General features: G+C 43.3%; 176 protein-coding genes, 3 tRNA genes, 1 other RNA gene, 5 pseudogenes, 1 riboswitch and 1 other annotated feature (1 of these 187 only partly in view). Of the genes and pseudogenes, 105 read left to right on the top strand and 80 right to left on the bottom strand.

The annotated features are described in order from the left end of the window. The 9 genes from tolA to aroG all read left to right on the top strand — a co-directional run. Positions 1 to 16, top strand: the end of a protein-coding gene (gene tolA, locus BM100_RS01415; RefSeq protein ID WP_169924720.1) for a cell envelope integrity protein TolA. The gene continues 1,079 nt to the left of window position 1, outside the view; 16 of the gene's 1,095 nt are visible here — the last part of the coding sequence; the start codon falls outside the window, past its left edge; the stop codon is at positions 14 to 16. A 185-nt stretch (positions 17 to 201) separates the two neighbouring features. Then, positions 202 to 1,500, top strand: a complete 1,299-nt coding sequence (gene tolB / locus BM100_RS01410) for a Tol-Pal system beta propeller repeat protein TolB (RefSeq protein ID WP_092507328.1) — start codon at positions 202 to 204, stop codon at positions 1,498 to 1,500. 42 nt (positions 1,501 to 1,542) lie between these two features. Further along, positions 1,543 to 2,046, top strand: a complete 504-nt coding sequence (pal, locus tag BM100_RS01405) for a peptidoglycan-associated lipoprotein Pal (RefSeq protein WP_092507252.1) — start codon at positions 1,543 to 1,545, stop codon at positions 2,044 to 2,046. A gap of 9 nt (positions 2,047 to 2,055) precedes the next feature. Continuing rightward, entirely contained in the window at positions 2,056 to 2,841 is a 786-nt protein-coding gene (cpoB, locus tag BM100_RS01400; RefSeq protein WP_092507251.1) for a cell division protein CpoB, read from the top strand. 156 nt (positions 2,842 to 2,997) lie between these two features. After that, positions 2,998 to 3,073, top strand: a tRNA-Lys gene (locus BM100_RS01395). A 31-nt stretch (positions 3,074 to 3,104) separates the two neighbouring features. After that, positions 3,105 to 3,180 (top strand) — tRNA-Lys (locus tag BM100_RS01390). Between the two features lie 38 nt (positions 3,181 to 3,218). Then, positions 3,219 to 3,351: non-coding RNA, RtT sRNA (locus tag BM100_RS01385), on the top strand. Positions 3,352 to 3,830: 479 nt separating this feature from the next. Next, complete coding sequence (gene pnuC / locus BM100_RS01380; protein ID WP_092507250.1) at positions 3,831 to 4,565, top strand: nicotinamide riboside transporter PnuC; 735 nt, start codon at positions 3,831 to 3,833, stop codon at positions 4,563 to 4,565. Positions 4,566 to 4,808: 243 nt separating this feature from the next. Continuing rightward, positions 4,809 to 5,861, top strand: coding sequence for a 3-deoxy-7-phosphoheptulonate synthase AroG (gene aroG, locus BM100_RS01375; protein WP_092507249.1), 1,053 nt, complete (start codon positions 4,809 to 4,811; stop codon positions 5,859 to 5,861). Between the two features lie 96 nt (positions 5,862 to 5,957). Here aroG and gpmA read toward each other — a convergent pair whose 3' ends face one another. From gpmA to modE, 4 genes are all read right to left on the bottom strand, one after another. Further along, positions 5,958 to 6,710 carry a 2,3-diphosphoglycerate-dependent phosphoglycerate mutase gene (gene gpmA / locus BM100_RS01370; protein ID WP_092507248.1) on the bottom strand — a complete coding sequence of 251 codons (753 nt, stop codon included), beginning with the start codon at positions 6,708 to 6,710 and terminating at the stop codon, positions 5,958 to 5,960. A gap of 226 nt (positions 6,711 to 6,936) precedes the next feature. After that, on the bottom strand, positions 6,937 to 7,761 hold the full coding sequence (locus BM100_RS01365) for a CPBP family intramembrane glutamic endopeptidase (protein ID WP_092507247.1): 825 nt from the start codon (positions 7,759 to 7,761) through the stop codon (positions 6,937 to 6,939). A 197-nt stretch (positions 7,762 to 7,958) separates the two neighbouring features. After that, positions 7,959 to 9,443, bottom strand: a complete 1,485-nt coding sequence (gene modF, locus BM100_RS01360; protein ID WP_092507246.1) for a molybdate ABC transporter ATP-binding protein ModF — start codon at positions 9,441 to 9,443, stop codon at positions 7,959 to 7,961. Between the two features lie 146 nt (positions 9,444 to 9,589). After that, a complete protein-coding gene (gene modE / locus BM100_RS01355) occupies positions 9,590 to 10,381 on the bottom strand; it encodes a molybdenum-dependent transcriptional regulator (RefSeq protein WP_092507245.1) in 792 nt (263 codons plus the stop codon). A gap of 175 nt (positions 10,382 to 10,556) precedes the next feature. On the opposite strand from modE, the gene BM100_RS01350 reads away from it, so the two are divergent. The 4 genes from BM100_RS01350 to modC all read left to right on the top strand — a co-directional run bounded on the left by BM100_RS01350 (position 10,557) and on the right by modC (position 13,435). After that, positions 10,557 to 10,697 (top strand): AcrZ family multidrug efflux pump-associated protein, encoded by a 141-nt coding sequence (locus BM100_RS01350; protein WP_092507244.1) that lies wholly within the window; start codon positions 10,557 to 10,559, stop codon positions 10,695 to 10,697. Between the two features lie 199 nt (positions 10,698 to 10,896). Further along, entirely contained in the window at positions 10,897 to 11,667 is a 771-nt protein-coding gene (gene modA / locus BM100_RS01345) for a molybdate ABC transporter substrate-binding protein (protein WP_092507243.1), read from the top strand. 17 nt (positions 11,668 to 11,684) lie between these two features. Then, positions 11,685 to 12,377 carry a molybdate ABC transporter permease subunit gene (gene modB / locus BM100_RS01340; protein ID WP_092507326.1) on the top strand — a complete coding sequence of 231 codons (693 nt, stop codon included), beginning with the start codon at positions 11,685 to 11,687 and terminating at the stop codon, positions 12,375 to 12,377. After that, positions 12,371 to 13,435, top strand: a complete 1,065-nt coding sequence (gene modC, locus BM100_RS01335) for a molybdenum ABC transporter ATP-binding protein ModC (protein ID WP_169924719.1) — start codon at positions 12,371 to 12,373, stop codon at positions 13,433 to 13,435. The genes modB and modC overlap by 7 nt, the downstream gene beginning before the upstream one ends. A gap of 171 nt (positions 13,436 to 13,606) precedes the next feature. Here the strand turns inward: modC and BM100_RS01330 are convergent, their stop codons facing one another. Further along, positions 13,607 to 14,422 carry a pyridoxal phosphatase gene (locus BM100_RS01330; protein WP_092507241.1) on the bottom strand — a complete coding sequence of 272 codons (816 nt, stop codon included), beginning with the start codon at positions 14,420 to 14,422 and terminating at the stop codon, positions 13,607 to 13,609. A gap of 163 nt (positions 14,423 to 14,585) precedes the next feature. On the opposite strand from BM100_RS01330, the gene pgl reads away from it, so the two are divergent. Further along, positions 14,586 to 15,572: a 6-phosphogluconolactonase gene (pgl, locus tag BM100_RS01325; protein WP_092507240.1), complete on the top strand. Its 987-nt coding sequence runs from the start codon at positions 14,586 to 14,588 to the stop codon at positions 15,570 to 15,572. A gap of 65 nt (positions 15,573 to 15,637) precedes the next feature. Then, on the top strand, positions 15,638 to 16,003 hold the full coding sequence (locus tag BM100_RS01320; protein ID WP_092507239.1) for a VOC family protein: 366 nt from the start codon (positions 15,638 to 15,640) through the stop codon (positions 16,001 to 16,003). A 150-nt stretch (positions 16,004 to 16,153) separates the two neighbouring features. Here the strand turns inward: BM100_RS01320 and BM100_RS01315 are convergent, their stop codons facing one another. Then, a complete protein-coding gene (locus BM100_RS01315; protein ID WP_092507238.1) occupies positions 16,154 to 16,726 on the bottom strand; it encodes a hypothetical protein in 573 nt (190 codons plus the stop codon). 248 nt (positions 16,727 to 16,974) lie between these two features. Next, positions 16,975 to 18,243: an adenosylmethionine--8-amino-7-oxononanoate transaminase gene (gene bioA / locus BM100_RS01310; RefSeq protein ID WP_092507237.1), complete on the bottom strand. Its 1,269-nt coding sequence runs from the start codon at positions 18,241 to 18,243 to the stop codon at positions 16,975 to 16,977. A gap of 96 nt (positions 18,244 to 18,339) precedes the next feature. On the opposite strand from bioA, the gene bioB reads away from it, so the two are divergent. The 5 genes from bioB (at position 18,340) to uvrB (ending at position 24,701) form a co-directional block, all read left to right on the top strand. Further along, positions 18,340 to 19,380 carry a biotin synthase BioB gene (bioB, locus tag BM100_RS01305; protein ID WP_092507324.1) on the top strand — a complete coding sequence of 347 codons (1,041 nt, stop codon included), beginning with the start codon at positions 18,340 to 18,342 and terminating at the stop codon, positions 19,378 to 19,380. Next, positions 19,380 to 20,531 (top strand): 8-amino-7-oxononanoate synthase, encoded by a 1,152-nt coding sequence (gene bioF / locus BM100_RS01300; protein WP_092507236.1) that lies wholly within the window; start codon positions 19,380 to 19,382, stop codon positions 20,529 to 20,531. The genes bioB and bioF overlap by 1 nt, the downstream gene beginning before the upstream one ends. Then, positions 20,515 to 21,288, top strand: a complete 774-nt coding sequence (gene bioC, locus BM100_RS01295) for a malonyl-ACP O-methyltransferase BioC (RefSeq protein WP_092507235.1) — start codon at positions 20,515 to 20,517, stop codon at positions 21,286 to 21,288. The genes bioF and bioC overlap by 17 nt, the downstream gene beginning before the upstream one ends. Beyond that, positions 21,278 to 21,961 (top strand): dethiobiotin synthase, encoded by a 684-nt coding sequence (bioD, locus tag BM100_RS01290; RefSeq protein ID WP_092507234.1) that lies wholly within the window; start codon positions 21,278 to 21,280, stop codon positions 21,959 to 21,961. The genes bioC and bioD overlap by 11 nt, the downstream gene beginning before the upstream one ends. Positions 21,962 to 22,661: 700 nt before the next feature. Then, positions 22,662 to 24,701, top strand: coding sequence for an excinuclease ABC subunit UvrB (gene uvrB / locus BM100_RS01285; RefSeq protein WP_169924718.1), 2,040 nt, complete (start codon positions 22,662 to 22,664; stop codon positions 24,699 to 24,701). A gap of 129 nt (positions 24,702 to 24,830) precedes the next feature. Here the strand turns inward: uvrB and yvcK are convergent, their stop codons facing one another. Further along, positions 24,831 to 25,739 (bottom strand): uridine diphosphate-N-acetylglucosamine-binding protein YvcK, encoded by a 909-nt coding sequence (gene yvcK / locus BM100_RS01280; protein WP_092507233.1) that lies wholly within the window; start codon positions 25,737 to 25,739, stop codon positions 24,831 to 24,833. Between the two features lie 279 nt (positions 25,740 to 26,018). After that, a riboswitch (molybdenum cofactor riboswitch) is annotated at positions 26,019 to 26,175 on the top strand. On the opposite strand from yvcK, the gene moaA reads away from it, so the two are divergent. The 5 genes from moaA to BM100_RS01255 all read left to right on the top strand — a co-directional run bounded on the left by moaA (position 26,165) and on the right by BM100_RS01255 (position 29,370). After that, positions 26,165 to 27,145, top strand: coding sequence for a GTP 3',8-cyclase MoaA (gene moaA / locus BM100_RS01275; RefSeq protein ID WP_092507232.1), 981 nt, complete (start codon positions 26,165 to 26,167; stop codon positions 27,143 to 27,145). It overlaps the preceding riboswitch by 11 nt. Before the next feature lie 102 nt (positions 27,146 to 27,247). Then, positions 27,248 to 27,727, top strand: coding sequence for a cyclic pyranopterin monophosphate synthase MoaC (moaC, locus tag BM100_RS01270; protein ID WP_092507231.1), 480 nt, complete (start codon positions 27,248 to 27,250; stop codon positions 27,725 to 27,727). Then, entirely contained in the window at positions 27,724 to 27,969 is a 246-nt protein-coding gene (moaD, locus tag BM100_RS01265) for a molybdopterin synthase sulfur carrier subunit (protein ID WP_092507230.1), read from the top strand. Before moaC ends, moaD begins: the two co-directional genes overlap by 4 nt. 2 nt (positions 27,970 to 27,971) lie before the next feature. Then, entirely contained in the window at positions 27,972 to 28,439 is a 468-nt protein-coding gene (gene moaE, locus BM100_RS01260; RefSeq protein ID WP_092507229.1) for a molybdopterin synthase catalytic subunit MoaE, read from the top strand. A 220-nt stretch (positions 28,440 to 28,659) separates the two neighbouring features. Further along, positions 28,660 to 29,370 (top strand): Bax inhibitor-1/YccA family protein, encoded by a 711-nt coding sequence (locus tag BM100_RS01255; RefSeq protein ID WP_092507228.1) that lies wholly within the window; start codon positions 28,660 to 28,662, stop codon positions 29,368 to 29,370. Positions 29,371 to 29,450: 80 nt separating this feature from the next. Here the strand turns inward: BM100_RS01255 and BM100_RS01250 are convergent, their stop codons facing one another. From BM100_RS01250 to BM100_RS01240, 3 genes are all read right to left on the bottom strand, one after another. Continuing rightward, entirely contained in the window at positions 29,451 to 30,164 is a 714-nt protein-coding gene (locus tag BM100_RS01250) for a hypothetical protein (protein WP_092507227.1), read from the bottom strand. A 72-nt stretch (positions 30,165 to 30,236) separates the two neighbouring features. Then, a complete protein-coding gene (locus BM100_RS01245) occupies positions 30,237 to 30,854 on the bottom strand; it encodes a TetR/AcrR family transcriptional regulator (protein ID WP_092507226.1) in 618 nt (205 codons plus the stop codon). A gap of 252 nt (positions 30,855 to 31,106) precedes the next feature. Further along, positions 31,107 to 31,796, bottom strand: a complete 690-nt coding sequence (locus tag BM100_RS01240) for a hypothetical protein (RefSeq protein WP_092507225.1) — start codon at positions 31,794 to 31,796, stop codon at positions 31,107 to 31,109. A 385-nt stretch (positions 31,797 to 32,181) separates the two neighbouring features. Here BM100_RS01240 and BM100_RS01235 point away from each other — a divergent pair, with 385 nt between their 5' ends. Continuing rightward, the gene (locus tag BM100_RS01235) at positions 32,182 to 33,378 is read left to right on the top strand and encodes an MFS transporter (protein ID WP_092507224.1); all 1,197 of its coding nucleotides are present in this window, start codon (positions 32,182 to 32,184) and stop codon (positions 33,376 to 33,378) included. Between the two features lie 121 nt (positions 33,379 to 33,499). On the opposite strand, the gene BM100_RS01230 is transcribed toward BM100_RS01235, so the two are convergent. From BM100_RS01230 to BM100_RS01210, 5 genes are all read right to left on the bottom strand, one after another. Next, positions 33,500 to 34,606, bottom strand: coding sequence for an ABC transporter permease (locus BM100_RS01230; protein WP_092507223.1), 1,107 nt, complete (start codon positions 34,604 to 34,606; stop codon positions 33,500 to 33,502). Positions 34,607 to 34,617: 11 nt separating this feature from the next. After that, positions 34,618 to 35,778 (bottom strand): ABC transporter permease, encoded by a 1,161-nt coding sequence (locus BM100_RS01225; RefSeq protein WP_092507222.1) that lies wholly within the window; start codon positions 35,776 to 35,778, stop codon positions 34,618 to 34,620. Then, the gene (locus BM100_RS01220; protein WP_092507221.1) at positions 35,775 to 37,511 is read right to left on the bottom strand and encodes an ATP-binding cassette domain-containing protein; all 1,737 of its coding nucleotides are present in this window, start codon (positions 37,509 to 37,511) and stop codon (positions 35,775 to 35,777) included. Before BM100_RS01220 ends, BM100_RS01225 begins: the two co-directional genes overlap by 4 nt. 9 nt (positions 37,512 to 37,520) lie before the next feature. Beyond that, positions 37,521 to 38,531 carry a secretion protein HlyD gene (gene hlyD, locus BM100_RS01215; protein WP_092507220.1) on the bottom strand — a complete coding sequence of 337 codons (1,011 nt, stop codon included), beginning with the start codon at positions 38,529 to 38,531 and terminating at the stop codon, positions 37,521 to 37,523. A gap of 143 nt (positions 38,532 to 38,674) precedes the next feature. Further along, positions 38,675 to 39,352 carry a transcriptional regulator gene (locus BM100_RS01210; protein ID WP_092507219.1) on the bottom strand — a complete coding sequence of 226 codons (678 nt, stop codon included), beginning with the start codon at positions 39,350 to 39,352 and terminating at the stop codon, positions 38,675 to 38,677. Positions 39,353 to 39,726: 374 nt separating this feature from the next. Here BM100_RS01210 and rhlE point away from each other — a divergent pair, with 374 nt between their 5' ends. From rhlE to BM100_RS01185, 5 genes are all read left to right on the top strand, one after another. Continuing rightward, complete coding sequence (gene rhlE, locus BM100_RS01205; RefSeq protein ID WP_092507218.1) at positions 39,727 to 41,238, top strand: ATP-dependent RNA helicase RhlE; 1,512 nt, start codon at positions 39,727 to 39,729, stop codon at positions 41,236 to 41,238. A gap of 3 nt (positions 41,239 to 41,241) precedes the next feature. Continuing rightward, complete coding sequence (gene dusC, locus BM100_RS01200) at positions 41,242 to 42,198, top strand: tRNA dihydrouridine(16) synthase DusC (RefSeq protein WP_092507217.1); 957 nt, start codon at positions 41,242 to 41,244, stop codon at positions 42,196 to 42,198. Positions 42,199 to 42,631: 433 nt separating this feature from the next. Continuing rightward, the gene (locus BM100_RS01195; protein ID WP_092507216.1) at positions 42,632 to 43,678 is read left to right on the top strand and encodes a hypothetical protein; all 1,047 of its coding nucleotides are present in this window, start codon (positions 42,632 to 42,634) and stop codon (positions 43,676 to 43,678) included. A gap of 427 nt (positions 43,679 to 44,105) precedes the next feature. Beyond that, entirely contained in the window at positions 44,106 to 49,193 is a 5,088-nt protein-coding gene (locus tag BM100_RS01190; protein ID WP_092507215.1) for an RHS repeat domain-containing protein, read from the top strand. A 311-nt stretch (positions 49,194 to 49,504) separates the two neighbouring features. After that, the gene (locus tag BM100_RS01185; protein ID WP_092507214.1) at positions 49,505 to 49,756 is read left to right on the top strand and encodes a GlsB/YeaQ/YmgE family stress response membrane protein; all 252 of its coding nucleotides are present in this window, start codon (positions 49,505 to 49,507) and stop codon (positions 49,754 to 49,756) included. 124 nt (positions 49,757 to 49,880) lie between these two features. On the opposite strand, the gene sseA is transcribed toward BM100_RS01185, so the two are convergent. Together sseA and BM100_RS22885 are read right to left on the bottom strand one after the other, a co-directional pair. Continuing rightward, entirely contained in the window at positions 49,881 to 50,720 is an 840-nt protein-coding gene (sseA, locus tag BM100_RS01180) for a 3-mercaptopyruvate sulfurtransferase (protein WP_092507213.1), read from the bottom strand. 73 nt (positions 50,721 to 50,793) lie between these two features. Then, on the bottom strand, positions 50,794 to 50,949 hold the full coding sequence (locus tag BM100_RS22885; protein WP_169924717.1) for a hypothetical protein: 156 nt from the start codon (positions 50,947 to 50,949) through the stop codon (positions 50,794 to 50,796). 438 nt (positions 50,950 to 51,387) lie between these two features. Between BM100_RS22885 and BM100_RS01175 the strand changes: the two genes are divergently transcribed. Beyond that, entirely contained in the window at positions 51,388 to 51,948 is a 561-nt protein-coding gene (locus BM100_RS01175) for a hypothetical protein (RefSeq protein WP_139216914.1), read from the top strand. 131 nt (positions 51,949 to 52,079) lie between these two features. Then, positions 52,080 to 54,215, top strand: a complete 2,136-nt coding sequence (dinG, locus tag BM100_RS01170) for an ATP-dependent DNA helicase DinG (RefSeq protein WP_092507211.1) — start codon at positions 52,080 to 52,082, stop codon at positions 54,213 to 54,215. Between the two features lie 449 nt (positions 54,216 to 54,664). Here the strand turns inward: dinG and BM100_RS01165 are convergent, their stop codons facing one another. From BM100_RS01165 to rhtA, 3 genes are all read right to left on the bottom strand, one after another. Continuing rightward, positions 54,665 to 54,886, bottom strand: a complete 222-nt coding sequence (locus BM100_RS01165; RefSeq protein WP_045969765.1) for an alkylphosphonate utilization protein — start codon at positions 54,884 to 54,886, stop codon at positions 54,665 to 54,667. A 194-nt stretch (positions 54,887 to 55,080) separates the two neighbouring features. Beyond that, positions 55,081 to 55,584, bottom strand: a complete 504-nt coding sequence (gene dps / locus BM100_RS01160) for a DNA starvation/stationary phase protection protein Dps (protein ID WP_092507210.1) — start codon at positions 55,582 to 55,584, stop codon at positions 55,081 to 55,083. A 196-nt stretch (positions 55,585 to 55,780) separates the two neighbouring features. After that, positions 55,781 to 56,671, bottom strand: coding sequence for a threonine/homoserine exporter RhtA (rhtA, locus tag BM100_RS01155; RefSeq protein WP_092507209.1), 891 nt, complete (start codon positions 56,669 to 56,671; stop codon positions 55,781 to 55,783). 144 nt (positions 56,672 to 56,815) lie between these two features. Here rhtA and BM100_RS01150 point away from each other — a divergent pair, with 144 nt between their 5' ends. Further along, positions 56,816 to 57,430 carry an LOG family protein gene (locus BM100_RS01150; protein ID WP_092507208.1) on the top strand — a complete coding sequence of 205 codons (615 nt, stop codon included), beginning with the start codon at positions 56,816 to 56,818 and terminating at the stop codon, positions 57,428 to 57,430. Between the two features lie 21 nt (positions 57,431 to 57,451). After that, complete coding sequence (locus BM100_RS01145; protein WP_175494890.1) at positions 57,452 to 57,916, top strand: GNAT family N-acetyltransferase; 465 nt, start codon at positions 57,452 to 57,454, stop codon at positions 57,914 to 57,916. A 137-nt stretch (positions 57,917 to 58,053) separates the two neighbouring features. Here the strand turns inward: BM100_RS01145 and BM100_RS01140 are convergent, their stop codons facing one another. Beyond that, the gene (locus tag BM100_RS01140; RefSeq protein WP_092507207.1) at positions 58,054 to 59,073 is read right to left on the bottom strand and encodes a Gfo/Idh/MocA family protein; all 1,020 of its coding nucleotides are present in this window, start codon (positions 59,071 to 59,073) and stop codon (positions 58,054 to 58,056) included. Positions 59,074 to 59,375: 302 nt separating this feature from the next. Here BM100_RS01140 and BM100_RS01135 point away from each other — a divergent pair, with 302 nt between their 5' ends. Further along, positions 59,376 to 60,608, top strand: coding sequence for an MFS transporter (locus BM100_RS01135; RefSeq protein ID WP_092507206.1), 1,233 nt, complete (start codon positions 59,376 to 59,378; stop codon positions 60,606 to 60,608). Between the two features lie 275 nt (positions 60,609 to 60,883). Further along, positions 60,884 to 62,479 carry an ABC-F family ATPase gene (locus tag BM100_RS01130; protein WP_092507205.1) on the top strand — a complete coding sequence of 532 codons (1,596 nt, stop codon included), beginning with the start codon at positions 60,884 to 60,886 and terminating at the stop codon, positions 62,477 to 62,479. Between the two features lie 96 nt (positions 62,480 to 62,575). Here BM100_RS01130 and moeB read toward each other — a convergent pair whose 3' ends face one another. Both moeB and moeA read right to left on the bottom strand, forming a co-directional pair. Next, positions 62,576 to 63,328, bottom strand: a complete 753-nt coding sequence (gene moeB / locus BM100_RS01125) for a molybdopterin-synthase adenylyltransferase MoeB (protein WP_092507204.1) — start codon at positions 63,326 to 63,328, stop codon at positions 62,576 to 62,578. An 18-nt stretch (positions 63,329 to 63,346) separates the two neighbouring features. Next, the gene (moeA, locus tag BM100_RS01120; RefSeq protein ID WP_092507203.1) at positions 63,347 to 64,588 is read right to left on the bottom strand and encodes a molybdopterin molybdotransferase MoeA; all 1,242 of its coding nucleotides are present in this window, start codon (positions 64,586 to 64,588) and stop codon (positions 63,347 to 63,349) included. Positions 64,589 to 64,816: 228 nt separating this feature from the next. On the opposite strand from moeA, the gene BM100_RS01115 reads away from it, so the two are divergent. From BM100_RS01115 to yeiB, 3 genes are all read left to right on the top strand, one after another. Continuing rightward, positions 64,817 to 66,001: a YbfB/YjiJ family MFS transporter gene (locus BM100_RS01115; RefSeq protein ID WP_092507202.1), complete on the top strand. Its 1,185-nt coding sequence runs from the start codon at positions 64,817 to 64,819 to the stop codon at positions 65,999 to 66,001. Between the two features lie 179 nt (positions 66,002 to 66,180). Continuing rightward, positions 66,181 to 66,849, top strand: coding sequence for a GTP cyclohydrolase I FolE (gene folE / locus BM100_RS01110; protein WP_092507201.1), 669 nt, complete (start codon positions 66,181 to 66,183; stop codon positions 66,847 to 66,849). A gap of 15 nt (positions 66,850 to 66,864) precedes the next feature. Then, positions 66,865 to 68,013, top strand: a complete 1,149-nt coding sequence (yeiB, locus tag BM100_RS01105; RefSeq protein WP_092507200.1) for a DUF418 domain-containing protein YeiB — start codon at positions 66,865 to 66,867, stop codon at positions 68,011 to 68,013. A 66-nt stretch (positions 68,014 to 68,079) separates the two neighbouring features. Here the strand turns inward: yeiB and sanA are convergent, their stop codons facing one another. From sanA to metG, 6 genes are all read right to left on the bottom strand, one after another. Further along, positions 68,080 to 68,847, bottom strand: a complete 768-nt coding sequence (gene sanA / locus BM100_RS01100) for an outer membrane permeability protein SanA (RefSeq protein WP_092507199.1) — start codon at positions 68,845 to 68,847, stop codon at positions 68,080 to 68,082. A gap of 254 nt (positions 68,848 to 69,101) precedes the next feature. After that, positions 69,102 to 70,799: an NAD-dependent malic enzyme gene (locus BM100_RS01095; protein WP_092507198.1), complete on the bottom strand. Its 1,698-nt coding sequence runs from the start codon at positions 70,797 to 70,799 to the stop codon at positions 69,102 to 69,104. Between the two features lie 219 nt (positions 70,800 to 71,018). Beyond that, the gene (cdd, locus tag BM100_RS01090) at positions 71,019 to 71,909 is read right to left on the bottom strand and encodes a cytidine deaminase (protein ID WP_092507197.1); all 891 of its coding nucleotides are present in this window, start codon (positions 71,907 to 71,909) and stop codon (positions 71,019 to 71,021) included. A 233-nt stretch (positions 71,910 to 72,142) separates the two neighbouring features. Then, positions 72,143 to 72,838 (bottom strand): CidB/LrgB family autolysis modulator, encoded by a 696-nt coding sequence (locus BM100_RS01085; RefSeq protein ID WP_092507196.1) that lies wholly within the window; start codon positions 72,836 to 72,838, stop codon positions 72,143 to 72,145. Further along, the gene (locus tag BM100_RS01080; protein WP_092507195.1) at positions 72,832 to 73,281 is read right to left on the bottom strand and encodes a CidA/LrgA family protein; all 450 of its coding nucleotides are present in this window, start codon (positions 73,279 to 73,281) and stop codon (positions 72,832 to 72,834) included. The genes BM100_RS01085 and BM100_RS01080 overlap by 7 nt, the downstream gene beginning before the upstream one ends. Before the next feature lie 147 nt (positions 73,282 to 73,428). Further along, positions 73,429 to 75,456 carry a methionine--tRNA ligase gene (metG, locus tag BM100_RS01075; RefSeq protein ID WP_092507194.1) on the bottom strand — a complete coding sequence of 676 codons (2,028 nt, stop codon included), beginning with the start codon at positions 75,454 to 75,456 and terminating at the stop codon, positions 73,429 to 73,431. 379 nt (positions 75,457 to 75,835) lie between these two features. On the opposite strand from metG, the gene apbC reads away from it, so the two are divergent. The 7 genes from apbC (at position 75,836) to dcuC (ending at position 100,312) form a co-directional block, all read left to right on the top strand. Further along, positions 75,836 to 76,948 (top strand): iron-sulfur cluster carrier protein ApbC, encoded by a 1,113-nt coding sequence (apbC, locus tag BM100_RS01070; RefSeq protein ID WP_092507193.1) that lies wholly within the window; start codon positions 75,836 to 75,838, stop codon positions 76,946 to 76,948. 1,219 nt (positions 76,949 to 78,167) lie between these two features. Continuing rightward, positions 78,168 to 93,821, top strand: a complete 15,654-nt coding sequence (locus tag BM100_RS01065; RefSeq protein ID WP_092507192.1) for a non-ribosomal peptide synthetase — start codon at positions 78,168 to 78,170, stop codon at positions 93,819 to 93,821. A 312-nt stretch (positions 93,822 to 94,133) separates the two neighbouring features. Continuing rightward, positions 94,134 to 95,084 (top strand): Rpn family recombination-promoting nuclease/putative transposase, encoded by a 951-nt coding sequence (locus tag BM100_RS01060; protein ID WP_092507191.1) that lies wholly within the window; start codon positions 94,134 to 94,136, stop codon positions 95,082 to 95,084. A gap of 418 nt (positions 95,085 to 95,502) precedes the next feature. Then, the gene (gene udk, locus BM100_RS01055) at positions 95,503 to 96,144 is read left to right on the top strand and encodes a uridine kinase (RefSeq protein WP_092507190.1); all 642 of its coding nucleotides are present in this window, start codon (positions 95,503 to 95,505) and stop codon (positions 96,142 to 96,144) included. 46 nt (positions 96,145 to 96,190) lie between these two features. After that, the gene (gene dcd / locus BM100_RS01050) at positions 96,191 to 96,772 is read left to right on the top strand and encodes a dCTP deaminase (RefSeq protein ID WP_092507189.1); all 582 of its coding nucleotides are present in this window, start codon (positions 96,191 to 96,193) and stop codon (positions 96,770 to 96,772) included. Between the two features lie 62 nt (positions 96,773 to 96,834). Further along, positions 96,835 to 98,703, top strand: coding sequence for an outer membrane assembly protein AsmA (gene asmA / locus BM100_RS01045; RefSeq protein ID WP_092507188.1), 1,869 nt, complete (start codon positions 96,835 to 96,837; stop codon positions 98,701 to 98,703). Positions 98,704 to 98,953: 250 nt separating this feature from the next. Next, on the top strand, positions 98,954 to 100,312 hold the full coding sequence (dcuC, locus tag BM100_RS01040; protein WP_092507187.1) for an anaerobic C4-dicarboxylate transporter DcuC: 1,359 nt from the start codon (positions 98,954 to 98,956) through the stop codon (positions 100,310 to 100,312). Between the two features lie 102 nt (positions 100,313 to 100,414). Here the strand turns inward: dcuC and BM100_RS23370 are convergent, their stop codons facing one another. Together BM100_RS23370 and BM100_RS01030 are read right to left on the bottom strand one after the other, a co-directional pair. After that, on the bottom strand, positions 100,415 to 103,609 hold the full coding sequence (locus tag BM100_RS23370) for a phage tail-collar fiber domain-containing protein (protein ID WP_092507186.1): 3,195 nt from the start codon (positions 103,607 to 103,609) through the stop codon (positions 100,415 to 100,417). A 252-nt stretch (positions 103,610 to 103,861) separates the two neighbouring features. Continuing rightward, positions 103,862 to 105,442 carry a TerC family protein gene (locus BM100_RS01030; protein ID WP_092507185.1) on the bottom strand — a complete coding sequence of 527 codons (1,581 nt, stop codon included), beginning with the start codon at positions 105,440 to 105,442 and terminating at the stop codon, positions 103,862 to 103,864. A gap of 372 nt (positions 105,443 to 105,814) precedes the next feature. Between BM100_RS01030 and gndA the strand changes: the two genes are divergently transcribed. Continuing rightward, positions 105,815 to 107,221 carry an NADP-dependent phosphogluconate dehydrogenase gene (gndA, locus tag BM100_RS01025; RefSeq protein ID WP_092507184.1) on the top strand — a complete coding sequence of 469 codons (1,407 nt, stop codon included), beginning with the start codon at positions 105,815 to 105,817 and terminating at the stop codon, positions 107,219 to 107,221. An 89-nt stretch (positions 107,222 to 107,310) separates the two neighbouring features. Here the strand turns inward: gndA and BM100_RS22865 are convergent, their stop codons facing one another. From BM100_RS22865 to hisL, 11 genes are all read right to left on the bottom strand, one after another. Next, positions 107,311 to 107,451 carry a hypothetical protein gene (locus BM100_RS22865; RefSeq protein WP_169924686.1) on the bottom strand — a complete coding sequence of 47 codons (141 nt, stop codon included), beginning with the start codon at positions 107,449 to 107,451 and terminating at the stop codon, positions 107,311 to 107,313. A gap of 96 nt (positions 107,452 to 107,547) precedes the next feature. Beyond that, positions 107,548 to 108,042 (bottom strand): YbaK/prolyl-tRNA synthetase associated domain-containing protein, encoded by a 495-nt coding sequence (locus tag BM100_RS01020; RefSeq protein WP_092507318.1) that lies wholly within the window; start codon positions 108,040 to 108,042, stop codon positions 107,548 to 107,550. Between the two features lie 259 nt (positions 108,043 to 108,301). Further along, positions 108,302 to 108,919 (bottom strand): bifunctional phosphoribosyl-AMP cyclohydrolase/phosphoribosyl-ATP diphosphatase HisIE, encoded by a 618-nt coding sequence (hisIE, locus tag BM100_RS01015; protein ID WP_092507183.1) that lies wholly within the window; start codon positions 108,917 to 108,919, stop codon positions 108,302 to 108,304. Continuing rightward, positions 108,913 to 109,689, bottom strand: coding sequence for an imidazole glycerol phosphate synthase subunit HisF (hisF, locus tag BM100_RS01010; RefSeq protein WP_092507182.1), 777 nt, complete (start codon positions 109,687 to 109,689; stop codon positions 108,913 to 108,915). Before hisF ends, hisIE begins: the two co-directional genes overlap by 7 nt. After that, positions 109,671 to 110,408, bottom strand: coding sequence for a 1-(5-phosphoribosyl)-5-[(5-phosphoribosylamino)methylideneamino]imidazole-4-carboxamide isomerase (gene hisA, locus BM100_RS01005; RefSeq protein WP_092507181.1), 738 nt, complete (start codon positions 110,406 to 110,408; stop codon positions 109,671 to 109,673). Before hisA ends, hisF begins: the two co-directional genes overlap by 19 nt. A 4-nt stretch (positions 110,409 to 110,412) precedes the next feature. After that, positions 110,413 to 111,003: an imidazole glycerol phosphate synthase subunit HisH gene (hisH, locus tag BM100_RS01000; protein ID WP_092507180.1), complete on the bottom strand. Its 591-nt coding sequence runs from the start codon at positions 111,001 to 111,003 to the stop codon at positions 110,413 to 110,415. Between the two features lie 22 nt (positions 111,004 to 111,025). Continuing rightward, positions 111,026 to 112,093: a bifunctional histidinol-phosphatase/imidazoleglycerol-phosphate dehydratase HisB gene (hisB, locus tag BM100_RS00995; protein ID WP_092507179.1), complete on the bottom strand. Its 1,068-nt coding sequence runs from the start codon at positions 112,091 to 112,093 to the stop codon at positions 111,026 to 111,028. 5 nt (positions 112,094 to 112,098) lie between these two features. Beyond that, on the bottom strand, positions 112,099 to 113,196 hold the full coding sequence (gene hisC, locus BM100_RS00990) for a histidinol-phosphate transaminase (RefSeq protein WP_092507178.1): 1,098 nt from the start codon (positions 113,194 to 113,196) through the stop codon (positions 112,099 to 112,101). A gap of 15 nt (positions 113,197 to 113,211) precedes the next feature. Continuing rightward, the gene (hisD, locus tag BM100_RS00985) at positions 113,212 to 114,534 is read right to left on the bottom strand and encodes a histidinol dehydrogenase (protein WP_169924687.1); all 1,323 of its coding nucleotides are present in this window, start codon (positions 114,532 to 114,534) and stop codon (positions 113,212 to 113,214) included. Positions 114,535 to 114,536: 2 nt separating this feature from the next. After that, positions 114,537 to 115,436, bottom strand: coding sequence for an ATP phosphoribosyltransferase (gene hisG, locus BM100_RS00980; RefSeq protein ID WP_092507176.1), 900 nt, complete (start codon positions 115,434 to 115,436; stop codon positions 114,537 to 114,539). A gap of 43 nt (positions 115,437 to 115,479) precedes the next feature. Continuing rightward, positions 115,480 to 115,601, bottom strand: a sequence feature (His leader region). After that, positions 115,577 to 115,624, bottom strand: a complete 48-nt coding sequence (gene hisL, locus BM100_RS22430) for a his operon leader peptide (RefSeq protein WP_113967449.1) — start codon at positions 115,622 to 115,624, stop codon at positions 115,577 to 115,579. (Overlaps the previous feature by 25 nt.) Positions 115,625 to 116,025: 401 nt before the next feature. Here hisL and BM100_RS00975 point away from each other — a divergent pair, with 401 nt between their 5' ends. Beyond that, positions 116,026 to 116,856, top strand: coding sequence for an SDR family oxidoreductase (locus tag BM100_RS00975; RefSeq protein WP_169924688.1), 831 nt, complete (start codon positions 116,026 to 116,028; stop codon positions 116,854 to 116,856). A gap of 3 nt (positions 116,857 to 116,859) precedes the next feature. Here the strand turns inward: BM100_RS00975 and BM100_RS00970 are convergent, their stop codons facing one another. Beyond that, positions 116,860 to 117,480 carry a glutathione S-transferase family protein gene (locus tag BM100_RS00970; RefSeq protein ID WP_092507174.1) on the bottom strand — a complete coding sequence of 207 codons (621 nt, stop codon included), beginning with the start codon at positions 117,478 to 117,480 and terminating at the stop codon, positions 116,860 to 116,862. Positions 117,481 to 117,666: 186 nt separating this feature from the next. On the opposite strand from BM100_RS00970, the gene BM100_RS00965 reads away from it, so the two are divergent. Beyond that, on the top strand, positions 117,667 to 118,872 hold the full coding sequence (locus BM100_RS00965; RefSeq protein WP_420855312.1) for a serine hydrolase: 1,206 nt from the start codon (positions 117,667 to 117,669) through the stop codon (positions 118,870 to 118,872). A gap of 202 nt (positions 118,873 to 119,074) precedes the next feature. On the opposite strand, the gene BM100_RS00960 is transcribed toward BM100_RS00965, so the two are convergent. The 3 genes from BM100_RS00960 to BM100_RS00950 all read right to left on the bottom strand — a co-directional run bounded on the left by BM100_RS00960 (position 119,075) and on the right by BM100_RS00950 (position 122,886). After that, a complete protein-coding gene (locus tag BM100_RS00960; protein ID WP_092507172.1) occupies positions 119,075 to 120,379 on the bottom strand; it encodes an HAAAP family serine/threonine permease in 1,305 nt (434 codons plus the stop codon). Between the two features lie 1,095 nt (positions 120,380 to 121,474). Continuing rightward, positions 121,475 to 122,083, bottom strand: a complete 609-nt coding sequence (gene ybjG / locus BM100_RS00955) for an undecaprenyl-diphosphate phosphatase (protein ID WP_092507171.1) — start codon at positions 122,081 to 122,083, stop codon at positions 121,475 to 121,477. A 533-nt stretch (positions 122,084 to 122,616) separates the two neighbouring features. Then, positions 122,617 to 122,886, bottom strand: a complete 270-nt coding sequence (locus BM100_RS00950) for a GrxA family glutaredoxin (protein ID WP_092507170.1) — start codon at positions 122,884 to 122,886, stop codon at positions 122,617 to 122,619. Positions 122,887 to 123,083: 197 nt separating this feature from the next. Here BM100_RS00950 and BM100_RS00945 point away from each other — a divergent pair, with 197 nt between their 5' ends. The 3 genes from BM100_RS00945 (at position 123,084) to rlmC (ending at position 125,148) form a co-directional block, all read left to right on the top strand. After that, positions 123,084 to 123,401: a YbjC family protein gene (locus BM100_RS00945; RefSeq protein WP_092507169.1), complete on the top strand. Its 318-nt coding sequence runs from the start codon at positions 123,084 to 123,086 to the stop codon at positions 123,399 to 123,401. A gap of 79 nt (positions 123,402 to 123,480) precedes the next feature. After that, positions 123,481 to 123,990, top strand: coding sequence for a type III secretion system chaperone family protein (locus BM100_RS00940; RefSeq protein WP_092507168.1), 510 nt, complete (start codon positions 123,481 to 123,483; stop codon positions 123,988 to 123,990). 24 nt (positions 123,991 to 124,014) lie between these two features. After that, positions 124,015 to 125,148 carry a 23S rRNA (uracil(747)-C(5))-methyltransferase RlmC gene (gene rlmC / locus BM100_RS00935; RefSeq protein WP_092507167.1) on the top strand — a complete coding sequence of 378 codons (1,134 nt, stop codon included), beginning with the start codon at positions 124,015 to 124,017 and terminating at the stop codon, positions 125,146 to 125,148. A gap of 212 nt (positions 125,149 to 125,360) precedes the next feature. Here rlmC and artM read toward each other — a convergent pair whose 3' ends face one another. The 5 genes from artM to BM100_RS00910 form a co-directional block, all read right to left on the bottom strand. After that, the gene (gene artM / locus BM100_RS00930; RefSeq protein ID WP_092507166.1) at positions 125,361 to 126,029 is read right to left on the bottom strand and encodes an arginine ABC transporter permease ArtM; all 669 of its coding nucleotides are present in this window, start codon (positions 126,027 to 126,029) and stop codon (positions 125,361 to 125,363) included. Continuing rightward, positions 126,029 to 126,745, bottom strand: coding sequence for an arginine ABC transporter permease ArtQ (gene artQ, locus BM100_RS00925; RefSeq protein ID WP_092507165.1), 717 nt, complete (start codon positions 126,743 to 126,745; stop codon positions 126,029 to 126,031). Before artQ ends, artM begins: the two co-directional genes overlap by 1 nt. A 12-nt stretch (positions 126,746 to 126,757) precedes the next feature. Beyond that, entirely contained in the window at positions 126,758 to 127,495 is a 738-nt protein-coding gene (gene artJ / locus BM100_RS00920) for an arginine ABC transporter substrate-binding protein (protein ID WP_092507164.1), read from the bottom strand. Positions 127,496 to 127,649: 154 nt separating this feature from the next. Next, positions 127,650 to 128,378, bottom strand: a complete 729-nt coding sequence (gene artP / locus BM100_RS00915) for an arginine ABC transporter ATP-binding protein ArtP (RefSeq protein ID WP_092507163.1) — start codon at positions 128,376 to 128,378, stop codon at positions 127,650 to 127,652. 228 nt (positions 128,379 to 128,606) lie between these two features. Then, complete coding sequence (locus tag BM100_RS00910) at positions 128,607 to 129,509, bottom strand: LysO family transporter (protein ID WP_092507162.1); 903 nt, start codon at positions 129,507 to 129,509, stop codon at positions 128,607 to 128,609. 218 nt (positions 129,510 to 129,727) lie between these two features. Between BM100_RS00910 and BM100_RS00905 the strand changes: the two genes are divergently transcribed. The 3 genes from BM100_RS00905 to macB all read left to right on the top strand — a co-directional run bounded on the left by BM100_RS00905 (position 129,728) and on the right by macB (position 134,651). Continuing rightward, entirely contained in the window at positions 129,728 to 131,422 is a 1,695-nt protein-coding gene (locus tag BM100_RS00905; RefSeq protein WP_092507161.1) for an ATP-dependent nuclease, read from the top strand. A gap of 152 nt (positions 131,423 to 131,574) precedes the next feature. Next, positions 131,575 to 132,696 carry a macrolide transporter subunit MacA gene (gene macA / locus BM100_RS00900; protein ID WP_092507316.1) on the top strand — a complete coding sequence of 374 codons (1,122 nt, stop codon included), beginning with the start codon at positions 131,575 to 131,577 and terminating at the stop codon, positions 132,694 to 132,696. After that, positions 132,696 to 134,651 carry a macrolide ABC transporter ATP-binding protein/permease MacB gene (macB, locus tag BM100_RS00895; RefSeq protein WP_092507160.1) on the top strand — a complete coding sequence of 652 codons (1,956 nt, stop codon included), beginning with the start codon at positions 132,696 to 132,698 and terminating at the stop codon, positions 134,649 to 134,651. The genes macA and macB overlap by 1 nt, the downstream gene beginning before the upstream one ends. A gap of 135 nt (positions 134,652 to 134,786) precedes the next feature. Here the strand turns inward: macB and cspD are convergent, their stop codons facing one another. Continuing rightward, on the bottom strand, positions 134,787 to 135,017 hold the full coding sequence (gene cspD, locus BM100_RS00890; protein WP_092507159.1) for a cold shock-like protein CspD: 231 nt from the start codon (positions 135,015 to 135,017) through the stop codon (positions 134,787 to 134,789). Positions 135,018 to 135,347: 330 nt separating this feature from the next. Here cspD and clpS point away from each other — a divergent pair, with 330 nt between their 5' ends. Both clpS and clpA read left to right on the top strand, forming a co-directional pair. Then, complete coding sequence (gene clpS, locus BM100_RS00885) at positions 135,348 to 135,668, top strand: ATP-dependent Clp protease adapter ClpS (protein ID WP_092507158.1); 321 nt, start codon at positions 135,348 to 135,350, stop codon at positions 135,666 to 135,668. A gap of 31 nt (positions 135,669 to 135,699) precedes the next feature. Then, positions 135,700 to 137,988 (top strand): ATP-dependent Clp protease ATP-binding subunit ClpA, encoded by a 2,289-nt coding sequence (gene clpA, locus BM100_RS00880; RefSeq protein WP_092507157.1) that lies wholly within the window; start codon positions 135,700 to 135,702, stop codon positions 137,986 to 137,988. A 104-nt stretch (positions 137,989 to 138,092) separates the two neighbouring features. On the opposite strand, the gene infA is transcribed toward clpA, so the two are convergent. The 5 genes from infA to trxB form a co-directional block, all read right to left on the bottom strand. Then, a complete protein-coding gene (gene infA / locus BM100_RS00875) occupies positions 138,093 to 138,311 on the bottom strand; it encodes a translation initiation factor IF-1 (RefSeq protein WP_092507156.1) in 219 nt (72 codons plus the stop codon). A gap of 137 nt (positions 138,312 to 138,448) precedes the next feature. After that, positions 138,449 to 139,156 (bottom strand): leucyl/phenylalanyl-tRNA--protein transferase, encoded by a 708-nt coding sequence (gene aat / locus BM100_RS00870; RefSeq protein WP_092507155.1) that lies wholly within the window; start codon positions 139,154 to 139,156, stop codon positions 138,449 to 138,451. Between the two features lie 68 nt (positions 139,157 to 139,224). Then, complete coding sequence (cydC, locus tag BM100_RS00865; RefSeq protein WP_092507154.1) at positions 139,225 to 140,943, bottom strand: heme ABC transporter ATP-binding protein/permease CydC; 1,719 nt, start codon at positions 140,941 to 140,943, stop codon at positions 139,225 to 139,227. A 2-nt stretch (positions 140,944 to 140,945) separates the two neighbouring features. Beyond that, on the bottom strand, positions 140,946 to 142,715 hold the full coding sequence (cydD, locus tag BM100_RS00860; RefSeq protein WP_092507153.1) for a heme ABC transporter permease/ATP-binding protein CydD: 1,770 nt from the start codon (positions 142,713 to 142,715) through the stop codon (positions 140,946 to 140,948). 299 nt (positions 142,716 to 143,014) lie between these two features. Next, entirely contained in the window at positions 143,015 to 143,974 is a 960-nt protein-coding gene (trxB, locus tag BM100_RS00855) for a thioredoxin-disulfide reductase (RefSeq protein WP_092507152.1), read from the bottom strand. Between the two features lie 678 nt (positions 143,975 to 144,652). On the opposite strand from trxB, the gene lrp reads away from it, so the two are divergent. The 6 genes and pseudogenes from lrp (at position 144,653) to serS (ending at position 152,328) form a co-directional block, all read left to right on the top strand. Next, positions 144,653 to 145,147, top strand: a complete 495-nt coding sequence (lrp, locus tag BM100_RS00850; protein ID WP_004256338.1) for a leucine-responsive transcriptional regulator Lrp — start codon at positions 144,653 to 144,655, stop codon at positions 145,145 to 145,147. 132 nt (positions 145,148 to 145,279) lie between these two features. After that, positions 145,280 to 146,633: pseudogene (locus tag BM100_RS24010) on the top strand (DNA translocase FtsK 4TM domain-containing protein); the annotation flags it as partial. A 518-nt stretch (positions 146,634 to 147,151) separates the two neighbouring features. Continuing rightward, positions 147,152 to 148,858, top strand: a pseudogene (locus BM100_RS24005) (DNA translocase FtsK); the annotation flags it as partial. Positions 148,859 to 148,986: 128 nt separating this feature from the next. After that, a complete protein-coding gene (lolA, locus tag BM100_RS00840) occupies positions 148,987 to 149,598 on the top strand; it encodes an outer membrane lipoprotein periplasmic chaperone LolA (RefSeq protein ID WP_092507150.1) in 612 nt (203 codons plus the stop codon). Between the two features lie 7 nt (positions 149,599 to 149,605). After that, positions 149,606 to 150,949, top strand: a complete 1,344-nt coding sequence (locus tag BM100_RS00835; protein ID WP_092507149.1) for a replication-associated recombination protein A — start codon at positions 149,606 to 149,608, stop codon at positions 150,947 to 150,949. 89 nt (positions 150,950 to 151,038) lie between these two features. Further along, positions 151,039 to 152,328 (top strand): serine--tRNA ligase, encoded by a 1,290-nt coding sequence (serS, locus tag BM100_RS00830; protein ID WP_092507148.1) that lies wholly within the window; start codon positions 151,039 to 151,041, stop codon positions 152,326 to 152,328. A gap of 306 nt (positions 152,329 to 152,634) precedes the next feature. On the opposite strand, the gene BM100_RS00825 is transcribed toward serS, so the two are convergent. The 3 genes from BM100_RS00825 to BM100_RS00815 form a co-directional block, all read right to left on the bottom strand. Beyond that, positions 152,635 to 153,318, bottom strand: a complete 684-nt coding sequence (locus BM100_RS00825; RefSeq protein ID WP_139216912.1) for a BPSS1780 family membrane protein — start codon at positions 153,316 to 153,318, stop codon at positions 152,635 to 152,637. Positions 153,319 to 153,491: 173 nt separating this feature from the next. Beyond that, positions 153,492 to 154,307 carry a BPSS1780 family membrane protein gene (locus BM100_RS00820; protein ID WP_092507146.1) on the bottom strand — a complete coding sequence of 272 codons (816 nt, stop codon included), beginning with the start codon at positions 154,305 to 154,307 and terminating at the stop codon, positions 153,492 to 153,494. A 703-nt stretch (positions 154,308 to 155,010) separates the two neighbouring features. After that, entirely contained in the window at positions 155,011 to 155,574 is a 564-nt protein-coding gene (locus tag BM100_RS00815; RefSeq protein ID WP_092507145.1) for a TetR/AcrR family transcriptional regulator, read from the bottom strand. A 548-nt stretch (positions 155,575 to 156,122) separates the two neighbouring features. Between BM100_RS00815 and BM100_RS00810 the strand changes: the two genes are divergently transcribed. Next, positions 156,123 to 156,560, top strand: coding sequence for a beta/alpha barrel domain-containing protein (locus BM100_RS00810; RefSeq protein WP_092507144.1), 438 nt, complete (start codon positions 156,123 to 156,125; stop codon positions 156,558 to 156,560). After that, complete coding sequence (locus BM100_RS00805) at positions 156,547 to 157,200, top strand: MFS transporter (RefSeq protein ID WP_169924689.1); 654 nt, start codon at positions 156,547 to 156,549, stop codon at positions 157,198 to 157,200. The genes BM100_RS00810 and BM100_RS00805 overlap by 14 nt, the downstream gene beginning before the upstream one ends. 296 nt (positions 157,201 to 157,496) lie before the next feature. Here BM100_RS00805 and pflA read toward each other — a convergent pair whose 3' ends face one another. The 4 genes from pflA to ycaO form a co-directional block, all read right to left on the bottom strand. Next, positions 157,497 to 158,237 (bottom strand): pyruvate formate lyase 1-activating protein, encoded by a 741-nt coding sequence (pflA, locus tag BM100_RS00800; protein WP_092507142.1) that lies wholly within the window; start codon positions 158,235 to 158,237, stop codon positions 157,497 to 157,499. A 139-nt stretch (positions 158,238 to 158,376) separates the two neighbouring features. Further along, a complete protein-coding gene (gene pflB / locus BM100_RS00795) occupies positions 158,377 to 160,659 on the bottom strand; it encodes a formate C-acetyltransferase (protein WP_092507141.1) in 2,283 nt (760 codons plus the stop codon). A gap of 54 nt (positions 160,660 to 160,713) precedes the next feature. Then, the gene (gene focA / locus BM100_RS00790; RefSeq protein ID WP_092507140.1) at positions 160,714 to 161,571 is read right to left on the bottom strand and encodes a formate transporter FocA; all 858 of its coding nucleotides are present in this window, start codon (positions 161,569 to 161,571) and stop codon (positions 160,714 to 160,716) included. A 309-nt stretch (positions 161,572 to 161,880) separates the two neighbouring features. Then, positions 161,881 to 163,644: a 30S ribosomal protein S12 methylthiotransferase accessory factor YcaO gene (gene ycaO / locus BM100_RS00785; RefSeq protein ID WP_092507139.1), complete on the bottom strand. Its 1,764-nt coding sequence runs from the start codon at positions 163,642 to 163,644 to the stop codon at positions 161,881 to 161,883. A gap of 147 nt (positions 163,645 to 163,791) precedes the next feature. Here ycaO and ansB point away from each other — a divergent pair, with 147 nt between their 5' ends. From ansB to kdsB, 11 genes are all read left to right on the top strand, one after another. Continuing rightward, entirely contained in the window at positions 163,792 to 164,835 is a 1,044-nt protein-coding gene (gene ansB / locus BM100_RS00780; RefSeq protein ID WP_092507138.1) for an L-asparaginase 2, read from the top strand. 823 nt (positions 164,836 to 165,658) lie between these two features. Next, positions 165,659 to 166,747 (top strand): 3-phosphoserine/phosphohydroxythreonine transaminase, encoded by a 1,089-nt coding sequence (serC, locus tag BM100_RS00775; protein ID WP_092507137.1) that lies wholly within the window; start codon positions 165,659 to 165,661, stop codon positions 166,745 to 166,747. 101 nt (positions 166,748 to 166,848) lie between these two features. Next, a complete protein-coding gene (aroA, locus tag BM100_RS00770) occupies positions 166,849 to 168,135 on the top strand; it encodes a 3-phosphoshikimate 1-carboxyvinyltransferase (protein WP_092507136.1) in 1,287 nt (428 codons plus the stop codon). Between the two features lie 242 nt (positions 168,136 to 168,377). After that, positions 168,378 to 169,064: a (d)CMP kinase gene (gene cmk / locus BM100_RS00765; protein WP_092507135.1), complete on the top strand. Its 687-nt coding sequence runs from the start codon at positions 168,378 to 168,380 to the stop codon at positions 169,062 to 169,064. A 193-nt stretch (positions 169,065 to 169,257) separates the two neighbouring features. Next, entirely contained in the window at positions 169,258 to 170,931 is a 1,674-nt protein-coding gene (rpsA, locus tag BM100_RS00760) for a 30S ribosomal protein S1 (RefSeq protein ID WP_092507134.1), read from the top strand. A gap of 74 nt (positions 170,932 to 171,005) precedes the next feature. After that, positions 171,006 to 171,296 (top strand): integration host factor subunit beta, encoded by a 291-nt coding sequence (ihfB, locus tag BM100_RS00755; protein WP_038237207.1) that lies wholly within the window; start codon positions 171,006 to 171,008, stop codon positions 171,294 to 171,296. Between the two features lie 224 nt (positions 171,297 to 171,520). Then, positions 171,521 to 173,866 (top strand): ComEC family protein, encoded by a 2,346-nt coding sequence (locus BM100_RS00750; RefSeq protein WP_092507133.1) that lies wholly within the window; start codon positions 171,521 to 171,523, stop codon positions 173,864 to 173,866. Between the two features lie 35 nt (positions 173,867 to 173,901). Continuing rightward, entirely contained in the window at positions 173,902 to 175,650 is a 1,749-nt protein-coding gene (gene msbA, locus BM100_RS00745) for a lipid A ABC transporter ATP-binding protein/permease MsbA (protein WP_092507132.1), read from the top strand. Next, positions 175,647 to 176,642, top strand: coding sequence for a tetraacyldisaccharide 4'-kinase (gene lpxK, locus BM100_RS00740; protein ID WP_092507131.1), 996 nt, complete (start codon positions 175,647 to 175,649; stop codon positions 176,640 to 176,642). Before msbA ends, lpxK begins: the two co-directional genes overlap by 4 nt. A 117-nt stretch (positions 176,643 to 176,759) precedes the next feature. After that, positions 176,760 to 176,939, top strand: coding sequence for a Trm112 family protein (locus tag BM100_RS00735; protein WP_092507130.1), 180 nt, complete (start codon positions 176,760 to 176,762; stop codon positions 176,937 to 176,939). 3 nt (positions 176,940 to 176,942) lie between these two features. Next, the gene (gene kdsB / locus BM100_RS00730; protein WP_092507129.1) at positions 176,943 to 177,692 is read left to right on the top strand and encodes a 3-deoxy-manno-octulosonate cytidylyltransferase; all 750 of its coding nucleotides are present in this window, start codon (positions 176,943 to 176,945) and stop codon (positions 177,690 to 177,692) included. Positions 177,693 to 177,992: 300 nt separating this feature from the next. On the opposite strand, the gene elyC is transcribed toward kdsB, so the two are convergent. Then, entirely contained in the window at positions 177,993 to 178,823 is an 831-nt protein-coding gene (elyC, locus tag BM100_RS00725; protein ID WP_092507128.1) for an envelope biogenesis factor ElyC, read from the bottom strand. Positions 178,824 to 178,992: 169 nt separating this feature from the next. On the opposite strand from elyC, the gene cmoM reads away from it, so the two are divergent. The 8 genes from cmoM (at position 178,993) to BM100_RS00685 (ending at position 191,049) form a co-directional block, all read left to right on the top strand. Continuing rightward, the gene (gene cmoM / locus BM100_RS00720) at positions 178,993 to 179,778 is read left to right on the top strand and encodes a tRNA uridine 5-oxyacetic acid(34) methyltransferase CmoM (RefSeq protein WP_092507127.1); all 786 of its coding nucleotides are present in this window, start codon (positions 178,993 to 178,995) and stop codon (positions 179,776 to 179,778) included. Further along, complete coding sequence (gene mukF / locus BM100_RS00715; protein WP_092507126.1) at positions 179,775 to 181,097, top strand: chromosome partition protein MukF; 1,323 nt, start codon at positions 179,775 to 179,777, stop codon at positions 181,095 to 181,097. The genes cmoM and mukF overlap by 4 nt, the downstream gene beginning before the upstream one ends. Then, positions 181,078 to 181,803 (top strand): chromosome partition protein MukE, encoded by a 726-nt coding sequence (gene mukE, locus BM100_RS00710; protein WP_092507125.1) that lies wholly within the window; start codon positions 181,078 to 181,080, stop codon positions 181,801 to 181,803. Before mukF ends, mukE begins: the two co-directional genes overlap by 20 nt. Further along, positions 181,800 to 186,263 carry a chromosome partition protein MukB gene (gene mukB, locus BM100_RS00705; RefSeq protein WP_092507124.1) on the top strand — a complete coding sequence of 1,488 codons (4,464 nt, stop codon included), beginning with the start codon at positions 181,800 to 181,802 and terminating at the stop codon, positions 186,261 to 186,263. The genes mukE and mukB overlap by 4 nt, the downstream gene beginning before the upstream one ends. A 392-nt stretch (positions 186,264 to 186,655) precedes the next feature. Continuing rightward, complete coding sequence (gene aphA, locus BM100_RS00700; RefSeq protein ID WP_092507123.1) at positions 186,656 to 187,369, top strand: acid phosphatase AphA; 714 nt, start codon at positions 186,656 to 186,658, stop codon at positions 187,367 to 187,369. 254 nt (positions 187,370 to 187,623) lie between these two features. Next, entirely contained in the window at positions 187,624 to 189,348 is a 1,725-nt protein-coding gene (gene ldtD / locus BM100_RS00695; RefSeq protein ID WP_092507122.1) for a L,D-transpeptidase, read from the top strand. A 410-nt stretch (positions 189,349 to 189,758) separates the two neighbouring features. Continuing rightward, positions 189,759 to 190,307 (top strand): peptidoglycan L,D-endopeptidase MepK, encoded by a 549-nt coding sequence (gene mepK, locus BM100_RS00690; RefSeq protein WP_092507121.1) that lies wholly within the window; start codon positions 189,759 to 189,761, stop codon positions 190,305 to 190,307. 109 nt (positions 190,308 to 190,416) lie between these two features. Continuing rightward, a complete protein-coding gene (locus BM100_RS00685; RefSeq protein WP_092507120.1) occupies positions 190,417 to 191,049 on the top strand; it encodes an MBL fold metallo-hydrolase in 633 nt (210 codons plus the stop codon). A 138-nt stretch (positions 191,050 to 191,187) separates the two neighbouring features. Here the strand turns inward: BM100_RS00685 and BM100_RS00680 are convergent, their stop codons facing one another. The 4 genes from BM100_RS00680 to pncB all read right to left on the bottom strand — a co-directional run bounded on the left by BM100_RS00680 (position 191,188) and on the right by pncB (position 196,887). Next, entirely contained in the window at positions 191,188 to 192,378 is a 1,191-nt protein-coding gene (locus BM100_RS00680; RefSeq protein ID WP_092507119.1) for an amino acid aminotransferase, read from the bottom strand. A gap of 243 nt (positions 192,379 to 192,621) precedes the next feature. Beyond that, entirely contained in the window at positions 192,622 to 193,758 is a 1,137-nt protein-coding gene (locus BM100_RS00675; protein ID WP_092507118.1) for a porin, read from the bottom strand. A gap of 307 nt (positions 193,759 to 194,065) precedes the next feature. Continuing rightward, positions 194,066 to 195,466, bottom strand: a complete 1,401-nt coding sequence (gene asnS / locus BM100_RS00670) for an asparagine--tRNA ligase (RefSeq protein WP_092507117.1) — start codon at positions 195,464 to 195,466, stop codon at positions 194,066 to 194,068. Between the two features lie 206 nt (positions 195,467 to 195,672). Then, positions 195,673 to 196,887: a nicotinate phosphoribosyltransferase gene (pncB, locus tag BM100_RS00665; RefSeq protein ID WP_092507116.1), complete on the bottom strand. Its 1,215-nt coding sequence runs from the start codon at positions 196,885 to 196,887 to the stop codon at positions 195,673 to 195,675. A gap of 473 nt (positions 196,888 to 197,360) precedes the next feature. On the opposite strand from pncB, the gene pepN reads away from it, so the two are divergent. From pepN to BM100_RS00650, 3 genes are all read left to right on the top strand, one after another. Then, positions 197,361 to 199,979 (top strand): aminopeptidase N, encoded by a 2,619-nt coding sequence (pepN, locus tag BM100_RS00660; RefSeq protein WP_092507115.1) that lies wholly within the window; start codon positions 197,361 to 197,363, stop codon positions 199,977 to 199,979. Between the two features lie 327 nt (positions 199,980 to 200,306). Further along, positions 200,307 to 201,317, top strand: coding sequence for a quinone-dependent dihydroorotate dehydrogenase (gene pyrD, locus BM100_RS00655; protein WP_092507114.1), 1,011 nt, complete (start codon positions 200,307 to 200,309; stop codon positions 201,315 to 201,317). Between the two features lie 157 nt (positions 201,318 to 201,474). After that, positions 201,475 to 202,026 (top strand): cell division protein ZapC, encoded by a 552-nt coding sequence (locus BM100_RS00650; RefSeq protein WP_092507113.1) that lies wholly within the window; start codon positions 201,475 to 201,477, stop codon positions 202,024 to 202,026. 242 nt (positions 202,027 to 202,268) lie between these two features. On the opposite strand, the gene BM100_RS00645 is transcribed toward BM100_RS00650, so the two are convergent. Continuing rightward, on the bottom strand, positions 202,269 to 203,381 hold the full coding sequence (locus BM100_RS00645) for a YcbX family protein (protein ID WP_092507112.1): 1,113 nt from the start codon (positions 203,379 to 203,381) through the stop codon (positions 202,269 to 202,271). A gap of 122 nt (positions 203,382 to 203,503) precedes the next feature. Between BM100_RS00645 and rlmKL the strand changes: the two genes are divergently transcribed. From rlmKL to rmf, 6 genes are all read left to right on the top strand, one after another. After that, positions 203,504 to 205,621: a bifunctional 23S rRNA (guanine(2069)-N(7))-methyltransferase RlmK/23S rRNA (guanine(2445)-N(2))-methyltransferase RlmL gene (gene rlmKL / locus BM100_RS00640; protein WP_092507314.1), complete on the top strand. Its 2,118-nt coding sequence runs from the start codon at positions 203,504 to 203,506 to the stop codon at positions 205,619 to 205,621. Positions 205,622 to 205,625: 4 nt separating this feature from the next. Beyond that, positions 205,626 to 207,536: an ABC transporter ATP-binding protein gene (locus tag BM100_RS00635; RefSeq protein ID WP_092507111.1), complete on the top strand. Its 1,911-nt coding sequence runs from the start codon at positions 205,626 to 205,628 to the stop codon at positions 207,534 to 207,536. Positions 207,537 to 207,585: 49 nt separating this feature from the next. Then, positions 207,586 to 208,869: a membrane integrity-associated transporter subunit PqiA gene (gene pqiA, locus BM100_RS00630; RefSeq protein WP_092507110.1), complete on the top strand. Its 1,284-nt coding sequence runs from the start codon at positions 207,586 to 207,588 to the stop codon at positions 208,867 to 208,869. Between the two features lies 1 nt (position 208,870). Continuing rightward, positions 208,871 to 210,520 carry an intermembrane transport protein PqiB gene (gene pqiB / locus BM100_RS00625; RefSeq protein ID WP_092507109.1) on the top strand — a complete coding sequence of 550 codons (1,650 nt, stop codon included), beginning with the start codon at positions 208,871 to 208,873 and terminating at the stop codon, positions 210,518 to 210,520. After that, a complete protein-coding gene (gene pqiC, locus BM100_RS00620) occupies positions 210,520 to 211,158 on the top strand; it encodes a membrane integrity-associated transporter subunit PqiC (protein ID WP_092507108.1) in 639 nt (212 codons plus the stop codon). The genes pqiB and pqiC overlap by 1 nt, the downstream gene beginning before the upstream one ends. A 206-nt stretch (positions 211,159 to 211,364) precedes the next feature. Beyond that, entirely contained in the window at positions 211,365 to 211,523 is a 159-nt protein-coding gene (gene rmf / locus BM100_RS00615) for a ribosome modulation factor (RefSeq protein WP_092507107.1), read from the top strand. A gap of 178 nt (positions 211,524 to 211,701) precedes the next feature. On the opposite strand, the gene fabA is transcribed toward rmf, so the two are convergent. Beyond that, positions 211,702 to 212,220, bottom strand: a complete 519-nt coding sequence (gene fabA, locus BM100_RS00610) for a bifunctional 3-hydroxydecanoyl-ACP dehydratase/trans-2-decenoyl-ACP isomerase (RefSeq protein ID WP_092507106.1) — start codon at positions 212,218 to 212,220, stop codon at positions 211,702 to 211,704. An 85-nt stretch (positions 212,221 to 212,305) separates the two neighbouring features. Then, positions 212,306 to 214,036 carry an AAA family ATPase gene (locus tag BM100_RS00605; protein ID WP_092507105.1) on the bottom strand — a complete coding sequence of 577 codons (1,731 nt, stop codon included), beginning with the start codon at positions 214,034 to 214,036 and terminating at the stop codon, positions 212,306 to 212,308. Between the two features lie 203 nt (positions 214,037 to 214,239). Here BM100_RS00605 and matP point away from each other — a divergent pair, with 203 nt between their 5' ends. Next, complete coding sequence (matP, locus tag BM100_RS00600; RefSeq protein WP_092507104.1) at positions 214,240 to 214,689, top strand: macrodomain Ter protein MatP; 450 nt, start codon at positions 214,240 to 214,242, stop codon at positions 214,687 to 214,689. Positions 214,690 to 214,774: 85 nt separating this feature from the next. Here matP and ompA read toward each other — a convergent pair whose 3' ends face one another. Both ompA and sulA read right to left on the bottom strand, forming a co-directional pair. Continuing rightward, positions 214,775 to 215,893 (bottom strand): porin OmpA, encoded by a 1,119-nt coding sequence (gene ompA / locus BM100_RS00595; RefSeq protein WP_092507103.1) that lies wholly within the window; start codon positions 215,891 to 215,893, stop codon positions 214,775 to 214,777. A 356-nt stretch (positions 215,894 to 216,249) separates the two neighbouring features. Next, complete coding sequence (gene sulA, locus BM100_RS00590) at positions 216,250 to 216,858, bottom strand: SOS-induced cell division inhibitor SulA (protein ID WP_092507102.1); 609 nt, start codon at positions 216,856 to 216,858, stop codon at positions 216,250 to 216,252. A 239-nt stretch (positions 216,859 to 217,097) separates the two neighbouring features. Here sulA and BM100_RS00585 point away from each other — a divergent pair, with 239 nt between their 5' ends. Then, positions 217,098 to 217,724 carry a TfoX/Sxy family DNA transformation protein gene (locus tag BM100_RS00585; protein WP_092507101.1) on the top strand — a complete coding sequence of 209 codons (627 nt, stop codon included), beginning with the start codon at positions 217,098 to 217,100 and terminating at the stop codon, positions 217,722 to 217,724. A 312-nt stretch (positions 217,725 to 218,036) separates the two neighbouring features. Here the strand turns inward: BM100_RS00585 and yccS are convergent, their stop codons facing one another. Further along, the gene (yccS, locus tag BM100_RS00580) at positions 218,037 to 220,226 is read right to left on the bottom strand and encodes a YccS family putative transporter (protein ID WP_092507100.1); all 2,190 of its coding nucleotides are present in this window, start codon (positions 220,224 to 220,226) and stop codon (positions 218,037 to 218,039) included. Positions 220,227 to 220,293: 67 nt separating this feature from the next. Between yccS and helD the strand changes: the two genes are divergently transcribed. Further along, positions 220,294 to 222,348, top strand: coding sequence for a DNA helicase IV (gene helD / locus BM100_RS00575; RefSeq protein ID WP_092507312.1), 2,055 nt, complete (start codon positions 220,294 to 220,296; stop codon positions 222,346 to 222,348). A gap of 66 nt (positions 222,349 to 222,414) precedes the next feature. Here helD and mgsA read toward each other — a convergent pair whose 3' ends face one another. Beyond that, the gene (gene mgsA / locus BM100_RS00570) at positions 222,415 to 222,873 is read right to left on the bottom strand and encodes a methylglyoxal synthase (RefSeq protein ID WP_092507099.1); all 459 of its coding nucleotides are present in this window, start codon (positions 222,871 to 222,873) and stop codon (positions 222,415 to 222,417) included. 156 nt (positions 222,874 to 223,029) lie between these two features. Here mgsA and BM100_RS00565 point away from each other — a divergent pair, with 156 nt between their 5' ends. Beyond that, on the top strand, positions 223,030 to 223,443 hold the full coding sequence (locus tag BM100_RS00565; protein WP_092507098.1) for a CoA-binding protein: 414 nt from the start codon (positions 223,030 to 223,032) through the stop codon (positions 223,441 to 223,443). Between the two features lie 68 nt (positions 223,444 to 223,511). Here BM100_RS00565 and hspQ read toward each other — a convergent pair whose 3' ends face one another. Beyond that, complete coding sequence (gene hspQ, locus BM100_RS00560) at positions 223,512 to 223,829, bottom strand: heat shock protein HspQ (RefSeq protein WP_092507097.1); 318 nt, start codon at positions 223,827 to 223,829, stop codon at positions 223,512 to 223,514. Between the two features lie 227 nt (positions 223,830 to 224,056). Between hspQ and yccX the strand changes: the two genes are divergently transcribed. Beyond that, positions 224,057 to 224,350, top strand: coding sequence for an acylphosphatase (gene yccX, locus BM100_RS00555; RefSeq protein WP_092507096.1), 294 nt, complete (start codon positions 224,057 to 224,059; stop codon positions 224,348 to 224,350). Position 224,351: 1 nt separating this feature from the next. Here yccX and tusE read toward each other — a convergent pair whose 3' ends face one another. Continuing rightward, positions 224,352 to 224,855 (bottom strand): sulfurtransferase TusE, encoded by a 504-nt coding sequence (gene tusE, locus BM100_RS00550; RefSeq protein WP_153044889.1) that lies wholly within the window; start codon positions 224,853 to 224,855, stop codon positions 224,352 to 224,354. Between the two features lie 8 nt (positions 224,856 to 224,863). Between tusE and BM100_RS00545 the strand changes: the two genes are divergently transcribed. From BM100_RS00545 to BM100_RS00535, 3 genes and pseudogenes are all read left to right on the top strand, one after another. After that, a tRNA-Ser gene (locus tag BM100_RS00545) sits at positions 224,864 to 224,951 on the top strand. 194 nt (positions 224,952 to 225,145) lie between these two features. Continuing rightward, positions 225,146 to 226,361 (top strand): annotated as a pseudogene (locus BM100_RS00540) (tyrosine-type recombinase/integrase). A gap of 231 nt (positions 226,362 to 226,592) precedes the next feature. Beyond that, complete coding sequence (locus BM100_RS00535; RefSeq protein ID WP_092507310.1) at positions 226,593 to 226,799, top strand: helix-turn-helix transcriptional regulator; 207 nt, start codon at positions 226,593 to 226,595, stop codon at positions 226,797 to 226,799. Between the two features lie 250 nt (positions 226,800 to 227,049). On the opposite strand, the pseudogene BM100_RS23925 reads toward BM100_RS00535, so the two are convergent. Beyond that, positions 227,050 to 227,223 (bottom strand): annotated as a pseudogene (locus BM100_RS23925) (YlcI/YnfO family protein); the annotation flags it as partial. Between the two features lie 61 nt (positions 227,224 to 227,284). Between BM100_RS23925 and BM100_RS23770 the strand changes: the two are divergent. The 3 genes and pseudogenes from BM100_RS23770 (at position 227,285) to BM100_RS00520 (ending at position 230,326) form a co-directional block, all read left to right on the top strand. Continuing rightward, positions 227,285 to 227,545 carry a hypothetical protein gene (locus tag BM100_RS23770; RefSeq protein WP_280521797.1) on the top strand — a complete coding sequence of 87 codons (261 nt, stop codon included), beginning with the start codon at positions 227,285 to 227,287 and terminating at the stop codon, positions 227,543 to 227,545. Continuing rightward, a complete protein-coding gene (locus BM100_RS00525) occupies positions 227,538 to 227,948 on the top strand; it encodes a hypothetical protein (protein ID WP_092507093.1) in 411 nt (136 codons plus the stop codon). Before BM100_RS23770 ends, BM100_RS00525 begins: the two co-directional genes overlap by 8 nt. A gap of 3 nt (positions 227,949 to 227,951) precedes the next feature. Next, positions 227,952 to 230,326, top strand: a pseudogene (locus tag BM100_RS00520) (primase-like DNA-binding domain-containing protein). Positions 230,327 to 230,686 lie beyond the last annotated feature (360 nt).

Here is a 230,686-nt window from a genome sequence, read left to right as displayed (position 1 = left end):
GCCTCAGGTAAGGTAAATATCTGCTGTGTAAACCTTATTTGCTGGTTTAATTGTCGAATGATTTATATGAACAAACAAAATTATTAGATTTTATTTAGGTATCTAGTTTTGTTTGTTTGCGTTTGTTAGAATCCGGCGGATTATTGCGGGCAGATAAAAAATCGCGATAAGGGAGAGATGATGAAGCAAACTTTTGAACAAATGTTTAAACAGAAGTTTAGAATAATACTGGGCTTTCTGATGATGTGGGCTGCACTTGCCCATGCGGAAGTTCGTATTGAAATTACACAGGGTGTTGATTCTGCCCGTCCAATTGGGGTTGTTCCATTTAAATGGACTGGTGAAGGCAATGCGCCTGAAGATATGAGTGGTATTATCGCTGCGGATTTGAGAAATAGTGGGAAATTCAGTCCCATTGATTCTACCCGCATGCCACAGCAGCCGACGACTGCATCAGAGGTAACCCCTGCTGCATGGTCTGCCCTTGGCATTGACGCTGTTGTTATCGGGCGCATTCAACCAAGTGCAGATGGTAAATATTTGGTATCGTATCAACTTGTTGATACCGCAGCTGCTCCAGGAACAATATTGGAACAAAATCAGTTTCCAATAGAGAAAAAATGGTTGCGATATGCTGCACATACAGTCAGTGATCAGGTTTTTGAAAAACTGACAGGCATTAAAGGTGCGTTTCGTACCCGTATTGCTTATGTGGTCACACATGGCACAGAGACTAAATATCCATACGAATTATATGTCTCTGATTATGACGGTTATAACCAAACTCGGGTATATCGTTCGCCGCAGCCATTGATGTCGCCAGCATGGTCACCTGATGGTTCTCAATTGGCTTATGTTACATTTGAAAGCGGTCGTTCTGCGCTGGTTATTCAGAACTTGGCAACAAGGGCTATTCGCCAAGTTGCTTCATTCCCCCGTCACAATGGCGCACCAGCATTTTCCCCGGACGGGACTAAACTGGCCTATGTGTTATCGAAAACGGGGAGTTTGAATCTTTATGTGATGGATTTAGCCTCTGGCCAAACCCGTCAAATTACTGATGGCCGCAGTAATAATACTGAGCCAAGTTGGATGCCGGATAGTCAGACTTTGGTCTACACCTCAGATCAGGGCGGTCGTCCACAGCTTTATAAAATAGATATTAATGGCGGTGCTCCACAACGCCTAACTTGGGAAGGATCACAAAACCAAGATGCAGATGTTAGCCCAGACGGTAGTTTTGTCGTGATGGTTAGCTCGGCAAATGGCAGTCAGCACATCGCCAAACAGGATCTAGCAACGGGATCTGTCCAAATTTTGACGGATACGTTTCTGGATGAAACGCCGAGTATCGCACCTAATGGCACTATGGTGATTTATAGCTCCACTCAAGGGTGGGGAACTGTATTGCAGCTAGTTTCGACTGATGGGCGTTTCAAAGCGCGTCTTCCGGCAACCAATGGACAGGTAAAATCCCCTGCCTGGTCGCCGTATATGTGATGCATAATAATATGTATGGCAAACTATAAAAGGATCAAAGAGATGCAACTGAACAAAGTGCTAAAAGGGCTGATGTTAGCTTTACCAATCATGGCCGTAGCTGCGTGTAGTTCTAACAAAACTGGTAATAACGATCAGTCTGGTGTCAGCACTGTTGATAATTCTGCTCAAGCAGGTCTGTCTGCTGAAGAATTAGCACGTCAACAGATGCAACAGCTGCAAAATAACAATATCGTATACTTCGGTTTCGATAAATACGATATCAACAGCGAATTTGCTCAGATGTTGGATGCACACGCTGCATTCTTGCGCACCAACCCATCTGTTAAAGTAACTATCGAAGGTCATGCGGACGAACGTGGTACTCCAGAGTACAACATCGCTCTGGGTGAGCGTCGTGCAAACGCAGTGAAAATGTATCTGCAAGGCAAAGGCGTTTCTGCTGACCAGTTAGCTATCGTTTCTTATGGTAAAGAAAAACCAGCTGTACTTGGCCATGACGAAGCAGCATACGCGAAAAACCGTCGCGCTGTAATCGTATACTAAGAGTAATGCATGAACAGTAACTTCAGACATTATGTGTTGGGTCTGTCGTTATTGGTTGGCGTAGCGGCTCCTTGGGCCGCTACCGCCCGAGCGCCAATCAGTAATGTCGGCTCAGGCTCCACCGATGAGCGCCTCTCTCAATTAGAGCGTATTTCTGACGCTCATAGTCAACTATTAACCCAGCTTCAACAACAGCTTTCTGATTCTCAACGTGATATAGATTCGCTCCGTGGTCAAATTCAGGAGAATCAATATTTATTGAACCAGATTGTTGAACGGCAGAAAGACATTTATCTGCAACTGGATAAAATTACCAATCCATCAAGCGCAGACAATGCTGACAGTAAAGATTCTGGCAATAACAGCGCTGCCCCTTCGGCACCAACCGCAAATAAGCAATCCGCTGCACCAGCGAGTACGGGAAGTGAAAAGGGTGATTATGATGCTGCTGTTTCTTTGGCGCTCAACACCAAAGAATATGATAAAGCGATCGCAGCATTTCAAAATTTCGTCAAAACCTATCCTAAGTCTAAGTATTTATCGAATGCCAATTATTGGTTGGGGCAATCGAATTACAACAAAGGGAAGAAAGACGACGCGGCTTTTTATTTTGCGACGGTTGTGAAAGACTATCCCAAGTCACAAAAAAGCAGTGATTCCCTGTATAAAATCGGTTTGATTATGCAGGAGAAGGGACAAAAAGATAAAGCCAAAGCCGTTTATCAACAAGTGGTGAAGCAGTACTCTGGTACTAATTCGGCAAAAATGGCCGAAAAGAAGCTTTCTGGGATGTAATAATTATCCCCGAAAGGTCATATAACGGTCTTTTCGGGGATGATTGAATGATTAGTAGTCGCTTAAACAACTTTTCTAAAATAAACGTTGCACCACGCTGAGAAATCAGTAATATAAGCCGCCGTTGGCAGGGATAACTGCCAAACAGATTTAAATGGGTCGTTAGCTCAGTCGGTAGAGCAGTTGACTTTTAATCAATTGGTCGCAGGTTCGAATCCTGCACGACCCACCATTTAAATCATCAAATTAAGCACTCCTTAAATGGGTCGTTAGCTCAGTCGGTAGAGCAGTTGACTTTTAATCAATTGGTCGCAGGTTCGAATCCTGCACGACCCACCATTTAAATCATCAAATTAAGCACTCCTTAAATAAGTCGTTAACTCAATCGGCAGCGCTGTTGATTTTTCATCAATGGGCCGCAGGTTCGAGCCGAGCGAAGCGAGACAACGATGCATTCGCATCGGCCCGAAGGGTGAGGCCAAAGGCTGAATCATCTTGCACGACCCACCATTTAAATCCCCAATTAAGCATTCCTTAAATAAGTCGTTAACTCAATCGACAGCGCTGCTGATTTTTCATCAATGGGCCGCAGGTTCGAGCCGAGTGAAGCGAGACAACGATGTATTCACCGCTAATACCGGCTTAAGGTATTAAATTCCGTTATTCTCTTGTGAGTGACAATTCGGTGTAATGCTATTTTTTGGTTGTCTGGATATATACCTGTTATATCGATCACTTGATGTTTCCAAATCCCTAAAAAATTTTAATAAAACAATTATCTGCTACGATCTTAATTAATAACAACCCAATGCCATTGCGTTGATAATACGTGGCTGTTTTAAAAATTAAGCATCATTGATATTTACCTGTAAATCCGTTATCTTGTTTAGCATGTTAAACGGCATGAAATAAAATAACTAATTAATCGCGTGATTCTACGTTTATTGTGTTGGTATACTAAACATCACTCATGGTAAGGATAAGAAAGCATGGATTTTTTCAGCATTAAAAAAATATTAGTGCATATCCCGTTAGGGATTGACGGTTACGATCTTTCATATATTGAAGCAATTGGGACGATAGCAGGTTTATTATGTATCTGGCTCGCCAGCCAAGAAAAAACCATTAATTATCTATTTGGATTAATTAATGTCACATTATTTGCCGTAATCTTCTTTCAAATCCAACTCTACGCCAGCCTTATCCTACAAATCTTTTTCTTTGCCGCTAATGTCTATGGCTGGTATGCCTGGAGCCGAGTGGACGAGCAAAAACAGATAAAACTGAAAATCCGCTGGCTTAAACCCAAACAGATGATCATCGTTGCGGCGATATCCATTCTGAGCATATTAATCATGACGTTCAACATCGACCAAATATTTGCTTACATGGCAGAAATTGTGGTGGTTGCTTTGCAAGGTGTCGGATTCAATATCACCATGCCGGCATTAGAGCCAGATGCATTTCCATTCTGGGATTCGGTTGTGATGGTACTATCGATAGTTGCAATGATATTGATGACCCGTAAACACGTAGAGAATTGGTTGATATGGTTAATCATCAATGTTGTCAGCGTCGTGCTTTTTTACCTTCAAGGTGTTTTGGCAATGTCGTTGCAATATATTATTCTGACCGGCATTGCATTGAATGGTTTTCGCTTGTGGATCAAGGCCGCTCAACATAACAATGAACAGCAGTTAGAAGAAAATGAGAGTGTAAGCTAACATCATCAAGTGGTCATAGATAATCATTTTTACTGTGACCACTTATCCGGTTTATCTTCAAATATTCCCTTCTGATAAGTCCATTTATTTGAATTAACACTATTTTTACGTTTAATGTTTGTTTTGATAAAAAAAGTATCCCTTTTTTACCCACAAAGATTATTTACAGCACAACGTCTAACAGTTAGATTGAGATCACATAATTATCTTAAATAACTGTAAACACATGTAGGTGAAAGGACAATGAGCTACCAGAACGACGATATAAGAATAAGAAAAATAACAGAATTATTACCACCAGTTGCATTACTTGAAAAATTTCCTGCGACAGAAGATAGTGCTACGACTGTTCGTAAGGCTCGTGAATCTGTTCATAATATTTTAATTGGTGAAGATGATCGTTTATTGGTAGTGATTGGACCATGCTCAATTCATGACCCTGAAGCTGCATTGGAATATGCCGGGCGCTTGAATAAATTACGTGATGAATTGAAAGCGGATTTAGAAATCATCATGAGGGTTTATTTTGAAAAACCCCGCACAACTATCGGTTGGAAAGGACTAATTAACGATCCTAACATGGATTGCAGCTTTAATATCAACGAAGGTTTACGCACTGCCCGTAATCTATTGCTTGATATTAACAATTCCGGGTTACCGACTGCCGGCGAATTTCTGGATATGATCACTCCGCAGTATCTGGCTGATCTCATGAGCTGGGGAGCCATCGGAGCACGTACTACGGAATCTCAAGTGCATCGTGAATTGGCGTCCGGGCTTTCCTGCCCAGTAGGTTTCAAGAATGGGACAGATGGAACAATTAAAGTTGCTATTGATGCCATCAATTCAGCCAGCTCATCACACTGTTTCTTGTCTGTCACAAAATGGGGGCACTCTGCGATTGTCAATACAACAGGCAATCACGATTGTCATATCATTTTACGCGGTGGCAAAGAGCCTAATTACAGTGCCAAACATGTCAGTGAAGTTAAAGAGGGTTTGCTGAAAGCAAATGTTCCTCCCCGTGTCATGATTGATTTCAGCCATGCAAACAGCTTGAAACAGTTTAAAAAACAGATGGACGTCGGCGCAGATGTCTGTGAGCAAATTTCTGGCGGTGAGGAAGCAATCATTGGTGTTATGGTTGAAAGCAACTTGGTTGAAGGAAACCAGAATCTGGAGAGTGGTCAGCCTTTAGTTTATGGTCAAAGTGTGACAGATGCCTGTATTGGTTGGGAAGACACAGAACTGTTGCTTCGCCAGCTATCTCAGGCAGTCAAAAAGCGCAGAAGCTAATTCATTGTGGAAATACCATTAAAGAAAGCGCCAATAAAAAAAGCCGGAATAAATTTCCGGCTTTTTAGTACGGCTTTTTGATTTAATCCGTATGGATTATTTCGCTTTACCTTGGTTTGCTACTGCGGCTGCTTTTGCTGCAATTTCTTCAGCATTGCCCAGGTAATAGTGTTTGATAGGTTTCATATTTTCATCAAACTCATAAACCAGTGGTACCGCAGTTGGGATATTCAGCTCAAGAATTTCTTCTTCGCTCATGTTATCCAGATATTTCACCAGTGCACGCAGAGAGTTACCGTGAGCGGCGATGATGACTTGTTCACCTTTTTCTACACGTGGTTTAATAACTTCTTCCCAATAAGGGATAACACGCTCGATAGTGGTTGCAAGGCTTTCTGTCACCGGAAGTTCTTCTGGTTTCAGGGTTGCGTAGCGAGGATCATGGCCTGGGTAACGCTCATCATCTTTGGTTAAATCAGGAGGAGTGATAGCGAAACCGCGACGCCACAGCTTAACTTGATCATCACCATATTTAGCGGCAGTTTCTGCTTTATCCAAACCTTGCAAAGCACCATAGTGGCGCTCATTCAATTTCCAGCTTTTTTCAACTGGCAGCCATTGCTGATCGACTTGGTCCAGAATGTTCCACAAAGTGTGAATGGCACGTTTTAAAACGGAAGTGTAGGCGAAATCAAAAACGAAACCTTCTTGCTTTAACAGCTGGCCCGCTTGTTCTGCTTCAGAGCGGCCTTTGTCAGACAGTTCGACGTCAGTCCAGCCAGTAAAACGGTTCTCTTTGTTCCACTCGCTCTCACCGTGCCTTACAAGAACCAGTTTAGTTACAGCCATAGCTTAAACTCCTATTAGTACTTTAATACGAAATGAAATGATCGCTGCGGGCATTATATGGCGCGATAGGTCGAAACGGCAAACAATAGTCTCGTATCTCCTGTTTTAAATCATATTTGGTGACAATGACGGTATGTAGCGATTTGCTGGGAAGGGGATAACGATGTTTGATCTGAACTGTGTCTCAAAGAGAGAGAATGGCAGTTCAGATCAAATGATATTCAGCTTAAAGGATTGCCGCTTTTACTGGATAGGTAAAAAACAGCAGGTGTATCAGATTCAGTGCGAAATGGAAGGCAACCGCGACCCACAAGCGGCCACTCCACATCCAAGTAATGCCATAAATCAGCCCTGCCAATGTTGCGAAAATCATCAACAGGCCACCGCCAGCAAAGTGGGCTGCACCAAAAATCAGAGAGGTAATAATCAGGGCTAAATAGGGATTCATCCATTGGCCCAGTTTCTGCTGGATATAACCCCGGAATAGCGCTTCTTCTGCCAAAGAGACGAAGAAAAGATTAGCTACGACAAAAGCAGGGAACCAACTGGGCAAATGGAGTTCAACTGATAAACCGCCCAATGCTGTTGCAAGCCCCAGTAATGCGGGAACGGCTGCAATCAATAATGCCCATCCGTGGGGAGGTGCATTAACCACGGGTTTCCGTGTGAGCAAAGTCGGCATGCACATCAATAAAATGAAGGGCAACAATGCCTTGTCAAAGTTGAAATACATTGAAAACGGTGCGCTGAGAGTCCCTGTTTGTACTTTGTCCAAGTATTTGAGGTTATGGAAGCCTGGCAGGTAATGTATAAATAGCAAAACGCCAAAGATGAGCAGTAATAGCTCTGTTATGTTTTTGATAATAGCGTGTTTTTTATAGAAAGCGTGCATTACACCTAAAACAACAATCGCAACTAACGTGATTATTGCGGGATAGGTGAGTATGTGAGCGCTGTACCCGACAATGACAGCTAATAATGCAATGAGAAAAGCAATTTTCTGGCGTTTATCCAAAAATGCCAATGAAACGGCAAGTAGTGCCCAAGCCATATAATTCCCTGTTATCTTTGAAAAAATCAATGAAATAGTCTGAAAAGGGCGAGAATTGTATATTAATAGGCAAGAAATTCAAAAAGAATAATAAAAATATTAAAAAAAGTAGCATTTGGATTGCCATCCAATCATTGGATGCGGCAGAGTTGTGGAGCCGGCTCCTTTCTGGCAAAAGGAGCCTGATAAGAAATTAATTAGGGCGCTTTTGGTGACACAGTATCCGTTTCATACTGATAAATGTCACCATCAGGAACAAATCTTAACCGATGGGTAATACATTCCGGCGCATCTTCCTGATGATGAGAAACAAACAAAAGCTGTGTTTCACCGCTGGAAATCATAATGTCAATGAAACGCAGGACTAATTGCCGGTTGAGAGGATCCAATCCCTGTAAAGGCTCATCCAGAATTAACAAAGCTGGGTGTTTGACTAAAGCACGGGCGATTAAAACAAGCCTTTGCTGTCCCCATGATAGGCTGTGGAATGGGCTGGTGGCTGCGGCTTCTGATAGCCCCAATAAATTTAACCACTCATTGGCCAATTGCAGTTGTCGATCGGAAACTGCCTGATAGAGTCCGATCGAATCGAAGAAACCAGAAAGAATGACATTTCGGACATTAGTACTGACCCGATATTCAAGGTGAATGCTGTTACTGACATAACCAATGTGGCGTTTAATCTCCCAAATCGTTTCACCACTGCCCCGTTGTCTGCCAAACAGGATTAAATCGTTGCTGTAACCTTGGGGATGATCACCAGTAATAAGACTGAGAAGTGTTGATTTACCCGCGCCATTCTCACCGATGATTTGCCAATTTTCATGAGGATTTACCTGCCAGCTCAAATTATGCAGGATGGGTTTTTCACCATATTGAACAGTGACATCGCGCATTGACACCAATGGTTGCTCGGCGGGAAGTTGCGTATCTGCCTGAGATTCGTCTACTTCGGGAAGATGAATGTTGCGCAATTTTTCACTGTGAGCCAGTTGGGCTACGATTGATTCCGCCAGAACGTTTTCTTTTTCTCCGGACAACGTCAGGTGACAATCTGCCAATACACCGATTTTCTCGACAAAATCGGGGATTTCATTGAATCGGGTTAAAATCAGGACAAGCGTAATGCCTTTTATTGCCAACGAACCCAGTAATTGGGCAAGTTGATTTTGTGCGTAGGTATCCAGCCCATCAAAAGGTTCATCAAGGATCAATAAGTCAGGGTTCATCATCAATGCCTGACAGAGCAGCACTTTGCGGGTTTCCCCCGTTGATAGGTATTTGAACCGCCTTGAAAGTAAATCCTTGATGCCAAAATATCCGCTTAGTTCAAGGCACAGTTCATTATCTTTATGGTAGAGCTGAATAATATCGGCCGCAGTGCGCCCAGTATCGTCCTCACCCTCACTGAGTAAATCTGTATTATTGCGCTGCCACTCTTCATCGATCAGTTTTTGTAATTGCTCGAAAGAGAGGAGTACAGGTGTATGGAATGAGCAATGGCGCTCACCTGCCAATTGAATTAAATCATCTGACAGAGCACGAGCCAGAGATGATTTCCCACTGCCATTTGCACCAACAAAAGCCCAACTTTCTCCGGAAATAATTTTCAGTGACGGTAGCCGCAGGGTACGGGTGTCACTTAAACGGAAACTACCTTGTGTTATTTGCAACTCAGACATTCTTCTTCCTTATTTAAGCAACATGAACTAAATAATCATCAGAAATAAGCGGAATAATGCACAATGTCAATGTGTAGTTGTCTGTTATTCGTTAAGGATTAATAATTTTTGGAACCTGCTGGAAGCCGCCATTCAACCTTCAATACCTAACATAAAGTGGCAATAATAACTTTATCTGCTTGAAAACACGCAGTAACAGCGTCATTGGGTTGAAGTTTTAAAGATTCTACTTCCTGATTGGATAGCGTAACACAAAGAGATTCACCACCATTAAGTGTTAGGATAATTTCACTGTGATCTGTTCCAGCATCAAGATGGTTGATTTGGCCTGACAGAGCATTATCGAATGAAGATGAGGGGTTGTGCTCTTTAGCCAACGTTATCCATGGAGCTTTAATCAGCACGAGAACTTCTTTCCCGTTAACCAAGTCCAGCCTGTTTGCACTTTGTTCCGTCAACGCAGCACTGATTGACGTTTTGCCATCAGCGAGCAGGACACGAACATGTTGCTGTATGTTTTGGTAATCACGTTCAATGATAGTGCCGAAAAATTGGTTACGGGCACTGGTTTGTAACGAAAAGCGGGAAATCGCTGCCAGCAGGCTATCCAAGGGCAGTGAATCATCGTTTAAGGCATCAAACGCTTTTTGCTGAATTTTTCCCAGTAAGTCATACAGTTGTAATAACCGCTCTCCATAGGGAGTCAGTTGTGCCCCGCCGCCGCCTTTTCCTCCTGTTGCTCGCTCCACCAATATTTCATCTGCGAGCTGATTCATTTCATTAATGGCATCCCAGGCACTTTTATAGCTGATCCCTGCTTGCTTCGCGCCTTGGCTGATAGAGCCGGTAATTTTGATTTGTTTGAGTAATTCGATCCGTCTGGGATCTGCGAACAGACGTTGTTGCAATTTTAGCGTTAACAATATTTCGGCTTGCATAGTGTCCAATTTCAGGCAAATATTTGAGAGTTTTCACAGGGTAGCAGTAAGAATCGCACGTTTCGTCGGTTACTGTTACTTTTTTATTGTCTAGAATAGCGAAGTAGGTGTCTGGGCTATGTCAGATGCCACGCAGTAAAGTTATTTTATTACCCACTCAGAGTATGAGGTTGGCATGTTAGAATTGATTACAAGTATGGGATTTGCGCTGATCATGGTTCCCGTGGTAATGGCCGCCATTTTAACATTGATATACGGGCTTGGAGGCGTGTTCAACTTTATCTCCAAGGCAGGGAATACCGAACGGCAGTCTTGATCCCCGTTATTTTTATTGCCCGGCGTGCCGGGTAATTACCTTCTCTGTTTTCTCTCCGAATGTAATCCTTACACTGCCGTTAGCATAAAAGCTAAAACTGGCTCACAACTTGCCGATTAATCTTTGAATAGCATTTTCATTTACGTTGTACCTTGTTATATACAACGCACCATATTGATTATTTTAGGTGAAATACAAAATGAAAAAGACAGTTCATCAGTTATTAATCGGTGCTGTGGTTTCTGTTGCGCTGGCTGGAAACGGCTGGGCTGCGGATAAAGTAACGGTTTTTGCTGCTGCCTCATTAACTAATGCACTTGATGATATTGCTGCACAATATAAAAAAGAGAAGCAGGGAAATATTGTTACTTCTTATGCCTCATCTTCGACACTGGCTCGTCAGATAGAGCAGGGGGCCCCGGCCGATATTTTTATCTCTGCTGATCAGCAATGGATGAACTATATGGCGGATAAGCAATTAATTACTCAGGGTAGCCGCCACACTTTGTTGGGCAACAAACTGGTGTTGATCGCCCCGAAAGAAAGCAAATTGGACAAAGTTGAACTTAACCGGGATACAAACTGGAAATCTTTGCTGGCGGATGGTCGATTGGCGGTGGGTGATCCTGACCATGTTCCGGTTGGCATTTATGCCAAAGAATCCCTGCAATACCTGAATGCATGGGATACGGTCAATCCATTGTTAGCGCGCACCAGCAACGTTCGTGTTGGAATGGCGTTGGTAGAACGGGCAGAGGCTCCGCTGGGCATTGTTTATGGCTCTGATGCCGTTGCCAGCAATAAAGTCAAAGTCGTAGGTGTTTTCCCGCCAGAGAGCCATAAACCGGTGGAATATCCGGTCGCAATAGTTAAAGGTCATGAAAAACAGGATGTTCGTGGTTTTTATGATTACCTTAAAACCCCTGAAGCCGCCGCAATTTTTAAACGTTACGGCTTTACCCCACTGTAGGAACAGATCTTTTGGAGATATTAAGTGAATACGAATGGCAGGCTATTTTACTGAGCTTAAAAATCTCAGGCATAGCTGTGCTGTTCAGTTTGCCATTCGGGATCTTAATGGCATGGATGCTGGCGCGTTGCCAGTTTTTTGGTAAATCTTTGCTAGACAGCATTATCCACTTACCACTGGTATTGCCGCCAGTGGTGGTGGGATATTTATTGCTTATCAGCATGGGGCGTCGTGGTGTCATTGGCGAATTTCTTTATGACTGGTTTGGGGTTAGTTTCGCATTTAATTGGACAGGCGCGGCGTTGGCTTCAGCAGTAGTTGCTTTTCCTCTCATGGTCAGGGCCATCCGATTATCGCTGGAGAGCATTGACAGGCGTTTGGAACAGGCCGCACATACATTGGGTGCCGGTTCACTTAAAGTCTTTTTAACTATCACCTTGCCATTGTCATTACCGGGAATTATTGTCGGTGCGGTGCTTGCATTCGCCCGTTCGCTGGGTGAATTTGGGGCCACTATTACCTTTGTTTCAAATATACCGGGAGAAACACGTACCATCCCCCTTGCGATGTATACATTGATAGAAATGCCGGGTGCTGAAACTGCTGCGGCACGTTTGTGCGTAATTGCAATTGTGCTGGCGCTGGTTTCATTAATGCTTTCAGAATGGCTGACCCGTTGGGGCAGAAAACGTCTGGGGGTAGCATGCTAGAGCTGAATATTGAGCAGCGCTTGGGCGAGTTGCACATGCAAGTGGATACGGCTTTGCCGACAGAAAGCATCACCGCCATATTTGGGCTTTCTGGCGCGGGAAAAACCTCATTAATCAATGTGATTGCAGGATTGACTCGTCCGCAGAAAGGCCGGATTGTTTTAAATGGCCGCACGTTGGTGGATGTAGAGCAAAACCTGTTTTTACCTGCGGAAAAGCGTCGGATTGGCTATGTTTTTCAGGATGCCCGTCTTTTTCCCCATTATCGCGTGAAGGGAAATTTGCAATACGGCATGGCACCAGAAATGAAACCGCAGTTTGATAACATCGTCGGTTTACTGGGAATAGAACATTTATTGTCACGTTTTCCTATCACATTATCCGGTGGGGAGAAGCAGCGAGTTGCGATTGGTCGCGCGTTATTGACCGCCCCTGAGATTTTGCTGATGGATGAACCTCTTGCGTCTTTGGATCTGCCGCGTAAGCGTGAATTATTGCCTTACCTCGAAAAATTGTCCGAAGATGTCAAAATTCCAATCTTATACGTCAGTCACAGTTTGGACGAAATCTTGCGTCTGGCAGATAACGTCATTGTCATGGATAAAGGGAAAGTCAGGGCGACAGGGACATTGGAAGATGTTTGGTCGAGTAGTGTACTGCGCCCTTGGCTGCAAAAAGAGAGCCTTTGTAGCATATTGAAAGTTTCCGTTATGGAACATCATGAACGTTATCATATGACCGCTGTGGCAGTGTCTGACAAAGCCCTTTGGCTGCCGGCAATTGACGCCGCTCCGGGAACTGATTTGCGTATCCGCATTGATGCATCGGATGTTTCTCTCGTGTTGGATCCACCGAGAGTCAGCAGTGTCCGTAACACTCTGCAAGTCAAAGTGCTTGAGTTTTTTGAAAATGACGGTCAGGTTGATGTTAAATTGGCGCTGCGTGAACACTGCTTGTGGGCGAGAATAACTTCTTGGGCGCGAGAGGAATTGAATCTGCGTGAAGGGCAATGGTTGTATGCGCAGATAAAAGGAGTGTCGTTGAATCGCCACTTATGACGGATAAAAATAACGCATAAAAATGAGTGAATGAAAATTGCTTTCAGGGAGCGCGCTTTTGAACTCATTCAGTTGAACAAATCACAGTTGAACAAATGAAGCAAAGGCTCTCTCCCTGGGGGCAATTATCCCTTGGTATCACAAAGGCGATAAAGTGATGGGCGTAAATTCTCAAAGCACGTATTTTCTAATCACTTCAGCGATACCGGGTTGAGTATTGTCTAATGTAACAATATCTGCCCGCTCTTTAACGGTATCAACAGCATTTCCCATGGCAACGCCCAGCCCGGCGGTTTCCAGCATACTGAGATCGTTATAATTATCACCAAAAGCAATCACATCTTTCATACTCATGCCTTGCGATTCAACCCATTGCTGCAAACGCATGCCTTTGCTGTTACCTTTTTTGGCGATATCGACTTGATCAAACCATGACCATTCACATTCAAGGCCAATATCTTCCTCAATTTTTTCACTAATTTCGCGTAGTTGAACTAAATTAGACGAGCTGGCGGCCAACTTCCAAATGGAATTTACATTGTGAATGGCGTCGCGGAAATCAGAAGCATGTTGCAAGGTGGGACGTTGATGTTCTGGCAGAGAATCTGACCATGCGAGAGTTCTCGCTACGGTATGCTGAAATTCATATAAAATGGCGTTATCGACATACATCAAATGCTCAATATCCGTTCCTTGCAGATAAGAAAGCGCCTGAATAGTTTCTTGAATGGAAAGAGGATCTGCCGCCAGCACTTTGTTGGCACTAAAATCATATGCATATGTTCCATTGCAACAAATGGCAGGAGTATCGAGTTGTAATGCTTGATAGAAAGGAAGGATCGCAACATGATGGCGGCCAGTCACAATCAAAACTTGAATGCCAGATTGACGGGCTTCATTCAAGGCAACTAATGATTCTGGCAGAATACGTTTTTGTGGATCGAGCAGTGTACCATCAAGATCCAGCGCGATAACGCGATATGACATGAGTTAACCTCTATGTTTTCTATGGTGTGAATAATGTGGTGTAAGTAAATATTATATGTTGACCAAAGATAGTTAAACCTTTATGCAGGCAATTTAACAGATGTAATTTTTCACGGGTCATTGCAGATCAATGAAATGGCAGAGAAGCATTTGAGGAGAGAATATGAAACAGGTGGTTTATACAGCCAGCCCAAACAGTCGTCAGATTCACGTATGGGCACTCAATGAAGCGGGTGAACTTTCGCTTCTCCAGACGGTGAATGTGCCGGGTGAAGTACAACCAATGGTGGTTAATCCTGATGGTAAGCATTTATACGTAGGAATTCGCCCTCAATTCAGCATCGTAACCTACGCGATTGGGGAAAATGGTCATCTTGAACAACAGTCCATTGCCCCGTTGCCGGGAAGCCCAACCCATATATCAACAGACAGAGCAGGGCGCTTTTTATTTTCTGCTTCTTATAGTTTCAATAAATTAAGTGTTCATCCCATTGATGAAAACGGTGCCGCCCAAGCACCGATTCAGGTCGTTGAAGGCTTGCAAGCCCCGCATTCTGCCAATATCGATAGAGAAAATCGCCAATTGTTGGTTCCATGCTTGAAAGAAGATCACATCCGTATTTTCAATTTAGATGGGCAAGGCTATTTAACAGAAAGCCGGGCTGATGAGATAAAAATAGCCGCCGGAGCAGGCCCTCGTCATATGGCATTTCATCCGGAAAAACAGGCGATTTATTGCATTAACGAGTTGGATTCAACGGTTGATGTCCTGCGCAAATGGGAAAAATATCGCATCGTACAATCCATTGATTCGTTGCCGGTGGATTTTTCCAGTGTTCGTTGGTCGGCGGATATCCACATTACGCCGGATGGCCGGCATCTTTATACCAGTGAGCGCTCCGAGAGCCTAATCAGCCATTTCCTGGTATCTGAAGATGGTTATCACCTGACATTGGCTGGACATTACGGGACAGAAACTCAACCCCGTGGTTTTGCCATTGATCATAGCGGCAACTTCCTGATTGCATCAGGGCAGAAATCAGACCATATTTCAGTATCCCGTATTGACAAATATTCAGGAAAACTGACCCAGTTGGCACGTCATCCGGTTGGTAAAGCGCCGATGTGGGTTACGGTTCTGGCGCTGTAACCCTGAGCCGCGCTGTCATTGGCGCGGCTTAAAATTTCTTTGAATTGACTCCAGAGAATATCAAGATGAAACCTGCCACTTTGCTTATTCCTGTTCCCGATGTTAAAGCTGGATTGGCTTGGTATAAACGTGCTTTTCCATCTGCTCGCCCTATATATTTGGTCGAATTTGATTTTACTGCCTTGGAAATTGGTGATTTTTCATTAGATATCGTACAAGCAGATGAAAAAGTCAGTTGTGGTCAGCAGGGCACGGTTTTGTACTGGTCTGTACCTTGTCTTAGCAGTGCAATTCGGCACTTCCAAAACCTAGAAGCTCAGATATATCGAGGACCAATGAAGATTGATAATGGCTTAGGCATGTGCCAAGTCAAAGATCCCTTTGGCAATCTGCTCGGTTTAAAAGGGCCATTTAAGGATGACATGGGTTAATTTAATTATACCAGCCACATAATTGGTTATGTGGCTGGTCTTTATTTTTTTGCCACTGTATTAGAACTTATAATTTATTGGGTATGGGGTAATGAATCGTACAAAAATAAAAAACAATGTTATTTAAAATTAAAAAATGTCATTTGGTAATTAAACTAATGTAAAAGTACCTACGCCGGATAAAGTAATAGGATGCGTGACAAAAAGATGATTCTGATATACAGAGAATAAATCACCCAAATAAACATTTCCTTTATAAAGGCGCAGGACCATATTTTTCGGATTAATGAATAATTGGAAACTGAGCGGTGAATTTATAATGGTTTGAGCATGTTTAACTACACCACCAAGATGAATATTATAAAAATTCAACTGAGGTAAATTATAACCGCCATAGACGTAGCCATTGAAGCTGGTTCTCTTTCCGATATTAGGTTCATGCCCGATGATCACAGGATAAGAAGATACTTGGATAAAAGGATAATATCCGTATTGATGATAAGTATTAATATTAAAGTGCCCGCTAACAAACTCGGTTTGCCTCAATACAGGGCTGGTTGATGGTTCTTCTTTGGTATTTTCTGAGAATAAATGCGCCAGCTCAGGTTTTTCTTTTACCAGCATCTCGTAATGTGACATTTCTTTATTATAACTATTTTCGGACATTTCAAATGTATTTTTCATTTCTTCAGTTGAAGGAAATGCAATATTTTCTGTACTCATGATATATTCCTTTTTTTAGATTGGCGTAATTGCTGGATGAAATATATCAGAAAATTTGTTCTGGAATAGTGTAAAAATACTTAAGCTGTTTGTTAATGTTTATCAGTGATTAACAAGCGTCAGTGAATTTAAAATATGAAAACCACTGATTGAAAATATAATTGCCCACGGTTTTCATATTATACGAAGTGAATTAATACTTTCATTATAATAATAGTCAGTGCTTCATTAACACTGACTATTATCCTTTAATTTATTGCATCAGCAACTGCTGTTGTTAATTTCGCTAACTGTTCTGATCGAATAATATAAGGCGGCATTAAATAAATTAATCGGCCAAACGGCCTGATCCAAACACCTTGTTGGACGAAATAGCGTTGCAGTGATGCGACATCAACGGGTTGTTTCATTTCAACAACACCTATTGCACCCAATACCCGAACATCTTTCACTGAATGGTGTGTTTTTAGGGGAAGTAGCTCCGCTTTTAGCTGGGTTTCTATTGATTGAACACGTTGCTGCCACGCACTTTCAGTGAGCAATTTCAGACTGGCACTGGCAACAGCGCACGCCAGCGGATTCCCCATAAATGTCGGGCCATGCATAAAGCAACCGGCTTCACCTTGGCTGATGGTTTCCGCAACATGGCGGGTGGTCAGCGTTGCTGATAACGTCATATAGCCGCCCGTTAACGCTTTGCCTAAACATAAAATATCCGGCTCTATTTGGGCATGCTCACAGGCAAATAGCTTGCCTGTTCGCCCAAATCCAGTGGCTATTTCATCGGCAATCAGCAAAATTTGGTGTTCATCACAAAGCTGACGAACTTGCCGCAGATATTCTGGGTGATAAATCCGCATGCCACCCGCGCCCTGAACAATCGGTTCCAGAACAACTGCGGCGATTTCAGCATGATATTGCAGCAATAAGTGCTTAAAAGAGTCGATATCTTCGGGTTGCCATTCATCATCAAATTGGCACGCCGGGGCATCGGCAAACAGGTGATTGGGCAAATAGCCGTTGTACAGGCTATGCATGGAATTGTCCGGATCACAGACAGACATAGCGCCAAAAGTATCGCCATGATAACCATGTCGCAATGTCAGAAAACGCTGACGTTTTTCCCCTCTGGCTTGCCAGTATTGCAATGCCATTTTCAGGGCGACTTCTACGGCAACAGAACCAGAATCTGCCAAAAACACACACTCCAGAGAATCAGGTGTCATTGCAACTAACTGCCGACAGAGTTCTACCGCAGGAGGGTGGGTAATGCCGCCAAACATGACATGGGACATTTTATCGATTTGTGATTTTGCCGCCTCATTGAGTACCGGATGATTGTAGCCGTGGATGGCTGCCCACCATGAAGACATACCATCAATCAGCTTTCGTCCATCGGATAAAACCAGCTCCACACCTGAGGCCGAGACAACAGGATAGGTAGGAAGTGGACGACTCATTGATGTATACGGATGCCAAATATGGCGCAGGTCAAATTCAATATCTGATGGGGTCATGATAAGTTACTTGTAAACCTTTTCTGTTTCATTTTAGTTGACATGATAACGGCGTTATTTAAACTGACAACATTTTTTAACGTCGGAGATGTTATTGTGAGCGAGCGTCATCAATGGACTATCAAGCAGGCGCAGGAACTGTTTGATAAGCCTTTTTTTGAATTGTTATTTCAGGCCCAGCAAGTACACCGCGAACATTTTGATCCGCAGCAAGTACAAGTCAGCACGTTGCTTTCGATCAAAACCGGTGCTTGTCCGGAAGACTGTAAATATTGTCCGCAAAGTTCCCGCTACAAAACTGGCTTGGAAAAAGAGCGGTTGATGGAAGTGGAAAAGGTCATCGAGTCAGCGCACAAAGCTAAAAAAGCCGGCTCAACCCGCTTCTGCATGGGAGCTGCGTGGAAAAATCCACATGAGCGCGATATGCCGTATCTGGAAAAAATGGTCAAGGAAGTTAAAGCGCTGGGAATGGAAACGTGCATGACATTGGGAATGTTGAACCATTCTCAAGCAGAACGTTTGGCAGAGGCTGGTCTGGACTATTACAACCATAACTTAGACACCTCACCAGAATTTTACGGCAATATCATTACCACCCGCAGTTATCAAGACAGGCTGGATACCTTGGATAATGTCCGGGGCGCAGGCATTAAAGTGTGTTCAGGGGGCATTGTCGGCTTGGGTGAACAAATTCGTGACCGTGCGGCATTGTTGGTTCAATTGGCTAACTTGCCCAAACCACCGGAAAGTGTGCCAATCAATATGCTGGTGAAAGTCAAAGGAACGCCATTGGCGGAAAACGAAGATGTCGATCCTTTTGATTTTATTCGTACCATTGCGGTAGCACGGATCATGATGCCGGCATCGCATGTTCGCTTATCCGCGGGGCGTGAGCAGATGAATGAGCAAACGCAGGCCATGTGTTTTATGGCGGGTGCCAACTCCATTTTCTACGGTTGTAAATTGCTGACCACGCCCAACCCTGGTGAAGATAAAGATCTGCAACTGTTCCGTCGCTTGGGGATTAACCCTCAGCAGACGAAAACTGCATTTGGGGATAATCAACAGCAGCAAAACTTGACCGAAGCCATCATTAATAATGCTGATGACGAACAATTCTACAATGCGGCAATATAATGAACTGGTCAGATTTTCTCTCCCGACGTTTAGCCGAGCGCCGGGGAACCCCGCTATGGCGTAATAGACAAGCTCATCAAGGCGCTGATGGGCGTCTCTTATTCACCTCAAATGGCCAATACCTGAACTTTTCCAGTAACGATTACCTCGGATTAAGCCGACATCCTCAGATCATTGCTGCATGGCAACGGGGAGCTGATCAATATGGTGTGGGGAGTGGAAGCTCAGGGCATGTCACGGGTTACACGGCTGCACATCATGAATTGGAACAACAATTGGCTGAGTGGTTAGGTTATTCCCGTGCCTTGTTGTTTATTTCTGGTTATGCGGCCAACCAAGGCGTGATTGCAGCCTTAATGGAAAAAGAGGATCGCATTATTGCGGATCGTCTGAGTCACGCTTCATTGATGGAAGCCGCCATGCATTCATCCGCACAATTCCGGCGTTTTCTGCACAATGATATCGATTCCCTGAAACAGCATCTGACAAAAGAGTGCGTAGGTAAAACGCTGGTGGTAACGGAGGGTATCTTTAGCATGGATGGGGATTGTGCTCCGCTGGAATTACTCGCACAGCAAACAAAATCTAGCAACAGTTGGTTGATGGTAGATGATGCCCACGGTATCGGTATTCACGGTGAAGAAGGCCGGGGCAGTTGCTGGGAACAAAATATAAAGCCAGAAATCCTGATTGTTACTTTTGGTAAAGCATTCGGGCTGAGTGGTGCGGCAGTTCTTTGCGATGGGCACACTGCTGAATACATGCTCCAGTATGCCCGGCATCTGATTTACAGCACGTCAATGCCTCCCGCACAGGCCGTGGCATTGAGCGAAGCAGTTCGGCAAATCAGGGCCGGTGAAGCACTGCGGCAATCTTTGCAAAATAATATTCATTATTTTCGCCATGAAGCACAACATTTGCCTTTTAGCCTGATGGATTCAAGGACGGCCATTCAACCGCTGGTGGTTGGGGATAATGAGCACTGTATCGCACTATCTGAACAGCTCAGGCAGAAAAATCTGTGGGTTAAGGGAATACTGCCGCCTACGGTTCCTGTCGGGAGTGCCCGCTTGCGAATTACTCTGACAGCAAGTCATACACGACAAGATATTGATGCATTACTGGAGGCTCTGCATGAACCTGGGTATTAAATCTGTCGACAAGCAAGCGATAGCGGGGGCCTTTGGCAAGGCAGCCTCTAAGTATGATTCGGTGGCTAAATTGCAGCAACAAACCGGTGAATACTTGATGGAGCTGGTTCAAATGGAAAGCTCCGGCGCACGGGTACTGGATGCTGGTTGTGGAACGGGTTTTTTCAGCGCCCGCTGGAAGCAGCAAGGCAAACAGGTTATCGCGTTAGATTTGGCTTCCGGTATGTTGAGCCATGCACAGGGGCAACAAGCTGCTGACTACTATTTGCAAGGTGATATAGAACATTTGGGGCTGGCCGATTGCAGTGTTGATATTTGTTTCAGCAACTTGGCGGTGCAATGGTGCAATGATCTGCCAGGTGCATTGCAGGAATTTTATCGCGTAACTCGCCCGGGCGGCCTCATTGTTTTTTCTACCCTTGCACAGGGATCACTGTGTGAGCTGGAAGCTGCATGGCAGCGAGTCGATGACTATCAACATGTAAACCAATTCTTGCCATTGCAGGCTATTGCACATGCGTGTCAGCCTTACCGGCATAAGGTCATGGAACGGCAATATTGCCAGCATTATCCGCAACTCCTGCCGTTGTTGAATTCTCTGAAAGGCATTGGCGCAACGCATCTTCATCATGGTCGCCAGCGGGGATTAATGACCAGAAAGCGTTTACACGCTCTAGCTGATGCATACCCCCGCCATAATGGAAACTACCCGTTAAGTTATCAAATTATTTTTGGAGTTATTTATTGTGACAAGTAAATATTTTCTGACTGGAACCGATACTGAAGTAGGTAAGACCGTTGTTAGTTGTGCCTTGCTGCAAGCCGCCAATAAAAAAGGCTATCAAACTGCGGGTTACAAGCCAGTGGCGTCAGGGAGTGAAATAACGCCTGAGGGCATACGCAATGGCGATGCGTTGGCTTTGCAGAAAAACAGTTCAGTGCCATTGAGCTATCAAGAAGTTAATCCTTTGGTATTTGTTGAACCAACTTCACCTCATATCGTGAGTGCGGCGTTAAACCAGCCTATCCATTTTGCAGCGTTGTCGCAGGGATTGGACGTCTTGGCGGCAAAAGCGGACTGGGTGTTAGTTGAAGGCGCGGGGGGCTGGTATACGCCCTTGTCGAAAAATGAAACTTTTGCTGATTGGGTGATTCAGGAAAATTTACCTGTGATTTTGACGGTAGGCGTCAAATTGGGTTGTATCAATCATGCAGTATTAACGGCAAAAGCCATTCAGCACTCAGGATTGAAACTGGCAGGCTGGGTTGCCAATGAAATTGAACCTGCCGGTAAATATCAAGCAGAGTATCTGGAGACGTTGAAGGACATGATTTCTGCCCCTTTGCTGGGCGTTATTCCCTATCTGGGAGACGCTTGCGAAAAAAGTAATGTGGGTGAATATCTACATATTGATTCATTGGTTAACTAATTGTTTACTTACCGTTAGCTAGAATGAGTGTCATAGGCCGTATTTGGATCTATTTTCTTATGTGGAAAATATCTTATATCAACAAATATTGAGCCATTTTTAAGCAATAAATAGTAAAGAATTATTCCAAAACAGGATAAAAATATTCCTTTTTTGAAAAAATTCACAGGTGGGAATAACTCCGCAAGCTCCCATGCACAATAGGGTTTGCTGAGTTATCCACTATTCCTGTGGATAACCTTGTGTATTAGTTTTAGAAAACTATCCCGACGCAAGATAATACGCGGCTTGCGCAAGATTTGCTGTTATTCTCTCCTTGGATTTTTTCTTTATTAAAATCAATTTGTTATATAAAAGCAATCCCTTTTCGAATCTGCTTGTCATTCGGTGCTTTATCATTTCAGTTGCTAATACAAAAATGAGAAAACGCAAACTTATTATCTGGGGATAAAAATAGCTATCATGAATGTTAACTTAAAGTTAATATCACTAATAGATATAATGTATTTGTGAGATAAACCGTATTTATGAGAATAAATTGCATTTTCTTTTGACAGAGGTAATTCTGACATCGCTCACTCCATGATCCATACTTCCACACAATAAAAAGCACTAATATTTTACTAACTGACTTGAAGCTGGTTTTTTATCCAGTATCATACAATAAGTTTGGTGCGGTAAAAATAGTCATGGTGGGAAAATGAGCAAAGAAACGAATAAAATATTGAATAAAGTATTCAAGCTACATTCTGATTTCAAACCCGGGGGCGATCAGCCATCCGCTATCCGCCAATTGCAAGAGGGGCTGGAAGATGGTTTGGCACACCAGACACTTTTGGGAGTAACTGGCTCAGGTAAGACATTTACGATAGCCAATATTATCGCAAACCTGAATCGCCCCACGATGGTCCTTGCCCCCAACAAAACACTGGCGGCACAACTTTACAGCGAAATGAAAGCGTTCTTCCCTGAGAATGCGGTGGAATATTTTGTCTCCTACTACGATTACTACCAACCCGAAGCCTATGTACCCAGCTCTGATACTTTTATCGAAAAAGATGCATCAGTGAATGAACATATCGAGCAAATGCGGCTGTCAGCAACAAAAGCCCTGCTGGAACGTCGGGATGTGATTGTGGTGGCTTCTGTTTCTGCAATTTATGGTCTGGGTGATCCTGATAGCTATTTGAAGATGATGCTTCATTTAACTGAGGGCATGTTAATTGATCAGCGCGCAATCCTGCGCCGTTTGAGTGAACTACAATATACCCGCAATGATCAGGCGTTCCAGCGCGGAACATTTCGGGTGCGTGGCGAGGTCATTGATATTTATCCGGCTGAATCGGATGAACATGCCCTGCGCGTTGAACTGTTTGATGAAGAAGTGGAACGCCTTTCCCTGTTTGATCCTTTGACCGGGCAGGTGCAATACAATGTCCCCCGCTATACGGTTTATCCCAAGACTCACTATGTCACGCCGCGTGAACAACTTCTTCAGGCGATGGAAGAAATCAAAGTGGAATTGGAACAGCGTCGTAAAGTACTGCTGTCTTCAGGTAAGCTGCTGGAAGAGCAGCGGCTCACTCAACGAACTCAATTCGATCTCGAAATGATGAATGAATTGGGCTATTGCTCTGGTATTGAAAACTATTCCCGTCACTTATCCGGTCGTGCGGCAGGTGAGCCACCGCCAACATTGTTCGATTACCTGGCCGCAGACGGTTTATTGGTGGTCGATGAATCCCACGTCACGATCCCCCAGATTGGTGGTATGTACCGAGGCGATCGCGCTCGCAAAGAAACGTTGGTGGAATACGGTTTCCGGCTGCCATCAGCGTTGGACAATCGTCCGTTGCGCTTCGAAGAATTTGAGGCACTGGCACCACAAACCATTTATGTTTCAGCAACCCCTGGGAACTATGAGCTGGAAAAATCCGGCAATGAAATTGTTGAACAGGTTGTGCGTCCGACCGGCTTGTTGGATCCTGAAGTTGAAGTTCGCCCTGTCGCGACTCAGGTCGATGATTTATTATCCGAAATCCGTATTCGTGCAGAGAAAAATGAGCGGGTATTGGTCACGACACTGACCAAGCGAATGGCGGAAGACTTAACGGAATATCTAGAAGAGCATGGGGAGCGAGTACGTTATCTCCATTCAGATATTGATACTGTGGAGCGTGTAGAAATTATCCGTGACCTTCGCTTGGGTGAATTTGATGTTTTGGTCGGCATCAACTTGTTGCGTGAAGGTTTGGATATGCCGGAAGTCTCACTTGTAGCGATTTTGGATGCGGATAAAGAAGGTTTCCTCCGCTCAGAACGTTCGTTGATCCAAACGATTGGCCGTGCAGCCCGTAACCTGCATGGCAAGGCGATTTTGTATGGTGATAGGATCACGAATTCTATGGCAAAGGCCATTGGGGAAACCGAACGCCGTCGCGCCAAACAAAAGGCATTTAACGAAGAAAATGGCATTATACCGCAAGGGCTGCACAAAAAGATTGGTGACATACTGAAAATCGGCCAGCCTGCTGGTAGTAAAGGAAAAAACAAAGGAAGGGGCAAAGTTGCCTTGGTTACGGATGATTACCACAATCTGTCAACAAAAGAGCTGGAAAGGAAGATACGTGAGCTGGAAGACAAAATGTATCAGCATGCACGGGATCTCGAATTTGAACAGGCGGCGAGTGTACGTGATCAGGTACAAGCATTGAGGACGCAATTCATTGCTAATTCTTGAATGAAATAAAGGTTAGAGAGTGTACAGCGAATGACTCTCTAACAATTTACTTTTGCGTTGTTTGGGCGTTATTTTCTGCACGTAGAATGCGCAAATAAAAATCTGCGAATAAATAACGTAAAGAAACCATCAGCCTAATTTTTGCAGGGTACTTTCTATCGCTTGGCGTAATAATTCACGATCATGGCGATAGGGAATATCCTGTGCTTCCAACACTTGCTGCGTGACAATTCGATCATGGAATGGGCTAATGTCAATGCAAGGGCCAACAATAAGCGCATGGATCATTTTACGGCCAATTTTATTTTCCATGATGTCGATTTTATCTTTTAATGACAATTCGGCAGCCGCATAGCTCAGTTCTTTACCCAGATTACCGATATAAATCATATTCGCATTGCTGCGGCGCAACGATTGAGTTAAATCTTCCAACAACAACAAAGGCATCAGACTGGTAAAAAAACTGCCGGGGCCGATCAAAATCAAATCTGCTTGTTCAATGGCATCCAGCGCTTCTTTAGTGGCACTGACATGGGGATAAAGTGACAATTCCTGTGGCACCGAATTAAGTTGATCGATGTTCACTTCGCCATAAACCGTATTGCCTTGGTCATCAATTGCCATTAAATCAACCGATTGTTCTGACATTGGGATCAAGTGCGCATTAACTTTCAGTAAATTGCGGATCAGATTAATTGCCTCAAGAGGGCGGACACTCAAGTGATCCAACGATTTGAGCATCAAATTGCCCAAATTGTGGCCTGCCAGCTCGCCATTGCCACTGAATCGATATTCAAACATAGCGGAAGCAATAGTCGGTTCCGTAATTAATTGATTGAGGCAATTGCGCATATCTCCCCATGCTATTCCGCCTTCCGAGCGTCGTATCCTTCCGGTTGAGCCGCCATTGTCTGTTGTGGTGACAATGCCTGTCAGGCGGGCACCGAGAAAAGAAAGAGAGGACATAACACGTCCGAGTCCATGGCCGCCACCGAGGGCGACAACGCGATCCAAATCAGCTAATGTGCGATTTCGCATAGGATTCCTGTTACTGGCTAAATATAGGGGCTGTAATAAATCTCATATAATTTATCATAAAATATAATGCCTTCAGAAATTGCTATGATTTTGTGCGGAGTAAGATCTTATTTTTTCACGGCAGCATGAAAACCCTGCATAAACCTGATGAAATGATGCTCATTTAACTCATTGTATATTAAGGTATATATCGGTATCGGCATTAGCTTTTTGTCATCTTAAGCGTTAGAATCTTTGGCGAGCACTTCGTTACTCACGTAATTATTCATATAAAAGTTTAATTGATATTAACTCCTAGCCTCTGTGTCTAAGTCGCTGTTCTATCGAATGGATGTCACATTGATATGATGCTTTGGCCGTGGCTCCTGAGTCACCAAGGTGCAAGGTAGAAATGCCTGTATCTCCCGTACTTGGAAGGTGTTATCGTGGAACAACTCGTAGATGCGTTTTTGCGCAAATTTTATTATTTAAGATTATCTATTACCGATGTGTGTAATTTCCGCTGCACATATTGCCTGCCCGATGGCTATCGGCCCCATGGCCACAAGTCATTTCTTTCTCTGCCGGAAATCCAACGTGTCAGCCGGGCATTTGCTGAACTTGGTACTGAAAAAATTCGCCTGACAGGGGGAGAACCGACTATGCGGCGTGATTTCAGCGATATTGTCGCCGCTGTTCACGAAAATCCGCAGATCAAAAAAATCGCTGTTACAACCAATGGTTACCGGATGGAACGTGATGTGCGCCAATGGAAAGAGGCCGGATTGACAGCAATCAATGTCAGTGTCGACAGCCTTGATCCTCGCCAGTTTCACGCCATTACCGGACAGGATAAATTTTTTCAGGTCATGCGTGGCATTGATGCGGCTTTTGACGCGGGATTTCACATTGTGAAAGTCAATGCGGTGTTGATGAAGAACGTGAATGATACCAATCTTCCTGCTTTCCTGAACTGGATAAAACAGCGCCCGATTCAGTTACGGTTCATTGAATTGATGGAAACAGGGGAAGGGAGCGATATTTTCCATCGTCATCACCTTTCCGGTGAAGTTATCCGAACCCAACTATTGCAACAAGGCTGGCAACAGTTACAACGAGAACGCAGCGATGGGCCGGCCCAAGTTTTTCGCCACCCGGATTATTTGGGTGAAATCGGCCTTATCATGCCGTATGAAAAAGACTTTTGCCAAAGTTGCAACCGGCTCAGAGTGTCTGCTATTGGTAATCTTCACTTGTGTTTATTTGGGGAACAAGGCATCCCATTGCGTGATCTGCTTTCTGATGACGCATCACTTGATGATTTAAAACTACGTATCCAAGGTGGATTGCGCCATAAACGTGAGACACACTTTTTACATCAGGGCGATAGCGGCATTACTCCCAATCTTTCTTTTATCGGCGGTTAACTTGACTGCATGACTGTTTTTTCAGGAGCTGTTTTTTAACAACCGCTTTTTAAGCGCAATTTTTTAAGAACAGTTTTTCAGGGACAATTTTAGGAGTAAAGCATGTCTCAATTAACCCATATCAATACTGCGGGTGAAGCTCATATGGTGGATATTTCTGCCAAATCAGAAACTGTACGGGAAGCGCGGGCAGAAGCATTTGTTGAAATGCGGGCCGATACGTTGTCCATGATTGTTGCAGGTGATCACCATAAAGGGGATGTTTTCGCCACGGCCCGTATTGCGGGAATTCAGGCAGCAAAACGGACTTGGGAATTGATCCCACTTTGCCATCCTCTATTGCTCAGCAAAGTAGAAGTTCAACTGGAAGCTCAGACAGAGCACAACCGTGTCAGAATTGAAGCCCGTTGCCGCTTGGCAGGGAAAACCGGCGTTGAAATGGAAGCGTTGACAGCCGCATCGGTGGCCGCTTTAACGATTTACGACATGTGTAAAGCGGCGCAGAAAGATATGGTCATTGGCCCTGTGCGTTTATTGGAAAAAAGTGGTGGAAAATCAGGCGATTTTAAGGTGGAAGCATGATAAAAGTACTGTTTTTTGCCCAAGTGAGAGAGCTAGTGGGAATAGATTCTCTTGAATTAGCAAATGATTATCCCACAGTGGCTCATCTTCGTCGTGCATTGGTTGAAAAAGGTGACAAATGGGCGCTGGCGCTGGAAGAGGGAAAATTGCTGTCTGCGGTCAATCAATCCTTTGTTCACGCTGAACATCCTTTGCAGGACGGTGATGAAGTCGCTTTTTTCCCGCCGGTTACGGGAGGTTGAGTGTGGAGAAATCAGAAGGAAGAACGACACGGATTTTCGTTCAGCGTGAGGCATTTGATGTAGGGGCAGAATATCAATGGCTTTCACAATGCGACGAGGATGGTGCTGTTGTAACCTTTACGGGAAAAGTTCGTAATCACAATTTGGGCGATAATGTTAAGGCACTGACACTGGAACATTATCCGGGCATGACAGAAAAAATGTTGCAGCATATTGTTGATGAAGCTCGCCAACGCTGGGCATTGCAACGAATCAGCATTATTCACCGTATTGGCGAGCTGTATCCGGGAGATGAAATTGTATTCGTTGGGGCTACAAGCTCTCACCGGCAAATGGCTTTTATGGCAACGGAATTCATGATGGATTATCTGAAAACCAAAGCTCCTTTTTGGAAAAAAGAGTCGCTTGCGGAAGGGGAACGCTGGGTTGAAACGAGAGAAAGTGATCAGGACGCTGTAAATCGCTGGTAACAGACTTCAGCAGATCGATTGAAATAATATGTTATTCAACGAGTTTGCGAAGCGCCTCGTAAATTAGCAGATAATTAACAAATAAATAGTATGTCACTGAAGTTGATATTAATTGGCGGATGGCTTTGTTAATGTTCTATGCTAATGTATAACTTTTGCGTAGATTGTTTGTTCTTAAAACAGTCTTAATTATTAAACATCGTCACAAAAGGTAATCGTCATGGACCGATATCAACGTTCTAATGGTTCGATTGTCCAGAAAACTGATTCTGGTATACAAACTTACATGGCGCAAGTCTATGGTTGGATGACTTGTGGCCTGCTGTTAACTGCATTTGTCGCATGGTATGTGGCGAATACGCCTGAGATTTTATACGCTATTTTTAGCAACTCCATTGTGTTCTACGGCTTGATCATTGCACAACTTGCATTGGTGTTTGTGCTATCTGGTTTGGTTCATAAAATGAGTGGGGCATTGGCGACGGGTCTATTCATGCTGTATTCCATGCTGACGGGGCTAACGCTTTCCAGCATATTTGTGATTTATACCAGCAGCTCCATTGCCAGTACATTTGTTGTTTCAGCAGGCATGTTTGGTGCACTGAGTGTTTATGGTTATACCACCAAACGTAGCTTGAGCGGTCTGGGCAGCTTCCTGTTTATGGGGCTAATCGGTATTGTTCTGGCGTCCTTGCTAAATATCTGGTTGAAAAGTCCGGCACTGATGTGGGCAATCACTTATATCGGTGTTGTGATTTTTGCTGGCTTGACTGCTTATGACACTCAGAAACTGAAAGAAATGGGTGAGCAAATGGATGTTAATGATAAAGAGAACATGCGCAGATATTCCATTACCGGCGCACTGACTCTGTATTTGGACTTCATTAACTTATTCCTGATGTTATTGCGTATTCTGGGCGACCGTCGGTAGTTACTGATATGCTGAATTAGTTGCAATTAATTAAAATCCCTGCCTAGGCAGGGATTTTAATTGGAAGTCACAATATTTCATTATAGTAAGTGATACGGGGTAAAATCGACATGTTCTATGTACACAATATTTGAAATACCTATATCCATTAATTGGTAACTTTCTGGACTTGTTGGGATTATATATCTATCTGAGGAATCTATTATTTTCCCTTTACTCGCCCATTTTAACATTTTTTCTTTCCATTGAGTTGGGTAGTCGTATGAGTGGCAAGCTATATTTGCCCAAGGATCGCATATCCATATCTCTGAGCCATTTTTTTTCATGAGTAATTCAGCTAATGGAAATGAATTCCCGCTTTTTTGAACATGGTCTAATGGATAAGAAAGTTTATTCAATAATGCCACAAAAACGTGGCCGTAGTTATTTAAGGTGGTTCCAATAATTGCGATATAAAATGGCTTTTGGTAAAACCCCCAAATTAATTTTGATTTTTTTACTAAATACTCAAATGCTATAGAGGAGTGTTCGTCACAATTACCAACGTTATCATTTCCTTGTATTTTAAACATAATAATGTTTTTTTCATATGGAGTTTTTGCGGACGCCATTTCTTTTCTTGCTGCATTTATTGATAAATATCTCCTATACCTACTCTCCAAAGAATAAAATTGGCGTTTATTCTCTGGCAACATTAATAGTGAAGACTCTTCATAAAGTTTATTTTGAGTTTTTGAATTAAATAAATTTCTTGTATAAATTAATGCATCGATGATAATGTTTTCTATAAACATATTATTATTCTCATATTAGCAGTGTGCAAGGATAATGTCTTTTTATTTGCCTCCTATAAACAAGAATAGGTTTTATTTAAATATATTTATCTCATTAAATTTATTGATTTTTAATCCATTCAATAGAGTATCAAGGGAATCCAAGGCATCTGATAAAGCTTTGTCAGGGTGTTGGCTTTTGGCGATCCACAACGCGGTATCCATCAAGCCTCCATTAATGAATCGAGCCAGAATATGGGGAGATACCGTTGTAATTTGGCCTTCTTCCATGAGTCTATTTAGCATATATGCGATTGAATCAATACATTGTAATTTAGTATGTTGTAGCTGCTCAGCATCCAAAACTGAGGATGCGTCACACAGAACAATCCGTTGTATCTCCGGTTCTATTGCCATTGCCAAATAAGCATGGCAGCGGCGTGTAAATGCTGTCCAATTATCTGTTTCACGTTTTGAAATTTCTTTTAGGCGATCATCCATTTCGGCATCAATTTGCTGCAAAACAGCAAGAAAGAGTCCTTTTTTATCACCAAAATGATGATATAAAGCCCCGCGTGTCATGCCTGCTTTAGCAGTTAGCTCATCCATTACTGTATTGGCATATCCTACCGTACCAAATTGTTGGCGAGCCGTTTCAATCAATTTTCGTCGGGTTGTTTCAATCATTTCAGTTCTGGGTTTACGGGCCATTCTATCACTCCAAATTTATGCTATTCGGCTTTTATAATTGACGTACGCGATGTATGTCAAGGCTCTATACACAATGGATTTCAAGTTGCATCGCGGCGGCAAGGGAGATCATCCCCGGAAGCATAGATAACCGTGTGTTTACAAAGAAGAATAAAGTCAGTTTGTGGCAGTAGGAAAATTTCACTTAATCATCAATTGATGACAATAAAATGCATTATAAATTAATATAATATTGTGGATGATGATGTTTTATCATCCGCGAGTATTCACATTTTCATTGAACTCTACGCTTTTAATTCCATGATCTATTAAGGTATAGACATTGAAATCTGTTGGTGACAAAGTCTTCCCAAAATAAGTTAATAATTTTCCTCTTTCATTCCATTTACGCATTTTAACTTTCCACTCAAAAGGATAATCGCGTAAAAGGCAAGCAATATTTGCCCAAGGGTCACATATCCATATGTCTGAGTTATGAGGTCTACTGAATAAATCTGATAAGTTTCCTTTATCTAGAAATTGATTCAGGTAGTTATCTGAAAGCATTACAAAGGCGTGTTCAAATCTATTGATGGGAGATTTAATGTGGATTATCGTGATATCAAATGGCCTATTATAGAGTAACCGAATATTATCTGATTCAAATTTAAGGTATTCAAAAGCCTTACAGCTATATTCACCGCAATTGCCTACATGATTTTCACCTTGTATGCTCTGTAAAATTTCGTTTTTTTGATATGGGCTTTGCCCGTCCATTATTCTACTTCTTGTTTTAGTCAATATTTCGAGTTTTTTTGCTCTCTCCTCCTGTGAATAAAATTGGCGCTTATTTTCTGGCAATTCTAATCGTGTTGGTTCTTCATAATATTTATTTTGAGTTTTTAAATCAAAGTATATTCTTGTTTTGATTAATACTTCATTAACAATGTTTGCTATAGGCATAGTTTTATTCTCATATTAATTGAGTGTAACGGAAAATTTTATTTTTCATTTAATCCATTCAGTAAAACATCAAGGAAATCTAAGGCTCCATCAAGATGCCGATTTTTGGCTAACCATAACGCGATATCTACCGAAACTCCACTAATGAGTCGAGTAAAGATACAGGGAAAAATCAATGTAATCTGACTCCTTTCCTTGAGTCTATTTAGCATATCTGCGATTGAAACAATACATTACAGCCTGGCATTTCATCACTTCAAATTTATGTTGTTTGATTTTTATCATTGACATACGCCATGTATATAAATTAAGTTTGCATACGCCTCGTATGTGAATTTCTTAAATTTATAAATAGGCTGACTTCATCAATTATTCAGGAGTATTTATGGCAAACCCGTACAAAGCGTTGTTCAAGGCTCCAGGTGCATTAGCATTTTCTATCGCCGGATTAATTGCACGAATGCCGGTTTCTATGGCAGGAATAGGCATTATTACCATGCTCGCGCAATTAAAAAGCTCATATTGGATAGCTGGGGCGGTCGCTGCGACATTCACTTTTTCCATGGCGATCTTGGCTCCCCAAATCTCACGAATGGTAGATCGTTTTGGTCAAAGTAAAGTATTGCCTTATGTGACTATGCTGAGCGTTATTTCAATGTTCATTCTTTTACTTTGCTCTCATTATCAAGCGCCAGATTGGACACTGTTTGTTTTTGCCGCTTTATCAGGGGGAATGCCAAGTATGCCTGCGATGGTTAGGGCTAGATGGAGCGAAATCTATCGTGATGACCCTCGGCTGCATACTGCTTTTTCTTTTGAATCGGTTTTGGATGAACTCTGTTTCATCATTGGGCCGCCGATTTCTGTTGGATTAAGTGTAGCGGTAGCCCCAGAAGCTGGGCCACTGGCTGCGGCGATTTTATTGGTTATTGGGGTCATGATGTTTATATTACAAAAACAAACTGAGCCACCTGTTTATCCTCATGCCACCGCAAATAAAGTCACTGTTTTAAGCATTCCTTCCGTACAAATATTAGTGGTTTCATTTATCGCATTGGGAACCATTGTCGGTACTATTGATGTTATCAGTGTGGCTTTTGCAGAGCGACAAGGGCAACCTGCCGCTGCAAGCATTGTCTTATCAGCATATGCCGTTGGTTCTTGTCTGGCAGGGCTGATATTTGGGGCAATTAAAGTAAATATCCCATTACCCCGCCTGTTTATGTTTGCATCATTGGCAACAATGTTGGCGACGGTACCACTGTTTCTGGCATTTGATATTTTGACATTGTCCACGATGATATTTATTTCGGGATTATTTTTTGCTCCGACAATGATTATTGCGATGGGATTAGTGGAGAATACCGTGCCTTCCCACAATTTGACTGAAGGCTTGACTTGGGTGATCACAGGGTTAGGTGTTGGTGTTGCTTTTGGTGCTTCACTTTCCGGCTGGGTGGTGGATGAAATGGGGATTCAAACAGGTTTTATAATCACATTGATTGCAGGTGTTATGGTATTTTTGACATCTGTTTGTGGTTATAAATGGATGCTGCCTAATCGTGTTCAGCAACCGGTCTGAATCCATTTTCGTATTTTCCTGAAAAATAGCGTTCCTGAAAATAACTTATTCTGAAAAATAAACGTGGGGAAAGAGAGCATATCTTGCTAAATTTTGTTCTCTTTCCTATCTGATTTTTTTATCAAGCAATTTTGCTGCGGAATAACCGATAAGCAATTCCTCCCGTTGTTGCCGTAATTACCAACAATGGCCATAAATTTGGCCAAATCACCGATAAATCAGCGCCTTTCAAATAAATCTGTTTAGTAATATCTGTAAAATGCCGGATTGGATTAATCCACGTAATATCCTGTAACCAAACAGGCATATTCTCAACCGGAGAGATATAGCCTGAAAGTAAGATTGCAGGCATCATAAAGACAAACACACCGATAAACGCTTGTTGCTGAGTAGAGCAGACTGCGGAAATCAACAAACCGAAACCAACCAGCGATAAGCCGTAAATCAACATGCAGCCGTAAAATAGCAGCAATGACCCCGCAAAAGGGATTTGGTAAAACAGTGTGCCAATCAGTAGAACGATGGTTGCCTGCATGGTGGCTACAACAAGTGCCGGAATGGCTTTGCCGAGGAATATTTGCCACGTTGCCAAAGGTGAAACCAGCAATTGATCCAGCGTTCCCTGTTCCCGTTCACGTGCAACCGATAGGGCCGTAACGATGAGAACACCAATGGTGGTAATCATGGCAACCAAAGACGGAACGACAAACCATTTATAATCCAAATTGGCGTTATACCAGTTACGAATGATTAATTCGCTATTGTTGAAACGGGGGGAATCTCCCAATAATTGTTTTTGGTAATCCATCACAATTTGCTGGATATAATTGGCGGCAATCTGGGCGCTGTTTGAGTTACGGCCATCCAGCAAAACTTGAATTGATGTCGGATGATGGCTGGCGATATTGGCACTGAAATTCTGCGGGAAACGTACCAACAGCAGCGCCTTGCGATCATCAAGTGTTGGGCGGATTTCTTGTGAACTGGTCAGCAAAATAACATCCGGAAATGCTTTGGATTTTGCCAGTCGCTGGGTTAATTCAATCGAGGCTTGCCCCTTGTCTTCATTATAAATAGCAATAGTGGCGTTTTTGACTTCCAGCGTAGCAGCCCAAGGAAACAGGATCATTTGCAGAATGACGGGCAAGATTAAAATACTGCGGGTTTGCGGCTCTCTCAGAAGAGACTGCAATTCTTTCATGATTAACGTATACAGACGATAAAACATGCTCTTTCCTTTTAATCCAGATGCCGACGGGTTTTCCACGCAGTCAAGCCAATAAAGACAATAGAGCTGGCAACCAGCAAAAGAAGGTTGGTAATCAACACCGTGCCTATATTACCCGCCAGAAATAGGGTTTGCAGGCCGCTGACAAAATAACGTGCCGGGACGATATAAGTAGAAACCTGAATAAGTGCGGGCATACTGTCTATTTCGAAAACAAAACCAGACAGCATAATGGCAGGTAAGAACGCAGCGTTTAAGGAAATCATTGCGGCATTGAACTGGTTACGCGTCAGGGTGGAAATAAGTAAGCCCATACCTAAAGCGGTGGCGAGATACAGGCTGGAAATCAAGCCCAGTATCCAGAGTGAGCCGCGGTAGGGAACACCCAATACAAAAACCGTGAATATCATGCAAAGCACCATGACAAAAGAGCCGAGTACTTGATATGGCAATAACTTGGCAAGCAATAATTCCGTTCGGGTAACTTGAGTTGAGAGTAAAGCCTCCATAGTTCCGCGTTCCCATTCACGGGCAACGACAAGTGATGTCAGGATTGCGCCGACCACGGTCATGATAATTGAAACTGCTCCGGGAATAAGAAAATGCCGGCTAATTGCAGCTGGGTTAAACCAATAGCGGATCTCTGTATCAATCAACGGAGTCGTTGAAACGCCACGGTTTTGTCCTCGTTGTTGCAGCCAAATTTGCCAAATGCCTTTGGTATAACCCTGAACAAAATTGGCAGTATTCGGTTCGCTGCCATCAGTAATGACTTGAATAGGGGAATGGCTGCCTACGCGAGCAAGTTGGGCATCAAAATTAACCGGAATGACCACAATGCCCCGAATTTGGTTCTCCTGCATTTTGTTGATCAGGAACTGGCGGTTGTCACTGATAGTCGCATCAATATAAGGGGAGCCAGTAAATGCATGCACTAATTCACGAGCGTCTTCGCTTTGCTGCTCCATCAGAATACCAAGGCGCAGTTTGCTGGAATCCAGATTGATACCATAACCGAAAATAAATAGCAGCATGAGAGGGATTACGACTGCAATCAAAGTGCTGCTGGGATCACGGATGATCTGTTTTGTTTCCTTGATGCAAAGTGCCTTTAATCGCCGCCATGAAAAACTGACTGTTTTTTGCGATTTGGCGTGTCCGGAATGACTCATTGCGGCTCCTTATCGTAATTCACGACGAGATCGATAAACGCATCCTCCATTGAAGGATTAGGGCGAACATCCGTGGCAACCAGTTGTTTCAAATGGTCAGGTGTCCCTGCGGCGATCAATTTTCCCCGAAATACCAAGCCGATGCGGTCACAATATTCAGCTTCTTCCATAAAATGAGTTGTGACCATTACGGTGACACCTTTATCCACCATTCCGTTAATGTGTAACCAAAATTCACGGCGGGTCAGAGGATCGACGCCAGATGTGGGTTCATCTAAAAACAGAATGTCAGGTTCATGCATCAATGCGCAGGAGAGGGCCAGACGTTGTTTAAAGCCAAGTGGAAGGCTATCCGTTTTTTGATTCAAAATGGGTTCGAGATTAAACGCACTGATCATGTCAGACATTTTTTCCCGCTGGTGCCGGCTTTTCAGCCCATAAACACCGGAGAAGAACTTGAGATTTTGCTCTACGGTCAGATTGCCGTACAACGAGAATTTCTGTGCCATATAACCAAGGCGCTGGCGGGCTTTGCCTGAACTGGTTTTTAAATCCATGCTTAACACCAAGGCATTGCCGGCGGTAGGGAGCATCAACCCGCACATCATTTTGAAAGTCGTGGACTTACCGGCACCATTTGGCCCCAAAAGACCAAAAATTTCCCCGCGTTTCACCTGAAAGTTCACATCATCAGTGGCAGCGAAATCGCCAAATTTTTTCGTCAGATGACAGGCTTCTATGACTGTTTCCGTCGGGTTAGGTGGAATCTGCGGCATAATTTCTGCCAATTCAGAACGATGGGATGGGCCACCGCCCAATAAATCAATAAAAGCATCCTCAAAGCGGGGTTCAGCATCCAAGATATTGTCTTCGGGCAGGCCGAGTTGCGCCAGCAATGCACTTTTATCCGCCTGTTCCTTTAAGATCAGGCGAACATATTTCCCTTGGATCACGCCATCAGTAACTTGTGGCAGGGTAAGGGCATGTTGCAGCGTTTTGCGGCGGGCACCTTGTTTGACATCAAGCAAAAAAGAGCGCCCGGCAATATTTTGAGTTAAATCTTGTGGCTGACCGCGATAAATCAATTCGCCGTGGTTCATGAGCAAAACATCACGACATAACTCCGCTTCATCCAGATAAGAAGTGCTCCACAGGATTAACATTCCTTCAGAAGCAAGCTCGTGTACCATTTGCCATAATTCACGGCGGGCGATGGGATCAACGCCGACGCCGGGTTCATCAAGCAGCAAGATTTTGGGGCTGCCCAACAGGGTACAGGCAAGCCCCAGCTTTTGTTTCATGCCGCCGGATAATTTTCCAGCGAGCCTCTCAGTAAAGCGGGTTAAATCGGTAAATGTCAGTAATTTTTGGAAGGTAGCCTTGCGTTCTTCACCAAGTACACCGCGTAGATCGGCATATAAAGTGAGATTTTCCATGACGGTTAAATCTTCATATAAACCGAATTTCTGTGGCATATAGCCAAGTTCTGAACGTACTTGAACGCTGTCTTTGATGGGATCAAGCCCCATAATTTCAATACTGCCGCTATTGGGTTTCAATAATCCGGCCAGCATTCGTATCAACGTGGTTTTTCCAGCACCATCAGGGCCGACAAGCCCCGTGACAAAGCCTCCCTGTATTTCTGCCTGCAAATGGGAAACTGCCGGGGTGTCCAATCCTGGAAACGTTTTCTCCACGCCGTTCAGTTTGATTGTATAAGCTGAACTGGTCATGTCATCACCTTACTTGTTTTTTGTTTCGGCAGAACTTGGCACAGCAAAGCGTAACGTGACCGGCATCCCTTGTTTTAATTCATCATCGGGATCTTGAACAATAATCCGCAGCCGATAGACCAAATCTGTTCTTAAATCGGGCGTTTCAACGTTTTTAGGGGTAAATTCGGCTGTAGGAGACACAAAACCGACTTTGCCGTGGTAAGGCTTATTTTTCCGGCCATCGGTATAAATCAGGATTTCTCTTCCCGCAGTGGCTTGATTCAGGTTAGGCTCATCAATATATGCCCTGATCCAGACTGGATTTGTGAGCGATAGGGTGAATACAGTGTTGCCGGCCGCCAGCATTGTGCCCGGTTCAATAGCTCTGGTAAGGATTACACCCGCGGATGGGGCAGTGAGTTGAGTATCTTTTAAATTGAGTTCAGCCTGAGCAACACTGGCTTGTGCTTGGGCTAACTGTGCCTTGGCTGCGGCAATTTCTTCTATGCGATACCCGGTTTCGAATTGGCGTAATTTATCTTTTGCTGCTTGATAGGCCGCGAATGCCTGATTTCGCCCGGTTTTGGCATTTTCTAATTCATTGGCTGAAATGGTTTTACTTTGCCACAGCCCTTGCTGGCGTTTCAGGAAACTGTCCGCAAAATGGAATGCAGACTCTTTTTGAGCGACTTCCGCGCGTACTTGGGCAATTTCTTCGCTCCGATAACCGGCCTCGGCCTTGGCAAGGTTAGCTTTGGCGACATCCTGGGCTGCTTTGGTTTGATTCAGGGCATTAATAAAGGGGGAATCATCAAGATGGCCGAGGATTTGACCTGCTGCAATGGCATCGCCTTCATCTACTTGTAGGCCAGCCAGTTTACCTCCAACTCGAAAACCAAGGTTGACAGTCCTGACATCAACATTACCGTACAACGTTAATTCCCTGCTGTTTTGTTCTTGATAATAATAAATGCCAACAACAGCGCCGATAACAACAATGACTGCCAGTAGGGCAAGAGCAAACTTTTTATTGTTCATACTATCCCTTATGCCTTGTTCAATGTCTATCCATCGTATTTCAATTGGTTGAAATATAATGGTTATACCCTTTGCCTTTCAAAGCGCAGCTTGGCTGGCTACGATTAAAAATTCATTGGGTATAGATCTGTATCGTTCTTGCGTTACGCTTTCCGTAACCCGTCAAGCAATAAATTTATATGTTGAGATAAAACCTGATTGATCAATTCATACTCTTTGGAGCCAATATTATCCCAGCCTGTCTGACGCAATAAGGCTTCCCGTGCCAAACGGAAAGAGAGAATTTCTCCCAACAAGGCGTGAGTGTGGATTTGGGTTGAAATGTGGCTCTCATCAGCGCCAATGTAATTGGCAATTAGCTTATTCAAGCGGGTATAAATTGGCGCCAATCCTTGTTCATGCATGACGCTGTAAGCATCTGTTGGCGTTAATTGTTCATGTGACATGATACGACTGAGATTAATACTGCTTTTCTCGAAAATCAGACGATTGTAACTAACCATGCCTTGTTGAATAAATGCCAATATTTGATCTTGCGGATAGGGTTTTGGTGTCTCGGCAAAAAAATGGTCGATTGCTTTAATTAATGGGGAAAATTCTGATTTAAGCCTATCGGCAATATGCTGTATAACCGCAAGATATAACCCTTCTTTAGAGCCAAAATAATAAGCAATGGCGGCAATATTTTGCTGGGCATGTTGGGCGATAGTGCGGGTGGTAGCGCCGTCCAAACCTGATTTGCCAAAAATTTCTATTGCTGCTTCAAGAAGTTGCTGTTTGGCTTGCTCGCCTCGTGAGGTTTGAGCGGTTTTCGCTGTCATGTTAGGATATTTCCTGTTACAAAAGGTTTCCGAGAGTGTCATATATATATATCAATCGTATGATTAACTTTAAAACTAAAGTAAGTCGATGTAAAGCTGACACAAATTGTCTTTTTAATAGACACCAATAAAAAATAATTTGTTTTTTTTTCGTTACCGCCCAAAGATAATTGTCTCCAATCAATGCATTCGTATGAATAATTATCCTTTCTGGGTCTGTTTGGAAAAACATATCTGTTATAATCCCTGCCTAATGGTGCATTGCAGTTTGTGTAATTTCTTTGCGATTTCTTTATCGCGTCTGTTTTCTTCCCATAAAACTGCCCCTGATAAATTGCTATCAGGAATGGTGAAGTCTGGAGCATTTCTTATTTATGAATTTTGAGTCACTCGGCTTGAAGGCTGATATCTTGCGTGCCGTTGAAGAGCAAGGCTACACGGAACCTACCCCTATTCAGCAGCAGGCCATTCCTGTTGTGCTTTCCGGAAAAGATCTGCTGGCCAGTGCCCAGACGGGAACGGGAAAAACAGCAGGATTTACTTTACCTATTCTGCAACTTTTAAGTGAATCGCCAGTCCAGTCAAAAGGCCGTCGTCCGGTCAGGGCGCTGATTTTGACGCCGACTCGTGAATTGGCGGCTCAGGTCGGTGAAAACGTACGCAATTACAGCAAGTACCTTAAATTGCGTTCATTTGTCGTGTTTGGTGGTGTCAGCATCAACCCGCAAATGATGAAATTACGTGGTGGCGTCGATATCTTGGTGGCAACACCGGGGCGTTTACTGGATCTTGAACATCAAAATGCGGTAGATCTTTCCCATGTTGAAATCCTGATCCTTGATGAAGCTGACCGTATGTTGGACATGGGCTTTATTCATGATATTCGTCGAGTACTGAATAAACTGCCTCCAAAGCGCCAGAATCTTCTGTTCTCTGCCACTTTCTCTGATGAAATCAAAAGCCTTGCCAATAAATTATTGCATAACCCGGTGAGTGTTGAAGTTGCCCGTCGTAACTCGGCATCTGAGCAAATTGATCAATCCGTCCATTTTGTAGACAAAAAACGCAAAAGCGAATTGCTTTCCTACATGATTGGAAGCCAGAACTGGCAGCAAGTATTGATATTCACGCGAACCAAGCACGGAGCTAACCGGCTGGCTGAGCAACTGAATAAAGATGGCGTAACTGCTGCCGCTATTCACGGTAATAAAAGCCAAGGGGCTAGAACCCGTGCATTGGCTGATTTTAAATCGGGACAAATCCGTGCACTGGTCGCGACAGATATTGCTGCCCGCGGGTTGGATATCGACCAATTGCCTCATGTCGTTAACTATGAATTGCCTAACGTTGCAGAAGATTATGTGCACCGAATTGGGCGAACTGGCCGTGCGGAAGCGACCGGGCAAGCTATATCGCTGGTTTGTGTGGATGAACACAAATTGCTGAAAGATATTGAACGTTTGTTGAAGCGGGAGATTCCACGGATTGCTATCTCAGGTTATGAGCCAGATCCTTCCATCAAAGCTGAGCCAATTCAGAATGGGCGCAATGATCGTGGCAACGGTTCGCGCGGCAATAGCTCTCATGGAAATGGCTCTCGAGGTAATGGTTCGCGCGGAAATAGCCCGCGTGGAAACAGCGCCCGCAGTAGTCGTTCTCACGGCAATGATTCCCATGGAAACAGTCCTTGGGGTAGCGGCTCTCGCGATAACCATTCACGCAGTGAACAGCCTCAGGGTCAACGCAGCAAGGGTAAGCCGGGTTATGATAAATCAAACCAAGCTAACCAAAATGGCGATCGTTCACGGAATCAGGGGGCACCATCGCGCCAACGCCCTCAACGAAACACCGCTAAAGCGCCACGTACTGCAACACCAAGAGACTAAACCATGCGTGTTTTGCTGGCTCCAATGGAAGGTGTTTTGGATTCTCTGGTCAGAGAATTGTTGAGTGAAGTCAATGACTATGACCTTTGCATCACAGAATTTCTGCGCGTGGTTGACAGCTTACAACCGGTAAAAACGTTTTACCGGTTGTGCCCTGAATTGCATCATCAGAGTCGCACCCCATCAGGAACACCGGTCAGGATCCAGCTTTTAGGCCAATACCCAGAATGGTTGGCAGAAAATGCTGCAAGGGCGGTTGAACTGGGCTCATGGGGTGTTGATTTAAATTGTGGATGCCCTTCCAAGACAGTGAATGGCAGTGGTGGTGGCGCAACGTTGCTGAAAGACCCCGAACTTATCTACCTGGGCGCTAAAGCCATGCGTGAAGCTGTCCCTGCACATTTGCCTGTCACAGTAAAAATTCGTCTGGGATGGGATTCAGGATCTCGTCAGTTTGAGATTGCGGATGCTGTCCAGCAGGCGGGGGCAACTGAATTGGTGGTGCATGGACGAACCAAAGAAGATGGTTACAAAGCCGATCGCATTAACTGGGAAGCGATTGGAGAAATCCGCCGTCGTCTCTCTATTCCGGTGATTGCCAATGGTGAAATTTGGGATTGGCGCAGTGCTCAGGAGTGCATTAAAACGACAGGATGTGATGCAGTCATGATAGGGCGTGGCGCACTGCATGTCCCAAACTTGAGTCGGGTCATTAAATATAACGAACCAAGGATGCCCTGGAACAAAGTACTTGAGCTGCTGGAAAAATATACTTGTCTGGAAAAGCTGGATGCGCCGGGGCTGTATCATGTTGGCCGTATCAAGCAGTGGCTGGGATATTTACGGAAAGAATATGTTGAAGCAGATGAACTATTTATGCAAATCAGGGCATTAAAAACTTCATTAGATATTGCTGACGTCATCTCTTTGGCAGCCAATAAAGATATTGTTAATGTATAAATAATTATTTGGCGGTGTAGCAATACACCGTTGTTGTACAATATAAGTGACCCTTGAATATATAAAATAAAGAAATACTTTTGGGTTAATGAAATATCTAATTATCTGATTGGATAATAATTGTAAAACATAGATTTTTTTATTGTTTACTTTTTATTATATATTTTTTTGGTATGTTTTCATTGCAAATTTGTTTTCATTATAATGAATTAGAATTATTTTATGCTAATTAAGCAATGTTGTGAAATAATTTTTTATTAATCTGGCGCAGCATAAATGATCGTCTATAATATAAACATGACTCTTAAAATTCTACTTGCATTTAATCTATACATGTCGTGCTTCAAGGTGCATGTATTATCATCCTGCGACGCGGGATGATAATACGTTGCTTCCTGAAACTTGGAGTTAATAGGGTATAAAGGGGTTAATTATGAATAGAGATAAAAATGAAGAGACTCTGGTTTGGTATGGTATTAGCGAGTTAGAAATAAAACTACGTTCAGAAACTGATGGTTCCCTAATATTTGCTAATGGAAGGAATATGATTACTGTGGATGTTTTTTTTAAAGCTACTAAAACTGAAGGTGGTGATGTTATTGAACTTCCATATGATGTTATTTTAAATAATACCTATCTTATTGATTTCAATTCAGGAGAAAAACTGAATAAAGGTGTATATTCAGGAGGAGAATTCGGATGGGCATATACGAATGAGCCCAATGAATTTACTGGAGTACCCATAGTTAAAACTTCCACATTGAAAACTTTTGTAGATCAACCTGTTGCTTTTGAAGGTGATTCTGGCGGCATGCAAAGAATATCCTTTTATATATATTGCTCTGAATCTGAACAGAACAAAATTAAGAATATAGCTGTAATGGTAATTGCGCCGGATATGATTTTCTCTACGGCACATGGCCAACAAAAGGATTCGTTTATTCAATTAAAATCATTAGAAGAAATCAAGTATAAATTCGCTGATGCAAAAACTAAATCAGAGGCTGTTAATATTAATGGAACTCTTCCCGATAATGTATCTGTATGGCAGAAAAATGTATATTTTACACTTGAATCAAATGTTATATATGGAAAGTGCCTTATTACAAAATTGGAAACAGATTTTTACGACTTAATAGGTAAGGCTCATCAATGCTACCACTCTAATGAGTATACTACTTATTATGCTCACTTTCTTTGGGATGTAGGAAAAGAGAGTGAAGTTTCCATCGGAGAGAGTAAGTGGATTTCCCTGCCTATTAATTTCCCTCTAAAGATTAAGATTAATCAACATTTTGGTGAACTTTGCTTTAGTATATTAACGGTGATGGATTATAATTTCCCTAAATTACAAGACCAGTGGTACGATGCATTTATATTTACTGTCTATGATCAATTCGGGAATAAAGGAATATATGGTTTAATACCTGATAATACGAATGATGAAAGTAAACAAGAAGTGTATTTTGCTGAGGTATAAAAACGTTAAATTAACTCCAGGAATATTTGGATTTTTTTGATGGTTATATTGGAACTAGTTGCTTGTGTTTTTTAATTAAAAAACAGCTTTAGGCTTATATGATCATGAAGTTACGATATTTAAATAAGTTTAAATTATTAATAATGTATATTCTCTTTTCTATACGCATCGTACTTCAAGGTGCATGTATTATCATCCCGCGACGCGGGATGATAATAAGTTGCTTCCTGAAAATTGGAGTTAATAGAGTATATATTCTCTTTTCTATATCCTATGGATTACAAAATATAGACAACAAAGCAGCAGTTTGAAAAACGGCGGGTATAAAAAAGCAGATAGAACTATTTTAATATAAATAAACATTGTTTTTCACAGAGTGAAAACTCAAAAAGTGTTTACGTTTTTTTCTGCCTAAAAAGGTGACAACATGAATAATACTTTTTTTTCCCATGCCAATAACTTTCAAAGCGCAGTGACAAGTGGTGTTGATCCGCGAACCGGTTTGTTCAATTATTCTCTACTCGTTGCACAGCTTAATGGCAATAATGGTCTCGGCCCAAACCTGACACTGGCGCTGTCATACAATCCTCTGAATACGGAAAATATTGGCTTTGGCATTGGTTTTACGCACGGCTTGACTCAGTATGACAGGAAAAATCGGTTGTTGATGCTGTCTAGCGGTGAACGTTACAAGGTGACTGAAACCAATAATAGCGTTTCGTTGAGGCAATATAAACTGGATGTTGTGCGCTTTGAAAAGGACACCAAACAGAATGTTTATCGAGTGATCCATAAATCCGGCCAAGTTGAAGTGTTGACCGGTGCAAGAAATGCCTATGCTCTAAAAGTTCCTACCAAGATTTTTACACCACTGGGCCACTTAATAACGCTGAATTGGGATTTTACAAAGGGAGTACGCCCTTATTTGATTAGCGTTTCGGATGAAACACAAGTTCTGCTAACTGTGCATTATGAATTCAGGAGTTATACGAAAATAACGGTCTGGCCAGGCACCTCGGAATCCCATGAAATTCGATTGCAGTTGCAGAATGAGTATGTTGATAAGGTCAAAAATAATGCGGCTGGTCAAACACTAGAATGGCAAATGGGGTACAATCAGGATCCACTCCGTTTATTGACCGAAATTATCTCCCCGACAGGTCTGATCGAGCGTGTAAATTACACGTCTGATGGCCAGCAGTTTCCTGATGGCGCTCACTTACCGGCTTTACCCTACGTTAATCAATACACCCAGCATTCCGATCATGGTCAGACTATTGTGCGAACTTACCGCTATACCAACAATAACTTCCTCGGTTACGGTACAGGCGGTCGCTGGGATCGGGACAGTGATAACCTCTATGGGGTGATGAGTAGTTATCAGTATGGTTCAACTGAAACCTGGCATAACGGTGACAAGCAGCGTCATATCACCCGGCGTTATAACAATTTCCATTTAATGGTGTCTGAAATCATTCAGCAAAATAACTGCAAACGGGAACACCAGACTGAATACTATGCCAAAGTGGGAAGTCTATTTGAAAAGCAGGATCCTTGGTTCCAAATGCCAAAATCAGCCACCATCTGTTTTAACGATGCCACTGACGGAGATGTTGTCCAGACAGAATTTGATGAGGCAGGAAACCTCATCAAGCAAACAATGCCGGACGGCACCTGCATGGCATGGGAGTATTATGAGGTTGATGGTGAAGGGGATGATTGCCCCGCATCCCCATACGGATTTAAGCGTTTTCTTAAAACCAAGACCGTGACACCGGGCCGATCCTTCCCTGAAGGGGCTTATAATGATGCCCCTGTACACAAAACAACTTATCGCTATAGCCGACTTCCTACCTGTAAAGGAGCGCCTGCATCTTATGCGGTAGTACGCACGTATGAGGGGCATTCCATTGCTGACCAATTGCTACGGGAACGCCAAATATACCATGTCAATGAGGTCGATTCTCCGGAGCATGGGCGTATTCAGCAGATTAAAGAGACTCTGCATCCTATCTCAGAGGCTTCTTCATCGGACAGTCCTTCCGATGGTAGCCTTTCATCCGACGACAGTTCTTCAAGGACGGCTTTGATGACGTTCAGCTATACCCTCAAGGGAGAAGCACTGATACGGGATATTCAGACCAGTGATGGCAAACACAGCTCTAAAACGCAATCCACCCAATCTCGGTTCAGTAACAAATTGTGGAGTTCGGTCAGTGCCAATAATTGTACTGACCATTATGACTATGACGGGTATGGGCGCTTGTTGAGTAATGTCAATAATCAGGGAACAGATTATGCCCAAGATGTCCACTATGCTTATGCCATTGAGCAAGATGGAGGTGCCACAACCGTCAAAACAGATTTGTTGGGCAACCAGCTTCGTACTCGTTTTGATGAATTGGGGCAACCTTACCATCAACAACTCTTTGAAAAAGGAAAAGAAAATCAGGGTTGGTGGGATATCGCTGAAATAGAGCGTGACAGCTGGGGGCGGGTAGTGAAACAAACCTGTCATGACAAGCTGCCCATGGATGGTGATCCAGACAGTTCTGTTCACGTTTCTTCCTGCCAATCTTTTGAATATGACGATTGGGGGCGGAAATCTCGCATTATTAATGATATGGGAGGGAGTACCCGGCAGGATTACGATCCGGTAACGCGGACTTTACAGGTCACCATGCAAGTACCGGGAATGGCATTGGGTAAACGTACAGTGGTATATGATAAACGCCATCAGCCTGTCACCACCACACTTTATGATGCTCAAGGTAACCAACACAGCCAGCAAACCAATCATTATGATGGATTGGGACGTTTACGGGCAACGATTGATGAAACGAATCAAAAGACGGAAATGACTTATGACCTGTTGGGTCGGATCAGCACAATAACACTCAGTGATGGTACGGTAGTCAGAAAATCTTATGACCCGTTGAGTTCAGGCAATCTTGTGACTCAAATTAAAGTAAATGATCATATATTGGGTACCCGTAGCTTTGACAGATTGGGTCGCGTTACTTCAACAAGCAGTGGAGGACGAGATTATCTATATACTTATGAAGGGAAAAATCCTTATCCCAGCCAGATTACAGATCCCTTAGGCAATATTGTTACCTATGCTTATGATCCTTTGTTGGATCATGCCCTGACACAGTTGAATGCAAAAGATATACAACATAAGTTCGCTCACAATCTTAAAACTGGGAACGTCACTCAGGCCGCCTCTGCACAACAAGCGACCTCTGGATTCAATTACTCTCCTGCTGGTCGTTTGCAACAAGATACCTTCCGTTTTGATGATACGAAAGAAGGGATTGAACGGCAGGAGAATTATACCTATTCACCGGCAGGTAATTTGACGGTATACCAAGACATTACGGGGAAAACGCGTCGTCTGGCATTTGATAAATTTGGCCGTCCAGTTGCGGCTTTTGATCCCGATATTGATATGCATTTTACTTACGATGGCACGAATAGGGTCAATGGCTGGAGTGTGCATGATAAACAATCTGGCAAACAATTAACTGTCACACTGGAGTTTGATGATTTTGGTCGTGAAATCAGGCGCGTAATTCAGACAGAAAAAGAGACTCTGACCCTTGAACAAACATATACCATCAAAGGGCAGGTAGCATCACGCACCACAAACTCACAACATGCCGGTCTGTTGCGCCAGGAGAATTATACCTATGATCCCGTGCGTCATTGGCTGACAGAATATGATTGTACGGAGGGGAAGGAGCAACCGTTAGATGCTTACGGTTTTGCCATCTCCCATCAACGTTTTACCTACGATTGTCTGGGAAATATATTAACGTGCCTCACGACGCTTGCTGATGGTAGTGATGATATGGCTGTATTTACCTATAGCCCGTTAGATCCTTGCCAGCTCAGTAAGATAACCCATACCCATCCGAAGTACCCAGCGACCATTGAGCTGGAATATGATAAGGCAGGGCGCCTGATCCGGGATGAAGCGGGTCGCCATTTAACCTATGATGCATTGGGGCGTCTGCTCAACGTTGAAGAGGGGGATATGACCAGTCATTACGCTTATGACGCACAGAATCGTTTAGTGTTGCAGAAGCTGGGAGAAGACAACATCCATGAACTTTATTATCAAGGGCAGAAACAAATTGCCGAAGTCACACGAGGCAGTGAGTCGGTGACGCGTTTTTTACGAGTTCAGGGAACAATGGTTGCGACGGTGACAGATAACGAAGCTTATATGTTAGGTACTGATCACAATGGTAGTGTATTGACAAACTATAAGCGTAATGGGACTCAAACCCACTATCGTTATTCGCCTTATGGCCAGCAGAATGGGGAAGAACGTAATCCTGAGATTCCGGCTTATAACGGTGAACGCGTTGATCAGATAAGTGGTGCTTATCACTTGGGTAATGGATATCGGGCTTATAATCCTGTATTAATGCGCTTTAATACCCCTGATAGTTTGAGTCCATTTGGTGCTGGTGGCTTTAATACCTATGCATACTGTCTTGGCGATCCTATTAATAATATTGACCCCAGCGGGCATATGAGCCCGGCCAGCATTTTTGGCATTGTTTTTGGTACGGTTGGGCTGGTGGTGGGGGTGTTTTTGGCTATTCCGACGGGAGGTGCGTCACTGGGCGTAAGTGGGGCAATTTTAGCCGGTATAGGATTGCTGTCAGATGTAACAGGAATAGCCAGTTCAATGCTTGAAGATAAGGATCCTAAGGCCTCTTCAATTCTTGGTTGGGTGTCTCTGGGGCTTGGGGCAGTCACTATAGTGGGTGGTGCAATTAGTTTTATCAGGGGGCTACAGCAAGTGAAAAGGGTGGCAGATTCATTTGATATTGTCGCTAGGAGTGAAATCATGACTCACGAAGGAATGCCAGTGAGAACAAATATGATGGAGCCTTCTGCTGGCCCCTCAGAATATATACACGGAATGGATAATGTACCTGTAAGACGGTTTAGGGAAGCAATAGAGCAGCAAAGAATTGTTCCACTTGAAAACCCTCCAAATAGTGGCTTTTATACACTAGGATTTAATTCCAGTGGCTCTGTGAGTAGGGAACTTGATGAATTTAGACAGGCATTTTTTACATCCAGAAGAGGTGATATATCATTTATAAATAATGTTTATGAAGAGACAAGCACGCCCTATTTTTTGAACATCACGCAGCAAGATTTCGAACTGTTGTATTTGACTTATGCGGGAAGGGATATATTGAACCCTATTGGGAATTCTGAGTTTTTTATCAGAGATGTGAATAGCTTGCGTACTCTTTTGGATACTCATATACATACTGCACCCATAAATAGATTGACTAATAGTGAATTTGAAGCTATGCAAGAAACTTGGGCAAGAGGCCATTTTACATCAGAGATAAGTTTGGAAGGATGGGTATGCTCTACGTTACTTGTGAGACATCATAATCTTGGGCCACTATTATTTGATAGTCGGATAAGCGGGATGGACGCTGTCAGCATATTTAATAACATAATTGGGGCAAGACTCTAAAGCGTTGTAGTGATGTTTTTCAGGCTCAAATTTAGTGTCTATATTAATAAATAAAATCGATTAACAAATGTATTTTTATTAATATAAACAGATTGTTATTTTAGATTTATTTTTTCTTCCTGAAGAAATATTGATTTCATCTAATAGAATAACTGTTATATTTTTAAAATTAAATTACCCGTAGTGATATAACCACCGAAAGAGCATCGAAATATTGACGATTTGCAATTTTTTTCGTTAGTGTCTTAAATTAGTTCGTAGGGATTAATCAATTCGTAAACAAATAATCTAATCGACTCTGGAGGTTGTATATGGGTATCCTGTCATGGGTTATCTTCGGTCTGATTGCTGGGATTCTTGCGAAATGGATTATGCCGGGTGATAACAGTAGCGGCATCATTATGACGATTGTTTTAGGCATTGTGGGGGCGGTTCTTGGCGGGTTTGTCAGTACTTTCTTTGGCATGGGGAAAGTTGACGGGTTTAATTTAGGCAGCTTTGTGATTGCTATTGTGGGAGCGATGGTTGTCCTATTTGTGTACCATAAAATTGCTAACCGATAGTTTTGCATATTTTTTTGTGAATAATTCAAATGATTAAAAATAGAAAAGGGCATGTTACCTCGGTGCCCTTTGCTATTGTTGACTCTCCTGATTTACGGTTCTTCCATTTTATCTTTTTTAAAATTTACTTTTCCAATGGAAGTGAATCATCGGCTCCCCATTCAGCCCAAGAAGCATCGTATAATCCCGCGTCTTGGTGCCCAATCATATCAAGCCCCAATACTAAAACAGCGGCTGTCATTCCTGAGCCACAACTGGTCATAATAGGCTGATTTAAATCAACGCCTTGTGCTTTGAATATTGCGGCAATCTCTTCGACTGATTTATAGCTGCCATTATTAATCAACGCGGTCCAAGGCACATTCTTAGCGCCGGGAAGATGGCCCATTCTCAAACCGGGGCGTGGCTCAGGCGCTTTTGCCTGAAAGCGATCTTCAGCTCTGGCATCGATAAATTGTACGGGTGCCTTGCTGTTTAATGCATCAAGGATTTTTACCTGAGTAAAGACTTTTTCAGGCGTAAATTGAATGTTGAAATTTTCAGGTGAACGAATAACTTCTCCTGATTCAGTCGGATAATCTGCTTGTTGCCAGCTTTGCAATCCTCCTTCAAGAATACGGATATGGCGGGCACCAAAAATTTTAAATGTCCACCACGCCCGTGGAGCAGAAAACATGTTGCCCTGATCGTAAATGATGATCAGATGATTTTCGCTGATCCCCATTTGACTGACCGCTTGGCGGAAAACATCCGCTTCCGGCAGCATGTGCGGCAGGTTGGTCTGTAGATTGGCGACTTTATCAAGATTAAAGAATTGTGCTCCAGGAATATGTTTTTCCAGCCAGAGCTGCTGATAATCGATGGATTGGGTAGGCATTGGGGCACTGGCATCAATGACAACAACATTCTCATCATGGAGATGCTCGTTTAACCATTGCGGACTAACAAAATATTCGTTTTTCATGAGCTTCCTCACCTGACATCGTAATTCAGATATCACGCGATAATATCTGGGGTTGCGATAAGGGCCAATATATTTATTGTTGCCCTGTCGGGGTACTTTCCTGCTGAATTTGCTGTGGCTCTTCTGTTGGGGTTGTTGAACGTGTGTACATATTCAATCCAGCCAGAAAAACACCGCCAATGGAGCCAATAGAAAATAAGATGATGATAATGAGCAGGATTTTTTTCATCGTTGTATCCAATAATATTTTAATAATGCACTGTAACGGGCATAAAAAGCCAAAAGATAGAAAGTCAAAAGTATATCGGCTTCTGCATTCCAGACAAGCAATAACCGATTTTTATGCATTGACAATAAGAGAATTGGGAATCGCTTCCCAAGACTGGCTATATCAGGATGATTTGGTCTCAATACTGTGGGAAAATCATTTTCATGAGTTCATAAACTAACCAATTGCAAAGTAATATCATCATCATTTCAACTGTATTGGGCTCTATTGAGCAGCCTTAAGTGAGCTTTTTTATGAATAAAATGTTTCAATTTAGACAAACTGAACTATGGTCTGAAAGTGATTTATGCATCGGTGAAAATGGTAGGCGGATGGGGCTGTGTCAGGGAATAAGTTTTTTATCTTTTAACAAATTTATATGAAAGTGAAGATGAAAATTTGACACCAGGAAGCGCTTATAATTTAACCGAAATGTATGTCAAAATGTTCAAAATGACGAAAGATAAAATAACAGGGAAATCAACAGTCATCGAACATTTCAGTCGATTAGGTGACAAAATTACCTACTTACAGAGAAGTTATGGCCATATCAAACCAGTTGGATTTGCGCTAAGAGGTTTTTTTGAGGGAGATCATGGGCATGAAATCGTGTACAGCAACGTTTTTTCTATAGCTGGAGATGTAGCCCCGATCATGCCCCCAGGTAATCTTTTTTTTCATTCTCGAAGTGATTACGTGGATTATATGAAAAATCACTCTGAATTCAGATCAAATCATGTAGGATTTATAGTTTGGGATCATTCTGGTTTATTTATATTTGATCCTAGTTCAGGTGGACAACTTGTTGATGCTGATAATTTTTCACAAGAGGGAATTGAGCGCTGTTTGAACATGATGTATATCCGACAGAATAAATTAAGAAGGGCTAAAATTCTTTTGATAATTAAACCTAATTTTTCTGCGGAAAAGAATGCATGTATTTTTGGCGCTTTAAAATAAACAAGATGATGTAATATTCATTAAAAAAAATAATTTATTTGGCGGTTCTAGGAATATTAAAAACTTCTTCTTATGAAATATCCTGTATTATGGTGAAAGAATAATTATCCAATTTTCAAGCAGCAAAACTTATGGCACTTTCCAGTTCAATTAAAAATCAAATTAGCCAATGGTATAAAGCGTTATCTACCCATATTGATGGTTTTATCCCACGAGCACCTCAACGTCAGATGATTGCAGAAGTTGCAAAAACGCTGGCAGATGAAGAGGGACGGCATTTAGTCATAGAAGCGCCTACTGGGGTAGGAAAGACATTGTCATACCTTATACCGGGCATTGCTGTCAGCCGGGCAGAGCAGAAACCGTTGGTAGTAAGCACAGCCAATGTGGCGTTGCAAGATCAAATCTACAGTAAAGATTTACCCTTGCTGCGTAAAATAATCCCTGACCTGAAATTCACGGGGGCTTTTGGTCGCGCGCGTTATGTCTGCCCACGTAATCTCGAGGCTATTTGTGCCGCAGAGGGAGAACAGATTGACCTGATGTTTTTGGTCGAGGATAAGACGGAAGTTGCCAATAGCGAAGAGCGGGAGTTATGCCGTCGATTACGCAGTGATTACACAACTTTTGCATGGGATGGCCTGCGTGATCACCATAAACTGGCGCTATCGGATTCTTTGTGGTCAAAAATCAGTACAGATAAAATGAACTGTCTGGCACGGAATTGCCAATTTTATCATCGTTGTCCGTTTTTTCTTGCTCGTCGGGAAATTGAAGATGCGGATGTGGTTGTTGCCAATCATTCATTGGTTATGGCGGCTCTGGAGAGTGATTCTGTTTTACCTGAGGCAAAAAATTTGTTGCTGGTATTGGATGAAGGCCATCACCTTCCTGATGTTGCAAGGGATTCACTAGAAGTTGAAGGAGAGATCACGTTATTTCAACTCAATGGACAGTTGGATACATTTGTCCGCCATGTGGAGCAATATTTGACCCAATTCAGGCCGCCGAAACCACCGGCTTTGGCTAATATTCCCCGGTTACAAAAGCATTGTGAAACAATGCGTGAATGCTTTAAAGATTTGGCTGTAATGACACAGGCGTTGCTGCCCGAACGCAGTGAAGAAGAAATATATCTATTTGAACTGGGAAGATTACCGGACAGCTTACTGCCATGTTGTCAGCAATTATTTAAATTGACCGATGGGCTGCGTGGCTTGGCGGAAGCAATTTTAAGCGATTTAACTGATCAAACTGCAAAGCAAGATATTGTTAGATTGCACCGGGCTATTCTGCAAACCAGCCGGATATTAGGCTATTTTGAGAATATGGCCAAACTATGGCGTTTGGCTTCGCTGGAAGAATCTTCCCATGCCCCGATATCAAAATGGTTAACGCGCCGTTATGAGAAAAATCAATCCCATCTCTATTTCCACTGCGCAGGCATTCGGGTCAGTGAACAATTAACCCAGTTGTTATGGCGCAATATTCCGCACGTTGTGGTGACATCTGCCACCCTGCGTTCTCTGAATAGTTTTTCCCGCATTCAGGAATTGACGGGTTTACATGAAAACTTTGATGATCGTTTTGTGACGCTATCATCTCCTTTTGAACATGTCCGGCAAGGCCGTTTAATCATTCCACAAATGGCTCAGGAGCCAACGATTCAAAATGAAATGCAACATCTTGAAGAGATGGCGCGTTATTTCCGATCACAAGTCATTGAGGGGAAACACCGGGGCATGCTGATTTTATTTAGCAGCCAGCGGGCAATGGAAGGGTTTCTTACATTTGTGACTGACTTGCGGTTAATGTTATTAGTGCAAGGTGACCAGCCCCGTTACCGGTTGGTTGAAACTCATTGCAAGCGTATTGATGAAGGGCAATCCAGTGTTTTGGTGGGATTGCAGTCGTTTGCAGAAGGGCTGGATTTAAAAGGTGACTACCTTTCACAAGTCCATATTCATAAAATCGCGTTTCCGCCGGTGACCAACCCGGTCATTATTACGGAGAGCGAGTGGTTGAAGTCATTGAAACGCTATCCGTTTGAAGTACAAAGCCTACCTGCCGCTTCGTTTAACTTAATTCAGCAGGTAGGAAGATTAATTCGTAGTCATGAATGTTATGGCGATATCGTCATTTATGACAATCGATTATTAACGAAACGTTATGGCCCGCGCTTGCTGAATGCATTGCCGATATTTCCGATTGAGCGGCCACAAGTGCCATCAGAAAAAGAATTGAAGAAAATTAAAAAAGATAATTAACTCATCTTTGAGTTAGTTATCCAAAAATCTCAAAGGTGGCCTTGAACTTAAGGCACAACCTTGTATTTAGCGTACGGTTTTTAATTTAATGTATTGCTTTGAATTTGCAGAATTTTTCAAAAATTTTATAAAAAACGCCCCATTAGAGGAAAGGTTTTTCTGATTTAGTGACTTATTGGCGAATGCCTATGTTATGTATTTCTTTTAAACTGCGCTGATATTTTTTGGATGTGAATTTCAATATTTTGATTTTTTGTCAATGGCTATTATGAAATTCTATTTTATCAGTGGGATATATTCACGGATTCAGAGACGTAACGTGGTGGCAAAGGAATAAATGCAATTTGATTTAATTCAGTTTGATTGTTAACGTCATTGGGTAAAAGGATAAATAATATAAAAGTTAATATTATTTATCCTTTAAGCTAAAAAAGATTTGTAACTGCTGTTTATCCTATTTTTTTCAGAAAGCAGGTTTTCAGCACTAGGCCTTTGATTTTATCGGCGTTGCATTCGATTTCATCTTCGCGGTGGGTCAGGCGGATGTTTTTGATCAAAGTACCGCGTTTAAGGGTCTTGGAAGTCCCTTTGACTTTCAGGTCTTTGATTACTTGAACTGAGTCACCGTCATTCAGCAGTGCGCCATTAGAGTCTTTGACTTCGATATCCATAGTGTGGAATCCTCATGTTTATTTTTAAATCAAACAGGGATTATAAAGAGAAAAATGTTTTTTTTAAAGGTTAGTCTGTTTTTTTAGGTGATAGCTTCTATTTCTTGCGTTTTTACTAACTGTAGGGAGCTATGGGCGTGAAAAAGGCCACCGATGTGACCTTAATGTTATGAAAAATAATATTTTTTATTTTATTACTCAAGGTTTGCTTCAATAAACCATAAAAATTTGTCGAGATCACGGGATGCTGCCGTGAATATATCAGCGGTATCTTCATCTTCAGCATCAGTAATGGCCTGGCGAATATCGTTGGCGACGCTAGCATACCGATCAGCCAATGCTTTCAGATGATCTTGCACATCATGAATATTGGTTGGATAGCTTTGCAAAGTTGTACGTTTGTTCACTTCTTGAATCGTCCCCAAAGCTGTTCCTCCCAGTTGGACAGCCCGCTCGGCGAAGATATCAAGATGCTCGGTGATTGCATCGCGGAAACTGTCTAACATTTCATGGATAGAAATAAAATTCCGGCCGCGCATGTTCCAGTGAGCTTGTTTCGTAAGCATAGACAGATCAATAAATTGGCTCACCATATAATTTAAGGCAGCAATTGTTTTTTGTTTAATTTCATCATTCACATTATTGCGGGTGTAAATCAGGCTAGTTTGCTGAGTTTTAAGTAATTTTGCTGTACTCATCATATTGTCCTTCTAATTCTAGATAATAAGTTATTTCATTAGATGGAATAAATTTAGTAGACAATTCATGATTCGTCATATTGATTATTTCTATCAAAATGATAGTTGATAAAAATGAAAACCGGAGTATGTTGAAAACACTCCGATTTTTAGCAAAGCTACCGAAACAAAAACAAATATTGTCGATGTGAATAGCTTACTCTATTTTTTCTATTCTCGTTTTTTTCTGAACCGTGGACGTTGAGCCGATTGAAGCACATATAATGCAGAAAAGGGCAACCCATTGAGTCATCGTTAAATGCTCATTAAGGAATATGATACCGGACAAGGCGCCCAGTGCTGGCTCAAGGCTCATTAATGTGCCAAATGTTTTAGCTGGCAAGCGGGTGAGGGCAATCATTTCCAAAGTATAAGGAAATGCGGTGGATAAGATGGCTATCCCCAATACAATGGGCAGTAATGAGACGTCAAACAGCAGTTCTGGACCAGTTTGTATCAACCCGACCGGAAAGAAGATAAAGGCAGCAATCAGTGAACCGATAGAAACGGTCGCTGCGCCATATCCTGCTCCAGCGCGTTGCCCGAAAATAATATAAAGTGCCCAGAAAACACCTGCTCCCAACGCATATAGAACCCCGATGGGATCAAGCGTATTGACGCTATCGCCGATGGGTAACAGAAAACCTAACCCTACGATAACCAAGGCAATCCAGAGAAAATCCAGCGGGCGTCGGGAAGAAAACATCGCTACTGCTAAAGGGCCTGTAAATTCGAGTGCAACCGCAATACCGAGGGGAATGCGGGAAAGTGCCATGTAAAACAGGTAGTTCATCGCGCCGAGTGAAATACCATAAGCAAAAAGTGGCAGCAATGAGTCCCGTTTGAAGTTCAGGCGCCACGGTTTAAAAATAAGAAATAAAATGATAGTTCCTAATGCAAGTCTCAGCGCTGTTACACCCGGTGCACCGATGACGTGAAATACTGTTTTAGCCAATGAAGCCCCGGCCTGAATAGATGTCATTGACAATAATAGCAAAATGACAGGCAGCAGCGGAAAAGAACCCGCCCGCCTTTTGGAAAGAGACATTTACAGAAAACCTCGATTACAACATGTTGTTTAAAGGGTGCCATCTTCGCAGTGAAAGAAGTATAACTCAACTGTATTGTCAGTTGTGCGATCATTAAGCTATCGTATAGTCAGAAACTAAAAAAATAATAATGGAGTTTAGCAATGAATGAGATGACGGTAAGAAATTCTTCAGCAACCTCCCGCCCTGTAAAAAGTATTGCGGTTTATTGTGGATCAAGTCTCGGAGCATCTGAAATATATAGAGAAAGCGCAATTTCTTTTGCGAAAGAGTTGGTCAAGCGTGACATTACTTTAGTTTACGGTGGTGCAAGTGTAGGCATTATGGGCACTGTTGCAGATACTGTTTTGAAAGCGGGCGGTAAGGTGATTGGCGTGATCCCAGCATTGCTGGAAGAGCGTGAAATTTCTCATAAAAACCTTTCGGAACTCCATGTCGTAGAAACTATGCACCAACGTAAAAGCAAAATGATCGAATTGGCAGAAGGCTTTGTTGCTTTACCGGGGGGATTTGGTACTTTGGAAGAGTTCAGTGAAATTTTTACCTGGAGTATGATTGGCCTGAACAGCAAACCTTGTGGTCTTTTGAATATCAACGAATTTTATGATCCTCTGATTGCCATGATCGATAAAATGGCTGATGAACAATTTTTACAAGAAAAATATCGTCATATGGCTATTATTGAAAAGGATCCGGCAATGCTACTGGATCGTTTCAATAATTACACGGTTCCATCGATAAAAACATATAGCAGATAATTTTAATCTCGGGAGAATGCAATGATAATAAGAACTGCATCTACACAGGATATTGATGCTATTTTGTCCCTTTACAGTGATTTATTTGCTGAAATGTCAGCTATGCAGCCAGATAGATTTCGGTCAACTGAACAGGATAGAGATTTTGTTATTTCCAGCATCAGTGACGACAAATTTCATTTACTCGTTGCAGAAGATGATGATGGGGAAATTAAAGGGTTTTCTATCGCACAGGAGCAAAAAAACCTGCCTTTTAACGCTCTGGTTCCCAGAACTTATGGTTATGTGTTTGATTTAATAGTCAGCCGAGAAGCCAGGAGTTTGGGGATCGGTCAGAAGCTACTGGCCGGAATGAAAGATTGGGCGCAAAAAAACAATTATTCACATCTGGAATTAACAGTATTATCTAAAAATACAAAAGCAATTCAGTTTTATGAAAGGGAAGGCTATCAAGATGTCTCCAAAATTATGTCAATCTCCCTTTAAAAAATGAATGATAAGCCGAACCAAGTTCCCCCATTCTTTGTATTACAATGAATGGCATCATCAGGAGTCAAAGAGTGGGGAAGCCTACTATTTTGAATATAATTTTTGCCTAAATAAGCGTGAATGTGCGGTGATGCTTATTTAGCGCTGATATTTTTTTTGGCTGTGTTCAACATGCCTCGATATTCTTTTAACACTTCATCGATGATCCAACTTGTACGGGCAGCAGAATTTCCCGTGGATGGACAAACCCCATTGCCTTGTATTTCCTCAATGATTGTTTTAATAAAAGGCATTTGGATATGTTTTGGATTTTCAAAATCATATTGGTGTAATTGATTATTTTCGTCATAGTACGAAATGGGAGAATCACCAAAGGTTGAAAAAACTATCTTGCCTTTTGTGCCAATGATTTCAACTCTGTCTTCATGAGAGCTGGCAACGAAATTCCAAATACCAACACCTTGAACATGGTTCTCAAACATAAACGACATGGAGACACAATCTTCGGCAGGATAGGCATGTGCCTGCGAATTGGCATGCCCTTTTACGGACGTAATTTTACCCAGCAGGAAATCTAATATATCAAGGGTATGACAGGCCAAATCAACAAATAAGCCACCACCAGATATTTCTGGTTTGACAAACCAGGGCAAGTTGTCAGGATCTTGGTAAATAGAGGCCATTTCCCTGAATAACATACAACTGACAATACGTGGTGTGCCGATTGCACCGGAATCAAGCAATGCTTTTATTTTGATAAACCTCGGCAATGCCCGACGGTAATAAGCGACATATAATGGGACTTTCTGTGATTGGCAGAACGCAATCATTTCGTTGCACTCTTCAAACGTCATGGCCATGGGTTTTTCAACGTAAACGATTTTTCCTGCCTGAGCTGCCATTAGTGTATATTTTTTGTGATCTGATGGCGGGGTGGCAATATATATTGCATCAATTTCGGGATCATTAATCAGAGATTCAGCATCTGAATACCATTTTCTGATATTGTGCCGTTCGGCAAAATTTTTGGCTAAATCTGCATTGCGGCGCATTACCGCCACCAATTCCGAATTGTCTAGTTTATAAAAAGCCGGGCCACTTTTGACTTCCGTAACATTACCACAACCAATAATTCCCCATCTCACTTTTTGCATTGTTTTCTTCATCTATTAATTTATTGAATCGAAAGAGTATATTAAAACTATAATAACATTACGATTTTTACCATATATTTCCCGAAGGTCATACCAATTATTGGGGCAATTCGCCTTACGGCTGGAAGGGATTTGAAATAGCTCTAAAAATTCAGAAAAAATATAAATAAGGTTTTAAGCTTAAAGTTTAACTTTTGTCCGGTGCCAATAAACCATAATAAAAATATGGATTTATTTGTAGTGTGGTTTGTGATATTGGATGAAGGACTAAAGTTTGGCAGAAAATAAGATGGTGGAAAATAATGAATCGATCAAGTGGTGAGATCAATAAAAGTTACATTTTGAAATTATCATTGTTTATCATAATTGCAGGATTAGGGTTACGAGTGCCAATCTCTTATATCCCACCCATGTCACTGGAAATCATGGGTGATCTTAAGATAAATCACTCTACGTTAGGATTGATAACGTCATTATCACCGCTTTGCTTTTTTTTCTTTTCGCCGTTAACGCCTTATTTTGAAAAGAAAATAGGCTTGCTCAAAACATTGGTGATGACTTTTATTATTGCAATTCTGGCTTACAGTTTAAGGTTGAACAGTTCTGTCATATTACTGTTGGTTTCGACTGTGTTGTTTGGTTTTGCCATTGCATTGGGGAATGTTGCATTACCTTCATTTTTTAAGCGATTGGGCAGCAGCAGAATCGCCATATTATCTTCAGCCTATACTGCCTCCTTGTACCTTGGGCCAGCGATGGCGACAGCATTAACTTTACCGATTAAGAACGTACTTAATATATCTTGGAACCAAATGTCATGGGTCTGGGTGCTAATCCCGGTGCTTTCCATGCTTTTAATTATATTTTTTGCCAATAATAAATCGGTATCCACAGGAAATAAGACAGTTTCCAGTGCAGCGAGTGATGGAGATGTTAAAAGTGCAATAAATCCATGGAAAAAAATATCATGCTGGATTATGGCCACTTACTTTGCCATTTTGTCATTTAATTTTTTCATTATTACAGCTTGGTTTCCGGAACTGATTAGCTCTTATGGGATCATAGAAACTGAATCTGCGTTTTATGCATCAATATTCCCGTTAATTGCCATTCCATTCGCGACTTTATCATCATTTTATATTTATAAAATTAAACAACAAAGAATTATGTTTGTTATCAATCCCATTATCGGCATCATCGGTCTCTTGATGCTTATTTATGGCAGCAATGGATTGATTCCTTTTGCTATTTCCATCATGGGAATAGGAGCCGGAATTTGTACAGGGGTAGCCTTTATATTGCCTTTGTTAAGATTTAATAATATTACCAATGTGACAAAGGCAAACTCAATGATGCAATCCATTGGCTATTTAATTGCATTTAGTGGCCCTCTAGTGTCAGGTTATCTTCATGATTTAACTCAATCTTGGGAAACTGTGTTGTGGCTGTGCTTGCTGACGCTTGTGATACAGACGATAGCGGGCATGATAATTGGCAAGAATGAAAAACTTGATCCGGTAGAATCCGCCAGCTAATGCTGGCGATACTTTTTTCTTGTTGTGGCATAATGCGCGACTATCGATTTTAAATTCCCTTTTTATACCCATTGGATTTCAAGGTGCAGCTCGACGGTGAGGGAACAAATTTACCCGGCCCAAGGCTGCTTTCCGGTGAAAGGCGAAAGCCTTTCATTAATCCCTCCGGAAGCATAGATAACCGTATGCTTATAAAAACGGCGACTGTAGTGAGCGCAGCCAACTAAGCTGTAACTTGAAAGACGACAGGTATATTCACTTTAAGAGCAAAAGTAGTGTTAAGTACAAACAACATCACTATGCAGTTTGGCAGTAAGCCACTGTTTGAAAACATTTCTGTCAAGTTTGGCAATGGTAACCGTTATGGTTTGATTGGTGCAAATGGGGCAGGTAAATCTACTTTCATGAAAATTCTGGGTGGGGATTTAACACCTACCTCCGGTAACGTAAGCCTTGATCCCAATGAACGTCTGGGTAAATTGCGTCAGGATCAATTTGCTTTCGAAGAATATACCGTGCTGGATACCGTCATCATGGGGCACACGGAGCTGTGGGCTGTCAAACAGGAACGTGACCGCATTTATGCCATGACAGAAATGAGCGAAGAAGATGGCTATCGTGTGGCTGATCTGGAAGTCGCTTATGGTGAAATGGATGGCTACAGCGCCGAAGCCCGTGCCGGCGAATTATTGCTGGGTGTGGGCATTCCAGTGGAACAGCATTATGGCTTGATGAGTTCAGTGGCTCCGGGCTGGAAATTGCGTGTCTTGCTGGCACAGGCCCTGTTTTCCAACCCAGATGTCCTGTTGCTTGATGAACCAACCAACAACTTGGATATCGACACTATTCGTTGGTTGGAACAGGTGCTTAACGAACGTAACAGCACCATGATCATTATTTCCCATGACCGTCATTTCTTGAATACCGTATGTACCCATATGGCTGATTTGGATTATGGTGAACTGCGCTTATTCCCAGGCAACTATGATGAATACATGGTGGCAGCAACGCAGGCTCGTGAACGCCTGATGGCAGATAATGCGAAGAAAAAAGCACAGATTGCTGAATTACAGTCATTCGTTAGCCGCTTTAGCGCCAATGCGTCTAAATCTAAGCAAGCAACATCCCGTGCCCGCCAAATTGATAAGATCCAGTTAGAAGAAGTGAAGGCTTCCAGCCGTCAGAACCCGTATATCCGTTTTGATCAGGATAAGAAACTGTTCCGTAATGCGCTGGAATTGGAAGCCTTGACTAAAGGTTATGATAACGGCCCTCTGTTCAAGAACCTGAATTTGCTGATGGAAGTCGGCGAAAAGATGGCGGTGATTGGTGAGAACGGTATTGGTAAAACAACCTTCCTGAAAACCTTGATGGGTGAAGAGCAACCGAATAGCGGTACGGTTAAATGGTCTGAAAACTGCACTATTGGCTACTATGCTCAGGATCATGCCCGCGATTTTGACTGCGACATGACCGTTTTTGAATGGATGGGCCAGTGGAAACGTGAAGGCGACGATGAGCAGGCTGTCCGTAGTATTCTCGGCCGCTTGCTGTTTGGGCAGGACGATATCAAGAAAAAAGTGGGGGTGCTTTCTGGTGGTGAACAAGGCCGGATGCTGTTTGGTAAGCTGATGATGCACAAACCCAATATTTTGTTGATGGATGAGCCAACCAACCACTTGGATATGGAATCCATTGAATCACTGAACCTTGCATTGGAACTTTACCAAGGAACATTGATTTTCGTCTCTCATGACCGTTCATTTGTTAGCTCATTAGCCAGCCGCATTCTGGAAATTAAATCCGATAAGGTTGTTGATTTTAAAGGTACTTATGATGAGTACCTGGCAAGTCAGGGCATTACGGAGTAATTCCGCCTGATAGCTATGGTTTTGTGAATAGCTATGGTTCCATAATATGGCTTCGTAAATGATCATGGCCCCGTAAAATAAGAGGGGCCATGATCATTATTCATGACAGATTTCACACTGCGGATCTTTAGGCAAGCGTATCTCACGGAATTGCATTGCCATAGCATCAAACAGCAACACCTTGCCATGAATGCATTTCCCGTATTGAGTCAATAACTTAATTGTTTCCATTGCCTGAAAGGAACCGATAGCTCCCACCAATGGGGCCATGACACCGGCTTCAACGCAAGTCAGGCTATTCTCTCCAAACAATCGGCTCAGGCAGCGATAGCAAGGCTCTTCTGGTTGATAAGTGAAAACAGAAAGCTGGCCTTCCATACGGATAGCCGCACCGGAAACCAGCGGAATTTTACGTCCGTGGCACAAACGATTGAGTTGCTCCCGAATGGCAACATTATCCGTACAATCAAGTACAACATCGTGTTGGCGGATTAATTTATCCAGCTCAGGATCATCCAGCAATCCTTCAACAGGCTGGATGGTGACATGCGGATTAATCTCTTTCAGCGTCAATGCCGCAGAATGCACTTTGGGCATACCAATGCGTTTATCGCGGTGGAGAATTTGTCGTTGCAGATTGGAAAGGGAAACGTTGTCAAAATCCAACAGGGTCATTGTACCGACACCTGCCGCAGCAAGATATTGGGAAGCTGCGCAACCGAGGCCTCCCATACCCACTATCAGTACCTTTGACGATTTTAATTTCTCTTGTCCATCGAAATCGAAACCGCGTAAGACAATTTGCCGGTTGTAACGCAAGGTTTCTTCATCAGTCAGTTCGATAGTCATTTTTCAAGGTCTTTCGTATTATTGGTTTTTCAATAAGTGATTGAAAAATTCGATTTGTACTGTTTCGCCAGCCTCAACTTTCCCACGTTCTTGTTCCAAAACAATAAAACAGTTGCCGATACTATATGAACTAAAGATGTGGGAGCCTTGATGCCCAGTGGTTTTTACTTCAAGCCCGCCATTTGTGTTAATAGTGGCGATTCCTCGCTGGAAGTCCAATCGGCCGGGGGATTTTTTCAATGGTGTTGTCGTCTTGGCTACAAGGCGGGCTGGAGACTGCCAGGCAGTAAAACCGGACAGGCGGGCAATTAGCGGTTGCACCAATTGGTAGAACGTCAGCACGGCAGAAACAGGGTTACCCGGCAAACCGCAGAACCACGCATTTTCCAGTTTGCCGAAAGCAAAAGGTTTTCCTGGTTTAATGGCCAGTTTCCAAAAACCGATGCTGCCTACTTCATCTAAAATTTGCTTGGTATAATCCGCTTCACCCACAGAAACACCACCACTGCTGATCACTAAATCTGCTTGTTTATCCGCTTTAGCAAAAGTGTCACGCAAAAGATCTGGGTTATCGCGGATTATGCCCAGATCGATAATTTCACAGTCGAGTTTTTCCAGCATCAGGCGAACGGCAAATCGATTGGTATCGTAGATTTGGCCTGCCTGCAAGGGGCTGCCGATGGTTTGTAATTCATCGCCGGTAGAGAAAACAGCAACTTTCAACTTACGGATTACTTCAACTTCTGTAATGCCTAAAGAAGCAAGTAGAGGTAATTGTGCGGTGGAAAGTTTGATACCTTTTGGCAGTACAACTGCATTTTGCTGGATGTCTTCCCCAATGGTACGAATATTTTGTCCCTGATTGACGGGATAGGCGAAATGTATTCCTTCATCAGTGACTTCTGCCTGTTCTTGCATGACAACTGCATCGGTGCCAGAAGGAACTGGGGCGCCTGTCATAATACGAATGCAGCTACCGGAAGGCCATTCTCCTTGAAAGGGAACCCCTGCCAGTGCCTTGCCTGCCACCGGCAAAGTTTGGTTTTGGCTGAGATCGTTCAGGCGGACGGCATAACCATCCATTGCTGAATTATCAAAAGAAGGGACGTTGATGGGAGAAATAATATCGGTCGCGGTAATGCGGCCAGCAGATTCAGTCAGGTTAATCGTTTCTGTGGCGGTCAGGGAAACAGTTTGAGCCAGTAATGCTTCCAATGCTTGCTCAAGTGAGATTAAACCAGAGGTATGACAGTGATCCATGAGAAACTCCATAAATGCCGCAAGTTGCAAATATCACCGATTGCGGGCAAGGGTTTATTCTTGATGGTACGCATTATGGCAAAGATTGCTTTGATGGGGAATGATGATAACTTTCTCTTTGTATCCGGTTAAAAGAGACAATAAATAAAAGATGTATATTATATTCATGATTTGCTATAACTAAATTACCCCTAATAAAACAATTAATTCCATTGTTATTTAATCACTATGAACAATCAACTCGTTACACCTCAACGCCGCAATTATGAAGCGTTTCAGATTGCATTGAGTGGTTTCTTTGCTCTGGCTGTCGCAATGGGAATCGGTCGATTTACATTCACTCCACAAGTTCCGTTAATGATAGCTGAATCTCAACTTACATTGACGGGGGCAGGTATTGTTGCGGCGTTCAATTACCTTGGCTATTTGGCTGGCTCTTATGATGCAATGCGTGCACAACGTTTTGTTGAATATCGTTTATGGAGCGGGTTATGGGGAGCGGTAATTATTACGCTGCTTTCCGCATTGTTGGATGGCCCGATACTGCACAGTATTGCTCGCTTTTTTATTGGTTGGGCAAGTGGATGGACACTGGTATTGGTAGTGGCATGGGCAAACGAAGAGCTGGCTAAATTGAATCGCCCCGGATTGAGTGCGGCCGTCTTTTCAGGGACAGGGATGGGAATATTGATCAGTGGGGTACTGGCAGTGGGGATCCAATCCTGGCAAATGGATGCAGCCAATGCGTGGATGATATATGGCATTTTGGCGCTGTTATTGAGTGTTTATGTCAGTATTTATTTGCCCCGCAATGGCGAATTGCATCGCCCACAAACTGCCATTCAAACGCTTACCCTGACACCGGAAATCAAACGATTGGTCTGGAGTTATGGCCTGGCGGGATTTGGTTATATCTTACCTGCAACATTTCTTTCTCAAATGGCGGCAGAGCGTTTCCCTGATAGCCTTTTTGCCCAGTTCGTCTGGCCAATATTTGGCGGAGCTTCTGTAATCGGCATTTTCTTGGGCATTTTGATGCGCAATAAAGGAACAACTCAGAACCGTCTGGCAATTGTATTGTGGCTTCAGGCTCTGGGTATTCTGATTGCAGAGATTTGGCCTGGAATGGCTGGATTAATGTTAGGAGCCTTGCTGGTCGGCGGTGGGTTTATGTGCGTGGTGCAATTAGCGTTGCAATGTGGCCGTGAACTGGCGCCCGAGCACGTCCGTTATATGGCTGGGTTGCTGACTACAGGTTATGCGTTGGGCCAATTGGTTGGGCCAATGGTGTCAGCCTCTTCAACGTGGTTGACTGGAAAATTAGAGCCAGCCCTTTATATCGCATTTATTGGTTTGGTCATTGCGGGGTTGCTGGTATTTTACCGTAACCCTAATTATCGTGAGCGATCTTGATTTGGCTCATTGATAACGTGAAGGTATAGTTATGCTCGGATATATAGTTTTTCTCCGATATATAGTTGTGCGCGGATATATGGCTGTGTACAGATATAATATGGAAGTGTTATATATCTGCGTAAATGAGATCTCGATTCCCCGTCGAGTGACGGAAAGTATTACTCTTGGAGAAACTAATGTCATCCCTAAGTACTGAAGCTGCATTAGTGCATTCGGCACTGGTCGCCCGTGGTCTTGAAACCCCATTGCGTGAGCAAACTCTGGAACCAGAGGTACGTAAAGCGCGCATTGAGGAACACATGACAGAAATTATGAAGCTGTTAAGCCTTGACCTGAGCGATGATAGCTTAGCGGATACGCCGAGTCGTATTGCGAAAATGTATGTAGATGAAATATTTTCAGGGTTAGACTATCGCAATTTCCCCAAAATCACGTTAATAGAAAACAAAATGAAAGTGGATGAAATGGTGACAGTACGTGATATCACACTGACCAGTACCTGTGAACACCACTTTGTTACCATCGATGGCAAAGCCACGGTTGCTTATATCCCTAAAGACAAAGTTATCGGGTTGTCTAAGATTAACCGCATTGTCCAGTTTTTTGCCCAACGTCCACAAGTGCAGGAGCGCTTGACGCAGCAGATCCTGCTTGCATTGCAAACACTGCTTGGCACGAGCAATGTTGCTGTCTCCATCGATGCTGTCCATTATTGCGTGAAAGCCCGTGGCATCCGTGACGCAACCAGTACCACAACAACGACATCTCTGGGTGGGCTATTTAAATCGAGCCAGAATACACGGCAGGAATTCCTGCGTGCTGTGCGTCATCTGCAATTGTCATGATGAATTTTTATTATCATGGAACATAATTGCAATGGAGCAATAAATCAGAGAATTGAGATAATTGACAGTATGCGTGGCTTTGCCATTCTGGGAATATTGTTGCTGAATATTACCAGTTTCGCATTGCCATATGCGGCTTACATGAATCTTTTCTATAAAGAGTCTGCCTCATTTTCTGATGTCGTGGTCTGGTCTGTCCTGAGCATTTTTTCTCAGGGAAAGTTTTTATTTATCCTGACGTTATTGTTTGGAGCATCACTCGAATTGCTTCGTCAAAGAGGCGGCAATTGGAATATCCCCAGGTTGTTGATTTTGGCTGCCATTGGTTTGTTGCATGGTGTCTTGCTGTGGGATGGCGATATTTTGCTGTCATATGGCTTGGTGGGTTTATTGGCATGGCATTTTATTAATACCCGCCCCAAATTGTTCAGCACCGGAGCCACTTGTTACTTATTTGGCGTGATGATGTTCTATCTTCTGGGCCTGTTTCCTGTGGGGGAAAATAATGCTTTCTGGCAGCCCACACCGGAAGATATTTTTCATGAAAGTCACTGGAAAACGGATAGCGGGCTATTGGCGATGGCACACAGAATTCGTCAAATAAGCGGCGCAATGATTGTGGTCGTGGTGCAATATGGTTGGCAGCTCATTGGCGTTATGCTTTATGGCGCCATGTTGATGCGCAATGGATGGCTGAAAGGTGAATTCAGCGCCAAACATTATCGCCATGTTGCATTGTGCTTAATTCCTGTTGGTGTGACGATAAATTGTGCTGCTTTATCTATCCAGTTTTTATATCCATACAGTTATTTTGCATCCTGGACTGTCCGCTATACCATTACTGAACTGGCGACTCCGTTGTTGGCATTTGGCTACATTGCCTCCATGTATGGGTTCTGGCCTGTGATTGAGCGCTTGCGGCTGACTTTCTGGTTACGGCAGGTCGGGAGAATGGCATTGAGCAGTTACTTGCTGCAATCTTTGATTTGCACCACGCTTTTTTATCGCTTGGCGTTATTTGGTCATTTTACTCGTTTAGAACTGATGATGTTTGTTCCCATTATTTGGGCATTGAATATTGCGTTTGCTTGCTGGTGGCTGAAACGTTACCAACAAGGGCCAATGGAAAAACTGTGGCGCAGCTTAACGGCAAAATTGGCGTAAGTCGTTAAGCAAGCTCTATGATGAAGATGAAACAGAGCCTATTTGATAGGCTCTGCTTTTAATTCATTATTGAGGATTGAGGCGCTTTGTATTACTTAAGCGTTTTTTGCTCCGGCTCTTTGTGAGCTTTTTTTCCAATCCTTGTAACTCTTTTGGCGATACAGCAGGGTAACTTTGAATATTGCTGGGGGCACTATTCAACGTTGGGATTGGCATCAAAGGGCCTAAAAAACGAGGTTCACGTTTTAAAATATAGAGATCAGTCAAAGCCCCAAGCCGGGCGAGTACTTCCCTAAAACGAACTGTCATCATATTTTTAGGTGACGGCACTGCGTAACACTGCGCCTCTATGCCCAAGTGCATGGCAATGAATAGGGCACGTTCACAATGGAAACGCTGGGTTATGATCGTAAAGTCATTAGTATCGAAGACTTTGCGTGTTCTGACAATCGAATCCAGTGTTCTGAAGCCGGCAAAATCCATCACAATACTGCTGGCCGGAATTCCTGCTTTGATCAAATCCCGCCGCATGGTAATTGGCTCATTATAGTTGTGCTGGGCATTGTCACCGCTCAACAGTAAATATTTAATTTTGCCACTGTTGTAAGCGTTCGCAGCACCTTGGATTCGGTAAAAATAATATTGGTTATATTTACCGCTTTTATAATATTTAGATGTACCAAGCACCATTCCGACTTCTCTGGCAGGAAGTTGCCTGAGATCATCAAAAATATGAGGGGCGGTTTTCCAGCTAATCCAACGATCAAGCATAATGGCTGTCAGAATAAGGACAGCAATGATAAGAATGAGACCAGTAATCAAGCGTTTCCACATGATTTATGTTTGCCTTATATGTACTGATGAGCCAATGCCCTAAAGGCTACTTTACTTGAAATATCGAAGCAAGCTGCGAATTTAACAACTGCAGAGAAAGTTTAGCCGGAGATTAAAAGTTGATTTTTAGTAAAAATATAGAATCAGCGGCATTGAACTTGTCAAAATTGTTTATCTTTCAAGTTGCAGCCCTGCTGACTGCAACTTGAAATTTATGAAGTACTCATGAAGTACTAATCAGAATAACCTACCCATCAGAATGAAGTGCGTTTATAGACGCGATATTCTGGTTTCCAGAAATTGCGCTCAATCGCCTCATCCAATGCATCTTCTGATGTAACAATCGCAACGCCTTGAATTTGAGCTTTTTTCGCCACTTCTTTAGCTATTTTGCGGGAAACATCCTGAATGTCATCGATTGGTGGCAATAATGGCCCTGAACCTGTTTGCGCCAGAGGTGAGCAATCTGCCAATGCACGGCTGGATGCCATCAACATGTCATCAGTAACACGTTTGGCACCGGAAGCAATAACACCCAGACCAATTCCCGGGAAAATATAGGAGTTGTTGCACTGCGCAATTGGATATTCTTGGTCTTTGTATTTCACTGGAGCAAACGGGCTTCCTGTTGCAACCAGCGCCTTGCCATCCGTCCAGTTGATAATGTCTTCAGGACGTGCTTCCACACGGGAAGTCGGGTTGGACAAAGGCATCACGATTGGGCGTTCGCAATGTACGTGCATTTCACGGATGATCTCTTCGGTGAACAAACCAGACTGACCGGAGACACCAATCAAAACGGTTGGTTTCGCGTTTCGAACCACATCCATCAGCGAGAGGGAATCATTGCTGACATCCCACGATTGCAGAGTTGAGCTTTTTTGTACCAATACGCTCTGGAAATCCAACAGATTTGGTTGCTTATCTGTCAGCAGGCCAAAGCGGTCAACCATAAATACGCGGGCACGGGCTTGTTCATCACTCAATCCTTCGGATTTCATCTGCGCAATAATTTGCTCTGCAATACCACAGCCCGCAGAACCTGCACCGAGGAATGTCACAACCTGATCTTTCAGCTGACGGCCAGCAGCGCGGCTGGCTGCGATCAGACTACCCAGTGCTACAGCGGCGGTACCCTGAATATCATCATTGAAGCAGCAAAGTTCATCACGATAGCGGCTCAGTAGTGGCATGGCATTTTGCTGGGCAAAATCTTCGAATTGCAGCAGTACGTTTGGCCAGCGACGTTTCACCGCTTGAATGAACTCATCCACAAATTCGTCGTATTCTTTGCCTGTGATACGTGGATGACGCCAACCCATGTACAGAGGGTCATTTAAACGCTGAGGGTTGTTTGTACCTACATCCAGTACAACCGGCAAGGTATAAGCAGGGCTTATCCCGCCGCAAGAGGTATACAGTGAAAGCTTACCGATAGGAATGCCCATCCCGCCGATCCCCTGATCGCCCAGACCAAGGATACGCTCACCGTCGGTCACAACAATAACTTTAACATTCTGCTTGGTGGCATTTTGCAGCATGTCATCAATATAGTCTTTGTTTGGGTAGGAGATAAACAGGCCGCGGGCACGACGATAAATATCAGAAAAATGCTCACACGCTTCACCCACTGTCGGGGTGTAAATGATAGGCATCATTTCGCTGAGATGCGCATCAAGGAGTCTGTAGAACAACGTTTCGTTGGTGTCCTGAATATTCCTTAGATAAATGTGCTTATCTGAGTCATTTTTGAAATCGAGATATTGGCGATAGGCGCGCTCGGTCTGTTCTTCTATGGTTTCAACTGTCTGGGGCAGTAAGCCATGTAAATTGAAATTGCTGCGTTCTTCTTCTGTAAAGGCGCTGCCTTTATTCAGCAGAGGGAATTCCAGCAAAATCGGGCCTGCGTAGGGAATATAAAGAGGACGTTTACTTTCGTGTTCCAGTTCCATGATGCTTACTCTTTGGACTAATCAATAACAAAATCGGCAACAGATCCTAAGAAGATAAAAAAAATAAGTACAGTAAATGTTACTTAAATATGATTATCATGAGTAAAAATGAGAGATAACATACAGAATTGGCTAATTAAATGTTATTTAATTTCCTGTTTTTCCCCTTTTGAGTGTGATTAAGGAGAAAAATTGCCTTTTTGTTAAGTCATCTTTATTTCATTTTAAAATTGTATGCCGTTCCACTTTTGTGCAACCGAGGGCGGTTAATGTAGATTCTGTGGCATTCCACTGTGATATGTGGCTGCTTTCATTTTCCACCAGCACTGCACGTTTGATGGTATGGCAATTACCACCAGATATATTCATCAATATCAACGCTGCCTGCAATGGCGGCAGACTTGGGTTAAAAGCGACATTTTCCGCGTAACGCCCGGCATAAATCTTCCCTTGGGCATCTTGTAACGCAATGCCGGAATGGGATTGGCTGTAAGGAGCATGGCTGCGGTTAGCGGCATCCAATGCAGTTTGTACAAGTTCGTCATCAGTTGCCAATTGGTAGCCGTGGTTAATGGTGTCCAATAACAGCGGCGTATCGGTTAAATCGCGTGGGCCAAAGGATTCCGGCAGATAATCGGCCAACGTCAATTTTGGCCGGTTGGGAAGATAAACTTCCAATTGTGTCCCGCTATTCAATTCATTCATAAATTGGCGGCAGTGACCACAAGGCGAATAATTTATGGTAATGGACGCGAGTTTCTTTTCACCGCGCAACCAGGCATGAGTGATGGCTGATTGTTCTGCGTGGACGGTTTGCTGCAATGGCACACCGATGAATTCCATATTGGCGCCAAAATAGAGATTGCCACTTTCTCCCCGGGCGATAGCACCGACGTAAAAACGGGAAATAGGCGCAATGGAGCAGGCTGCTGCAAGTGGCAGTAAGGAAAGTGCCAGCGCATGATCATTAAGTCCGCTGCTCTGCTTGATAGATTCAACCTGCTTTGCTGTCAGCATGGCAGGAAAATCGTCATGGCTGATATAAGGTAACAGGGCTTCTTGCAGTTTAGGCGTAATTTCTGACCAAATAGCATTAAAACGAGCTTGCATAGAATGATCTCCAAATTAATTGAAGGTCATTCTATGGGTTCTGTTCGAGTTTGTAATGTGATAACAACCAAATAATTAATGAAATTTGTGTAATAAAAATATTATTCTAGTAACTTATGTCAAATTTTTACTATTTTTATCACTTAATTCACATATTTATTACATATATGTAACTATTTTTTCAGTGATTATTTGAAAAGATAATTAACAAAAAGCAATTAATTAAATAGCCGTTAACTGAACAGATACAGTAATACTGGAAATAGAAAAGGGGCAATCAGCGAAGTAATAATGCCACAAGTCATTAAAGCCAATGAACTGTATGCCCCTTCGATATGATCTATTTCAGCGCAGCGAGCAGTACCGACAGCGTGGGCTGCTGTCCCCATCGCCAATCCACGGGACGCCTTTGTTTTCACATTTAATAGATTGAACAGGTTATGACCGAATATTGCCCCTAAAATGCCCACCATAATGACACAGGCTGCGCTGATGGCAGGAATGCCGCCAATGGAGCTGGCTACTGCCATAGCGATAGGGGTTGTGACCGATTTAGGCAGAACGGAGGCCGCAATTTCAGGTGTCGCGCCCGCCCATAATGCAATTGCAGTACCTGTCACCATTGCGACAATGCAGCCGATGAAGCAGATGGTAATGATGGATTTCCATTGGGCACGGATCTGGTGGAGCTGTTCATACAGCGGAAAAGCCAGGGCGACAACTGCGGGTTGCAGCAACTGGTTCAATATTTGGCTACCGGCAAAATAGTGCTCATAAGGAGTGTGTGTTATGAGCAGCAAAGGAATAATGACAATTATTGATATCAACAACGGGTTGAAAATAGGCAACTTGAGCCGCACTGACAGTTTTTTGGCAAAATAAAATACGATCAGTGTCAGGGGAAGCGACCACCAAATATGGCTTAACATTTTTCTTTCTCTTCCGACTTTTGCAATGATGTTGAGGTTTCGGTACCGGTTCGTTCTGAGCTAACGACGAAGCGTTCGCGATGGATATAGTGAGAGCTGTAAGCAACGACAATCATGACAATGACGGTACTGACGAGGCAGGAGAGCACTATCGGGAGTATTTGCTGGCTCAGTTGAGGATAGTAATCCATGATCCCGACCCCGATGGGCAAGAAGAGCAACGTCATGTTCTTCATCAGCAAATTACAGCTGGGTTTCACCCAATGCGCAGGGATAATTTGGAATGCCAGTAAACAAAACAGGATAAGTAAACCAATAATACTGCCGGGAAGGGAAAATGGGAGTAGAGCTGAAATGAAATTCCCCGCAATCAGGCACAAATAGAGCAGTGCGAATGCACGCAGGTATTGCCATCCTATCATCAGCACGCTTTGGATAGACATGATAGATTGTTCCTCAATATGACTAATCTTTTATCTTACGATTTACTCTGTAAATGTTCTATCTGCTACATTAAAAAACGGACCTCAAAATGGGTCCGTTTTGTTATTACTTGATAAGAATCAATATAATTTTAATATGTGCGCTAATTATTTAACTTGCATACCCGGTTGAGCACCGCTGTCCGGACTCAGCAAGAAGATTTCTTTCCCGCCGGGGCCTGCCGCCATGACCATACCTTCTGAAACACCAAAACGCATCTTGCGTGGAGCAAGGTTGGCAACCATCACTGTCAGACGGTTTTCCAAGACTTTTGGATCTGGGTAGGCTGAACGGATACCGGAGAATACCTGACGAGTTTCGCCGCCGAGATCAAGGCTGAGTTTCAGCAACTTATCGGATCCATCGACAAAATCTGCCTGTTTGATCAAGGCGATCCGCAGGTCAACCTTGGCAAAATCATCAAACGAGATCGTGTCCTGAATCGGATCATCCGCCAGCGGGCCTGTTACAGTTTTGGGTTGCCCAATGCTTTCTTTTGAATCTGCGACCATCGCTTCAATTTTAGCCATTTCAATACGGTTAAACAGCGCCTTGAATGGTGAAACATCATGGCCAAGCAGAGGCTGTTGGATGCTATCCCAAGTCAGTTCAGTATTCAGGAATGCTTCCACACGTGTCGTTAAGCCCGGCAGAACAGGTTTCAGGTAAATCATCAGTACCCGGAACAGGTTAATGCCCATTGAACAGATAGCTTGCAGGTCAGCGTCACGGCCTTCTTGCTTCGCTACAACCCAAGGTGCTTGTTCGTCAACATAACGGTTGGCAAGATCGGCCAGCATCATGATTTCACGGATAGCCTTGCCAAATTCGCGGTTAGTGAAATCTTCCCCGATGCTCTGTGCGGCATCAACGAATTTCTGGTACAGCGCAGGATCAGCGAGCTTTTCAGACAGCTTACCGCCGAAACGTTTATTGATGAAACCAGCATTGCGTGAAGCAAGGTTCACGACTTTATTAACGATATCGCTGTTTACACGCTGGGCGAAATCTTCCAGATTCAAGTCAATATCATCAATGCGGGAAGACAGTTTCGCTGCGTAGTAATAACGCAGGCAGTCCGCATCAAGATGCTTCAGGTAAGTTTCGGCCTTGATGAACGTTCCACGGGACTTGGACATCTTGGTGCCGTTTACGGTGATATAGCCGTGAACGAACAGATTTGTTGGTTTGCGATAATTGCTGCCTTCCAACATGGCCGGCCAGAATAGGCTGTGGAAATAAACGATATCCTTGCCGATAAAATGATAGAGATCCGTTTTAGAATCTTTTCCCCAGAACTCGTCAAAATTCAAATCGCTGCGTTTATCACACAGATTTTTGAATGAGCCCATATAGCCAATTGGCGCATCCAGCCAAACGTAGAAATATTTGCCCGGTTGATCAGGGATCTCAAAACCGAAATAGGGAGCATCACGGGTGATATCCCATTGTTGCAAGCCAGCATCGAACCATTCTTGCATTTTGTTCGCCACTTGCTCTTGCAACGTACCGGAACGCGTCCATTTTTGCAGCATATCGCTGAATGCAGGCAGGTCGAAGAAGAAATGCTCGGTATCGCGCATTTCTGGCGTCGCTCCAGAGACAACAGAACGAGGATTGATCAACTCTGTTGGCGAGTAAGTAGTTCCGCAGACTTCACAGTTATCGCCATATTGATCTTCCGCCTTACATTTCGGGCAGGAGCCTTTAACGAAACGGTCTGGCAGGAACATGCATTTTTCTGGATCGAACAGTTGAGAAATTGTCCGGTTCTTGATGTAACCGTTTTTTTTCAGCTCCAGATAAATATGGGATGCAAACGCTTGGTTTTCTTCGCTGTGTGTGGAGTGATAGTTATCATAGCTGATAGCAAAACCAGCAAAATCCTGCTGATGCTCTTGGCTCACCTTGGCAATCATCTCTTCTGGTGAGATCCCACTTTGCTGAGCTTTCAGCATGATTGGTGTACCGTGGGCATCATCTGCACAGACAAAGTGAACCTCTTTGCCGCGCATTCGATGATAACGAACCCAAATATCAGCCTGAATGTGTTCCAGAATATGACCGAGATGGATGGGACCGTTAGCATAAGGCAACGCACAGGTCACCAGTAATTTGTTCGCGACTTGAGACATAGTTAGGATCTTACTTCCGTAAAATGAAAAGGGTTTTTGATGTTACCTGATCAGGAGCGTTGCCGCTAGGGTAACGAGAGATCTTCGCCACTTTTACTTGTGACCTTATCCGAAGTGATTTGCTTCTGCTATGATGGCTAAACAGTTTTATACCATCGTCTTTCAAGTTGCAGCTTTGTTGGCTACGCTCACTTACCCCGGCCGCTGTTTTTATAAACATACGGATATCGGTGCTCCCGGGAATAAATGAAAGGCAAGTGCCTTTCACCGGAGGTCAGCCTTGGTTGGGTTCCAGATGACGCTGTATTCCCTTGTGGTCACGCTGCATCTTGAAATTTATGGGGTATAGGTTGAAAAAGATAAATCAAAAGGAGCCGGGATGAATTCACAATCCCCCGAGCAGACCAATCCTGACCTGCTGAAAGAACATGTTGCAAAAATACTGGCAACGTTCAAACATCCGACATTAGAGCGCGATTTGATTGCCCTGAAAGCCTTGCATCATTGTACGGTGCTGGATGGGGTACTGCATATTGAACTGGTCATGCCGTTTGTCTGGAAACGTGCCTTCGAAATCTTGAAGAAAGAAACAACCCTGTCTTTACAAGCCGCAACGGGCGCAAAATCCGTTGAATGGCGATTAACCCATGATATCAGTACGTTGCGCCGGGCCAATGATTTATCCGGTGTAAATGGCGTGCGTAATATCGTGGCTGTCAGCTCTGGAAAAGGTGGTGTCGGTAAATCCAGTACAGCAGTGAATCTGGCGCTGGCGCTGGCTCAGGAAGGCGCTAAAGTGGGGATTTTGGATGCGGATATTTATGGCCCGTCTGTTCCCAATATGCTTGGCACAGCCAAAGAGCGCCCGACTTCCCCTGATGGTCAGCACATGGCACCGATTATGGTGCATGGCATGGCAACCAACTCCATTGGTTACCTTGTTACCGATGATAATGCAATGGTCTGGCGCGGCCCGATGGCAAGCAAAGCCCTGATGCAGATGCTGCAAGACACATTGTGGCCGGATCTGGACTATTTAGTGATAGATATGCCGCCGGGAACGGGAGACATCCAGTTAACGCTATCCCAGAATATTCCGGTGACAGGAGCATTGGTTGTCACGACACCGCAGGATATTGCCCTGATTGATGCCATGAAAGGCATTGTCATGTTCCAGAAGGTCAATGTTCCGGTGCTGGGTATTGTTGAAAATATGAGTACTCATATTTGCAGTAATTGTGGTCACCATGAACCGATTTTCGGAACAGGCGGCGCCGAGAAATTGGCAGAGAAATATAATTGCCAATTGCTGGGGCAGATCCCGTTGCATATTTCACTGCGTGAAGATCTTGATCGCGGCGAGCCTACGGTAAGCAGCCAGCCTGACAGCGAATTTGCGGATATATACCGTGAAATTGCGGCCAATATTTCAGCTCAGATGTATTGGCAAGGTGAAAAAATTCCGACGGAAATTTCCTTCCGGGCAGTTTAAATCAACAGATTGTTTGGTAATCATATAAGAAGGCGCCGTTTCAGTTAATGATATATCTGGAACGGCGCTTTTTTTCATACTATACCCTATTAACTCCAAGTCTTAGGAAGCAACGTATTATCATCCCGCGTCGCGGGATGATAATACGTTGCTTCCTGAAGTACGACGCGTATAGAACTTTTTCAGTTGAAAATAGATTGGCGTGATTAATATGCTTGGCATAACGATCACGCCTTTTTTTTGCCCAAAATAATCCCCTGTGACTCATCCCGCATAGAACAGCAAAATAATGAGCTGTGTCCAATAGCTAAATTCCCAGACTTTTTAATAGCAATATAGCCACGTATTACGAGTAATACTTTATAAGCAACCATCTTTTTACTTTAAATCAATAGAGCGATATTCATATATATCTTTTAAAGAACATATTAAATAATCAGTTTCTAATATTGACTTTTAATTGGCGAAATTAAATTTAATTAATGGGTGCGAAATTAATACTATTTCGCTATAACAAAAAATATTCGTAATTAATTTAAATTTGAAATTATCTTATTAGGGTATTAAGCATAATTAACGTTTACATAAGTTATATGATTTGATTATTATAAAAACTCTATGCAATTAGATTGATTGATGGTTTTTATGTATATAAATACATATACATTAATCAATTTAGCAAAATAATAAATAATGTTTTTTATGGTAAAAATTGTTTCCTGTTGGAATGCAGTTTAAATCTCATGTTAATTGATAATCAGAATATTTAATTTCTCTTTGTAATTATTTCATTGAATTATTTATACCCAATGGACAAAGTAACGCAGGGATTTAGCACTCATGCCAATAATTGCATTCAATTCAATTAACCCATTGTTATTTAGCGATGTAACCCCTCGCCGGTCAATAAAAAAGTGCGAAAAAGTAACGGCGTTTATTAAAAAAATAGAAATAAAAATAGCATGCCTTTTTTGGGTTCACTGTGTGAATCATTTATTCCGTTATCAGAAAAATATTTGTTTAAGAATTGTTAATAACGCGGTTATTAACCGAGCTATTACTTCATCACCTAAGAAAATGCGCTGACTAAGGATCTTAATTGATGCTTGGTGATTCCCTTATTTCTTCGCAGAAAGAAACAGGGGCAAAACATTTGTGATGACTGCTGAGAATGACTTTTTTTTCAAATAACTAAAAGATTCGTTGAGGTAGTAATTAAATGAAAGATAGCATGGCTAAAAAGGAAATTATCTTTGACGCTGAATCAGTAAAAATACAGCCAGAAAAGATCGGTGACGACATATCAGTTCAGAAATTTAATTTATTGCCAGAAGCTGAACGTATATTGTTGTTGGAAACCTGGAATGCTACTGAAACTGTTTACCCTGACCAGTTAAGTATCCATCAGTTGTTTGAACGGCAAGTAGAGAAAACGCCAACAGCAACGGCATTAATAGCGGGAAATAAAACCCTGAGTTATGCGCAATTGAATGCCCGCGCAAACCAATTGGCTCATAAGCTCATTAAACAAGGCATTGTTCCAACTGACCATGTGGTAATTCTGCTGGAGCGATCAATTGAATTAGTTGTGGCGCAATTGGCTATTCTCAAGGCAGGGGCGGTTTATATTCCTATCGATCCCAATGTACCGGACGAGAGAAAACATTGGTTGATAAATGATTGCTTGGCTAAATTGTTGCTCACCGATACACAGACGGATATTCCCGTTGATCTGGATATTTCGCTAATTCGCCTTTCTGAAGGCACAGATATCAGCAAGGGCGCAGAAGACCTTAATCCTGACTTAATGTGTTCCAGCGCTGTACCAGCATATATCATGTACACCTCCGGCTCAACCGGCACGCCAAAAGGGGTGATCGTACCTCACCGCGCTGTAGTCCGGCTCGTTATCAATAATGGCTATATTGAAATTGAAGCCGATGACCGAGTTGCTTTCGCCGCCAATCCTGCGTTCGATGCCAGTACCTTTGAAGTGTGGACACCTTTGCTCAATGGCGGGGTGCTGGTGGTTATCGACCACACCACATTATTGACGCCACCGGAATTAGTACAGGCATTAAGTCACCATCAAATTACGGTGTTATGGTTAAGTAGCGGACTATTCAATCGATTGGCAGCAGATTTAGCTCCCATTATGCCGCAGGTGAAAAAACTGATTATCGGCGGCGATATCCTTGATCCTCATGTCATTACCCAAGTTTTAGGCAATAATCCACCTCAGCAATTATTGAATGCTTACGGGCCGACTGAAGGCACGACTTTTACTACCACATACCGAATTGAAACTCTGGCCGCAGGAACGACCAACATTCCCATTGGCCGCCCCATTGCCAACACGCGGGTTTATTTATTGGATGAACAAGGCCAGCCGGTGCCATTGGGGAGGGCTGGTGAGATTTATGTTGGTGGCGACGGAGTAGCTTGTGGTTATCTGAATCGCCCTGAATTGACCGCGGAGCGTTTTCTGGCAGATCCATTCCGTGATGCCCCGAATGCGAGGATGTATCGGACAGGCGATCTCGCCCGCTACTTGCCTGATGGTAATTTGGAATTTCTGGGGCGTAACGATCAGCAGGTTAAAATCCGTGGGTTCCGCATTGAACCGGGGGAAATTGAAGCCCGGCTAGTCGAGTATCCGGCAATACGTGAAGCCGTGGTAATGGTGTCAGATGGGGGGCAAGAGAAGCAGCTAGTGGCGTACGTACTGGCCGAGGCGGATAACGAATTGCCTGCCCGTTTGCGTGAACATTTAAGTGCACGGTTACCGGATTACATGGTGCCGGTGGCTTTTGTCCAGTTGGATGAATTCCCGCTTACATCCAATGGCAAACTGGATCGCCGAGCCTTGCCAGCACCCAATGAAGAGGCCTTTGCCCGCCAAGTTTACGCTGAACCGCAAGGGGAGCGGGAAATCGTATTGGCTGCCATTTGGCGTGAGTTATTGGGCATCGAACAGATCAGCCGGTATGACAGCTTCTTTGCTCTGGGTGGCCATTCATTGCTTGGCGTACGCATGATTGAGCAACTACGCAATTTAGGTCTGACACTGGCTGCCCGCGACTTGTTCCAATCCCCGGTATTGGCAGAATTGGCCCAACACTTGGGGCAACACCAGATTGTGGCAGTGCCGCCGAATGTCATTACTACAGAAACCAGCGCACTGACGCCAGCGATGTTACCCTTGATTGACTTGACTCAATCTGACATCGACCACATCGTCGGGCAGGTGCCGGATGGGGTGGCGAATATTCAGGATATCTACGCATTGTCACCGTTGCAGGACGGTATCTTGTTTCACCATTTGCTGGCAAAAGGCGGCGATCCTTATTTGTTGGCCTATCCCATGATTTTTGCTGACCGTGCCTTACTGGATCGCTATTTATCTGCGGTACAACAAGTAGTTAATCGCCATGATATTTTGCGTACTGCTTTTATTTGGCAAGGGTTATCTGTTCCGGCACAAGTAGTTTGGCGCAATGCTCCGTTATCAATCACTGAACTAACACTGGATCCGGCTGACGGACTTGTCAGTGACCAATTAGCGAAACGTTTCGATCCTCGCCAGTACCGACTTGAGCTGAATCAAGCACCGCTGTTGCGTTTTGTGATAGCACAAGAAACGGATGGCCGTTGGTATGTACTGCAACTGCAACATCACCTGATTGGCGACCATACCACACTGGAAGTCATGAACCGTGAAGTTCGGGCCTATCTTGACGGTCAGGGTGACGATTTACCACCACCAGTTCCTTTCCGTCATTTGGTGGCTCAGGCTCATCAGGGAATGAATCAAGAAACAGATACCCGTTTCTTTACCGAGATGCTGGCAGATGTGGATGAACCCACGTTACCGTTTGGATTGACTGAGGTACACCGAGATGGCTCGCAGGTTATACAGGTGCACCGAGTGCTGCCCTCTGTACTGAATGACCGCCTGCGTGCACAGGCTAGGCATCTGGGCGTCAGTCTGGCAACCCTGTGCCATTTGGCATGGGCACAAGTACTGTCACGTACCAGCGGGCAGGAAAAAGTGGTATTCGGCACCGTGCTGTTTGGGCGCATGGCGGCAGGGGAAGGGGCTGACAGCGGTATGGGGCTATTTATCAATACCCTGCCATTGCGGCTGGATATCGATGGTGCTTCGGTACACGATAGCGTCAGGATGGCACATGCCAGATTAGCTGAATTGCTGGATTATGAACATGCTTCACTGGCATTGGCCCAGCGTTGCAGTGGCGTACAGGGCGGGACTCCACTTTTTAGTGCTCTGTTGAATTACCGGCATAATGAGCAACCGATGACACCGCACGAAATGATGCCGGGCATTGAGTTTCTTGGTGAACAGGAGAGTACTAACTATCCGTTTGTGCTCTCAGTAGAAGATGGTATCGATACACTGGGTTTGACAGCTCAAGTCGTGCAACCGTTTGATTCAGAAAGGATATGCGGTTATATGCAGCAGGCGCTGGAAAGTTTGGCTGATGCGCTTGAATTTTCACCGGAAACGCCAGTGCGAACGCTTAATATTTTGCCTGCATCGGAAAGCACGCTATTGCTGGAAACGTGGGGCACGGTTGCAGCTCCTTACTCGGAACAATTGTGCATCCATCAATTAATTGAACAGCAGGCAGAGAAAACGCCGGATGCCGCGGCGCTGGTGCATGAAAATCAAACGCTCAGTTATGGACAACTGAATACCCGCGCTAACCGTCTTGCCCATCAATTGATTGCCTTGGGAGTCGAGCCGGATCAGCGGGTGGCGATTTGCATGGCAAGTTCTCCCGCGCGTGTGGCAGCCGTGTTGGCCGTACTGAAAGCGGGTGGGGCCTATGTGCCGCTGGATCCGGCTTACTCCGGTGAACGTCTGTCACACATCCTGACTGATGCAGCCCCGGATATATTGCTGGCGGATAGTGACGGGCGAGCTGCATTGGATGGTAAGGCGTTTGCAGAATTGACGTTACTGGATCCCACTGTCTTACCTGACCAGCCGGACAGCAATCCGCAAGTATGCGCCTTGACTTCCCGCCATCTCGCTTACGTGATTTACACTTCTGGATCGACCGGAACACCTAAAGGGGTGATGATTGAACACCGTGGGCTGGTCAATCTGATTCAGGATAAAATTACCCAATTCGGCATTCATCCTGCCAGCCGGATGCTGCAATTTGCTTCATTTGGCTTTGATGCCAGTGTCTGGGAAATCATGATGGCATTAGGCAGCGGAGCCTGTCTGGTTATTCCGGCTGAGACTGTTCGCCAAGATTCATGTCGCCTTTGGCATTATCTGGAAGAGCAATCAGTGACACATACTTTCTTGCCCCCCGCTTTGTTGCGAGACGGCACTGATTTACCGGCGCTGACGATAAAACCGACATTGATATTGGGAGGCGAAGCTCCCAGCCTTACGCTACTGCGGGCGTTGAGCCGTCAGACAACCTTATTCAATGCCTATGGCCCGACCGAAATTACGGTTTGTGCGACCAGTTGGCGTTGTCCGCCAAACTACACCGATATGCAGATCCCTATCGGCCGACCGACGGCGAATACACGTCTTTACCTGTTGGATAACGACGGCCAGCCAGTTCCACTGGGTGTGGTGGGAGAATTGTATATTGGCGGCGCGGGGGTTGCCCGTGGTTATCTCAATCGCCCTGATTTGACTGACGAACGCTTTTTGGCTGATCCATTTAGCGATGAGCCTGATGCCAGAATGTACCGGAGCGGAGATTTAGTGCGCTATTTGCCGGACGGCAATCTGGTGTTTGTTGGTCGCAATGACCAGCAAATTAAAATCCGGGGTTTCCGCATTGAACCGGGGGAAATTGAAACTCGGTTGGCAGAACATCCGATGGTGCATGAAGCACGAATCGTCGCCACGACCTTGGGAGATGGGCAGGACAAGCGTTTGGTTGCCTATATCATCGCCGAATCTGTCACCGAATCAGAGAGCGGATTAGCGTCCATTCTGCACACCCATTTGAGCGCAATGTTACCTGATTATATGGTGCCAGCGGCTTTTGTACGTCTGGCGGCTTTCCCACTGACTCCAAACGGTAAATTGGATCATCAGGCATTGCCAGCACCGGGAGAAGATGCTTTCGCCCGCCAGATTTATGTCGCGCCACAAGGTGAAATGGAAATCGCAATAGCGGCTATCTGGCGTGAATTGCTGGGCGTTGAGCAAATTGGCCGACATGATAATTTCTTCTCCTTGGGCGGACATTCTTTGCTAGCCGTGCGGATGATCAACAGGATAACTGAGTTCGGTGTCGAGCTGCCGCTGGCTACGTTATTCATGTCCCCGTCACTGGTGGCGTTTGCCGAAAAAATCTGTGCGCAGCGTGATGCAAACAGCGCGAATTTGCCTGACATCCAGCCAATATCCCGCGATGGTACTTTGCCGCTATCGTTTGGTCAGCAGCGTTTGTGGTTTTTGGCGCAATTTGAGGGAATCAGCGATACCTATCATATTCCGGCAGCCTTGCGTTTACGTGGCCACCTTGATCTGTCTGCTTGGCAACAGGCCCTGAATTGCCTGTTTGCCCGCCATGAAGCATTGCGTTCGGTTTTTATCACTGTAGATGGTCAGCCTCAGGTTGAGCTGCTGCCGGCGGAATTGGGTTTGCCGATGCAGCACTATGATTTGCGCACCGCAGCTAACATGGATGAACAGCTTAAAATTTTGTGTGAACAGGAAGCTGAAACACCGTTTGATCTTGCCCGTGGCCCTTTAATTCGCTGCGCACTGATCCAATTGGCTGAAGAAGAGCATCTGTTCTTGCTGACGCAGCACCATATCATCTCCGATGGCTGGTCTTTAGGGATACTGAAATCAGAACTGGCGGCACTCTATGCGGCTTGCTTAAATCAACAACCCGATCCACTGCCGCCATTGGCTATTCAGTATCCTGATTATGCAGCTTGGCAGCGGAAAGCATTTTCTGGTGAGGAAGTACAGGCACAAAGCGATTACTGGCGCCGTACACTGGCGGATGCTCCGGTGTTACTTGAGCTACCGCTGGATAGACCTCGCCCCTCCCAACAATCCTTTGCCGGTGGCCGGGCTGCCGTACACTTTGATGCCACGTTGGTACAGGATTTAAAACAGTTGGGGCAACAACATGGCACCACCCTGTTTATGACTCTGCTGACCGCTTGGGCTGCGCTGTTATCACGCCTGTCTGGTCAGGATGATGTAGTGATTGGCATACCGAGTGCCAACCGTAATCAGCGGGAAATTGAGCCATTGCTCGGTTTTTTTGTCAACACACTGGCACTGCGGATTGATTTATCCGGTATGCCGGATGCCATCACATTGTTACAGCGTGTACGGCAGACGACACTGGGAGCACAGGAACATCAGGATTTGCCTTTTGAACAAGTGGTAGAAATTGTTCAACCACCGCGCAGACCTGAACATACTCCGCTGTTTCAGGTGATGTTTGCTTGGCAAGAGAGTGAAACGGAAGAGTGGCAACTACCAGAATTAACGGTAACGCCATTTGAGCTGGAATACGATATCGCGAAATTCGACCTGCAATTGGCATTAACAGAGAAAGCAGGGGAGATCGTTGGGGAGCTGAATTATTCTTCTGCCTTGTTCGCCCATGAAACGATCGAAAGGCAGGTAGGTTATTTGCAGGCTCTCTTGCGGGCAATGGTGAGCAAGCCCCAACAACCGGTTATGGCTATTGATATATTGTCATCCACGGAACGGGAGTTATTGCTGGAAACCTGGAATGCGACCGAAGAACCGTATCCAACACAAATAGGTATTCATCAGCTATTTGAACAACAGGCAGAAAAGGCACCGGATGCCATAGCGGTGAGGTATGAAAATGAAACACTCAGCTATGCAGAACTGAATACCCGCGCCAACCGATTGGCTCACCAGCTTATCGCTTTGGGTGTCGTGCCGGATCAGCGGGTAGCGATTTGCGTGACACGCTCACTTGCCAGAATCATTGGAGTACTGGCCGTGTTGAAAGCGGGTGGTGCTTATGTGCCGTTAGATCCGACCTATCCCGGTGATCGTCTGGCTTATATGCTCACTGATGCCGCGCCGATTATTTTATTGGCGGATGATGACGGGCGGGTGACGTTCAGTGAAGATATTCTGGCGACGGTAATGGTGCTCGATCCGAATACATTGCCGACACAGCCAGACACTAATCCACAAATCTCCGGGTTAACCCCACAGAATCTGGCTTATGTTATTTACACTTCCGGTTCAACCGGTAGGCCAAAAGGTGTGATGATTGAGCATCGTGGCGTAGTTAATTTGGCGCTGGAAGAAATTAGCCAGTTTAATATTGGTGCCTCTAGCCGGGTATTGCAGTTTGCCTCATTCAGTTTCGATGCCAGTGTCTGGGAAATCATGATAGCACTGAGTTGCGGGGCGATGCTGGTGATCCCGACAGAAGCAGTGCGGCAAGATCAGCAGCGTCTCTGGCATTATCTGGAAGAGCACGGAATAACGCACGCATCTTTAACTCCGGCCATGTTTCATGACGGTGCCGATTTACCGCCGATAGCAATAAAACCGACATTAGTATTTGCAGGGGAAGCGCCGGGTACTGCGTTATTTCAAACTCTGTGCAGCCGAACGAATTTGTTCAATGCTTATGGGCCGACAGAAACCACCGTGTGTGCGACCACTTGGGATTGCCCATCAAATTATGCCGGAGGATCAATTCCTATCGGTGTCCCGGCGGCCAATAAACGCCTCTACCTGTTGAATGAGCAGGGCCAGCCAGTTCCCCGCGGAGTCGTGGGAGAGCTTTATATTGGTGGTGTCGGTGTTGCGCGGGGTTATTTGAACCGGCCTGAACTGACGGCGGAACGTTTTCTGGCTGATCCGTTCAGTGACAAACCTAATGCACGCATGTATCGCACCGGCGATCTCGCCCGCTACTTGCCGGACGGCAATCTGGTCTTTATGGGACGCAATGACCAACAGGTGAAAATCCGTGGTTTCCGCATTGAACCGGGAGAAATTGAAACCCGACTGCTTGAACACCCTGAGGTAAGTGAAGCGCTGGTTCTGGCGCTGGGTGATGGGCAGGATAAACGTCTGGTTGCTTACGTTGTCGCGCGAGCGAATGATGGACTGGCAACCAGACTCCGTGAACACCTGAGTGATATTTTGCCTGATTATATGGTGCCGGCGGCTTTTGTCTGCTTGGAAGCCTTTCCGTTGACCCTGAATGGCAAGTTGGATCGCCAGTCGCTGCCAGCGCCTGATCAGCACGCTTTTGCCCGCCAAACCTATCAAGCGCCACAAGGGGAAATTGAAATCACATTAGCGGCTATCTGGCGTGAATTACTGAATGTGGAGCAAATTGGCCGACATGACAGCTTTTTCGCTTTAGGCGGGCATTCATTGCTGGCTGTTAAGATGATTGAGCGTTTACGCCGTCTTGGTTTAGGCCTGTCAGTACAAACGTTATTCCAGCAGCCAACATTAAGCGTATTGGCCCAATCCTTGGCGCAGCACCGTGAAATGAGTGTGCCGGATAACTGCATTACACCGGCGGCGACAACGATAACACCAGCGATGCTGCCGTTGATTGATCTTATTCAAGCTGACATTGATTGCATTGTTGAACAAGTACCGGGCGGGATAGCCAATATTCAGGATATCTACGCGCTGTCGCCGTTGCAGGATGGCATTTTATTCCACCACTTGTTGGCAAATGAGGGCGATCCCTACCTGCTTGTCACACAACAGGCTTTTGCCGAACGGCATTTACTCGACCGTTATCTGGCGGCGGTTCAACAGGTAATTGACCGTCATGATATTTTGCGTACTGCTTTTATGTGGCAAGGATTATCGGCACCGGTGCAGGTCGTTTGCCGCCAAGCCCCTTTGTCAGTGACGGAATTGAAGCTCGATTCGGCTGATGGGCTTATCAGTGATCAATTGGCCCGACGTTTTGACCCGCGTCGACATCGTATTGATCTGAGTCAGGCCCCATTATTACGTTTTGTTGTGGCCCAAGAGGGTGATGGACGTTGGATCGTGTTGCAGTTGTTACACCATCTTATTGGCGACCATACCACGTTGGAAGTGATGAACAGCGAAGTGCAGGCGGTTCTTACCGATCGAATGGACAGCTTACCTGTACCCGTGCCGTTCCGGCATTTGGTCGCACAGGCTCGGCAGGGTGTCAGTCAGGCAGAGCATACCCGTTTCTTTACCGATATGTTGGCGGAGGTTAATGAGCCAACGCTGCCATTTGGATTGTCGGAAGTACACCATGATGGTTCACAGGTGACGGAATCTCACCGGATGCTGGCTGCGGAATTGAACGAGCGCTTGCGTTATCAGGCACGGCGGTTGGGAGTCAGTGTGGCGGCGCTGTGCCATCTGGCTTGGGCGCAAGTGCTGTCGCGTACCAGCGGGCAGCAGAGAGTGGTTTTCGGCACGGTCTTGTTTGGTCGCATGGCCGTAGGTGAAGGGTCTGACAGTGGCATGGGACTATTTATCAATACGCTGCCGTTGAGATTGGACATCGATAATACCCCTGTGCAGGAGAGTGTACGTATAGCTCATGGCCGGCTGGCTGAGTTATTGGAACATGAACATGCCTCATTGGCACTGGCGCAGCGTTGTAGCGGCGTAGCCAGCGGAACGTCGCTTTTTAACGCGCTGCTGAACTACCGACACAATACGCAGCCGGTAACACCAAATGACATCGTGAGCGGTATCGAATTCCTTGGTGCACAGGAGCGAACTAACTATCCGTTTGTGCTGTCGGTAGAAGATGGCGGCTCTGATTTGGGGCTGACGGCTCAAGTCGTGCAGCCATTTGATCCAGAACGGATATGCAGCTATATGCAACAGGCATTGGAAAGTCTGGCAGAAGCACTTGAGCAGACAGCCGATATACCAGTACAGCAGTTGGAAATTCTGCCGAAAACTGAACGCACTTTGTTGTTAAAAACCTGGAATGCCACTGAAACCACGTACCCTGCCGCATTGTGCATTCATCAACTGTTTGAACAACAAGTAAAAAATACGCCAGATGCCACGGCAGTTATGTGTGGTGGTAAATTTCTCAGTTATGCCGAATTAAATACGAATGCTAACCGATTGGCACATCAACTTATCACGTTGGGTGTTACGCCAGATCAGCGGGTCGCGATTTGCATGGCAAGCTCATCTGCGCGAATAGCGGGGGTTCTGGCTGTATTAAAAGCGGGAAGTGCTTATGTGCCGCTGGATCCTACCTATCCGGGTGAGCGTTTGGCTTATATGCTCAATGATGCGGCGCCGTCAGTTGTACTGGCGGATAATGCAGGTCGTACCGCATTGGGTGAACAAGCGCTTGCCAAATTAACGGTACTTGACCCCACAGTTGCGTCTGGAAATCCAGGCCACATTGATCAATCAGAGGATAATCCTTACATTCCCGCGCTAACTCCACGGCATCTGGCGTATATCATTTACACATCCGGTTCTACCGGTATGCCAAAAGGGGTAATGGTAGAACATCGCGGCTTGGTTAATTTAATTTGGGATAAAATTACCCAATTTGACATTCGTTCAAATAGCCGGATGTTGCAGTTTGCTTCATTTGGCTTTGATGCGGGCGTCTGGGAAATCATGATGGCATTATGCAGCGGTGCCACTCTGGTTATTCCTGATGATGCAGTTCGGCAGGAACCACACCGGCTTTGGCATTATCTGCAAGAACAATCCGTGACGCACGCCTGTCTAACGCCGGCTTTGCTGCGGGATGGGGCTGATTTACCCGCGATCACAATAAAACCGACATTGGTATTGGGTGGCGAAGCGCCCAGTGTGGCGTTACTTAAGGCATTGCGCGACAAAGCCACGGTATTCAATGCCTATGGCCCGACAGAAATTACGGTTTGTGCGACTCATTGGCGTTGCATGCCAAACTATACCGATGGATCAATCCCCATTGGACGCCCAACAGCAAACACCTGCCTCTATCTGCTGAATGCCCTTGGTCAAGCTGTGCCGCTGGGAGCTGTAGGTGAGCTTTATATTGGTGGAGTTGGTGTAGCGCGTGGCTATCTCAATCGCCCTGAATTGACTGAAGAGCGTTTCCTGACAGATCCATTCAGTGATGTCGTTGATGCCGTAATGTACCGAACAGGGGACTTAGCGCGTTATCTACCGGATGGTAATCTGGTATTTGTTGGCCGTAACGACCAGCAGATTAAAATCCGCGGATTCCGTATTGAGCCAGGGGAAATAGAAGTTCGTCTGATAGAACACCCTGAAGTGCGTGAAGCACTGGTGCTGGCATTAGGTGATGGGCAGGATAAACGGCTGGTGGCGTATGTGGCGGCGGAAACGGATGACGGACTGGTTAACCGTCTGCGTGAGCATTTGAGTGCGCTGTTGCCTGATTATATGGTGCCGGCAGCCTTTGTACGGTTGGATGCCTTCCCACTGACCACCAACGGCAAACTCGATCGTCGGGCGCTGCCTGCACCGGATGAGGATGCGTTTGCCCGCCAGCACTATGTTGTGCCACAAGGAAAAACTGAAACCGCGTTGGCCGCTATCTGGCGCGAATTACTGGGCATTGAACAGATCAGCCGGTATGACAGTTTCTTTGCCTTGGGCGGCCATTCGTTGCTGGCGGTACGCATGGTTGAACGTCTGCGTAATTTAGGCTTAACACTGGCAGTACGTGATCTGTTCCAATCTCCGGTGCTGTCTGAACTGGCGCAAAAATTGAAGCGGGAGCAGGCCGAAAAAGTGCCGGCCAACGTGATTACACCAGCCACCACAGAATTAACGCCGGAAATGCTGCCGCTGATTGATCTTACCCAATCTGAGATTAATCATATCGTCGGACAAATTCCGGGCGGAATAGCGAATATTCAGGATATTTATGCCTTATCACCGTTGCAGGATGGGATCTTGTTTCACCATCTATTGGCCGATGAGGGTGATCCCTATCTGTTAGCAGGTCAAATGTCCTTTGCTGATCGGCCGTTGTTGGATCGTTATCTGGCAGCCGTTCAGCAGGTGATTAACCGTCATGATATTCTGCGTACCGCCTTTATCTGGCAAGGGTTATCTGTGCCGGCTCAGGTTGTTTGCCGTCAGGTAACGTTGTCGGTGACGGAATTGGCATTCGATCCGGCTGACGGTTCTATCAGCAATCAATTGTCACAGCGGTTTAACCCACGCCAATATCGCCTCGATTTGAAACAGGCACCGTTGCTGCGTTTTGTCGTAGCGCAAGAAAGCGATGGTCGTTGGATTGTGTTGCAATTGATGCACCATTTAATTGGTGACCATACAGCATTGGACGTAATGAGCACCGAAGTTCAGGCCTACCTTGATGGGCAGGGTGAGCACTTGCCTGCACCGGCACCGTTCCGCAATCTGGTGGCGCAGGCCCGGTTTGGAATGAGTCAGGAGCAACATACCCGTTTCTTTACTGAGATGTTGGCTGAAGTCGATGAACCGACGTTGCCGTTTGGGTTGGCAGAAATTCGCCATGATGGTTCACAGGTAACTGAATCGCACCGGGTGTTATCCGCTGAATTAAATGACCGTCTACGTGACCAAGCCCGATTGTCGGGCGTCAGTCTGGCGGCGCTCTGTCATTTGGCTTGGGCACAGGTGCTATCACGTACCAGCGGACAGCAACGGGTCGTATTCGGCACGGTCTTGTTCGGACGCATGGCCGCAGGGGAAGGGGCTGAAAATGGCATGGGATTGTTTATCAATACATTGCCACTGCGCTTGGATATGGACGGCACCTCTGTGCGGGACAGCGTACAGGCCGCCCATCAGCGTCTGGCGGAATTACTGGAACATGAATACGCCTCGCTGGCATTGGCCCAACGTTGCAGCGGCGTACAAGGTGGAACGCCGTTGTTTAGTACCTTGCTGAATTATCGGCACAATGTGGGTTCGGCAACCTCCAATGAAATCATGAGCGGTGTTGAATTCCTTGGCGCGCAGGAACGGACGAACTATCCGTTTACGCTGTCAGTGGAAGATTTCGGTGATGCGTTGGGGCTGACTGCGCAAATTGCCCAACCGTTTGATGCAGAGCGGGTGTGTGGCTATATGCAACAGGCTCTGGAGAGTTTAGTGGCAGCACTTGAACATGCTCCGCAAACCCCGATTCAACAACTGGATATATTACCGGCAGAAGAAAGGCGCTTATTGTTGCAAATCGGGCAAGCTCCACAAACGGCATATCCGGATTCATTATGCATTCATCACCTGTTTGAACATCAGGCGGAGAACAATCCTGATGCGACAGCGCTGATTTATGAAACGCAAATTTTCAGCTATGCAGAATTGAATGCGCGTGCCAACCAATTGGCCCATCAGTTGATAGCATTGGGAGTGAGGCCAGACCAACGGGTAGCGATTTGTGTCACGCGTTCACCAGCAAGTGTGATCGCGCTTTTGGCGGTACTGAAAGCAGGCGGAGCTTATGTGCCTTTAGATCCCGCTTATCCGGTCGAACGGCTGGTTTATCTGCTTAACGATTCGGCTCCATCAGTCGTATTGGCGGATAACATGGGCCGTAGCGCGCTGGTCGAACAAGCGCTTGCCGGATTAACGGTTCTTGATCCCACCGCCTTGCCTGAGCAGCCGGACAATAATCCGTACATTTCTGCGCTAACATCACGGCATCTGGCGTATATCATTTACACATCCGGCTCCACTGGTATGCCAAAAGGAGTGATGGTAGAACATCGCGGCTTGGTGAATCTGATTTGGGATAAAATGAATCAATTTGGCATTCATTCGAATAGCCGGGTATTACAATTTGCGTCATTCGGCTTTGATGCCAGTATCTGGGAAATCATGATGGCATTGTGCAGCGGTGCGACGCTGGACATTCCTGCTGACAACATTCGTCAAAATCCGCTCAGTCTTTGGCATTATCTGGAAGAACATCAAGTGACACACGCCTGTCTGACGCCAGCTCTGCTGCGGGATGGGGCTGATTTACCGAGGCTGGCAATAAAACCTACCCTGATATTGGGTGGAGAAGCACCGAGTGTCGCGCTGTTTCAGGCCTTGCGGGATCGGGCAACACTGTTCAATGCTTATGGCCCGACAGAAATTACTGTCTGTGCAACCCATTGGCGTTGTCCGCCAGACTATATCGATATGCAGATCCCTATCGGCCGCCCGACGGCGAATACACGTCTTTATCTGCTGAATAATGACGGCCAGCCAGTACCATTTGGCGCTGTGGGGGAATTGTATATTGGTGGTGCCGGTGTTACGCGTGGCTATCTCAACCGCCCTGATTTAACGGCTGAACGTTTTCTGGCAGATGCGTTCAGTGATCATGCGGAAGATCGCATGTACCGAACCGGGGATTTAGCCCGTTACCTGCCAGACGGCAATCTGGCTTTCATGGGCCGCAATGACCAACAAGTGAAAATTCGCGGTTTCCGTATTGAACCCGGTGAAATTGCAGCACGGTTGACGGAATCTTCTGAAGTCCGTGAAGCGTTGGTTTTGGCATTGGGAGATGGGCAGGATAAACGGCTGGTAGCTTATATCATAGCTCAAATGAATAGTGCAGGTGAGCAAGCCAATAATACAGCGTTATCTGCGGATAACGGACTGTCAACCCGACTTCATCACCATTTAAGAACCTTGCTGCCTGATTATATGGTGCCGGCAGCTTTTGTGCAGTTAGATGCCTTTCCGCTAACCCCGAACGGCAAACTGGATCATCGGGCGCTGCCGATGCCTGATCAACACGCTTTTGCCCGTCAAATTTATGCAGCGCCACAAGGGGACGCTGAAATCACGATGGCGGCTATTTGGCGTAAATTGCTGGGTGTTGAACAAATCAGCCGGTATGACAACTTCTTTGCCTTGGGCGGGCATTCTCTGATTGCCATGCGGCTGATTAATCTGGCCGCAGAAAGCGGGTTGATTTGCTCACTGAATAATTTGTTCCAATTCCCGGTGCTGGCAGAACTTGTGGCAGAGATAACATTAGATCCGTTATCCCAATCGCAAAGCAGCGCCATCCCCGTAAGACCGGAGGGCAGCGAACCGCCATTATTCTTTGTTCCCAGCGGCATGGATGATTATTCCTATGTCTTCGGGCTGGCACAGCATATTCAGGCGGATTACCCGATTTATGCATTGCCTTGGCCGCTCATCAATGAGGCGTTGCCAACCATTGAAGCTTTGGCAGCCAGAATGATCACCCTGATGAAAGCGGTGCGACCAGACGGCCCATATCGGATATACGGCTACTCTTCTGGTGGCATACTGGCTTATGCCATTGCTGAGCAACTTTTGAATGCCGGCGAGACCGTTAACTTTTTAGGCTTGATCGATACACCCGCTCCTTATCGTTTCAAGACGCTGGCTATTCAACCCAAGCTTCAGTTTTTGGCTGAATTAGCAAGGCAGTCGATGAATGAACATCCTCAGGAGATTGCGATATTGCATCAGAAAATGGATGAATTGAATTTAGTACAATTTATTGCTGCCGCGCAGGAATTGAAATTATATCCATCGAATCTGCGTCCTGCTTTGATTGCAGGGCGTTGGGAGCAAATGGGTAGCTATATTCAAATGGTCAAAGAGTATGAGCCAAAAGCTCTTTCGATAACATTGCATCAGTTCTATGCCATGGAATCTTATCCGCAGCTCCCGTTTGTTGCAGATGTCGAGCTACAGTCCATAACCATGGAACCGTCATTGGGTTGGGAGCAAATAATCCCTGACTCTTCACTACAATTAACCGCCGTTCCGGGGGATCATTTTAGCCTGATGGAAGATAGTAAAAATAAAATGGTTCTGGCTGAAACCTTAAGCATGGCATTGGAAATAAATTGTGAAGCGGAGGTACTGTAATATCGGAGGTAGGCGGGATGAAAAATGATGATTAAAAAATAAAGTTATTAAAGACAAAATTACCCGGTTAACGATTTTATAATCGCCGGATAATTTTACGGAATGTAGGCATCGGATGGGCTTTTAAGGACTCCGGTGCCTTATTTTTGCTGGCGTCTCCTTTTCGACGCCAACGGTTGATACAAGACTGATTTACTGGGTTCGATATTGGGCCAACCGAAAATATATTGTACATTGATTAGCCTCTCAGAGAGGTTGTGAGTTTTTCTAAAATTGGATTAATAATCAATATATTAAATAGAGATACGGATTGTGCCAAAGAAAGCGAAAAAGCTTCATCATGATGCGTTATTTAAACATTTTTTAACACAAACTGAGACTGCCAAGGAATTTTTGTCTCTTTATCTGCCTGAAGAGATCCGCTCGTTGTGTCACTTAACGACTCTGAAACTGGAATCCAGTAGTTTTGTTGATCGGCATTTGCGTCAGTTGCACAGTGACGTGCTGTACTCGGTTGAGACAACTCAGGGAGACGGTTATATATATTGTTTGATTGAGCATCAATCCACGCCTGACCCACTGATGGCTTGGCGGTTGATGTACTATTCTATGTCAGCAATGGCGGCGCACCTGAAAAAAGGGCATACTGAACTGCCTTTGGTAGTCCCTTTACTGTTTTATCACGGTGAGATTCGCCCCTATCCATACTCAAACCAATGGCTGGATTGTTTTAAGTTCCCTGAACAGGCAGCCCGTTTATACCGTCAGGCGTTTCCACTGGTGGATGTCAGTGTTCTGAGCGATGAAGAGATTTTGACACATAAAAGCATCGCTCTGTTGGAGCTGGTACAGAAGCACATTCGCTGTCGGGATATGTTGGACTGGGTTCCCCATTTGGTGGCACTTTTGAATGCAGGGTATAATACCGTCGAACAGCGTAATGTTGTGTTAAGCTATATTTTACTGAATGGGCATACGTTGGATTTGTCTCAATTTACCCATCAATTTATTGAGCAATCACCGGAGCATGAAACAATGTTGATGACTATTGCAGAAGAGCTTGAGCAAAAAGGGCGTGAGCAAGGCATTGAACGGGGTATCAAACAAGGTATTGAGAAAGGCATTGAGCAAGGTCGAAAGCAAGGCAAAGAAGAAAGTAAACTGGAAATAGCCCGCTCATTATTGCAGCTTGGTGTTAGTTTGGACATCATTATCACGAGTACCGGCCTGAGCCGGGATAAAATTGAAGAGTTAACGCATTAAATTAATCTTCTTTTTCATAGTAAAATGCCGATCTTGAATATCGGCATTTTTGTTTTTATAGCGTGTCTCAGGAATATGTGCTGCTGGCAGCTTGAATGAACGGTTCAGCATTAGACATTATCGGAAATTCGTATCAGCAGCTCATTGGCACGTTATAACCTATCTGATTTTTAAGGATAGTTTTGATAATTATTTTAGAAATAGTTATCGTGCTTACATTTGAACACTATTTTTAGAATATTCTGCATCCGGGCAGTAAATTGCCGGATTTTTATGCGAAGCGCATCGAAAAAAACGAGACTTATCTTGTTTACTCTGGAATAGAAGTCATTAACTCCCTATAATCCGCCACGCACGGCGTTAGTGAATGCCATGTTCCCACTTTATTTTTTTCTTTTTTAACCAGGTTATTTCTATTATGGCTGACGACGCACACAAGTGTACAATCGTAGGTATTTCAGGTGCCTCTGCCTCAGGCAAAAGCCTCATTGCCAACACGCTTTATAGAGAATTACGAGCTCAAGTTGGTGATCACAATATCGGCGTTATTCCAGAAGATTGCTATTACAAAGATCAAACCAATACTCCGATGGAAGAGCGTTACAAAGTTAATTACGATCACCCAAGCTCAATGGATCACAATCTGCTTTTCGAGCACATTCAGTCGCTTAAGGCCGGAAAATCTATTGAACTGCCGCAGTATGATTATGTCGAACACACCCGCAAATCCGAATCCATTCATTTTAAACCCAAAAGAGTCATTATCCTTGAAGGTATTCTACTATTAACGGATAAGCGCTTGCGCCAAGAGCTGGATTTTTCAATATTTGTTGATACGCCACTGGATATTTGCCTGATGCGCCGTATTAAGCGTGATGTGAATGAACGTGGGCGTTCGTTGGATTCCGTAATAGAACAGTATAATAAAACCGTACGTCCAATGTTCTTGCAATTTATCGAGCCATCAAAACAATATGCCGATATTATTGTTCCGCGTGGTGGGAAGAACCGCGTAGCCATTGATATCTTAAAAGCCAAGATTGGCCAATTTTGTGAATAATATGCCTTCTGGCATTCATAAGTATCATCGTATTTGAGAGGAAACAATGCGACTCTGTGACCGTGACATTATTAAATGGCTAGATGAAGGTAAATTGGTAATTACTCCACGTCCTCCTGTCGAACGTATTAACGGTGCAACTGCCGATGTGTGCCTTGGGAATCAGTTTCGCGTTTTTCGTGGTCATACTGCTGCTTATATTGATTTAAGCGGTCCCAAAGCTGAAGTTAATGCAGCACTTGATCGGGTCATGAGCGATGAAATCACATTACCGGATGGGGAAGCCTTTTTCCTCCATCCCGGAGAATTGGCTTTGGCTGTGACGCTGGAATCTGTCACATTACCTGATAATGTCGTAGGCTGGTTGGATGGGCGTTCATCTTTGGCGCGCCTTGGCCTGATGGTTCATGTTACTGCGCACCGCATTGATCCGGGTTGGCAGGGGCAAATTGTTCTGGAATTCTACAATTCAGGCAAATTACCCTTAGCCTTGCGTCCAGGCATGGTTATAGGTGCATTGAGCTTTGAACCGCTTTCAGGATCTGCTGAACGGCCTTATAACCGACGTCAGGATGCTAAATATAAAAATCAGCAAGGAGCCGTAGGCAGCCGAATCAGCGAAGATTAGCTTTTCTGATGAAGTTTTTTGTTGAGGGATAGTCATCTTGTGGACATGAGACTGGGGACGTCATGAAAAGATTGTTAACGACACTCGTTATTTTGTTAGTCGTCATTGTTATGGGCTTATCTGCGTTGGTCATACTGGTTAATCCTAATGAGTTTCGTGGTTACATAGTCAAGCAAGTACAAAAGAAGAGTGGCTACCATCTCGTGTTGCAGGATGACTTGCGTTGGCATGTCTGGCCAAAATTGAGCATTCTGACTGGGCAGATATCACTGACCGCTCAGGATGCCGAAAAACCTGCTATTGTGGCAGAAAATATGCGCTTGGATGTGGAATTGTTACCGCTGCTTTCCCACCAACTTTCTGTTAAGGAAGTGATGCTAAAGGGGGCTGTTTTGCGATTTACGCCTGATAGCCAACCAAAAAGAGAAGCAACGGCCCCAATTGCACCTGAAAGTGATATTCATTATCCGGTAGCTGCAAATAATCAGGCTTGGAAACTGGATATTGCCAAAATCAAAGTAGTGGATAGTTTGCTTATTTGGCAAGCCGACTCTCATACTCAGTTAAATGTGCGCGATATCAATTTGTTGCTGGAACAGCATGATCAAAACCATGTTGATATGGAACTCAGCAGTAAAATCAATCAAAACCAGCAAGAATTGGCATTTGGACTTAATGCTTCCTTGGATATTTCCGGTTATCCAAGTCAGGTGTCAGCTGATATAAATTCCTTTGAATATCATTTGAAAAGAATAGGTTCGTCCTCTGAGGGGATTAAAGGAACAGGTAGTGCCACGGTAAAATACCAATCTTCACCTAAATCTTTTTCATTGCAAAATCTGGCACTGGCGATAAATGATGACAGTGAGTTGAAAGGGGATATTGCCGCTATATTGAAGGATAAGCCGCAATATACCATCAACCTGACTTCACCAAAGTTGAATCTGGATAATCTATTGGGATGGGATGTTCTTTCCAAGAATACCCCTAAAGCCCAACATGATTATCGAATTGAAAATAATTCATCAAAACCAGTCATTGCGACTTCAGTATCTCCTCTGCCTAATTATGATCTGACCTCTTTGAAAAGCTTTGATGCTGATGTTTCTGTCATTGCGGATAAATTCATCTATCAGGGCATGAATATCGATAATTTTGGCCTGAAAGCCTCGAATCACGCAGGGATAACAGAAATTGCAAAACTAAGCGGCAAAGTACTTGGCGGGCATTTTGCACTTCCGACCACAATTGATGCCACAGCTGTTCCGGCCAAGTTGCACACAAAACTACTCTTGCAGCAAGTTGAGTTAAAACCTTTATTAACCGCGCTGGCCTTGCCATCCGTATTCAATGGTCAATTGAACTTGAACGGGGAACTTGGTGGGGAAGGTTATGATGAATATGCCATATCCCATTACTGGCAAGGTAACTTAAACATTGATCTGAAGAATGCACGTTTGGAAGGGTTGAATATTCCCCAACTGATCCAGCAATCTGTTTCGCGTGTAACAGATAAAGTCAGCCAACCTACAAGTACAGGCGATGTGACTGAAGCAAAAAATATCTCCATGAAAGCGCGAGTAAATCGTGGCGATATTGATATTAGTGCAATTGCAGCAAATTCAGAGATATTCAATATTCAAGGCCAGGGTAAGGCGAATCTACTGAAACAAGACACTGATATTTCACTACAGGTTCAACTGACAAAGGGATGGGGCAAACAAAACGAGTTTGTGCGTCAATTGTCGGAATTAAAAATCCCATTGAGGGTTTATGGTGACTGGAATAGCCTACAGTATAGGCTGAATATAGAATCTTTACTGCGTGATGAATTGCAGAAAAAAGCCAAAAAATCAATCAAAGATTGGCTGGAAAATAATAGCAGTAGCGAAGAACGCCAGAAGTTAAGGGATCTGTTGAATAGAAAATAAAGTGCGCCTTAATGTTCACGTTGCATTCTTTCTCTATAGTAAATAGCGCCATTAATGGCGCTATTTACAGCATAATATACCAATTTATGCTCGAAATTTGCATTTTTTCCTCCTTAAATCAAAAAATACCTACTTTCCCTTGATACATATCATAAAATCTCTGGCTTATTTTGGGCAGAGTGCATGTTAATCATGCATTTAAATTAAAAAAACAGCTCAAAGTTTCAGAAATAAGCTAAAGAGAGGGTAAATGTTAGAGCTTTTGATTGGTGTTGTAGTAACCATCGCAGTGGGATACTACATAATTAAAGGTTATTCTGCGACAGGGGTATTGATGGTTGGCGGTTTATTGTTATTGATCGCCTGTGTATTAATGGGAAAAAGCGTTTTACCTGCCAGCATGACATCTACAGGCTGGCAGGCAACAGATATCATCGAATATATAAAATTCTTGCTAATGAGCCGTAGTGGTGATCTTGGCTTGATGATTATGATGTTGTGTGGCTTTGCGGCTTATATGACTCATATTGGGGCAAACGACGTGGTGGCTAAAATCGCGTCACGTCCATTGCAGATGATCAATTCACCTTATTTGTTGATGGTGGCAGCTTATATCATAGCGTGTCTGATGTCTCTGGCTGTTTCTTCCGCTACGGGATTGGGTGTATTGCTGATGGCGACTCTATTTCCGGTGATGGTTAATGTCGGGATCAGCAGAGGCGCGGCGGCAGCGATTTGTGCATCGCCTGCGGCAATTATTCTGGCGCCGACTTCAGGAGATGTGATACTGGCTGCTCAGGCATCAAATATGCCGTTGATTGATTTTGCATTCAAAACAACCTTACCAATTTCTATCGCTGCCATCGCAGCAATGGCAATGACACATTTCTTTTGGCAGCGTTATCTGGATAGACGGGAAAATATAAAAACAGAAATGCTGGATGTGAAAGAAATTACCACAAATGCACCGGGTTTCTATGCCATTTTGCCATTTACGCCTGTGATTGGTGTCTTGGTGTTTGATGGTAAGTGGGGGCCTGAACTGCATATCGTAACGATTATCGTGATGTGCATTATGCTGGCAGCATTGATTGAATTTATACGCAGCTTTAGTGCCAAGAAAGTTTTTGACGGTTTGGAAATGGCTTACCGTGGTATGGCTGATGCGTTTGTAACTGTCGTAATTTTGCTGGTGGCTGCGGGAGTATTTGCTCAGGGATTGAGTGCAATTGGCTTTATCAGTGGCCTGATTGATATGGCACAGTCTTTTGGCTCCGGAGCAATCGTGATGATGATCGCACTGGTAATTATTACGATGCTGGCTGCTATGACGACTGGCTCAGGTAATGCGCCGTTTTACGCGTTTGTTGAGTTAATTCCGCGCTTGGCGGGGCAAATGGGTGCTAATCCGGCATACTTGGCGATCCCGATGTTACAGGCTTCCAATCTTGGGCGTACTTTATCCCCGGTTTCCGGTGTTGTGGTAGCGGTTGCAGGAATGGCGAAGATTTCCCCGATGGAAGTGGTGAAACGAACTTCAGTGCCAGTATTGGTGGGGTTGCTGGTTGTGATTATCGCAACTGAGATTTTGGTACCGGTTTATTTGTAGGTTTTGCTATCTGAGTCAGCTTAATCAGGTGATCGCTTCAGCGATCACCTGATTTAACCCTTATTTCTATCAATTAATTATCAATAAGTTACCAATTTTCTACTAATACCCGACAACCTGATAATAAAAATAGGGTATCCAGTCTAAATGTGGGGTCGTGACTGATATTGTCAGAGTATCTTTCGACAACCCCATTCCGTTTGCATTATTTCGTTGTGTTTTAACATCGGCCAGAATACCGGGTTTTTGATTATCGAAGTTATCCCCAACGATACTTGCATGACATGAGATGATGCCATTCGGCAAGGTCATGGGAAGTGTAATTTGGTAGAAATTTGTGTAGTAAGTTACACCGCCAATTTCAGAAATATTGAATTTTGCAATAGCTTTGGTGTCCTTTATTAACCCGTTTATCATGAATATTTCGCCCAGCCTGACGATAGTATGTTCAACTCCGATTAGACTGGATGTGATATCCAACCCAACTAGATCACCCAAGCCTATATTTCTGACAAAGGCTTGTTTATCTGGAATATCCGCACCATTCTGGTTTTTCTCCAGACGTCCATTGGCGTTGCCATTGGCATTGCTGGCTAATACCTCCACCTTGTTGATACGTGTATCGACTTCTGTTCTGGTATAAGCACCCACATCGGATGCGACAAGTTTAATATCTGATAAGAGCGCTTTGCCATTGACTGTACGCTCCATGGGAACTCGACTGTTGGCATTGTTATTGGCTTCTTTAGCCTTCGCCTCAACATTGTCGACTTTAATATCAATTTCGGTTTTGGTATAAGTTCCTATATCAGATGCGGCGAGTTCAATATCTGAAGAGAGCGCCTTGCCATTCACTTTACGGCCCATTGGAACTCGACCGTTGGCATTATTATTGGCTTCATGGGCTAGATTTCTAACGTCGTCAATAAAACCATCAACTTCTTCTGTCGTGTAAACATGAAGATCAGAGGCGGTCAGTTCGATATCGTTAGTCAATTCCTTTCCATTGATTTTTCGGGTTAACGGAACTTTGCCAGCAATAGCGGCTTTCATTTCGTTAATGGCTTTTGTTGCAGTATCAATGCCTGTTGTCGCATTGCTATTAGCCGTTTCCGCCAGTTTCATGGCATCTTCGGCCTGCACTTTCACCGGCTGGATTAAATTGTCGGTTTCCTGCTTGCTGTAGGCATGGATGTCAGCGGCAGTCAGTTCGACATCATTAACCAGTTCTTTACCGTTGATTTTGCGCGTTAATGGGACTTTTTTCTCAGCCAGTTTAACGGCATCTTCCGCGCTTTGCTTCGCCGTTTCCGCCAGTTTCATGGCATCTTCGGCCTGCATTTTCACCGGCTGGATTAAATTGTCGGTTTCCTGCTTGTTGTAGGCATGGACGTCAGTGGCAGTCAGTTCGACATCGTCAATCAGTTCTTTACCGTTGATTTTACGCGTTAATGGGACTTTTTTCTCAGCCAGTTTCATGGCATCTTCGGCCTGCACTTTCACCGGCTGGATTAAATTGTCGGTTTCCTGCTTGTTGTAGGCATGGACGTCAGTGGCAGTCAGTTCGACATCGTCAACCAGTTCTTTCCCGTTGATTTTACGCGTTAATGGGACTTTTTTCTCAGCCAGCTTAACGGCATCTTCCGCGCTTTGCTTCGCTGTTTCCGCCAGTTTCATGGCATCTTCGGCCTGCACTTTCACCGGCTGGATTAAATTGTCGGTTTCCTGCTTGTTGTAGGCATGGACGTCAGTGGCAGTCAGTTCGACATCGTCAATCAGTTCTTTACCGTTGATTTTACGCGTTAATGGGACTTTTTTCTCAGCCAGCTTAACGGCATTTTCCGCGCTTTGCTTCGCCGTTTCCGCCAGTTTCATGGCATCTTCGGCCTGCACTTTCACCGGCTGGATTAAACTGTCGGTTTCCTGCTTGCTGTAGGCATGGACGTCAGTGGCAGTCAGTTCGACATCGTCAACCAGTTCTTTCCCGTTGATTTTACGCGTTAATGGGACTTTTTTCTCAGCCAGCTTAACGGCATTTTCCGCGCTTTGCTTCGCCGTTTCCGCCAGTTTAATGGCATCTTCGGCCTGCACTTTCACCGGCTGGATTAAATTGTCGGTTTCCTGCTTGCTGTAGGCATGGACGTCAGTGGCAGTCAGTTCGACATCGTCAACCAGTTCTTTGCCGTTGATTTTTCGGGTTAACGGAACTTTGCCAGCAAGAGCGACTTTCATTTCATCAATGGTAGTTGTCACGTCATTAATGGCTTTCGTTGCATTATCAATGCCTGTTGTTGCATTGTTATTGGCTGTAACAGCCAATTGCATGGCATCTTCGGATAATGCTCTGACAGGTTGGAGCAAGTCATCTGTTTCCTGCTTGCTGTAGGCATGGACGTCAGCGGCAGTCAGTTCGATATCATTAACCAGTTCTTTGCCGTTGATTTTGCGCGTTAATGGTACTTTTTTTTCAACCTGTATAACGGCGATTTCCGCGTTTTTCTTGGCGGTTTCTGCCAATTTCATGGCATCTTCGGCCTGCACTTTCACAGGCTGGATTAGGCCGTCTGTTTCCTGTTTGTTGTAGGCATTGACATCAGCGGCAGCCAGTTCGACATCGTGAATCAGTTCCTTACCGTTGATCTTGCGCGTCAATGGAACATATTTGTCGGTAGAGACGACTGTCTCGGCTAATTTATAGGCCTTGTCAGCTAATTCATATGCTGTTTTTACGGCTTTTGGTGTTGCTGCATGTGTTTCGTTGTTGCTATTGATATCATTGCTGAGTGCAACCAATCCTTTCTCTTTTAAAGTTGCGTCAGGGTGATTGCGGCTGTCTGCGTGATCTTTGATTTTATTCCTGACGTATTGACGGGTTGCGATGCCAGAAATCAAGCCTATCCATTCCATCTGGCTGTGATCGTCAACCGCCAGAGTCATGCGGACCATTTGCTCCAGAGATTCTGGCTTGTAAATCTCCCCACAGTTGCCGATGGCAATCAGTGTCCCTTCTTTGTCGAATAGGCCGATTTCACGCACCCACCAATTGCCATTTCCTTCAGGAATAAAATGCTCAGTAATAATGAGGTTATGATTGTTAGGATCAATAGTCAGGGAATCAATTTCAGCGCGGTATTGTTCATTTACCAGTTGGGATTGATTGGCGTCAGGTGTGGGTAAATTGCCATTACCATCACCGACAGCCATGTGGGTAATTTCGAGTTTCATACCCGATGAAGCCGCTTTTTTCAGTTTATCTGTACCAGCTTGTGTCAATAGTGAAAAATATTTCGTACTCATATAATACCCTCATGTTATTAACAAAAAATAAATGTATTGCTAACTCAGCCATAGGAAACTTACGGTAAAGTTTCTGGGCATATGAAGGCGGGGCGACATCTCCGCTAACGGCTACTGAATGGGATCATTGTACTTAGGGGAGTGGTGAACCAATATGCTAAAAATTAAGTCCAGGGGATAAAACTTATGGGAATAAAAAAAACCGGACTTATGCCGGTTTTTTATTAGATAATTAATATTAGAAATGAAGGATTAAGCTTCCAATTCCTCTTCGATTATCAGCGAAGTGATTTTTACTTTATTGATTCGGTGGCTGGTAATTTCCAGCGGTTCAAACAGATAATCACCAATCCTCAGTTGCTCACCTTGCTGTGGAATATGTTGAAGATGTTCCATCAGCAGGCCCGCCAGTGTCTGGTATTCACGTTTTTCATCCAATGGCAATGGCACGTAAAGCACCAAATCTTCCAGTGGCATAAACCCATTGGCAATCCAAGAACCATCGTCCATGACCTGAATATCATGTCGTGCATCGAGTTCACCACTGCCTACAGGCAAATTGCCGGTAATGGTTTCCATCACGTCAGTCACTGTTACAACACCTTCAACAGAGCCAAATTCATCAACGACAAAGGCAAAGTGAGTCTGCGCCTGACGGAACTGTTCCAGCGCTTGCAGCAAGGAGAGTGATTCAGGGAAAATCAGTGGTTGTTGCACTAACTTGCTTAAATCGAAAGTATTGTGTGTCAATTGCTGATTAAGGAGATCAATGACATGCACCACACCGAGAGGTTCATCACTGGTTTGTTCATCAGTGACGACAATTCGGGTATGGGGTTTTTGTTCCAGCAATGTAGTCAATTTTTCCGCAGGAGAGTGAACATCAAGATAAATCACGTCATGACGTGAGGTCATGATACTACTGACAGTACGCTGTGCCATACTGAGCACCCGTGCGATCATCTGGCGTTCCTGAGGCTCAAAAACTTCTTTATTATCCTCATTATCTGCAATCAGGCTGGAAGTATGATTGTCCAGTGCCGCATTTTCACGTTTACCATTCAAAATGTGAAGAACAGCTTCTGCCGTCCTTTCGCGCAGGGAGCGGGAAGCACTTAAGAACTTGCGACGATTGAATTGGGCGAACTGGTTCAGTGCTTCTATCATGATAGAAAAACCGATGGCAGCATAGAGATAGCCTTTCGGAATATGATAACCGAAGCCTTCTGCAACTAAGCTGAAACCGATCATCAGCAGGAAGCTGAGACACAAGATAACAATGGTGGGATGCGCATTGACAAATTTTGTCAGCGGCTTACTGGCCCATATCATTAGGATCATGGCGATGATAACAGCGGCAATCATGATGCCAATATGTTCGACCATGCCTACTGCGGTAATAACAGAATCTAATGAAAATACCGCATCTAAGACAATAATTTGTACGACAACCGCCCAAAAACCCGCTCCTTTCCTTTGTTGATTGGTGTGCAAGGCTTTCCCTTCCAGGCGTTCATTCAGTTCCATTGTGGCTTTAAACAGCAGGAAGATACCACCTATCAGCATAATTAAATCACGGGCGCTGAAAGGGTGTTCCCATAGGGTAACCAATGGATTGGTCAGAGAGACGAGCCAAGATAAGCTAAAGAGCAACAATATCCTCATGACAAGGGCACAGGAAAGGCCTGTCAAGCGAGCTTTATCTCTGTATTTTTCGGGAAGCTTATCTGCCAATATGGCAATAAATATTAAGTTGTCAATTCCGAGAACTATTTCTAAAACGATAAGAGTAGCCAGGCCGGCCCATATCGTAGGATCAGCGATCCATTCCATACAATTTATTTTACCTTTTAATATGACGGCTTTTGCCGACCATTAAATAATGGGTATTGAAGCCCTAAATAGCAATAGATGATTTATCGCAATTGGAAATTTTTTCAGCAAACAAACGTTGTGACGGTATCGATTGCATCAATAACTACCCCCTATGCCCATTCCTGAGTTAACATGTGAGTTCATTAACAAATTGTCCACTCTGTTTTGTTGCATTCGGCTGGTGTTTGATATGACATCTGTTTTATAGGGCACGTTTTTTTATGAAGCACTGTGTATAAAACATATGGTTATAAAACGAATGTTTATGAAAAATATAGCCAAATACTGCATCTTGGGTGGGCAGCAGTCATTATTAGACGGGAGTCATTCATGTCCAAACAACAGATCGGTGTTGTCGGTATGGCGGTAATGGGGCGCAACCTGGCGTTGAATATTGAAAGCCGTGGTTACTCTGTATCTATTTTCAACCGCTCCGGTGATAAAACTGATGAAGTTATCGCTGAAAATCCAGGGAAAAAATTAGTTCCAAGTTATTCCATTGAAGAGTTTGTCGATTCGCTGGAAAAGCCGCGTCGTATTCTGTTGATGGTTAAGGCTGGTGAAGCTACGGATAAAACCATTGCATCATTGACGCCACATTTGGATAAGGGTGACATTCTGATAGATGGCGGCAACACTTATTTTCAGGACACTATCCGTCGTAATCGTGAATTGTCTGCTCAAGGCTTTAATTTTATTGGCACCGGTGTTTCAGGTGGTGAAGAAGGCGCGCTGAAAGGCCCTTCCATCATGCCGGGTGGTCAGAAAGAAGCCTATGAACTGGTTGCTCCAATTCTGAAAGAGATTGCAGCTCAAGTTGATGGTGAGCCTTGTGTTACTTATATCGGCGCAGATGGTGCCGGTCATTATGTGAAGATGGTACACAATGGTATTGAATATGGTGATATGCAGTTGATTGCAGAAGCCTATTCTTTGCTGAAAAACTCATTGAACCTGAGCAATCAGGAATTGGCAGAAGTGTTCAGTGACTGGAATCAGGGCGAACTGAGCAGTTACCTGATAGAAATTACGGCTGATATCTTCCGCAAGCAGGATGAAGAAGGGAAATATTTGGTTGATGTCATTCTGGATGAAGCAGCCAATAAAGGTACTGGTAAATGGACTAGCCAAAGCTCACTGGATCTGGGTGTGCCAGTGACATTGATTACGGAATCTGTATTCGCGCGTTATATCTCTTCTCTGAAAGATCAACGTGTAGCAGCATCTCAGGTACTGTCAGGTCCGGTCGCAAAACCATTTGATGGTGACAAATCTGAGTTTGTTGAGAAAGTTCTCCGTGCCCTGTATTTGGGTAAGATCGTTTCTTACGCACAAGGTTTCCAGCAGCTTAAAGCAGCGTCCGATGAATATAACTGGGATCTGAACTATGGTGAGATTGCCAAGATCTTCCGTGCAGGTTGTATCATTCGTGCACAGTTCTTGCAAAAAATCACAGATGCATACAATGAAAACCCAGCTATCGCTAACTTGCTATTGGCACCTTACTTCAAACAAATCGCAGATGAGTACCAGCAAGCGCTACGCGATGTCGTAACTTACGGCGTGCAAAATGGTATCCCGACACCAACATTCTCTGCAGCCATCTCTTATTATGACAGCTACCGTTCAGCGGTATTGCCTGCCAATTTGATTCAGGCACAGCGCGATTACTTTGGTGCACACACTTATAAACGCACTGATAAAGAAGGCGTTTTTCACACTGAATGGCTGGACTAATCGTTAGATATTCTTATTAGATGTCAGTCTTATGAAAAAAGGTGCTGAAAATTCAGCACCTTTTTTGTATTAAGTGTTGGACTAAAACCTCAGGAAGAAGATTGCCATTTAAGCAACCTCTGAGCTAATAGCTCTAACCAGTGCCCTATCTCTGCATCATGGAGATAAAGAAAGATAGCCACACTGAACATGGCAAAACCGAGTATTACCAGAACAAAAATATTATTCATATAATAATCGCCCATTTTTACCTGATTAAATTATAGCAAAATGTAAACTTTATTTAAGATTACTTTAATTTATTGGGCGATTTCTGAGGGTTAGACTCAATCGTCTGTTTTGCGAAAAGCAACTAATTCTGGAGCGGCGATGCGGCGGTAGTCTTCTGTATTTAAAATAATCGAACGTTCCAGACTGCCGGCATTGAATGCCAGTTCATCATAGCGCTCGAATAAAAGTGGTTCGGCAACTAATTTTAGGTCTGGATGAAAACTGAATGGTGGAATAGCACCAAAAACGCAGCGTGTTAATTCAGAAACTTCTTTTGGACTGGCTAAAGATGCGCGTTTTCCTCCCATCTGCATGGCGAGAGTGGCAAGATCAGCTTGTTGATCCGCAGGCAGGACAGCAAGGACATATTGTCGGTAGCCATCTCCCTTGACGTGGCAGACTAAGGCTTTTGCGCCTTGCCCCAGATGAGTGCCCCGTATTTTGGCAATTTCTTCAGAACGCCCACCTGTTGAGTGCTCCATAACACGGTAGCGAGCATTATGAGTATCCAGTACGGTTGTAAGGCACTCGAAAATATCATTTTCTAACAAAATATTCTCCTGCATAAACTCAAGGTGAAAGTCAGTACCTGTTTTTTATTCCTGCATAAAAGGCTATTCCTGCATAAGCAGTTATTGATGCTGACAAAATGATGGAATTCAATCAGTGCCACATTGTAATCCAAATCCAGCCACCAAAAGCCACTTCGCATGCTAAGTTTTTGAAAAAAGGCTTGTGAAAAAAGCTGATGAAAAAACTTGCGAAGTGGCTGGTATTTTTAGTGCTGAATCTTTATCCGGCCGCCCGTGGTTATTGGTCAGAGTGCCGTTCCCGTAGTTGCTGGATGATTTTGCTGAGATCGAGTTCTTGATCTTGCAGCAAGACCAATAGGTGATAAATCAAATCTGCGGCTTCATTGGTTAATTCTTCTCTGTCATTCACAGTGGCTGCCAGTGCGGCTTCCACACCTTCTTCACCTACTTTTTGGGCAATGCGTTTTGTACCGCTGGCGTATAAACGGGCGGTATAAGAACTGTCTGGCGATGCATTTTTTCGGCTTGCCAGTATTTGTTCTAATTGATAGAGAAAGCCCCAATCTGTTTGGGCTGGTGCAAAACAGCTCTCAGTGCCTTTATGGCAAGTTGGGCCGACAGGGTTTACGAGAGCAAGCAGAGTATCGTTATCGCAATCAGGGTAGATATCCACCAGATGCAGAAAATGGCCGGAACTTTCGCCTTTTGTCCATAACCGTTGTTTGGTTCGGGAGAAAAACGTGACTTTGCCAGATTCAAGGGTGGCGTCCAGAGCCTCTTGATTCATGTATCCCATCATCAATACGGTGCCGGAGACGGCATGCTGGACGATGACAGGCATGAGGTGATCCACTTTTTCCCAATCTAATTTTGTGTACTGCTGTGGTGTCAACATGTTCTAACCTCGATGCCTTGTGTAGCAAGATATTGTTTTAACTCACTGATATTAATGATTTGCTTATGAAAAACGGAAGCTGCCAATGCACCATCAACGTTAGCCAGTTTGAATGCATCCAAAAAATGTTCTGGCGCACCGGCACCACCAGAGGCAATTAATGGCACGGAGCAAATATTGCGTACCAATTTCAATTGCGTAAGATCGTAACCATTGCGGACTCCGTCCTGATTCATCATATTCAGGACAATTTCACCTGCACCGCGTTGTTGAACTTCCCTGACCCAATCCAATGTGTGCCAATGTGTTGCTGTTGTTCGCTTTTCATCACCGGTAAATTGGTAAACCTGATAGCTATTGGTTTTTTCATCAAACCATGTATCAATCCCCACAACAACACATTGGACACCGTAGCGCTCGGCCAGACGGTTAATTAAATCCGGATCCGCCAAAGCTGGGGAGTTGATGGAAATTTTATCTGCCCCGAACGATAAAATCTGGCCCGCTTCTTCAACGGTTTTTATGCCGCCAGCCACGCAGAAAGGGATATCGATAACTTCGGCAACTTTGGCTACCCAGCTTTTATCAACCACTCGGCCGTCAGAAGAAGCGGTAATATCATAAAATACCAATTCATCTGCGCCTTCTTGCGCGTACCGCTGCGCGAGGGGAACAATGTCACCAATGATTTCATGATTGCGGAATTGGACGCCTTTAACGACTTGACCATCACGGACATCAAGACATGGAATTATGCGTTTTGCCAACATTGAATTGCCTCCGTCAGTGTAAATTTTCCTTCAAGCAATGCACGCCCGACAATCACACCTGCTACACCAGATGCAGGCAGGGGAGATACATCCGCAAGGCTGCCGATACCACCCGATGCTTGAAACTGGATCTGTGGGTATTGTTGGCTTATTTCTTGATAGAGCGCGATATTAGAACCACTTAATGTGCCGTCGCGGGAAATATCGGTACATAGTACGTGTTTCAGCCCGACAGGAAGATATTGTTCAATGATATCTTCAAGGGTGGCGTGACTATTTTCTTGCCAGCCACTGATGGCAACTTGCTTATTCCCGTCTGGGCTAATGCGGATATCCAATGCCAGTACAATCGACTCTGCCCCGTAACGCTGGAACCATTGTTTAACCAATTCAGGCTGGGTAATGGCAGTTGAACCAATGACAACGCGGCTGGCACCGGCTTCAAGCAGCGTGACGACATCGTTTTCAGAACGAATTCCGCCACCGACTTGAACAGGTACAGTAACCCCCGCCAATAGTTGTTTCAGGAGTGAAATTTGACGGTTGGCCGGATCTTTGGCACCAGTAAGATCAACCAAATGAAGCAACTCTGCGCCTTCTTGTTCATATTGTTGCAAACGGGAGAGCGGAGAACGGCCATAATCGCGACGCTGTTCATAATCTCCCTGATGCAAACGCACCACATTGCCATCGATTAAATCTAATGCGGGTATGATCATGCGATTACATCTCCAAAAAATTTTTCAGTAATTGTGCGCCAGCAGCACCTGAACGTTCAGGGTGAAACTGGACACCAAAGAAATTGTCTTTTGCTATGGCACTGCTAAATGTGTGCCCGTACCCCGTTTCAGCAATCGTATATTCACCAATGGGAAGTGCGTAACTGTGAACGAAATAAAAACGGGCGTTATCCTCAATATGGCGGAACAAGGGGTGATTTTTCTGTGCTGTTACTTGATTCCAGCCCATATGTGGCAATGGCTGATCTGTAACCGCTATTTTTTTAACCTGAGCGTCAATTAATTTCAATAAAGGAACGTTATCACCCTCTGCACTGGCCGAGGCCAATAGTTGCATGCCAAGGCAAATACCCAGCACTGGTTGAGTAAGTGAGCGAATCAGTGGGATTAATTGTCTTTTTTCGAGTTGTTCCATAGCAGCGGTAGCCGTACCGACACCAGGTAAAAAAAGTTTATCGGCGGAGTGCACGATATCCGCATCCAAACTGATGGTAGGCTCGTAGCCCAACCGACGAATGGCATAGGCAACAGAAGCGAGGTTGGCACAGCCTGTATCCAGAATAACAACATTCATCATAGCTTCCTTTATTACTTCTTTATAGAACACCCTTGGAACTGGGGAGAGTATCGCCTTCTACACGAATAGCCTGCCGCAATGTCCGACCAAAAACTTTGAACAGGCTTTCTGCCCGGTGGTGATCGTTTTTACCCTTAGTTTTTAGGTGTAAGGTGCATCCCATTGTGTAGGAAAGAGAGCGGAAGAAATGTTCGATCATTTCTGTGCTTAAATCACCGACCCGCTGATGCTTGAATTCAGCCTTGTATTCCAAGTGTGGGCGGCCGGAAATATCTAAGGCGCAGCGGGCAAGGCATTCATCCATTGGCAAGGTAAAGCCAAAACGAGCAATGCCACGTTTGTCTCCCAGTGCCTGTTTCAGAGCCTCTCCGAGTGCCAGACCCGTATCTTCAACGGTGTGATGATCATCGATGTGGAGATCACCCTTGACCTGTATATTCATACGAAAACCGCCGTGGGTTGCTATTTGATCCAGCATGTGGTCAAAGAAACCAACACCGGTATTGATGCTATTTTCGCCTTCTTGATCTAACCAAACTCCAATATTGATGGCAGTTTCTTTCGTTTTCCGTTCAACCTGAGCCTGTCTGTCTTTCTGGGTCAGTTGATCACAAATGGCAGGCCATCCCATTGATTCTAGCTGGTAGCGAATGCCTTTGATCCCCATGCTTTTAGCTAATTGCAGATCGGTTTCCCGATCACCAATGACATAGCTGTTTTCTGTATCAAGGCTGTTTTCTGCCAGATATTTTTCTACCAGGCCGAGCTTGGGCTTACGGCAGTTACAGTTGTCTTCAGGTTTATGCGGGCAGATAAGTACATCGTCAAAATAGATGCCTTGCGAAGTAAAAATCTGCATCATCAATGCATGTGGCGGTTCAAAATCAGCCAGTGGAAAACTCGCTGTACCCAATCCATCTTGATTTGTCACCATGACTAGTTTGTAGCCTGCTTTTTGCAGGGATAACAAAGCAGGGATCACACCAGCTTCGAAAGCCAGTTTATCAAGACGATCAACCTGATAGTCACTAGGTGGTTCAGTGATAAGCGTTCCATCGCGATCAATAAAAAGTAATCTCTGGCTCATGGATTTTAAATTTCCTTTATTTGTTGAGACGGGTTGGAAAGTTCATTGATGGCATTGATCAACTGTTCACATTCATCCCGGCTGCCAATGGTGATGCGCAAGCAATTCTCCAATCCCGGCTGCTTTCTCTGATCACGCAAGATAATTCCTTGATCCCACAGGCTCTTGAATACCTTTTCTGCATCAGTAAATTTCACCAAAATATAGTTGGTCTCACTGGGGTAAACGGTTTCAACCAACGCTGATTTGCGGAGTTCCTGTTGAAGATATAACCGATTATCAGTGTTCTCTGCCACGCGAGCCCTCATCGTGCGGATGCCTGTTTCTGTCAGCGCTTGCGCTGCGATATCTGCAACCGGAGTAGCAAGTGGATAAGGGGCTATCACTTTTAGCATCAGCTTGATGATATCGGCAGACGCTAACGTAAATCCACAACGTAGTCCTGCTAAAGCAAAAGCTTTCGAGAGGGTTCGCAAAATGACTAAGTTAGGATAGTTTTGCAGCCAACGAGTGGTATCTTGTTGCGGGCAAAATTCAATGTAGGCTTCATCAATCGCAACGATGGCACGGTTACGGGCCAGGTCTAAAATTTTGCGTAACGCGGCAGGATCAACCAAGTTACCGGTAGGATTATTGGGGCTACAAATATAGATCAGCTTAACGCGCTCAAGATTGTTTTCAATGGCAGCAAGATCAAGTTGCCAGTCAGCTTTGACGGGGATCTTCTTCTGTTCAATGCCGAACGCTTCTGCGCTGACACTGTACATGCCGTAGGTTGGTGGGCAGAACAGCATGGCATCACGCCCCGGTTCGCAAAAAACCCGGAGCAGTAACTCAATGGATTCATCGGCGCCACGGCTGACCAAAACTTGCTCTGGTTGAAGGCCGGCATAATTTGCATAGCGTTGGATGACCGCTGCTGGCTGGCATTCAGGGTAACGATTGAGCGAGTTTTCAGTGAGCTGAAAATCAGGGGAAACCGGGTATTCATTTGCGTTTAACCAAAGAGTCCCGTTGCCTCCCAGACGGCGGGCAGACATATAAGGAACTAATTTTCTAATATTTTCTCTTGCCAGTGAATTGATATCAAAAACCGTATTCATGTGTGATCCTTAGTTTTATGATCCCAGATTTATTTTATTCAGGGCGGCAATGCGTAACGTCACAGCATTTTTGTGTGCGATTAGTTGTTCTGCCTGCGCGAGTGTTTCAATAGTCGGAGCAAGTTCTTGCAAGCCTTGTGGAGTAAGCTGCTGAACAGTCATTCTTTTCAGAAAATCTGCCAGACCCAGGCTGGAATAGGTTGAAGTATAGCCATAAGTCGGTAGAACGTGATTGGTGCCAGAAGCGTAATCTCCTGCGGATTCCGGCGACCAGTCACCAAGGAAAACCGAACCGGCGCTGCTAATTTGTTCCACCCATTGCTCAGGGTGACGTGTTTGAATAATCAAATGCTCCGGGCCATATTGGTTGCTGATTTCCACGCATTGAGCAAGATCTTTGGCAATAATAATCCGGCTGGCTTGTAAGGCTTGGTTTGCAATTTGTTGGCGCGGCAATGCCTTGAGTTGGTTTTCGATTTCTTGAATGACTTGTTCCGCAAAGGTTTTATCCGGCGTTACCAGAATAACTTGAGAATCTGGGCCGTGTTCAGCCTGAGAAAGGAGATCAGAGGCGGTAAAGGCTGGGTTCGCTTCGCTGTCTGCGATCACCAAAACTTCCGATGGCCCCGCAGGCATATCAATTGCTGCGCCATCAATGCGCTGGCTTACTTGTCGTTTGGCTTCGGTAACCCATGCATTGCCCGGACCAAAAATTTTATCCACTTTAGGAACGGAAGCCGTTCCGAAGGCCATTGCAGCGATAGCCTGCGCACCTCCAATCTGGAATATGTCGCTTATCCCACATAGTTGCGCAGCATAGAGAATTTCATCAGCAATTGGTGGTGGGGAACAGAGGATAATATTGCGGCATTCCGCAATATTGGCGGGTACACCCAGCATCAATACTGTTGAAGGCAGAGGGGCCGAGCCACCGGGAATATAAAGCCCAACTGAATTGATTGGTCTTGTGACTTGCTGGCAGCGAACGCCCGGCAGTGTCTCAATGTCAATTTTTTGTGGTTTTTGTGCTTCATGAAAGCGACGGATATTATTCATGGCCTGCTGCATAGCCTGTTTAATCTCCGGCGCTAAACGGCTGGCGGCTGCTTCTACTTCATCGGGTAACACTTTTATTGTTTCAATGGTGGTTTTGTCGAAACGTTGGCTGAATTCCTGCAATGATTGATCGCCTCCTGTCTTCACTGCTTCCAGAATTTGCTCAACAGTGCCGGAAATATCTTCAGCCGCAGTGACAGCAGGGCGTGTAAGCAAAACTTTTTGTTGCTCCGAGCTACATTCTTGCCAGTTAATGATGGTGCTAAAGTTTGTATTCATCAAAATTACTCCATCATTTTTTCAATTGGCAGCACCAGAATGGAACTGGCACCCAGTGCCTTGAGTTTTTCCATCGTCTCCCAAAATAGTGTTTCACTGCTGACCATGTGCATGGCTACACGATTTTGTGCGCCGGCCAGAGGCAAAATAGTGGGGCGTTCAGCGCCCGGCAACAGAGAGATAATTTCTTCCAGCTTGTCATTGGGAGCATGCAACATGATGTATTTGGATTCACGTGCTTGAATAACTCCCTGAATGCGGAGCATAAGTTTGTCGATGAGTTTTTGCTTGGTGTCTGGCATTTCACCATCACGTTGGATCAGACAGGCTTTTGAACGATAGATAACGTCTACTTCCTGTAACCCATTGGCTTCCAATGTTGCACCTGTTGAGACCAAATCACAGATGGCATCAGCCAATCCCGCACGGGGCGCAACTTCGACTGAACCATTAAGCAGGCAAGATTTGAACCGGATGCCCTTTTGATCAAGGTAACGTTTCAGCAAGTGAGGGTAAGAAGTGGCAATGCGGGCATCTTGTAAGCATTCCACTCCGGTATAATCGAAATCAAAAGGAGTGGCAAGGGACAGGCGGCAATCGCCAAAGTCAAGGCGGCGCAAGGTCAAATAACGAGGGTCTTCTCCTTGTGCCTGGCGTGTCAGTAATTCTTCCTCAAGAACGTTTTCGCCAATAATGCCTAAATCTACAACACCATCCATAACGAGGCCTGGAATATCATCATCACGGACACGCAGGATGTCGATGGGCATGTTTTCTGCAAATGCAATCAGGCGCTGTTGCTGTAAATTGATTTTGATGCCGCAGCGGGCAAGTAGTGCCCGGGAATCATCACTAAGGCGGCCTGATTTTTGAATGGCTATCCGTAAGCGTGTTTTATCTAACATGTTGTGTTTACCCTATCTTAATGTTCGGTCGTATGGTTTATAAATGAAAAAACCCTCGGAAAATCTTCCGAGGGTTTTCATCGTATTCATACCACCGGAAGACGGGTCAAATGTCTTCCAGCACACAGCAGCCTGAAAGACTAGTCAGGATGATGGTGATGATGATGGTTAAATTGAATACGGTTCATAATATGTAAGCTCGCTATCTGAGTTTTGAACTGATGTTCGGTGCTATTTTTGATGTACTTATTCAGTTGATTTAATCGTTTTCACACTGTTCTTGCACTTGGCGTTATATTTTCAGCCAAGGATTTGGTTGCTTGGCATTTAACCTATACGATTTTGTGGATAAAAAGCAAACTTTTTTTGAAGAAATTGGTTTGAATTATGTTAATTAATTGTTTTTTATGGAAAATGTATATTGTTGTAATTGGATGATTATATGGCTAATGTTAACAACGGTCATATATTTGACTACTTCCATAAGGTTTCATAAGGTCAATGGTTAATAGAATTAATTGTTAAGAAGTTTGGCTGCTAATGATTTTAGCTGTTAATAGAAATAGTATTGGTTTATGGGAGAGCTATGGTGAGAAAGGTTTCCATTATCGGATTAGGCTGGTTAGGGATGCCGCTGGCGCAAGCACTACAAAGTAATGGCATGCAAGTTGTTGGCAGTAAAACAACACCAGATGGGGTTGAAGCTGCGTGTATGAGTGGTGTGGATTGTTACCAATTGAATTTGAATCCTCACATTATTTGTGAAGCCGATGACATTGAAGAATTGTTGTCTGTCGATATGTTGGTTTTAACTCTGCCGGTCAGCGGCATTGCTGGTGGCGGGGAAGAATATGTTAAAGCAGTGCAACTGATTGTTGATAGTGCACTTTCCTATTCGGTTCCGCGAATTATTTTCACAAGTTCAACTTCAGTCTATGGTTCGTCTGCCGGAATTATCAAAGAAGATGCGCCATTGCATCCTGAAACTCAATCAGCGAAAGCATTAGTCAAGCTGGAGAATTGGTTACATCAACTCCCCAATACCTCTGTTGATATATTGCGTTTGGCTGGATTGGTTGGCAGTGGACGCCATGCCGGGCGTTTTCTTGCTGGGAAAAAGGCCATTGGCGGGGGAGAGGATGTGGTCAATTTAGTACATCAGGATGATGTTATTTCGGCTATCAAATTGCTTATCCAGCAGCCGGAAGGTGGGCATATTTATAATTTATGTGCGCCAATCCATCCCAAAAAATCAGAATATTATCCATCAGCTAGTCGTGAACTTGATTTGACACCACCCGAATTTTTACAATCTGAGGAGAAGGAGGGGGAAAGTAAAATCATAGATGGTAGCCGCATCTGCCAGGAATTGGGGTTTGAATACCAGTTTCCAGATCCCGGCAGAATGCCAATGACGTAAGGCCTAACTTATTTCAATCATAACAATCTTTTGAAACGCGGGTCTTGCGGTGAGCAATTGATACCAGCGTTCGAGGTTAGGGAATGATGGGCGCTCTATTTCTACGTTTAGCCATAAATAGACCAATGGAGCCAAGGCTATATCAGCCATGCCAAATTTGGTGCCGGAAAGGTAAGTTTGGTGACTGAGAGTGTCATCGACAATTTTTAATAATTTTTCAATTTCAGCCAGAGATTGGGAAATAATGTTGTGATCTCTCTGTCCTGCGGGGGTTCTGATAAAGCTAATCATGAATTGTTTGATGGGTGGAAATAGATTGCAGATGCCCCAATCCATCCATTTTTCAACACTGGCTCTTTCTTGAAGAGAAGCGGGATAAAGGGTATCTTGCCCATATTTGGCAGCAACATAACGTACAATTGCATTTGATTCCCACAAGATAAAATCGTCTTCCTGCAAACAAGGAATGACCGCATTGGGATTCATTTTCAAATATTCAGCATCGTTAAGTTTGCCAAATTTTCCACCTACATCAATTTGTTGATATGGAACGTTTAATTCTTCCAAACACCAGAGAACTTTTTTAACATTTGCTGAATTCTTAAGTCCCCAGATAGTTAACATTATTTTCTCCTCATATTCGCTTATTCTGAATAATTGATAATATGACAATAAAATCAGGTGAGTAACAGAAAATCTTTACGTTATTGGGTTGGAGTCTTCTCCCATAACATCCTATATTATTAAGGTTTTTATTCTTTCTTTGTAGTTAATTTGAGTTGAGCCGTAAAGAAAAAAGGGCGAGCGATGATGAAAAAAAGACGACAGACACAGGCAATAAAATCTTTTGCTGTTGGCTTGGGTGCTTTTTGGTTGGTAACTGCCAGTGTATATGCAATGGATGAACCAGCAGTACCTGAAATTAATGCGAAAGCCTATGTGTTAATGGATTATGCCAGTGGGAAGGTTTTAGCATCACATAATGCTGATGAAAGGCTAGATCCAGCGAGTTTGACAAAGATAATGACCAGTTATGTGATTGGGCGGGCAATTAAGTCAGAGAAAATCAATAAACACGATTCGGTTATGATTGGTAGAGAGTCTTGGGCGACGGGCAACCCGGTGCTTAAGGGATCATCTCTGATGTTTTTGCAGCCAGGCGAACTGGTTAAAGTCAGTGACTTGAACCGCGGCATCGTAATTCAATCCGGGAACGATGCCAGTATTGCACTGGCGAATTACATAATGGGCAGTCAGGATGCATTTGTCGAAATGATGAATCATTATGCGGAAACATTAGGATTGAAGAATACTCACTTCAAGACCGTGCATGGTTTAGATGCTGCTGGGCAATATAGTACCGCCCTTGATATGGCTCTTTTGAGCAAAGCTTTAATCCATGATGTGCCGGATGAATATGCACTGAATAAAGAAAAGGAGTTCACTTTTAATAATATCCGCCAGCCGAATCGTAATCGCTTGTTGTGGAATAAAAACTTAAATGTGGATGGTGTGAAAACCGGACATACCAGCGGAGCAGGCTATAACCTTGTTGCATCAGCAACAGAAGGGCCAATGCGTTTGATTTCTGTCGTGTTAGGCGCTTCCAGCGATCGGATACGTTTTTTAGACAGCGAAAAACTTTTGTCATGGGGTTTTCGTTTTTATGAATCGGCGACTTTATTAAAAGCCACTGATACGCTGGTAACAGAAAGAGTGTGGTATGGAACTCAATCAGAAGTTGCCCTTGGTGTAGAACAAGATGCGGCAATTGTGGTTCCCCGTGGCCAATCGGGTAAATTGAAAGCCAGTTTTACATTGGATCAAACTTCTTTCGAAGCGCCATTAGCCAAGAACCAAGTTGTGGGAACGGTAAACTTTATGCTGAACGATAAAGTCATTGAGCAGCGTCCACTGGTTGTTAAAGAGGCTGTAGAAGAAAGTGGTATCTTTGGTCGCATGTGGGACTTCGTTGTAAAAACTGTTACCGGCTGGTTTAATTCGATTTTCGGTTAGTAGTCATAGCCATAATAATGACCAGTAATACAATGATCAGTAGTACTGATAGTAAATAGGAGTCATGGTCTATAGCAATTTAGAAGCGATACAAAGCTGATAAGATGCAAAGCTCATGAACAGAAAAATGCCAGCCAACTTTATCAGTGGCTGGCATTTTTTCATGAGGCAAACAGTATAAGACGTTGCCTCAATCTCAAGGTTAGAGCAGAGAGTAGACCGCAGCAGAAATTGCGATGCTTCCCATAATCACTACAAAGATGTTGCTTAGCTTACCGGAATATTTCTGCATGGCAGGGATCTTTTTAATGGCATACATTGGCATGATGAACAGGATCATGGCAATGACTGGCCCACCCAACGTTTCGATGATATTCAGGATGCCTGGGTTCAGAGTTGCAACTACCCAAGTACTCACCAGCATAAAGAGAGTGGTGATTCGATTCAGCGTTTTATGCTGAATAGTTTTACCACGAGTGCTCAGAGTCTTGTTTACAATACCGTTGAAACCTTCGCGGGCACCAAGATAGTGGCCAAGGAATGATTTAGTAATGGCAATGAAAGCAATAAACGGAGCTACATACTCAATCGTTGGTACACGGAAATGGTTAGCCAGATAAGACAGAATAGTAATGTTCTGAGCTTTTGCTTCAGCCAGATTTTCAGGTGACAGACTAAGTACACAGCTGAAAACGAAAAACATTACAGTCAGAACCATCATGATGTGCGCATAGGCTAAAATGCGTGAACATTTTTTCTCAGCGTGCTCACCGTATTCTTCACGTTTTGCCACCGCAAATGCAGAGATAATTGGTGAGTGGTTAAAGGAGAAAACCATGACAGGGATTGCCAGCCACAGAGTGAATAGTAAACCTGTGCTGCCTATAGAAGAGGTAGCGCTATTCAATGACAGGGTATCGAAGATAGTAGTGTTCCAGTGAGGGATCAAATACAGAGCCAGCAGCATCAAAACAGTAACGAATGGGAATACCAGCACGCTCATTGCCTTGACGATGAATTTCTCACCTAAGCGGATAATGCTCATTACACCAAGAAGCAGTACCAGAGCCAACAGTGCGCGTGGAGGAGCTTCCATCTGAAGCTGATGGATGATAAAGCTTTCTACTGTATTTGTCAGTGCAACACTGTAAACCAGCAGAATTGGGAAAATTGCAAAAAAGTAAAGAATGGTTATCAAGAAACCTGCAACTTTACCAAAGTGTTCTTCTACTACGCCGGTGATATCTTCGCCACTGCTTTTACCGGATAGAACAAAACGACACATCCCACGGTGAGCAAAAAATGTCATGGGAAGAGCAAGTATTGCCATGATAATAAGAGGAATCAAACCACCGATACCGGCGTTGATGGGAAGAAACAAAACACCAGCACCGATAGCTGTGCCATATAATCCCAACATCCATACAGTGTCTGATTTACGCCAGGTAGAGTGATCGCTTTTGCTTAACGCAGAGGATGCGATTGAACCTGTTTGAGATGTGTCCATAAATATCTCCGAAATAACGCTATAATTTAAAATTTAAAAAATTGTTAAACCCGCACATTGATGGCAATGCACGAGTTGGATTTTTATATGAATAATAAGTTATCAGATATTGTGCTGATGTTTATTTAAACGTTTTTATTGTTACATTAATAATGCTGTCTAAAACCTGTTCGTTTAAAGGCTATTCATTTAAAACCTATTCACTTAAAACAAAGGAGCGGTAACTTTTTACGCTGTATTTTTGATATCTAAATCAGAAAATTTAACTCCAGATGTTTGATGGTGGAAATATAGTTATTTTCAGTGAAATGTACCGTGATCATTCTCGCAATTGCAAGATTTATATAGGAAAGGAAAATTGTTATAAGATTTTATAAAAATGTTGATCAAATATTAAATATAAATAAATTTAAAAAACAGTAAAAAAGATATCATTATATTTATTTCAATTTATTGTGTTGATTCATAATCATAACTTATTTTATTTATATATTAATAATGGTCGTTTTACTGAGTTCAAATAAATTCGAATGGGATGATAAATGTCAATGTTTTTATCTGAACATATCTATATGCCTGAGATTGCTTTAGTAATCTATTGATAATAAATAAATTTTAAGTTTGCTGGATTGATGTGGATATGATGCATGATTGGCTGTAATTCTGCCCCCTTATTGATTAGTCATTAATAAATACCTCCAATTTACATCATTGTTCTGTATGGAATCTATCCATGACGCTTTTTTTTGTGAAGAAATGATAATCATTTCTGATCTGGATTTACTCAATATGAGGACAACAATAGATGGTTTTTCTCTGATAATTTGTCAGAGCTATTTGGCAAAAAAATAATTTTCGTAAAATGAAACTTTGTATTCATCCAAGAATATTGGGTTAAAAATAGATGTAATTTACTTTAAGGATGAGGAAGTGATAAAGATAGAAAGATGACAAAAGTAGAATGATGATCGAAATGGAAAGGTAAGCAGAGAATTTTACTGGTGACTTATTGAAGTCGATAAACTCCAGCAGCATATTCATACCTTCATTTTTTTAGTTGAAACCTGGAAAATGAAGGTATGTGTTAATTTTAAGTTAATTTTTAACCCATCCTTTTTGAATAAAGAATGAACAAACAAATTGGTAAATGCGAATAAGTTTATTTTGCAATTGCTGCCCGTATATATTCCAAAACAATTGGGATAAGGCACAACCCAACAAACTAATTAAAAATGCGCCTATCATATCCAGTGGCCAATGGACACCGACATAAATCCGAGACCAAGCAATGGCACAGGCAATCATCAGCAGGCATAAACCTGACCAAATACGATGCCAAAAGAGGAATGCCAGTGAGAAAGTAAATACGGCGGTGCCATGGTTGCTGGGAAAAGATTCGGTTGGGGCATGGAAAAGGTAATTGTAGCCAAAGCCTTCCACAAAGGGTCTGGCATGAGGGACGAGTATTCCGATGATATACGAGCCAGTGATCCCCAAAGCAAAAGCAATGCAGGATTTACTCACGACAATCCGTTGCAGAGCGATATATTCTTCTTTTCCCCACAGCCAACAGACAGCGAGAGTGGCCGGGTAAATAAATACGCAATATTTCGCGATAAAGATTGCGATCAGGATCATTGCTGGTGATGAATCTGGAGTTGCATTGATGAAAGTAAACAAATTGTGGTTAAGTTGTTCTAGCAAAGTGAGCCTCACAAGCGCGATATTTACGTAAATATGATAAATCCATTTTATCAACTCGTTGTCAGAATGCGTAATTCTATAATATCGAGGTGTAAAAAGGGATTGTTTGAATTCATGATTTTATTTAATGAATATTGAGGTTGCATAGGTCAATAATAGAACTGTGACAAGAGCAACGGATAGCCTCTAGATTGGTAAGTATGTAAGTGATTGTAAGTCGTGAAATGCCCAAAGTTAACATAATGTTTCAAATTTTTAACAAAAGTAAGCAATAAAAAACCCGATAGTCTTTAACCAAAGTGGATGACTATCGGGCTCCTCAAAATGGGGACATCAAAGAAAAGCAGTGGCAATAATTAAGACTACGCGATAATACGAAAGTTCTCGTCAACGAGAAAAAAACGTAAAATTTTTTCAGGAAGGTGAAACCAGGGGAATTTAGCCAGTATGGCTAATCTTACCGCTATCCAGTAGGATGGGCATTTCTGGCTGGATAGCGGATTTTTTTTTGGCTTCTTTTAGCTATTTTCGTGTTAGCTATTGGTATAAAGTGCCAGGTTTGCTTTGGCATAGGCTTCGAAATCAGTGCATCCACCGATATGTTTCTCATCAATGAAAATTTGAGGAACTGTCTCAACAGGTTTACCAACAGTTTTTGATAAGTCGTCTTTGGTAATGCCTTCAGCCCAGATATCAATGTAGCGATAATCAAAATCTTCGCGTTCTGCTTTTAATTTTTCAGCCAGATCTTTGGCACGGACACAGTACGGGCAACCAGGACGACCAAAAATGACAGTATACATATTAACTCCTTTGAAATGGTTATGATCGTGAACTTCATAGATTGTCATCTAGAGTTACTATGCCTGTAAGCGAAAATAAAAAAAAGCAGGAATTGCCTTTTACTGTAATTAGTCCTGCCAATAGGACGGATTCAGGTATGATATCTTGCTGCAATCGATGGGAGTCTATTTTTAAGGTTGGGAGAAACAGGCGGAGAATGAAAAAAAATTCATCAGCAGAGATGAAATCTTTGGCAGATATGCCTAAGTTGGTCATTTTATTGGAAGCATTGGGTATTGGGCTGCTGGTTTTGGCGTATTTGTCGAGCACTGATAGCATAATTCTATCACCTTTATTAATGACGACCGAAGCACACATTGCTATGATCTTATTGGGTGTCGGTTGCTTGATACCAGCAGCTATCCATATTATCTGGCGTGCAGTCTATAATCTTTCCTTTTTAGGGGTTGATCATAAGAAAACAGATAAAAATCGTCAGATAGTTTCTGATGATGAAAAAAACAAAATAGGTTAATTATTGGTCATGCTGCTACTCAACGGAACACTTTCCTTAAGTAGCATGTGTAACTTCTTGGTCATACGAGGTTAATTCGATGGATTCTATGGTTACCCCCGATTTGTCAACATTGCGCACGTGGCTTGAACGGCTCAAAATCTCTTACTTTGAAAACGATTCAAGCTCAGTCCTGCATTTGCCTCATATGCAGAATATTGATGGTTTGTTTGATGCCAAAATCGATTTGTTGGGTGATGTTGTATTGTTTTCTGCTCTGGCAGAAGTGAGACCAACTGCAATAATTCCATTAGTTGCCAATTTGAGCCAGATTAATGCTAGTTCGCTCACTGTTAAGGCATTTCTTGATGTACAGGACGAAAACTTACCCAAACTGATTGTCTGTCAGGCATTTCCTATCGCAGCAGGGATGACGTTCAGGCAGTTTTCCAATTTTATTAAACAGGGCGAAGAACAGATTGCTAATGTGATTTTCGAAATTCACAGCAATAATCTGCTTTATGTTAATCATGATATGGAAAGTGAGATGGAAGTCGAGGATGAAGAGCTAATGGCTTCGGCGAATACATCAACATTTACCTTGCATTAATATTTTTTAATACGGTTTTTTACAATGCGATGTGTGCAGTATACTGCGGGGCATTGTCACTCCTGTCAGTGGCTTGATAAGTCCTATTCTCAGCAATTGTCTGATAAGCAACAAAATTTAAAACAACTTTTACAGGAAGAATCTGTCATGCACTGGCTTTCGCCAGTGGTCAGTTCAACAAGTGGATTTCGCAATAAAGCTAAAATGGTAGTGAGTGGCAGTGTTGAACGTCCTTTACTCGGTATGCTACATCGCGATGGTAGAACGGTGGATCTTTGTGATTGTCCATTGTATCCACAATATTTTCAGCCAGTATTTGAAGCAATAAAGGTATTCATTGCTAAAGCTGGCTTAGTTCCATATAACGTTGGCCGAAAAAAGGGAGAATTGAAGTATATTCTTCTGACAGAGAGTCGTGCCAATGGTGAAATGATGCTGCGATTTGTTTTGCGTTCAGAAACAAAATTGGCTCAATTGGAACGGGCTTTACCTTGGTTACAGGGGCAGTTGCCACAATTGGCTGTCATTTCTGCCAACATTCAACCGACGCATATGGCAATTTTGGAAGGTGAAAAAGAGATCATCTTCACAGAACAAAAAATGCTGCAAGAAACCTTTAATGGCATTCCACTGTTTATTCGTCCGCGTAGCTTTTTTCAGACTAATCCAGATGTGGCTTCAGAGCTGTATGCAACGGCGGGGCGCTGGGTCAGGGAATTGAATATCAGCAGTATGTGGGATCTGTTCTGTGGTGCCGGCGGGTTTGGTCTGCATTGTGCGGATAAAGAAACTAAGTTGACCGGCATTGAAATTAGTGCAGAAGCCATTGAATGTGCCAAAAGTTCAGCCAAAACACTGGGGTTGGAATCGGTTGAATTTCAAGCGCTGGATTCTACCCATTTTGCCCTTGATAAGTCTCAAATACCGGAGCTGGTATTGGTCAATCCTCCCCGTCGGGGCATTGGCAAAGAACTTTGTGAGTACCTTGGCCGTATGTCTCCTAAGTTTGTACTCTATTCAAGTTGCAACGCTCAGACGATGGCTAAAGATATCGCCATGCTCAAACAATATCGAATAGAAAAAGTACAATTATTCGATATGTTCCCTCATACAGAACATTATGAAACCTTGGCACTGCTAGTAATGGATGCAAACTAATCTAATGTTTTGCGGTTCATTTCAGTGATAACCTTTGGTTATTGCCGAAATGAATCAAATAAATGTCAATGTGTTGAATATATCCAATGAATTTTTATGGCTTGGGAATAGCTCCCAAGCGCATGGATAAATCTAAGTTTGTAACCTGAGATTAGGTTGAATGAGTGCAGCCAATAAGGCTGCAATTCATAAGGGTAGGAGGCTGATCAGGTTCAGCTACGATGCTCAAATGTTAAAGCCCGATGCTCAATGATACGCATTATTAATGTCAAAAGGGCATTAATGCAGAGATATATGATGCCCGCAGCAACAAATACAGAAACATCATAGGTGCGCCCAAAGAGAAGTTGGCTATATCCCATGATATCCAATAAGGTAATCGTACTGGCAAGTGAAGTACTCTTGAAGATCAGAATGATTTCATTGGAATAGGAAGAGATAGCTCTTTTAAAAGCATAAGGCAGCAAGATGCGCATAGAATGAATCTTGGACATGCCGAGAGCTTGGCAAGATTGCCACTGCCCCTCGGGGATCGCTTTTACTGCCCCATAAAACAGTTGAGTTGAGTAAGCTGCGCTATTCAATGCCAGCGTCACCATCGCACAAAGCCATGGTTCTGACATCAGTTGCCATAACCATGAATACTCTTTTATTGCAGGAAATTGCCCCGGCCCGTAATAAATCAAGAAAAACTGAACAAGCAGAGGAGTTCCGGTAAATAGCGTGATGTAACCCTTTACTAATTGGGAAAGCACCGGCAGTTTCATTGCCAGGATCATGGTCAGAATAACTGACAAGATAAACGCGGTGAGTAATGCCGAGAAAGTCAGGCTGAGGCTCGTTTGCAGGCCCGGTAAAATTTCTTTTATATACTCAAACATTACGAAGTGCTCCGTTCAAAATGAATGGTACGCATCTCGAGCCGCTTGAGAATAAACTGGCTGACAAGTGTAATGACCAAGTAGATCAAAGCAACAATCATATACCAAGTGAAAGGTTCTTGTGTGCGGGTTGCGATACTTTTTGTCTGTAACATCAAATCATTGACACTGATGAGTGATACCAAAGCGGTATCTTTCAGCAACACCAGCCATTGATTCCCCAAACCAGGTAGGGCGTGCCGCCACATTTGTGGCATTACCAGACGAAAAAAGATGCGGCTTTGGCTTAATCCCAATGCCTGGCCTGCTTCCCGTTGCCCCACGGGAACGGCTTTCAAGGCGCCTCGCAATGTTTGTGAAGCATAGGCTGAATAAAGCAGTGAAAGGGCAATAACACCGCAAAGAAAAGGGCTGACATCAAAATTGTCAATTTGCATTTGCAGTTTAAACTGCCAGACAATCAGATTAATTTCCAAGCCTTCTGACAGCATTATCAGAAGCTGTGAGCTTCCGAAATAGATGAAGAGGACTACCAGAATTTCAGGCAACCCGCGAATCAATGTCACCCAGCAAGAACCTAAAAATGCGATTGGCTTCCAGCGAACGGATTCCCACGCAGAAAAAAGCATTGCCAGAACCAAACCGACCGCAAGCGAAGAAATAGCAAGGCCGACGGTTGTTCCGGCGGCACTGATTAAAGATTGAAGTTCACTCATTGGGATTCAGTTTTATTGTTCAAACCATTTTTTGTAGATGACGTCATACGAACCATCTTGTTTCACTTCAGCGAGCGCTTTGTTCAGTTTATTCAATAAATCAGTATCACCTTTGCGAACTGCAATGCCTAAACCTGTCCCAAAGTAGTTCTTATCTGTCACTTTATCGCCAACAGTGCCTAATTCTTTATTCGTTTTCAGCCACTCATTAACGACCGCGGTGTCACCGAATACCGCATCAAGACGGCCATTTTTTAAATCAAGGATCGCATTTTGGTAGCTATCATAAGGCACGGTCTTGATTTCTTTATGCTGTTCCATCAGATATTTCTGGTGAGTCGTTCCATTTTGCATACCGACCTGTTTACCTTTCAGATCGGAAATGTTGTTAAATTTCCCTTTAACAGCAATGAAAATGGCGGAGTTATCATAATAAGTATGAGTGAAGTCCACCTGTTTTTGGCGTTCTGGCGTGATATCGATACCTGCCATCAGGGCATCAAAACGACGGAATTTCAGACTGGGAATCAAACTATCGAAGGCTTGGTTAGTGAATGTGCACTTAGTGTTGATTTTTGCGCATATCGCATTCGCTAGATCGATATCGAATCCCTGAATTTTATTGTTTGCATCAATAAATTCAAATGGCGGATAGGAGGCTTCTGTTGCAAAACGGAGAGTGGCCTGCTCTGCGGCGGTTGCCGATAAGGTTATTGCGCTTAATAGAGTTGCAAATAATAATTTTTTCATAGCAATATCCTGTCATTCATGGATGTTGTGATTGATAAATGTTGTTGGTGTTTGTTTTATCACTGATTGCCGTTATGACAGATTAAGTATGGTATATCAATGTGATAAATGTATATCTGCGTGTTAAAAGGTGTATCAGTCCGATAAATGCGTATCAATGCGATAAATAGTGTGCAAAGGCTTCTGTCTGAGGTTGCGCAAAGTGAGACATGTCACCTTTTTCGATAATGCGCCCTTGCTCCATGTATACAACCTGACTTGCTGTTTTGCGAGCCAATTCCACTTCATGAGTCACAATAACTTGGGTAATGCCTGTTCCTGCCAGCTCCTTAATAATATCAACGACTTGAGATGTAATTTCAGGATCAAGCGCAGCGGTAGGTTCATCAAACAATAGAATTTGGGGTTCCATCATTAACGCCCGGGCAATTGCAACGCGCTGTTGTTGACCACCAGAAAGGTGCAACGGAAAGCGGTTGGCAAACTCCTCCAACCGAAGGCGGGAAAGCAGTTTTTCTGCTTTTTCCCGTGCCTGTTGTTTAGAAAGTTTCAAGACTCGGCATGGCGCTTCAATTAAATTATCCATTACGGTTAAATGTGGCCACAGGTTGTATTGCTGAAAAACCATACCGACTTTTTGCCGTAATGCCAGTATCTCTTTTTGGTTGGGTTGCTGGCTAAAATCAAATTGGTGTTTTGCCACATTGAGTTGCCCGGAACGCGGCATCTCTAACAGGTTCAATACCCGCAACAACGAGCTTTTACCTGCACCACTTGGCCCCAGCAGTACAATTGTTTCCCCTGACGTACATTCAAAATTGATATCAAACAGGGCTTGATGTGAACCATAGAAGCAATTTATGTTTTTTAATTGAATGCTCATGCGAAAAATGTGAATAGTTAGTTTATTGTTCGGATATTAATCCCATAAGAATAACTATGCAATAATATCTGCATAAAATTGTCATTTTTATCAAATTAGTGACTTAACTAATCAGACTGTAGACATTTTTTCAGATTACTTTTTGTTCCTTTATTAGTCAATCGGATTTATTTTTGTACTTTAAAAGTTTTATTTAGTCAGTTAGCGCTGTTAATTGCAATGTATTGCTTATTGGGTAAAAAATGCGATAAACAGAGGTGTCATTAGACTTAAGATAAAACCATGCACGATAGCCGCTGGCACGATCCCTGATCCACCACAACGCTGTAAAACCGGTAGGGCAAAATCCATTGAAGTCGCACCGGTTAAACCTAATGCAGTTGAACGATAGCGATTTACCAGAATTGGGAGCAGCATAATTGATGCCAGCTCTCTGGCTAAGTCATTAAAAAATGCAGTACTTCCGAGAACAGGCCCGTAAGCATCGGAAAGCAAGATGCCGGAAAGGGAATACCAGCCGTAGCCTGATGCAATAGCAAGACCGGTTTTAGTGGGCAACCCGAGTAAAAATGCAGCCAGTACGCCCCCCAGCAAAGAGCTGACGGCAACGACTAACGCGATAACACTTCCACGGCGATTCAATAACGTTTGCTTTAGGCTCATGCCGTTGTTACGTAGTTGTATTCCGACCATAAACAGCAGGAAAATCAGAACAATCTCACTGGCTTTGCCGGAAAATTGGAACCAAGACCAGCCGGTTAACCCAATGAGAAATCCCAGAATGAGAGCGCCGCATAGTTTGAGCGAATCCAAAGCCATATGTAATCGGGAAGGTGGTTTTTCTTGTTTATGTGTATTAACAATCCATGGATCTCGTTTATCCAGCAGGAAAAGGGCTAGCATATTAGTGAATAATATGCAGAGAAAAAATGTCGTTGCATATAATAAGATAGAAAATAAATTACTACCTAAATTCTCAAGCATGGCGAGGCTAATACCCATAAGAATGAGAATAATATAAACCATGAAATTGAGTAGCTGGTGTACCATCGCCATCACAGATTTATCATTCAGACGAATAAGATAGCCTAGGCTTAATGGCAGGAGAATGATGAGTAATCCTGAATACATGTCTTACATCCTTATTTAATTAAGAAGTTTTTTTTATCTAATTTTTATAATGGAAGTTGGTCATAAAGACCAATAAACAAACAGAAACAAAATGTTTACACTAAAATAACAGAGAGAATAAAGGTAAATGCACTGAAATTCAACGCATTTATATTTTAGAAAAATGCAAATGTTATAAATAAAGTTAAATAAATCAGGTTATTTAAACAGGGGAATATATGTTCTTGGAACGTGTTGAAATTTCAGGATTTAGAGGAATAAATAGGTTATCGTTGGTGCTTGATGACAATACTATTCTGATTGGTGAGAATGCCTGGGGTAAATCCAGCCTTTTAGATGCTTTAACTGTTTTATTATCGCCTAAGCCTGAATTTTATCACTTTAATAAACTTGATTTCTATCACGCATGGGATGAAACCACAGTTAAGAAATGTGATTTACAAATAATTCTGACATTTTGCGAAAAACAAAAGGGGAATTATCAACTAGCGCGTTTAGGTAATCTACGCCCTGTATGGGTTGGTGCCAAAAATGAGCTTAAACGAATATATTTGCGTGTGAGCGGAGAATTACAAAAAGACGGTTCAGTACATACTTATCGCTGTTTTTTGAATGAGCAGGGAAATTCTTTACAGTTAACGGATAATGGCTTTTTACTGCGTGAAATTATACGGTTGTATCCTGTATTGCGTCTACGTGATGCCCGTTTTGTCAATGAAACATTAATAAATAAATCATTAAAAGAAAGCACGGATAATGCCACCTGCCATGATGAAATACGGGAAAAAATGGAATTATTGACGCTGGCTTTGATGGATAACCCGCAAGAATTAACGAATGAAGAATTATGGCAGGGAATGGAAGCTATGCAGCAATTAATCGGGCATTATTTTGCTGAACAAGGCGCTGATTTATTTGAACATAAAAATACAAGATATAAACTCAGCACTAATCAAACACATAGTGAACATCGATTACGGGGCTGGCGGGTGTTGGATGCTATTCACCGGATCAGTTCGAAACCCAGTCAGCGCAATGTTCGCTTAATTATATTGAGTATTTTTTCCTCATTGCTTCAGTCAAATAGTGATATTTCCCTTGATTCCGATGCCCGCCCGCTGGTTATTGTCGAAAATCCTGAAACACGTTTGCACCCGATTATGCTTTCCATTTCTTGGGGGTTGATGAGTTTGTTTTCGCTGCAAAAAATCACCACGACGAATTCAGGGGAGCTATTGTCTCAGGTTCCTCTTAATGGAGTTTGTCGTTTGATCAGGAATTCCAGTCGCGTTATGGCTTATCGTCTAGGGGAAAATTATCTAACTGCGGAAGAAATTCGGCGTATTTCGTTCCATATCCATTTCAATCGCCCATCAGCCTTGTTTGCCCGTTGTTGGTTGCTGGTTGAGGGGGAAACTGAAGTTTGGTTAATTAATGATTTAGCTCGCCAATGTGGTTATTACTTTGAATCAGAAGGCATTAAGGTCATTGAATTTGCTCAAAGTGGCCTAAAACCTCTCTTGAAATTTGCCAATCGAATGGGGATTGAATGGCATACGTTGGTTGATGGTGATGATGCAGGAAAAAAATATGCTGCAACAGCTAAATTGTTTGCGGAAGAAATTGGAGATACTGTCAGTAATAGATTAACTTCTTTGCCTGCACTGGATATGGAGCATTTCCTGTATCGCTCTGATTTTAGTAGTGTTTATCATGAAATTGCCAATATTCCCCAAAATGTCAGAATATCAACGAGGAAAGTTCTCACAAAAGCTATCCAACGCTCTTCTAAACCGGATTTAGCGATAGCTGTTGCTAACTATGCTGCTGAACGTGGAGTCGCTTCCATTCCACTGATTCTGAAAGAGATGTTTTCCAGAGTTGTTTGGCTGGCAAGAGGAAAAGTTAATTAGATTTTAATGAATTCCTGCTGGGTACTTTCGGAAAAAAGCAAATATAAGATAAATTTTTCTTATTAAAAATTACTTGCTGATAATAATTATTGAGGTTATATAAAGTAAATTGAGGTAATTAGACCGTGGCTTTTAATAGTGAGTATTTGTTGATGAAATTTTTTAACGCCAAACGCCTCTGGGTTTTTTTAGTACTTATTCTGTTGATCATTGCATCTGTATCTATCTATTTTTATTACTTTTCCAAAGCAATTACGTATCAAACCAGCGCAGTCATGAAAGGTAATCTGGAACAAAGTGTCCTTGCGACCGGTAAGTTAGATGCGGTCAGTAAAGTTGATGTGGGCGCACAGGTTAGCGGTCAGTTGAAGGAACTTTACGTTAAGCTGGGGGATAAAGTTAAGGAAGGCCAGTTATTGGCAGTAATTGATCCACAAACAGCGAAGAATGAGGTGGAAGAAAAGGAAGAAACAATAAACTCATTGCAATTTAATCTACGGGGAGCTCAATCTGAATTGGGATTGGCTCAACTTAAGGTAAGTCGTTTAAAGAAATTATCTAATTTAAATGTAGTGTCTCAAGAAGCGCTGGATATCGCAACAACAGATGTGGATCTTAAACTTTCTAAAATCAATGACTTAAAATCACAAATCAAGCAAAACAAAGCCAGATTGGATACTGCTAAAACAAAGCTTCAGTATACTTCGATTATCGCTCCGATCGCGGGAGTGGTAACAGATATAAAAACATTTCAAGGGCAAACGGTCATTTCGACGCAAACAGCGCCGACTATCTTGACATTGACAAACCTCGATACGATGGTCGTTAACGCAGAGATATCCGAAGCAGACATCATAAAATTAAAGCCGGGTCAAAAAGCATCATTTACTATTTTGGGGGACCCTGAAAAACACTTTTACGGTAATTTATTGAATATTCTTCCTGCACCACAAGAAGTGGGAAAGGTCATCTTCTACTATGCACGTTTCGAAGTTCCGAATTCGGAACATATCCTTCGTTTAAAAATGACTGCTCAAGTAAAGATAGAACTCCAATCATTGCACAATGTATTGGTGGTTCCGATTTCAGCGCTGGAAAAACAGATATCTTTCAACCAGTATGAAGTCAGTGTGTTACATAATGGAAAAAAAGAAAAACGGACAATTAAGACTGGTATTTTTAATGATATTAATGTTCAAGTTATCAGTGGGTTAAAAGAAAATGAACATGTAATCACTGCCTCCAATAATAAAAACAACACTGAGGCATCATAATGGAAACCTTGCTGGAACTAAAAAATATTAGCCGCAGCTACCTTGTTGGTGGAGAGCAAGTTAATGCATTGGATAATATTTCATTATCCATCCATGCTGGAGAAATGATTGCTATTGTTGGTGCATCGGGATCTGGTAAATCTACGCTGATGAATATACTTGGCTGCTTGGATAAACCCAGCAGTGGAGAATACTGGGTTTCAGGAATCAATGTTGCTGATTTAAAGAGTAATCAATTAGCAAAATTACGCAGGGAGCACTTTGGTTTCGTTTTCCAGCGCTATCATTTATTGACTCACCTGACAGCAGAGCAAAATGTTGAAATACCCGCAATTTATTCTGGTGTTTCTAAAACACAGCGCCGTGAGCGTGCTATTCAATTACTCCAAAATCTTGGATTGGAAAATCGCGTTAATTATTGGCCGAACCAGCTTTCTGGAGGGCAGCAACAACGGGTCAGTATTGCCAGAGCACTTATGAATGGTGGGCAGGTGATCCTGGCAGATGAGCCGACAGGAGCATTGGATAGTACTTCTGGTCAGGAAATGATGGATCTTTTGAAGCAGCTTTGCCAGCAAGGGCACACTGTTGTCATTGTTACCCATGATCCCAACATTGCGGCGCAGGCTCAAAGAGTCATTGAAATTAAAGATGGTCGTCTGTTGACTGATTCACGAGCTTCCGTGGATAAAACGGTTCCCCATTTTTCCAACGTTGATGAAAATCCTTTTTCAGTTAAACGGATCTGGGAGAGTTTTAACGAAGCCCTGTTGATGGCATGGCGCGCAATGACTGCCAATAAGTTGCGAACTTTTCTGACCATGCTCGGTATTATTATTGGCATTGCTTCGGTTGTCAGTATTTTGGTGGTGGGGGACGCGGCTAAATCGAGGGTGTTATCGGATATAAAATCCATGGGAACCAATGTTATCGATATTTATCCGGGAGGTGTCTTTGGCAGTGATTTTGGTAGTGGCAAAGCATCGGAAATGCAATCATTGAAGCTGGGGGATGTTTCAGCCATAAAATCTCAGCCCTATGCTCAGGCAGTTTCCCCGGTATTTGATGAGTTTGATGGGCGCTTGCGCCGAGATAATGTTGATATCAAAACAAGTATACAAGGCGTAGGAAGCGAGTATTTTCAGATACATGCTTTGAAGTTTTCTCAAGGCATGTCTTTTACTTCAGATATGGTTAGCCGCCAGGCCCAAGTTGTTGTTATTAACGATTACACCCGAAAAAAAGTATTTCCCTATCAAAAAAATGCCATAGGTGAAGTTTTATTGGTGAACAATATTCCTCTGACAATTATCGGGGTTATTTCCACGGAACAACATTACCGTTATGGCAATAGGTCGTACGTTTGGTTGCCTTACAGCACAATGAACCACCGCTTGATAAGTCAGAATTATATAGATTTGATAGTTTTCCAGGTAAAGGATGGTTATTCTACTGTTATAGTGGAAGATAAACTTAAGCGATTATTGACACTTCGTCATGGCAGGGAAGATTTTAATCTATTTAACTCCGATCGATATGTTCAGCTAATAAATAAAACAACAAGAAACATTCAGATATTTTTGATGTTGGTGGCGCTGATATCTTTGGTTGTTGGTGGCATCGGGGTGATGAATATTATGTTAGTGTCAGTCTCAGAACGGACACGGGAAATTGGTATCCGTATGGCAGTTGGCGCCAGGAGCAGTGATATTAGGATGCAATTTCTCATCGAATCAGTCTTAGTTTGTTTAATTGGCGGAATATTGGGAATAGCGCTGTCATACAGCTTGTTGGCGGTTGTAGAATGGATGTTGCCACAATGGAGTTTTGTTTATAGTGTCACTGCATTTATCCTTGCCTTCGGTTGTTCAACGGCTACCGGGATAATTTTTGGTTTCCTGCCTGCCCGTAATGCAGCCCGCCTTGATCCGATAGAAGCCTTGGCGCGGGAATGAATATGTCAACAAAACCGCATGTTGCAAGCCGCTAGGATGGTACATAATTAAGACGGAATGAATTAATACATAGCACGCCACAAATAAGCACATTGTTTATTTGTGGCGTGGAATTATAAATTTATTTTTATTGACTTACTTTTCTTCTGATTCTGAACTACCTTCCAGAGGAACAATAAGGCTGGCGTGATTACCCTTTGGGCCTTGGTTAACGCTAAAATTTACCTTTTGCCCAGCTTTCAGAGTCCTATAACCATCCATCTGAATGGTTGAATAGTGAGCGAATATGTCATCACCCCCGCTAGCCGGGCAAATAAATCCAAAGCCCTTTGCATTATTGAACCATTTAACAGTACCTGTTTCCATACTTCTCTATCCCTCGTATCACGATTTCGGGTTTAGGAGTCACTAAAAATTTCAAAAAAAAAAATGAACAGACACCCATAAAGGGTTTGGTGTTCATAAAATATACTGTAGTGAAATTCATTGCGTCGTCAAGTATATAAATAACGTCAAGCTGTTTCAGATGACTAAAGTTTGATATAGATAACGGTATCTGCTTTTTAGGCAAATTCTCTATTCGGTAATCAAAGGGAGGATAAGCAGAGTGCGCTATGAAGTGATAAAATATATGGCAGTGTAATGGATTAGTTCGTACTAAAATCCAATGGAAAGCAAATACCCAGCGGAAGAATGATGACTGAGTTTTATAACGATTTGAAAGTGGAAGAATTTATTCAGGATGATGCAAAACAAAAACTGCAACCTCCATCAATGTATAAGGTTGTTCTTAACAACGACGACTATACCCCTATGGAGTTTGTGGTTGACGTATTGCAAAAGTTCTTTTCTTATGATGTTGAACGAGCAACGCAACTAATGCTGGATGTCCACCAAAAAGGGAAGGCAGTTTGCGGAATTTATACGGCAGAGGTCGCAGAAACTAAAGCTGCGCAAGTGAACATGTATGCTAAGGAGCACGAGCATCCATTACTTTGCACGCTGGAAAAGGTCTAATCTGGCTCACTGATTTTAGGAGGAGGTGCTTATGCTCAATCAAGAACTGGAGCTTAGTCTCAACATTGCTTTTGCCAAAGCAAGGGATAACAGGCATGAATTTATGACTGTAGAGCACCTGTTGCTGGCGTTGTTGAGTAACACATCAGCGCGAGAGGCTCTGGAGGCTTGTAAGGTCGATCTGGCGATGTTGCGCCAGGAGTTGGAAAATTTTATTTCACAAACCACTCCCTTGTTATCTGAAAACGATGACAGGGATACACAACCCACATTAAGTTTTCAGCGTGTATTGCAGCGCGCAGTATTTCACGTTCAGTCTTCAGGGCGTTCAGAAGTTTCCGGGGCGAATGTTTTAGTTGCCATCTTTAGTGAACAGGAATCTCAGGCCGCTTATTTGCTGCGTAAGCATGATGTCAGTCGCTTGGATGTTGTGAATTTCATTTCTCATGGAACACGTAAGGATGAGCCTGACAATGATTCACACCACAGCATCAATCCGGTTCAGGAAGAACAGGTAATAAGCGAAGATCGGTTGGAAAATTTCACGACTAATCTGAATCTATTGGCACAAAAAGGCCAAATCGATCCACTTGTTGGGCGTCAGAATGAATTAGAAAGAACAATTCAGGTATTGTGCCGTCGTCGCAAGAATAACCCTCTGTTTGTCGGAGAGTCTGGGGTCGGTAAAACGGCGATTGCTGAAGGGCTTGCATGGCGTATTGTGCAAAAAAATGTCCCCGAAGTGATACAAGACTGCACCATCTATTCATTGGATATTGGCTCATTGCTGGCTGGCACCAAATATCGAGGGGATTTTGAGAAGCGCTTCAAATCCTTGTTAAAAACGTTGGAACAAGACAGCAATAGTATTCTCTTTATTGACGAAATCCATACAATTATTGGCGCTGGTGCAGCTTCTGGCGGGCAAGTGGATGCGGCCAACCTGATTAAGCCTTTGCTGTCCAGTGGGCGTATTCGGGTAATCGGTTCGACAACCTATCATGAGTTCAGCAATATCTTCGAAAAAGACAGAGCATTGGCCCGTCGTTTTCAGAAGATTGATATTCTTGAACCTTCAGCAGAGGAAACGGTACAAATTATTAATGGGCTGCGTACTAAATATGAAGCACACCATGATGTCCGTTATACAGCGAAAGCGATTCGTGCCGCAGTCGAGTTATCCGTGAAGTACATTACTGATCGCCATTTACCGGATAAAGCGATTGATGTTATTGACGAAGCCGGTGCCAGAACCAGGCTAGTTCCGGCCAGCCGCCGCAAAAAAACAATCAATGTCACTGATATTGAATCTGTTGTGGCTCGCATTGCCCGTATACCTGAAAAAACGGTATCGGCCAGTGATAAAGATACATTAAGAACGCTGGATGATCGTCTGAAAATGCTGGTCTTTGGTCAGGATCGGGCCATCGGCGCATTGACAGAAGCGATTAAAATGAGTCGGGCTGGTTTGGGGCAGGATCATAAACCGGTTGGTTCATTCCTGTTTGCGGGGCCGACAGGAGTGGGTAAAACCGAAGTTACAGTCCAGTTATCCAAGGTATTGAATGTCAAATTATTGCGATTTGATATGTCGGAATATATGGAACGGCATACGGTCAGTCGATTAATTGGCGCACCTCCCGGTTATGTGGGATATGACCAAGGTGGTTTATTGACCGATGCAATCATTAAACATCCGCATTCTGTACTGTTGCTGGATGAGATTGAAAAGGCTCACCCGGATGTCTTCAACTTGCTGTTGCAAGTCATGGATAATGGCACATTGACGGATAATAACGGCCGTAAAGCGGATTTCCGCAACGTTATTCTGGTAATGACAACCAATGCCGGGGTACGGGAAACGCAACGTAAATCAATCGGTTTCTCGGAGCAGGACAATAGCACGGACGGAATGGAAGAAATTAAACGGATTTTCACGCCTGAATTCCGCAATCGCCTTGATAGCATCATTTGGTTTGATGCACTTTCCTCTGAAGTTATTCAACAGGTTGTTGATAAATTCATTGTTGAGTTACAAGCTCAATTGGATGAAAAAGGTGTTTCTCTCGAAATTAGCGCGGATGCACGTCAATGGTTATGCGACAAAGGCTATGACAAAGCAATGGGAGCACGCCCAATGGCGCGTGTTATTCAGGATAACCTCAAAAAACCACTGGCTAATGAGTTATTGTTTGGTTCTTTGGTTCATGGTGGTTCGGTCAGGATTAATCTTGATAAAGTTAAACAAGTATTAATTTACGACTTTAAAAGAGCACAAAAATCAAACAACAAAAAGAAATCAGAAGATGCAGTGCTGTAACTATGCTTAAGTGGTTATAGGGCTTAAGTGGTTATAGAAATCGCAGTCAAGGCCACACCACAGGTGGATATAAAAAATACACCTGTGGTGTTAAAGGCACTTAATCAGCGGCTACGGAAGGTGATACGGCCTTTTTCCGTGTCATAGGTAGTTAGCTCGACTGTGACCTTGTCTCCAGTCAGGATGCGGATGTAGTTTTTACGCATTTTTCCTGAAATGTGAGCGGTAACGATGTGTCCATTTTCTAATTCGACACGGAACACGGTATTTGGCAGTGTTTCTAACACAGTACCCTGCATTTCAATATTTTCTTCTTTGGCCATCTAATCCTCTAAATGTAACAACCATAGTTTTTAACCGGCAAGATAATGCCGAAAAACCATCATTATGTAAAGGAATGTCGTATTTTAAGCCATCATTTTGCATATGACAGGCGACGACATTTCCACCGTAAACAACTTTAGTCCTTAGGGGGTAATTGTAAATCAAGCAATTGCGCAGACCAGCAGTTTGGCTGTAATGACTGTGCCCTTAATTGATAAAGATACTGGAGAAATTCTCCCCTCGGAATATTTCTGGCGCCCAATGATTCGGTATGATGATTTAATACCTGACAATCAAACAATTGGCCACCATGACGTAAAAAATGGTAATAGAATGCTACAAAAGCACACTTGGAGGCATTCTCCATCTTGCTGAACATTGATTCACCGCAAAACAGCGTACCCACACTAACGCCATATAGACCACCCACCAGCTGACGTTCGTGCCAGACTTCAATTGAATGAGCTAAACCTTCTTTGTGCAGCGTTTGATAGCCCCGCTGGACTGCTGACCCGATCCAAGTACCTTCTTGCCGTTGGGCGCAATTATATATTACTTCATCGAAAGCATAGTTTACCGTAATTTGGTAAGTATGTTTGCGAATAAAACGGCGCAGTGTTCTACCAGTATGCAATTCTCCAGGAATTAATACTGCCCTGGGATCAGGAGACCACCATAAAGGCGGCTCGTAGGGCGAATACCACGGAAAAATGCCCTCATTATAAGCCACTTTTAAACGTTCTGCACTTAGATCTCCCCCAAACGCCAGCAAGCCATTGGGTTCAACCAAAGCGTGGTTCGGATGGGGAAATTCATGTGAATCATCCAGTTGAGCTATCGACATAAAATGTGTCACTCCTGCCTGGGATCGCTATTTTTTTGATAAAAATTATTCTTCTGGTAAAAGCTATGTCATTGATAAAATTGATAATAGCGTCCTTTTTGAGCCAGAAGAACTTCATGTCTGCCTTGTTCAACAATGTGTCCTCCATCCATGACACAAATTCTATCCATATCCTGTAAGCCTGTGAGCCGGTGGGTAACGGTGATCAGTGTTTTATGCTGACAGCAATGGTTCAGTAATGACAAAATTTGTTGTTCAGTATCGGCATCAAGCCCTTCGGTCGGTTCATCCAAAAGCATTAAAGGAGCGTCATGCAACAAGGCTCTGGCAATGCCTAAACGGCGTTGCTCGCCACCAGAGAGTTGGCGCCCGCCTTCACCCATCCAACAGTTTAGCTTTTGATCAGTGTCTAGCAAATTGCCCAGCCCTACTTGTAGCAATACAGTTTCCAATTCTTCATCACTGGCATCGGGCTTTGCCAATAAAAGGTTTTCACGCAGAGTATGGCTGAAGACATGTATTCTTTGGGGAACAACAGACATCAGCGAACGCAATGTTGTTTCATCATAACTGGAGATAGGTTTGTGATTGAGTTGGATTTCACCACTATTGATATCCCATGCCCGGGTCAATAACTGTAAAAGTGTCGATTTGCCGCATCCTGTTTTCCCTAATAAAGCGATATGTTCACCCGCCGTTAATGACAGGGAAATATTCTTCAACACCGGTAAAGGTTGGTCGGGATAGGTGAAATCAATATTTTTAACTTCAAGGCTGAGGTTGCCGTTTATCTGAGGGCCCTGAGGAGGAAAATTGACTTCCGGTTTCTGGATCATTAATTGGGAAACCCGGGTCGCTGACGAAATAACTTGCCCCATGTGCTGAAATGCCACGGTGACCGGCCCAAGTGCTTCAAAGGCAGCAAGAGTACAGAATGTAAATAATGCTATTAATGCGCCGGGTTGATTATTTTCTCCCACACCTGCCGCAGCCAGCCATAACATCAAGGTGACAGTCATGCCGGTGAAAAAAATCATGATGGCTTGTGATAACCCAGTCAAACCGGCTTGTTTTTGTTGGCTTTTCAACCAATCTTGCTCAACGTCTGTCATGGATTGACGGAAACGCTTAAGTGCGCCGAATACGCTTAATTCAGCCTGCCCTTGTAAGGTGCTGGTGAGTAAAGTTCGATATTGGCCGCGTTGTAGGGTGATATTGCTGCCATGAGGCTTTCCTGCATGATAAAACCCTAAAGGCAGCAACAGCAGCAGCCCTGACATAATACCACCGAGAAGATAAGCAAGAGCGGGATCCAAGAACCCCAAACCAAATGTCAGCACGGCAATTACGGCAAATGCAGTGATAACCGGAGAAATCACCCGCAAATAAAGATGATCCAACGTTTCGACATCGGCAACAAGCCTGTTTAATACTTCACCTTGGCGAAAACGAGCAATACCTCCCGGAGAAAGGGGTAAAATTTTCTTAAAAGCAAAAACACGCAAATGAGCCAAAACACGGAATGTCGCATCATGGCTGACGATACGTTCCCCATAGCGCCCGGCAGTACGAAAAATCGCTGCACCACGTACACCTGCGGCAGGCAGCATATAGTTAAATGTATATAATCCTGCAAACCCCGCCAAGGCAGTTCCTGCCAGGAACCAGCCGGAAAGCGTCAGCAGGCCGATACTGGCCAATAGCGTTACAATCGCCAGTACCATTCCTAAACTAATGAGGAACCAGTGACGGCGATAGAGAGCGAGAAATGGGAGTAATATGCGCATGATTAAAGCTCCACACTGCGGTGAGACAACAGACGGGAAAATGCCCCCTGAGATTGGCTCAAACTCTGATAATCACCTTTTTCAATCAATAAACCGTTTTCCATTACCCAGATTTGGTCGTATTCCAGAGTTTCTTCTAGTAAGTGAGTAACCAATAACGTGGGTTGTTGCTGGGCAGCTTGATTCAAGGCCATCATTACACGCTGTTCGCTATGTGCATCAAGGCTGGCGGCAGGTTCATCCAACAGCAATAATTGGCAGGGATTCAATAACGCCCGTGCCACGGCTATACGCTGAGCTTGCCCGACAGACAGGCGAGCAGCATTATCACCCACGGCGGTATTGATGCCATCTGGCAGGTCAGAAACAAACTCGCTGACATAGGCTTTTTCCATGACTTCGTGGATTTGTTCTTGTGTTGCATCGTATTGGCCAAGACGAATATTATCGAGCAAGGTTTGTTCTGGTAAATGTGGATTTTGCCCAACCCAGCTCAGGCATTCACGCCATTTGGTGAGATCCAATTCACGCAGTTCAATGCCGTTAATTTTCAGGGAGCCGCGGTAAGGCAAAAATCCCAGCAATACATTGATCAAAGAGCTTTTTCCTGCGCCACTTTTGCCAACCAGTGCGATTCGCTGGTGTTCTTCAATGATGAAGTGCAGGGGGCCAGCAAGACGATGGCCGTCATGGGATAGAATTTCCAGTGCCTCGGCTTCAATAGTGACAGGTTTTTTATTCGCTAGCGTTTTCTCTCCACTGGCTATTGCTTCTTTTCCATCACTGCTAAGCAGGGTAAAGAGTGATTCCGCTGCCCCGACCGCCTGAGCTTTTGCATGGTAAAACGTACCTAAATCACGCAGCGGCTGGAAAAATTCAGGTGCAAGAATTAAAGCCAGAAAACCAGCAAATAAAGTAACGCCCACCCCATAGCTGCCAAAGTGCAGTTCCCCCAGATAAGAGAAACCAAAATAAACGGCAACAACGGCAATGGATATCGCGGCAAAAAATTCCAATACGGCTGAAGATAAAAATGCCATGCGCAGGACTTCCATTGTTCTGCGGCGAAAATCTTCCGTTGATTGAGTGATCTGTTCAACTTCGGCAGCCCCGCGATGGAATAGGCGCAAAGTATCCAGCCCACGTAAGCGATCGAGAAAATTACCGCTTAATCGGCTGAGCGCAACGAAATTGCGTCGATTGGCATCGGCAGCGCCTAAACCGACCAGAATCATAAACAGTGGGATCAACGGAGCAGTGGCAAGTAAAATTAATCCAGCGGCCCAATTCACTGGAAAAACGGTAATCAGAGTCAAAATTGGGATCATGGCTGCGAGCGTCATTTGGGGCAGGTAGCGGGAATAAAAATCCTGCATGTCCTCTATTTGCTCCAAAATAATGGTTGCCCAGCTACCTGCGGGCTTTCCTTTGACCCACACAGGCCCCAATTGCTCTAACTTATCCAAGACCATGCCACGGATTTGTTGGCGTACCACTTTGCCACAAATAAAACCGACCCGTTCGCGTATGGCCGTGATGATTGCCCGGAATGTAAACGTTGCTGCCAGCATCAGAAACTGATTAATGAGGTTTTCACGAGGAACATTGTCCATAATCAGGGCTTGGAGGATGGAAGCCAAGAGCCAGGCTTGAGAAATGATCAATAATCCGCTGATTAGTCCGAGGAGCATGGAGAGACGAAGCCAGCGACGGGCAGGGGCACTTTGCTGTCTCAGCCATCGAACCAGTTCAGATTGTCTTGTTTTATCCATAAGAAAAATATTTAGTTAGCAGGTAATGATGCGGAATATCAACACAAACTCTATATTCATTGTCTTTCAAGTTGCAGCTTTACTGGCTGCGCTCACTCACCCCAATCACCGTTTTTATAAACATACGGATATCCATACTTCCGGGGGATAAATGGGAGGTTTCTTTCTTCTCACCGGAGGCCGGTTTTTGATTGGGCAAATTAGTTCCCTTGCCGTCGAGCCGCATTTTGAAATCCAATGGGTATATATTGCTTGTTATTAAAAGGCGCTATCGAAATAGCGCCTTTTAGGAAGATGGATTATTTGGTCGGCAAACTGTCAAGGAAGCGTTCGGCATCCAGCGCAGCCATACAACCTGTACCCGCCGAAGTAATGGCTTGACGGTACACGTGATCCATGACATCCCCAGCAGCAAATATACCAGGAACGCTGGTTTGGCTAGCATTGCCATGCAATCCGGACTGAACTTTGATGTAGCCATTTGCCAATTCAAGCTGACCGTCAAAAATGCCGGTATTCGGACTGTGGCCGATAGCAATGAATAAGCCGGTTACATCCAGTTCTTCGATGTTGTCACTTTTCGTATCACGGATACGGATACCCGTTACACCCATGTCATCACCCTGAACTTCTTCTAATGTGCGATCCGTGTGCAGAATGATATTGCCGTTCTTCACTTTTTCCATCATGCGGTCAATCAGGATTTTCTCTGAACGGAAAGTATCACGACGATGGATCAAATGAACTTCAGAAGCGATATTTGCCAGATACAGCGCTTCTTCAACAGCAGTATTACCACCCCCAACCACGGCAACTTTTTGTTTGCGGTAGAAAAAACCATCGCATGTTGCACAAGCAGAAACCCCACGGCCTTTGAATGCTTCTTCGGAAGGCAGACCCAAATAACGGGCGGAAGCACCTGTTGAGATGATCAAAGCATCACAGGTATATTCCTGATCATCCCCATATAAACGGAATGGTCTGTTTGAGAAATCAACTTTCTTAATATGGTCAGAAATGATTTCAGTTTGAAATTTCTCAGCATGTTGGAACATACGCTCCATCAAATCCGGGCCAGTCAGCCCTTCAGGATCGCCGGGCCAGTTTTCAACATCAGTTGTAGTGGTCAGTTGGCCGCCTTTTTCAACCCCAGTAATGAGTGCGGGACTTAGATTTGCGCGGGCAGCATAAACAGCAGCTGTATAACCAGCAGGGCCTGAGCCAAGAATGATGAGTTTTCTGTGTGTTGCTGTGCTCATGAATACCTCATTTCCATTATAGCATATTGCGGATTTAGGGATTGTAGGAGAAATAATAGGTTAAAAAAAGCGATTATCAGATAAAATATTCATGTTATTAACGATTTTACCGATAGATAGTAACTATGATGTAATCGAAATGTAAGGGAGCGTTGTTTAACCTTATGAATTGAACATCATTTATACACTTAATGTATGAAACAAGCTATTTAAACGATTTACCAAAAATTTGTTTGGTATGTTGTTCTGATTTTTGTTCATTTACTTTGACAATCGGCTGTGCATTTGCGAAAACATCTGTGTAAGAGATAATTATCTACCTCGCTAATCAATTGTTTCTATAGAATAGACAAATTAGTGGGGGTGATTTTCTCATAGAATATTAAAAATTGTCGTTAAGCTGCTTTTCTGAAAAGCACTGTGTTTTGATGAATAGTGTTTTGGTGAATGGCACTTTAAGAAATTAGAGCTCTAAAAATAGTGCTTTGCAAAATGAGGTTCTGGTAAATCGAATTTTCGTTAGTCGAATTCTGGGACGTTGTATTTTGGAGACTTTAGTGGGCCTCAAAACTTGGTTGTAGATTGAGCTTCAACCTTTAAAGACATCTTTTCCAGCTCAGTTGCTTGAAAGAGATAGGGAAAAGTTATGGGTGTAGGAATAAAAGAGAGAGCAATAAGATGATTGATAATAAGAAGCGTCCAGGAAAAGATCTTGATCGTATAGATCGTAATATCCTTAACGAGTTACAAAAAGATGGCCGTATTTCTAACGTCGAATTATCCAAGCGGGTAGGCTTATCACCAACACCTTGTTTGGAACGTGTACGCCGCCTGGAGCGTCAGGGCTTCATCTCTGGCTATACAGCTTTGCTAAATCCCCATTACTTGGATGCATCATTGCTGGTATTTGTTGAAATTACGCTGAATCGTGGTGCAGCGGATGTATTCGAACAATTCAATACCGCTGTCCAGAAACTGGAAGAAATCCAAGAATGTCATTTGGTTTCTGGTGATTTTGACTATTTGCTGAAAACGCGTGTACCAGACATGTCTGCTTACCGTAAATTACTTGGTGAAACCCTGCTGCGTCTTCCAGGTGTTAACGATACTCGTACTTATGTCGTTATGGAAGAAGTGAAACAGAGTAATCGCCTGGTGATTAAGACTCGTTAAGCTTTTGTCTAAAATGTACAGATGCAAAACAGGAAAAACTTAGGTACACTCCTGTTTATGCATACAGTTTCAACGCTGAGCTACCCTCAGCGTTGTTCCGTTTAATCAACAGGAAAACCTGGAGAGCCTTTCTTGAACCAGGAATATACAGAAGACAAACGTGTTAAGTTAAAAAAAATAAGCAGTGGCCGGCGACTTCTGGAAGCCGTTTTGTTGGTTATTGCTATTTGCGCGGTGTACTTAATGCTGGCACTCGTCAGTTTCAACCCTTCCGATCCAAGCTGGTCACAAACTGCATGGCATGAACCTGTTCATAATTGGGCTGGCAGTGTTGGTGCTTGGTTGTCTGACATACTGTTCTCCGCATTTGGTATTCTTGCCTATGCAGTCCCGCCGTTAATGCTTTTAGGCTGTTGGAATGCTTTCCGTCAGAAAGATAGGCAAGAGTACGTTGATTTCTTTACCCTCGCATTGCGCGCCATTGGAGCTTTAGCCTTGATATTGACCTCTTGTGGGTTGGCTGCTCTCAATATTGATGATTTAAACGACTTTGCTGCCGGCGGGGTTGTGGGTAATTTATTCAGCAATGCCATCTTGCCTTGGTTCAATGTATTGGGGGCAACACTGGCCTTGCTTGGTACTTGGGTGGTTGGTTTCACATTATTTACCGGCTGGTCATGGCTGACCATTGCGGAAAAAATTGGTGAAGTCATCCTGAACTCACTCAGCTTTGTCGTCAATCGCGGTCGTAATGACAATGAATATGAATACGACGAAAGCGAAGAAGAAGGGGAAGTCGAAACCGATCCCGCATATTCGGTCAGTGAGCCTGAGCATACAGACAACACGGATAAGAGTGGGATGCCCAAGACAGCCACTGTATCTGATGATGACGTATTATTAACTGCGCCGACAATAACTGAATTGGCCAGCACAGATGCAGACTCATCGACTGCACTAGCCTCTCCGACAGAATCCGACAATAATCAGGAAAATAACGATAGTCAGGCAAATAATAATAAGAGCTTACCTGAGCCGAATTCTGAAAACATGCCTTTGCCAGAAGTAATGTTAGCTGATTCTATTTCACCAGAAACAGCAGAAAATACGTTCAGTCATGAACATATACAACCTACCATACAAGCCCCAGAAACTTCATCAGAAGCCGTACACACTGAAATAGGGCATGATGGCACTGGAGAAAAACAAGCAGAAGAACCAGTCCGTTACACATTTGAATTGCCTGATGATTATCAAGCAAATACAGAGTCTGGTGATTTTTCAACGAGCTTCCCAACTGACAGTGACGTGAAGAGCGCTGCAGAAACTGTTGCCAGCATTGCGCCGATAGTGAGAAACCCTCAGGTTAAACAAGGCATCGGCCCTGAAATGCCGCGCCCTAATCCGGTCAGAATACCTACGCGTCGTGAATTATATGGTATCAAAGTCCCTTCACATCGTTTGGCCGAAGATCTGCAACGGGAAGAAAAAGAAAGACAGAATGAATTGGTTGCTGAATCGAATGAACAGCAAATGGATGAGCAACAGGAAAATATCCTGCGTCAGCAATTCATTGAGCAGCAACGTCAGCGCTATGGTAACGATTTTGAATCGGAAAACAAAGATTCAGATAAAGAGACGGCAGCGTCAATCGATACTAGGCCAACAGACACTAAGCCAGTAGAAATTCAATCGTTAGCGGTAGACAGACAGCCAACAATCGAGGCATTCACCGAAAGAAATATTGTAGAAAAAAGTAATATAGAAAATGGTAATGCGGCAGAGAGTGCAGAAGAGCAAGAAGCACAAGTGCAAGAAGAAATGTTGCGAATAGCATTTGAACAACAGCAACGTGAACGCTACCAACTGAATCAGCCGATTACGCCAACATCATCTTTTGCTCCGGAAGAAGTACCTGAATTTAGTGCTTCCTCTCAAGCTGGCTATCTTGATAAATATGAATCTGATGAGCCTGCATTTGGCTTCTCGACATCATCGGATCAACAATATGCTCAGCAGGAAAAAATAATTCCAGTTCCGGCTTCCAACGAACCGAAAATCCAGCATACTTTTGCGCAGCAACCGCAGCAACCGCAGCAACCGCAGCAACCGCAGCAACCGCAGCAACCGCAGCAACCGCAGCAACCGCAGCAACCGCAGCAACCGCAGCAAGATAGCTTGTTCCATCCATTTTTGATGCGCAATGATCAGCCATTGCCAAAACCGACAACACCAATGCCTTCTCTGGATCTCTTAACTGCACCACCAGAGGAAGAAGAGCCTGTTGATATGTTTGCCCTTGAGCAAACTTCACGTTTAATAGAAGCACGTTTAAACGATTATCGTGTCAAAGCTGATGTCGTTGGGTTTTCACCAGGCCCTGTAATCACAAGATTTGAATTGGATTTGGCACCGGGCGTTAAAGCTTCCCGCATATCCAATTTGTCACGTGACCTTGCCCGTTCACTTTCCGCCGTCGCTGTTCGTATCGTTGAAGTAATTCCCGGTAAACCTTATGTTGGGTTGGAATTACCGAACAAAAAACGACAAACAGTTTATCTGCGCGAAGTATTGGATTGTGAGAAATTCAGAGATAACCCATCACCATTGACCATCGTACTTGGGAAGGATATTGGTGGGCAGCCTGTTGTGGCTGATCTGGGTAAAATGCCTCATTTGCTGGTGGCGGGAACAACGGGATCAGGTAAATCGGTAGGGGTCAACGCCATGATCCTCAGTATCCTGTATAAGGCGAAACCAGAAGATGTCCGCTTTATCATGATCGACCCGAAAATGCTTGAGCTATCGGTTTATGAAGGCATTCCCCACTTGCTGACTGAAGTTGTCACCGACATGAAAGATGCCGCCAATGCTTTACGTTGGTGTGTAAATGAAATGGAACGGCGCTATAAACTGATGTCAGCTTTGGGCGTGCGTAATATTGCAGGTTATAACGATAAGATCAAACAAGCAGAAAATATGGGGCGCCCAATTCCGGATCCATTCTGGAAACCGGGTGACAGCATGGACACAACGCATCCTGTGCTGAAAAAAGAGCCTTATATTGTTGTTATGGTCGATGAGTTTGCTGATCTGATGATGACAGTTGGCAAAAAAGTGGAAGAGTTGATTGCGCGTTTGGCCCAGAAAGCTCGTGCTGCCGGGATCCACTTAGTGCTGGCAACTCAGCGCCCGTCTGTTGATATTATTACCGGTCTGATTAAGGCAAACATTCCAACACGCATCGCATTTACGGTATCCAGTAAAATCGATTCCCGTACCATTCTTGATCAGGGTGGAGCAGAATCATTGCTTGGCATGGGGGATATGCTTTATTTGGCACCCAACTCTTCCATTCCAGTACGTGTTCATGGCGCATTTGTGCTTGATCAGGAAGTCCATGAAGTTGTTAATGACTGGAAAGCGCGCGGCCGCCCTCAATATATTGACAGCATCATTAAAGGTGGAGAGGATGGAGAAGGTGGCTTAGGCTTTGACAGCGATGAAGAGCTGGATCCACTATTTGATCAGGCTGTTGAATTTGTGATTGAAAAACGCCGGGTTTCTATTTCAGGTGTGCAGCGGCAATTCCGTATTGGATATAACCGTGCAGCCCGAATTGTTGAACAAATGGAAGCACAGCAGATTGTAAGTGCGCCTGGGCACAATGGTAATCGTGAAGTTTTGGCGCCACCGCCACACGAGCACTAGCCCTTGTTTTTAAATACAATCTGTTAACTGCAATTTGTTAAATGTGATTTGTTAAATGCAGTCTGTTAAATGCAATGCGATATCAGCCATTGCGGCTGATAATAATACGAATTGAAGGTATCTCGCACATGAAAAAACTGATGTTGATTGGTTGTCTGATTATGGGTGTGAGCGCAGGTTCTGCATGGGCTAATGCTACGCAGGATTTGCAAGGGCGTTTAGGGAAAGTCAATAGCTTTCATGCCAGCTTTACTCAAACCGTAACGAGTAATGATGGCGCTACAATCCAGAAAGGGGAAGGTGAGCTTTGGATTAAACGCCCCAATTTATTTAACTGGCACATGACATCGCCTGATGAGAGTGTCCTGATTTCTGATGGCAAAACATTATGGTTTTATAATCCCTTTGTTGAGCAAGTGACGGCAAATTGGCTAAAAGATGCAACGGGCAATACGCCGTTTATGCTGATTGCACGCAATGATCCCGCTGATTGGAAGCAATACAAAGTGGCACAAAGTGGCAATGATTTTGAATTAACTCCCAATAATACCAATGGGAATTTAAAACATTTTTCAATTACAGTGACGCCAGAAGGAACAATTCAGAAATTTACAGCGATTGAACAAGATGGGCAAAAAAGTGCTTATCAATTGCAAGGTCAACAAAACACTCGTGTCGATGCGTCAAAATTCAAATTTACAGTCCCAGATGGCGTGACGTTGGATGATCAACGTCAGTGAGGTTTAAGTGAACAACCTTTCACTCGATTTTTCGCAAAATGAATTCCAACCACTGGCCGCCAAAATGCGGCCAGTCACATTAGATGATTATATCGGCCAGCAACATTTATTGGCGGAAGGGAAACCTTTACCAAGGGCAATCCGGGCAGGCCATCTCCATTCAATGATCTTATGGGGGCCGCCGGGAACAGGGAAAACTACGTTAGCTGAAATCATAGGCCACTATGCCCAAGCTGATATAGAACGAATTTCAGCTGTAACATCGGGCATTAAGGAAATTCGTGAATCCATAGAAAAAGCGCGTCAAAATCGTAATGCAGGGCGCAGAACTATTTTATTTGTCGATGAAGTTCATCGATTTAATAAAAGCCAGCAAGATGCATTTTTACCGCATATTGAAGATGGCACAATCACATTTATTGGCGCAACGACTGAAAACCCTTCTTTTGAATTAAATTCAGCATTGCTGTCACGGGCTCGCGTCTATTTACTGAAATCGCTCTCAAAGGCAGAAATTGAACAAGTGTTGATTCAGGCTTTGGAAAATAAAGAGCGTGGAATTGGTGGGCAAAATATCGTATTGCCGGACGATACCCGTCAAATGATAGCAGAACTGGTGGCAGGGGATGCTCGTCGTTCATTGAATTTACTGGAAATGATGTCAGATATGGCTGAAGTGAATTCACTGGGGCAACGGATTTTGACGCCGGAATTGCTGAAAGAAGTGAGCGGAGAAAGAAGTGCGCGCTTTGATAACAAAGGTGATCGGTATTACGATTTAATTTCTGCTTTGCACAAATCCGTCCGCGGCTCTGCGCCTGATGCAGCACTTTACTGGTATGCCAGGATCATATCTGCGGGAGGTGATCCACTCTATGTTGCCCGACGGTTACTGGCTATTGCTTCTGAAGATGTAGGAAATGCTGATCCACGCGGTATGCAGGTCGCGATTGCTGCATGGGATTGTTTCACCCGTGTGGGGGCGGCTGAAGGAGAACGGGCGATTGCACAAGCAATTGTTTACCTCGCGTGCGCGCCAAAAAGTAATGCAGTTTATACCGCATTCAAAGCTGCGATGGCAGATGCACAAGATAAACCAGATTATGATGTTCCGGCTCACCTGCGCAATGCTCCCACTAAGCTGATGAAAGAAATGGGATATGGCGAAGCATACCGATATGCTCACGATGAACCTAACGCATATGCGGCTGGTGAAGTTTATTTCCCGCCAGAAATGGAACAAACACGTTATTATTATCCGACGGCGAGAGGGCTGGAAGGTAAAATTGGGGAAAAATTAAACTGGCTAATGGAACAGAATCAAAATAGCCCAACAAAACGCTATCGTTAATCTCACCGATACGGTAAGGTTTATATTCAATAGTTTTCACTATTTATCCCAATAACATTATTTTCAATAACAACAAACACAGGACTAGCATGCTCGATCCAAATATGCTGCGTAATGAGCTAGACGCAGTCGCCGAAAAACTGGCTCGCAGGGGTTATACCCTTGATGTGGAGATGCTGCGCAAGTTAGAAGAGCGCCGCAAAGTTTTACAAGTTGAAACTGAAACCCTGCAAGCAGAGCGGAATTCCCGATCGAAAACTATTGGTGCAGCTAAAGCCCGCGGTGAAGATATCGAACCACTGCGTCAGGAAGTCAATCAGTTGGGTGAAAAACTGAATGCGGCAAAAGCTGAACTGGAAACGTTGCTGGCTGAGATCCGCAATATTGCATTAAGCATGCCAAATATTCCTGATGATTCTACCCCTGATGGCAAAGACGACAGTGATAATCTTGAAATCAGTCGTTGGGGTGAACCTCGTCAATATGACTTTGAAATCAAAGATCATGTTTCACTGGGTGAACTGTCAGGTGGTCTTGATTTTGCTGCTGCAGTTAAATTAACTGGTTCACGTTTTGTCGTAATGAAAGGGCAGATTGCTCGTCTGCACCGTGCCATCGCACAGTTTATGCTGAATTTGCATACTGAACAGCATGGTTATCTGGAGACTTACGTTCCTTATTTAGTTAACCATGATTCTTTGTACGGTACAGGTCAATTACCTAAATTTGGTGAAGATTTATTCCATACCAGACCGTTAGAAGAAGAGTCAGGCAGTCACTACGCTTTGATCCCAACAGCAGAGGTTCCTGTCACTAACTTGGTTCGTGATGAAATTCTGGATGAAAGTGAATTACCTCTGAAAATGACGGCTCATACACCTTGCTTCCGTTCTGAAGCGGGTTCTTACGGTCGTGATACCCGTGGTCTGATCCGTATGCACCAATTTGATAAAGTTGAATTGGTTCAAATTGTTCATCCAGAGAAATCGATGGAAGCACTGGAAGAATTAACGGGGCATGCTGAGAAAGTATTGCAGTTACTGAATCTGCCATATCGTAAGATGCTGCTGTGTACGGGTGACATGGGAGCTGGCGCAAGAAAAACTTACGATCTGGAAGTTTGGTTGCCTGCACAAAATACTTACCGTGAGATCTCATCTTGCTCTAACACTTGGGATTATCAGGCTCGTCGTATGCAGGCGCGCTTCCGCAGCAAAGATGACAAGAAAACTCAGTTGGTTCATACATTGAATGGTTCTGGTCTGGCGGTAGGCCGTACTTTGGTTGCGGTGCTGGAAAACTATCAACAGGCAGATGGTAGAATCGAAATCCCAGAAGTATTGCGCCCTTATATGAATGGGTTGAAATATATCGGTTAATCATCTTTATAGTCAATAAAAAGTAATATACCCTATTAACTCCAAGTTTCAGGAAGCAGCGTATTATCATCCCGCGTCGCGGGATGATAATACATGCACCTTGAAGTACGACGGTATAGATGAAAAGGCGCCATTATTTGGCGCTTTTTTTATGGTTAGAAATCACAGGTTAATTTGTTATGGAAATTTCGCCTTTCTTAATTGCTTGGGCATAAAAAACATTGCGGTACAGAGAATAATAGGTTGCCATTTTTAATGGAGTAGTGAACAGAAGGCCTATAAACAAAGGGATAGCAGAGATAATGACTAAGAGATTGATAAAGAAAAAAATAGTAATATTCCTAATGGGTTTTTACATACCGCATTATAGCTAACAAGCAGAGATTTTTTTACGCTAAAATCATTAAATATAATTAATGCGGGAGCAAAAAAAGTGTATGCAACAGATAAAAACAGGGTAATGATGCCAAAAAATAGAGATAAAAATGATGATGAAGATGAATCTTCGTTAGAGAATATTAAATTAATATCACTATATATATCTCCAAAAACAACTTGATATAAATCATCACCATCTATAAGAGCAGAAAAGGTATATCCTATAAGATTTATACCAAAGGCAACCAATCCGACTACGAGTAGCGAGCTGAATTTATATTGAAAGCCATAAAAAAGCCGGCCTATTTCAGCTTTCCCCGTTGTTTTTTGTGTATGACAAATGGAGATAATTCCTGCAATTAATATAGGTTCTAATATATTAGAAAGAATAAAAGCCAAATAAGGAACGAATTCAAGCCCTAAACTAATAACACTATAAATAATTCCGAGTAGTATCCAAATGCCCAATTTAGGTGATATCAAATTCCATGCATCACTTATCGAGTCGATAGCCGCATTTACTGTAATTTTCTGTCCTTCGGGAAGGAAAATGTCGTTAATTGATTCGTTAGGCATTTTTTCTAAATCTATCTTTATGTCCTTTTCATCCATTATTTTTACTCTCATTATTAATAAATATACCCTATTAACTCCCAGTTTCAGGAAGCAATGTATTATCATCCCGAGTCGCGGAATGATAATACATGCACCTTGAAGTACGGCGTGTATAACAAAAAAGCGCTATAAAAAGCGCTTTTCTTATACAGGTGCTGATTCATAGATAATTAGCTGATTAGCGTAGATTTATTTTCGCTTTCTTTTGGAGCATAAAAAATGCTACGGTAACTTGTATAGTAGGTGATCATAAACATAGGGAAGGTGATCAGTAGACCTAGGAATAATGGGATTGCAGAAATAAATAGTAAAATACCCATTAGTAAGAAATAGACAAAGCCACCGAGTAGGTTTTTCTTTACCGCATTCAGGCTCATGGAGATAGCTTCGCCAAATTTTAAACCATTAATGATTATTAAGGCAGGAGCAAACCAGGTAAATGCAAGAGCAACAGTGATGAAAACGTATAAAATAATAACTGCAAATAATAAAGTGGATAGACTACCTAATACGAGTGCGGGATCAGCTTCTTCTGAAGATAAGATTAATTGCATTATGCTTGTACCACCAACAACAACAGCAGCAATTACACCAAGTACATAAATACCAAAGAAAAGCCCACTAACAGCAACTAGTGAACCGAGTTTATTTTTAAACCCATAGAATATTAATTCTATGTCAAATTCACCCGTGATTCGTTGTTGTTCAGCCGCTGCGATGAAACCAGCAATAATGACTGAACCAAATAGTATGCTAAAGATACCGAGGAAAGGAAATAGCTGTACTATTATTAAAAATCCTATATAAATCACCCCCATCAGTATCCATTTCATTGGCTGTGCTTTAAATATTGCCCAAGCATCACCTATCCATTCTGTGGCAGCTCCCGCACCGGCAGCACGTCCACCAGGAATGAATGTATCTTTCTCTTTGCTCAGAGAAACGTTATTTTCCCTTGAATCGAAATTAATATCTTGATTATCCATTTTTTTCCGAATTATCTTATTGAATGATGTTTTTAAAATTGGTTTTTCTCTATATCATCCCATTAATACAAAATTGTAGAGAAATCGACAGGATTATCATATAAAAATTATTAATCAACAAGTGTTAATTTGGTAATTTATCTGCGGATTATTGCATGCTCCTTATCGATATTATCGAGTATCATGATGATATCTTTTATCTTTAAAATGTAATTTAGTTTTATTTTCTGTTTTTTTTTTGCTTTCATAAGGCAAATTATCTGGTTTTTAATATAACTTTTTTTTTAGGATGCATATCGCCTTGGCTCGAGGGTTGAGCCATTAAGGATTTTTTATTAATATGGATTCGATTTTTTGGTCACCAATTGAATTAACTAGTTGTTTAAAATGAATTTTTAGAGTGATTTAGCGCAGGCTTAAAAAGGAATGATCGATGGGCAGCTAAACAAAACTCAGGTTACGATAGAATTAGAAGCAAAATCATCTTATATTTTTTCTCAAAAACAAAGAAGACATTGAAACACCTTAATAGCTTTATTGGTATATTTTAATATACGTTACTTACATGAAAGCAAGGTAGTTGGAATGAGGAATGGAAAGATGCTGACCTGAGCCATTAATTAGGCCAGCAAGATGAAAATTATCAACATATTTCCAGAAATAGGCTATGGAGACAATCCATATATAATGGTGTTTACACTATTTACTTGAGTGCTTTCAATAACGCATTAATACTTATATGAAAATAAGTATCATCCTGTAATCCTTTAGCCGTTATATATGCACCTTGTAGCGTAGAAAGAATGAGCGTCGTAGTTTCTAATGGTGCTAATGTATTAGATATAGAGCCATCGGATATGCTGATCCTAACAAGTTCTTCAATAGATTGTTTCATCCAGTTAAAGCCTCTTGTGACTTCTTCTCCTAACTTGGGATCTTCCATGATACGGCGATCCCTGGCCATTTGGCCAATCAGGCAACCGCGCTCAATATTTCTTTCTTTATGAAGAATCAAGGCTAATTTTTCATAAGCACTTTTATCTGTATTTAAAATAGCCTCACTAGAACTGATGAACTGATTTGTGTTGTATCTAATTGCATAAAAAGCAAGTTCTTCTTTACCTTGAAAATGGTGGTACAAACTACCTTGGCCTACCCCAGAACGAGTTAAGATATCTTTCGGGCTTGTGTTAGCTAGGCCTTTTTCTAAAAGAAGCTCTCCCATAGCTTCAATTAGTTTTTGTTTTGAACTTAATTTATTAGACATTTGTCACCTTGACTTGATAACACATGCCTCCTTTCTAGAAAGGAGAAGAGACATGCTAAATATGAAGCTCAATTTATGCCTTTTGTATGGCAGTGTCCACTTACTATCGGTAACTTTGGCAGTTTTGCATTAAAAATGAATGAGGCTCAGTTCCGGCTAATATCCGAAGGTTTAATTCCATCTGAGATATATCCAAGTACGCTTTCAAAACAATACCCTATTGGTTTTATTCCTATGCACGTATAACGCCACAACCCATTCTATCACTCCGGTTAGCTCTATTACCCCTTTAATCGAAATATGAATCATAGTTTATCTTCTTAAAACCGCCCAGAAAGATACTTATAGGTATCTTTCTGAGGCCTATAGAAAAATCAAAATGTAGAAATATTGGATGAAATGAAGACAAAAGCGTGGATTTATCACATTAATCTACTAAAAATGTAACGATTATGTGATATCTGTCATGAAATTAATTGGTTGCTTTTTATATCATCCGTGTGAAAACATACCTATTGGTATTTATTTTTTGGCTTAGGAAATTAAAAATGAAGAAAGTATCGATGTTAGATACAACGTTTGGAGATGGAGAATGGGCACAAAAAAGTGTCATGATTCCAGAACAAAAAGTTCAGATAGCGTTGAAATTTGAAGAAGTCGGTGTGATTCATGTTGAAGTAGGATCCCCTGCTTCATCAAAGTTCGATTACCAAGTCATAAAGTTAATAAGTAAGAAAATGGCCCGATCAGTAATTGCAACTTTTTCTCGTACTTTAGTTAAAGATATTCAATTGGTATTAGATGCAGTAGAGGTAGGAATAAATCATATAATTCAAATTGGTACAAAAATAAATTGGTTGTATTTAAATAACAAATGTGTCCACTCCCCATTAACTGAAGCATACCTGCCCCAATTTTCTGTTAACACTAGGGTTATTTTAATCTATTGGAGTTGCGGTTGGTATTTTTGTCTTGTTTTTTGTTAGTTCTAAACATGCTGAAATAAAAAATGCTTACACCTCTATTTCACCCATAGAATCTCCTCTAAAAAATAGGGCGGTATGGAAAGTTACAATTGCTGCCGGTTTTCTTACTGTACCACAAATGGCAGTATTGGCTTTTGGTGGAGTCTATATGAAGGATGTCTTACATATAAACTTATCTGCAATATCGTTAATTCTTATCGGTGTTCAAATTGGTGGTGGCATATTGCGCATTTGGTCAGGCTATTACACTGATAAAAATAAAAATCGGATCAATTTACTGAAACAGATTTCAGTTTTAGGTGGTATTTCTTCATTGATGCTCTGTTTATTCACAGATAGTACTATTATTGCAGTCCTTTTACTTATTCTTACTGGGCTTTTAGGTCATGCATGGCATGGTATTGCATATACAGAAACTGCTGTTAAAGCTGGGGTTGAACGAGCTGGGACTGCCCTTGGCATGATAGGGACAACCGTTTTTGTCTCTTCGTTTTTAACACCAATAATGATTTCATCCATTCTGGATGCCTATGACTGGATAATTGTTTGGGGAACTGTAGGAGTATTAACTATGACTTCTCTTTTATGTTTCTTAGAAAGGACAAAAGTTAAAAATGCTTCGATATTAATGGTGAAGTAAATATACAAAACATTATTTCTTAAAAAAATCTGGAGTGATGTATTCAACTCAAGACAATAAATAACGGGTTCACCTGAAACCGCTAATGAAACCTTTTTACACTCGGGTGAGGTGAATGTTTTACTAGAAATATTGTTTTAGCCGTCTATCGCCTGTTCCCTTTTATGTCGGTATCTTATTGACCGAATATATTGAACTTGGAACAGGCGGTTAGTTTAATGTTTTACCCAGCATTAGGGCTAAGATTAACGGGTTGCGTTATTAAACTTGGCTCATGAAAAGCAACGGATATCAACTTAATAAATTACATGATGCCCATAACTACTTAAAATACTCTTCACTCTATCCATTATTTCTTTTGAAGGAGGATGAACATTATCCAATTTATACTCTTCACCCATGGCAACCCATTTATGTTTACCCAGCTCGTGGTAAGGCAGTAATTCAATTTTTTCAATATTTTTCATGTCCTTGGTAAATTCACCAAGTAAATGAACGGATTGCTCGTCATCTGACCAACCAGGAACGACAACATAACGAATCCAGGTTCTTTGATTGCGTTTTGCGAGGTAGCGGGCAAATTCAAGCGTTCTGTGATTGGATACACCGACCAGTTTTTGGTGTATATCATCATTAATCTGCTTTAAGTCCAACATAACAAGGTCAGTATCGTGCAGCAATTCATCAATGACTGGATCATAACGGCGAACAAAGCCATTGGTGTCTAAACATGTATTGATTCCTTCTGCGTGGCAAGCCCTGAACCAATCACGGACAAATTCAGCCTGAAGAATCGCTTCGCCACCTGAGGCAGTAACACCACCACCCGATGCATTCATAAAATGACGATAGGTCGTCGCCTCTTTTATGAGTTCTTCAACCGTGACTGTTTTTCCTCCGTGGGTATCCCAGGTATCGCGATTGTGGCAGTAAAGACAACGCATCAAGCAACCCTGAAAAAAAACAATAAAACGGATCCCCGGGCCATCAACGGTTCCGCAAGATTCAAAAGAGTGGATACGGCCAAGTACGGACATGAGCGGATTTCTCCAAAAACTGACAAGTAATAAAGGCCCCAAGTATTAAGGGGCCTTTAGTTTATGTCATTTCAATAGAAGATAATGACATTTTGAGGTAACACAATTTTAATTGATGTTATTTTCAGCAATAACTCGATTACATTGTCTGAGTAAAAGTACGGGTGATAACGTCTTTTTGTTGCTCTTTAGTTAACGAGTTAAACCGTACAGCATAACCGGATACACGGATGGTCAACTGAGGATATTTTTCAGGATTCTCCATCGCATCCAGTAGCATTTCACGATTCATCACGTTTACATTCAGATGCTGACCACCTTCAATATCAGCTTCATGGTGGAAATAACCATCCATCAAACCTGCCAGGTTTGCTTTACGTACATCATCATCTTTACCCAGTGCATTAGGCACAATGGAGAAGGTGTATGAAATACCATCTTTAGCGTAGGCAAATGGTAGTTTGGCCACAGAAGTCAATGAAGCAACCGCACCTTTCTGGTCACGTCCGTGCATTGGGTTAGCTCCCGGTCCGAATGGAGCACCAGCGCGACGTCCATCAGGCGTATTCCCCGTTTTCTTGCCATACACTACGTTAGAGGTAATAGTAAGCACAGATTGTGTTGGAATAGCATTGCGGTATGTTTGCAGCTTCTGGATTTTTTTCATGAAGCGTTCAACCAGGTCACAAGCGATATCATCGACACGTGGGTCGTTGTTACCGAATTGTGGGTATTCACCTTCAATGTTGAAATCAATGGCCAGTCCATCTTCATCACGGATCGGAGAAACTTTTGCATATTTAATTGCAGACAGTGAGTCAGCGGCCACGGATAAACCTGCGATACCACATGCCATGGTACGGAGCACATCGCGATCATGCAGAGCCATCAATGAAGCTTCATAGCTGTATTTATCATGCATAAAGTGAATGATATTCAAAGCCGTGACATACTGTTTCGCCAGCCAATCCATGAAATGATCCGTGCGCTCCATGACTTTGTCATAATCCAGCACAGCATCTTGCATAGGTTCTTCTTTCGGCCCAACCTGCATTTTCAGTTTTTCGTCCACACCACCATTGATGGCATACAGCATGGTTTTTGCAAGGTTTGCACGAGCACCGAAGAACTGCATTTGTTTACCGACTATCATTGGGCTGACACAACATGCGATAGCATAGTCATCGCTGTTGAAATCAGGGCGCATCAAGTCATCGTTTTCATATTGCAGGGATGACGTGTCGATAGAGACTTTTGCTGCGAATTTTTTAAAGCTAAGTGGCAGTTTTTCAGACCACAGAATGGTCATGTTCGGCTCTGGGGATGGTCCCATGGTATAGAGTGTATTCAGGAAACGGAAGGTACTTCTAGTGACGAGTGTACGTCCGTCCAAACCCATACCAGCCAATGATTCGGTTGCCCAAATTGGGTCACCAGAGAACAGCTCATCATATTCAGGGGTACGCAGGAAACGCACCATGCGCAGCTTCATTACCAAATGGTCGATCAATTCTTGCGCTTGTTGCTCAGTCAGTTTGCCTGCTTGAATATCGCGTTCGATGTAGATATCCAGGAAGCTGGAAACACGACCGAAGGACATTGCTGCACCATTTTGAGACTTCACGGCTGCCAAATAGGCAAAGTAAGTCCATTGTACCGCTTCCTTGGCGTTGGTTGCTGGGTTGGAGATATCACATCCGTATTTGGCCGCCATTTCTTTGATTTGGCCCAGTGCGCGATGTTGCTCAGCAATCTCTTCACGCAAGCGGATAGTGGCTTCCAGATCTTCGCCGTTTTCTAATTTTTCTTGCAGTGAGGTGAATTGCGCCAGTTTGTCATTGCGCAGATAGTCGATACCGTACAATGCAACGCGGCGATAGTCACCGATGATACGACCACGGCCATAAGCATCCGGCAAGCCAGTCAACACACCAGATTTACGACATTTCAAAATATCAGGCGTATAAACATCAAAGACACCCTGATTATGAGTTTTGCGGTATTCGGTAAAAATTTGTTTCAGTTTTGGATCCAGCTCGCGGTTGTAAGCTTTGCAAGAACCTTCAACCATCTTAATGCCACCAAATGGAATAATGGCGCGTTTCAGAGGTGCTTCGGTTTGCAAACCAACGATTTGCTCCAGATCTTTTTCAATATAACCAGCATCATGAGAGGTAATTGTAGACGCAACGTTGGTATCAAAATCTACCGGTGAATGAGTGCGGTTTTCAATTTTGATACCTTCCATGACTTTTTCCCACAAAATATCTGTCTCTTTTGTGGCGCCTGCAAGGAATGATTCATCGCCTTCATACGGGGTATAGTTTTGTTGGATGAAGTCGCGAACGTTGACTTCATTTTTCCAGCTACCCTCGTTAAAGCCTTGCCATGCTACAGAAAATTTTTCATTTAACTCGGACATGATACTTCTACCTTTTAACAGTGGAACTTTTAAGAAATCTGGCGTGGAGGCGGATTAATGCTTTTTGCCGCCACGTAAATAAATGAACCAATAAGTCAACCCAACCAATATTGCACCGCCGATAATGTTGCCTATCGTTACCGGAATTAAATTATCAGTAATAAAATTTGAAACGGTGAGTTGAGAAAATTGTTCAGGGTTTGCTCCTACTTTTGCCCAAAACGTATCTGGGGCAAAGTTTTTGATGACGATCCCGAACGGAATTAAAAACATATTTGCGATACTGTGCTCAAAACCACTTGCCACAAACATACCAATGGGCAGTATTAGTGCGAATAATTTATCGATAAGGCTGCGTCCGGCGTAGCTCATCCAGACAGCCAGGCATACCATCAAATTGGCTAAAATGCCTAAGCAGATTGCTTCAATAAAAGAATGGTGCATTTTGTGGTCTGCTGTCTGCAATACATTCAGCCCCCAAGCGCCATTGGCAACGGTGTATTGGCCTGAGAACCAGAGCAAGGCGACAAAAAACAGTGCCCCAATTAAGTTACCGACATAAACGTTGAACCAGTTTTTGAACATTTGCGACCAGGTGATGCGTCCTGTCGCTTTTGAGATGATTGTTAATACAGTGGATGTAAAGAGATCGACACCGCATATCACTACCAGCATCAAGCCAAGGGAAAAACAGATCCCGCCGGTTAATTTTGCCAATCCATAAGGAATAGCGGATGTTCCTGTCGTTGCTGTAAGATAAAAAACAAAAGCAATGGAAATAAACACACCTGCCATGATTGCTGATAAATAAGTCACTGTGGGGTGTTTATTGACTTTATATACACCACTGTCATCAGCGATTTGTGCCATTACAGCAGGTGAAAATAAATTAAAAGGGTTGTCAGTTTTCATCCTAACACTCTCTTTATCCTTAGTTAATTATAGCACGCAATGATAGTAACAAATGGGCACAGACCTGAATTTGATATGGATCATATTAGGCCGAAAGTCTGATGGTTGTTCGGGGGCTAAATACGATTATTTTATTTTAACATGGTGATTTATAAAGGAAAAATATTTTTTAAAATTTATAAAAATATTTTATATAAGAAGTTTTGTCCATTAGGGAATAAAAAGTAAAATAACAGGTTAAATTGTTATTTATTTGTCATTTTAAAATAAATTATATTTAACCTGAATTTTACTTTTAATGTATTTGGCTTATTTATTTATCCAAAATTCGCGCTTGGCTTTTTGCAGCTTTTCATAAGCATTCAATAAGCTTTGATGTGCTGGCAGCGCTTTTAATTCTGAATCGATAGACCAAAGGCCGTGGAAACAGTTTTCTCCGGCGATTGCAGCAGAGGCTGCATCTACCGTATCTTGACCGTACATTCTCACAAATGCTTGGTAATATTGCTCTGGCTCGCGATCATCTTCTTGGGTCAACAGCAGCAGTGTTTGCAGACAACGGTAATAATTAGAGCGCCCTGCGGTGAAGACTGAGTTATTGAAGTCTTGAGTCCATTCAACCCAAATCAGGGCTTGCTCCAGATCGTTACCCGCCAGTGCCAGCATGGATTTTAATTCACCGATACGCAAGTTACTCCAGCCGTTATCTTTACCGGCAGCAATGCCTAATAATTCACGGACGCGAGTGAAGTCATCCAATCCTTCATCATCCAACTGTTCAAGGAGTGCAAGATACTCTTCCGGCTGCCATTGGCTTTCTGGCAACGTCAGGATAGTGTCACGCAAATGAGTGCCCATGGTGTTATTGGCGATATGAAGATCTTCGACTGGATAGATATCTGACATACCCGGCACCAGAATACGGCAAGCGTAAACACCGAGGTGTTCATAATCCGCGATATAAACTTCAGCATCCAACGTATTGAAGATACCCATTAAAGTAGTAAATTCTTCTTCTGTTGTTCCGCTGAAACTCCAATCTGCAAATTCATAATCGGCATCTTGTTTGAACAAATCCCAACTAATGGCGCCGCTTGAATCAATAAAGTGAGTTTCCAGGTTAGTATGCTCAGAAACTTCTTCGTCATCAAAACTTGGTGGCGTAAAGACATCCAGATCTTTCAGGCTGCGGCCTTGCAGCAATTCGGTAACAGTACGCTCCAGTGCCACGCCAAAGTCAGGATGGGCTCCAAAGGAGGCAAAACAGGTTCCGTTGCTCGGATTGAATAATACAACGCAAATCACTGGGAATTGACCGCCGAGTGAAGCATCGTAGCAATAAAGTGGGAAACCCTCTTCCTGCAATCTATTGACTGATTCAACCACGCCAGGATAGCGGTTCATCACTTCTTGTGGAATTTCAGGCAGGCTAATGCGTTCAGCAATAATGCGGTTTTTCACATAACGTTCGAATACTTCGGATAATCCCTGAACTCGGGCTTCATTGGAAGTATTGCCGGCTGACATACCGTTTGAAACGTACAGGTTTCCGACAATATTCATCGGAATATAGATAGTTTGGTTGTCTGACTGGCGAGTAAAAGGCAGGGCACAAATGCCTCGTTCTTCATTACCTGATTGTAAATCAACCAGTTGGCTGGCGCACAACGCATGATCTGGGTCATAAAAACGATGCAGACGTTCGTCTAAAATGCCTTCCGGCAGAGAGTCATCTTCTGGCAGAGGGAACCATTTCTCATTTGGGTAATGAACAAAATCGCCGTTGGCAATGGCATTACCGAGATAAAAATCAGCAAAAAAATAGTTTGTCGATAAGCGCTCGAAATATTCTCCCAATGCAGAAGCCAAGGCCGCTTTCTTGCTGGCTCCTTTACCATTTGTAAAGCACAGTGGGCAATCGCGATCGCGGATATGTACTGACCAAACATTAGGAACCGGATTCAGCCATGAAGCTTCCTCGATGTTAAAACCAAGAGATTGCAGTTTATGCTGGAAACGGTTAATGGAATCTTCCAATGCGGCGTCTTTGCCTGGGATGTAGGTTTGCGTCATCGTAATTCACTTCAATTTATGTTAGAGGCCGCATATCATACGGCGTTTTTTTTGTCTGCTCTATCAATTCCCAAAAATTATTGTTATTTAGAGTTTATTTTTTATTGGAATACATAATAAAATGGTTTTTTTACAAGAGGTTAAATAATGAAAAAGACTAAAAAAACAGCAATAGCCGGTATTTTGGCTTTAATCAGTGGTTCTGCATTTGCTTTGCCAAATATCACCGTGTTGGCAACCGGTGGTACAATTGCTGGGGGTGGTGAATCCGCAACTCAATCTAATTATACTGCGGGTAAAGTTGGTGTTGATGCTCTGTTGAATGCTGTACCAGCAATCAAAAACATTGCAGATCTGAAAGGCGAGCAGGTTGTTAGCATTGGTTCTCAGGATATGAATGACCAAGTTTGGCTGACTCTGGCAAAAAAAATCAATGCAGATTGTAATAAGACCGATGGTTTCGTGATTACCCACGGTACCGATACCATGGAAGAAACGGCTTACTTCCTCGATCTGACTACTCAGTGTAAAAAACCTATCGTTATGGTTGGCGCAATGCGTCCATCTACTGCACTGGGCGCTGATGGCCCGCTGAACCTGTACAATGCAGTGGTTGTTGCATCTGACAAAAACTCCGCAAACCGTGGCATCCTGCTTGCGATGAACGATTCCGTAATCCACGGTCGTGACATCGGCAAATTGAGCACGACTGAAGTTCAGGCATTCCAAGCTGTGAATGCGGGTGCACAAGGCTTCGTTCACAACGGTAAAGTAAATTATTACGCTAATGCGCCAGTAAAATCTGAAAAAGCACCGTTTGATGTCAGCAAATTGGATAAACTGCCAAAAGTTGGTATCGTTTATAACTACTCCAATGCATCTGAACTGCCAACAAAAGCGTTCATTGAAAACGGCTTCCAAGGCATTGTCAGCGCAGGCGTAGGTAATGGCAACATCTATACCTCTATTTTGGACACGCTGGCTAAAGCAGCAAAAGATGGTGTTGTTGTTGTTCGCTCCAGCCGCATTCCTTTCGGCTACACTACCCAGAATGCTGAAGTTAACGACAGCAAATATGGCTTTGTAGCATCAGAACGTCTGAACCCACAGAAAGCCCGTGTTCTTCTGCAGTTGGCTCTGACTCAGACTACTGATACAGCAAAAATCCAGGAAATGTTCAGTAAATATTAATTTCTGATATTGAGTACTTATTTTCCAATATTAAGTGCTTATTTCTGATATTAATTATTTCTGGTATAGAAAAACAGAAAGATGCGTTTAGTGCGTCTTTCTGTTTTTTTTAGTTTAAAATTACAACTAAGACAGAGAATTATTTTATTTCCGATCGGTAATATAACGTTCAGATAATTAGCTGTTCATTGGGAAATAGAACAGATATTCTTCTATAAACGTTAATTTTGTACTTCTGGTATCAAATACAGGCATATTTTCATACAATTTCCAGCAGGTAAGCTACCCGTAGCCTTTTTCAGACAACATGGGTAATTAAGGCATTAACGGATTATCTGCCTGTGAATACGCTTATCTGAGAGAATTCTCAGTAATTCACCGTACGCTCTGCAGTAGTTATTACTGGATGTTTGCATATTCCACAGCCTTCGGTATAAAAATATCAATTACCTAATTTGGTAAGGCTTTTTAATTTTTTCACTTGATATTGGGAGCCAGAAATAGTTTCTGTGTAATATTCAACCATAACCTTCAACGTAATTATCATTAATAATGAGTTAATATCACTGATGATGTAATTGATAGAAAAAGTTTATTTTTTATTTAGATGGAAATATAAATATGTTTTTAATATTTTCGAATAATCGAAATTTATATCATCGTGACATCCGATTGACACCCTGACATATGGGTAGTGATGCCATTAAGAACAGTATGTTATACAGATAATGGCAACAAATTTTAATAACCATTGCAGTGGCAGAGCGAGAGTGATAAAACCAATATATCCGGTTTTATTGTATCCATTGATAGGGTGAAATTAATGAATCAGGTATATAATTTCAGCGCTGGTCCCGCGATGTTACCAGCAGAGGTATTGCGCCGTGCAGAGCAGGAACTTTGTAACTGGCATGGTCTGGGAACGTCAGTGATGGAAATCAGCCATCGCAGCAAAGAATTTGTAGCAGTTGCAACTGAAGCAGAAAAAGATTTAAGAGATTTATTAGCAATACCTGAAAATTATAAAGTGTTATTTTGCCACGGCGGTGCCCGTGGGCAATTTTCGGCGTTGCCATTAAATTTACTGGGAGATAAATCAACCGCAGATTATATCGTCAGTGGCTATTGGTCCGAAGGTGCTGCCAAAGAAGCAGAAAAATATTGCACACCAAATGTCATTGATATCAGAACAGAAACCGATGGTATCAAAGGTGTGAAACCAATGAAAGAATGGGCATTGAGCAAAGATGCTGCTTATGTTCATTACTGCCCCAATGAAACCATTGGAGGCATCGGCATTTTTGAGGAGCCTGATTTTGGTGACGATACCATCGTCGTTGCTGATTACTCTTCAACAATTCTTTCTGCACCAATTGATGTCAGTCGTTATGACGTGATTTATGCAGGGGCACAAAAAAACATTGGGCCAGCGGGAATTACGATTGTCATTATTCGTGAAGATCTTTTGGGCAAAGCACACAAACACACGCCATCCATACTGGATTACACTGTGCAGGCTCAATATGATTCAATGTACAATACACCACCGACATTTGCATGGTATCTGTCTGGTATGGTATTTAAATGGCTGAAAGAGCAGGGTGGGTTACACGAAATAAGCAAACGTAATCATGCGAAAGCAGAACTCCTTTATCATGCCATTGATAACAGTAACCTGTATATCAACCGTGTTGAACTTAAAAACCGCTCCATTATGAATGTTCCATTCCAGCTTGCTAATCCGGCATTGGATAGCAAATTTCTGGAGGAAGCCTATGCTCGCGGCTTGCATGCACTGAAAGGGCATAAAGTCGCAGGCGGTGCCCGCGCTTCTATTTATAATGCGATGCCTTATGAAGGTGTCAAAGCACTGGTTGAATTCATGGCTGATTTCGAACGCCACAACGCTTAATGCTCTTATCGTCGGGAGAATAAAGTCTCCCGATATTAATATCCTGACTTGATTCTAAAAATTCAAAAATAATGTGTTAAAAACCGGAGATCCCTCTCTTTATGCAATCCCTGACGCTACAACCCATTTCACGTATTAACGGAACCATCAATCTGCCCGGCTCTAAAAGTGTTTCCAATCGTGCACTATTACTCGCTGCTTTTGCCAAAGGCACAACCCGTTTGACCAATTTATTGGACAGCGATGACATCCGTTACATGCTTAATGCATTGACAGCATTAGGTGTTTCCTATCGTTTATCTGCCGATCGTACTACCTGTGAAGTCGATGGCATGGGAGGAAACATCACAGAAAAAAGTGGGTTGGAGCTGTTTCTGGGCAACGCAGGAACGGCAATGCGGCCATTGGCAGCAGCATTATGTCTGGGAAACAACGATGTTGTGCTGACAGGTGAGCCACGGATGAAAGAGCGTCCAATTGGACACTTGGTCGATGCGTTGCGTCAAGGTGGGGCAAAAATTGATTATCTTGAACAAGAAAATTACCCGCCATTGCATATCAAGGGTGGTTTTTCTGGAGGAAAAGTTACCGTTGATGGCAGTGTTTCCAGCCAATTCCTGACGGCTTTGTTGATGGCTGCGCCATTGGCAGAAAACGACACAGAAATTCAAATTCAGGGTGATTTGGTTTCTAAACCTTATATTGATATCACGCTGGCACTGATGAAAAGTTTCGGTGTTGTGATTCAAAATGAAAAATATCAGGTTTTCCATATTAAGAGCCAACAACAATACGTATCTCCGGGGCAGTATTTAGTCGAAGGAGATGCTTCATCAGCGTCTTATTTCCTGGCAGCAGCGGCCATTAAAGGGGGCACAGTTCGTGTCACGGGCATTGGCAAAAACAGCCTGCAAGGTGATACCAAATTTGCCAATGTATTGGAGCGAATGGGGGCGATTATTCGTTGGGGAGATGATTTTGTTGAATGTGAACGGGGCACATTGACAGGCGTTGATATGGATATGAATGCCATTCCGGATGCTGCAATGACCATAGCAACAACTGCCTTGTTTGCGCAGGGAGAAACCGTTATCCGCAATATTTATAATTGGCGGGTCAAGGAAACTGACCGACTCAATGCCATGGCAACTGAACTGCGCAAGGTCGGGGCTGAAGTGGAAGAAGGGCATGATTACATTCGTGTGATTCCGCCAGAAACGTTAAATCATGCTGAAATCGAAACTTATAATGATCACCGCGTAGCAATGTGTTTCTCATTGGTCGCGTTGTCAGATACTCCTGTTACCATTCTCGATCCAGGCTGCACAGCAAAAACGTTCCCGGACTATTTTAATCAGCTTGAAAAACTCAGCCAGTATGCAAAGTAAGAGCAAAAAGTAGGAAAAAAGAACCGGAACAAAACGAGTGTCCAAGGAAGGAAGCCCAAAAAGTATGCGTGCTGAAAAAGGCTTCAGCATGAAAATTTGGGATAATTATGCCGCGCCTGTTTCGCTCATCCACTGAGTGCGTATAATAAGACAGACTTTTATTGCTTATTAAATGAGCAATTATCTGCATTCGGTAGATGATCTGTCATTCATGCGAATGTTATGCGAAAAGGAGGATAATGATGGCGGCGATAGCCCCAGTAATAACCGTTGATGGGCCAAGTGGCGCTGGCAAGGGAACACTATGTCAGGCATTGGCTGAAGCGTTGGGATGGCAATTACTTGATTCCGGTGCTATTTACCGTGTGCTGGCACTGGCTGCTATTCACCATCAGGTGGATATCCAGTCTGAAGACGCTCTGGTTCCTCTGGCTGCAAATCTGGATGTTCGTTTTGTACCTGAAAATGGCACGCTTCGGGTCATTTTGGAAGGCGAAGATGTCAGCAACGAAATTCGGACTGAAACTGTTGGGAATACAGCCTCACAAGCAGCAACATTTCCGCGTGTTCGCGAAGCACTTTTACGCAGGCAGAGAGCTTTTCGCCTCGCCCCTGGGCTGATTGCGGATGGCCGCGACATGGGAACAGTTGTGTTTCCTGATGCGCCAGTGAAAATATTTCTTGATGCAAGCGCGCAAGAGCGGGCGCGCAGACGCATGTTACAGTTGCAGGATAAGGGTTTTAGTGTTAACTTTGAAAACCTTTTGTCCGAAATACAAGAGCGGGATTTCCGTGATCGCAATCGGACTGTCGCGCCATTAGTGCCCGCACAAGATGCATTAATCTTGGACTCGACTAGCATGTCTATCGAAGAAGTGATTGATAAAGCACTAACATATGCGAAAAATGCGCTGGAAATACCAGCATAAATTGACAATTTTCGTAAATACGCTATTGCAGTAGTGTATTAAGAAGATGTATATAGAATTCTGGTGTGTGGGTAGTGAAATATGCTGGCACACCAAAACACCTTGTAACAAGGAAAGTTGCGAGGTATGTAAAACAACCCCATTCGGCCGGATGCTAAATGGACGTTAATTAAAACACTTGAAGATCATTAACATGACAGAATCTTTTGCTCAACTCTTTGAAGAATCCCTACAGGCTATCGAAACACGTCCAGGTGCAATCGTACGTGGTGTTGTCGTTTCCATCGATAAAGACGTTGTACTGGTTGACGCAGGTCTGAAATCTGAATCTGCAATTCCTGTAGAACAATTCAAAAATGCTCAAGGCGAGCTGGAAATCCAAGTTGGCGATGAAGTTGACGTAGCTCTGGACGCGGTAGAAGATGGTTTCGGCGAAACTATCCTGTCCCGTGAGAAAGCAAAACGTCACGAAGCATGGCTGATGCTGGAGAAAGCATACGAAGAAGCTGAAACTGTCACTGGTGTTATCAATGGCAAAGTAAAAGGCGGCTTCACTGTAGAACTGAACGGTATCCGCGCATTCTTGCCTGGTTCACTGGTTGACGTTCGTCCAGTTCGTGACACTGCTCACCTTGAAGGCAAAGAGCTTGAGTTCAAAGTCATCAAGCTGGATCAGAAGCGTAACAACGTAGTTGTTTCCCGTCGTGCTGTTATCGAATCTGAAAACAGTGCTGAGCGCGATCAGCTGCTGGAAAACCTGCAAGAAGGCATGGAAGTTAAAGGTATCGTTAAGAACCTGACTGACTACGGTGCATTCGTTGATCTGGGCGGCGTTGATGGCCTGCTGCACATTACTGATATGGCTTGGAAACGTGTTAAACACCCAAGCGAAATCGTCAATGTGGGCGACGAAATCACAGTTAAAGTACTGAAATTCGATCGTGAGCGTACCCGCGTATCTCTGGGTCTGAAACAACTGGGCGAAGATCCATGGGTAGCAATCGCTAAGCGTTATCCAGAAAGTACTAAACTGACTGGTCGCGTGACTAACCTGACTGACTATGGCTGCTTCGTTGAAATCGAAGAAGGCGTTGAAGGTCTGGTACACGTTTCAGAAATGGATTGGACCAACAAAAACATCCACCCATCCAAAGTTGTTAACGTTGGTGACGTTGTGGAAGTTATGGTTCTGGATATCGACGAAGAACGTCGTCGTATCTCCCTGGGTCTGAAGCAGTGTAAATCTAACCCTTGGCAGCAATTTGCTGAAACTCACAACAAAAACGACCGTGTTGAAGGCAAAATCAAGTCTATCACTGACTTCGGTATCTTCATCGGTCTGGACGGCGGCATCGACGGTCTGGTTCACCTGTCTGACATCTCCTGGAACGTTGCAGGCGAAGAAGCAGTTCGTGAATACAAGAAAGGCGACGAAATCGCTGCTGTAGTTCTGCAAGTAGATGCAGAGCGTGAGCGTATCTCTCTGGGTATCAAGCAACTGGCAGAAGATCCATTCAACAATTACCTGTCTGTTAACAAGAAAGGTGCAATTGTTAATGGTAAAGTAACTGCAGTTGACGCAAAAGGTGCTACAGTTGAATTAGCTGACGGAGTTGAAGGTTACCTGCGTGCATCAGAAGCTTCTCGTGACCGCGTTGAAGATGCAACTCAAGTTCTGAACGTTGGCGATGAAGTTGAAGCTAAATATGTAGGCGTTGATCGCAAAAACCGCGTAATCAACCTGTCTGTTCGTGCGAAAGACGAAGCTGATGAAAAAGACGCTATCGCTTCTGTGAACAAACAAGAAGACGCAAACTTCGCTAACAACGCAATGGCTGAAGCTTTCAAAGCAGCTAAAGGCGAATAATCTAAGTCAATAACGGCGGGTAATATTTTTCATAGTGATAATATTACCCGAATACGGTAGTTTAGGGAGGTACCATGACCAAGTCTGAATTAATCGAAAGACTTGCAGAGCAACAATCTCACATGCCGGCCAAAGCCGTTGAAGATGCAGTGAAAGAAATGCTTGATCATATGGCAGAAACATTAGCCGCAGGTGAACGTATTGAAGTTCGCGGATTCGGCAGCTTTTCTCTTCACTACCGGGCTCCGCGTGTGGGTCGTAACCCAAAAACGGGTGATAAAGTGGAATTGGACGGTAAATACGTTCCTCACTTTAAACCAGGCAAAGAGTTACGTGACCGCGTGAATATCTATGGCGAAAGCTAAGATAAGTTATTACTTAATTAACTAACGGCACCTTAGGGTGCCGTTTTTTGTTTCAAATTACCATTGAAGCAGTTTTTAGGAAACTGATTGAAAATGTTCATTTATTCACTTTACTGCAATTAATTTGCGAAGCGTCTCCAAAATAAACATTATCTAACTGGCTGTTGTACATACTTTCACATAATCTCTGCATGAATGGAGTTTTACGGTAGGGATATAAATGGATGCTGCGAGTTATTCAGTTTTTCTTTATGATTTGGCAGAAAACACCCCAAATTATCAGTTTAAATTTGGCTTCTTCAGCCATTATTTTTGGCGTTTTTCCTTTATTATTTCTCGTTGAACTTCCGCAGAAAAAATTGCTTCAATATCTGTCTATTCTTGTTCTTCTCTTATTATTTATACCTTATAAATCTATTAGAATAATATCATTGGGGTTGTGGGCATTTATTTTCGGATGTTGGCATGCTCATAAGATATTATCAGAAATAACTTATTTCAGCGAAACCTCCCACACTGCAATTGTGATGATTGATAGCGTATCGTTGGGAAATATAACAGAGAAAAAAGAGGAAAATGGGAAAAAAGCGTATTATCGTATTCGGCTTATTGAAAGCAATGGGAAATATATTTTCCCTGCGTTATATGCTTCAGTATCGTGGAACTCACCAGAGGTTCGTTTATGTGCTGGTCAGAAGTGGCAGGTTACAATGAAACTTCGGCCCGTCCATGCCCAATTAAATCAGGGAAGTTATGATAGCCAAAGGTACGCACTTTCTATTCATCAACCCCTTCATGGCAAAGTCATAAACGCAAAATTACTGGACGGGCGTTGTAATCTCAGGCAAGTGTTGATTAATAAACTAGCACCCGAAATTCAGCCATTGAAATATTCAGGTATTGTTTTGGCTCTCGCTTTTGGTGAAAGGGAGTGGCTGGATAAACAGACCCGATTTCTTTTACAGAAAACGGGCATCGCACACTTAATGGCGATTTCAGGATTGCATATTGCAATGGCCAGTTTATTTGGCTGGAGCGTAGCCAGGGTGAGCCAACTCTTTTTTCCTGCAGGATGGATAGGTTTTCGTTTCCCGTTAATTGCAGGGTGGTTAACCGCAATATTGTATGGCTGGCTATCGGGTTGGGGCATTCCGGCCATCAGAGCAATATTGGGGCTAACATTATGGTGTTATCTCAAGTGTAAAGGCAGGTTTTGTTTTTCATGGCAATGGGCCTTATGGAGCGCTGCACTTATTGTATTTTTTGATCCATTGGCAATACTTTCTGATAGTTTCTGGCTCTCATTCACTGCAGTAACAGCATTGTTATTTTGGTTCCATTGGATGCCATTACCAGAAAAGGTGCGTTATGGCTGGCGGTGGGTATGGCTACGTGGTTTGCATATGCAACTCGGTATGATGCTAATGTTGTTGCCATTGCAGCTTCTACTATTTCAGGGCATGAATATTGCGTCATTGGCCGCCAACTTATGGGCTGTCCCGATTATCTCTTTTTTGTCTGTACCCTTGGTAATGCTGGGGATTGTTTGCTTCTTTCTCCCAGTTGTCCAACCACTATTGTGGCAATTGGTTGATTATAGCGTTTTATTTGCATTATCCCCGTTGCCTGTTTTCACGCATTCATGGATTGAAATAGGAAATTACCCAATAATTATTACATTGTCCGCTTGGTTTTTGGTGGTGGTTTGGCGCTTGGGTTGGTGGAGATCTTATAAATGGCTATTGGGAATTTGTATTGGGATCATTGCATGCTATGCCAAACGATCCAATGATTATCAATGGCGTTTTTCAATGCTGGATGTCGGGCATGGGCTGGCTGTAGTGATTGATAAGGGAGGAAAAGCAATTGTTTTTGATACGGGCAATCGTTGGGAAACAGGCAGCATGGCAGAAAAAGTCATTGATCCTTATTTGCGTTGGCATCGACTAATGCTGGAACAGATCATCCTCAGTCACGATCATTTGGATCATACAGGGGGAGTCGAATATTTGACGGAAAAATATTCTGATATACCAATAAGAAGCCCTTTCTCGAATCCTGCCCATTTACCTTGTATTCGTGGCGAGACATGGAAATGGCAGGGGCTGAACTTTAGCGTTCTTTGGCCACCAGAAAAAAAAGCGAGCGCTGGAAATAATCAATCATGCGTGATTCGTATTGATGATGGCAAACACAGCTTGCTGTTAACGGGCGATTTAGAGAGGCAGGGTGAATATCGCTTATCGGAGCTTGAGAAGAGCCAGCTAAATGCAACAGTGCTGCAAGTGCCTCATCATGGCAGTAATACGTCTTCTACTTCAGTATTTATCCGTAGGGTTATGCCTCAATATGCATTGGCTTCAGTTGCACGCTATAGCCCGTGGAAATTGCCTTCGGTGAAAGTGAAACAGCGCTATAAAGATGCAGGGATTGAATGGCACAGCACTGCCGTTTCTGGTCAGATAACAGGCTATTTTTATCGGGATCAGATTAAATTAGAAGGTTATCGACAACAAATAGTATCACGATGGTATCATCAGTGGTTTGGTATTCGTGGCGATCATGAGTAGAATGATTCGCTATTTCTTTTGGTTTTGGTAACTCAATAATGAATGATAAAGACCTTTCTACCTGGCAGACCTTTCGCCGCCTGTGGCCGATGATCACACCATTTAAGCTTGGATTGTTAGTTGCGGCGGTTGCATTAGTTATCAACGCTGCCGGTGATACATTGATGCTTTCCTTGCTGAAGCCTTTGCTTGATGAGGGTTTTGGCAAGGCAGACATGAGTGTATTAAAGTGGATGCCACTGGTTGTTATCGGGTTGATGTTGTTACGTGGCTTATCTGGGTTTGTATCAAGTTATTGCATATCTTGGGTATCAGGCAAGGTGGTTATGCAGATGCGTCGTCGTCTGTTCAATCACATGATGGGAATGCCTGTCTCCTTTTTCGACCAGCAATCCACGGGAACATTGCTTTCCCGTATTACGTATGATTCTGAACAGGTTGCTTCTTCTTCCTCCGGTGCATTGGTGACCGTGGTCAGGGAAGGGGCATCAATTATTGGCCTGTTTATTTTGATGTTCTACTACAGTTGGGAACTTTCCCTTATTTTGATTGTGATTGCGCCGATTGTTGCAGGGGTTATTCGCCTTGTTTCCGTGCGTTTCCGCAATATCAGCAAAAACATGCAAAACAGCATGGGTATGGTGACAACCAGTGCCGAGCAAATGCTGAAAGGGCATAAAGAAGTTTTAATTTTTGGTGGCCAGCAAGTTGAAACTACACGTTTCAATAAAGTCAGCAATCATATGCGCCAACAGGGCATGAAAATGGTTTCTGCTGATTCCATTTCAGACCCGATTATTCAATTGATTGCCTCTTTTGCTTTGGCATTTATTCTGTATGCCGCGAGCTTCCCTGAAATTATGGGAGCTTTGACAGCGGGAAAAATCACTGTTGTCTTCTCTTCTATGATTGCTCTCATGCGCCCATTGAAATCGTTGACTAACGTTAATTCACAGTTCCAACGTGGTATGGCTGCTTGTCAAACCTTATTCTCCATTTTGGATCTGGAACAGGAAAAAGATGACGGCAAACTGGAAGTTAAAAAGGCAAAAGGGGATATTGAATTCCGTGATGTCACATTTAGCTATCCGACTAAAGACCAGCCCGCATTGAAAAAGATTTCAATGACAATTCCGGCAGGCAAGACTATTGCATTAGTTGGGCGTTCAGGTTCCGGTAAATCGACAATCGCCAATCTGCTCACGCGTTTTTACGATGTGAATGAAGGCCAGATTACACTGGATGGTCATGATTTGCGCGAATATACGTTGGCTTCGCTGCGTAACCAAATTGCGCTTGTATCGCAAAATGTACATCTGTTCAATGATACTGTTGCTAATAATATCGCTTATGCCTGTGAAGGAAAATTCAGTCGTGAAGAGATTGAACGGGCGGCAGAAATGGCTTATGCCATGGACTTTATCAAAAAGATGGATAACGGTCTTGATACCATGATTGGTGAAAATGGGGTCTTGCTTTCTGGCGGCCAACGCCAGCGTATTGCCATTGCCCGGGCTTTACTGCGTGATACGCCAATTTTGATTTTGGATGAAGCGACGTCAGCATTGGATACAGAATCTGAACGCGCTATCCAAGCTGCATTGGATGAGTTGCAGAAAAACAGAACGGCTTTGGTTATTGCCCACCGTCTTTCCACTATTGAAAATGCGGATGAAATTATTGTCATTGAAGATGGGAATATTATCGAAAGAGGCAACCACATTACTCTTTTGGGACATGAAGGTGCGTATGCGCAATTATATCGGATGCAGTTTGGCCAATGATTGAACGCATATGGTCAGGCCGTTCATGGCTTTATATTGCGCTATTGCCATTATCAGCCCTTTATGGGCTGATAAGCGGTTTGCGCCGCCTAAGTTATAAACTGGGATTGAGCCGTTCCTGGAAAGCACCAGTACCTGTTGTTGTTGTAGGGAATCTGACTGCAGGAGGAAATGGAAAAACACCTGTCGTGATTTGGTTGGTTGAACAATTACAGCAAAAAGGCTATCAGGTTGGGGTTGTATCGCGTGGTTACGGTGGGAAGTCAGCAGATTACCCATTATTGGTTACAAGTGACGTGACAACAGCGCAAGCAGGCGATGAGCCTGTTTTAATCCATCGCCGTACTTCGGCGCCAGTTGCTGTTGCCCCAAAACGTGCTGAAGCCATCAACGCATTGTTGGCACATCATTCAGTCGATATCGTCATTACGGATGATGGCCTGCAACATTATGCCTTGCAGCGTGATTACGAAATTGTCGTTATTGATGGAGTTCGTCGTTTCGGCAATGGTTGCTGGCTACCTGCCGGCCCGATGAGAGAATTGGCAGGCCGTTTGGATAGTGTGAATGCCATTATTGTTAATGGCGGAACACCTAAATCAGGTGAGTTGCCAATGTCCTTGAAAGGGGAACTGGCAGTGAATTTACTGACAGGTGAAACACGTAAAGTCAGTGATATCCCGAATTGTGTTGCAATGGCGGGGATTGGTCATCCACCACGCTTCTTTGCGACATTACAACAATTGGGTGCAGATTTGCAGAAAACCCATGCTTTTGCTGATCATCAGTCATATGAGCAATCTCAATTATTGGGTTTGACAACTGGCAATCAAAACTTGTTGATGACAGAGAAAGATGCCGTTAAATGTTTTCAATTTTCCCAGCCCAATTGGTGGTATTTGCCGGTATCCGCCCATTTACCTGAAAAGGAAGGCAAACAGATGTTGGATGAGATCCTCGGGCTATTGCCGAAATCAATCTTTCATCAATAATACCTTTCATTAATATTATTGGAAAACCGTAACAGCGCAGTAACACGGCATTGCATAGCGCATTGCTTGTGATATTCTGAGCCGCATTAAATTTAAGGCCCGTTATTTGGGGGATATATGGATCACCGTTTACTCGAAATTATCGCTTGTCCGGTATGTCATGGTAAGCTCAGTTACGATAAAGAAAACTCTGAACTGATTTGCAAACTTGATCGCCTCGCTTTTCCTGTCCGTGATGGCATTCCTGTTCTGCTGGAAAACGAATCACGTGCCTTGCCAACAGAGGATAACAAATAACTCATGTTTACCGTCATCATTCCTGCACGCTTTGCCTCAACCCGCCTTCCTGGAAAACCTTTGGCTGATATTCACGGTAAGCCTATGATTGTGCGTGTTATGGAACGGGCAGCACGTTCTGGCGCTAATCGGGTTATTATCGCGACAGATAATCAAGATGTTTTTGATGCTGTGGTTGCGGCAGGGGGTGAAGCTTGTATGACAAATGAGAATCACCATTCGGGCACAGAGCGTTTGGCTGAAGTGATCGACAAATATCAATTTGCTGACGATGAAATCATTGTAAATGTTCAGGGAGATGAACCTCTTATTCCAGAACAAATCATTCGGCAAGTAGCGGATAATTTGGCTGGCTGCGATGCAGGCATGGCAACACTCGCTGTATCAATACAAAATGCAGAAGAAGCATTCAATCCCAATGCAGTGAAAGTCGTCATGGATGCACAAGGGTATGCGCTTTATTTTTCACGCGCGACAATCCCGTGGGAACGTGATCGCTTTATACAATCCAAAGAGGCCATTGGTGATCATTTCCTGCGTCATATCGGGATCTATGCATATCGGGCAGGGTTTATCCGCCGTTATGTCGAATGGGCACCAAGTCCATTGGAAAATATAGAGATGCTCGAACAATTGCGTGTGCTTTGGTACGGTGAAAAAATACATGTGGCAAAAGCTCTGCAAGCTCCCGGAGCAGGTGTCGATACACCAGAAGATCTGGAGATAGTCAGAAAGGCTTTCGCTGCGTCTTGATTTTTTACCGGCACAAATATCGGTTGAATATCAATTAAAAAGAGAGAATGCCAAATTGCGGCATTCTCTCTTTTTTCTCTCTGTTAATGAGATTTAATCATTACGGGTTTGGTGCGGTCGCTGATATATCAGTCGATTATCAAGTTGCAGCTCTGTTGTCCATTCTGCCTTATTCAACTGCTGTTTTTAACATTGTGTTTTTATAACTGTGTTCTTATAACCATACAGTTAGCTCTATCCCAGAGATTAATGAACTGCTGCCTTGAGGGGTATTTTTATGGGATAACTTGATGGCGCGAATTACCCCTTTTCTTGTTCCTTTTGATTGTTGTTATCGGAGCTTGCAGGCTTAATCGCTTGCCAGATACGCCCTAATGTTTCATACCAAGCACGTTCTGTATGTGAAAAGTAATAGGCCGAAGGAATATATTTTTCCCATGGGTAAAGTGGCGTTGTTACAGCCAATTGATTCGCAGGGCCTGCAATTGGATGTAATCCCCGCTGCTCAAAGAACTTTAGCGACCTTTTCATATGATTGGCGGACGTAACAAGAATAAAAGGCTGTTGCCCCACAACCTTTTCAACTTCTGCAGACTCTTCTTCCGTATCCAAAGGTTTGTTTAATGCTATTGTGTCTTCTACAGGAATACCCATAGATTGTGCTACCATAGCGGCAATTTCGGCACTGCTGATTGAATTAACACCTTTACCGCCCGTGAAAATCATTTTAGCGCCGGGATTAAGATGGTATAACCGAATACCTTCAGTTACCCGCGGTAAACTATTGCTGATAAGGTTGGCGCTGGGAGCCCAATGAGGGTTATAGGTGAATCCACCGCCGAGAACTACAATGTATTTTATGGGTGATGCCTGTGTGTTATGCGTGTTGTCAGATGGTGTATCAGGTTCATAGCGCTGAACATATTTCCCTTCAACAGGAAGTAAGAGTCTGTCTGCAATAGGCTGTAAACTTAATAAAAGTAATGTAAGCCAACTGAGTGATAAAATGATTTTTCCTGTTTTTTGCCAGCGCGTGAACCACAGCAATAACAGGGCGACGAAAGAAACGATAATAATCAATGGCAAGGGCATTAATAGCGAGCCGATATATTTTTTTAGCAGGAATAGCATTGATGAGCCTTGATTTGGTTGAATTATAGTCGCGTAGGGTTGAATTTAAGGCGAAAAGTAGTTAATTAAACGATTACTGTGCCAAAATAACAGTAGCAAAAATATCAGTAGATAACATAACTACTCAATAGACAAATCAAACTTAGCTTATAAAGTGAGGCAGTTTTTCATGCGGGATCGCAATTTCGATGATATTGCAGACAAATTTTCGCGTAATATTTACGGCACAACCAAAGGTAAAATCAGGCAGGCCGTTGTCTGGCAGGATATTAACGAATCGCTGAATCATTTGCCTCAACGCCCCTTGCGCATTTTAGATGCGGGTGGCGGTGAAGGGAATATGGCTTGCCAATTGGCTGAATTAGGTCATCAGGTGATACTTTGTGACCTCTCTGAAGAGATGATCCAAAGGGCGAAACTCAACGCTGAAGAGCGGGGTGTTCTCCATCAGATGCAATTTATCCAAAGCTCAGTGCAGGAAATTCACCATCATATTGAACAACCTGTCGATTTAATCCTATTTCATGCTGTCTTGGAATGGATTACAGACCAAAAAGATGCAATAGAAATATTGGAGAATATAATCACGCCCGGTGGTACGCTCTCATTAATGTTTTATAATGCTAATGGCTTGGTCATGCGTAATGCCATATTAGGTAATTTCCATTTGGCAACGCCCAATATACAGCGCCGTCGAAAACGTTCTCTGTCACCACAGAATCCATTAGTGCCGGAACAAGTGTATCAATGGCTGACTGAACTCAACATGGAAATAACGGGCAAAACAGGAGTGAGAGTTTTTCACGATTATCTCCAAAGCCGTCAATTACAAAACTCAGATTTTCCCGCGTTGCTTGAACTTGAACAGCGTTATTGCCGACAAGAACCCTATATCAGCCTAGGGCGTTATATTCATGTGATAGCACGCAAGCCTACCTTAAAGAGCGAATTATGAGTGAATATTCCCAGACTGTTCCTGAACTTGTGTCCTGGGCCAGAAAAAATGATTTTTCAATTTCTTTGCCGCCTGAACGGTTGGCGTTTTTACTGGCAATCGCTGTCCTGAACGGTGAGCGGCTTGATGGTGAAATGAGTGAAGGAGAGCTGGTGGATGCTTTCCGTGAAGTATGCAAAGGTTTTGAACAGACTTCTGAAGCGGTATCCGTCAGGGCGAATAACGCCATTAATGATATGGTTCGTCAGAAGCTGTTCAACCGTTTTACCAGCGAACTGGCAGATGGCAACGCTATCTATCGCCTGACCCCATTGGGAATTGGCATCAGCGATTATTACATTCGTCAGCGTGAATTCTCCACGTTGCGCCTTTCCATGCAGCTATCTATTGTTGCCAACGAATTGCATCGAGCAGCCGAAGCGGCCGAAGAGGGTGGAGATGAACTCCATTGGCATCGTAATGTTTTTGCACCGCTCAAATACTCTGTTGCTGAAATTTTTGACAGCATTGATATGTCCCAGCGAGTGATGGATGAACAGCAAAGCAGCGTAAAAGAAGATATCGCTGAGCTGCTCAATCAGGATTGGCAGGCTGCCATTGCCAACTGTGAACAATTACTGTCTGAAACCTCCGGTACGTTGCGGGAACTGCAAGACACATTAGAAGCCGCAGGCGACAAATTACAAGCCAATCTACTGCGTATTCAGGATGCCAATATGGATGTTGGCGGCTCTGAGCTGGTTGATAAATTGGTTTTTGACTTACAAAACAAACTTGATCGCATTATTAGCTGGGGTCAGCAGTCCATTGATTTGTGGATAGGTTATGATCGCCATGTGCATAAATTTATCCGAACCGCCATTGATATGGATAAAAACCGAATTTTTGCCCAGCGCCTTCGCCAATCCATCCAACACTATTTTGACAACCCGTGGGCGCTGACTGTTGCCAATGCAGAACGTCTGCTGGATATGCGTGATGAAGAACTGACCTTACGTAATGAAGAGGTAATGGGAGAATTACCGCCAGAAATGGAATACGAAGAATTCAGTGAAATCAACGAACAGTTGGCTGAAATGGTGGAACAGGCATTGGCGGTTTACCAACAGACAAAACTTCCTCTGGATCTGGGTGCTGTCATGCGCGATTACCTTATTCAATATCCACGCAAGCGTCATTTTGACGTGGCGCGCATATTAGTGGATCAGGCCGTAAGGTTGGGAGTTGCAGAAGCAGATTTCTCTGGGTTGCCAGCGGAATGGTTAGCGATTAATGATTACGGAGCCAAGGTGCAGGCACATGTCATCGACACATATTGAACAACTTATGCCAGTAAAGCTGGCTCAGGCATTATCCAACACACTTTTCCCTGAATTAGACAGCCAGCTGCGTTCCGGGCGTCATATCAGCATGGATGATCTCGATAATCATGCTTTTCTGATGGATTTTCAGGAAGAATTGGAAATGTTTTATGCGCGTTATAACGTCGAGTTAATCCGTGCACCAGAAGGTTTTTTCTATCTGCGTCCTCGTTCAACGACACTGATCCCACGATCTGTTTTGTCTGAACTGGACATGATGATAGGCAAGATCTTGTGTTACCTCTATCTCAGCCCAGAGCGTTTATCCAACCAAGGCATATTTACTTCGCAGGAATTGTACGAGGAATTGCTGTCATTGGCTGATGAAAATAAGCTGATGAAAGTGATGAATCAGCGTGCGACCGGTTCTGATCTGGATAAACAAAAATTACAGGAAAAAATGCGCACTTCCTTAAACCGCCTGCGTCGTTTAGGAATGGTTTATTTCCTGCAAAATGACAGCAATAAATTTACGATCACTGAATCGGTATTCCGATTTGGTGCAGATGTACGCAGCGGTGATAACCCACGCGAAGCCCAATTGCGGATGATCCGTGATGGTGAGGCAATGCCGTTGGAAGGGGAATCAGCGCAAAGAAACAACAATGAACATGAAGAAGCATCAGAGTATTCAACAGATGGTGCGGAGGATGAGCAGCCATGATTGAACGCGGTAAATTTCGCTCACTGACGTTAGTTAACTGGAACGGCTTTTTTGCCAGAACGTTTGATCTTGACGAGCTTGTGACAACTTTATCCGGCGGTAATGGTGCGGGTAAATCAACAACAATGGCTGGTTTCATCACCGCATTGATCCCTGATTTGACGTTACTTCACTTCCGTAATACCACTGAGGCAGGCGCAACCAGCGGCTCCCGTGATAAAGGTTTGCACGGTAAATTGCGTGCGGGTGTCTGTTATTCCACACTGGATGTTGTTAACTCCCGCCATCAGCGGATTATTGTAGGGGTTCGTTTACAGCAGATCGCTGGCCGTGATCGTAAAGTCGATATCAAGCCATTTATGATTCAGGGCGTACCTGCATCTTTTCAGCCTACTCAACTATTGACTGAGAATATTAACGAACGTCAGGCGCGGGTTCTGCCATTGAATGAATTGAAAGAGCGCCTTGATGACATGGAAGGCGTTCAGTTCAAGCAATTTAATTCTATTACGGATTACCACTCTTTGATGTTTGATTTGGGAGTGATTCCTAAACGTTTGCGTTCAGCCAGTGATCGCAGCAAGTTTTACCGTTTGATAGAAGCCTCGCTATACGGTGGTATTTCCAGTGCAATTACCCGCTCATTGCGTGATTACCTATTGCCAGAAAACAGCGGAGTTAGAAAAGCGTTCCAGGATATGGAAGCTGCCTTACGTGAAAACCGCATCACACTGGAAGCTATTCGCGTTACGCAATCTGATCGTGATCTTTTCAAGCATCTGATTACAGAAGCAACGGCGTATGTTTCGGCTGACTATATGCGCCATGCCAACGAGCGGCGTGTCCATTTGGATGAAGCATTGGCTTTGCGCAGTGAATTATTTGGCAGCCGCCGCCAACTGGTTGCTGAACAATATCGTCATGTCGAAATGGCGAGGGAACTGTCGGAACAAAGTGGGACATCTTCTGATCTGGAAATGGATTATCAGGCTGCCAGCGATCACCTGAATCTGGTTCAGACAGCGATGCGCCAGCAGGAAAAAATAGATCGTTACCAATCCGATATTGAAGAACTGACATACCGGTTGGAAGAGCAGAGTGAAGTCGTCGAAGAGGCCAAAGAACTTCAAGCAGAATATGAAGCTGTATCTGAAGCGGCAGAACAAGAAGTTGATGAACTGAAAAGCCAGCTTGCAGATTACCAGCAAGCCTTGGATGTTCAGCAAACCCGCGCTATCCAGTATCAGCAAGCACTGCAAGCATTGGAGCGAGCTCGTGAACTTTGCCAGCTTCCGGATTTATCGATAGACAATGCTGACGAATGGCAGGAAACCTATCAGGCACAAGCGCAACAGGCGACAGAAATCTTACTGACGCTGGAGCAAAAATTAAGTGTTGCCGATGCAGCCCACTCTCAGTTTGAACAGGCATACCAACTGGTAAAAAACATTGTTGGTGAAGTCAGTCGTAGCGAAGCGTGGCAGGCTGCGCGTGAAGCCCTGCGTGAATGGTCATCGCAGCGCCATTTGGCTGATCGGGTTCAACCTTTGCGGATTCAGTTGGCTGAACTGGAACAACGGTTGAACAGCCAGCAAAACGCCGAACGTTTACTGCAAGAGTTTTGTAAGCGCCATAATCAACAATATCAGGCGGAAGATTTAGAGGCATTACAGGGTGAATTGGACGCTCATCAGGAAGAGTTGAGCCTGAATGCCAATGAAAGTGGCGAACGCCGCATTCAAATGCGTCAGGAGCTTGAACAGCTCAAACAAAGAATTCATGGGCTGACAGCGCGTGCACCTATGTGGCTGGCGGCACAAGAAACCCTTAGCCAGCTTTGTGACCAAAGCAATGAATCGTTCGAAAGCGGTCATGATGTCACTGAATACATGCAGCAATTGCTGGAACAAGAGCGCGAAATTACTGTTGAACGTGATGATATCGCGGCACAGAAACGTGAACTGGAAAAGCAAATTGAACGATTAAGTCAACCAAGTGGCGCAGAAGACAGCCGATTGCTTGCACTTGCAGAACGCTTCGGCGGTGTTTTGCTGTCAGAAATTTACGATGACATTACTATTGATGATGCGCCTTATTTTTCTGCACTTTATGGCCCCGCACGCCATGCGATCGTCGTTCCTGACCTTTCATCGGTGCGCCAGCATTTGGAATCTTTGGAAGATTGCCCGGAAGATCTCTATTTGATTGAGGGTGATCCGCAATCCTTCGACGACAGCGTATTCCATTTTGAAGAGCAGGATAATGCAGTTTTAGTCAAATCGTCTGATCGTCAGTGGCGTTATTCCCGTTATCCCGAAGTGCCATTATTTGGACGGGCAGCAAGAGAAAACCGTCTTGAGGCACTCAGTCTTGAGCGTGATACGCTGGCTGAGCGTTATGCGACACTGTCATTCGATGTTCAGAAAATCCAGCGTGCACATCAATCTTTCAGCCGTTTTGTGGGCAAGCATCTGTCTGTGGCATTTGATGATGATCCAGAAGCAGAAATTCGCAGCCTGAATCAACGCCGTACCGAGCTGGAGCGCGAACTATCTCAATTTGAAACACAGACTCAACAGCACCAGCAAAAGTTGGTGCAAGTGAAAGAGAGTCTATCGGCATTAAATCGCTTGATCCCGCAAATTACAATTTTGTTGGATGAAACTTTGCTTGATCGCGTGGAAACCGTTCGTGAAGAGATGGAAGAAGCGCAAGATGCAGCTCGGTTCTTGCAACAACATGGAAATGCATTGGCAAAATTAGAGCCGCTGGTTTCCGTGTTGCAAAACGATCCACAGCAGCATGAACAGTTGCAGAAAGATTATGAAACAGCGAAGCACACGCAGAATAAAGCAAAACAACAAGCTTTTGCCTTGACTGAAATCGTGCAACGCCGCGCGCATTTCAGCTACAGCGATTCGGCTGGGATGCTCAGTGAAAATGCGGATCTGAACGATAAATTGCGTCAGCGCCTTGAACATGCCGAATCAGATCGCAGCCGAGCACGTGAGCAATTGCGCCAGCACCAAGCACAGTATGCGCAGTTTAATCAAGTACTGGCATCTTTGAAAAGCTCTTATGACACTAAGCAGGATATGTTGAAAGAGCTTGAGCAGGAGATGCAAGACATTGGTGTTCAGGCTGATGCAAATGCAGAAAGCCGGGCCCGTGAACGTCGCGATCAACTTCACGCGGCGGTTAGTGCTAATCGTTCTCGCATCAACCAACTCGAGAAGCAGATCGCATTTTGTGAAGCAGAAATGGAAAACCTGCAGAAGAAATTGCGTAAATCTGAGCGTGACTACTACCAAAAACGTGAACAAGTCGTTTCTTCGAAAGCGGGCTGGTGTGCGGTGATGCGGATGGTCAAAGACAATGGTGTTGAACGCCGCCTGCATCGCCGTGAATTGGCTTATATAGATGGCGATGATTTGCGTTCAATGTCGGATAAGGCGCTGGGGGCATTGCGTCTGGCCGTCTCTGACAACGAACACCTGCGTGATGCCTTGCGTTTATCTGAAGATCCGAAACGTCCTGAGCGTAAGATCCAATTCTTCGTTGCAGTTTACCAACATCTGCGTGAGCGCATCCGCCAGGATATAATTCGTACGGATGATCCGGTTGATGCCATTGAACAAATGGAAATTGAACTGGCGCGTTTGACCGAAGAACTGACAGCTCGTGAACAAAAATTGGCGATTAGCTCCAAGAGTGTGGCCAATATCATTCGTAAGACTATCCAACGTGAACAAAACCGCATTCGCATGTTGAATCAGGGCTTGCAGGCTGTTTCATTCGGACAGGTTGGCGGTGTGCGCCTGAATGTGAATGTGCGTGAAAGTCATGCGCTCTTGCTGGATGTGCTTTCTGAGCAGCAAGAACAGCATCAAGATCTGTTTAACAGCCAGCGCTTGACCTTCTCCGAAGCGATGGCAAAACTTTATCAGCGCCTGAATCCACAGATTGATATGGGACAGCGTTTGCCGCAAACCATTGGCGAAGAGCTGTTGGATTACCGTAATTACCTTGAACTGGACGTTGAAGTTAACCGCGGTTCGGATGGTTGGCTGAAAGCGGAAAGTGGGGCATTGTCTACCGGGGAAGCGATTGGTACGGGGATGTCCATCTTGGTTATGGTCATACAGAGCTGGGAAGAGGAATCGCGTCGTCTGCGTGGTAAAGATATTTCACCATGCCGTTTGCTGTTCCTTGATGAAGCTGCTCGTCTGGATGCGAAATCAATCGCAACGCTGTTTGAACTGTGTGAACGCTTACAAATGCAGTTAATTATCGCTGCCCCAGAAAACATCAGTCCAGAGAAAGGCACAACCTATAAGTTGGTGCGTAAAATTTTCAATAATCAGGAACATGTGCATGTTGTTGGTTTGCGTGGCTTTGGGCAGGATGCTCCTGCTTCTGAACAACCACGGGTACTGGCACAACCGATATTGGAAGAATAATTTCCTCTTTGGGTAAAATTTCTATTGCAACAAGAGGCTATATTTATAATATGGCCTCTTTCAATGAATGTGATTTTTCCGGGCAATTGTTTATATTCCCCCAATTTTTCTGATTTCATGCAAAACAGTTTTGTCATTCCCTTGCCATCTCGATACAACTCAAAATCTATTGTAGATAAGCTAAGAACCTCTATTTAATCAGGAAATATATTCCTTCATGGGAATAGTTTGATTATATAAAAATGGAAAATTATATCTTTATTGATAATAAGTTAATTATCTATATTAATTTTGAATATTAACCTTTAGCAATTGTGCGGTTTGTCTCATTTTGATTTCATGATAATGTTTATTATTTCGTTCCGTTATGATTGATATGGAATGGAATAACAATGCGTAAAGTAACATTAACACTCAGTGCGATTGTGCTTGCCTTTGGTTTGAATGGTGCGGCACAGGCAAAAATGTTTATACCTGAATCAACTAGCCCAGGAGTTACTGTAGCAGATTTAGCCCAGCGTCAGTCTATACATTGGGTGTCGGTAGAGCAGATTGAAGAAAGTTTGAAAGGCCAACCACCAATGGCTGTTGGATTTGATATTGATGATACAGTTTTGTTTTCCAGCCCAGGATTTTATCGCGGAAAACAAGAGTATTCACCTAATGATCAAAGCTATCTGAAAAACCCTAAGTTCTGGGAGAAAATGAATAATGGATGGGATAAATTCAGCTTGCCGAAACAAGTTGGTATTGAATTAGTCCAGATGCATTTGAAACGCGGTGACAATGTTTATTTCATTACAGGACGCGCAAAAACAAAAACAGAGGCTGTTACCCAGTACTTACAAGAAAGTTTACATATCCCGGCTGATAAGATGCATAGCGTCATTTTTGCAGGGGATGACCCGAACAAAAATGAAAAAGTCAGCTGGATGAAAAATCAAAAATTGAAAATCTACTATGGCGACGCAGATGCTGATATTGCTGCGGCACGCGAGCTAAATATCCGCGGCATACGTATTCTAAGAGCATCCAACTCTTCTTATCAACCTTTACCTAAAGCAGGTAGATTTGGAGAAGAAGTGGTCATTAAATCTGAGTATTAATCTTAAATTGCTATAAAACTTACTCCGATTAAGGCACGAAAAGTGCCTTTTTCTTTTTTAAAAACAGAGCTATGTAATTTATTATAGTGAACATTTTCTTTTTAACCATGTGATTGAGTATGATGGCATGGAGCCTTATCTTACTAAGGAAATATGTATATAATTATAACTATTCTTTTCTGATAAAATAAGTCTGTTGATAATTAAAATGAGTCATTGGATAGCGCATACATAATAAGGTGAGGTGAACTCTTATGACGAAGAACACGGTCAGATTACTGAAAGTTTCTTTTATCTGGAGCGCATTGGCGCTATCAGAGGTAGCCTTTGCAAATCAACAAAATGGAACAGTTTCAAATGAAGCTCAACAATTATCAGGAGGGCAAAAACAAGAAGATACCGTTATTTTATCGGATAAGAATACTCCTATATCTTCAATGAGCACTATTGATGAAAATCGAAAAAAGTTACAGAATTTCCTTCCTCAACAAGTAAAACCGATATTTTTTGATCGTTTGATAACATTATATTCTGCTAATAAAATGCAACCATTATGGCAGGATAAAAATGCAATTGATAAATTCGAAAATCAATTGATTGAAATAGCATTAGCTGGTTTTCAACCCCAATTTGAAAAATGGGTGGTGCAATTAAATTCCCCTGAACTAAGTAATATGGGGCGTGATATTATTTTATCAGATGCCATGTTAGGTTATTTGCATTTTATCAATGATGTTAAGAAAAAAGGAGATTCATGGTTATACAGTAAGACCCCCTATAAGATTGATTTACCTCCTTCCAGTTTAATTGATAAATGGCAACAGCATATTAACAATAATATTCTTTCTTATATTACATCCTTATCACCCAATCATCCTATGTATGAAGGCATGCGTAAAGAAATGTTAGGGCAATTGGCTGATAAACAGCCTTGGGAGGACTTTTCGTTCAAAGGTACACTCAGGCCAGGACAAAGTAGTGAAAGCGTTAGTGCATTAAGAAAAATATTGGTTCGTTCTGGGGTATTAGATCTGTCTGCCACCAAAGCTGACAGTAAAGTATATGGCAAAGAATTAGTCGCTGCTGTGAAACGTTTTCAGGCTTTACATGGCTTAGCGGCAGATGGTGTTATCGGTCAGTCGACTAAGACGTGGTTAAATACAACACCGCAAACCCGTGCTCGTATAATGGCTTTAAATATACAGCGATTGCGGATTATTCCCGGTGATATTCCTACGGGTATTTTAGTTAATATACCTGACTATTCACTGATTTATTATTTAAATGGAAAAGAAGCATTAAGTTCTAAAGTTGTTGTCGGGCGTCCTAGCCGTAAAACACCAATTATGAGCAGTGAATTAAATAATGTGGTGATTAATCCACCCTGGAATGTGCCAACCAGCATGACCAGAAAAGATATTGCGCCAAGAGCTATGCGTGATCCGAGTTATTTCCGCACGCGGGGTTATACCGTTTTTTCTGGCTGGAGCAATGATGCTAAAGTTATTGATCCTTTGTCAATTAATTGGAATGTAGTAACACCAAGTAGCTTTCCTTATCGTATACGTCAGGCTCCAGGCCCAACTAATTCATTGGGGCGATTCAAATTTAACATGCCAAATTCAGAAGCGATTTATTTGCATGACACGCCAAATCAAGCTTCCTTCGGACGGGAAATGAGAGCTGTCAGTTCAGGTTGTGTACGTGTTAATAAAGCTCCTGAGCTGGCTAATATGCTATTGGGAGACGCTGGCTGGAATAAAAGCAAAGTCAGTAGTTCGTTGAAAACCTGGGCAACGAAATATGTCAATATTCCTAATAAAATTCCTGTTTTCCTCTATTATCAAACGGCTTGGATTGATGATAAGGGAACACCGCAATATCGCGCTGATATTTATGATTATGATATAAATGCCAGGCAAAAATCGGCGCTTTTTTCCAAGGTTTTGGAAGCTGAAAATGATTTGGCATCTTCATAATCCTTATTCTTTATGAGGATGTAAACTTGGCATTAATATCGATATTATAAAGGTGAAGAAAAGGAAATTTTCTTCACCTTTATTTTTTCATTACTAATTCTTTTTTCAATGTTTTTTTCCTCTTATTATCTCTCCTGAGGAACGCTTTTTTCTCTTCTATTTTGTCAGGTTTTATCAATCAGAGTGGAATCACCTTCAAGAAACATATCATCATTTATTTTTCATCTATATTTAATATAACTTTAGTTATGTTACATTGATCACAATTATTACTTGGTGAGTTTACAGTAATATACAAAAATAATTGAAACTACTTTTTGTTTGTTGATGTCTTATTAGTCGATTAGGCATTATATTAATGTAGTTTTATAAAATATTAATACATCATAGAATAGCAGGGCACATTATCCATGAATGATATTGACCACAATCGCCGAAAGTGGCTCGGCGTAGGTGTGGCTGCGTTGGGGTTAAGCTTATTACCTCATCACGCGTTGGCTGCATTGACAACGCCACGTCCGAGAATTTTACGTCTTAATAATTTGCATACAGGAGAAACGCTCAAAGCTGAATTCTTCGATGGTCGACGTTATAACAAGTCAGAATTAGATCGTCTGAATTATTTATTTCGCGACTTCCGTCAAAATAAAATCAAGACTATCGACCCCAAATTGTTTGATCAAATTTATTTATTACAAATGATGATGGGGATAAACAAACCTGTTCAATTATTATCAGGCTATCGTTCATTGACGACAAATAATATGTTGCGTCGATCCGGTAGTGGGGTTGCAAAACAGAGCTACCATACTCGTGGGCAAGCGATGGATTTTCATATTGATGGCATTCAACTTGCACATATTCGTAAGGCTGCACTGAAAATGCGGGCAGGAGGAGTAGGCTTCTATCCAAAGAGTAATTTTATTCATATTGATACAGGCCCAGTCAGGACGTGGTAATTTTATATCCATCATTTTTCAAACTGCTGCTTTGCAGGACGTGCTGCAACTTGAAAGCCATTGGGTATATACTTAACAATTAGTCTTGATTGTGGAGTCCAAAAATATAATGAAATACCACATTATCCCCGTCACGATGGCGATGCAGAATTGTACTTTGATTTGGTGCGAAGAAACTCAAAACGCTGCGATTGTTGACCCTGGTGGCAATGCTGAGCAACTTATTGCTGAAATTGAGCGTCGAGGGCTGAAACTCACTCAAATTCTGTTGACCCACGGTCACTACGATCATGTTGGTGCTACTGTCGAAGTATCCAAATATTTTGATGTGCCCGTTTATGGGCCGCATAAGGGTGATGCTTTTTGGATAGAGGGGCTGGAAATTCAATGTCAGATGTTTGGAGTTGAACCTTGCCCATCCTTTACTCCAGATCGTTGGTTGGATGAGGGAGATACACTGCAAGTTGGTAATATTGAATTATCGGTCTTACATTGCCCGGGGCATACACCGGGGCACATTATTCTCGCTAACCATGCTGAAAAGTTAATCTCAATGGGAGATGTACTGTTTAAAGGGAGTATTGGACGTACTGATTTCCCCGGCGGAAATTATGATGAATTGATTCATTCCATCAAGGAAAAAGTACTGCCGTTGGGAGATGATTATCAGTTCATCCCCGGTCACGGGCCAATGTCAACATTGGGTCATGAACGAAAGACTAACCCTTTTTTGCAGGATTAATAGGCATTTTTTTCTTGCGCAAGGTACTAAGCAAGCAGGGTATACAAGCAGAAAATAGTATAAGCAAGGAATATCGTAAGGTATAAAAGCCGCTGGAAAGCGGCTTTTTTTGGCATAAAAACTTATTGCTCAGATAAATCAGAGTACAGCAACGATAGCTTCACATAGAGGAACCATGTTCTCTAGTGTTAAACCTGCCACGTTGATGCGACCAGAGCTGACGGCATAAATACCAAACTCTTCACGCAGGCGCTCAACTTGTTCTTTAGTCAAACCGCTGAACGAGAACATTCCATTCTGAGAAGTAATGAAGCTGAAATCTTGTTTTGCACCTTTTTCTTGTAAGGTGTTTACAAACAGCTGGCGCATACGTTGGATACGCTCACGCATTGTCGCCAATTCTTGAATCCATTCTGCTTTCAGATCGTCATTGGACAGGATAGTCGTAACAACGGAAGCACCGTGTGCTGGTGGGTTGGAGTAATTGGTACGAACAATGGATTTTGCTTGGCTGAACGCTTTTTCTGCGGTATCGCTGTCTGCTGCAACGATAGTGCAAGCACCAACACGCTCATTGTACAGGCCGAAGTTTTTGGAATAAGAGCTGGCAACGATCAATTCATTGTGGTTCTTGGCAAAAATGCGCAGGCCTTCTGCATCTTCATCCAATCCTTTGGCAAAACCTTGGTAAGCAAAATCAAATACAGGCAACCAACCATTAGCAGCGGATAAGTCAGCCAGTTTCTGCCATTGCTCAGGTGTTGGATCGATACCGGTAGGGTTATGACAGCAACCGTGCAGCAGAATGATATCGCCTGCTTGTGCTTCAGACAGGCTCGCCAACATACTATCAAAGTTCAGGGCATGCTTTTCTGCATCGTAATAATTGTATTCGCGGATTTCTAACCCAGCGCTGGCGAAAACACCTTTATGGTTTGGCCAAGTTGGAGTGCTGATCCAGACACGTTTTGCATTGGTCTGTTTAGCGATAAAATCGGCGGCAATGCGCAGAGCACCGGTTCCGCCTGGGCTTTGTACAGTACGGGCACGCTTATTAGTGACGACAGGGCTGGTTGGTCCAAATAGCAGTTCTTGAGTAACGCGGCCAAATTCAGGTAATCCACTAATTGCCAAATAAGTTTTGGTGGTTTCGTTTTCCAACAGGAATTTTTCTGCTTTTTTAACGGTGGTCAGAACAGGGGTTTTACCTGTTTCGTCTTTGTAGACGCCGATACCCAAGTTGATTTTATTTTCACGAGGGTCAGCTTTAAAGCTATCAGCTAAACCAAGAATAGGATCGGCAGGCGCTGCTATAATTTTCTCAAACATTTTTTTGATTCCAAGACTCGGAGAGTTAAGCCCAAAATAAGTTATACGCCGCTCAGGGTAACGCTAAGGAACTCATTTGCCAACTACTTGTAGCAAAAAGAATAAAATCTTGTGAAGTAGTTTACGGAGTGAGAAAAAGAGCCTGAAAAAACAGAGAGGTAAAATGCAAAAAGCAGCGCCGGAGCGCTGCTTTTTCTGAGATAAACCTATTTAGCAAAGAGCTAAATTGTTTATCAGCAGTGATTAGAACTGATAAGTCAGACCAACACCGAATACGTTGCGAGCGTTCAGGCCCAGTTCGTTGTCTTTCTTCAGCAGGTTGATTTTGTAATCAACGTAAGTGGACAGGTTTTTGTTAAAGTAGTAGTAAGTACCTACAGAAACGTATTTAACCAGATCTGCATTGTAAACGCCTTTGCCTTTAACTTCACCCAGATCTTTACCTTTAGACTGAACGTAAGCCAAAGATGGTTTCAGGCCTAAGTCACTGAACAGGTATTGTGCAGTCAGTTCGATGTTTTGGGTTTTGTTAGCAATGAGATCGCTTGTCCGCTCAGCTGGAGAGAAGCGAGTCATGTTGCGGGTTTCACCATACATTGCTGCCAAGTATACGTTGTTAGCATCGTATTTAGCACCCAAGTTCCATGCTTCTGCACGTTTACCAAGGCCTACACCATATGTTTTACCATCTTCTACATGAGTAACTCCAGGCTTCTGCAATGAAGTGCGTGCAGAGTTAGCGTAAGAACCACCAACAGTAATACCGTAGCCTACGTCATAAGTAGTGGACAGGCCGTAACCGTCTCCATTAGCACGGATAGTTTCACGGCCGTTTTTGGTACGATCGCTGTTCTGACCTTGATATTGCAGAGCAAAGTTCAGACCATCAACCAGACCAAAGAAATCGGTGTTACGGTAAGTCAGCAGACCAGTAGAACGACCAGTCATAAAGTTATCAGTCTGAGCCATGGAATCACCACCGAAGATTGGCAGTACGTCAGTCCATGCGTTGACATCGTAGTTTACGCCGTAGTTGCGACCGTAATCCAGTGAACCGTAGTTAGCGAATTTCAAGCCAGCGAAAGCCAGACGAGTAGAACTATCAGCCCCATCCTTTTCTGTGCCTTTAGCTTTGACGTTGTATTCCCAACGACCGAAACCAGTCAGTTGGTCAGTGATCTGAGTTTCACCTTTGACACCGATACGTGCGTAAGAGTCATCACCGTCTTCTTTGCTTCTCTTGTCTGCGAACTGGTGACGAACGTCTACTTTACCGTACAGATCCAGTTTGTTGCCGTCTTTGTTAAAGATTTCAGCCGCGTTTGCTGTACCAGCAACCAACAGAGCCGGGATTACCACTGCAAGAATATTGCGCTTCATTATTATTACCCTCATTGGTGTTATTCAGACACCTGCCACTGCCAGAAATAGAACACTAAAAATTTTTGGAACTATTTTTGGGTATCGTGTGTCTTATTAATTGGTGGACAGTGTTCCATTGGTAATGAATTTTATCTACCCTCGAAATGCTACAAAAGTGCATAATCCGTAACAAAGTGAAAATAGATGTTTCAAAATGTAAATAGAAGGGAACTTTTTTCGGCTGTTTTTCGCCATAAAATAAAAAAAGCCAACTTTCGCTGGCTTTTCATCGGCTAAAGAGCAGCTCGTATTTTGAGCTGATTCATTAGAAACTTGCGTTTCTAGGTGTCCGAGGGAATGGAATAACATCACGAACGTTAGGCACACCCGTAACATATGCCACTAGGCGTTCGAAGCCCAAACCAAAACCGGAATGAGGAACGGTGCCATAGCGACGTAAGTCACGGTACCACCAGTAGTCTTCTTTATTCAGTCCCATCTCTTCCAGACGCTTATCCAGCATATCCAGGCGTTCTTCACGCTGAGATCCACCGATAATTTCGCCGATACCCGGAGCCAAAACATCCATCGCAGCAACGGTTTTACCGTCTTCATTTATACGCATATAGAATGCTTTGATGTCTTTTGGATAGTTTTTCATGATAACTGGCGCTTCGAAATGTTTTTCTGCCAGATAACGCTCATGCTCTGATGACAAATCAACACCCCAGAAAACCGGGTTCTCAAATTTCTGACCGCAATTTTCCAGAATTTCTATTGCATCAGTGTAATCCAACTGAATGAAGTCAGAGTCGACAAATTTTTCCAGACGAGTGACAACGTCGCTATCAACACGTTCTGCAAAGAATGCCAGATCATCTGCACGCTCTTCCAATGCTGCTTTGAAAACATATTTCAGCATTTCTTCGGAAAGACTGGCGATATCATTAAGGTCAGCAAACGCGACTTCTGGTTCAACCATCCAAAACTCTGCCAAGTGGCGGCTGGTGTTGGAGTTTTCTGCGCGGAAAGTTGGGCCGAAAGTATAAACTTTGCTCAACGCAGAAGCGTAGGCTTCCCCATTTAACTGACCAGATACGGTCAGATATGCTTCACGACCAAAGAAATCCTGGCTGAAATCAACGTCGCCTTTATCGGTGCGTGGCAGGTTTTGCAGATCCAACGTAGAAACGCGGAACATCTCACCTGCACCTTCGGTATCTGATGCCGTGATAAGTGGGGTTGAAACCCAGAAGAAACCTTTTTCATGGAAGAAGCGATGCAGGGCTTGAGCCAATGTATGGCGAACACGTGCAACTGCGCCGATCAAGTTGGTGCGCGGACGAAGGTGCGCAACTTCACGCAGGTATTCGATACTGTGGCGTTTAGCTGCCATTGGGTAAGTATCAGGATCATCAACCATACCAACCACTACAACTTTAGTGGCTTGCAATTCGAATGACTGGCCTTTGCCTTGTGATTCAGCCACAGTACCAGTGACTTCCACGGAACAGCCAGTGGTTAGATGTAATACTTCATCCTGATAATTAGGTAAATTATTATTAACGACAGCCTGTAATGGATTAAAGCAGGAACCGTCATGGACGGCGAGGAACGAGATACCAGCTTTAGAATCTCTCCTTGTACGTATCCAACCGCGAACGGTGACTTCAGTGCCAACCGAAACACGGCCTTGCAGTACATCGACTACAGGCGCTACGCTCATAAATTTCTCTCTCTTTATAGTAGTGAATTAGATTTCTAGATAGATTTACCTTAACTGCTCCCATTAGGGGCAGATCCTCTATCTTACTTGTCATCTCTCAGGAAACAAGAAGAAATTTCAGGTCTTAACGGGGAAACAGGGAGAAAAATCGCTTTTTACTTGCGTAACCAGCATAAGGCCGGTTACGCAAGGGTTAATCAGTAGAATTATACCGCTTTTTCTATGTAGGGAATGTCAAATGCACGTCGTAATCTATCGATGAATTCAACATCTTGACAGATGGTTTTTCCGGGGCTGTCGGAGAGTTTTGCAACGGGTTTGCCATTGCACTCAACCAGTTTGATAACGATATTGAGCGGTTTTACTCCCGGAATATTGCAGGTCAACCGTGTACCAATACCGAAAAGGACATTAATTCTTTTGTGGAAATGGCGATATAGCGCTAATGCTTTTTGCAAATCCAAACTGTCAGAGAAGACCAATGTTTTTGTCATTGGATCGATATCCAGCGATTGGTAATGCGCTATCGCTTTTTCTCCCCAATCAATGGGATCGCCCGAGTCATGGCGCAGGCCTTGGTAAGCGGTAGCAAATGGTTTGTCGAAATCTCGCAGGAAAGCATCCATGGAGATACAATCTGTCAAAGCGATACCCAATTGATTTGGATATTCATCCAGCCAAGTTTGCAAGGCTGCTCGCTGGCTATTAGCCAGCTCTGGGCTTATTTGCTGATGTGCCTGAAACCACTCATGGGCTTGAGTACCGAGGGGAGGGAGGTCAAGCTGCTCTGCCAGTTGGTAATTACTGGTTCCAATTAAATAAGGAAAACTATTTTTCAGTTCGTTGATAATGGCGTATTGTACCTCGTGTGAAAAACGACGGCGGGTACCAAAATCCATTAATTTAAAGCCAGACAGATCAATATCTTCTTCTGCTGCTTCTTTGTAGAACAGTTCAATGAGCTTTCTAAGCTGAATAACGGCGTCTTCTGGCGTGATTTCTGGGGAGTGATCACGATGAACCAGTTCGCTTATCAAGGCAAGTAAAGGGACTTCCCACAAGATGACCTCATGCCACAAACCAGAAATGCGGATAGCTAATTGCCCTTCATCGGTAACAGAGACTTCCACTTGTTCAGGGTTAAAGCGGAAGGTTTTACACCAGTTCAGGTAATCCTCTTTAAAAAACGGAAGGCTTGAAAGATAGTCTGCTTCACGTTCTGTCAATGCAAGATCAGCCATCATGTTAATTTGATGGCGCAATGTCTCGGCGTATTCTCCGAGCAATTCATCACCACGGCAACGGAATTCCGCAACGACAGGAATGTTTCTGTAATGGTGGTACACCGCTTGCTGCATGTGAAACTTATAGGCATCAGTATCAAGCAGTGATTTGATAATCGGGGTAGCGTCTAAAGTCATGGCGCGTAGGCATCCTCACGGAGCGTATTCATATCTGCTAAATCGATAAAGTTGGGAGAGTATACAGTGAATATTGGGTTATTGAAGCCATATCCAGCATATATTTTCCCGCTCTTAAAGATTAAGGTTAATCCATTTGTAGATAATATCATGTTAAACGAGATATGAGATGACAATTAGCACGAAAGCACTAATATACCGGCTACATTCTTTATACTTTTATTTAATAACTTATTAACATGAGAAAAATAAATTTACTGATTGAAAGGATAATTGCTCTATGGCAGCGTTAGAAGTTTGAATGTTTCTATGGAAACGCAATAAGCTAGGCATGCTGTCACTACTTGTCACTACGCTTATAAAGATGGGTTATACAGATGTTATTAACGGTACTTAGGGTTACTAGCTGTATCCATGGTTACTAATTGCACCCATCAAAACATACCTGTTAAAAGTAATGGAAAAGGTTCACTATGACACAACAGAGACTCGTTAAGCACCGTCTGGATTATAAAGCGCCAGATTATACAATTACGGATATCGATCTTGATTTCGATCTGAAAGCGGATAAAACAACAGTAACAGCCATCAGCCAGATAAAACGTTTGGCCAATGATATTACTCCGCTGGTTCTGGATGGAGAAAATCTCACATTAAAAAGTATCTATATAGATGATAAATCGTGGGAACATTATCGTGAGCAAGATGGAAAGTTATGGATTGAACAACTTCCAGCCCAATTCACGTTGAAAATTGTGAATGAAATCAACCCATCAGCAAATACAGCACTTGAAGGGTTGTACGTATCTGGCGATGCTTTATGTACTCAATGTGAAGCTGAAGGATTCCGCCACATTACTTATTATTTGGATCGCCCGGATGTTCTGGCATGTTTCACAACTCGCATTACTGCGGATAAATCCAAATACCCATTCTTACTCTCCAATGGTAATCGCATTGAACAGGGAGAATTGAGCGATGGCCGTCACTGGGTGAAATGGCAGGATCCATTCCCAAAACCTTCTTATCTCTTTGCATTGGTTGCCGGTGATTTTGATGTTCTGTACGACAAATTTGTAACGCGCAGTGGCCGTGAGGTTGCACTGGAGCTGTTTGTTGATCGTGGTAATTTGGATCGCGCTGGCTGGGCCATGACATCCCTGAAAAATTCGATGAAATGGGATGAAAACCGCTTCGGTCTGGAATATGACCTTGATATCTATATGATAGTTGCCGTTGACTTCTTCAATATGGGAGCAATGGAGAATAAAGGTCTGAATGTTTTCAACTCCAAATATGTTTTGGCAAAAACAGAAACAGCGACAGATAAAGATTATCTTGCCATTGAATCTGTTATTGGCCATGAATACTTCCATAACTGGACAGGAAACCGTATTACATGCCGTGACTGGTTCCAGTTGAGCCTGAAAGAAGGGTTGACGGTGTTCCGTGATCAGGAATTCAGTTCTGATTTGGGTTCACGTTCCGTTAATCGTATCAATAACGTACGTGTCATGCGTGCAGCACAATTTGCTGAAGATGCCAGCCCAATGGCTCATCCAATCCGTCCTGACCATGTGATGGAAATGAATAACTTCTATACGTTGACCGTTTATGAAAAAGGTTCGGAAGTGATTCGAATGATCCACACATTATTGGGAGAAGAGCAATTTCAGGCGGGTATTCAGCTTTACGTCCATCGCCACGATGGCAGTGCGGCAACCTGTGATGATTTTGTTCAGGCAATGGAAGATGCATCAAACGTCGATTTGACATTATTCCGCCGCTGGTACAGCCAATCGGGGACACCTGCACTGACTGTCCGCGACGAATACGATGCAGAAAAACAGCAATATACTTTGCATGTCAGCCAAATGACACCACCAACGGCAGATCAGAAAGAGAAGCAGCCACTGCACATTCCACTGGATATCGAGCTTTATGATGAACATGGCAATGTCATACCGCTGCATCGTGATGGCCAGCCGGTGCATCATGTTTTGAATATCATCAATGCAGAGCAGTCATTTGTATTTGATGATGTGCCATCACAGCCGATTCCTTCTTTACTGCGTGAATTTTCTGCACCGGTAAAACTGGATTACCCATACAGCGATGAGCAGCTTTCATTCTTGATGAAACACGCGCGCAATGAGTTTTCACGTTGGGATGCGGCTCAGTCATTGTTGGCTAATTATGTGAAGTCAAATGTTGCCCGTAACCAAAAATCTCAGCCAGTGGAATTGCCAATGCATGTCATTGATGCTTTCCGTGCGGTGTTACTGGATAAAAACATTGATCCGGCATTGGCTGCATTGATTCTGACGTTGCCATCAGAAAATGAAATGGCAGAACTGTTCACAGTGGTCGATCCTAAAGCTATCCAAGATGTCATTAGAGATATGACGCGGAAACTGGCCAATGAAATGGCGGATGAGCTTTCTGCGGTATATCACAGCCTTCACACTGGCGCATATCGTGTGGATCATCAGGACATTGCAAAACGTGATTTGCGCAATACTTGCCTTTACTATCTGGCTTTCCTTGATGATAAAGAGCTGGCGGATAAATTAGTGGCAGCACAATATTATCAGGCAGATAACATGACGGATAATATCGCTGCATTGAATGCATCTGTGTTCGCTGAATTGCCTTGCAGTTATCAATTAATGGATGAATTTGATCAACGCTGGCACCAAGATGGCTTGGTCATGGATAAATGGTTCAGACTGCAAGCGACTAATCCGGCCTTTGATGCACTGGATAAAGTACGTAGCTTGATGAAACACCGCTCTTTCAGCCTGAACAATCCAAACCGAGTTTATTCTCTGTTAAGAACGTTCTTTACCAGCAATCCAGTTGCTTTCCATGCTGAAGATGGCAGCGGTTATCAATTTTTGGTGGAAGTTCTGGCTGATTTGAACAGCAGAAACCCACAAGTGGCATCGAGCTTGATTGATCCATTGATTCGCCTGAAACGTTATGATGAAAAACGTCAAGGATTGATGAAAGCAGCGTTGGAACAGCTAAAAGGATTGGAAAACTTGTCCGGTGATCTGTTCGAAAAAATCACCAAGGGGCTTGAAAGTTAAGATACTGCCTTGATGAATTTCAGCATACAGCCAACAAAGCTGTAATTTGAAAGGCTGTAACTTAAAATATAGTAGGTATAATATATCCTCCGGCTATTGTCGGGGGATATTCAGTTGCCATCTCTGATGAATTTATCTTGATATCATTCCCTCTGCTCTGCCGTGAGAATACTTTTTTGTTCACTCATATGATGATAAATTAGCGCTCTTTTCCCATATAACAAAGCAGCGAACATAAATTACATAGTATGGGATTGTGTATAATTTAAAATGCACAACCGACGACACTCACGAAGAAACAAACATAAAAACAATAGGTTAATCTAAATGTGTTATTCTCTAGTACGGAAGGCATTGTTCCAGCTTGATCCAGAACAAGCCCATGAGCTTACTTTCAATCAGCTCAAACGTATCACCGGTACTCCTTTCGAATTTCTCATCCGCCAATCAGTTGCCACGAAGCCCGTTACATGTATGGGGCTGTCCTTCAAAAATCCGTTAGGTTTAGCTGCTGGTCTTGATAAGAATGGTGAATGCATTGATGCATTCGGCGCAATGGGCTTTGGTTTTGTTGAAATAGGTACAGTGACACCTCGCCCACAAGAAGGAAATGATAAACCAAGATTATTTCGAGTCGTTGAAGCTGAAGGTATTATCAATCGAATGGGTTTTAATAACCTGGGTGTCGATAATCTGGTTGAAAATGTTAAGCGGGCAAAATACGACGGGATTATAGGTATCAATATTGGTAAAAATAAAGATACTCCGGTTGAGAATGGAAAAGACGATTATTTAATTTGCATGGATAAGGTTTATCCTCATGCAGGTTATATCACTATCAATATTTCTTCTCCTAATACTCCGGGTTTGAGAACATTACAATATGGTGATGCATTGGATGATCTTTTATCCGCGATTAAAAATAAACAAAATGAACTCCAACAAAAGTTCCAAAAGTATGTTCCTGTTGCTGTAAAAATTTCTCCTGATCTTTCTGAAGAAGAATTAATAAAAATTGCTGATAGTTTAATTCGCCATCATATTGATGGAGTTATCGCAACGAATACTACTTTGGATAGAAAAATTATTGAGGGGTTGAATCACAGCCAGCAGGCTGGGGGCTTAAGTGGTCGCCCTGTTCAATTGCGTAGTACCGAAATTATCCGTCTGCTTGCTCAAGAATTAAAAGGTGAAATACCAATTATTGGTGTGGGTGGAATTGATTCACTTGTTGCTGCCAGAGAAAAGATGGAAGCAGGTGCCTCATTGGTTCAAATATATTCTGGTTTTATCTATAAAGGGCCAAAATTGGTCAAAGATATTATTAATCACATCTGATTATTTGCTGCAATTTGTGGTTGGGGGTTTATTTCTGCTCCCAACTCGACTATATTTTGTTAGATAGATTAATTTTTATCATTTTTTTGATTTGTTATTTCGGTGGCGAAGTTTATTTTCAACCAAAGAAGCTATTTTGAGCATAAAAGGGTAATCAATGAAAATTAGACCTGATGATCAGTGGCGCTGGTATTTTGATCTCGAGCATAGTCGAGTCATGCTCGATCTCGCTAATGGTATGGTTTTTCGTTCCCGTTTTCCTGCCAAAATGTTGACCGATTATGCCATTACAATGACAGAAATGTCTTTTTCTGTCGACGATGCCGCGCTTTATTATGCTTTCGAAGAGCAAGCCCGTCGCATTAATATTGCCGCTGCGCTGAGAGCTGAATTAGCTTTAAATGGCGTGGTCGCATTCCGTTTTATAAAACCACAAATGCCTAAAAGCTGGTATTTTTCCAATTTTTCTTTAGTGGAGAAACCAGAACATGGTGGAATTGTTCAGGTTCGGTTACAAGACAGTGGCACAGAGGCGCTGTTTATGGTGGCTGAGGTTGGTGACAATGCAAGTTTATGCCTGTTGGCACAACAAAAGTTAGAGTTGAATGATCGTGTGATGAATTTTTGTGATCCAATTAAGGTAATGAACGATCGTTTTATGCCCTATACAGAATCGAATCAAGCACCGCTATATGACAGGGCGATTTAATACGGTTTAATGCTATTTATTGAATCCACGCCTGCTTATGTTCTTCATTAAATTAACCAGACAGCGCTCAGTCGAATACCTTTTGCTTCTGAACATTTTTTATCTGAAAAGTGTTTAAAAATGAATAAGTGTTTGGAAACGAATAAATATCTGGGAATGAATAATAGATATGGATACAAGAATCAGACAGGTATATTTTTATCTATACTACCTGATCCTTATGAGAGCGTTACAGCCAAGACCTATTTTAATTCAATAACCAAATTATTTTTAGGGATACAACTACACGCCAGAATTTTTCCGTTACCTTTTATCGCTGCTGAATTCAGAGGCAGTACTTCACCTTCAATCAGCGATATCTTGCAAGAACCACAAATACCGGCACGGCATGAATAAGGAATTTTAATACCTTGGCCTTCGAGCTGCTCTAAAATGATGTGTTGATTATTTCCAATAAAACTCTGTCCATTGAATTCAATAGAAACAAATTTCTCAGCTACTTTCTTTATATTTAAATTCTCTGTTTTCTCTCCACAACCATATTCTCGCGGTATTTTCTTTTCTAAAACAGTCACTCTGTCTCCAACGCGAATAATACCGCTGTTGCGGGCAATGGCATTTTGCCCGAAATCAACATCCTTGCTTTCTTTGGCTGTTCTGAACGATTGCAAGGTAGCCAGCGGTTCACCTTTAGGATTTTTACGCCCTTTTTCCGGGCTGACGGTTGTCAAAATACAACGGCTGCACGGTTTTGGCAGATCAAAAATAACATCGCCAATCTGGATAACCTGCCAGCTATCTTCTGCAAAAGGTTCTGCTCCAGTGACAATTATATTGGCTCGAAACTGTTCTATTTTAATACTGGCGGGGCAGCGTTTTTGTAGGGCATGAAAAGAAGCTTCATTGATAATTAAATAAGGGTAGCCATCTGCGAAGGACAGCGAGATCTCAGGGAATTTTTTTACTCTCCGGGTTAGCTCTTCACTGAGCCAACGAAGTTGTACTGGTGAATCAAAGAAGCCGCTTAACCATGTATTTACCCAATCGGGAGCGACTAAGGCGGTAAAATGATTGCCCCAAACTTCGGTAGGAAGCCGTTCTTCTTGAAAATCAGTGTAAAGAATTGTTGCACTTTCTCCATTTGGCGCCCGCAAATACAAGCCGTTATTGAGCATGGTTGGCGTAAATAACAACATTTGCGGGTATTGGCGACCGGTAATAAACGTACCGTCCAATGTGGTTATCATGAAATTGCGATCAAACATGAGACCGCTTTCATTGACAAGGGAATGTGAAAGTTGAAGACCACGCATGGATTTGACGGGGTAAGTGTAGAGGCGTGACAGAGTTATCATCCATTATCTCCAGAATATTTTTATTTTTTTAGATCGTATCAGCAACTTTAGGATATGTCGTTGGTATTGGCTATAATGTGCAGCAATTTTTTTGGTGGTGGATTTTTGTGGTGATTAATAATATGAATGCTCTCTTTGCCAGCACAGCACGTGGACTGGAAGAACTGTTAAAAAATGAACTGGAAATGTTGGGGGCGCAATCCTGCAAGATCGCTCAAGGTGGAGTTCATTTCCAAGGCGATGATCGGGTTATGTATAAAAGCTTGCTGTGGAGCAGGCTGGCATCCCGAATCATGATGCCGCTTAACGAATTCAAGGTGTATAGCGATTTGGATTTGTATCTTGGCGTTCAATCCATTGATTGGAGTGAAATTTTTTCAATCGACAGCACGTTTTCCGTTCATTTCAGCGGCACGAATGAAGAGATCAGAAATACGCAATATGGCGCATTGAAAGTCAAAGATGCCATAGTTGACAGCTTCATGCGCAAAATCAAGCAACGTCCTGATGTCGCCAAGCAGCAGCCGGATGTCCGCATTAATGTTTTTCTGAATAAAGAGAAAGCTACAGTTTCACTCGATTTGAGTGGAGATAGCCTGCATATCCGAGGCTACCGTGATTTGGCAGGGCAGGCGCCACTCAAAGAAAACCTTGCGGCGGCGGTTATTTTACGTTCTGGTTGGTGTGCAGAAACACCAATGGTTGATCCAATGTGCGGTTCGGGAACCCTGTTAATAGAAGCCGCCATGATGGCAGCAGACTGCGCTCCCGGTTTGCACCGTACACATTGGGGATTCAAGTCATGGTTGAAATTTGATGAAAATATCTGGCGTGAAGTGACTACAGAAGCACAAGTACGTTTTCGTAAAGGATTACAGGAAACGACTTCTCGCTTTTTCGGTACAGATATCGATCGCCGAGTGATGGACATGGCGCGTTCGAATGCTCGCAGGGCAGGTGTCGCACAATTGATCCAGTTCCAGCAAGGTGATGCCAGCAAGCTGGAAAACCCACTGCCGGAAGGTGTGGTGGGAACAATATTAAGTAACCCGCCTTATGGCGAACGCCTTGAAAGTGAACCGGCACTGATTGCGTTGCACAGCGTATTCGGTCGTGTGGTTAAAAGCCGTTTTCCTGGCTGGCGGTTATCCCTGTTCAGTGCTTCACCAGAATTATTGAGTTGTCTGCAATTGCGGGCAGAACGTGAATTCAAGGCCAAAAACGGCCCATTAGATTGCGTTCAGAAAAATTATCAATTGTCAGATAAGCCACAATTGCTGGATATCGGCATTGCTGATGATTATGCCAACCGTCTGCGTAAAAATGAGAAAAAATTCAGTAAGTGGGCGAAACAGCAGGGCATTGATTGCTATCGGTTATATGATGCTGATTTGCCAGAATATAATGTTGCTGTTGATCGCTACGCGGATAAGGTAATTGTTCAAGAATATGCTCCACCTAAATCCGTGGATGCCAATAAAGCCCGTCAGCGTTTATTTGACGTCATTAGCGCAACAATGAATGTATTGGGTTTATCATCCAACCAACTGATTCTGAAAACCCGCCAGCGCCAGAAGGGCAAAAGCCAATATGAAAAAATGGCCGAAAAGAAAGAATTCTTTTTGGTCAACGAATATGGCGCGAAATTCTGGGTTAACCTGACTGACTATCTGGATACCGGATTATTTTTGGATCATCGCATTGCCCGTAAAAAACTGGGTGAACTGAGTCGAGGCAAAGACTTCCTCAATTTATTTGCCTATACCGGTTCAGCAACCGTTCATGCTGGATTGGGCGGCGCTCGTTCTACCACTACAGTAGACATGTCCAGAACTTATCTGGAGTGGGCAGAGAAAAACCTACAGGCAAACGGCTTAACCGGGCGTCAGCACCGTTTAATTCAGGCCGATTGTTTGGGATGGCTAGCAGAAACGCGTGAGCAATTTGATCTGATCTTTATCGATCCCCCAACATTCTCCAACTCCAAGAGAATGGAAAATACGTTTGATGTTCAGCGTGATCATATTGAATTGATGAAGCAACTAAAATGCTTGCTGCGTCGTGGCGGGATCCTGATGTTCTCGAATAATAAGAGAGGGTTCAAAATGGATCTTGCTGAATTAGAGAACATAGGCTTGGTTGCTGAAGAAATAACAGAAAAAACATTATCTCAGGATTTCATGCGTAACCGTCAGATCCATAACTGCTGGTTACTTCGTCACGCTGGCGAGGAAAAATAATATTATGTCATTGATTAATCTATCTGGGGCCTATCTGTCTTTCAGTGATGCGCCGTTGCTGGACGATACTGAACTGCATATTGAAGAAAATGAAAGGGTCTGTCTGGTTGGGCGCAATGGGGCGGGAAAATCCACACTGTTGCGTGTACTGGCGAAAGAGCAACCACTGGATGATGGCTCGGTTATCTATGAGCAAGATCTGATTGTTGCGCGTTTACAGCAAGATCCTCCGCGCGATGTAGAAGGCACTGTATTCGACTTTGTTGCGGAAGGGGTTCAAGAGCAGGCTGAATATATTAAAGCATTCCACCATACTTCACGGTTGGTGGAAACGGATCCGAGTGAAAAGAATCTCAACCGTCTTGCTGAATTGCAGGAAGTATTGGATAACCAAGGCCTTTGGTTATTAGATAGCCGGATCAATGACGTATTGAAGCAATTATCGCTGCCGGCAGAAGCAAAATTATCTTCACTTTCTGGTGGTTGGCTACGCAAGGCCGCATTGGGTCGTGCGCTGGTTTGTTCACCTAAAGTCCTGTTCCTTGATGAACCAACCAACCACCTTGATATCAGTACCATCGAATGGTTGGAAAATTTCCTGAAAGACTTCAATGGAAGCCTTGTGTTTATTTCCCATGACCGTTCTTTCATTCGTAACATGGCGACGCGCATCATCGACCTGGATCGTGGAAAACTGGCATCCTGGCCGGGAAGTTACGACAAATACCTTGAAGGGAAAGAAGAGGCATTGCGGGTTGAAGACATGCAAAATGCCGAATTTGATAAAAAGCTGGCTCAGGAAGAGGTTTGGATCCGTCAAGGCATTAAAGCACGACGCACCCGCAACGAAGGGCGGGTAAGGGCATTGAAGGCGCTGCGCGTAGAACGCTCTGAGCGCCGCAATGTGATGGGCGCGGCGAAAATGCAAGTCGAAGAAGCATCCCGCTCCGGTAAAATTGTGTTTGAAATGGAAAATGTCAATTACCAAATTGGTGATAAAACATTAGTTAAAAACTTTTCGGCTCAAGTCCAACGCGGTGACAAAATTGCGTTGGTCGGGCCAAATGGTTGCGGAAAAACAACATTATTGAAACTAATGTTGGGGGAATTGCCGGCAGATAGCGGACGCATTCATTGTGGTACAAAACTTGAAGTTGCATACTTTGACCAGCACCGCCTTGCACTGGATCCCAATAAAACCGTAATGGATAACCTTGCTGAAGGTAAGCAAGAAATCATGGTCAATGGGCGTTCCCGCCATGTATTGGGATACTTGCAAGACTTCCTTTTCCACCCCAAACGAGCAATGACTCCTGTACGGGCACTGTCTGGCGGAGAACGTAACCGTTTATTGCTGGCCCGTTTATTCCTGAAACCAAGCAATTTACTCATTCTCGATGAACCGACCAATGATCTTGATGTAGAAACATTGGAATTGCTTGAAGAACTGGTCGATAGTTATACAGGAACAGTGATTTTGGTGAGCCATGATCGTCAATTTGTTGATAATTCAGTGACCGAATGCTGGATTTTTAACGGTGATGGTGAAATCAACAACTATGTCGGGGGATATTACGATGCCCAGCAGCAACGGGAACAGAGTATTTCCTTGCAGCGCGCCTCAGAAAAGAAAAGTAATGTTGAAACCAAGGCTGCGAAACCGAAAGAGAGCGCTAAACGGGCAAACAATAAGATAAGTTACCATTTACTGCGTGAGTTGGAGCAACTACCATCATTATTGGAAAAATTGGAAGAAGAGATAGAGAAATTGCAAACTCAGGTCAGCGATTCTGAATTCTTTAACCAATCGCACGAAATCACACAAAATGTTCTGAATGAACTGGCAAATAAAGAGCAAGAATTAGAAAAGGCTTTCGATCGTTGGCAAGAATTGGAAATGCTGAAAAATGAATGATAGCTGCCTCATCAAAGATACTTGTGAGTTTTGCTAAAGGAGAAACACTTTGTGTTCCAATAACCATCAGCATGAGCAGTTGGTTCTGTGTCACCAGTGCGACATGCTGGTGGCTGTTCCTGATTTGACTCAGGGAAAGAAGGCTGTTTGCCCCCGCTGTAGCACGGTTCTGACAGCAAAGTGGCAAGAGCCGCGTAACCAGCCTACGGGTTATGCCGCAAGTGCATTGGTTATGCTCTTTCTTGCGTGCCTGTTTCCATTCATTAGCATGAGCGTTGCGGGGATTGTCAGCGAAATTACGTTACCTCAAATCCCCAAAGTGATGTTTAGTGAAGATTACTCCAGTATGGCAGTGTTTTTCCTGATCTTTGTCCAGCTTGTGCCTGCATTTTGCATGGTTGCCATCATTCTCCTATGCCAGCATGTCAAAATGGCGCGTCGACTGAAAATAGAGTTGGCGCGTATCTTGTTCAAGATGAAAACCTGGTGCATGGCAGAGATCTTTCTTGCGGGGGTGCTGGTCAGTTTTGTCAAGCTCATGGCATATGGCGAAATCAGCTTGGGCTTAAGTTTCTTGCCTTATTGTTTATTTTGCTTATTTCAGGTCAGGGCTTTTCAATGCCTTGACCGGCATTGGTTCTGGAATGAAATCGAACCTGCACCAGAAGTTTGTCATTTGTTACCCGCCGGAAAATTACAGGCCGGAAAACCCGGTTTGATACAGGGAGTCAGATTGTGCCAGTGCTGTACCGCCATCTTACCCGCCGAACAACCTTCATGCCCGCGTTGTCACACGAAAGGATATGCCCGTCGCCGCCATAGCCTACAGCTCACAATGGCGTTATTGATAACATCAGTCATACTTTATATTCCGGCGAATATTTTACCCATAATGGTTACTCAGGCACTGGGAAGCCATATAAATTCTACCATCTTGGAAGGCGTCATTTTACTTTGGAGCTCTGGCTCTTACCCTGTAGCAATGGTCATTTTTATCGCTAGCATCATGGTTCCTTTGCTGAAAATGCTGGCCATCAGTTGGCTATGCTGGGATGCCAAAAAACAGGGCAGCAGTGAGTCTGAAAAGATGCACTTTATTTATGAGATAGTGGAGTTCGTTGGCCGTTGGTCAATGATTGATGTGTTCGTTATTGCCGTTTTATCGGCATTGGTTCGCATGGGACAGCTCATGAGCATTTACCCTGCTACTGGAGCCATATTGTTTGCTCTGGTTGTCATCTTAACAATGTTTGCGTCAATGACTTTTGATCCTCGCTTAACCTGGGATAAAGCCAACAGTAAATTTGCATTAAATAAAAATGAGGAGTCGTAAGGTGACGGATAAAGAAGAAGATCTTACTCAGGCTAGGATCAGTAAACTCAAAAGTTGGTCACCTGTATGGATCGTACCAATTATCACGGTACTCATTGGAGCCTGGATACTGTTTTATCATTTTAGTCATCAAGGTCCTGAAGTGACATTGGTAACGTCTAATGCTGAAGGTATTGAAGCCGGAAAAACTAAAATTAAAAGCCGTAGCGTTGACGTTGGGGTTGTTGAATCCGTGTCACTAAGCGATAACTTGGGGAAGGTTATTATCAAAGCACGCCTGAAAGATGGCATGGGACGGTTATTGCACACAGATAGCGCGTTTTGGGTTGTAAAACCCCAGGTCGGGCGTGAAGGCGTTTCTGGCCTGACGACACTATTGTCAGGCGCATTCATCGAATTACAACCCGGCTCACAAGGGGAAGGGGAGCGACATTTTTCATTGCTCGATTCCCCGCCGCTTGCTTCTCCTGATGCAAAAGGTCTTCGCCTTATCTTATCCAGTGAAAAAGCAGGGCAGTTAACGCCCGGTGATCCGGTGCTGTTTCGTGGGTATCGTGTTGGTTCGGTTGAAACCAGTACCTTTGATCCGAAATCTCGCTTGATTAGCTATCAGATTTTTGTCAATGCTCCTTATGACGGCTTATTAACAACAAATGTCAGATTCTGGAAAGACAGCGGGATCGCTTTTGATATGTCATCACAGGGCCTGCGGGTTGAAGTGGCTTCGTTATCAACTCTGTTTGGCGGCGGTGTTAGTTTTGATGTACCGAAAGGCTGGGATTTAGGCAGCCCTATCAAAGAAAAAGAAGTGTTCAAACTTTATGACAGCGAGAAGAGCATCCAAAACTCACTGTATACAGAACACAAAGACTTTTTATTATTTTTCTCCGATTCAGTACGTGGCTTACAACCTGGCGCTCCCGTTGAATTCCGTGGTATCCGGATGGGCACTGTGGCAAAAGTGCCTTTCTATACCGAAGGTGTCAAGCAGCGCCTTGACAACGATTTTCGCATCCCAGTATTAATCCATGTGGAACCTGAGCGCTTTAAGAAAGAATTAGGTAATGAGTTCTATACAGACAAGGAATTGGCTGCAATTATTAATCGGGGCCTGAGAGCGACTTTGAAATCAGGCAATTTGCTGACAGGGGCGCTGTTTATTGATCTGGACTTTTATCCCAATGAAAAAGCATGGGAAGGGCCATACAGCATTTCTGGTTATGAAATTTTGCCTACAGTCAGTGGTGGCCTGGCGCAAATTCAACAAAAAGTGATCACTGCGCTGGATAAAATCAATGGCATGCCGATTGAACCGGTATTTATTCAGGCAACACGAACGCTTGAAGAAAGCCAGAAAACAATTAAAACCGCACAGAAAACAATGGATGAACTAAATCGGATTCTGGCGAGTAAAGAAACACAAGGTCTGCCAAAGGATATACAAAACACATTGAATGAGCTAAATCGCAGCATGCAGGGCATTCAGCCCGGTTCGCCAGCTTATAATAAGTTGATCGACAACATGCAACGGTTGGATCAAGTCATGCGTGAGTTACAACCTGTTTTGAAAACCCTCAATCATAAGAGCAATGCATTGGTATTTGGGGCTGAAGAAACGAAGGATCCGGAACCTAAAAAGGCGTCTGAATAATGAAAAAAATGATTTCAAGATTGGCATTTTTTATTCCTGCCAGCATTTTTATTGTCGGAAGTGTATTCATTTCAGGGTGCAGCAACAGTCAGCCAACAAAAACATATTACCAGTTGCCGGCGTTAGAGAAGCTGTCACCAGAAAAACAGGCCGCAACGGAAAATTTAGCGCTACAGGAAGGAAAATTAGGCGCTAAACATGAACCCCAGCTCTGGGTGAAAAGTGTTAACCTTTCTGACTATCTGGCTGCCCCCGGTATTGTGTATCAAACCGGGGATGTGAGTTATACCAATGCCTCTAATCATTTATGGGCCAGCCCGTTACAGCAACAATTGAAGCAGGTGTTAATCTCTGAATTGAGTGCTGCATTTCCATATCGCTTAGTTTCAGAGCAAGAACTGGAAAAAGATGCTGATGCGTTGGATATCACAATAACGGCTTTTCATGGACGATATGATGGACGCGTACTGATCGAAGGCTATTGGATACTATCTAACCCGGAAAATGTCATGAAGCGTCCATTCAAAATTGAACTGAAACAGAAAAAAGACGGTTATGCGGAATTAGTGCACACTTTGGCAAGGGGTTACAATCAATTGGCTCAATCCATTGCCGGGCAAATTGCTTCTCGGCGTTAACGTTGGCATGCCAATGCATGTCAAGTGATTGCTTTTCTGGCCACAATTTGAAAAGGCCAGAGGCATAAGAATTGTAAATAGATATTATGACAATTTTATGAATATCTTTGCTTGATATTCACACCATATAAGGGTATCACTAGTTCGAATCGAATAAGAAACGATCACCATTTTTATCTTCATGGTAACAAGTGAGGAAGTAAGGCATGAAAAGACAAAAAAGAGACCGTTTAGCAAGAGCGCTTTCCAGAGGCTATCAGGCTGGCATTTTGGGACGGTCGTGGGAAAATTGCCCTTATCAGTCATTGGATGCTCGTTCGTATTGGTTAGGAGGGTGGCGTCAGGCTAGGGCAGCACGTGCTTGATGCTATTTGTTGATTAAGTCAGTTGCTTATTAAATCAACTGCTTATTAGATGATTGGTTCATTGAACCTTTTATTCATTAAACGGGAGAATCACCTCCGCAATGGCGGAGGTGTTCAGTATAAGGGATATAGGTTAACAAGTCTGTTCATCACCAAGTTAGCCACCGGCATGAAAAAATCAAAAGGTGCTGGTATCTTTGAATAAGCCGACTTTCAAATCAGTTGCAGTGTAAATCAGTTTTCCATCGACTAAAACTTCACCATCAGCAAGCCCCATAATTAACTTACGGTTAATGACACGTTTGAAGTTAATGCGGTAGGTCACTTTTTTTGCAGTCGGCAATATTTGACCTGTAAATTTCACTTCACCAACCCCAAGTGCCCGACCTTTGCCTTCACCGCCAAGCCAGCCAAGATAGAAGCCAACAAGTTGCCACATTGCATCAAGACCAAGGCAACCCGGCATCACTGGATCGTTGACAAAATGACAATTGAAAAACCACAACTCAGGGTTGATATCGAATTCAGCTTCAACATACCCTTTATCATAGCTTCCGCCATCTTCTGTCATTTTTGTGATGCGATCCATCATCAACATATTGCCGGAAGGTAACGGTGGTCCATTTTCACCAAACAATTTACCTTGCCCAGAGGCTTGAAGTTCTTCTTTCGTGTAGGACGCTTGTTGTTTAAACATATTCTCAGGTAGCCTTATTATCATGTAAGGCTAGAGAATAGCGTACGCTTGTACGCTGAACAACTCCGATCAGATGAAATGTGAACTAATGCAACCAACGAAGGAACCAAGGAAGCCTAGGTCGCTCTTGATTATTAGCCTGTGTAATTCGCTCATATATAATAGCTAACAAGTGTTCTTTTTCTGGGTCATAATAAGGTATACCTGTCAGCAATGATGCCGCTTCAGAAACATGTTCAACGGCCCAAATGTGAAATTGGCCATTTTTCACTGCATCAACTACATCTTGGTGCAGACACAAATGCTGAATGTTAGAAGCCGGAATAATGACACCCTGACGGCCTGTTAATTCTCGGTAATGGCATATGCGGAAGAAGCCTTCAATCTTCTCATTAACACCGCCAATCGGTTGTACATAGCCGAATTGATCCACGGCTCCTGTAACGGCAATTTGTTGATCAATAGGGTGTTGTGCCAGGGCACTGATAAGGGCACATAACTCAGCCAATGACGCGCTATCACCATCGACTTCGCCATAAGATTGCTCGAACACAATGGAAGCAGAGAATGGTTGCGGTTGGTCCAATTTTAATTCAGAAATTAAATAGGCCTGCATGATCATCATGCCTTTCGCATGAATATTGCCGCCCAGTTCTACTTTGCGTTCCACATCAATAAATTCCCCGTCTCCCAGATGAGCGACGCAACTGATACGGGATGGCTCTCCCATAGGTTCCGGATGACCAGGGTATTCGAGTACAGACAACCCATTGATTTGCCCGATAACTGAACCCTCAGTGCGCACCAATATTTGGCCTTTCAAAATCTCGTCCATACTGCGTTCAGCTAAATAGCTGTGGCGCCAAACACGATTCATTTCCGCTTGTTGTAATGCGTATGCAGTTATCTGATTTTGTTGCTGATGATTTGCACTTGCTTTCAATTTTTGTTGCAGCCATTGAATATCCAAAGGCAAACGGAATTGATCTTCGGTATAGCGAGTGGCTTGTCTGATGAGTTCCGGCCAGGCATCGGCACTTAATGGAGGCAGATTTTGTTGCTGGCCAATTCCATTGATAAGACTGCACCATGTGGTCAAGTCATCTTCTTCAAGGAAGGGCATATCCAGCTCATATTCACCGTACAGTGCATTATTCGCCAGCTCAGGTTCGATGGCTTGCAGCTCTTCAAGGCTTAACCTGTCTCCGACTAACAGCAGGCGAAGATCCAATTCCATTGAAGGCACCGGAAATGGCAGAGAACGAGTTTCATCATGGGATAGCCAGTCAAAACGGTGTTGGGTAATCATCTGCTTGAGGCGAACCCACATCAATGGTTGAGAAAGCAGAGTACGTAAAGGCAGGATCAAAACACCGCCATTGACTTGATGGATTAGCCCCGGCTGCAATTGGATTGTGTCTTGATGTGTATAGATGTTGCCGAATAGTTGTTCTGGTTCAATCCACTCACGATAAGCAACGCGTTCTGTTGGTGCAAAAGCGCCTTCCTTGGAGGGGTGCCAAGTAATGGTTTGGTGTTCTACCTGATAATAGCCGCCAACATTGGGATAATTTTTGGGCAATAAAGAAGAGACCGCATCAGATAAAAGAGACAGATAAGCATCACTCTCTTCAGCTTTCAGCAGCATAAAGGATTGACTCAGATCGGTCTGACAAAATAGGGACAAGCCACTGTGCAATCTGGGTTGAACCACATCCATTGTAATGGGGGGCAATTCAGTAACAGAATTAAAGAGTGCTTCATAAGGCGCATTGTTTGGCTGTAGTGCCTGCCAGTCTAGTTTTATATTCGTCAAAGTGATAGCTACATATAGTGAAAAGGAAACATTTATTATACAAGATTAGACAATGAACCAACATGCAAGAATCTTGAAAGAGACGACATTTGAGTTAATGCATTTATTGCTTGTAAAATACGCCAATATTCTGTGTTGCCATGAGCAATCTTAAGAAATAATTGCTATGCTTAATTTAAGTTACGCTGTCACTGAGAGATAAAATGAAATATCAACAATTGGAAAATCTGGAATGTGGCTGGAAATGGGCATATTTGGTAAAAAAACACCGCGAAAATGAGCCGATTACTAAATACATTGAAAAAAGTGCAGCGCAGGATGCAGTTGAAGAATTAATAAAGTTAGAGCGAGAGCCAATCAAGGTATTGAAATGGATTTCGCGGCATATGAATCCAGATTTAACTAACCGGATGAAGCAAACAATTCGGGCACGACGTAAGCGTCACTTTAATGCAGAGCATCAACATTCACGCAAAAAATCCATCGACTTGGATTTCCATGTTTGGCAGCGCCTTTCTGCTCTTTCCCGGCGTCGTGGCAATACGCTATCTGAAACCATCGTGCAATTGCTGGAAGATGCTGAATATAGGGAGAAATACGCTCATCAGATGTCGAGCTTGAAGCAAGATTTGGAAGCCATACTCGGGAAGTAAAGTTTTATCTATTAACGAAACAGTGAACGGCAAAATAAAAACCCCATTAAGAAATGGGGTTTTTGATAATTCTTTCAGGACAATATTACTGTGCTACTTTTGGTTGAGTAACAACTTCTTTAGTACCCTGAATATTGATAACTACGCGACGATCTGGTGCCAGACAGTCGATAAGTTTAGCGCGAACTTTAATGTTGTCACAGGTAGAACCTGTTACTGGGCTATCTTTACCGCGGCCTTCAGCTTGGATGCTACCTGCTGGGATGCCTTTAGAAACCAGGTAATCTACAACAGACTGTGCACGTTTGTGAGACAGTGGCAGGTTGTAATTCTGGCTACCGATACGGTCGGTGTAACCAACTACCAGTACTTTGCCTTGAGTTGGATCAATCTTGGCCAGTTGATTGTAAAGATTACTCAGCTCTTGCTTGCCTTCTTCTTTCAACGTTGATTTGTTGAAATTGAACAGGACATCAGAACGCAGAGTGAAGCTCTTGTTTTCAACAGTAGGAGCTGGAGTCACTGGCGCTACAGGTGCAACAACTGGAGCAGGCGCTTCATCTTGACCGAAACGGTAGGATACGCCGAGGCTCAGCATGCCGTTGTCTGGACGGGCACCAACAGTCGTTGCATCACCGATGTTATTGGTCCATTGGTAATCCAGGCGAGTTGCCAGATTTTTAGTCAATGCGTACTCAACACCAACCGCAGCCAGAGGGGAAACACCGGTATCATGGTCTTTCAGTCTGCGTTGGTCTTTCGCGCCAGTTCCGCCCAGTGCATTCGCATTGTAAGTTGCGGAAGAGTCTGCACGCCATACCATACCACCCAAACGAGTATAGACATCCAGATTATCCATTACTGGATAGCTCAATTTAGTTGCCAGTTGAACGCCTTGAGCACGGAAAGCACCATTATTGATGCTGCCCTTATAAGGCATGCGTCCCAGCCAATCGTAACCCAGTTCAAAACCCAGGTATGGATTTGCTTGATAACCGACATAAGCACCAGCACCTAGCTGACTTTTATGGGTAGAACCATTGCCAATTCGGTTATCGTAACCATTACCGTAGAAATTTACGTCATGGTATTGAGACCAACCTAACTTAGCACCAGTATACCAGGTATTGTCCTTTGGAGCTGCTTGGGCAGCAGTTGTGAAAGCTGCCACTGCCACTGCTACTGCGATAGCTGTCTTCTTCATTTTACGCCTCGTTATCATCCAAATAGGCAATTGGCTTTGAAAGCCTTATTATTAGCCATTGGTTAAAATGTTTTGTCAGGTACCCCTACTTCGGTCAGGATATATCTCCTGAAATATAAGGGTGAAGAGTACAAGTACCTAAACTCTGTAAAGTCTACAACGAACTTAAAAAGTTACAAGTACACTGTGACTCATGGCACAAAATTTTTAATTTCGAGGCTACAAAACTTATATATTTTTGACGAATATTTACATTAATAGAGATATTAATGTATTGATTTTTATTATGAATAAGAGTAGCTGTCATTTAGTAGCTGATTTTTTATAAAAATTATTGAGATAATTCCTAATATCGGTCAATGATAGTAATTAGAGTAAATTTGTAACCTATTTGATTCCGGCATAAATTGGTGTACCAAATTTTGCGGACGCATAATGAAACCGAGCGAAGTTCCTTTTTGTGCAGCCTGATGCAATTTATTTATTTCATGTTGAGACAATTCAGGCAGCCACCCCAATACGACACTATAGTTACCACTTGCCAATGCTTTTTCCATCGCATTAATTGAATCGATAGGGCGAATTTGATTTAGCTGTATAACCTTATTTAAAGGAAGCCCTGAACTTGCCAACCATTGACGACATAGCCTTTTATTGGGCGTGACCCAAAGTAGCCACCTATCTTCCTTGCCAGACTGGCGTAATAAAGGAAGCAGAACATGATTAATGACAGATTGGCGTTCATTGTAAATAAATTCACTGACCATCCCTTTTGCAACATGTAAAAGGCATAAGGACGCTTCGGTAACAGGCAGTTTTTTCATGGTTATTCCAACCAATGTTTTGTCTGCTTTATTTTCTTTTACTGCTTCATTGTCATCTGTACGGATAATCGTATTGGCATCTGCATTAGTCGCTGTTGTTTTCTTTCGAGTGGAATATTCCCACGATGATTGAATGCTCATAATGTTCCTCACCACCTATACTGTTTATTTATACAGTATAACGCTATTTGATTAAAAGCAAGTTTCTTTTTTTCAAAGCGCTTCGCAAAATTTCACAGAAATTAGGATTTTTCTGACTTAACGATTGGCAGTTGGAAATAGTTTGCGTATGGTTTTAATTACTTGTTCTTGTTATCTATTTTATTAATAACAGACTTGACTAAACATTACTTTGGAAAGTGATTCATGGAGTGATAAAGATGTTTTTATCGGGAACTCGTTTTGCTCAATTGCAACACGGCGTATCTTCACTAGGAAAGCTTAAGAAAAAATCTCAATTCGGTGGCATTGGATTATTAATTGATGGTGTGTTGTTTGCCATCAGTTCTGATGGGGAACTTTATTTACGAGGAAATAGTAACGCAGAAATATTATTTAAGGCCAGAGGTATGGAAAAATTTATTTATTCAAAAAGGGGGATACCTGTGACCTTACGCTATTACCGAGTCAATGAATCACTCTGGCGAGATCAAAAACAATTATCTGAATATGTACATTTGGCTTATAGATATACCATGGAAGAAATTATCGATAGACAAAATGTACCTCTCAGGCTCAAAGATCTTCCTAATTTAGGAATAGCTTTAGAGAGGCAATTATGGAAAGTAGGTATCTCTAAAGTAGAAGAATTACGAATATTAGGGGCAAAGGTAGCTTACCTTAGGCTACAACAGCATAGAAAAAAAACCAGTATCAGTTTATTACTTGCGTTAGCAGGAGCGATAGAAGGGTGCCATGTTGCAGTATTACCGGAGCAGTTGCGTGAAGAACTCATCAGCTGGCATAGTGAACTGGTTCACCAAAATTCAGATTATCACTCATCGTAAGTGATATTGGGTGAGTAGGGGCATAGCCCCTATTTTTGGCTGGATTTGTGCCTCCAACCACTATTTTATAAAAATACAGCTAATTATATTTCTTATGTTCTTGGGGATAGATGAATGGCTCTTGTCTTTCAGCGGAAACCACTATTTAACTGCCCAAATTCATTTGTGACGAGCTTACCATTTCTTTGTTAACTCGACATAACTTGAATCTATGGGATACAACGGTGCAGTATAAGTTTTTTGATGATATATAGTTTCATTAAACTTTATTTATTAGATCGTTAGGGGAATTTTCCCCTAACGAATCACAAGCTAAAAATTTTCTTGGGCGTTAATTTGCTTTGTTAAACTAACTAATTCAGGCAGTAATTCAGCCAATAAGGTTATTTGCTGGAATATTATCTGATGTAATGCGGCTTGCTGTAATGCGGGGGAGATCTTGTTACTGCTTTCAGAAGATAATAGATTAATTTTTTCAATTAAGTTATTCACCGTAAATTGCAATGCCTCACTATTCATTTGGCCTTCTATGGATTTAACTTGATGAATTACATCATTAAGAATATTCAGAATGGCGTTATCATTGAGCTTTTCTCGATGAGCACCCAATGCAGAAATATAACTCAGCATTGTATGATTAAGGCACAATAAACGAAACGCAGCCTCTTGAGAAATACGGTAATTTTTGGGTTCTGATGCCATATTTGAAATAACGGACGCCAGTTCTGCATCACAATTATGGGCATCACGGCGAGCGACTCGATAATCAAGGCTATTATTCTTACCTTGATGATATTGCACTAAAATCGCATTCAGATAACGGCAATTGGCGTTCATTGTCCGGTTAATGACTTGAGGTAATTGGCGGAATTTCCAATCTGGCCAGATGAAACTGACGGCAAGTAAAGCAATACCACAACCTATTAATGTATCAATAACCCTTGGCAATGCAACTTCAAAACCTTCACCTAATAAGTTGAAACTCAACAATACCAGTAATGTGATAAATAATGTTGCATGTGCATATTGGCTATTGCGGAAGGCAAAGAATAAAACGCCTGAGATGACAATTAATACTAATTGTCCTTCAATGGAAGGTACGAAATAAAGGATGGGCAGGCCAAGTAAAATGCCGGCTAATGTACCAATAACACGAAGGGCCAAACGGCGGCGGGTGGCACTATAATTAGGTTGGCAGACAAACAAACTTGTCAGCAAGATCCAATATCCACGCTGTATATCAAAAAGTTGAATAATGGCATAGCCAGTACACAGCAGGACAGACATCCGGATCGCATGGCGAAACAAAGCAGATTTTGGTGTTAAATTACTTTTGATCCTAAACCATATATCACGCCAGCCAGTTAAATCCTCATCAGATAATTGAGTTTCTTCTGATTTATCGGTTGATGAAGTATTTTGGAAAAGTAAGTACTGATCAGAGCTTAATCCGGATAATTGAGTATCAATTGCGCGTAGGTTTTTTAGCAAATTATCAAATGCCATTATTTTAGCGCTATTGATTTGATTGTGTTTCAAACGCTCAAGAGAGCTTTCAAGATAATTGAATGCATTTTCAAAGCGTGGATTATGCTGATATTGTTTATGCAGAATGATTGATTGCGATACTTGTCCACATGCCCGGGCTTGCATGGAAAGTAATCGTTGAATACGAAACATAATATCGCTGTGGCGAAAAACTTCTCTTAATTTTTGATACTGAATATGCGATGAACTGGCTCGTTCATGAATATCTTGCGCCACAAAATAATAATGTAATGTACGGCGGGTGCCTCGTTGCCCTCGGTCACCTTTTAACCGGCTAAGTAAAGAAATTTTTGCTTGATTGAGTGTCGTGACTAACGCACTGTTCGCCATGGCAACATCAAACATGGACTGTTTATATTCCTCAGCGTCTGAATCGGGGTCAAAAAGATTGGCTTTTGCATAGAGATAAGATGAAAGTTGCTGGTAACACCGCGCCAAATTTTCCTGCAAGGGACGGATAGGGAAAAGCAAATGACCTGTTAATGTCAGTAAGTTATACCAGATGGCGCCAATAAGCAGCAGTACAGGTTGTTGATACCAGAGAGGAAATATTGATGAGCCAAGCATGGTATAAATGGCGATTAATAAAGCGCCAAAGGCAATGGTTGCGTAGCGCTGTCCCAATGCTCCAAGCAGAATAAAACCACAAGTGGATATTGCCAACCCAATAATGAACAGCCACGGATAGGGAAACAATAATGTGATCGAGGCTGAAGCTGCAAAGAAAGAAATTAAGGTAATGATAAGATTACGCAGGCGCCCCACTAAACGATCATCTAAATCTGTTAATGCTGCCGCAACCACGCCCAATAACAGAGGAATTGTTATTTTAAGCTCTTCTCCCAATAGCCAAGGCACGAGGGTAGTTCCTGTCAGTGCAATGAATATACGGATATAATAGAGGACATGACTGTTATACAGAAAATGACGGGAGCTGGATAAAACCGTTAGCACAAAATACCCCTAACAACATTTACGTGATGAAGTAGTTCAACAACTTTCAGGTATGGTGCCCATGACAATGGAACTAAAATCAACGCAAATCGGCCAACGCCTCGCACAGCATCCTTATAATCGGGTGCGCTTACTTAATGCTGGCATCGAAGTCAGCGGTGACAAACACCAGTACCTTATTCCATTTAATCAACTAATTGGTATTCAGTGTAAGCGAGGGATTGTTTGGGGGGAACTGGAATTTGAATTGCCTGAAGGAAAAGTGGTTCGTTTGCATGGTACAGAATGGCAACAAACTCAGGGATTTTATCATTACTTACTGAGGGAATGGCAAAAATGGAGCACTGATATGAGTGATGTCAGTGCTGATGTTCTGGCTTCACAAATAAATGAAATCAATGAAATAGAGCAGCAAAATCGTTGGCTAAAGAATTCTGACTTAGTGGCAGTGCAGCAACAAATTCAAGAAACATTTCAGGCTCTGCCTCTGCCATTACAACGAATTGAACAATTTGAAAATTGTCGTGAGAATTACCAGATTTGCCTGAGTTGGTTGAATGAAGGAAAAAAAATACTTCAAACCATCAACCAGCAATGGGTTGATCGCACGTTGGCACAATATGACGAATTTTTCCGAACCGTAGAAACCTCACCACTTAATCGCTCCCAGTGCCAGGCAGTGATTAACGGTGAAAGAAATATTCTGGTTTTGGCTGGAGCAGGGAGCGGAAAAACGTCTGTTTTAGTTGCTCGCGCCGGATGGCTGCTATTGCGTCAGCAAGCGCTTCCTGAGCAGATTTTATTGCTGGCTTTTGGCCGTCAGGCCGCCGATGAAATGAATGAACGTATTCAAGCCCGTTTGGGAACAAACGCGATAAAAGCAAAAACATTTCATGCCTTAGCATTGTATATAATTCAACAAGGTAGCAATAAGACTCCTAAAATCAGTGAGTTGGAAACAGATACCCAAAAGCGCCGGGACTTTCTTATTCAAGAATGGCAAAAGCAGTGTGGAGAAAAAAAAGCACAGGCAAAAGGTTGGCGGGAATGGTTGGATGAAGAACTGGATTGGCAAGTACCAGAAGGCGAATACTGGCACGATAAACAATTGGCAACTCGCTTGTCTGTTCGTCTGGAACGTTGGCTCGGATTGATGCGCATGCATGGCGGCAGCCAGAAAGATATGGCTGAACAGACACCTGCTGCTTATTCCGATAGTTTCCAGAAACGCTTACGGCTTATGGCTCCTTTATTGAAGGCTTGGAAATCGGCCTTAAAGTCTGAGGGTGCGGTTGATTTTTCAGGTTTAATCCATCAGGCCGTGAATATTTTGCAAAAAGGGCGTTTCATCAGCCCATGGAAACATATTTTAGTGGATGAGTTTCAGGATATTTCACCGCTCAGAGCCAATTTATTAACGGCATTGAAAGCCCAAAACAAGCAAAGCCACTTATTTGCGGTGGGAGATGATTGGCAGGCAATTTACCGTTTCAGTGGCGCCGAATTAACATTAACGACAGCATTTTCAGCTAATTTTGGCGAAGGTACGGAATGTGCTTTGGATACGACTTATCGTTTCAATGATCGTATAGGCGAAATTGCTAACCGATTTATCCAGCAAAATCCGAATCAATTGGTTAAGCCACTAAATAGCCTGGCAAAAGGTAATAAAAAATCAGTTGTGATTTTACCGGAAGAACAACTGGAAGCCTTGCTCAATAAAATGAGTGGATATGTCACGAAACAGGAAACTATTTTATTGCTGGCACGTTACCACCATCTGAAGCCCGAACTATTGAAAAAAGCATCAACTCGTTGGCCGAATTTAAACATTGAATTTATGACCATTCATGCATCTAAAGGGCAACAAGCAGATTATGTTGTGATTTTAGGATTACAACAGGGAAAAGATGGGTTTCCTGCACCAGCGCGGGAATCCATCATGGAACAAGTTTTACTTCCGCAGCCCGAAGACTTTCCTGACGCAGAAGAACGCCGCTTGTTGTATGTTGCCCTGACAAGGGCAAAAAAGCAGCTTTGGTTAATGCAGGAACCGAAAAATCCTTCGGTGTTTATACATCAATTAGCACAATTGGGCGTCCCTGTTCAGCGTAAGCCATAGAATACGTGAACCATAGAATAACAGTGCATGTTGATGGGGAGAGTTTAGCTCTCCCGTTTGTTCTGGCTATTTTAATCTTTCATTGAGATAGCGCTGATAATCAGGTACGCAAATATCTATTTTTGCCGAAAAAAGTGCTGAATGGATAAGGAAATCTGCCGTTGAACGATTTGTTGCAACAGGAATATTCCAAACTGTTGCCAGACGTAGCAGAGCCTTGACATCGGGATCATGGGGCACTGCATTCAAAGGATCCCAAAAAAAGATTAAAACATCGATTTTCCCTTCAGAAATCAAAGCACCAATTTGTTGGTCTCCACCCATCGGCCCACTCAACATATTAGTAATGGGCAACCCTGTTTCTTGCTGGATTAAATGTCCTGTCGTGCCTGTCGCAAATAGAACATGTTTTTCTAATAAATCCTTATGGATATTGACCCATGCCAGAAGGGATTTTTTGCAATGATCATGTGCTACAAGTGCGATTTTTTTTGATTCTGTCAAGGAGCGAACCGTTGATTCCATGGTGATACCTTTATTCGAATAAATTATTTACCATTTATTTAAAATGGCAAGATAATAAAAAAAGAACCGTGATTATCATAAACACTGTAGCAGATAAACCACATGAAAATCTCTGCTACATCATGGAGTAATGGTTAAAAGTAATATGGAGCTCCAATGAAAGATCAACACTTAGCGCATATTTTGGGAAATACCAAAATTATAGCATTGGTAGGCGCAAGCGAAAAAACAGATCGGCCAAGCTATAGGGTAATGAAATACTTGCTGAACCAAGGATATCAAGTGATTCCTGTCAGTCCCAAGTTAGCGGGAAAAACATTATTGGGTCAATCGGTTGTCAGCCAATTGGCAGATATAAAACAACCGGTTGATATGGTTGATGTATTTCGCAATGCAACAGCCGCTTATGGTGTTGCTGAAGAAGCTATCTCGATAGGGGCAAAAGTGCTTTGGTTACAAAAAGGCGTCATTAATGAAAAAGCAAAATCGCTGGCAGAGGATAAAGGGTTAGAAGTTGTGATGGATCGTTGCCCAAAAATAGAAATCCCACGCTTGGGAATGGAGAAATAAATAAGGCGATGACGATTTGTATTCACCACCTTACCGGAATGATTTAGTTATAACGATATAAAAAGAGTTTAATTTCGCAGCCGTGGAGCTAATAACTGACTACGGATAGATTCAGCCAATTCATCCAGAGAAGGCTGCTCCGGATGATCATCTGATGTTTCGTAGGTCAATTGAGCTTCGGCCAAATAAGTGTGGACAGGTTGCCCATCATCATCTTCCATCACAACGTGATACCACGGCGCTGAACGCAAGGTGGCATTAGATGCGATATCGTTGTCCTGTGGTTGTTCTAAAGAATATTCAGCATCAATATCTACAATAACACCTAAATAACCCAGCAATCTATGTCGTACTTGCTGGCCGATACCGAATTTGCTGGCGATCATCATAGTCACCTCCCGAGAAACCTTGCAATGATTCTTATATGAGGACAGTAAGGTAAATTTCAAGCGCACACCCGGTAGCCGGAATTTCTGCATGATTTTTGAAACCGAAGTGGCATGTGATCGCCACCCCATATTTTCAGGTTAGCTGTTGCGTATATAAAATACAATACCAAAAGTGGGATCAACGTTTCAAAGATCTTACTATCTCATTTGGGGAGGAAATGGCTATGACTCAATACAGTATTGCTATTTATGTTTACGGTCGGGTTCAAGGAGTTGGATTCCGTTATCAAACCTATCATTGGGCAAAGAAAAATAAGCTGGCTGGATATGTTCGTAATATGAGTGATGGCAGCGTTGAAATCGTTGCTTGCGGTAATGACGGACAAATCAAAATGTTAACCCATTGGCTGGAACAAGGAGGCCCAAAGGGTTCCCGAATTGATCATTTTCAATCTCAGCTTTGTGAAATAGAAGAGATGAATGATTTTAGCATCCGCCATTTAAAGACGGATGAGTAAATTAAATACATTTAACAGGTTTTGGGAGGCCGGCAATTTTTGTTGCTTGTTTTGCCGGCCCTTTGGGAAATAGTCGGTAGAGATAGCGGCTATTTCCTTTTTCTTCGCCATATTTTTGCGAGATAGCTTTGACTAACATGCGAATAGCAGGTGATGTATTAAATTCTTCATAGAACTCACGCACAAAGCGTATAACTTCCCAATGCTGCTCGGTTAAAATAATTGCTTCCTGCTCGGCAAGGAGGGGAGCCATTTCTTCTTGCCAATCACGGCTGTTTTTTAAATAACCTTGAGCATCCGTTTCGATCTCTCTACCTTGAAATACCAACATAATTTTCTGACCATCTAATAACGATGAGCGCAATTTAGCAAAAATCACCACTATTCCCAAGAAGGATTGCCAATTCTGCTGAATAAATAAACCAATAGATAGTAATATGAGTAAATTAACGGCAGTTGAACAGATAAGTGCTTTACAATAAGAACAGTGATGTTTATAGTGCACGACATCGCGGAGGGGTGGCCGAGCGGCTGAAGGCAGCGGTCTTGAAAACCGCCGATGGGAAACCATCCGAGAGTTCGAATCTCTCCTCCTCCGCCATCTACACTTCTACTAGCATATCCTAAAGTCTACTTTTCCCAGTAAAATCAAAGAAAATCCCCAAATTACACCCTACTGACGTCTACTAGCATCTATTGCAATGTACCCCAATCAGGGGGTATATATAGGGGTATATTTTTGTACCCCCTAAAAAAATACCCCCATTACTGTGAGGGGACGAGGATGCTAGGAACATGAAACTAACAGCTCGGCAAGTTGAAACAGTAAAACCCCAAGATAAAGATTTTAAGCTATCGGATGGCGGCGGTTTGTATCTGTTGATAAAGACAAACGGTTCTAAATATTGGAGATTAAAATACCGCATTGCAGGAAAAGAAAAACTGCTTGCTATTGGCACTTTTCCGCTTGTTACTTTGGCAGAAGCCAGAAAGAAACGTGATGAAGCGAAAAAAATGATAGCTGAGGGCATTGATCCCAATCAAGATAAAAAACAAAAGAAACTTGCGGCTCAGGGAGAAATCAATAACACCTTTGAGAGCATTGCACGTGAATGGTACGAACAGCGAAAGGACAGATGGTCAGTTGGTTATCGTATAGACATGATGAGTGCTTTTGAAAATGACGTCTTTCCTTATATTGGTCATCGGCCAATAACTGAAATCAAACCACTCGAACTGATGGAAGTTCTATCCAGAATGGAAAAACGGGGGCGCTACGGAGAAGTTAAAGAAAGTCCGTCAACGCTGTGGTGAAGTTTGGCGATACGCTATTATTACAGGTAGGGCTGAATATAATCCCGCTCCCGATCTTGCCAGTGCATTTATTCCCCACAAAAGAGAGCATTACCCCCATCTGAATGTTAATGAATTGCCTGAATTTTTAAAGTCTATTGATAAGCATATGGGTAGCCAAGTAGTTAGACATGCTTTGCGGATTCTAATTCTAACTGGATTGCGTCCGGGGGAATTAAGAAATCTTGAATGGAGTGAAGTTAATTTAGAAAAAAGAACAATAGAAATCTCTGCCGAAAGAATGAAAATGCGCAGACCGCATTGTGTGCCTTTATCTGCTCAGGTCGTGACTTTATTTCAACAGCTCATTCCAATTAGTGGTGATTATCAGTATGCATTTCCCAGCCGAACAAACTATAAAAAGCCTATTAGTGAAATGGCGATGAATGTCATGATGAAGCGTATGGGATATGGCGGCAGGGCGACAGGTCACGGATTCCGCCATGCTATGAGTACTATATTGCACGAGCAAGGCTATAACACTGCTTGGATTGAAATACAGCTTGCTCATGTTGATAAGAACAGCATTCGAGGGACTTACAATCACGCCCAATATCTGGATGGTCGCAGGGAAATGCTTCAATGGTATTCCGACTATATGGATACACTTGAATTAGATGAAAATGTGGCGCATGGCAAATTTATGAAACGTGCTTGATTGAATTATCTGAAAATAATCATTTACTATTAATACATAACTATTTATGGCTTCATATTAATCATAAATAGTTATCTTTGTAAACTGTAAGGCGTAATATCCTCTTTGTATGAAACGGATTACTATTCCTATGTGATGATCTCACATTGGAACTTCGCTTTAATTGTCCCTGTTCTAATAACGTCTAGAAAGATCAAATATAGATAAGCTAACAGGGAAAACCACAAGTCAATAATTACCACATCTAAAGAAAGTCTTATTCGTTTATCAGAAGTCCAACGTAGAATAGGTTACAGTAAGGCGTGGATTTATAGACTTATCGGAGAAGATAAATTCCCGAAACAAATCAAAATTGGCACTCGCTCAGTTGCTTTTCTTGAATCAGAAGTTGATGGTTGGATAGCTCAACGAATTTCTGAATCTCGCGGTGAAATGTAATAAGAAAATATATTTTCAGCATAATCAAAAAGCACAAAAATAAAAAAATCATGAATAATAAAAATACGGATAATAACCGTTACGGATATCCTTACGTCAAAAATCAGGAAAACGATATTTTAATTATCGAGACAGCAATTAGTTGGGCTGAAAAAGAAAAGGATAACATAACAGATGCTACCCTTAGCCTATTCTCTTTAAGAGAGGTAGTTAATCATTGGTCTTATTGTCGATTAGCTGACTATTGTTCAGATGATGCTTTTGCCTTGCGCTGGCGGCGTTTGATCTCACCCTTCATTGCAGCAACAATAAAACCAGCATTGCTTTCACCATTTATTTTAACCTGTTCCATATCTTCCATGACTTCATGTGGTATGCGAACAGTAGTCATTTGTGATTTTGCATTCTTCGCACCAGTTGCCATTACTGAATCCTCTGTGATTTGGTGTATTTCATTATACATAAAAAGTAAACCGGAAAAAGTATTGACGTTTATTTCACCCAAGGATAAAGTGAAATACACCTTGATGCTTTCAAGGCAGAAAACAACAACGCCCCGAAGTGCTACCAACACTATCGAGGCGTCTAACCACAACGTAAAGGAGACTTACGCAATGGCTGGCATACAGCATACCCAAACTCGCCCTAAATTTACATGCCTAATTCATTCCCAGCGCCTTATCATCATTCTGGCGGTTATTTCCTTCCTGAGATCCGTTTCCCGTCAGGAGGTGCGCCGTGGGTAAAAAAACTCTTTCATTAAAACAGGCAGAGTATCGCACTCAGTTAGCAGCCTCTGTTTTCACGTTTATTCTCGAAAAGTCACCGGAAGAATGCACCATTGAACTCAATAACCTGATCTTGCTGGCGCGTGATATTAATCAAGAAATACAGCAAGCATTGTTGAAACATACACCACAGCCCTTGTTGATGGCATTGTTAGGTTATGTGGTGAACAGACATCAGAACGCGATACCGTTAGATCAAGCTATGTATCGGGCAGGGCTAGCCATATCATTATTTGAGGTCATTCTTGACAAAATCGGCAGGGATTGTTCCGAAGAACTGCGCGATTTGCTCGCGCTGGCCTGTGATTTTAACCAAGACGTTTATTACGCACTGTGTGCGGCTGTCTATGGGGAGGAATAGATCATGAGTCATTCCTCTTCAAAACATACGGACAACCGCCCGATAAACGTTATCCGAACCGTGAAACAATCCGCCATGAATCACTGGCAAAGCCTATTGCCCGCCTGTGGTATTGACGTTCCGGCAAAAGGGAAGCATGGCGCTTGTCCGATATGCGGCGGTACTGACCGTTTTCACTTTATAGACGATAACCATCACGGCGATTGGCATTGTCGCCAGTGTGATCAGCCCAATCATGGTGATGGTCTGGATTTAGTGGCAAGAACTAAAGGTATCACTATTCTAACCGCTGCTAAGCAGGTTGCTGATGTGCTGGCAATGCCGTTACCTGAACTCAAACCAGTTAAAGAGCAGCCTCGAACAATGAAACCCATTGCGGAACGGATCGCGGTGCTGGTGGCAAAATCGATAAGGGGAGAATCTCAGTATCTGGCGAAAAAAGGGCTGCATTGCCCCAATCAGCGATTATTGCAGGATTCTCTATTGCTGGTAACGCAAACGCTGGACGGCACTATTACGGGTGCCCAGACCATCAAGCCAAACGGTGAAAAGTACCTTGTCTCCGGCACACGAAAGAAAGGGAGTGTTATTCCGGTATGTGAAATTGCCGGAATGCCAGACACCATAATCATTACCGAAGGTTATGCTACGGCGCTGACTATCCGCCAGTTACATAATGGCGCGGTGCTGGCTGCGATTGATGAAAGTAATTTACTGAATGTTGCTGGATTGGTCAGAAAGCAGTGGCCTGCATCGAAAATTATCCTTGCGGCTGACAATGACTGGCACGAGCCGGAAGAACGGGACAAAAACGGCAAGCTTAAAAAGCCGCCAAAACTATCAATGGCTGGGTAACGTTACCGCCAACGGAATATAAAGCCGACTGGGACGATTATCGTCAACGTCACGGTATAGAGGCAGCAAAGCAGGCATTCAGCAACGGGTTATATCAGATTGGGGAGAAAAAACTCATGGAAGCAGAAGCGGCAGTGATCCACGAAACGAAGCCCAAAAAGGCCACTAACAATCTGGCACAAATGGCAGCCAGTCAGCGCGGGGCATTATTGGTTGAGCATTACCAAAAAATTGCGGTACATGCTGAAAGCGAAGCCGTTTATCACTATAACGGCACGACATGGGAAACCCTTTCAGATAATGAGCTGCGTCGCGCAATGGTGGCAATCTTTGACCAGCACGACACCCCTTATAGCCCGAATGGTATCAATAACGCTATCTGTGCCATGAAATTACAAATTCTGGTTATTGGCGAACAACGGTCGGATTTAATCGGATTCAGCAATGGCGTGTATGCGTTATCGACACAACAATTTGCCCCTCACCAGTCGGAACATTGGCTCATAAACCATAATGGCATTGAGTTTACCCAGCCCACTATCGGCGAAAACTTGCCGGATCATGCTCCTGACTTTTATCGCTGGCTATCCCATGCGGCGGGGCAGAATGAAAACAAGATGAATCGCATCAAAGCTGCCTTGCTTATGATTTTGGCAAACCGTTATGACTGGCAGCTATTTATTGAAGTGACAGGCGAAGGTGGCAGCGGTAAAAGTGTGTTTACTTATATCGCGACCTTATTAGCAGGCGAACATAACACCGCCAGTGGCAATATGAGAGCGCTGGATGAAGCCAGAGGCCGTTATCAGTTTGTCGGCAAGAGCTTAATTACGCTGCCCGATCAGGTTAAATATGTGGGTGAAGGCGCAGGCATTAAGGCCATTACAGGCGGCGACCTGATTGAAGTTGACGGAAAATACGAGAAGCAATTTTCTACTATCATCAAAGCCGTGGTATTAGCCACCAATAACGAACCGATGAGCTTTACCGAACGCAATGGCGGTATTGCACGGCGGCGGGTGATATTCCCGTTTAATATTCCGGTCAAAGAGTCCGAGAAAGACCCACAATTGCCGGAGAAAATCAGTCGGGAACTGCCTGTAATTATTCGTCACTTGTTAAACGAATTTGCCGACCAGAATAAGGCTAAGAAACTACTACAGGCGCAACGCGACTCGAACGAAGCGTTAACGGTAAAGAGTCATTCCGATCCGCTGTATCGCTTTTGTGGTTATTTGGTGTCTGTCAATGATACAACTGGGATGAAGATGGGGAATAAAAATATCAGCCCACGGGCACCGCGTATTTATCTTTATCATGCCTATTTATCTTTTATGGAAGCGCACGAATTTGAACGGCCGTTAACCCTGACAAAATTTGGTGATTCAATCCCCAAGATTATGCAGGAATACCGGAAGGACTATCGAAAAGTCAGGACAAAGCAAGGTTATTCGTATAACGTGGCGTTATCCGAAGAGGCCGAAGAATGGCTTCCGGCAGTGCCTGAACTGCGCAGAGGTTAACCCCCAGATAAACTTTTGGTGTTAACTGTACACCCTGTGCACAAAATAGAATAATCATATGATATTAAAGGTAAAAATAAGGTGTATAGTTATCTTTTAACTGTGCACTAACTATACACCCTATACATCGGTTATTTATCGTCAGGGTGAACAGTCGTGCACAGTTGGTGTATATCATATACACCGCCACAAACTCAGGCAGGACAAGGCATTCAGAGGTAAATGCACAGGGTATACAGTTGAGAGGGACAAAAAGATTTTCAGGGGGGTATCTTCTGGCAGGCAAATAAAAGCCGGATGAATCTAAGAAGATAAATTTAGTACATCAATTTGTTTTTTTATTAGGGTACTATCTGAAAT

It is taken from the genome of Xenorhabdus mauleonii (assembly GCF_900113945.1).
In the GTDB taxonomy this organism is placed as follows: Bacteria; Pseudomonadota; Gammaproteobacteria; order Enterobacterales; family Enterobacteriaceae; genus Xenorhabdus; species Xenorhabdus mauleonii.
The sequence above is the reverse complement of the archived record's forward strand: the minus strand, read 5'-3'. Positions and strand labels throughout refer to the sequence as shown.

Coding starts and splice junctions, on each gene's coding strand:
- BM100_RS01315 (WP_092507238.1), bottom strand. CDS start 16,726: ATGAGTACAGAAAATATTGCATTTCCTTCAACTGAAGAAATGAAAAAT.
- yccX (WP_092507096.1), top strand. CDS start 224,057: ATGACTCAATACAGTATTGCTATTTATGTTTACGGTCGGGTTCAAGGA.
- BM100_RS01255 (WP_092507228.1), top strand. CDS start 28,660: ATGGACCGATATCAACGTTCTAATGGTTCGATTGTCCAGAAAACTGAT.
- hisH (WP_092507180.1), bottom strand. CDS start 111,003: ATGAATGTTGTTATTCTGGATACAGGCTGTGCCAACCTCGCTTCTGTT.
- BM100_RS00565 (WP_092507098.1), top strand. CDS start 223,030: ATGAAAGATCAACACTTAGCGCATATTTTGGGAAATACCAAAATTATA.
- BM100_RS01135 (WP_092507206.1), top strand. CDS start 59,376: ATGAATCGATCAAGTGGTGAGATCAATAAAAGTTACATTTTGAAATTA.
- bioF (WP_092507236.1), top strand. CDS start 19,380: ATGAACTGGTCAGATTTTCTCTCCCGACGTTTAGCCGAGCGCCGGGGA.
- BM100_RS22865 (WP_169924686.1), bottom strand. CDS start 107,451: ATGAATAATATTTTTGTTCTGGTAATACTCGGTTTTGCCATGTTCAGT.
- BM100_RS00750 (WP_092507133.1), top strand. CDS start 171,521: ATGCTGCGAGTTATTCAGTTTTTCTTTATGATTTGGCAGAAAACACCC.
- elyC (WP_092507128.1), bottom strand. CDS start 178,823: ATGCTATTCCTGCTAAAAAAATATATCGGCTCGCTATTAATGCCCTTG.
- ihfB (WP_038237207.1), top strand. CDS start 171,006: ATGACCAAGTCTGAATTAATCGAAAGACTTGCAGAGCAACAATCTCAC.
- pflA (WP_092507142.1), bottom strand. CDS start 158,237: ATGTCCGTACTTGGCCGTATCCACTCTTTTGAATCTTGCGGAACCGTT.
- artM (WP_092507166.1), bottom strand. CDS start 126,029: ATGTTTGAGTATATAAAAGAAATTTTACCGGGCCTGCAAACGAGCCTC.
- hisB (WP_092507179.1), bottom strand. CDS start 112,093: ATGAGCCAGAGATTACTTTTTATTGATCGCGATGGAACGCTTATCACT.
- cmk (WP_092507135.1), top strand. CDS start 168,378: ATGGCGGCGATAGCCCCAGTAATAACCGTTGATGGGCCAAGTGGCGCT.
- BM100_RS01195 (WP_092507216.1), top strand. CDS start 42,632: ATGAATAGAGATAAAAATGAAGAGACTCTGGTTTGGTATGGTATTAGC.
- asnS (WP_092507117.1), bottom strand. CDS start 195,466: ATGAGCGTAGCGCCTGTAGTCGATGTACTGCAAGGCCGTGTTTCGGTT.
- BM100_RS00680 (WP_092507119.1), bottom strand. CDS start 192,378: ATGTTTGAGAAAATTATAGCAGCGCCTGCCGATCCTATTCTTGGTTTA.
- pncB (WP_092507116.1), bottom strand. CDS start 196,887: ATGACTTTAGACGCTACCCCGATTATCAAATCACTGCTTGATACTGAT.
- hisA (WP_092507181.1), bottom strand. CDS start 110,408: ATGATCATACCCGCATTAGATTTAATCGATGGCAATGTGGTGCGTTTG.
- cspD (WP_092507159.1), bottom strand. CDS start 135,017: ATGGAAACAGGTACTGTTAAATGGTTCAATAATGCAAAGGGCTTTGGA.
- pyrD (WP_092507114.1), top strand. CDS start 200,307: ATGTGTTATTCTCTAGTACGGAAGGCATTGTTCCAGCTTGATCCAGAA.
- BM100_RS00905 (WP_092507161.1), top strand. CDS start 129,728: ATGTTCTTGGAACGTGTTGAAATTTCAGGATTTAGAGGAATAAATAGG.
- cydC (WP_092507154.1), bottom strand. CDS start 140,943: ATGCGCATATTACTCCCATTTCTCGCTCTCTATCGCCGTCACTGGTTC.
- folE (WP_092507201.1), top strand. CDS start 66,181: ATGTCATCCCTAAGTACTGAAGCTGCATTAGTGCATTCGGCACTGGTC.
- cydD (WP_092507153.1), bottom strand. CDS start 142,715: ATGGATAAAACAAGACAATCTGAACTGGTTCGATGGCTGAGACAGCAA.
- asmA (WP_092507188.1), top strand. CDS start 96,835: ATGAAAAGATTGTTAACGACACTCGTTATTTTGTTAGTCGTCATTGTT.
- hisF (WP_092507182.1), bottom strand. CDS start 109,689: ATGTTGGCAAAACGCATAATTCCATGTCTTGATGTCCGTGATGGTCAA.
- BM100_RS00940 (WP_092507168.1), top strand. CDS start 123,481: ATGGATTCTATGGTTACCCCCGATTTGTCAACATTGCGCACGTGGCTT.
- BM100_RS01145 (WP_175494890.1), top strand. CDS start 57,452: ATGATAATAAGAACTGCATCTACACAGGATATTGATGCTATTTTGTCC.
- moeB (WP_092507204.1), bottom strand. CDS start 63,328: ATGACTATCGAACTGACTGATGAAGAAACCTTGCGTTACAACCGGCAA.
- hisC (WP_092507178.1), bottom strand. CDS start 113,196: ATGAATACGGTTTTTGATATCAATTCACTGGCAAGAGAAAATATTAGA.
- macB (WP_092507160.1), top strand. CDS start 132,696: ATGGAAACCTTGCTGGAACTAAAAAATATTAGCCGCAGCTACCTTGTT.
- hisIE (WP_092507183.1), bottom strand. CDS start 108,919: ATGTTGACACCACAGCAGTACACAAAATTAGATTGGGAAAAAGTGGAT.
- macA (WP_092507316.1), top strand. CDS start 131,575: ATGAAATTTTTTAACGCCAAACGCCTCTGGGTTTTTTTAGTACTTATT.
- gndA (WP_092507184.1), top strand. CDS start 105,815: ATGTCCAAACAACAGATCGGTGTTGTCGGTATGGCGGTAATGGGGCGC.
- BM100_RS01190 (WP_092507215.1), top strand. CDS start 44,106: ATGAATAATACTTTTTTTTCCCATGCCAATAACTTTCAAAGCGCAGTG.
- BM100_RS00820 (WP_092507146.1), bottom strand. CDS start 154,307: ATGGATAATCAAGATATTAATTTCGATTCAAGGGAAAATAACGTTTCT.
- infA (WP_092507156.1), bottom strand. CDS start 138,311: ATGGCCAAAGAAGAAAATATTGAAATGCAGGGTACTGTGTTAGAAACA.
- yeiB (WP_092507200.1), top strand. CDS start 66,865: ATGGAACATAATTGCAATGGAGCAATAAATCAGAGAATTGAGATAATT.
- focA (WP_092507140.1), bottom strand. CDS start 161,571: ATGAAAACTGACAACCCTTTTAATTTATTTTCACCTGCTGTAATGGCA.
- BM100_RS00960 (WP_092507172.1), bottom strand. CDS start 120,379: ATGGACACATCTCAAACAGGTTCAATCGCATCCTCTGCGTTAAGCAAA.
- metG (WP_092507194.1), bottom strand. CDS start 75,456: ATGTCTCAAGTCGCGAACAAATTACTGGTGACCTGTGCGTTGCCTTAT.
- BM100_RS00965 (WP_420855312.1), top strand. CDS start 117,667: ATGAAAAAAAGACGACAGACACAGGCAATAAAATCTTTTGCTGTTGGC.
- cpoB (WP_092507251.1), top strand. CDS start 2,056: ATGAACAGTAACTTCAGACATTATGTGTTGGGTCTGTCGTTATTGGTT.
- BM100_RS01140 (WP_092507207.1), bottom strand. CDS start 59,073: ATGCAAAAAGTGAGATGGGGAATTATTGGTTGTGGTAATGTTACGGAA.
- BM100_RS01210 (WP_092507219.1), bottom strand. CDS start 39,352: ATGACAGCGAAAACCGCTCAAACCTCACGAGGCGAGCAAGCCAAACAG.
- cmoM (WP_092507127.1), top strand. CDS start 178,993: ATGCGGGATCGCAATTTCGATGATATTGCAGACAAATTTTCGCGTAAT.
- sanA (WP_092507199.1), bottom strand. CDS start 68,847: ATGTGGAAACGCTTGATTACTGGTCTCATTCTTATCATTGCTGTCCTT.
- modE (WP_092507245.1), bottom strand. CDS start 10,381: ATGCAAGCCGAAATATTGTTAACGCTAAAATTGCAACAACGTCTGTTC.
- clpA (WP_092507157.1), top strand. CDS start 135,700: ATGCTCAATCAAGAACTGGAGCTTAGTCTCAACATTGCTTTTGCCAAA.
- pnuC (WP_092507250.1), top strand. CDS start 3,831: ATGGATTTTTTCAGCATTAAAAAAATATTAGTGCATATCCCGTTAGGG.
- pqiC (WP_092507108.1), top strand. CDS start 210,520: ATGAAAAAAATGATTTCAAGATTGGCATTTTTTATTCCTGCCAGCATT.
- artJ (WP_092507164.1), bottom strand. CDS start 127,495: ATGAAAAAATTATTATTTGCAACTCTATTAAGCGCAATAACCTTATCG.
- ompA (WP_092507103.1), bottom strand. CDS start 215,893: ATGAAGAAGACAGCTATCGCAGTAGCAGTGGCAGTGGCAGCTTTCACA.
- BM100_RS00815 (WP_092507145.1), bottom strand. CDS start 155,574: ATGTCTAATAAATTAAGTTCAAAACAAAAACTAATTGAAGCTATGGGA.
- BM100_RS00635 (WP_092507111.1), top strand. CDS start 205,626: ATGTCATTGATTAATCTATCTGGGGCCTATCTGTCTTTCAGTGATGCG.
- moaC (WP_092507231.1), top strand. CDS start 27,248: ATGTCTCAATTAACCCATATCAATACTGCGGGTGAAGCTCATATGGTG.
- udk (WP_092507190.1), top strand. CDS start 95,503: ATGGCTGACGACGCACACAAGTGTACAATCGTAGGTATTTCAGGTGCC.
- mukF (WP_092507126.1), top strand. CDS start 179,775: ATGAGTGAATATTCCCAGACTGTTCCTGAACTTGTGTCCTGGGCCAGA.
- matP (WP_092507104.1), top strand. CDS start 214,240: ATGAAATATCAACAATTGGAAAATCTGGAATGTGGCTGGAAATGGGCA.
- BM100_RS01330 (WP_092507241.1), bottom strand. CDS start 14,422: ATGTCATATCGCGTTATCGCGCTGGATCTTGATGGTACACTGCTCGAT.
- modC (WP_169924719.1), top strand. CDS start 12,371: ATGCTAGAGCTGAATATTGAGCAGCGCTTGGGCGAGTTGCACATGCAA.
- ldtD (WP_092507122.1), top strand. CDS start 187,624: ATGACGAAGAACACGGTCAGATTACTGAAAGTTTCTTTTATCTGGAGC.
- BM100_RS01240 (WP_092507225.1), bottom strand. CDS start 31,796: ATGCCTATAGCAAACATTGTTAATGAAGTATTAATCAAAACAAGAATA.
- clpS (WP_092507158.1), top strand. CDS start 135,348: ATGACTGAGTTTTATAACGATTTGAAAGTGGAAGAATTTATTCAGGAT.
- lrp (WP_004256338.1), top strand. CDS start 144,653: ATGATTGATAATAAGAAGCGTCCAGGAAAAGATCTTGATCGTATAGAT.
- BM100_RS01230 (WP_092507223.1), bottom strand. CDS start 34,606: ATGTTTTATCGTCTGTATACGTTAATCATGAAAGAATTGCAGTCTCTT.
- hspQ (WP_092507097.1), bottom strand. CDS start 223,829: ATGATCGCCAGCAAATTCGGTATCGGCCAGCAAGTACGACATAGATTG.
- BM100_RS00645 (WP_092507112.1), bottom strand. CDS start 203,381: ATGATAACTCTGTCACGCCTCTACACTTACCCCGTCAAATCCATGCGT.
- cdd (WP_092507197.1), bottom strand. CDS start 71,909: ATGCAAGCTCGTTTTAATGCTATTTGGTCAGAAATTACGCCTAAACTG.
- aroG (WP_092507249.1), top strand. CDS start 4,809: ATGAGCTACCAGAACGACGATATAAGAATAAGAAAAATAACAGAATTA.
- BM100_RS00945 (WP_092507169.1), top strand. CDS start 123,084: ATGAAAAAAAATTCATCAGCAGAGATGAAATCTTTGGCAGATATGCCT.
- bioA (WP_092507237.1), bottom strand. CDS start 18,243: ATGACCCCATCAGATATTGAATTTGACCTGCGCCATATTTGGCATCCG.
- BM100_RS00735 (WP_092507130.1), top strand. CDS start 176,760: ATGGATCACCGTTTACTCGAAATTATCGCTTGTCCGGTATGTCATGGT.
- BM100_RS01080 (WP_092507195.1), bottom strand. CDS start 73,281: ATGTCTATCCAAAGCGTGCTGATGATAGGATGGCAATACCTGCGTGCA.
- trxB (WP_092507152.1), bottom strand. CDS start 143,974: ATGAGCACAGCAACACACAGAAAACTCATCATTCTTGGCTCAGGCCCT.
- BM100_RS01350 (WP_092507244.1), top strand. CDS start 10,557: ATGTTAGAATTGATTACAAGTATGGGATTTGCGCTGATCATGGTTCCC.
- artP (WP_092507163.1), bottom strand. CDS start 128,378: ATGAGCATTCAATTAAAAAACATAAATTGCTTCTATGGTTCACATCAA.
- mukE (WP_092507125.1), top strand. CDS start 181,078: ATGTCATCGACACATATTGAACAACTTATGCCAGTAAAGCTGGCTCAG.
- BM100_RS01365 (WP_092507247.1), bottom strand. CDS start 7,761: ATGGCTTGGGCACTACTTGCCGTTTCATTGGCATTTTTGGATAAACGC.
- BM100_RS00675 (WP_092507118.1), bottom strand. CDS start 193,758: ATGAAGCGCAATATTCTTGCAGTGGTAATCCCGGCTCTGTTGGTTGCT.
- BM100_RS01225 (WP_092507222.1), bottom strand. CDS start 35,778: ATGAGTCATTCCGGACACGCCAAATCGCAAAAAACAGTCAGTTTTTCA.
- pal (WP_092507252.1), top strand. CDS start 1,543: ATGCAACTGAACAAAGTGCTAAAAGGGCTGATGTTAGCTTTACCAATC.
- rmf (WP_092507107.1), top strand. CDS start 211,365: ATGAAAAGACAAAAAAGAGACCGTTTAGCAAGAGCGCTTTCCAGAGGC.
- tolB (WP_092507328.1), top strand. CDS start 202: ATGTTTAAACAGAAGTTTAGAATAATACTGGGCTTTCTGATGATGTGG.
- dcuC (WP_092507187.1), top strand. CDS start 98,954: ATGTTAGAGCTTTTGATTGGTGTTGTAGTAACCATCGCAGTGGGATAC.
- BM100_RS01250 (WP_092507227.1), bottom strand. CDS start 30,164: ATGTTTATAGAAAACATTATCATCGATGCATTAATTTATACAAGAAAT.
- sseA (WP_092507213.1), bottom strand. CDS start 50,720: ATGAAAAACGAATATTTTGTTAGTCCGCAATGGTTAAACGAGCATCTC.
- hisG (WP_092507176.1), bottom strand. CDS start 115,436: ATGTTAGATAAAACACGCTTACGGATAGCCATTCAAAAATCAGGCCGC.
- BM100_RS00825 (WP_139216912.1), bottom strand. CDS start 153,318: ATGGATGAAAAGGACATAAAGATAGATTTAGAAAAAATGCCTAACGAA.
- BM100_RS01085 (WP_092507196.1), bottom strand. CDS start 72,838: ATGTTAAGCCATATTTGGTGGTCGCTTCCCCTGACACTGATCGTATTT.
- BM100_RS01150 (WP_092507208.1), top strand. CDS start 56,816: ATGAATGAGATGACGGTAAGAAATTCTTCAGCAACCTCCCGCCCTGTA.
- BM100_RS01095 (WP_092507198.1), bottom strand. CDS start 70,799: ATGGAACTGGAACACGAAAGTAAACGTCCTCTTTATATTCCCTACGCA.
- BM100_RS01030 (WP_092507185.1), bottom strand. CDS start 105,442: ATGGAATGGATCGCTGATCCTACGATATGGGCCGGCCTGGCTACTCTT.
- BM100_RS01220 (WP_092507221.1), bottom strand. CDS start 37,511: ATGACCAGTTCAGCTTATACAATCAAACTGAACGGCGTGGAGAAAACG.
- kdsB (WP_092507129.1), top strand. CDS start 176,943: ATGTTTACCGTCATCATTCCTGCACGCTTTGCCTCAACCCGCCTTCCT.
- rlmC (WP_092507167.1), top strand. CDS start 124,015: ATGCGATGTGTGCAGTATACTGCGGGGCATTGTCACTCCTGTCAGTGG.
- modF (WP_092507246.1), bottom strand. CDS start 9,443: ATGTCTGAGTTGCAAATAACACAAGGTAGTTTCCGTTTAAGTGACACC.
- BM100_RS00585 (WP_092507101.1), top strand. CDS start 217,098: ATGTTTTTATCGGGAACTCGTTTTGCTCAATTGCAACACGGCGTATCT.
- mukB (WP_092507124.1), top strand. CDS start 181,800: ATGATTGAACGCGGTAAATTTCGCTCACTGACGTTAGTTAACTGGAAC.
- rlmKL (WP_092507314.1), top strand. CDS start 203,504: ATGAATGCTCTCTTTGCCAGCACAGCACGTGGACTGGAAGAACTGTTA.
- BM100_RS22885 (WP_169924717.1), bottom strand. CDS start 50,949: ATGAAAAAAATCCTGCTCATTATCATCATCTTATTTTCTATTGGCTCC.
- moaD (WP_092507230.1), top strand. CDS start 27,724: ATGATAAAAGTACTGTTTTTTGCCCAAGTGAGAGAGCTAGTGGGAATA.
- ansB (WP_092507138.1), top strand. CDS start 163,792: ATGAAAAAGACTAAAAAAACAGCAATAGCCGGTATTTTGGCTTTAATC.
- BM100_RS01165 (WP_045969765.1), bottom strand. CDS start 54,886: ATGGATATCGAAGTCAAAGACTCTAATGGCGCACTGCTGAATGACGGT.
- dusC (WP_092507217.1), top strand. CDS start 41,242: ATGCGTGTTTTGCTGGCTCCAATGGAAGGTGTTTTGGATTCTCTGGTC.
- helD (WP_092507312.1), top strand. CDS start 220,294: ATGGAACTAAAATCAACGCAAATCGGCCAACGCCTCGCACAGCATCCT.
- rpsA (WP_092507134.1), top strand. CDS start 169,258: ATGACAGAATCTTTTGCTCAACTCTTTGAAGAATCCCTACAGGCTATC.
- aroA (WP_092507136.1), top strand. CDS start 166,849: ATGCAATCCCTGACGCTACAACCCATTTCACGTATTAACGGAACCATC.
- BM100_RS01065 (WP_092507192.1), top strand. CDS start 78,168: ATGAAAGATAGCATGGCTAAAAAGGAAATTATCTTTGACGCTGAATCA.
- BM100_RS00970 (WP_092507174.1), bottom strand. CDS start 117,480: ATGTTAACTATCTGGGGACTTAAGAATTCAGCAAATGTTAAAAAAGTT.
- BM100_RS00685 (WP_092507120.1), top strand. CDS start 190,417: ATGAAATACCACATTATCCCCGTCACGATGGCGATGCAGAATTGTACT.
- BM100_RS01235 (WP_092507224.1), top strand. CDS start 32,182: ATGGCAAACCCGTACAAAGCGTTGTTCAAGGCTCCAGGTGCATTAGCA.
- uvrB (WP_169924718.1), top strand. CDS start 22,662: ATGAGCAAAGAAACGAATAAAATATTGAATAAAGTATTCAAGCTACAT.
- dcd (WP_092507189.1), top strand. CDS start 96,191: ATGCGACTCTGTGACCGTGACATTATTAAATGGCTAGATGAAGGTAAA.
- bioC (WP_092507235.1), top strand. CDS start 20,515: ATGAACCTGGGTATTAAATCTGTCGACAAGCAAGCGATAGCGGGGGCC.
- serS (WP_092507148.1), top strand. CDS start 151,039: ATGCTCGATCCAAATATGCTGCGTAATGAGCTAGACGCAGTCGCCGAA.
- BM100_RS01185 (WP_092507214.1), top strand. CDS start 49,505: ATGGGTATCCTGTCATGGGTTATCTTCGGTCTGATTGCTGGGATTCTT.
- aat (WP_092507155.1), bottom strand. CDS start 139,156: ATGTCGATAGCTCAACTGGATGATTCACATGAATTTCCCCATCCGAAC.
- sulA (WP_092507102.1), bottom strand. CDS start 216,858: ATGAGCATTCAATCATCGTGGGAATATTCCACTCGAAAGAAAACAACA.
- pepN (WP_092507115.1), top strand. CDS start 197,361: ATGACACAACAGAGACTCGTTAAGCACCGTCTGGATTATAAAGCGCCA.
- serC (WP_092507137.1), top strand. CDS start 165,659: ATGAATCAGGTATATAATTTCAGCGCTGGTCCCGCGATGTTACCAGCA.
- dps (WP_092507210.1), bottom strand. CDS start 55,584: ATGAGTACAGCAAAATTACTTAAAACTCAGCAAACTAGCCTGATTTAC.
- fabA (WP_092507106.1), bottom strand. CDS start 212,220: ATGTTTAAACAACAAGCGTCCTACACGAAAGAAGAACTTCAAGCCTCT.
- BM100_RS00950 (WP_092507170.1), bottom strand. CDS start 122,886: ATGTATACTGTCATTTTTGGTCGTCCTGGTTGCCCGTACTGTGTCCGT.
- yvcK (WP_092507233.1), bottom strand. CDS start 25,739: ATGCGAAATCGCACATTAGCTGATTTGGATCGCGTTGTCGCCCTCGGT.
- lpxK (WP_092507131.1), top strand. CDS start 175,647: ATGATTGAACGCATATGGTCAGGCCGTTCATGGCTTTATATTGCGCTA.
- mepK (WP_092507121.1), top strand. CDS start 189,759: ATGAATGATATTGACCACAATCGCCGAAAGTGGCTCGGCGTAGGTGTG.
- BM100_RS00810 (WP_092507144.1), top strand. CDS start 156,123: ATGAAGAAAGTATCGATGTTAGATACAACGTTTGGAGATGGAGAATGG.
- rhtA (WP_092507209.1), bottom strand. CDS start 56,671: ATGTCTCTTTCCAAAAGGCGGGCGGGTTCTTTTCCGCTGCTGCCTGTC.
- aphA (WP_092507123.1), top strand. CDS start 186,656: ATGCGTAAAGTAACATTAACACTCAGTGCGATTGTGCTTGCCTTTGGT.
- lolA (WP_092507150.1), top strand. CDS start 148,987: ATGAAAAAACTGATGTTGATTGGTTGTCTGATTATGGGTGTGAGCGCA.
- ycaO (WP_092507139.1), bottom strand. CDS start 163,644: ATGACGCAAACCTACATCCCAGGCAAAGACGCCGCATTGGAAGATTCC.
- pflB (WP_092507141.1), bottom strand. CDS start 160,659: ATGTCCGAGTTAAATGAAAAATTTTCTGTAGCATGGCAAGGCTTTAAC.
- pgl (WP_092507240.1), top strand. CDS start 14,586: ATGAAACAGGTGGTTTATACAGCCAGCCCAAACAGTCGTCAGATTCAC.
- mgsA (WP_092507099.1), bottom strand. CDS start 222,873: ATGGAATCAACGGTTCGCTCCTTGACAGAATCAAAAAAAATCGCACTT.
- gpmA (WP_092507248.1), bottom strand. CDS start 6,710: ATGGCTGTAACTAAACTGGTTCTTGTAAGGCACGGTGAGAGCGAGTGG.
- hlyD (WP_092507220.1), bottom strand. CDS start 38,531: ATGAACAATAAAAAGTTTGCTCTTGCCCTACTGGCAGTCATTGTTGTT.
- moeA (WP_092507203.1), bottom strand. CDS start 64,588: ATGGATCACTGTCATACCTCTGGTTTAATCTCACTTGAGCAAGCATTG.
- rhlE (WP_092507218.1), top strand. CDS start 39,727: ATGAATTTTGAGTCACTCGGCTTGAAGGCTGATATCTTGCGTGCCGTT.
- BM100_RS23370 (WP_092507186.1), bottom strand. CDS start 103,609: ATGAGTACGAAATATTTTTCACTATTGACACAAGCTGGTACAGATAAA.
- BM100_RS00910 (WP_092507162.1), bottom strand. CDS start 129,509: ATGTATTCAGGATTACTCATCATTCTCCTGCCATTAAGCCTAGGCTAT.
- BM100_RS01115 (WP_092507202.1), top strand. CDS start 64,817: ATGAACAATCAACTCGTTACACCTCAACGCCGCAATTATGAAGCGTTT.
- BM100_RS01245 (WP_092507226.1), bottom strand. CDS start 30,854: ATGGCCCGTAAACCCAGAACTGAAATGATTGAAACAACCCGACGAAAA.
- BM100_RS00650 (WP_092507113.1), top strand. CDS start 201,475: ATGAAAATTAGACCTGATGATCAGTGGCGCTGGTATTTTGATCTCGAG.
- dinG (WP_092507211.1), top strand. CDS start 52,080: ATGGCACTTTCCAGTTCAATTAAAAATCAAATTAGCCAATGGTATAAA.
- BM100_RS01320 (WP_092507239.1), top strand. CDS start 15,638: ATGAAACCTGCCACTTTGCTTATTCCTGTTCCCGATGTTAAAGCTGGA.
- apbC (WP_092507193.1), top strand. CDS start 75,836: ATGAATTCACAATCCCCCGAGCAGACCAATCCTGACCTGCTGAAAGAA.
- artQ (WP_092507165.1), bottom strand. CDS start 126,745: ATGAGTGAACTTCAATCTTTAATCAGTGCCGCCGGAACAACCGTCGGC.
- modA (WP_092507243.1), top strand. CDS start 10,897: ATGAAAAAGACAGTTCATCAGTTATTAATCGGTGCTGTGGTTTCTGTT.